The 228,968-nt window shown below is 69.5% G+C and carries 206 protein-coding genes, 1 tRNA gene and 19 pseudogenes (1 of these 226 cut by a window edge); 114 read left to right on the forward strand and 112 right to left on the reverse strand.

Annotation, left to right across the window (positions count from 1 at the left end; genetic code table 11):
- The 9 genes and pseudogenes from OG276_RS37625 to OG276_RS37665 form a co-directional block, all read left to right on the forward strand.
- Nucleotides 1–585 carry the 3' portion of a heavy metal-binding domain-containing protein gene (locus tag OG276_RS37625; RefSeq protein WP_266913791.1) on the forward strand. 279 nt of this gene lie to the left of the window's left edge, so only the last 585 of its 864 coding nucleotides appear in the window; the start codon falls outside the window, past its left edge; its stop codon occupies nt 583–585.
- The gene (locus tag OG276_RS37630) at nt 578–970 is read left to right on the forward strand and encodes a hypothetical protein (RefSeq protein WP_266913793.1); all 393 of its coding nucleotides are present in this window, start codon (nt 578–580) and stop codon (nt 968–970) included. Before OG276_RS37625 ends, OG276_RS37630 begins: the two co-directional genes overlap by 8 nt.
- 11 nt (nt 971–981) lie before the next feature.
- A pseudogene (locus OG276_RS37635) lies at nt 982–1,197 on the forward strand (methylenetetrahydrofolate reductase); the annotation flags it as partial.
- A 31-nt stretch (nt 1,198–1,228) separates the two neighbouring features.
- On the forward strand, nt 1,229–1,663 hold the full coding sequence (locus OG276_RS37640; RefSeq protein WP_266913795.1) for a nuclear transport factor 2 family protein: 435 nt from the start codon (nt 1,229–1,231) through the stop codon (nt 1,661–1,663).
- A 74-nt stretch (nt 1,664–1,737) separates the two neighbouring features.
- Nucleotides 1,738–2,469, forward strand: a complete 732-nt coding sequence (locus OG276_RS37645) for a 2OG-Fe(II) oxygenase (protein ID WP_266913797.1) — start codon at nt 1,738–1,740, stop codon at nt 2,467–2,469.
- A 16-nt stretch (nt 2,470–2,485) separates the two neighbouring features.
- Nucleotides 2,486–3,001, forward strand: a complete 516-nt coding sequence (locus OG276_RS37650) for a methylated-DNA--[protein]-cysteine S-methyltransferase (RefSeq protein ID WP_266913799.1) — start codon at nt 2,486–2,488, stop codon at nt 2,999–3,001.
- A gap of 13 nt (nt 3,002–3,014) precedes the next feature.
- Entirely contained in the window at nt 3,015–3,731 is a 717-nt protein-coding gene (locus OG276_RS37655) for a 2OG-Fe(II) oxygenase (RefSeq protein ID WP_266913801.1), read from the forward strand.
- A 4-nt stretch (nt 3,732–3,735) separates the two neighbouring features.
- Nucleotides 3,736–4,002: an Ada metal-binding domain-containing protein gene (locus tag OG276_RS37660; protein WP_266913803.1), complete on the forward strand. Its 267-nt coding sequence runs from the start codon at nt 3,736–3,738 to the stop codon at nt 4,000–4,002.
- Nucleotides 3,999–4,469 (forward strand): hypothetical protein, encoded by a 471-nt coding sequence (locus OG276_RS37665; protein WP_266913804.1) that lies wholly within the window; start codon nt 3,999–4,001, stop codon nt 4,467–4,469. Before OG276_RS37660 ends, OG276_RS37665 begins: the two co-directional genes overlap by 4 nt.
- Nucleotides 4,470–4,741: 272 nt before the next feature.
- Here the strand turns inward: OG276_RS37665 and OG276_RS37670 are convergent, their stop codons facing one another.
- On the reverse strand, nt 4,742–5,461 hold the full coding sequence (locus OG276_RS37670; protein ID WP_266913806.1) for a hypothetical protein: 720 nt from the start codon (nt 5,459–5,461) through the stop codon (nt 4,742–4,744).
- Between the two features lie 232 nt (nt 5,462–5,693).
- Between OG276_RS37670 and OG276_RS37675 the strand changes: the two genes are divergently transcribed.
- The 6 genes from OG276_RS37675 to OG276_RS37700 all read left to right on the forward strand — a co-directional run bounded on the left by OG276_RS37675 (nt 5,694) and on the right by OG276_RS37700 (nt 11,297).
- Nucleotides 5,694–6,272: a suppressor of fused domain protein gene (locus OG276_RS37675; protein ID WP_266913808.1), complete on the forward strand. Its 579-nt coding sequence runs from the start codon at nt 5,694–5,696 to the stop codon at nt 6,270–6,272.
- Nucleotides 6,273–6,671: 399 nt separating this feature from the next.
- The gene (locus tag OG276_RS37680) at nt 6,672–7,427 is read left to right on the forward strand and encodes a hypothetical protein (RefSeq protein WP_266913810.1); all 756 of its coding nucleotides are present in this window, start codon (nt 6,672–6,674) and stop codon (nt 7,425–7,427) included.
- 356 nt (nt 7,428–7,783) lie between these two features.
- Nucleotides 7,784–8,185 (forward strand): GntR family transcriptional regulator, encoded by a 402-nt coding sequence (locus OG276_RS37685; RefSeq protein WP_266913812.1) that lies wholly within the window; start codon nt 7,784–7,786, stop codon nt 8,183–8,185.
- Nucleotides 8,182–9,048, forward strand: coding sequence for an ABC transporter ATP-binding protein (locus OG276_RS37690; RefSeq protein ID WP_266913814.1), 867 nt, complete (start codon nt 8,182–8,184; stop codon nt 9,046–9,048). Before OG276_RS37685 ends, OG276_RS37690 begins: the two co-directional genes overlap by 4 nt.
- Complete coding sequence (locus OG276_RS37695; RefSeq protein ID WP_266913816.1) at nt 9,045–9,911, forward strand: hypothetical protein; 867 nt, start codon at nt 9,045–9,047, stop codon at nt 9,909–9,911. Before OG276_RS37690 ends, OG276_RS37695 begins: the two co-directional genes overlap by 4 nt.
- Before the next feature lie 1,065 nt (nt 9,912–10,976).
- Nucleotides 10,977–11,297 carry a lysine transporter LysE gene (locus OG276_RS37700; protein ID WP_266913818.1) on the forward strand — a complete coding sequence of 107 codons (321 nt, stop codon included), beginning with the start codon at nt 10,977–10,979 and terminating at the stop codon, nt 11,295–11,297.
- Nucleotides 11,298–11,969: 672 nt separating this feature from the next.
- Here the strand turns inward: OG276_RS37700 and OG276_RS37705 are convergent.
- From OG276_RS37705 to OG276_RS37740, 7 genes and pseudogenes are all read right to left on the reverse strand, one after another.
- A pseudogene (locus OG276_RS37705) lies at nt 11,970–12,179 on the reverse strand (IS110 family transposase); the annotation flags it as partial.
- A gap of 763 nt (nt 12,180–12,942) precedes the next feature.
- Nucleotides 12,943–13,101, reverse strand: coding sequence for a hypothetical protein (locus tag OG276_RS37710; RefSeq protein WP_266913819.1), 159 nt, complete (start codon nt 13,099–13,101; stop codon nt 12,943–12,945).
- A 128-nt stretch (nt 13,102–13,229) separates the two neighbouring features.
- Nucleotides 13,230–14,405: a hypothetical protein gene (locus tag OG276_RS37715; protein ID WP_266913821.1), complete on the reverse strand. Its 1,176-nt coding sequence runs from the start codon at nt 14,403–14,405 to the stop codon at nt 13,230–13,232.
- A 673-nt stretch (nt 14,406–15,078) separates the two neighbouring features.
- Entirely contained in the window at nt 15,079–15,540 is a 462-nt protein-coding gene (locus OG276_RS37720; protein ID WP_266913823.1) for a hypothetical protein, read from the reverse strand.
- 237 nt (nt 15,541–15,777) lie between these two features.
- Nucleotides 15,778–16,605 carry a DUF4253 domain-containing protein gene (locus OG276_RS37725; RefSeq protein ID WP_266913825.1) on the reverse strand — a complete coding sequence of 276 codons (828 nt, stop codon included), beginning with the start codon at nt 16,603–16,605 and terminating at the stop codon, nt 15,778–15,780.
- A gap of 301 nt (nt 16,606–16,906) precedes the next feature.
- Nucleotides 16,907–18,931 carry a VCBS repeat-containing protein gene (locus OG276_RS37735; RefSeq protein ID WP_266913827.1) on the reverse strand — a complete coding sequence of 675 codons (2,025 nt, stop codon included), beginning with the start codon at nt 18,929–18,931 and terminating at the stop codon, nt 16,907–16,909.
- Between the two features lie 659 nt (nt 18,932–19,590).
- The gene (locus OG276_RS37740) at nt 19,591–19,797 is read right to left on the reverse strand and encodes a hypothetical protein (RefSeq protein ID WP_266913829.1); all 207 of its coding nucleotides are present in this window, start codon (nt 19,795–19,797) and stop codon (nt 19,591–19,593) included.
- A gap of 101 nt (nt 19,798–19,898) precedes the next feature.
- Between OG276_RS37740 and OG276_RS37745 the strand changes: the two genes are divergently transcribed.
- The 7 genes from OG276_RS37745 to OG276_RS37775 all read left to right on the forward strand — a co-directional run bounded on the left by OG276_RS37745 (nt 19,899) and on the right by OG276_RS37775 (nt 30,606).
- Nucleotides 19,899–20,228, forward strand: coding sequence for an ATP-binding protein (locus OG276_RS37745; RefSeq protein ID WP_266913831.1), 330 nt, complete (start codon nt 19,899–19,901; stop codon nt 20,226–20,228).
- 741 nt (nt 20,229–20,969) lie between these two features.
- Nucleotides 20,970–23,039, forward strand: a complete 2,070-nt coding sequence (locus OG276_RS37750; protein ID WP_266913833.1) for an MMPL family transporter — start codon at nt 20,970–20,972, stop codon at nt 23,037–23,039.
- A gap of 120 nt (nt 23,040–23,159) precedes the next feature.
- Nucleotides 23,160–24,329, forward strand: a complete 1,170-nt coding sequence (locus OG276_RS37755) for a sensor histidine kinase (RefSeq protein WP_266914166.1) — start codon at nt 23,160–23,162, stop codon at nt 24,327–24,329.
- Nucleotides 24,326–24,988, forward strand: a complete 663-nt coding sequence (locus OG276_RS37760) for a response regulator transcription factor (RefSeq protein WP_266913835.1) — start codon at nt 24,326–24,328, stop codon at nt 24,986–24,988. The genes OG276_RS37755 and OG276_RS37760 overlap by 4 nt, the downstream gene beginning before the upstream one ends.
- A gap of 469 nt (nt 24,989–25,457) precedes the next feature.
- Complete coding sequence (locus OG276_RS37765) at nt 25,458–27,245, forward strand: VCBS repeat-containing protein (RefSeq protein ID WP_266913837.1); 1,788 nt, start codon at nt 25,458–25,460, stop codon at nt 27,243–27,245.
- 328 nt (nt 27,246–27,573) lie between these two features.
- Nucleotides 27,574–29,703 (forward strand): serine/threonine-protein kinase, encoded by a 2,130-nt coding sequence (locus tag OG276_RS37770; protein WP_266913839.1) that lies wholly within the window; start codon nt 27,574–27,576, stop codon nt 29,701–29,703.
- A gap of 330 nt (nt 29,704–30,033) precedes the next feature.
- Complete coding sequence (locus OG276_RS37775) at nt 30,034–30,606, forward strand: snapalysin family zinc-dependent metalloprotease (protein ID WP_266913841.1); 573 nt, start codon at nt 30,034–30,036, stop codon at nt 30,604–30,606.
- Between the two features lie 102 nt (nt 30,607–30,708).
- On the opposite strand, the gene OG276_RS37780 is transcribed toward OG276_RS37775, so the two are convergent.
- The 3 genes from OG276_RS37780 to OG276_RS37790 form a co-directional block, all read right to left on the reverse strand.
- Nucleotides 30,709–32,922 (reverse strand): PQQ-binding-like beta-propeller repeat protein, encoded by a 2,214-nt coding sequence (locus OG276_RS37780; protein ID WP_266913843.1) that lies wholly within the window; start codon nt 32,920–32,922, stop codon nt 30,709–30,711.
- 5 nt (nt 32,923–32,927) lie between these two features.
- On the reverse strand, nt 32,928–35,150 hold the full coding sequence (locus OG276_RS37785; RefSeq protein ID WP_266913845.1) for a PQQ-binding-like beta-propeller repeat protein: 2,223 nt from the start codon (nt 35,148–35,150) through the stop codon (nt 32,928–32,930).
- Between the two features lie 129 nt (nt 35,151–35,279).
- Nucleotides 35,280–37,280 carry a serine/threonine-protein kinase gene (locus OG276_RS37790; RefSeq protein WP_266913847.1) on the reverse strand — a complete coding sequence of 667 codons (2,001 nt, stop codon included), beginning with the start codon at nt 37,278–37,280 and terminating at the stop codon, nt 35,280–35,282.
- Between the two features lie 455 nt (nt 37,281–37,735).
- Between OG276_RS37790 and OG276_RS37795 the strand changes: the two genes are divergently transcribed.
- Nucleotides 37,736–38,506: a class I SAM-dependent methyltransferase gene (locus OG276_RS37795; protein ID WP_266913849.1), complete on the forward strand. Its 771-nt coding sequence runs from the start codon at nt 37,736–37,738 to the stop codon at nt 38,504–38,506.
- A 198-nt stretch (nt 38,507–38,704) separates the two neighbouring features.
- Here OG276_RS37795 and OG276_RS37800 read toward each other — a convergent pair whose 3' ends face one another.
- On the reverse strand, nt 38,705–42,271 hold the full coding sequence (locus OG276_RS37800; RefSeq protein WP_266913851.1) for a HEAT repeat domain-containing protein: 3,567 nt from the start codon (nt 42,269–42,271) through the stop codon (nt 38,705–38,707).
- 447 nt (nt 42,272–42,718) lie between these two features.
- On the opposite strand from OG276_RS37800, the gene OG276_RS37805 reads away from it, so the two are divergent.
- Complete coding sequence (locus tag OG276_RS37805; protein ID WP_266913853.1) at nt 42,719–42,883, forward strand: hypothetical protein; 165 nt, start codon at nt 42,719–42,721, stop codon at nt 42,881–42,883.
- Between the two features lie 246 nt (nt 42,884–43,129).
- On the opposite strand, the gene OG276_RS37810 is transcribed toward OG276_RS37805, so the two are convergent.
- The 3 genes from OG276_RS37810 to OG276_RS37820 form a co-directional block, all read right to left on the reverse strand.
- Nucleotides 43,130–47,455 carry a WD40 repeat domain-containing protein gene (locus OG276_RS37810; protein WP_266913855.1) on the reverse strand — a complete coding sequence of 1,442 codons (4,326 nt, stop codon included), beginning with the start codon at nt 47,453–47,455 and terminating at the stop codon, nt 43,130–43,132.
- A gap of 68 nt (nt 47,456–47,523) precedes the next feature.
- Nucleotides 47,524–48,411, reverse strand: coding sequence for a hypothetical protein (locus OG276_RS37815; protein WP_266913857.1), 888 nt, complete (start codon nt 48,409–48,411; stop codon nt 47,524–47,526).
- Nucleotides 48,412–48,747: 336 nt separating this feature from the next.
- Nucleotides 48,748–49,332: a GNAT family N-acetyltransferase gene (locus OG276_RS37820; RefSeq protein WP_266913859.1), complete on the reverse strand. Its 585-nt coding sequence runs from the start codon at nt 49,330–49,332 to the stop codon at nt 48,748–48,750.
- A 227-nt stretch (nt 49,333–49,559) separates the two neighbouring features.
- Here OG276_RS37820 and OG276_RS37825 point away from each other — a divergent pair.
- Nucleotides 49,560–49,825, forward strand: a pseudogene (locus OG276_RS37825) (TipAS antibiotic-recognition domain-containing protein); the annotation flags it as partial.
- 260 nt (nt 49,826–50,085) lie between these two features.
- The gene (locus tag OG276_RS37830; protein ID WP_266913861.1) at nt 50,086–50,751 is read left to right on the forward strand and encodes a hypothetical protein; all 666 of its coding nucleotides are present in this window, start codon (nt 50,086–50,088) and stop codon (nt 50,749–50,751) included.
- 340 nt (nt 50,752–51,091) lie between these two features.
- On the opposite strand, the gene OG276_RS37835 is transcribed toward OG276_RS37830, so the two are convergent.
- Nucleotides 51,092–51,241 (reverse strand): hypothetical protein, encoded by a 150-nt coding sequence (locus OG276_RS37835; protein ID WP_266914180.1) that lies wholly within the window; start codon nt 51,239–51,241, stop codon nt 51,092–51,094.
- A 50-nt stretch (nt 51,242–51,291) separates the two neighbouring features.
- Here OG276_RS37835 and OG276_RS37840 point away from each other — a divergent pair, with 50 nt between their 5' ends.
- The gene (locus OG276_RS37840; RefSeq protein WP_266913863.1) at nt 51,292–52,092 is read left to right on the forward strand and encodes a hypothetical protein; all 801 of its coding nucleotides are present in this window, start codon (nt 51,292–51,294) and stop codon (nt 52,090–52,092) included.
- Between the two features lie 208 nt (nt 52,093–52,300).
- Here OG276_RS37840 and OG276_RS37845 read toward each other — a convergent pair whose 3' ends face one another.
- Together OG276_RS37845 and OG276_RS37850 are read right to left on the reverse strand one after the other, a co-directional pair.
- Nucleotides 52,301–53,200: a hypothetical protein gene (locus OG276_RS37845; protein ID WP_266913864.1), complete on the reverse strand. Its 900-nt coding sequence runs from the start codon at nt 53,198–53,200 to the stop codon at nt 52,301–52,303.
- Entirely contained in the window at nt 53,197–54,210 is a 1,014-nt protein-coding gene (locus OG276_RS37850; protein ID WP_266913865.1) for an SPFH domain-containing protein, read from the reverse strand. Before OG276_RS37850 ends, OG276_RS37845 begins: the two co-directional genes overlap by 4 nt.
- A gap of 219 nt (nt 54,211–54,429) precedes the next feature.
- Between OG276_RS37850 and OG276_RS37855 the strand changes: the two genes are divergently transcribed.
- A complete protein-coding gene (locus OG276_RS37855; protein WP_266914168.1) occupies nt 54,430–54,879 on the forward strand; it encodes a hypothetical protein in 450 nt (149 codons plus the stop codon).
- A 252-nt stretch (nt 54,880–55,131) separates the two neighbouring features.
- Here OG276_RS37855 and OG276_RS37860 read toward each other — a convergent pair whose 3' ends face one another.
- Nucleotides 55,132–57,222 carry a HEAT repeat domain-containing protein gene (locus tag OG276_RS37860; RefSeq protein WP_266913867.1) on the reverse strand — a complete coding sequence of 697 codons (2,091 nt, stop codon included), beginning with the start codon at nt 57,220–57,222 and terminating at the stop codon, nt 55,132–55,134.
- A gap of 417 nt (nt 57,223–57,639) precedes the next feature.
- On the opposite strand from OG276_RS37860, the gene OG276_RS37865 reads away from it, so the two are divergent.
- On the forward strand, nt 57,640–57,933 hold the full coding sequence (locus OG276_RS37865) for a hypothetical protein (RefSeq protein ID WP_266913869.1): 294 nt from the start codon (nt 57,640–57,642) through the stop codon (nt 57,931–57,933).
- A 14-nt stretch (nt 57,934–57,947) separates the two neighbouring features.
- Here the strand turns inward: OG276_RS37865 and OG276_RS37870 are convergent.
- Nucleotides 57,948–58,828, reverse strand: a protein-coding gene (locus OG276_RS37870; RefSeq protein ID WP_266913871.1) for an IS5 family transposase whose coding sequence is annotated in 2 segments (ribosomal slippage) — nt 57,948–58,468 and nt 58,468–58,828 — 882 coding nt in all. Because the reading frame shifts where the segments join, the coding sequence is not laid out codon by codon here.
- A 307-nt stretch (nt 58,829–59,135) separates the two neighbouring features.
- On the opposite strand from OG276_RS37870, the gene OG276_RS37875 reads away from it, so the two are divergent.
- Complete coding sequence (locus tag OG276_RS37875) at nt 59,136–59,786, forward strand: hypothetical protein (protein WP_266913873.1); 651 nt, start codon at nt 59,136–59,138, stop codon at nt 59,784–59,786.
- Nucleotides 59,787–60,972: 1,186 nt separating this feature from the next.
- A complete protein-coding gene (locus OG276_RS37880) occupies nt 60,973–61,392 on the forward strand; it encodes a hypothetical protein (protein WP_266913875.1) in 420 nt (139 codons plus the stop codon).
- Nucleotides 61,393–61,491: 99 nt separating this feature from the next.
- Here OG276_RS37880 and OG276_RS37885 read toward each other — a convergent pair whose 3' ends face one another.
- From OG276_RS37885 to OG276_RS37895, 3 genes and pseudogenes are all read right to left on the reverse strand, one after another.
- Nucleotides 61,492–62,127, reverse strand: a complete 636-nt coding sequence (locus tag OG276_RS37885; RefSeq protein ID WP_266913877.1) for a TetR/AcrR family transcriptional regulator — start codon at nt 62,125–62,127, stop codon at nt 61,492–61,494.
- Between the two features lie 263 nt (nt 62,128–62,390).
- The gene (locus OG276_RS37890; RefSeq protein WP_266913879.1) at nt 62,391–63,491 is read right to left on the reverse strand and encodes an oxygenase MpaB family protein; all 1,101 of its coding nucleotides are present in this window, start codon (nt 63,489–63,491) and stop codon (nt 62,391–62,393) included.
- 214 nt (nt 63,492–63,705) lie between these two features.
- Nucleotides 63,706–63,930, reverse strand: a pseudogene (locus OG276_RS37895) (transposase); the annotation flags it as partial.
- Nucleotides 63,931–63,935: 5 nt separating this feature from the next.
- Between OG276_RS37895 and OG276_RS37900 the strand changes: the two are divergent.
- From OG276_RS37900 to OG276_RS40915, 3 genes are read left to right on the forward strand one after another with little or no spacing between them, the layout of a single operon-like run.
- On the forward strand, nt 63,936–64,142 hold the full coding sequence (locus tag OG276_RS37900) for a hypothetical protein (RefSeq protein ID WP_266914182.1): 207 nt from the start codon (nt 63,936–63,938) through the stop codon (nt 64,140–64,142).
- The gene (locus tag OG276_RS40910; RefSeq protein ID WP_323182420.1) at nt 64,139–64,492 is read left to right on the forward strand and encodes a CYTH domain-containing protein; all 354 of its coding nucleotides are present in this window, start codon (nt 64,139–64,141) and stop codon (nt 64,490–64,492) included. The genes OG276_RS37900 and OG276_RS40910 overlap by 4 nt, the downstream gene beginning before the upstream one ends.
- Complete coding sequence (locus OG276_RS40915; RefSeq protein WP_323182421.1) at nt 64,489–64,698, forward strand: hypothetical protein; 210 nt, start codon at nt 64,489–64,491, stop codon at nt 64,696–64,698. Before OG276_RS40910 ends, OG276_RS40915 begins: the two co-directional genes overlap by 4 nt.
- A 76-nt stretch (nt 64,699–64,774) precedes the next feature.
- On the opposite strand, the gene OG276_RS37910 is transcribed toward OG276_RS40915, so the two are convergent.
- The 3 genes from OG276_RS37910 to OG276_RS37920 all read right to left on the reverse strand — a co-directional run bounded on the left by OG276_RS37910 (nt 64,775) and on the right by OG276_RS37920 (nt 67,901).
- Entirely contained in the window at nt 64,775–65,971 is a 1,197-nt protein-coding gene (locus OG276_RS37910) for a S8 family serine peptidase (protein ID WP_266913881.1), read from the reverse strand.
- A gap of 108 nt (nt 65,972–66,079) precedes the next feature.
- Nucleotides 66,080–67,318, reverse strand: coding sequence for a PQQ-binding-like beta-propeller repeat protein (locus OG276_RS37915; protein WP_266913883.1), 1,239 nt, complete (start codon nt 67,316–67,318; stop codon nt 66,080–66,082).
- 415 nt (nt 67,319–67,733) lie between these two features.
- A complete protein-coding gene (locus OG276_RS37920; protein WP_266913885.1) occupies nt 67,734–67,901 on the reverse strand; it encodes a hypothetical protein in 168 nt (55 codons plus the stop codon).
- Between the two features lie 264 nt (nt 67,902–68,165).
- Between OG276_RS37920 and OG276_RS37925 the strand changes: the two genes are divergently transcribed.
- Complete coding sequence (locus tag OG276_RS37925; RefSeq protein ID WP_266913887.1) at nt 68,166–68,822, forward strand: hypothetical protein; 657 nt, start codon at nt 68,166–68,168, stop codon at nt 68,820–68,822.
- Nucleotides 68,823–68,988: 166 nt separating this feature from the next.
- Here the strand turns inward: OG276_RS37925 and OG276_RS37930 are convergent, their stop codons facing one another.
- The gene (locus OG276_RS37930) at nt 68,989–70,200 is read right to left on the reverse strand and encodes a pyridoxal phosphate-dependent aminotransferase (RefSeq protein ID WP_266913889.1); all 1,212 of its coding nucleotides are present in this window, start codon (nt 70,198–70,200) and stop codon (nt 68,989–68,991) included.
- A gap of 111 nt (nt 70,201–70,311) precedes the next feature.
- Between OG276_RS37930 and OG276_RS37935 the strand changes: the two genes are divergently transcribed.
- Complete coding sequence (locus tag OG276_RS37935) at nt 70,312–70,962, forward strand: helix-turn-helix domain-containing protein (protein ID WP_266913891.1); 651 nt, start codon at nt 70,312–70,314, stop codon at nt 70,960–70,962.
- 164 nt (nt 70,963–71,126) lie between these two features.
- Here OG276_RS37935 and OG276_RS37940 read toward each other — a convergent pair whose 3' ends face one another.
- The 4 genes from OG276_RS37940 to OG276_RS37955 all read right to left on the reverse strand — a co-directional run bounded on the left by OG276_RS37940 (nt 71,127) and on the right by OG276_RS37955 (nt 75,290).
- Nucleotides 71,127–71,453 (reverse strand): hypothetical protein, encoded by a 327-nt coding sequence (locus OG276_RS37940; RefSeq protein ID WP_266913893.1) that lies wholly within the window; start codon nt 71,451–71,453, stop codon nt 71,127–71,129.
- 177 nt (nt 71,454–71,630) lie between these two features.
- A complete protein-coding gene (locus tag OG276_RS37945; protein ID WP_266913895.1) occupies nt 71,631–72,602 on the reverse strand; it encodes a methionyl-tRNA formyltransferase in 972 nt (323 codons plus the stop codon).
- 37 nt (nt 72,603–72,639) lie between these two features.
- Nucleotides 72,640–74,118: an FAD-binding oxidoreductase gene (locus OG276_RS37950; protein WP_266913897.1), complete on the reverse strand. Its 1,479-nt coding sequence runs from the start codon at nt 74,116–74,118 to the stop codon at nt 72,640–72,642.
- Nucleotides 74,115–75,290, reverse strand: a complete 1,176-nt coding sequence (locus OG276_RS37955) for an NAD(P)/FAD-dependent oxidoreductase (protein ID WP_266913899.1) — start codon at nt 75,288–75,290, stop codon at nt 74,115–74,117. Before OG276_RS37955 ends, OG276_RS37950 begins: the two co-directional genes overlap by 4 nt.
- A 328-nt stretch (nt 75,291–75,618) precedes the next feature.
- Between OG276_RS37955 and OG276_RS37960 the strand changes: the two genes are divergently transcribed.
- Nucleotides 75,619–75,804, forward strand: coding sequence for a hypothetical protein (locus OG276_RS37960; RefSeq protein ID WP_266913901.1), 186 nt, complete (start codon nt 75,619–75,621; stop codon nt 75,802–75,804).
- 664 nt (nt 75,805–76,468) lie between these two features.
- On the opposite strand, the gene OG276_RS37965 is transcribed toward OG276_RS37960, so the two are convergent.
- On the reverse strand, nt 76,469–76,891 hold the full coding sequence (locus tag OG276_RS37965) for a hypothetical protein (protein WP_266913903.1): 423 nt from the start codon (nt 76,889–76,891) through the stop codon (nt 76,469–76,471).
- A 391-nt stretch (nt 76,892–77,282) separates the two neighbouring features.
- Nucleotides 77,283–77,510 (reverse strand): DUF6479 family protein, encoded by a 228-nt coding sequence (locus tag OG276_RS37970; protein ID WP_266913905.1) that lies wholly within the window; start codon nt 77,508–77,510, stop codon nt 77,283–77,285.
- A gap of 416 nt (nt 77,511–77,926) precedes the next feature.
- On the opposite strand from OG276_RS37970, the pseudogene OG276_RS37975 reads away from it, so the two are divergent.
- Nucleotides 77,927–78,200: pseudogene (locus OG276_RS37975) on the forward strand (alcohol dehydrogenase catalytic domain-containing protein); the annotation flags it as partial.
- A 413-nt stretch (nt 78,201–78,613) separates the two neighbouring features.
- Here the strand turns inward: OG276_RS37975 and OG276_RS37980 are convergent.
- Nucleotides 78,614–78,787 (reverse strand): CsbD family protein, encoded by a 174-nt coding sequence (locus OG276_RS37980; protein ID WP_266875442.1) that lies wholly within the window; start codon nt 78,785–78,787, stop codon nt 78,614–78,616.
- 600 nt (nt 78,788–79,387) lie between these two features.
- Here OG276_RS37980 and OG276_RS37985 point away from each other — a divergent pair.
- Entirely contained in the window at nt 79,388–79,609 is a 222-nt protein-coding gene (locus OG276_RS37985; protein ID WP_266913907.1) for a hypothetical protein, read from the forward strand.
- A gap of 402 nt (nt 79,610–80,011) precedes the next feature.
- Here the strand turns inward: OG276_RS37985 and OG276_RS37990 are convergent, their stop codons facing one another.
- Nucleotides 80,012–81,091, reverse strand: coding sequence for an RICIN domain-containing protein (locus OG276_RS37990; RefSeq protein ID WP_266913909.1), 1,080 nt, complete (start codon nt 81,089–81,091; stop codon nt 80,012–80,014).
- A 484-nt stretch (nt 81,092–81,575) separates the two neighbouring features.
- On the opposite strand from OG276_RS37990, the gene OG276_RS37995 reads away from it, so the two are divergent.
- Nucleotides 81,576–81,725 (forward strand): hypothetical protein, encoded by a 150-nt coding sequence (locus tag OG276_RS37995; protein ID WP_323182422.1) that lies wholly within the window; start codon nt 81,576–81,578, stop codon nt 81,723–81,725.
- A gap of 65 nt (nt 81,726–81,790) precedes the next feature.
- Here OG276_RS37995 and OG276_RS38000 read toward each other — a convergent pair whose 3' ends face one another.
- The gene (locus OG276_RS38000) at nt 81,791–82,354 is read right to left on the reverse strand and encodes a hypothetical protein (protein ID WP_266913911.1); all 564 of its coding nucleotides are present in this window, start codon (nt 82,352–82,354) and stop codon (nt 81,791–81,793) included.
- 632 nt (nt 82,355–82,986) lie between these two features.
- Between OG276_RS38000 and OG276_RS38005 the strand changes: the two genes are divergently transcribed.
- Complete coding sequence (locus OG276_RS38005; RefSeq protein ID WP_266913913.1) at nt 82,987–83,304, forward strand: hypothetical protein; 318 nt, start codon at nt 82,987–82,989, stop codon at nt 83,302–83,304.
- 155 nt (nt 83,305–83,459) lie between these two features.
- Here the strand turns inward: OG276_RS38005 and OG276_RS38010 are convergent, their stop codons facing one another.
- The 6 genes and pseudogenes from OG276_RS38010 to OG276_RS38035 form a co-directional block, all read right to left on the reverse strand.
- Nucleotides 83,460–83,735 carry an isoamylase early set domain-containing protein gene (locus OG276_RS38010; RefSeq protein WP_266913915.1) on the reverse strand — a complete coding sequence of 92 codons (276 nt, stop codon included), beginning with the start codon at nt 83,733–83,735 and terminating at the stop codon, nt 83,460–83,462.
- Between the two features lie 264 nt (nt 83,736–83,999).
- A pseudogene (locus tag OG276_RS38015) lies at nt 84,000–84,164 on the reverse strand (STAS domain-containing protein); the annotation flags it as partial.
- Nucleotides 84,165–84,237: 73 nt separating this feature from the next.
- Nucleotides 84,238–84,675 carry a glutaredoxin domain-containing protein gene (locus OG276_RS38020; RefSeq protein WP_266913917.1) on the reverse strand — a complete coding sequence of 146 codons (438 nt, stop codon included), beginning with the start codon at nt 84,673–84,675 and terminating at the stop codon, nt 84,238–84,240.
- 221 nt (nt 84,676–84,896) lie between these two features.
- Nucleotides 84,897–85,364: pseudogene (locus OG276_RS38025) on the reverse strand (CBS domain-containing protein); the annotation flags it as partial.
- Between the two features lie 36 nt (nt 85,365–85,400).
- Nucleotides 85,401–86,282, reverse strand: coding sequence for an LLM class flavin-dependent oxidoreductase (locus OG276_RS38030; protein ID WP_266913919.1), 882 nt, complete (start codon nt 86,280–86,282; stop codon nt 85,401–85,403).
- Nucleotides 86,279–87,205, reverse strand: a complete 927-nt coding sequence (locus tag OG276_RS38035) for an NmrA family NAD(P)-binding protein (RefSeq protein ID WP_266913921.1) — start codon at nt 87,203–87,205, stop codon at nt 86,279–86,281. Before OG276_RS38035 ends, OG276_RS38030 begins: the two co-directional genes overlap by 4 nt.
- 117 nt (nt 87,206–87,322) lie before the next feature.
- On the opposite strand from OG276_RS38035, the gene OG276_RS38040 reads away from it, so the two are divergent.
- The 5 genes and pseudogenes from OG276_RS38040 (at nt 87,323) to OG276_RS38060 (ending at nt 91,206) form a co-directional block, all read left to right on the forward strand.
- Nucleotides 87,323–87,901 (forward strand): TetR/AcrR family transcriptional regulator, encoded by a 579-nt coding sequence (locus OG276_RS38040; RefSeq protein ID WP_266913923.1) that lies wholly within the window; start codon nt 87,323–87,325, stop codon nt 87,899–87,901.
- A gap of 496 nt (nt 87,902–88,397) precedes the next feature.
- Complete coding sequence (locus OG276_RS38045) at nt 88,398–88,865, forward strand: hypothetical protein (protein ID WP_266913925.1); 468 nt, start codon at nt 88,398–88,400, stop codon at nt 88,863–88,865.
- 56 nt (nt 88,866–88,921) lie between these two features.
- Nucleotides 88,922–89,854, forward strand: a pseudogene (locus OG276_RS38050) (IS5 family transposase).
- A 155-nt stretch (nt 89,855–90,009) separates the two neighbouring features.
- Complete coding sequence (locus tag OG276_RS38055; protein ID WP_266913927.1) at nt 90,010–90,771, forward strand: isocitrate lyase/PEP mutase family protein; 762 nt, start codon at nt 90,010–90,012, stop codon at nt 90,769–90,771.
- Nucleotides 90,772–90,867: 96 nt separating this feature from the next.
- The gene (locus OG276_RS38060; RefSeq protein ID WP_266913929.1) at nt 90,868–91,206 is read left to right on the forward strand and encodes a hypothetical protein; all 339 of its coding nucleotides are present in this window, start codon (nt 90,868–90,870) and stop codon (nt 91,204–91,206) included.
- A 156-nt stretch (nt 91,207–91,362) separates the two neighbouring features.
- On the opposite strand, the gene OG276_RS38065 is transcribed toward OG276_RS38060, so the two are convergent.
- Nucleotides 91,363–91,953 carry a hypothetical protein gene (locus tag OG276_RS38065; protein ID WP_266913931.1) on the reverse strand — a complete coding sequence of 197 codons (591 nt, stop codon included), beginning with the start codon at nt 91,951–91,953 and terminating at the stop codon, nt 91,363–91,365.
- A 400-nt stretch (nt 91,954–92,353) separates the two neighbouring features.
- Here OG276_RS38065 and OG276_RS38070 point away from each other — a divergent pair, with 400 nt between their 5' ends.
- Nucleotides 92,354–93,226 carry a hypothetical protein gene (locus OG276_RS38070; RefSeq protein WP_266913933.1) on the forward strand — a complete coding sequence of 291 codons (873 nt, stop codon included), beginning with the start codon at nt 92,354–92,356 and terminating at the stop codon, nt 93,224–93,226.
- 131 nt (nt 93,227–93,357) lie between these two features.
- Complete coding sequence (locus OG276_RS38075; RefSeq protein ID WP_266913935.1) at nt 93,358–93,939, forward strand: YdeI family protein; 582 nt, start codon at nt 93,358–93,360, stop codon at nt 93,937–93,939.
- Nucleotides 93,940–94,046: 107 nt separating this feature from the next.
- On the opposite strand, the gene OG276_RS38080 is transcribed toward OG276_RS38075, so the two are convergent.
- The 4 genes from OG276_RS38080 to OG276_RS38095 are packed head-to-tail and all read right to left on the reverse strand — an operon-like array spanning nt 94,047 to nt 96,913.
- Nucleotides 94,047–94,562, reverse strand: a complete 516-nt coding sequence (locus tag OG276_RS38080) for a hypothetical protein (RefSeq protein WP_266913937.1) — start codon at nt 94,560–94,562, stop codon at nt 94,047–94,049.
- A 34-nt stretch (nt 94,563–94,596) separates the two neighbouring features.
- Entirely contained in the window at nt 94,597–95,097 is a 501-nt protein-coding gene (locus OG276_RS38085; protein WP_266913939.1) for a hypothetical protein, read from the reverse strand.
- A gap of 29 nt (nt 95,098–95,126) precedes the next feature.
- Nucleotides 95,127–96,464: a hypothetical protein gene (locus tag OG276_RS38090; protein ID WP_266913941.1), complete on the reverse strand. Its 1,338-nt coding sequence runs from the start codon at nt 96,462–96,464 to the stop codon at nt 95,127–95,129.
- Between the two features lie 11 nt (nt 96,465–96,475).
- Nucleotides 96,476–96,913, reverse strand: coding sequence for a hypothetical protein (locus OG276_RS38095; RefSeq protein WP_266913943.1), 438 nt, complete (start codon nt 96,911–96,913; stop codon nt 96,476–96,478).
- A 344-nt stretch (nt 96,914–97,257) separates the two neighbouring features.
- Between OG276_RS38095 and OG276_RS38100 the strand changes: the two genes are divergently transcribed.
- The 5 genes and pseudogenes from OG276_RS38100 to OG276_RS38120 all read left to right on the forward strand — a co-directional run bounded on the left by OG276_RS38100 (nt 97,258) and on the right by OG276_RS38120 (nt 100,698).
- A complete protein-coding gene (locus OG276_RS38100) occupies nt 97,258–97,572 on the forward strand; it encodes a hypothetical protein (protein WP_266913945.1) in 315 nt (104 codons plus the stop codon).
- A 416-nt stretch (nt 97,573–97,988) separates the two neighbouring features.
- Nucleotides 97,989–98,808: pseudogene (locus OG276_RS38105) on the forward strand (IS5 family transposase); the annotation flags it as partial.
- Between the two features lie 470 nt (nt 98,809–99,278).
- Nucleotides 99,279–99,440, forward strand: coding sequence for a hypothetical protein (locus tag OG276_RS38110; protein ID WP_167346444.1), 162 nt, complete (start codon nt 99,279–99,281; stop codon nt 99,438–99,440).
- A 110-nt stretch (nt 99,441–99,550) separates the two neighbouring features.
- A pseudogene (locus OG276_RS38115) lies at nt 99,551–99,817 on the forward strand (GNAT family N-acetyltransferase); the annotation flags it as partial.
- A 110-nt stretch (nt 99,818–99,927) separates the two neighbouring features.
- Nucleotides 99,928–100,698 carry a transposase family protein gene (locus tag OG276_RS38120; protein ID WP_266913950.1) on the forward strand — a complete coding sequence of 257 codons (771 nt, stop codon included), beginning with the start codon at nt 99,928–99,930 and terminating at the stop codon, nt 100,696–100,698.
- Nucleotides 100,699–101,048: 350 nt separating this feature from the next.
- On the opposite strand, the gene OG276_RS38125 is transcribed toward OG276_RS38120, so the two are convergent.
- Nucleotides 101,049–101,840: a hypothetical protein gene (locus tag OG276_RS38125; protein ID WP_266913952.1), complete on the reverse strand. Its 792-nt coding sequence runs from the start codon at nt 101,838–101,840 to the stop codon at nt 101,049–101,051.
- 476 nt (nt 101,841–102,316) lie between these two features.
- On the opposite strand from OG276_RS38125, the gene OG276_RS38130 reads away from it, so the two are divergent.
- Nucleotides 102,317–102,802: a hypothetical protein gene (locus OG276_RS38130; RefSeq protein ID WP_266913954.1), complete on the forward strand. Its 486-nt coding sequence runs from the start codon at nt 102,317–102,319 to the stop codon at nt 102,800–102,802.
- Nucleotides 102,803–102,902: 100 nt separating this feature from the next.
- Here OG276_RS38130 and OG276_RS40920 read toward each other — a convergent pair.
- Nucleotides 102,903–103,031, reverse strand: a pseudogene (locus tag OG276_RS40920) (IS630 family transposase); the annotation flags it as partial.
- A gap of 1,151 nt (nt 103,032–104,182) precedes the next feature.
- On the opposite strand from OG276_RS40920, the gene OG276_RS38135 reads away from it, so the two are divergent.
- From OG276_RS38135 to OG276_RS38155, 5 genes are read left to right on the forward strand one after another with little or no spacing between them, the layout of a single operon-like run.
- A complete protein-coding gene (locus OG276_RS38135) occupies nt 104,183–105,775 on the forward strand; it encodes a type I-E CRISPR-associated protein Cse1/CasA (protein ID WP_266913956.1) in 1,593 nt (530 codons plus the stop codon).
- The gene (gene casB / locus OG276_RS38140; RefSeq protein ID WP_266913958.1) at nt 105,772–106,374 is read left to right on the forward strand and encodes a type I-E CRISPR-associated protein Cse2/CasB; all 603 of its coding nucleotides are present in this window, start codon (nt 105,772–105,774) and stop codon (nt 106,372–106,374) included. The genes OG276_RS38135 and casB overlap by 4 nt, the downstream gene beginning before the upstream one ends.
- The gene (locus OG276_RS38145) at nt 106,371–107,744 is read left to right on the forward strand and encodes a type I-E CRISPR-associated protein Cas7/Cse4/CasC (protein WP_266913960.1); all 1,374 of its coding nucleotides are present in this window, start codon (nt 106,371–106,373) and stop codon (nt 107,742–107,744) included. The genes casB and OG276_RS38145 overlap by 4 nt, the downstream gene beginning before the upstream one ends.
- A complete protein-coding gene (gene cas5e, locus OG276_RS38150) occupies nt 107,741–108,589 on the forward strand; it encodes a type I-E CRISPR-associated protein Cas5/CasD (protein ID WP_266913962.1) in 849 nt (282 codons plus the stop codon). Before OG276_RS38145 ends, cas5e begins: the two co-directional genes overlap by 4 nt.
- Nucleotides 108,586–109,326, forward strand: a complete 741-nt coding sequence (locus OG276_RS38155) for a type I-E CRISPR-associated protein Cas6/Cse3/CasE (RefSeq protein WP_266913964.1) — start codon at nt 108,586–108,588, stop codon at nt 109,324–109,326. The genes cas5e and OG276_RS38155 overlap by 4 nt, the downstream gene beginning before the upstream one ends.
- Before the next feature lie 268 nt (nt 109,327–109,594).
- On the opposite strand, the gene OG276_RS38160 is transcribed toward OG276_RS38155, so the two are convergent.
- Complete coding sequence (locus OG276_RS38160) at nt 109,595–109,786, reverse strand: hypothetical protein (protein WP_266913966.1); 192 nt, start codon at nt 109,784–109,786, stop codon at nt 109,595–109,597.
- A gap of 135 nt (nt 109,787–109,921) precedes the next feature.
- Here OG276_RS38160 and OG276_RS38165 point away from each other — a divergent pair, with 135 nt between their 5' ends.
- Nucleotides 109,922–113,722: a hypothetical protein gene (locus tag OG276_RS38165; protein WP_266913968.1), complete on the forward strand. Its 3,801-nt coding sequence runs from the start codon at nt 109,922–109,924 to the stop codon at nt 113,720–113,722.
- Between the two features lie 457 nt (nt 113,723–114,179).
- On the opposite strand, the gene OG276_RS38170 is transcribed toward OG276_RS38165, so the two are convergent.
- Nucleotides 114,180–114,710, reverse strand: a complete 531-nt coding sequence (locus OG276_RS38170; protein ID WP_266913970.1) for a hypothetical protein — start codon at nt 114,708–114,710, stop codon at nt 114,180–114,182.
- A gap of 794 nt (nt 114,711–115,504) precedes the next feature.
- Between OG276_RS38170 and OG276_RS38175 the strand changes: the two genes are divergently transcribed.
- A complete protein-coding gene (locus OG276_RS38175) occupies nt 115,505–119,356 on the forward strand; it encodes a hypothetical protein (RefSeq protein WP_266913972.1) in 3,852 nt (1,283 codons plus the stop codon).
- A 101-nt stretch (nt 119,357–119,457) separates the two neighbouring features.
- On the opposite strand, the gene OG276_RS38180 is transcribed toward OG276_RS38175, so the two are convergent.
- From OG276_RS38180 to OG276_RS38190, 3 genes are all read right to left on the reverse strand, one after another.
- Entirely contained in the window at nt 119,458–119,919 is a 462-nt protein-coding gene (locus OG276_RS38180; protein WP_266913974.1) for a hypothetical protein, read from the reverse strand.
- 134 nt (nt 119,920–120,053) lie between these two features.
- Nucleotides 120,054–120,206, reverse strand: a complete 153-nt coding sequence (locus OG276_RS38185) for a hypothetical protein (RefSeq protein ID WP_323182423.1) — start codon at nt 120,204–120,206, stop codon at nt 120,054–120,056.
- A 308-nt stretch (nt 120,207–120,514) separates the two neighbouring features.
- Nucleotides 120,515–120,814 (reverse strand): hypothetical protein, encoded by a 300-nt coding sequence (locus OG276_RS38190; protein ID WP_266913976.1) that lies wholly within the window; start codon nt 120,812–120,814, stop codon nt 120,515–120,517.
- A 944-nt stretch (nt 120,815–121,758) separates the two neighbouring features.
- Between OG276_RS38190 and OG276_RS38195 the strand changes: the two genes are divergently transcribed.
- From OG276_RS38195 to OG276_RS38210, 4 genes are all read left to right on the forward strand, one after another.
- Entirely contained in the window at nt 121,759–122,355 is a 597-nt protein-coding gene (locus OG276_RS38195) for a hypothetical protein (RefSeq protein WP_266913977.1), read from the forward strand.
- Nucleotides 122,356–122,427: 72 nt separating this feature from the next.
- Nucleotides 122,428–122,904, forward strand: coding sequence for a hypothetical protein (locus tag OG276_RS38200; protein ID WP_266913979.1), 477 nt, complete (start codon nt 122,428–122,430; stop codon nt 122,902–122,904).
- A gap of 66 nt (nt 122,905–122,970) precedes the next feature.
- Nucleotides 122,971–123,273 carry a hypothetical protein gene (locus OG276_RS38205; RefSeq protein WP_266913981.1) on the forward strand — a complete coding sequence of 101 codons (303 nt, stop codon included), beginning with the start codon at nt 122,971–122,973 and terminating at the stop codon, nt 123,271–123,273.
- On the forward strand, nt 123,270–123,662 hold the full coding sequence (locus OG276_RS38210) for a CPCC family cysteine-rich protein (RefSeq protein WP_266913983.1): 393 nt from the start codon (nt 123,270–123,272) through the stop codon (nt 123,660–123,662). The genes OG276_RS38205 and OG276_RS38210 overlap by 4 nt, the downstream gene beginning before the upstream one ends.
- 528 nt (nt 123,663–124,190) lie before the next feature.
- Here OG276_RS38210 and OG276_RS38215 read toward each other — a convergent pair.
- Nucleotides 124,191–124,844, reverse strand: a complete 654-nt coding sequence (locus OG276_RS38215; RefSeq protein WP_266913985.1) for a hypothetical protein — start codon at nt 124,842–124,844, stop codon at nt 124,191–124,193.
- A 143-nt stretch (nt 124,845–124,987) separates the two neighbouring features.
- Nucleotides 124,988–125,110 (reverse strand): annotated as a pseudogene (locus tag OG276_RS38220) (DUF664 domain-containing protein); the annotation flags it as partial.
- Nucleotides 125,111–125,530: 420 nt separating this feature from the next.
- On the opposite strand from OG276_RS38220, the gene OG276_RS38225 reads away from it, so the two are divergent.
- The gene (locus tag OG276_RS38225; RefSeq protein ID WP_266913987.1) at nt 125,531–126,457 is read left to right on the forward strand and encodes a hypothetical protein; all 927 of its coding nucleotides are present in this window, start codon (nt 125,531–125,533) and stop codon (nt 126,455–126,457) included.
- A 140-nt stretch (nt 126,458–126,597) separates the two neighbouring features.
- Here OG276_RS38225 and OG276_RS38230 read toward each other — a convergent pair whose 3' ends face one another.
- From OG276_RS38230 to OG276_RS38240, 3 genes are all read right to left on the reverse strand, one after another.
- Entirely contained in the window at nt 126,598–127,047 is a 450-nt protein-coding gene (locus OG276_RS38230; protein WP_266913989.1) for a peptidoglycan-binding protein, read from the reverse strand.
- A gap of 53 nt (nt 127,048–127,100) precedes the next feature.
- Nucleotides 127,101–127,508, reverse strand: a complete 408-nt coding sequence (locus OG276_RS38235) for a peptidoglycan-binding protein (protein WP_266913991.1) — start codon at nt 127,506–127,508, stop codon at nt 127,101–127,103.
- Between the two features lie 1,595 nt (nt 127,509–129,103).
- The gene (locus OG276_RS38240) at nt 129,104–129,658 is read right to left on the reverse strand and encodes an RICIN domain-containing protein (protein WP_266913993.1); all 555 of its coding nucleotides are present in this window, start codon (nt 129,656–129,658) and stop codon (nt 129,104–129,106) included.
- A 406-nt stretch (nt 129,659–130,064) separates the two neighbouring features.
- Between OG276_RS38240 and OG276_RS38245 the strand changes: the two genes are divergently transcribed.
- On the forward strand, nt 130,065–130,412 hold the full coding sequence (locus OG276_RS38245; RefSeq protein WP_266913995.1) for a hypothetical protein: 348 nt from the start codon (nt 130,065–130,067) through the stop codon (nt 130,410–130,412).
- Between the two features lie 60 nt (nt 130,413–130,472).
- On the opposite strand, the gene OG276_RS38250 is transcribed toward OG276_RS38245, so the two are convergent.
- Genes OG276_RS38250 through OG276_RS38260 form a run of 3 tightly spaced genes read right to left on the reverse strand, consistent with a single transcriptional unit; the run spans nt 130,473 to nt 131,205 of the window.
- On the reverse strand, nt 130,473–130,703 hold the full coding sequence (locus tag OG276_RS38250; protein WP_266913997.1) for a hypothetical protein: 231 nt from the start codon (nt 130,701–130,703) through the stop codon (nt 130,473–130,475).
- Nucleotides 130,700–130,972, reverse strand: coding sequence for a LexA family transcriptional regulator (locus OG276_RS38255; RefSeq protein ID WP_266913999.1), 273 nt, complete (start codon nt 130,970–130,972; stop codon nt 130,700–130,702). The genes OG276_RS38250 and OG276_RS38255 overlap by 4 nt, the downstream gene beginning before the upstream one ends.
- Complete coding sequence (locus tag OG276_RS38260; protein ID WP_266914001.1) at nt 130,969–131,205, reverse strand: hypothetical protein; 237 nt, start codon at nt 131,203–131,205, stop codon at nt 130,969–130,971. Before OG276_RS38260 ends, OG276_RS38255 begins: the two co-directional genes overlap by 4 nt.
- 156 nt (nt 131,206–131,361) lie before the next feature.
- Here OG276_RS38260 and OG276_RS38265 point away from each other — a divergent pair, with 156 nt between their 5' ends.
- Complete coding sequence (locus tag OG276_RS38265; protein WP_266914003.1) at nt 131,362–132,621, forward strand: DUF2716 domain-containing protein; 1,260 nt, start codon at nt 131,362–131,364, stop codon at nt 132,619–132,621.
- Between the two features lie 674 nt (nt 132,622–133,295).
- A pseudogene (locus tag OG276_RS38270) lies at nt 133,296–133,556 on the forward strand (Tn3 family transposase); the annotation flags it as partial.
- 30 nt (nt 133,557–133,586) lie between these two features.
- On the opposite strand, the gene OG276_RS38275 reads toward OG276_RS38270, so the two are convergent.
- Both OG276_RS38275 and OG276_RS38280 read right to left on the reverse strand, forming a co-directional pair.
- Entirely contained in the window at nt 133,587–134,633 is a 1,047-nt protein-coding gene (locus tag OG276_RS38275) for a hypothetical protein (protein WP_266914005.1), read from the reverse strand.
- Between the two features lie 168 nt (nt 134,634–134,801).
- A complete protein-coding gene (locus OG276_RS38280) occupies nt 134,802–135,149 on the reverse strand; it encodes a hypothetical protein (protein ID WP_266914007.1) in 348 nt (115 codons plus the stop codon).
- A 314-nt stretch (nt 135,150–135,463) separates the two neighbouring features.
- On the opposite strand from OG276_RS38280, the gene OG276_RS38285 reads away from it, so the two are divergent.
- From OG276_RS38285 to OG276_RS38295, 3 genes are read left to right on the forward strand one after another with little or no spacing between them, the layout of a single operon-like run.
- Nucleotides 135,464–136,675, forward strand: coding sequence for a sensor histidine kinase (locus tag OG276_RS38285; RefSeq protein ID WP_266914008.1), 1,212 nt, complete (start codon nt 135,464–135,466; stop codon nt 136,673–136,675).
- Nucleotides 136,666–137,310, forward strand: coding sequence for a response regulator transcription factor (locus tag OG276_RS38290; protein ID WP_266914009.1), 645 nt, complete (start codon nt 136,666–136,668; stop codon nt 137,308–137,310). Before OG276_RS38285 ends, OG276_RS38290 begins: the two co-directional genes overlap by 10 nt.
- Nucleotides 137,311–137,315: 5 nt before the next feature.
- The gene (locus OG276_RS38295; RefSeq protein ID WP_266914010.1) at nt 137,316–138,074 is read left to right on the forward strand and encodes a DUF4097 family beta strand repeat-containing protein; all 759 of its coding nucleotides are present in this window, start codon (nt 137,316–137,318) and stop codon (nt 138,072–138,074) included.
- Nucleotides 138,075–138,169: 95 nt separating this feature from the next.
- Here OG276_RS38295 and OG276_RS38300 read toward each other — a convergent pair whose 3' ends face one another.
- Nucleotides 138,170–138,817 carry a TetR/AcrR family transcriptional regulator gene (locus tag OG276_RS38300; RefSeq protein ID WP_266914011.1) on the reverse strand — a complete coding sequence of 216 codons (648 nt, stop codon included), beginning with the start codon at nt 138,815–138,817 and terminating at the stop codon, nt 138,170–138,172.
- Between the two features lie 103 nt (nt 138,818–138,920).
- Between OG276_RS38300 and OG276_RS38305 the strand changes: the two genes are divergently transcribed.
- Nucleotides 138,921–139,943: an ABC transporter permease gene (locus OG276_RS38305; RefSeq protein ID WP_266914170.1), complete on the forward strand. Its 1,023-nt coding sequence runs from the start codon at nt 138,921–138,923 to the stop codon at nt 139,941–139,943.
- Between the two features lie 234 nt (nt 139,944–140,177).
- On the opposite strand, the pseudogene OG276_RS38310 reads toward OG276_RS38305, so the two are convergent.
- The 6 genes and pseudogenes from OG276_RS38310 to OG276_RS38335 form a co-directional block, all read right to left on the reverse strand.
- Nucleotides 140,178–140,375, reverse strand: a pseudogene (locus OG276_RS38310) (transposase); the annotation flags it as partial.
- 56 nt (nt 140,376–140,431) lie between these two features.
- On the reverse strand, nt 140,432–140,896 hold the full coding sequence (locus OG276_RS38315; RefSeq protein WP_266914012.1) for a hypothetical protein: 465 nt from the start codon (nt 140,894–140,896) through the stop codon (nt 140,432–140,434).
- Nucleotides 140,897–141,337: 441 nt separating this feature from the next.
- Nucleotides 141,338–141,610 carry a hypothetical protein gene (locus OG276_RS38320; protein WP_266914013.1) on the reverse strand — a complete coding sequence of 91 codons (273 nt, stop codon included), beginning with the start codon at nt 141,608–141,610 and terminating at the stop codon, nt 141,338–141,340.
- 91 nt (nt 141,611–141,701) lie between these two features.
- A complete protein-coding gene (locus OG276_RS38325) occupies nt 141,702–148,148 on the reverse strand; it encodes an RHS repeat-associated core domain-containing protein (RefSeq protein WP_266914014.1) in 6,447 nt (2,148 codons plus the stop codon).
- A gap of 313 nt (nt 148,149–148,461) precedes the next feature.
- Nucleotides 148,462–152,067 (reverse strand): LamG-like jellyroll fold domain-containing protein, encoded by a 3,606-nt coding sequence (locus OG276_RS38330; protein WP_266914015.1) that lies wholly within the window; start codon nt 152,065–152,067, stop codon nt 148,462–148,464.
- A 472-nt stretch (nt 152,068–152,539) separates the two neighbouring features.
- On the reverse strand, nt 152,540–153,604 hold the full coding sequence (locus tag OG276_RS38335) for a S9 family peptidase (protein ID WP_266914016.1): 1,065 nt from the start codon (nt 153,602–153,604) through the stop codon (nt 152,540–152,542).
- Nucleotides 153,605–153,718: 114 nt separating this feature from the next.
- Here OG276_RS38335 and OG276_RS38340 point away from each other — a divergent pair, with 114 nt between their 5' ends.
- The 5 genes from OG276_RS38340 (at nt 153,719) to OG276_RS38360 (ending at nt 157,820) form a co-directional block, all read left to right on the forward strand.
- Nucleotides 153,719–154,354: a GNAT family N-acetyltransferase gene (locus tag OG276_RS38340; protein WP_266914017.1), complete on the forward strand. Its 636-nt coding sequence runs from the start codon at nt 153,719–153,721 to the stop codon at nt 154,352–154,354.
- A 35-nt stretch (nt 154,355–154,389) separates the two neighbouring features.
- Nucleotides 154,390–155,235, forward strand: a complete 846-nt coding sequence (locus OG276_RS38345) for a PaaX family transcriptional regulator C-terminal domain-containing protein (protein ID WP_266914172.1) — start codon at nt 154,390–154,392, stop codon at nt 155,233–155,235.
- A 257-nt stretch (nt 155,236–155,492) separates the two neighbouring features.
- Complete coding sequence (locus OG276_RS38350) at nt 155,493–155,759, forward strand: hypothetical protein (RefSeq protein ID WP_266914018.1); 267 nt, start codon at nt 155,493–155,495, stop codon at nt 155,757–155,759.
- Nucleotides 155,760–156,024: 265 nt separating this feature from the next.
- Complete coding sequence (locus OG276_RS38355) at nt 156,025–156,588, forward strand: hypothetical protein (RefSeq protein WP_266914019.1); 564 nt, start codon at nt 156,025–156,027, stop codon at nt 156,586–156,588.
- Between the two features lie 236 nt (nt 156,589–156,824).
- Nucleotides 156,825–157,820 carry a hypothetical protein gene (locus OG276_RS38360; protein WP_266914020.1) on the forward strand — a complete coding sequence of 332 codons (996 nt, stop codon included), beginning with the start codon at nt 156,825–156,827 and terminating at the stop codon, nt 157,818–157,820.
- A gap of 162 nt (nt 157,821–157,982) precedes the next feature.
- Here the strand turns inward: OG276_RS38360 and OG276_RS38365 are convergent, their stop codons facing one another.
- Nucleotides 157,983–158,951, reverse strand: a complete 969-nt coding sequence (locus OG276_RS38365; protein WP_266914021.1) for a YafY family protein — start codon at nt 158,949–158,951, stop codon at nt 157,983–157,985.
- Between the two features lie 63 nt (nt 158,952–159,014).
- Between OG276_RS38365 and OG276_RS38370 the strand changes: the two genes are divergently transcribed.
- The 5 genes from OG276_RS38370 to OG276_RS38390 all read left to right on the forward strand — a co-directional run bounded on the left by OG276_RS38370 (nt 159,015) and on the right by OG276_RS38390 (nt 163,309).
- A complete protein-coding gene (locus OG276_RS38370; protein WP_266914022.1) occupies nt 159,015–160,160 on the forward strand; it encodes an epoxide hydrolase family protein in 1,146 nt (381 codons plus the stop codon).
- A gap of 149 nt (nt 160,161–160,309) precedes the next feature.
- Complete coding sequence (locus tag OG276_RS38375) at nt 160,310–160,708, forward strand: hypothetical protein (RefSeq protein WP_266914023.1); 399 nt, start codon at nt 160,310–160,312, stop codon at nt 160,706–160,708.
- A 283-nt stretch (nt 160,709–160,991) separates the two neighbouring features.
- A complete protein-coding gene (locus tag OG276_RS38380) occupies nt 160,992–161,402 on the forward strand; it encodes a hypothetical protein (protein WP_266914024.1) in 411 nt (136 codons plus the stop codon).
- A gap of 1 nt (nt 161,403) precedes the next feature.
- Nucleotides 161,404–163,020: a hypothetical protein gene (locus OG276_RS38385; protein WP_266914025.1), complete on the forward strand. Its 1,617-nt coding sequence runs from the start codon at nt 161,404–161,406 to the stop codon at nt 163,018–163,020.
- Between the two features lie 52 nt (nt 163,021–163,072).
- The gene (locus OG276_RS38390) at nt 163,073–163,309 is read left to right on the forward strand and encodes a hypothetical protein (RefSeq protein ID WP_266914027.1); all 237 of its coding nucleotides are present in this window, start codon (nt 163,073–163,075) and stop codon (nt 163,307–163,309) included.
- 339 nt (nt 163,310–163,648) lie between these two features.
- Here the strand turns inward: OG276_RS38390 and OG276_RS38395 are convergent, their stop codons facing one another.
- From OG276_RS38395 to OG276_RS38405, 3 genes are all read right to left on the reverse strand, one after another.
- On the reverse strand, nt 163,649–164,521 hold the full coding sequence (locus OG276_RS38395; protein ID WP_266914029.1) for a hypothetical protein: 873 nt from the start codon (nt 164,519–164,521) through the stop codon (nt 163,649–163,651).
- 468 nt (nt 164,522–164,989) lie between these two features.
- Nucleotides 164,990–165,511 (reverse strand): hypothetical protein, encoded by a 522-nt coding sequence (locus OG276_RS38400; protein ID WP_266914031.1) that lies wholly within the window; start codon nt 165,509–165,511, stop codon nt 164,990–164,992.
- Nucleotides 165,512–165,544: 33 nt separating this feature from the next.
- Nucleotides 165,545–167,284, reverse strand: a complete 1,740-nt coding sequence (locus OG276_RS38405; protein WP_266914033.1) for a type IV secretory system conjugative DNA transfer family protein — start codon at nt 167,282–167,284, stop codon at nt 165,545–165,547.
- Between the two features lie 134 nt (nt 167,285–167,418).
- Between OG276_RS38405 and OG276_RS38410 the strand changes: the two genes are divergently transcribed.
- Complete coding sequence (locus OG276_RS38410; protein ID WP_266914035.1) at nt 167,419–167,739, forward strand: hypothetical protein; 321 nt, start codon at nt 167,419–167,421, stop codon at nt 167,737–167,739.
- A 165-nt stretch (nt 167,740–167,904) separates the two neighbouring features.
- Here OG276_RS38410 and OG276_RS38415 read toward each other — a convergent pair whose 3' ends face one another.
- Genes OG276_RS38415 through OG276_RS38440 form a run of 6 tightly spaced genes read right to left on the reverse strand, consistent with a single transcriptional unit; the run spans nt 167,905 to nt 174,833 of the window.
- Nucleotides 167,905–169,464: a type VI secretion protein gene (locus OG276_RS38415; protein WP_266914037.1), complete on the reverse strand. Its 1,560-nt coding sequence runs from the start codon at nt 169,462–169,464 to the stop codon at nt 167,905–167,907.
- Nucleotides 169,464–170,984, reverse strand: coding sequence for an SCO6880 family protein (locus OG276_RS38420; protein WP_266914039.1), 1,521 nt, complete (start codon nt 170,982–170,984; stop codon nt 169,464–169,466). The genes OG276_RS38415 and OG276_RS38420 overlap by 1 nt, the downstream gene beginning before the upstream one ends.
- A 1-nt stretch (nt 170,985) precedes the next feature.
- Nucleotides 170,986–172,848: a hypothetical protein gene (locus OG276_RS38425; protein WP_266914041.1), complete on the reverse strand. Its 1,863-nt coding sequence runs from the start codon at nt 172,846–172,848 to the stop codon at nt 170,986–170,988.
- Entirely contained in the window at nt 172,838–173,626 is a 789-nt protein-coding gene (locus OG276_RS38430) for a hypothetical protein (protein ID WP_266914043.1), read from the reverse strand. Before OG276_RS38430 ends, OG276_RS38425 begins: the two co-directional genes overlap by 11 nt.
- A 2-nt stretch (nt 173,627–173,628) precedes the next feature.
- Nucleotides 173,629–173,970 (reverse strand): hypothetical protein, encoded by a 342-nt coding sequence (locus tag OG276_RS38435; protein ID WP_266914045.1) that lies wholly within the window; start codon nt 173,968–173,970, stop codon nt 173,629–173,631.
- Between the two features lie 20 nt (nt 173,971–173,990).
- Nucleotides 173,991–174,833 (reverse strand): hypothetical protein, encoded by an 843-nt coding sequence (locus tag OG276_RS38440; RefSeq protein ID WP_266914047.1) that lies wholly within the window; start codon nt 174,831–174,833, stop codon nt 173,991–173,993.
- A gap of 404 nt (nt 174,834–175,237) precedes the next feature.
- Between OG276_RS38440 and OG276_RS38445 the strand changes: the two genes are divergently transcribed.
- From OG276_RS38445 to OG276_RS38480, 7 genes are all read left to right on the forward strand, one after another.
- Complete coding sequence (locus OG276_RS38445) at nt 175,238–176,278, forward strand: NlpC/P60 family protein (RefSeq protein WP_266914049.1); 1,041 nt, start codon at nt 175,238–175,240, stop codon at nt 176,276–176,278.
- A 23-nt stretch (nt 176,279–176,301) separates the two neighbouring features.
- Entirely contained in the window at nt 176,302–176,892 is a 591-nt protein-coding gene (locus tag OG276_RS38450; RefSeq protein ID WP_266914051.1) for a hypothetical protein, read from the forward strand.
- A gap of 443 nt (nt 176,893–177,335) precedes the next feature.
- The gene (locus tag OG276_RS38455) at nt 177,336–177,869 is read left to right on the forward strand and encodes a tetratricopeptide repeat protein (protein WP_266914053.1); all 534 of its coding nucleotides are present in this window, start codon (nt 177,336–177,338) and stop codon (nt 177,867–177,869) included.
- A gap of 295 nt (nt 177,870–178,164) precedes the next feature.
- Complete coding sequence (locus OG276_RS38460) at nt 178,165–178,419, forward strand: hypothetical protein (protein WP_266914055.1); 255 nt, start codon at nt 178,165–178,167, stop codon at nt 178,417–178,419.
- Nucleotides 178,420–179,075: 656 nt separating this feature from the next.
- Entirely contained in the window at nt 179,076–180,329 is a 1,254-nt protein-coding gene (locus tag OG276_RS38465) for an FG-GAP-like repeat-containing protein (RefSeq protein ID WP_266914057.1), read from the forward strand.
- 574 nt (nt 180,330–180,903) lie between these two features.
- Nucleotides 180,904–182,439, forward strand: a complete 1,536-nt coding sequence (locus OG276_RS38470; RefSeq protein WP_266914059.1) for an amidase domain-containing protein — start codon at nt 180,904–180,906, stop codon at nt 182,437–182,439.
- A 385-nt stretch (nt 182,440–182,824) separates the two neighbouring features.
- On the forward strand, nt 182,825–183,034 hold the full coding sequence (locus OG276_RS38480) for a hypothetical protein (RefSeq protein WP_266914061.1): 210 nt from the start codon (nt 182,825–182,827) through the stop codon (nt 183,032–183,034).
- A gap of 16 nt (nt 183,035–183,050) precedes the next feature.
- Here OG276_RS38480 and OG276_RS38485 read toward each other — a convergent pair whose 3' ends face one another.
- The 8 genes and pseudogenes from OG276_RS38485 to OG276_RS38520 all read right to left on the reverse strand — a co-directional run bounded on the left by OG276_RS38485 (nt 183,051) and on the right by OG276_RS38520 (nt 189,230).
- Complete coding sequence (locus tag OG276_RS38485; protein ID WP_266914063.1) at nt 183,051–184,133, reverse strand: caspase family protein; 1,083 nt, start codon at nt 184,131–184,133, stop codon at nt 183,051–183,053.
- 80 nt (nt 184,134–184,213) lie between these two features.
- Nucleotides 184,214–184,573 carry a hypothetical protein gene (locus OG276_RS38490; protein ID WP_266914174.1) on the reverse strand — a complete coding sequence of 120 codons (360 nt, stop codon included), beginning with the start codon at nt 184,571–184,573 and terminating at the stop codon, nt 184,214–184,216.
- A 95-nt stretch (nt 184,574–184,668) separates the two neighbouring features.
- Nucleotides 184,669–184,986: pseudogene (locus OG276_RS38495) on the reverse strand (DUF6000 family protein); the annotation flags it as partial.
- A 121-nt stretch (nt 184,987–185,107) separates the two neighbouring features.
- Nucleotides 185,108–185,158: pseudogene (locus tag OG276_RS38500) on the reverse strand (hypothetical protein); the annotation flags it as partial.
- 997 nt (nt 185,159–186,155) lie between these two features.
- Nucleotides 186,156–186,881 carry a hypothetical protein gene (locus OG276_RS38505; protein ID WP_266914065.1) on the reverse strand — a complete coding sequence of 242 codons (726 nt, stop codon included), beginning with the start codon at nt 186,879–186,881 and terminating at the stop codon, nt 186,156–186,158.
- Between the two features lie 114 nt (nt 186,882–186,995).
- Nucleotides 186,996–187,328 carry a hypothetical protein gene (locus tag OG276_RS38510; protein ID WP_266914067.1) on the reverse strand — a complete coding sequence of 111 codons (333 nt, stop codon included), beginning with the start codon at nt 187,326–187,328 and terminating at the stop codon, nt 186,996–186,998.
- Nucleotides 187,329–187,762: 434 nt separating this feature from the next.
- Complete coding sequence (locus tag OG276_RS38515) at nt 187,763–188,506, reverse strand: hypothetical protein (protein ID WP_266914069.1); 744 nt, start codon at nt 188,504–188,506, stop codon at nt 187,763–187,765.
- A 154-nt stretch (nt 188,507–188,660) separates the two neighbouring features.
- Nucleotides 188,661–189,230: a transposase family protein gene (locus OG276_RS38520; RefSeq protein ID WP_323182424.1), complete on the reverse strand. Its 570-nt coding sequence runs from the start codon at nt 189,228–189,230 to the stop codon at nt 188,661–188,663.
- A gap of 510 nt (nt 189,231–189,740) precedes the next feature.
- Between OG276_RS38520 and OG276_RS38525 the strand changes: the two genes are divergently transcribed.
- Together OG276_RS38525 and OG276_RS38530 are read left to right on the forward strand one after the other, a co-directional pair.
- Nucleotides 189,741–190,274: an RNA polymerase sigma factor gene (locus tag OG276_RS38525; RefSeq protein WP_266914071.1), complete on the forward strand. Its 534-nt coding sequence runs from the start codon at nt 189,741–189,743 to the stop codon at nt 190,272–190,274.
- Entirely contained in the window at nt 190,274–190,882 is a 609-nt protein-coding gene (locus tag OG276_RS38530; RefSeq protein WP_266914073.1) for a hypothetical protein, read from the forward strand. Before OG276_RS38525 ends, OG276_RS38530 begins: the two co-directional genes overlap by 1 nt.
- A 115-nt stretch (nt 190,883–190,997) precedes the next feature.
- On the opposite strand, the gene OG276_RS38535 is transcribed toward OG276_RS38530, so the two are convergent.
- The 4 genes from OG276_RS38535 to OG276_RS38550 form a co-directional block, all read right to left on the reverse strand.
- A complete protein-coding gene (locus tag OG276_RS38535; RefSeq protein ID WP_266914075.1) occupies nt 190,998–191,255 on the reverse strand; it encodes a hypothetical protein in 258 nt (85 codons plus the stop codon).
- Entirely contained in the window at nt 191,252–191,557 is a 306-nt protein-coding gene (locus OG276_RS38540; protein ID WP_266914077.1) for a DUF6247 family protein, read from the reverse strand. Before OG276_RS38540 ends, OG276_RS38535 begins: the two co-directional genes overlap by 4 nt.
- An 827-nt stretch (nt 191,558–192,384) precedes the next feature.
- Nucleotides 192,385–192,882: a GNAT family N-acetyltransferase gene (locus tag OG276_RS38545; RefSeq protein ID WP_266914178.1), complete on the reverse strand. Its 498-nt coding sequence runs from the start codon at nt 192,880–192,882 to the stop codon at nt 192,385–192,387.
- 101 nt (nt 192,883–192,983) lie between these two features.
- Nucleotides 192,984–194,318, reverse strand: a complete 1,335-nt coding sequence (locus OG276_RS38550; RefSeq protein WP_266914079.1) for an XRE family transcriptional regulator — start codon at nt 194,316–194,318, stop codon at nt 192,984–192,986.
- Between the two features lie 193 nt (nt 194,319–194,511).
- Between OG276_RS38550 and OG276_RS38555 the strand changes: the two genes are divergently transcribed.
- The 3 genes from OG276_RS38555 (at nt 194,512) to OG276_RS38565 (ending at nt 196,206) form a co-directional block, all read left to right on the forward strand.
- Nucleotides 194,512–194,961 carry a hypothetical protein gene (locus OG276_RS38555; protein WP_266914081.1) on the forward strand — a complete coding sequence of 150 codons (450 nt, stop codon included), beginning with the start codon at nt 194,512–194,514 and terminating at the stop codon, nt 194,959–194,961.
- A gap of 119 nt (nt 194,962–195,080) precedes the next feature.
- The gene (locus tag OG276_RS38560; RefSeq protein ID WP_266914083.1) at nt 195,081–195,755 is read left to right on the forward strand and encodes a dTMP kinase; all 675 of its coding nucleotides are present in this window, start codon (nt 195,081–195,083) and stop codon (nt 195,753–195,755) included.
- 10 nt (nt 195,756–195,765) lie between these two features.
- A complete protein-coding gene (locus OG276_RS38565; RefSeq protein ID WP_266914085.1) occupies nt 195,766–196,206 on the forward strand; it encodes an NUDIX domain-containing protein in 441 nt (146 codons plus the stop codon).
- Between the two features lie 269 nt (nt 196,207–196,475).
- Here the strand turns inward: OG276_RS38565 and OG276_RS38570 are convergent, their stop codons facing one another.
- From OG276_RS38570 to OG276_RS38580, 3 genes and pseudogenes are all read right to left on the reverse strand, one after another.
- Nucleotides 196,476–196,598, reverse strand: a complete 123-nt coding sequence (locus OG276_RS38570; protein WP_266914087.1) for a hypothetical protein — start codon at nt 196,596–196,598, stop codon at nt 196,476–196,478.
- A gap of 548 nt (nt 196,599–197,146) precedes the next feature.
- A pseudogene (locus OG276_RS38575) lies at nt 197,147–197,281 on the reverse strand (IS110 family transposase); the annotation flags it as partial.
- Between the two features lie 317 nt (nt 197,282–197,598).
- Nucleotides 197,599–197,934: a hypothetical protein gene (locus OG276_RS38580; protein WP_266914089.1), complete on the reverse strand. Its 336-nt coding sequence runs from the start codon at nt 197,932–197,934 to the stop codon at nt 197,599–197,601.
- 292 nt (nt 197,935–198,226) lie between these two features.
- On the opposite strand from OG276_RS38580, the gene OG276_RS38585 reads away from it, so the two are divergent.
- The 3 genes from OG276_RS38585 (at nt 198,227) to OG276_RS38595 (ending at nt 202,091) form a co-directional block, all read left to right on the forward strand.
- The gene (locus OG276_RS38585; protein ID WP_266914091.1) at nt 198,227–199,894 is read left to right on the forward strand and encodes a helix-turn-helix domain-containing protein; all 1,668 of its coding nucleotides are present in this window, start codon (nt 198,227–198,229) and stop codon (nt 199,892–199,894) included.
- 557 nt (nt 199,895–200,451) lie between these two features.
- Nucleotides 200,452–200,739: a hypothetical protein gene (locus tag OG276_RS38590; RefSeq protein ID WP_266914093.1), complete on the forward strand. Its 288-nt coding sequence runs from the start codon at nt 200,452–200,454 to the stop codon at nt 200,737–200,739.
- Nucleotides 200,740–201,140: 401 nt separating this feature from the next.
- Nucleotides 201,141–202,091, forward strand: coding sequence for a hypothetical protein (locus OG276_RS38595; protein ID WP_266914095.1), 951 nt, complete (start codon nt 201,141–201,143; stop codon nt 202,089–202,091).
- A gap of 98 nt (nt 202,092–202,189) precedes the next feature.
- Here the strand turns inward: OG276_RS38595 and OG276_RS38600 are convergent.
- Nucleotides 202,190–202,266: transfer RNA gene (locus tag OG276_RS38600), tRNA-Met, on the reverse strand.
- 306 nt (nt 202,267–202,572) lie between these two features.
- A complete protein-coding gene (locus OG276_RS38605) occupies nt 202,573–204,858 on the reverse strand; it encodes a PA14 domain-containing protein (protein ID WP_266914097.1) in 2,286 nt (761 codons plus the stop codon).
- Nucleotides 204,859–205,230: 372 nt separating this feature from the next.
- Here OG276_RS38605 and OG276_RS38610 point away from each other — a divergent pair, with 372 nt between their 5' ends.
- Nucleotides 205,231–205,743 (forward strand): hypothetical protein, encoded by a 513-nt coding sequence (locus tag OG276_RS38610; RefSeq protein ID WP_266914099.1) that lies wholly within the window; start codon nt 205,231–205,233, stop codon nt 205,741–205,743.
- Nucleotides 205,647–206,288 (forward strand): hypothetical protein, encoded by a 642-nt coding sequence (locus tag OG276_RS38615; protein ID WP_266914102.1) that lies wholly within the window; start codon nt 205,647–205,649, stop codon nt 206,286–206,288. Before OG276_RS38610 ends, OG276_RS38615 begins: the two co-directional genes overlap by 97 nt.
- Here the strand turns inward: OG276_RS38615 and OG276_RS38620 are convergent.
- Entirely contained in the window at nt 206,285–207,250 is a 966-nt protein-coding gene (locus OG276_RS38620) for a hypothetical protein (RefSeq protein WP_266914104.1), read from the reverse strand. The genes OG276_RS38615 and OG276_RS38620 overlap by 4 nt on opposite strands.
- Before the next feature lie 169 nt (nt 207,251–207,419).
- Here OG276_RS38620 and OG276_RS38625 point away from each other — a divergent pair.
- Nucleotides 207,420–207,758 (forward strand): annotated as a pseudogene (locus OG276_RS38625) (transposase family protein); the annotation flags it as partial.
- A 74-nt stretch (nt 207,759–207,832) separates the two neighbouring features.
- On the opposite strand, the gene OG276_RS38630 reads toward OG276_RS38625, so the two are convergent.
- Nucleotides 207,833–208,141 (reverse strand): hypothetical protein, encoded by a 309-nt coding sequence (locus OG276_RS38630; RefSeq protein ID WP_266914106.1) that lies wholly within the window; start codon nt 208,139–208,141, stop codon nt 207,833–207,835.
- A 141-nt stretch (nt 208,142–208,282) separates the two neighbouring features.
- Nucleotides 208,283–209,098, reverse strand: a complete 816-nt coding sequence (locus tag OG276_RS38635; RefSeq protein WP_266914108.1) for a HEAT repeat domain-containing protein — start codon at nt 209,096–209,098, stop codon at nt 208,283–208,285.
- Between the two features lie 541 nt (nt 209,099–209,639).
- On the opposite strand from OG276_RS38635, the gene OG276_RS38640 reads away from it, so the two are divergent.
- Nucleotides 209,640–210,098, forward strand: a complete 459-nt coding sequence (locus OG276_RS38640) for a hypothetical protein (protein ID WP_266914110.1) — start codon at nt 209,640–209,642, stop codon at nt 210,096–210,098.
- 163 nt (nt 210,099–210,261) lie between these two features.
- On the opposite strand, the gene OG276_RS38645 is transcribed toward OG276_RS38640, so the two are convergent.
- Nucleotides 210,262–211,212, reverse strand: a complete 951-nt coding sequence (locus OG276_RS38645; RefSeq protein WP_266914112.1) for a hypothetical protein — start codon at nt 211,210–211,212, stop codon at nt 210,262–210,264.
- A gap of 429 nt (nt 211,213–211,641) precedes the next feature.
- On the opposite strand from OG276_RS38645, the gene OG276_RS38650 reads away from it, so the two are divergent.
- The 3 genes and pseudogenes from OG276_RS38650 to OG276_RS38660 all read left to right on the forward strand — a co-directional run.
- Nucleotides 211,642–212,085: a hypothetical protein gene (locus OG276_RS38650; protein ID WP_266914114.1), complete on the forward strand. Its 444-nt coding sequence runs from the start codon at nt 211,642–211,644 to the stop codon at nt 212,083–212,085.
- 249 nt (nt 212,086–212,334) lie between these two features.
- Nucleotides 212,335–213,033: a SpaA isopeptide-forming pilin-related protein gene (locus OG276_RS38655; RefSeq protein WP_266914116.1), complete on the forward strand. Its 699-nt coding sequence runs from the start codon at nt 212,335–212,337 to the stop codon at nt 213,031–213,033.
- A gap of 229 nt (nt 213,034–213,262) precedes the next feature.
- Nucleotides 213,263–213,854: pseudogene (locus tag OG276_RS38660) on the forward strand (TrkA C-terminal domain-containing protein); the annotation flags it as partial.
- A 1-nt stretch (nt 213,855) separates the two neighbouring features.
- Here OG276_RS38660 and OG276_RS38665 read toward each other — a convergent pair.
- The 4 genes from OG276_RS38665 to OG276_RS38680 form a co-directional block, all read right to left on the reverse strand.
- The gene (locus OG276_RS38665; protein ID WP_266914118.1) at nt 213,856–214,062 is read right to left on the reverse strand and encodes a hypothetical protein; all 207 of its coding nucleotides are present in this window, start codon (nt 214,060–214,062) and stop codon (nt 213,856–213,858) included.
- A 137-nt stretch (nt 214,063–214,199) separates the two neighbouring features.
- Nucleotides 214,200–214,457, reverse strand: coding sequence for a hypothetical protein (locus tag OG276_RS38670; RefSeq protein ID WP_266914120.1), 258 nt, complete (start codon nt 214,455–214,457; stop codon nt 214,200–214,202).
- Nucleotides 214,454–215,695 carry a cation:proton antiporter gene (locus tag OG276_RS38675; protein WP_266914122.1) on the reverse strand — a complete coding sequence of 414 codons (1,242 nt, stop codon included), beginning with the start codon at nt 215,693–215,695 and terminating at the stop codon, nt 214,454–214,456. The genes OG276_RS38670 and OG276_RS38675 overlap by 4 nt, the downstream gene beginning before the upstream one ends.
- Before the next feature lie 5 nt (nt 215,696–215,700).
- Nucleotides 215,701–216,171, reverse strand: coding sequence for a cation:proton antiporter regulatory subunit (locus OG276_RS38680; RefSeq protein WP_266914124.1), 471 nt, complete (start codon nt 216,169–216,171; stop codon nt 215,701–215,703).
- 281 nt (nt 216,172–216,452) lie between these two features.
- Between OG276_RS38680 and OG276_RS38685 the strand changes: the two genes are divergently transcribed.
- The 4 genes from OG276_RS38685 (at nt 216,453) to OG276_RS38700 (ending at nt 219,829) form a co-directional block, all read left to right on the forward strand.
- The gene (locus OG276_RS38685; protein ID WP_266914126.1) at nt 216,453–217,406 is read left to right on the forward strand and encodes a sensor histidine kinase; all 954 of its coding nucleotides are present in this window, start codon (nt 216,453–216,455) and stop codon (nt 217,404–217,406) included.
- The gene (locus OG276_RS38690; RefSeq protein ID WP_266914128.1) at nt 217,403–218,068 is read left to right on the forward strand and encodes a response regulator transcription factor; all 666 of its coding nucleotides are present in this window, start codon (nt 217,403–217,405) and stop codon (nt 218,066–218,068) included. The genes OG276_RS38685 and OG276_RS38690 overlap by 4 nt, the downstream gene beginning before the upstream one ends.
- Nucleotides 218,069–218,453: 385 nt before the next feature.
- Nucleotides 218,454–218,657: a hypothetical protein gene (locus OG276_RS38695; RefSeq protein WP_266914130.1), complete on the forward strand. Its 204-nt coding sequence runs from the start codon at nt 218,454–218,456 to the stop codon at nt 218,655–218,657.
- A complete protein-coding gene (locus OG276_RS38700) occupies nt 218,654–219,829 on the forward strand; it encodes an NAD-binding protein (RefSeq protein WP_266914132.1) in 1,176 nt (391 codons plus the stop codon). Before OG276_RS38695 ends, OG276_RS38700 begins: the two co-directional genes overlap by 4 nt.
- Nucleotides 219,830–220,170: 341 nt before the next feature.
- Here the strand turns inward: OG276_RS38700 and OG276_RS38705 are convergent, their stop codons facing one another.
- The gene (locus tag OG276_RS38705; RefSeq protein WP_266914134.1) at nt 220,171–220,560 is read right to left on the reverse strand and encodes a hypothetical protein; all 390 of its coding nucleotides are present in this window, start codon (nt 220,558–220,560) and stop codon (nt 220,171–220,173) included.
- 674 nt (nt 220,561–221,234) lie between these two features.
- Here OG276_RS38705 and OG276_RS38710 point away from each other — a divergent pair.
- Nucleotides 221,235–221,501: a hypothetical protein gene (locus tag OG276_RS38710; RefSeq protein WP_266914136.1), complete on the forward strand. Its 267-nt coding sequence runs from the start codon at nt 221,235–221,237 to the stop codon at nt 221,499–221,501.
- A 404-nt stretch (nt 221,502–221,905) separates the two neighbouring features.
- Here OG276_RS38710 and OG276_RS38715 read toward each other — a convergent pair whose 3' ends face one another.
- On the reverse strand, nt 221,906–222,850 hold the full coding sequence (locus OG276_RS38715; RefSeq protein WP_266914138.1) for a methylenetetrahydrofolate reductase: 945 nt from the start codon (nt 222,848–222,850) through the stop codon (nt 221,906–221,908).
- A gap of 177 nt (nt 222,851–223,027) precedes the next feature.
- The gene (locus tag OG276_RS38720) at nt 223,028–223,534 is read right to left on the reverse strand and encodes a hypothetical protein (RefSeq protein ID WP_266914140.1); all 507 of its coding nucleotides are present in this window, start codon (nt 223,532–223,534) and stop codon (nt 223,028–223,030) included.
- Nucleotides 223,535–224,296: 762 nt separating this feature from the next.
- On the opposite strand from OG276_RS38720, the gene OG276_RS38725 reads away from it, so the two are divergent.
- Both OG276_RS38725 and OG276_RS38730 read left to right on the forward strand, forming a co-directional pair.
- Entirely contained in the window at nt 224,297–224,554 is a 258-nt protein-coding gene (locus OG276_RS38725) for a hypothetical protein (RefSeq protein ID WP_266914142.1), read from the forward strand.
- A 514-nt stretch (nt 224,555–225,068) separates the two neighbouring features.
- On the forward strand, nt 225,069–225,224 hold the full coding sequence (locus OG276_RS38730; protein WP_266914144.1) for a hypothetical protein: 156 nt from the start codon (nt 225,069–225,071) through the stop codon (nt 225,222–225,224).
- Between the two features lie 175 nt (nt 225,225–225,399).
- On the opposite strand, the gene OG276_RS38735 is transcribed toward OG276_RS38730, so the two are convergent.
- Nucleotides 225,400–225,825, reverse strand: a complete 426-nt coding sequence (locus tag OG276_RS38735; RefSeq protein WP_266914146.1) for a hypothetical protein — start codon at nt 225,823–225,825, stop codon at nt 225,400–225,402.
- 595 nt (nt 225,826–226,420) lie between these two features.
- On the opposite strand from OG276_RS38735, the gene OG276_RS38740 reads away from it, so the two are divergent.
- Nucleotides 226,421–226,795 carry a hypothetical protein gene (locus OG276_RS38740; RefSeq protein ID WP_266914148.1) on the forward strand — a complete coding sequence of 125 codons (375 nt, stop codon included), beginning with the start codon at nt 226,421–226,423 and terminating at the stop codon, nt 226,793–226,795.
- 96 nt (nt 226,796–226,891) lie between these two features.
- On the opposite strand, the gene OG276_RS38745 is transcribed toward OG276_RS38740, so the two are convergent.
- Together OG276_RS38745 and OG276_RS38750 are read right to left on the reverse strand one after the other, a co-directional pair.
- Nucleotides 226,892–228,067, reverse strand: coding sequence for an ATP-binding protein (locus tag OG276_RS38745; RefSeq protein ID WP_266914150.1), 1,176 nt, complete (start codon nt 228,065–228,067; stop codon nt 226,892–226,894).
- Between the two features lie 560 nt (nt 228,068–228,627).
- Entirely contained in the window at nt 228,628–228,930 is a 303-nt protein-coding gene (locus OG276_RS38750; RefSeq protein ID WP_266914152.1) for a hypothetical protein, read from the reverse strand.
- Nucleotides 228,931–228,968: the final 38 nt, after the last annotated feature.

The raw sequence follows: 228,968 nt of genomic DNA on the forward strand, positions 1-228,968 counted from the left end.
CACGCGCGCGAGCTGGCGATGAGCCGGATGGAGGCCGAGGCGAGTGCTCTGGGGGCGGACGGGATCGTGGGGGTGCGGCTGGACATCGAGTTCAAGGAGTTCGGCTCGGACATCGCGGAGTTCCTCGCGATCGGCACGGCGGTGAAGGCGGACGGTGCGGACCCCGGACCGGGCGGGACCTGGCTCAACAACAAGGGCAAGCCGTTCACGTCGAACCTGTCAGGCCAGGACTTCTGGACACTGGTCCGGGCCGGGTACGCGCCGCTGGACATGGTCATGGGGTCGTGCGTCTACCACGTGGCGCACCAGCGCTTCGCCCAGGTGCTGAGCACCTCGGGCCGCAACGTGGAGATCGAGCCGTTCACCCAGGCACTCTACGATGCACGCGAGCTGGCGATGAGCCGCATGCAGGCGGAGGGGAAGGCCCTGGAGGCCGAGGGGATCGTGGCAGTTCAGCTGAAGCAGCACTCGCATACCTGGGGATCGCACACCACGGAGTTCTTCGCGATCGGGACAGCGGTGCGCCCGCTTCGCGACGACCACATCATCGACCGACCCACCATGGTGCTGAGCCTCGATGCCTGAGATGGAAGTGGAACTGCTGGCCGCGGTACTGCGCCGGGACAGCGCGGACCTGAACCTCTACGTCAAAGTGCTGTCGGCGAACCTGGCGGACTCGCTGCCGCCCGGCACTGTGCGGGTCAAGCGCAGGCGTTCCGTCGCGGAACGGGTGGCCGGGCGCGAGGGTTCGGTCGTCGAACTGGACGTGGCGCTCGGGGAGCAGCGGCTCGCGCTGCGGATGGACCGGGGCCGGGTGGCCGGGGAGATCTGCCACGAGGTACGGGGCATCGTGCTCTCGCGGCGCGCAGTGGGCCTGGACGAGTGGATCGATGCCCTGGCCCGGTCACTGGCGGACGCTGCGGCCTCGAATGCCCGTGCCCGCGAAGCCGTCGAGCGGTTCCTGACCTGACCGGATATCGGCAGGACGACCCGGCGACGGGCCACCGCATCGGAGTCGAGCACGCAACGGCCATGTCCGACCGCCTCCTGGCCGAGGGCGCCCCGGGCCTGCACTACATCACCCTCAACAAATCCACCGCGACCCTGGAGATCCACCAGAACCTCAGCAGCACGCAGAACCTCAGCAGCACGCAGACTCTCAGCAGCATGCAGAACCTCGGCATCACGCGGCTGTAACCCCCACCCGTCCCCCTTCGATAGGGGACGAGTGACCACCACCAATCCGAGCACGACCGAAACCCTGACCCGGTTCTACGCCGCCGAAACGGCCTACATCGCCGCGGGCGGCCCGGGCCGGGCCGGCTTCGAGGAGATCGTCGCCTGCCTCCACCCGCAGGTGGTGCTGCGCCCTGCCCCCGGGTTGCCGTACGCGGGTGACTGGCGCGGCCCCGACGGCATCGAACGGTTCATGGCGGTCATGGGGGAGGCCTGGCAGTCGGTCGAGTTCCTGGACCAGCACCGGATCATCGACGGCCCCGATGTCGTCGTCACCAGCCGTGTCCGGTTCGTGGCCCGCGCGTCCGGCAGCGTCCTGGAGACCAGGATCGTCCAGCTGATGTCCGTACGGGACGGAAGGATCACCGAGATCCGCCCCTTCCACTGGGACCCGGCGGCGGTGACCACCGCACTGCGGGCCTCCTGAGACCCGGCTCCCAGAACTCGACGTCGGAAAGCAGCCAGCGCTCCGGCAGCCCGGCGTCGAGCATGGGAAGCACCATGAACCTTTCCACACCGAGTACCCGCACGCGCACGACCGCCCCCGGCGTACTCGACCGGGACGAGCTGTTCCAGCAGCTGAACACCGACGGCGTGGCCCTCACCCCGCCCCTCCTCGACCGCGAGCAGTGCCGGGAGATCGCCGCCCTGTTCGACGAGCCGCGGCTGTTCCGCTCCACCGTGGTGATGCAGCGCTACCAGTTCGGACGCGGCTCCTACAAATACTTCGCCGACCCCGCCGTGATCCCGCTGGTGGGCCGACTGCGCGAGGAGCTGTATCCCCTCGTCGCCTGGATGGCCAACCAGTGGGCCCCGCAGCTGAAGGAGCGCAGCTACCCCGCCACCCTCGACGAGCTGCTCGCCGAGTGCGCGGCCGGCGGCCAAACGCGGCCCACCCCGCTCCTCCTGCGCTACGACAAGGGCGACTACGCCTGCCTCCACCAGGACGTCTACGGAGACATCGTCTTCCCCCTCCAAATCGCCATCATGCTCAACGAGCCGGGCGAGGACTTCACCGGAGGCGAGAACGTCTTCGTCGAGCAGCGCCCCCGCTCCCAGTCCCGGGCGCTGGTCGTCAAACCGTCCCTCGGCCAGGGAATGATCTTCCCGGTCCGGCACCGACCCGTCCGCGGGGTCCACGGCTTCCGCCGCCACCCCATGAAGCACGGAACCAACGCCGTCGACCGGGGCCGTCGCACGGTACTGGGCCTGATCTTCCACAACGCCCGCTGACGAAAAGGAAAGCCCGATGAAACTCTTCACGAGGACCAAAAGCCCCCTGGGCACCCTCCTCCTGGTCGCCGAGCGATCCACCCGCACCCCGCACGCCCTCACCATGGTGACCCTGGCCATGCCGGACAGCCGCAACACCACCGTGCCCCACGCCGATTGGCGGCACGACCCCGAAGCCTTCACCGAGGTGAACAACCAGCTGGCGGAGTACTTCGAGGGCCGTCGCACCCGCTTCGAGGTGGAGTACGCCGCAGGCGGCACCGAATTCCAGGAGCGCGTCTGGGACGCCATCGACACGATCCCGTACGGCACGACCACCACCTACGGCGCCCTCGCGGAGCGCCTTGACGTCCCCCGTGGCCAGGTACGCGCCCTGGGCGCGGCGATCGGAGCCAACCCCCTCCTGCTGCTACGCCCCTGCCACCGCGTGATCGGAGCGGACGGCACCCTGCGCGGCTACGCCGGCGGCATCGACCGCAAAGTCTCCCTGCTCACCCACGAGGGCGCCCTCCAGCCGATGCTCACGACCTGAACGAAAGAGCCCGATGAAGCCGCAGAACTCTCCTCACCCCCTCGGCACGGCGGACTGGACGGCCCTCGCCCAAGAACTCGACGCGTACGGGTGCGCGCTGACACCGCAACTCCTCAGCCCCGCCCAGTGCCGCGACCTCGCCTCCCTCTACCAGGACACGGAACGCTTCCGCACCACCATCGACATGGCCCGCTACCGCTTCGGATCCGGCGAGTACCGCTACTTCACGCACGAGCTCCCCGAACCCGTGGCAGCCCTGCGGGCCGCGCTCTACCCCCACCTCCTCACCATCGCCCGCGACTGGGCCGCACGCCTGGGCCGCCCCGCACCCTGGCCGGACTCGCTCGACGAGTGGATCGCGATGTGCCACGCGGCCGGACAGGACCGCTCGGCGCAGATCCTGCTGCGCTACGAGGAAGGCGACTGGAACGCCCTGCACCGCGACCTCTTCGGCGACATGGTCTTCCCGATGCAGGTCGTCATCGGCCTCGACGCCTACGGCACCGACTACACGGGCGGCGAGTTCCTGCTCGTGGAACAGCGCCCACGCGCCCAGTCCCGGGGCACCACGACCCCGCTGCCCCAAGGCCACGGCCTGATCTTCACCACCAAGGAGCGCCCGGTGCGCACCAAGCGGGGCTGGGCCGCAGGCGCCGTACGCCACGGCGTGAGCACGGTCCGCAGCGGCCGCCGCCACGCCCTGGGCCTGGTCTTCCACGACGCGGCCTGACCGGGTGTACCTGCTGACCGGGCCCGACGGCCGCCCGTACCCGTCCCCGACCCCGGGCCGGCTGGGCGGCCACCGCGGCGCACGCCTCTACGGACGCCTGGACTGCCCCTCGGCACTGCGGGCCATCGCCCGCGGCGGCTACATCCCGCACCGCGTCTTCTTCGCCGACGAACCCACCGCCCGGGTCGCGGGCTACCGCCCGTGCGCCCGCTGCCTCCCGCAGAAGTACTCCGACTGGAAAACCACCCAGAGAACCGGAGCCCAAGAATGAAGAGATCACCCCTTCTCGGTCCGGCCGAGGCAGCCGCCTACGCCGCGCTCCCACCCCCCGCCCCGCACACCGAGGCCGAACTGGCCTCCCTAGTCGCCCTCGTGACCCGATCCGGGGCCGAGACGGTGGTCATCGGTCACAGCCGCGACACCGCTTCGGCCGCCGCCGCGTCGGCCTTCGCCACGGCCTGGCGCTCCCGCGGCGGCGAAGTCCTGGACACGGTCACCTGGCCCGAACACGCCGCCTCCTGGCTACGCCCGGCCCTCCGCCTGACGACGCCCGCCCCCGACGCCTGGGTGATCGCCGCAGCCCCCCTCGGCTGGGCCCAGATGACCCGCCGCCTACTCCACAGCACCCCCTGGACCCCATCGCGCACCTTCACGTTCGCCTCACCGGTCACCCTCGCCGACGCCCCCACGGCCTTCGAGGTGCCGACGCCGAATGGCATCACGCGGCAGAGCTGGTAGTGAGATGGCGACGCCGCGGGGAGGGGCCAAGCCGCGCCGCAGGCTCGTTCGACCTCGGTTGTGCGCGAGGAGGACTTGTATGCCTATGAATTGTCGGGGCAGTCAGCCTCGGTCCATGTCGCGACGAGATCACGGCAGACGACGGTGAGTGAGCCGTTCCAGAACACGATCTCGTGACCACAGCCATGCTGGTGGGTCAGGACCTTCGTTCCTGCTCGTGGCTCTGTGGCCAACGAACCGTCGCACGACCTCCATGCTGTCGGCCTGGAGATTCACGACGGCTGGTTGATCCAGTCACCGGGGAGGGAATCGCGTACCGAGTCCAGCGCGGGAGCAGTGCGGCCCAGGGCCCAAAGCCACTCATCGGCCTCCTCTCGCAGCAGTGCATCAGACGAGGCGAACCACCGGATCACGCATCCCTCGACAGCCCACGTCGGGTAGTCGGGCAAGGCCAGACGCTGGAACCCGGGCGGTGCCTCGATGGTCTCTGACTCTTCGAGGGGGCGGTTGTCCGCACGCGTCGCATTGTGAGCGAAGAGGGACTCGGAGAGCAGCATCTCGATACATGCGGTGGAAAAGCGGTTGAGAAAGGGCTTCCAGGGGTCTGCGTCGCTGTCCTTGCGCCGGAAGACCACGGGCGGATCGTCGTCTTCCAGGTGCTCCTGGCGGATGGCCCACTCCGCGACCGCTTGGTTCTCCAACCGGAACACCAGAGCGCCGTCGTCAACATAGAGATGTTTCAAGGAAAGAAAGGAATCCTGGACACTGGTCAGGTCTGCCCGTCGCCCGAACAGTCCATATGCCTCCCACAAAGCTGTCGGCAGCGGCGATCCCAGGCGCCACTCCGCCTCGGTGAGCTCCTCGAACCCGCAGCCATCGCCGGCGCGGATTGGCTCGCGCCAATGCGCAACGAATCCCTCGATGAATCTCCAGGCATCCGCCCGATCCGAAACGGCCGCCAGCTCAGCAGCAACATCAAACCCCTCCGTCATACGCCGGAGAGTAGTCCCCCCGCCAATGCTCTGACGGACGCACCCATCAAGAACAGGCCCTCGCAAGCGCATAGTCGCAGGCAGCCCCTCCGCTGGCGGTGGGAGGCCCTGAGACAGAACTGTCACCAGTGATCCGCAAGCGAGCTTTTCGATCCCTGAGTTGGGTCGTTCGGCAGAGCAGTTTGCTGACCCGCAGTCCCATGGCTCTTCGCGTGGCTGGGATGATCGTGCGGTGAGTGATGCGAGGAGTCTGGCGGCGGAGGCCGTTGAGTCACACGTCCGGGCGTTCTTCGAAGGGCACTCCGTCGAGGCCATCGAGTTCGGCCTCGGGCCGCAACGGGGAGAGCCCATAGCCGACCTGCGCGTTCTCGTTGTGGCGCCAGGCCCCCGAAGCGACAGCTGGGCCTATGTGACCATCGGGTGCTCGGCCGAGATGGTGAAGGACGGGCACGGGCGTGAGTTCGTCATGACCGCCCCCGCCCGTGACCAACGGTTCGTTGAACTCACGGCGATGGTCGCTTCCTACCACTGCGGAGGCCATCAGCTCGACTTGGAACACAGCATGCCGATCGGCGAACCGTGGGTGCCGGGTTCGGCCTGCGACCACCTGCTGATCAGCCTGCCCTATCTCCACGGGCCCGATCTTGAGCACTGTTCGCTGCCTCAGGGACACGTCAGGATCCTGTGGACCCTTCCGGTGACGGCCGCCGAGATCGAGTTCCGCAGGAGCCGAGGTCACGAGGCGTTGGAGCGACGTCTCGATGACGCAGGGGTCATTCCCACCGACCCCTTCAGGTCATCCGTCGCTTGAGGCGCCGACGGGTCGTCACCCTTGGTGGCGGCCTGGCCCAGATGCGGGGCTTCATGCAACCACGAATCCACGGATGCCGAGTGGCAAGAGCCCCCGGCAGCACCTCCACACCCGCAAACTCGAGCTGGGTGACTGCGCCCGCCCCTACGGAACCCCCTGCCAGCATGAACATTCGTGCTTGCGCTGTCCCATGCTCCAGGTCGGTCTCACCAAGGCCAAGGGGGAGACTCGCGGCCCTCGACCGCAGCCTGGAGCGGACACGCGGCAACAGCAGCCAGTGCAGCCCGACCGCCCTGGGCATGCCGGTATGCACCGGACCACGGTCAGATTCGACCTGACCTGCGGGGCGTATTCCGTTGTTCCAGCAGCACTCGCCCCGCAGGGATCTACTCTGAACGGGTGGCGGGTTTTCCAGGTTTCGATGTGTTGTTGGCGCGGTTGGCAGAGCACCGAGGGTTGCGCGTCGATGAGCTGGCCCATGTGTCGGCTGTCCCGGAGACTGAAATGCGGGCGGTGTTCGACGGTGCAGCGCCGGGCCCGCCGTTGCTGCGACGGCTCGCCCCCGCACTTCAGCTGCACGCCGAGGATCTGTTTGTCATCGCTTCGGCGGCTCTGCCATTGGAGATGGTGCCGCTCGACCCGCGTGCCGGAACAGGGGTGGCCCGCCTTGCTGGGCACGCCGCGCAGTTGCCACGGGCGGACCGGGACCGGTTGCGCTGGCTCGCGGCGTCACTGCCACAAGAGGACCGCACACGGTCGGTCCCGGAAACACGCGCGTATCTGCAGTACCCGCCAGGTGCCGGCGGCCTGCTCATGCGTCTGCTCGCCAACCGGAACCTGGGGTGGGCCGCCGGAGCAAGAGCGTTTCTGTCCCTGACCGGCCGATACTGGTCTGCGGCCACGTACGGGCAGGTCGGCCACGGCCGTAAAGAACTTACCCCTGACCTCTTGGTTGACTACGCGACCGTGCTCGGCATCCGAGCAGACGACCTCGCCGCACTGACTGGCATCGTCGTGCCCGACGGAACCCCTCCACCAACCGGGGCCACGGCCGATGTGACCGGCCTCATCTGGGATGTCCGACGCCTGACCAACGATCAGGTATGGCAGCTAGGGGACACCGCTCAGGGGATGCGGCGTCTTTCCGCGCCTTGATCGGACTCCTCTCCGTCGGCGCCGACGCTCTTCGTGGCCCCTCGTTGGACAACATGCGGCGAAAAAAGATGAGTTGTCTTACGGTGCCGACGACTGTGGCCGCGCTTCGAATCCCGGTCTCACCTGCGCCCAGTGCGGATCCACCCAGCCGGCCGCCGGCCAGGGCTCCGTACATTTGGCCAACCAGGTGGCGGGCCTCAATGTCCAACTCCGCATGAGGCGTGCGGTGCGTGCGGCTCCGCTCCTGAGCGTGAAGTGGCGGTCCGGCCTCCGTGTTGGTGCCTGAGTGCTCTTGACAGTCGGGGCGCCCACACGCACCCTTTCACTAGTTGCTTAGTGAAAGGGGGATAGTTCGCGTGATCGAGTACCGCATCGACCGGCGCAGTGGTGTGGCCACCTATCTCCAGATCGTGCAACAGACCAAACAGGCTCTCCGCCTGGGCTTGTTGGAGCCGGGGGACCAGCTACCCACTGCCCGTGAAGTGGTCGAGGCCCTCGCCGTCAATCCCAACACCGTGCTCAAGGCGTACCGGGAGCTCGAACGCGAGGGGCTGGTGGAGGGCCGCAGAGGGCTTGGAACCTTCGTCCGCCGGACGCTGGGCGAGGGCGGGGCGGCCGACGGGGCGCTGCGCACCGAGCTCGCCCAGTGGCTGGCACGGGCCCGGCGGGCGGGCCTGGAGCAGGACGACATCACCGCACTGTTCACCTCCGTACTGAGCGGATCCGACAGTGAATCGAACCAGGGGGACGAGGAATGACGGCAGCCATCGAAGCGCAAGGCCTCGGACGGAGGTTCCGCCGCGGTAGCTGGGCCCTGAGGGACTGCTCTTTCCGGCTTCCCGCCGGTCGCATTTGCGCCCTGATCGGCCCCAACGGGGCGGGCAAGTCCACCCTGTTGGCCTTGGCCGCGGGCGTACTGAAGCCCACCGAGGGCACCCTGACGACGCCGGCCCGCGAGGCCATTGCCTATGTCGCCCAGGACAAACCGCTCTACCCGCATCTGACGGTCGCCGAGACCCTGCGCATGGGCGCCGACCTCAATCCCGGCCGCTGGGACCCGGCCGCCGCAGGCAAGATGGTGGAGGCCGGCGACCTCGATCCGGGCGGACGCGTCCGCGCCCTGTCCGGGGGCCAGCGCTCCCGGCTCGCCCTGGCCTTGGCCCTCGGAAAGCGGCCCACGCTGCTGCTCCTGGACGAAGCGCTGTCCGACGTGGACCCGTTCGCCCGCCGCGAACTGATGGGGGTGCTGCTGGCGACGGCCGCCGAACACGGCACCACCGTCCTGATGTCCTCGCACATCCTCTCCGAGCTGGAGGACGCCTGCGACCACCTGCTCCTGATCGACGGCGGACGCGTCCGGCTCGGCGGATCAGTCGATGATCTCCTGCAAGCCCACACCCTGGTAACCGGCCCGATCCGCGACCTGGCTCCGCACACCGTGATCGCCACGCGCTCCACCGGGCGCCAACTCAGCGCCCTGATCCGTCCGGAAGGAACCGTGAACACCGGCAGCGACGGCTGGCAGGCCATCGAACCCACCCTGGAAGAACTGGTGCTCGCCCACCTCGGCGCCCCGGATGTTCCGGTCCTGCTCACCCCGGCCGTGGAGGTAGCGGCATGACCCTCCCTGTCCTGCGCGGCCCCGTTCGGGTCACCGTCGGTCTGCACCGCCATGTTTTGTGGATCTCACTCGCCTTGGTGCTGTTCGCCGCTATCGCCCTGCCCGCCGGTCGTTGGTACGTACAGTCATTGACCGAGGACCTCGCTGCGACCGGTTGCAAGGTGGAAAACACGGTGTCGGGTTGCGGCATCCAAGTCCGCGGCTTCCTCTCCCGCAGCCTGTATTTCCAGAAGATGTTCCACTTCGTTGCGTTCGCCGTGAGCGCGCTGCCCCTGCTCCTCGGCGCGTTCGTCGCGGGTCCGCTGATCGGGCGCGAGTTTGAATCCGGCACCTACCGACTCCAGTGGACCCAGTCGGTCAGTCCGGCCCGCTGGCTGGCTGCCAAGCTGGCGGTACCTGCCGCCGCCGTACTCCTTGTCCTGCCCGCGTTCGTGCTGCTGGCGTCCTGGATCCGGCGGGGAACGCTGGACACTTGGTACCCAACCCAGTGGTACGACCTCCCCGTGTACGGGGTGATCGGGCCGGTGGGGGTGGGCTACGCCCTCCTCGGCATCGCTGTCGGCGCCCTGGCCGGCCTGCTGATCGGACGCACGGTACCTGCCATGGCCGCGGCCGTGACTGCGACCGGGATCATCTGGGCGGTTGTCAGCCTGTTCCGCTCCCGGCTCTGGCCCGCCCTTGACGGGACCCCACGTGGCTGGGACAACTGGCGCTTTTCCGATTCGGTCGACCGCATCGGGTTTCGATACCACCCCGAGTCCCACTTCTGGCCGCTGCAACTTGTCGAGAGCGCGATCCTGCTGACCCTCGCCGCCGCCGTGATCAGCGCGGCCTTCGCCCTCCTGCGCCGCCGACACCGCTGACCGGCCCCAACTGCCTGCGGGTCGAAAGACAGCGAATGGATTCCTTCCGCGCCGAGCCGTCCTTGCTTGCCGCACATCGCCCTACGTGACCTCGGTGCCGGGCAAGGAGGGCGACAACATCACGGGCACCCGCGTCGTGCAGGTCAGCCGGGCGGCCGGCGCCGACCAGGCGATGTGGAGGCACCGCAGCCGGCCCCGAAGCGTGGGGAGGCGCTCTACGTGGCGTGTGCGTCCGGGCCGAGCCACCGCGACGGCCATCCGAACTCGACACGATGGGCGTCGAGGTCGGGCGCGCTGGGCACTCCGCGCTGATTCAGGCGAGGGCCAGGGGTAGGGGTAGGCCGTTCGCCGGACTGAGTACTGGCCGGCCGCCGAGCGGTTGGGCCAGCACGGCGGTGACATGGCAGCACGCTCCCTCCATCGTCGAGTCTCCGCGACTGGCGCGCTGCACGCGAGCATTCGCCTGCACGGCTGACGCGCCGGGCCCCGCATGAGACTGGCGACCTCGGCGACGGTGAGGAAGGCGACGTCGGACAGCGGACGCTCGCCGGCGGAAGGCCCTGGGGACGCAGCACGATCGTACGGACAGCAGGATCCGTACGGCGTGCCCGCCAGCCGCACCATCAGCCCGCCCGCACCGTGTGCTGCGGCGGTGATCAGCACGTCAATGCCCTCGAACAGCACGTCCTGCCAGGAGATCCCGTCGTGCTCCATGCCCTGGGCATCGACCCGGACGGTACGGAATAGCCCGCACTCTCCAGACCTGCTGGAGCATCACATGTAGCGATTCCGGAAGCTGCCAGAGCCCAGTTGTCACCGGCACAGCCAATATCGCCTGTCGGTGATGAACGCAATGAGGCCCCCGCCCCAACCGGTACCGAGACGCTCGCTCAAGACGAGGTGCTACTGAGCGTTGCGGTTGGCCAGTCGGGTGGGTGGATCTCGCCGACGATGCGCCACTGTGCCCCCGCAACCATTCCGGCCCCTCATCGGTCCTCCATATCGAGTCCGGGGTGGGCCGTGTGGTGCCGAGGATGGGGAACGCCAGTGGGAGTCCGACGGGCAGTGAAGGGAATCAGCGAGTTCCTGATGGAGATGGTGGGAGAAGCCGTGGCCGAACTGATCCTCACCCTGCTTGCCTGCGCCCTGCTCGCTTGCCTGTCTCTGATCGCCTACCTGAGCTGGTCCTTCAGCCCGCGCCTGACTGTGGCGGGCGCCGGACTGCTCAGCCTCTTCCTCGCCCACGGCGCCTGGAGGACCTTCCGTGATCCCGAGAAAGGTCGCCGCCGTCGGGGCCTCGCCGCCGTGACCACGGCCGCCTTCACCCTGGCCGCCGCGACAGGTGTGTTCCTGTTGTTCTACGGCACAGGATGCGGCTGCCTATGAGGGAGGATCGCTGCTCCAGCGTGATTGGCCACAGCGTCTGACCTGCACGAATGTCGATGCTCAGGCTGGCCTACCGTTGGGCTGACTGGCTTCCCAATGGAGAAGTCAAGCCTCGGCCGCCTGTGAGGATACGTGGGCCCGTGCCCTGGGGGGTGAGGTTGATCAGCGGGTCGGGAACGTAGTGAGCCCGAGCTCCCACTGGTCGGCCGCTTCAAAGAGCGCGGCAGTATCCAGCCGTACTTCCACGACGAACTGGTAGATGTCCGCTCCGTTGTCACCCTGCTGCCATGGGGGTGCCGCTTCCAAGGAGAGGTGGACCGAAGCAGCACCGAACCCTCAGTTCGGTCGGCGAGGCTGAAGGCCAGGACCGGCTCGGTGAACCACAAGTCCGGTGACAGCTCGCCTTCGGCATCGAGCCCGGTCACGGCGACCCTTCCCGCTGCCGCCGCGCGCAGCCACGCTGATATCTCACGTGCTTCACCGGTCAGTAGGCACGGATCGGCAAAGGCCCAGCTGCCCTCGGAGGTTGTCACCGCGCCGCTGATGACCAGCCAGTTGCCGTCGAACGGGTTGGTCCCGGCGTGGGGGAACTGATAGCTCAGGGGCGGAGCTGGACACGGTTTACCTGATCGTTCAAAAGCATTGACAGACGATGTCAGGGACTGTCCCGAAGCTGTTCAGCGCGGACATGTAGACGACACGCTGGAGGCCGCGGTGGTAGTGACGGGGTCGGTGAAGGTTGCCGCTCTTCTTTCCCGAGTCGTGCGGCGTCGGCGCGAGGCCGGCGAAGGCGGCCAGCCGGTCCGGGGTCGCGAAGAAGGCGAAGTCACTGCCGACTCCGGCCAGGAGCTCGGCTCCGAGAAGGGGTCCGATGCCGGGCATGCGCCGGGGACTGCGGTGTCCGCTGTCGATTCCGGCCCAGATCCGATTCATCGTGTATCCCGTCCCAGGAACGTAAGGCCACCTAGAAGGTTCTGACCGCTCTTCCACTACGCCTACGCCACCTGCGGGGCAGTGCCGGACGGCGAGCTCTTGCCGGGCGCCGACACTGCGCCCTGTCCGAACGTGTCACACCTGGTCGTTCCCAGGTCGGGCGGTCGGGATCAGTGGGCCCAGGCAGTCGGAGGACCTCAAGTTCCGTGTCGTTCAGGAGGGCCTCGACGAGCGGGGCAGGGCCCGCCACCTTGGTGGCCCAGAGGTTGGACGGGGTCCAACCGTCCTCCTCCGGGTGGTCGTACAACGCCTTGGCATCCGCGAGCGTGCCGGCCCGGACGTGCAGGTTGTCGAAGTCCTCAGCCCTCTGCAACAGCGGGTCTCCGCACCCTGCGGGCTGTGCTCGGTGATGATGTCGACCAGGCGGTTCCAGTCGGCCCGCTCCAAGCGACCTTCGGACGACCCGTAGATGCCGACAGGCCAGCCGCTCGGCTCCCGGAGCGAGGGGAAGGAGCGGTAGCAGGGCAGCCGCCCCCCGACCGCCACGGGATCACCCGTCCGCCGCGAAAGCTCCGCTTAGCGCAGCCGACGCCAACGGGGACCTCGGGGCCCGCCCGGCGTCCCCTCGAATACATCCGAGGCGTCGAGGCCCGGGATGATCTCGGGCCCGCCGCCATTCAGCACGGCCCGCTGGCTGCGCCCTGAGGCGCCGTCACCGCTTCGGCCGGGATGGCTTCTCGCCTTGTGTCGCATCCGTCGGAGGCGATAGGCGATAGGCGATCAGGCCCTTGTTCCAGTACTTGAGGGCGAGGGCGAGGGCGAGGGCGAGGGCGAGCGCGGGCGGGCCACGGCGCAGCACCTTGTTGGTCATGCTCCGGGTTGCAGCCGGGCGCGCTGCCGGCGTGGAAGGGGACATCGAGGTGCCTCACCCGACCGGATGGCCGGGTTCACCGAAAAATCGGATCTTCCTCCGGCTTGGTGTACCCGCCCTGGGTGGACCTAGCGAGTACAGCTAGTGACCGCCGGGTTTGAGGGATCGCAGTTGCCGGGGTTGTTGTTCGCGATGGTCGTGTGGTTGAGGGTGACGCTTCCGCCTTCGTTGTGGAGGCCGGCGGGGGCGTGGGCTGCGGTATTGCCTGTGACACGGGAGTCGTTGAGCGTTGCGTCACCCTGGTTGTGAATGCCGGCACCGGTTCCTTGGGTGGCTGCGTTCCTGTCGATGACGGTGTTGCGGGTGTTGAGCGTTCCGAAGTTGTAGATGCCGCCACCGGAGAAGCTTGCAGTGTTGCCGCGGATGGTGGTGAGCATGTTGACGGTGAGGGTGCCGAAGTTGGCGATGCCCCCGCCAGTTCTGGCGTCGTTGCTGCGGATCTGGCTGTCGGAGATGGTCGCGGAGGAACTGTTGTTGTGGATGCCGCCGCCCAGGCCTTTCGCCTCGTTGCCGGTGAGGATGCTCGAGGTCAGGGTGAAGGGTGCGGAGATGCTGCTGTGCGAGATGGCTCCGCCGTTACCACCGCTGACGGGGCCGGTGGAGTTGAAGGTGAAGACACTGAGGTCTACGCGTGTGGCGCCGCTGCTCAGGATGGCACCGCCGTGGCCGGCTCCGGTGCTGTTGCTTTTGAAGTAGGAACCTTCGACGCGGAGGGTTCCATTGTTGTTGCTGATGGCGCCGCCTCCGTTGCTGGAGGCGTTGCCGATGAGGCGGGTGTTGTTGAGGGAAGCAACGGTGCCGAATCCCAGCTGGATGGCCCCGCCCTGGGCGCCTCCTCCGGCTTTGGCGTTGGTGAGGGCAACGTCTCGGAGAGTCAGGTTCGCGCCGGTGACCGGGGGGAGGTTGAAGAAGCGGAATTCGCTGTCGGTGTTGTCGTCGCGGGTGATGGTGGCGTTGCGTCCGTTGATGGTGATGGGGCTGGTGATCTGGGGGAGCGCGGCCTGGCCGGGGCCGGCGATCGGCTCGGTGTAGGTGTAGGTGCAGTCGCGGGCGAGGTTGAGGGTGTCGGAGGTGCTGGGGGTGCTGTTGGCGGTGGTGATGGCCTGGATGAGGGCGGCGGGGGAGCAGGTGACGTTGATGGTGGCGGCGTGAGCGGGGGTGGCGACCAGGCCGGCGAACGTGAGTGCGAATGTGGGCGCGGCGAGCAGGGTGGCGGCCTGGCGGGGGCGGCGCAGTGGCCTCATCGTCTGACTCCTTCTTGGGGGAGGCGCCGGGGGGCGATCCGATCATTGTTTACATCAGCTCAACATCTGTTCTTTTCAGGACACACCGGGCGTATGGTGTGGAGGGTGCTCCGGCCTGTCTTTCAGCCTCAACCCTTGCTCGGGCCTGCTGCCGCCAGGGGTACACGAGCAACTGATTGCTCGCTGATCGCTCGCTGATCGCCGCGGTGGAACCCAGCGTCCTGACTCCGCAGTCCCCACACGCCCCTCGGCACGCTCTCAACCGCCCCAAAGTGACATCGCTCAACGGGCTGGTCGACGTCCTGGTACGCCCGGAAGAGGGACGAAGAGGGATGAAGAGGGATGGTGCCCCGCGGTGAAGCCGTAGCTGTGGGGCGAAGCGGCAGCGATCGCCCTCCGCTACGCCGCGCTTCGCTGTCCACGGGGCCGCACGGTCTGTCCTGATGAGGTGGGGCCTGGTGCACTCGGCGACGGCCGGCTTGTCGAGGTAGCGGTCGACGTCTTGGGCCTTGAGCCTGACGTTGTCCACCTTCACGTCCTTGACTCCGTCCGCGAGGTGGGACAGGCCGGAAGCCACCCGGCTTCTCATCGACGAGCAAGGCCGGGGGTCGGCGTCGGCCAGGCTGCAGCCGCCCTCACCGCCACGCCGCTTCACCAACACGCAGGCAGTCGTCTAACACGGCTCGAGGACCACCGTCCCGAACCGCAGCCGCCCCCGATCCAGACGCCATCCCAGCGCACCGGCCAGCTCATCGAGGCCCTTGAGCCCCAGCCCGCGGTAGGCGCTGACGGGAAGCGAGGTCTCAGGGCCCTGGGGACCTTGTGCGATGGCCCGCCGCAGGGCGAAGCCGGCACGCTCCTGCCACTGCTCCGGTGTGCCGTTCAGCTCCAGCCGGTACTGGCGCCGGGACAGCAACACGCTGTCACCGTACGGATCCTTCGGCAGGCCCTTTCCGCTCGACAGTGCTGGCCCGCCGCCAACGCTGAAGAGCGATGCGGCTCCGACCACGGCGAGACCTACGGGAAGATAGATCCACTGCAGATAGAACTGACATCGCAGCCCCCAGACCGAGCGCGGCGGCAGCGGTCCGTATTCGATCCTGCCCGATGTCCTCGCGCGCGAGTCCCCACCCATGAACAGCCCCCGCTTCCCACCCTACGTCTACGTACTGCTACATGCGTGGATCATGCCGTGGATCCAGTAGGTCCGGGCCTTGACCCCGATTTCCGGCCGAGACCTTGCCGGTCGCCCGCCTGGTTCTGCACACCGGCCCGGTGGCCTGCCTGTTCGCCACCAAACTCACCATTGCGGAGGGCGAGTTTCACGTCACCGCCGAGGCAACCTGTTTGTACCGCCCACGACTTGGGCCCTTCAGTCCCACCAGAACGTCCAGTGGGCATTACCCACCAGAGCTTCCTCCGCGTAGAGGCGGATGCTTTCGTACCCCTGCCAGATGTTGTCGGGGCAGAACGCGAAGTGCTCTGCAGCGATCGCGAGAGCTTCGTCCATTGTCTGCGGCGGGGCTGCTACGGACAGGTCCAGTCGTGCGTACGACAGAGCAACTACCCGGACTCCGAAGCGGTCCTCCCAGGAACGAAGAACGGCACACAGTCGTGCCACGTCGTTCTCGTAGTTGACCGGCCCGGACCAGCCGATTGCTGCGGGGATGTCCGCAGCCCGGCCCACTGGGACCAATGCCAGCCGAGGGCTCTTGAGCGAGTGTCCGACCAAACCCTTGGCCACATCCGCAGCAGTCGTGGTCGGATCTGCCGCCAGTCTTCCTGGCGACGCAAGCCCAGGCCAGCTGCCGGTGAAGGGGTCCATGGTCTGGCCGGCGTCCTCTTCGTCTTCGTTCTCCTCGGTTTCCGAAGCCGCAGACTCCCAGAAATCCTTGAGAACCTCCTCTGCAGGATGGTCGCTGGGGTCCGACATCATGCCGGGATCCAGCTCGCCGTCCCACCACTCCTCGATACCGGATTGGTTCTGGAGGAGTACGGGCTGGAGTCCCACGTCCCGGGCCGGCAGGTACTCGGCCCACGTACCGGGTGCTGCGACCTCGTCGGCCACCCAGAGCAGCGGCTCGGACCAAGGTCCATCGTTGGTCTCGGTCACCAGTGAGCCGGGCGGCAGGCCAAGACCCAGCGCTCGGCCCAGGGGGTCGGTCAGCAGCGCCGTCAGCGGCTTGGAGTGAATCGTCATGCCGGTGAAGGTAACGGCCCCCGCTGACAGCCCTCGGCTGCGGCCAGCTTCCGAGGATGGCACGACTACTCCGAGGCACATGCCTGGACTGACCTTTGAGGACTCAGGGGAGCTTGGTCAGGCAGCGTCGGCCCGGATGTCGTCTTCATCCGGGCCGGACGGGTGTGGACCTCCGCAGGGGTGATCTCGGGGTTGGACATGGTCCTTGCAATGGTGGCCGAGGACCACGGCCATGCCGTCGCGCTCGCCACCGTCCGCCCGCACGGTGCCCGGCCTGCCGACGTCACATGGGGCACATGCGTCACAGGACCTCGGTGTACTGCCCCTGCGCCTCGTCCAGGAGGATGCGGCTCCGGAAGGGTGCCGTGGGGCTTCCCGTGCCCTGGTGCAGCCAGGCCCTGCCCGCCTTGTCGCGCGCGTAGAGGTCGGGGGTCCCGTCGCGGTTGGAGTCGCCCCAGGCCACCACGTCCAGGTACGTGCCCCAGCCCGCGCCGACACGGGTCCGCGTGCCGAACGTCCCATCGCCGCGCCCGCGGTACAGCCACAGCACCCCGGCCCTGTCTCGTGCCAGCAGGTCGCCCGTCGCACCGCCGGTGACCTTCCCCGCGGAGACCAGGGTGTCGTACTGGTTCCAGCCGGAGCCGATTCGTTTCCGGGCGGCGTACGGGGCGTCCGTCGCGCCGGTGCCCCGGTAGAGCCACAGCACGCCGCTCTTGTCGCGGGCGATGAGGTCCGCCCTGCCGTCGCCGGTCAGGTCGCTGCCCGCGGTCAGTTCGTCGTACGTGTCCCAACCGCCCCCGACCTTGCTCCGGGCGGCGAACTTCCCGTCGCCCTTGCCGGTGTACAGCCACAGCACGCCCGACCCGTCACGGGCCAGGAGGTCGGCGTCCCGACTGCCGCCGGCGTTCCCCGCGCTCACCAGCGCGGTGTACTGGCCCCAAAAGGTGCCGAGGTCCGTCTCCAGAGTCGGCCACCCGATGTTCACGCCACCGTTGTAGAAGGTGTTTTGGCTGATGAGGCGTCCGTCCGCGGTACGGGCGAGGAGGTCGGGCGTGCCGTCGTCGGTCAGGTCGTGCGGGGCCGCGGCCCTGCGCACGGTGAGCCGACCCTTCACGACGAGGGCAGGTCCGATGCCGTCGCTCGGCTGGGCGGTGAGCTGCCATTCGTACTCGCCGTTGGGGGCCGGCGCCGGCAGCACGCCGTTGTACAGGAGCCCACCCCAGCTCAGTTCGAAGGAGCCGCTCCCGGGTTCCTCCGCCGGGCGGATGCTCCTGTCGTCGTAGGTGCCGCTCCGACCGGTCCTCAGGTTCCGCAGGACGAACGTCGTGCGGACGTTGTCGCGCGACAGCTTCCACCTCAGGGTCGCCTTCGGGGTGCGGTCGAAGTCGACGGTGGTGGGTATCTCCTTGCTCACGAGGGTCACCGGCGTGGGCTGTCCCGTCGTGGCGACGAGCTCGGCCCGCGGAAACCCGTCGGAACCCCGGGTGATGCGGTAGAGACCGTCACCGTGGGCCACCGTACCCCCCATCACCAGCAGCGCACCGCCAGGAGCCAGGCCCGGAACGCGCGAGTCGACGGCGTCCAGCACCTTGCGTGGCGCACCCCCGCCCATGGGGTGGGCGTACAGAGCGTGGTCGGCGGCATCCGCGCTCCGGTCCGGGCCGGCGAGCCACCAGCCGTTGAGCAGGCCGAGGAACGGGCCGCCGCCGATCTTCCCCAGCTTGGTCAGGGACACGGTCGAGGAGCCGCGCTGCGCGGTGCGTACGACGGTGCCGGTCACGCCATCGGCATAGCCGATCCAGGCAATGTGCGTACCGGAGAGGGCTACGTCGCCCCAAGAGCGCGTCACCCGGTAGGTGTTCACGATGCGCGCAGAAGCGACGTCGACGACCGCGTGGTGGAGGATCTCGTTGTCCGCGTCGCCGGTCGCGTACTCGAGGACGAAGGCCCCGTCGGCGTAAGCGGCGACCTTGGCACTCGCGGCCCGGATGCCGCGAGGCAGGCCGCTTACCGCCCGGTCGGTCGTCCCCTGCCGTGGGTCACCGAGCAGGTGGAGCAGCGGGGTGCTGCCGGGGCGCGGCCCGAGAGCGATGAGTGTCGTGCCGACGGAGCCGAGGTAGTTGTACCCCATTCCGAACACGTCCACCTCGGTGGTGGTCCCGGTGTCCATGTGGTGCAGTCGCACGGGCTGGCCGGCCTCGACCACCGTGTCGGACATGGCTCCGGCCTCCTGGTCTTCGGTCACCGGGAAGTTCATCCGGGTGACCGAGCCGTCGGAGTAGCGCGTCCAGGTCAGATCCTCGCTGTTGCCGCCGGTCGCCCGCATCAGGAAGCCTCCTGGCCCCCCGCTCACGATCCGCGAGTCCGAGGAAACCCTCGGCAGTGCCGCCGGGGCGTCGGCCCGAGCAGTCTGTCCGGGCATGGCGGCTGCGGGAAGGACCACCGGGCCCCCGGCGGCCGCGAGGGCGGTGAGGACTGCGAGAGAGACGAGTCGCCGGGACGTGCGGCGGTACGGCATGTGGGCCCCCGATGGAAACAGTCTGACCGGACGCGTATTCCCCTGGTGACGTCCGTGCGCACTTGATCGCAAGAGCGGACCGTACCACCCGGTCCGCCGGTGCTGTGCGCGGTGGTCACGCGGCCAAGGAAGCCTTGGTCGGGCCCTGGCTCATCCACCACTAGACCCGACTTGACTGGGGGCACCCGTACCGGGATCCCTCTGACTTGCCGTCCGCGCCCCACGGCAATCTCGTCCAGTCGTCGACCCTGAGGTCCCTCGCCCGGAGTGGTGGCATCGCACCGTTTTGATCTTCAAGTGTGAAGGTGCGGGCCCGTGGCAGTGGGTGCGTGCGTGGGTGGGTGGGGAAGGGGATGACGTTCGGGGCGGGTTCCTGTCGTTCCTGGTGGTTCACATGGCGTGCTTGCAGGGGGCTGGCCGAAGCCCCCGTCGTGATGCGGCGGGGGCTTCGGCGTGCCGGGCGTGTGCTACCTGAAGGCGCTGATGAGCAGGGCGATGAGGGCTCCGCAGAGCGTCATGGTGCCGCCGAACGCGGTCAGCCCCCGACCTACGGCGGCAGGGACGCCGGCACCGTCCCACAGCTTCAGGACGGTCGCGCCGGCTGCTGCGGCGAGGGAGATCAGGACTGCGATGGCGAGGGCTATCAGCAGAAGGGCGGTGGTGGTGGGCGTCATGTGAGGGATCACCGTTCCTGGGTCGTTCCTGGGTCGTTCCGGGGGACGCACGGGCGGTCGGTGCGGCGGGTGTTGGCCGCGGACTGGTGGTGCGGAGGCCCGTGCTGACGTCCTGGGGTCTGCCGCTCCCGGTGCGCGAGTACGCCGTTCTTGCCATCAGCGAGCTAGCCTCGAAGGCTGCCGTGTACCACCGCCGTCACGTCGTGGAGGAAGGGGCGCCGGTGTCACTGCGGTTGCGCCGCACTCCGAAGCGGCTCATCGTCGCGGTGCGGGACGCCTCCGAGGTCCTGCCGCGCGTGCTGGAGGTGGAGCCAGGCGTGGCGGATTGGGGGCGGGGCATGAAGGTCGTCTCACGTCTCGCCGCCTCTTGGGGCGCCCGCCGTGTGCCCGGAGTGGGCAAGACGGTCTGGTGCGAGTTCCCGCTTCAGTGAGGAGCGGCAGGAGATGCCACATCGTCACTGCGTGGGAGTGTGAGCCGCGGCGGCGCGGAGCCCAACCGCAGTTCCCTCACCGGGACACGCCCACGGTGGCTGAGGTAGCGGGCCGGGGCGCCCGCTGCCCCGGCCGAGGCATCGGGCAGTGGGTGGCGCGGCGCTGCCGCACCGCCCTCGGGGTCGGCCGGCGGTGGCCGTGACCTGGCGGCCGGCTGCCCAGGCCCTCGTACGAGGCGCAGCCGGTGGCCCCCGGCGGGTCACTGCCCCCGCCCCGTGCGTCTCAGACGACGCGCCCCGGCCCTACGACGAGTACCTGGAGGCGCCTGGAGTCGGCCTGATCGAGCGGACTCGCCTCAAGAAGAGAACCCCACCGAGAAGGTGAACCCCACCGGGACGGTCACCCTCGACGCAGACGCCGCCGGCCTCAGGAGGGAAACCGCGCGCCGGCCGACTGCGCGACCGGCTCTGCCACTGCCCGTTCCCGCTCTACCACCCCCGACGCCGCACCCGGCTCGGCGGGCGCCGCCCCTGCCGGGTCGGCCGCGCCTGCACGAGGCCGGCGGGCAGCGACGACACGAAACGTCGTCTCGTGCCGGCGTACTCCCGCGGGAGTAATCAGCTCGCCGGGCCACCCCCGGCAGTACCTGCGAACTCGATCTCAGGCGCGACGATCCGGCCTCTGCCTGCCGGGAGCCTTGGAAGCACACCAAGACATCCGGACCGGAGGGAGGCCCGAACATGGGGGCCGCACTTACACAGAGACGGCGACGAGCACTGCCCTGGCTGGTGCTCGCGCTGTGGGTCGCCGTGCTCGCGGTCGCTGCGCCGTTCGCCGGGAAGCTCGCCGACGTCACGCGCGACCGTGTCACCGACTACCTGCCCGCGAACGCCGACTCCACCCAGGTGGCCAAGCTCCAGGAGCGGCTGCCCGGTGGCGAGACCACCCAACTCGTCCTCGTCTACCAGCGCGACGGGGCCCTCACCGCCGCCGACCGCGCGACCGCCGAGCGGCAGATCGGGCAGATCGCCGACGAGCACCAGCTGACCGACACCCCGCAGGGCGTGCCCTCCGAGGACGGCACGACGCTCATGTACCCGGTCAGCAGCAACGAACCCGGTGACGACGACGAGCTGCGCAACAAGTTCGTCGACGACATCAGGGAGACCGCCCGCTCCGGCGATGGTCTCACCGTCGAGGTCGGCGGGCCCGGCGCGGTCACCCGCGACTCCAAGAAGGTGTACGACTCCCTCGCGGGCCCCCTGCTCTACACCACGGTGGCCGTCGTCGCCATCCTGCTGATCCTGATCTACCGCAGCCCCGTGCTGTGGCTGATCCCGCTGATCGCCGCCGGGATCGCCGACTACCTGGCCATGGGCGTCGCTTACGGCCTCAACCAGGCCTTCGGCACCTCCATCTCGGGCGCGGGCACCAGCATCATGACCATCCTGGCCTTCGGCGCCGGCACCGACTACGCCCTGCTCATCGTCGCCCGCTACCGCGAGGAACTGCGCCGCATCGAGCGTCCGTACGAGGCCATGGCGGCCGCCCTGCGCGGTTGCGGGCCCGCCGTGATCGCCTCCTCCGGCACCGTCGCCGTCGGGCTGCTGTGCCTGCTCGCCGCAGACCTCAACTCCAACCGCGCCATGGGCCCCCTCGGCACCGTCGGCGTGCTGTGCGCGCTGATCGCCATGCTCAGCCTGCTGCCGGCCCTCCTGGTCCTGCTCGGCCGCCGCGTGTTCTGGCCGCTCATCCCGGCCTTCGGCAGCATTCCCAAGGAGCGCCGCTCACTGTTCTCGGCAATGGGCAGCTCCGCCGGACGCCGCCCGGTGGCCGTCCTCATTGCCGGCGCCTTCGCTCTGGGGGCGCTCGCCCTCGGCGCCCTGAACCTGCCCGGAGACCTTAAGCAGGAGGACGCCTTCGTCGACCGGCCGGAGTCCGTCTCCGCCATGCTGACCCTGGCCGACGCCTACCCGGACAGCTCCAGTCAGCCCATCACGGTCATGACTCCGGTCGACCGCCGCGAAGCCACCCTCGCGGCGGCCACCTCCACCGAGGGCGTCGCCTCCGCCCGTATCGGCCGGACGGGAGAGGGCTGGACCGAGGTGTCCGTGATCGCCTCCGCGCTGCCGCAGACGGACGCCGAGACCCGCACGATCAAGAGCCTGCGCGACAAGCTGAACGGCTCACTCGTCGGTGGACCCAGCGCCCAGCAGATCGACCTGGAGAAGACCAACTCCCGTGACCAGAAGGTCGTCGTACCGATCGTCCTCCTCTCCGTCCTGCTCATCCTGATCGTCCTGCTGCGCTCCCTCGTCGCCCCGCTGATGCTGGTCGCCGCCGTGGTCGCGGTCTGGGGCGCCTCCCTGGGCATCGGCGGGCTGGTGTTCGAGCCGCTGTTCGGCTTCCAGGGCACCGACCCCGCCCTCGGCCTGCTGTCCTTCGTGTTCCTGGTGGCCCTCGGCGTCGACTACGGCATCTTCCTGATGCACCGCATGCGGGAGGAATCCCTGGGCGGCGCCGAACCCGCCGCGGCCGCGCTCACCGCCCTGCGCACCACCGGCGGTGTCATCGCCTCCGCCGGCCTCGTCCTCGCGGCCACCTTCGCGGTGCTGATGAACATGGGCCTTGTCTCGCTGGTCCAGCTCGGCTTCGTCATCGCGGTCGGTGTGCTCCTCGACACCTTCCTCGTCCGCACCTACCTCGTCACCAGCGCCAGCGTCGCCCTCGGCCGCAAGGTGTGGTGGCCCGGTCCCATGTCGAAGACGCCGTCGCCCGAAACCCGGCTCCGGGTGCCGGAGCGCGTCTGACACCTTTCCGACCCCGTGTGATGCACGTGGGCGCCCCTCCCTTGCGGGAGGGGCGCCCACGTGACGGAGGATGAGCCCGTGCCCGAAGCCGAACGCAAACCCCATTTAAGCGACCGGATCATGACGGTGATCAACCGCGACCCGTCCGCCGCCCAGCACGCCACCCGCAAGGACGCCCTGCTCGCCCTCGCCGTCACCGCCCTGGCCGTGCTCCTCGCCCTCGTCACCGACTCGGCCCGGCGACCGGACGCGTTGGGCTGGTTCCTGCTGATCGCGGCGCAGCTGCCGATCGTGTTCCGGCGGCGCCACCCGCTGCTCGCGCTGGCCGCGGAGGCCGTCCTGCTCCTGCCGTACCACGCCCTCGACAACAACCACGCCGCCCCGTTCCCGGTCTCGGTCGTCGTGTTGTACAGCGTCGCCGTCACCTGCAGGCCCCTGTACACCCTGCTCGCCACCAGCACGGCCCTGACCGTGGCGCTGAGCGTCATGATGTTCGTCAACAGGAAGCAGGCCGCCGAGGCGCTGCGGATCTCCGGCTGGGTGCTCGCCGTGGTCTTCATCGGCATCGCCCTGCGCTTCTACCGGCAGTACGTCGCCGCCGTCGTCGAGCGCGCCGAGCGCGCCGAACGCACACGTGAGCAGGAGGTCCGCCGCCGGGTCGCCGAGGAACGACTGCGCATAGCCCGAGACCTGCACGACCTGCTCGCGCACAGCATCACCCTGATCGGCGTGCAGACCTCGGTCGCCGCGCACGTCCTGAACGCGGACCCCGAGCGCTTGGACCGCAAGGCCGTCGCGAAGTCCCTCGACGACATAGCCGAGACCTGCCGTACCGCCCGCAGCGAACTGCGCACCACCCTGGAGGTGCTGCGCGAGCACGGCACCCCCGATGCCCGCGACCCCCTGCCCGACCTGCACGGACTGGGAGGTCTGGTGGAGGCCGCCCGGGTCTCCGGGGCCGAGGTGGACCTGACGGTCACCACCGACGAGGTGCCGCCCGCCGCCGTCGGCGCGGCCGCCTACCGGATCGTCCAGGAGTCCCTCACCAACGCCGTACGCCACGGCGGCAGGCAGGACCTCGGCATCCGGGTCGGCGTGCGCGCCGGGGAAGGCTCCCTGTGGGTCACCGTCACCGACGACGGGACCGGCACGGGCGGGGGCACGCCCGGGTTCGGTCTCGTCGGCATGCGCGAGCGGGCTCGCAGCGTGGGCGGAACGCTGGACGCCGGGCCACTTCCCGGCAAGGGTTTCGAGGTCCGTGCCGTACTGCCGCTGGGAGGCAACCCATGACCATCCGCGTTCTGCTCGCCGACGACCAGGCGCTCGTACGGGCCGCGTTCGCGATGCTCCTCGAGTCGTCTCAGGACATGACGGTCGTCGGACAGGCCGGCACCGGCCGGGAGGCCGTCGCGCTGGCCCGCACGGAACGCGCGGACCTGGTGGTGATGGACATCCGCATGCCCGACCTCGACGGCATCGAGGCCACCCGGCTGATCGCCGCGGACGAGGATCTGGCCGGGGTGAAGGTGCTCGTGCTCACCACCTATGACACGGACGAGCACATCGTCGAGGCGCTGCGCGCCGGGGCCTCCGGCTTCCTGGTCAAGGACACGCGTCCGGCCGAACTCCTGGAGGCGATCCGCACGGTGGCCGGCGGGGAGGCCCTCCTCTCGCCCGGACCGACCTCCCGGCTCATCGCCCGCTTCCTGCGCAGCCCCACGGCAGCGCCGCCCGAGGCCGGTCCCGAATGCCTCACCGTCCGCGAGCGCGAGGTCCTCACCCTTGTCGCGTGCGGCCTCAACAACACCGAGATCGGCGAGGCCCTCGGTCTCAGCCCACTGACCGCCAAGACCCACGTCAGCCGCATCATGGGCAAGCTGGGGTCACGGGACAGGGCGCAACTGGTCATCGTGGCGTACGAGTCGGGGCTGGTGAGTCCAGGAGTGTGAATCGGTGTGCTGGTGACCCTGGGCAGGCGTCAGCCAGGTGAGGTGGTTGTCCCAGGTCGGTCCCCGGCTGCCTCGTGCAGGGGCAGCGAGCTGCCGTTCAGGTGGGCTTCGGCCTGTGGTGTCTTCCACGGGACCACGTCCGCTCGGGGCTGACAGAGCCCACTTCCACCACCGCGCCGGAAGCTTCTCCGAATCAACTCCGGCCACAGCCGATTCCCCCCACTCCTACGCCTGCTGACCAGGCAATCGTGCACACGCGTCGGCGCGTCGTCCTCACACGTCTGGTGCGGAAAGCCCAACTGATGTGCTGGGAAAGGGAAGCGGCTGATTGTGACGACGTGAATGTCTGTGACGGGGCTTAGCGTGTACGGACGGAAGCGGGGTCCGTTCACGCATGGACGCGTGATCCCCGGCACACACATGACGTGCGCCAGGGCAGAGCCCCACGGCTCGATCCTCAGGGGGGATCTTGACTACATCGCACCGCACGTCACCGCAGCGCAGACGGCTGCGCGCCCTGGCCGCCGGGGGCGTTCTCGCCCTGGCCGCCGGCGCTCTGGCCGCCGCGCCGAGCGTTGCAGCGCCGAGCCTGGGCGCGCCGGGCGTCGCCGCGCCGCGCTTGGCAGTGCCGAGCCCGGCCGTGCCGGAGCCGGCGACGGGACCGTCGGCCGTGACCGGAACGGCCGGAGGCCAAGAGCTCCCGACCGTCGTCATGCCGGCCCGGGTCCCGGCCGAGACGGCCGCTGCCGCCAAGCCGCGGCACGACGTCGACGGCGACGGCGTCAGCGACATGATCGTCATGGAGTATGACCAGGTCACGGCCGTCTACCTGTCATCGATCAAGGCCTGGAGCGAGTACACGATCGCCAAGACCGATCCGGATCCCGAGGCCTCGTTCAAGGACCTGCTGCCGGTTGGCGACGTCGGCGGCACCACCCAGCCCGAACTTCTCTCGCTCACCTTCGACGGCGTGCTCACGCTCTACGAGGCGGGCGTGAAGAGCACCTCGGAGCCGCTGTGGTCGAGCCGCGGCTGGCAGATCTACAACCGCCTCATCGCCACCGGCGATCTGACCGGCGACCGCCGCCCCGATCTGCTGGCCCGGGACCCGGCGGGTGACCTGTGGCTGTACACCGGAACCGGGACGGTCGGCAAGCCCTTCAACTTCCGGGTCAAGGTCGGCTCCGGCTGGGGGATCTACGACCAGATCGTGGGCGCCAACGACGTCGACGGCGACGGCATCGGCGACGTCCTCACCCGTACCCTGGCCGGCGAGTTGTGGTTCCACAAGGGAGCCGGCAGCGCCACCGCCCCGCTCAAGCCAGGAGTCAAGGTCGGCACCGGCTGGAACACGTACAACGTGATCACCGGCTCGGACGACGCCGACGGTGACGGCCGCAGCGATCTGCTCGCCCGTAACCACGACGGCGTGGAGTACTGGTTCAAGTCGATCGGTGGCGGCAAGTTCGCCGCACCCGCCTACTTCGGCAGTGGCTACGAACTCAACAAGTTCATCGTCGGAGCGGGCACCACATCGCTCTTCGGCAAGGGCCAGAACGTGATGACCCAGGCCGACAACGTTCTGGTCAAGTACCACGCCCTGGCCAACGGCGCCTACTACTCGACGGCGTACAACGTCGGCAAGGAGACGCCCGGCTCCCGCAACACCTACGCCACGGGCCTCAACAGCCACAACCACGCCAGTTACGTGCAGAACATCGGCACCGACCTCTACGTCCGCGGCGCGAAGGTCAGCACGTCGTGGAACTACACCATGATGGCCGGCCCCGGCGACCTCACCGGTGACGGGAAGGGCGACCTGGTCAGCCGTGACTCCGCCGGCGTCCTGTGGCTGCACCCCGGCGACGGCCTGCCGTACACGAAGTTCGGTACGCGCATCAAGGTCGCCACCGGCTGGAACGCCTACAACACCTTCGTCGGCGCGGGCGACTACTCCGGGGACGGGCGGCCCGACCTGCTCGCCCGGGACGCCGCCGGCGGCCTCTTCCTCTACAAGGGCACCGGCACGGCCAGCGCGCCGTTCACCGCCCGGGAGCTGGTCGGCAGCGGCTTCAACCAGTACGACACGCTGTTCGTCCCTGGCGACATCAACGGCGACAGCAAGGGCGACCTGATGGCCCGGCTCCCGGGAGGCGCGGTGTACACGTACACCTCGACGGGCAAGACCGGCACCGCCACCTTCGCCCCCCGGGTGAAGTTCGGCACCGGGTGGAACATCTACAAGAACATGCTCTGACCCCCGCGGCCCCGGGCCGCTGAGAGCGACGGCGCGAGCTCGCCCGCCGGCCCCGGCGGTACGGGCGAGCGCCCGCCCGGCCTGAGCCTGGCTTCGTACCGGTGGTCACCGACCGCGCTCGAACACTGCCGTCGCGGCCGGAGCGGGCCGCGACGGCCGGCCAAGGAAACGATTGAGTCACCCTGCACGTGCCGTCTTCTCAGCGGTGGCATCGTCAAGGTGGTGCACGTGTGAAACCTGGGCTGTTTCGCGGCCGGAGAACGTGGGTCGCCCGTAGGAAGGTGGGCAGTTGGCGGGGGCGCGAGTACTAGCCGATCGGTACGAGCTGGTGCGGTTCGTCGGACGGGGCGGGATGGGCGAGGTCTGGGAAGCCCGGGACCACGTGATCGGACGCTCCGTGGCCGTCAAACTGTTGCCGTCCCAGCGGGGTGACAGCGCAGGGAGCGAACGGTTCTTCCGGGAGGCCCGTACCGCCGGTGCGCTGCACCATCCAGGGGTGGTGACGGTGCACGACCTGGGCCAGGACGCGTCGGACGGATCGCTCTTCCTCGTCATGGAGTTCCTCCAGGGCAGGGATCTGGGCACGCTGCTGTTGAATGACGGCGTTCCGCCGGTGGACTTGGCGGTGGCCTGGGCCGCCCAGGCAGCCGCAGCACTGGCGGCGGCCCACGAGGCCGGGGTCGTACACCGGGATGTGAAGCCGGCCAACCTCATGCTGACGCCGGCCGGCCGACTGGTCATAGTGGACTTCGGAATCGCCCGGTTCGTCGAGGCGACGAACAAGTCCAGCAAGGTGATGGGCACCCTCGCCTACATGCCTCCCGAACGCTTCGACGGGCAGCCCGGCGACGGCCGCTCCGATCTGTACTCGCTCGGCTGCGTCCTGAGCGAGCTGCTCACCGGTCAGGTGCCTTTCCGGGCAGGCACACCGATCGCCATGATGAACGCCCACGTGGGCCGACCCCCGGCCCGGCCCGGTGAAACGCGCCGAGGCATCCCGGCGGCGCTCGACGATCTCGTGGTGGCCCTGCTCGCCAAGGACCCCCGGGACCGGCCGGCCACCGCACGCGAAGTACAGCAACGCCTGAGCACCCTCGCCACCTCAAACCCCGTGCTCACCGAGCCCGACCTGGGGGCCGGGCGTCTGGCCGCCTTGCCGCCGGCGACAGGCATCGCCCAAGACGCTGCGTTACACCCGGCACCCCACGCCCCCGACCGGGCCGTGGTCGGAGTACGGCCCCCGCGTGGCGGTGCCCCAGGTTCCGGCCCGTACCGCACGGGTGACGCGGCGCCCGAGACTGAGGGCGGCGACCAGGACGGGGCCGCGAGGGACCCAGAGGACGGATCCCCGAACCAGGCCACGAGTCGGCGTCGGTTCCTCCGGCTCGCGGCAGGTGCCGTCGTTACCGCGGGCGCGGGCATAGGGATCGCCACCGCGGTGTCCCGGGACCGGAACCGGTGGCCCTTCCACGCGTCGGGCGACGTGATGGACGGGGCGCCCGTGGTGGCCGACGGGGTGGTGTACGTCGGCATCGGCCGCACTCTCTACGCACTCGACGCGATCAGCGGTGCCCGCAAGTGGGCCTCCAGCTTCAGCGGTGGCGTCAGTGCGATTTCCGCGATCGCTGGGGGGACGCTGTACGCCGCCAGTTCCGACGGCAGCCTCTACGCGGTCGATGCCGCCACGGGCGCCGTGCAGTGGGCCTACGACACGGGTGGTGCCATCTACCGGTCAGTGCCGGTCGTGGCCGACGGAGTGGTGTACGTCGGCAGCAGCGACCTGCACCTCCATGCGGTCGATGCCGCGCGCGGCAACGAGAGGTGGACCTACTTGGTCGGCGGCACCCAGACGTTGTCACCGGTCGTGGTCGACGAAGTGGCTTTCATCACCGCAGACATGCCCGGCGTCGGTCTCCACGCGGTCGACGTCGCGAGCGGCACCAGAAAGTGGGTCTACCCCGATACCGACCGGAAGTTTGCCGCGTCTGCGGCGGTGGCCGACGGCGTGCTGTATCTCGGTGACGGGGGAGGCCACTTCCATGCGATCGACATCGCCAGCGGAACCAACACATGGGAATCCGACCTGGGCCCCAGAGCCTACTTCTCCACGGCCACCGTGGCCGAGGGGGTGGCGTACGCGGGCAGCGATGAGAACGGCATTCTCTATGCGATCAATACCGCGACCGGTGTCGAGAAGTGGGCCGTTGCCCTCGAACCGATCCAACCAGGAAACACCGGATGCACCCCCGCCGTGGCCACGGGGGTGGTCTACGCGGGCACCACCAAGAACTTCTACGCGATCGATGCCGTCACCGGCGCCAAGAAATGGACTTTCAGCGCTGACGACACGACCAGCTACGGCTCTCCCGCCGTGGTCAACGGCGTGGTGTATGTCGGGGGTGGCGACGACGGGAATCTCTACGCCCTCGACGCTGCCACCGGCAGGGAGCTCACCTGAGCGGGGACACGGCCCATCCGGAAGCAGCAGCGAACACGGCCTTCGGCCGCTGTGACCGATCCGGAGGCGTTGGGGCCCCGGTAGGAACCGACGGCGGACGGAAACGGCGCATCCCCCAGTAGGCCCCGCCCGCTGACCGGGCATCGGCTGGAGTGCCTGCCGGAATTGGCTGGCAGGTGCATGACGGGTTGCTGGGATGCGGGGCTACGTTCTTAGGGCTCCGGAGGGGCGGCTGTCCGAACGTGCGGGCCACAGGCGGGCGGTGGCGGCGTCTCCAGTGCCCCGGCTCCACCAAGGGGCCGGGCCCCCCCACGCATGAAGGAAGACGACATGTCTCTGGGCACTTGGCTGAAAGCCGGCATCTCCGCCGCCGCGCTGGTCCTTGTGGCGGCAACCGCCGCGACCGCGGCACCCGCGCCGATACCGGAAGCCACCGCAGCGGTAGTGACGCTCCGATATGACGACAGCCGGGCCGGCGGCTGGGAGGCGGCCATCGCGGCCGGGGTGGCTTCCTGGAACGCGAACGTCAGTAACGTTCGGCTGGTGGAGGCCGCGCCCGGGGTCCGGGCCGAGATCGTCATCGTAGCCACCACCGGCTGGCCGCAGGCCACCCTCGGCCCGGTCCGTCCTGGGCGACAGGTGCGCGTCGAACTCGGCTCGCAGGCCGTGAGCCAGGGGTACGACAAGACGCGCATCGCCGCGCACGAGCTGGGCCACAGCCTGGGCCTCCCGGACACCAAGCCGGGGCCGTGCACCCAGCTGATGTCAGGATCCAGCGCCGGGACGGCCTGCACCAACGCCGTACCCAACGCGACCGAGCGGTCCCGCGTACAGAACGCGTACGCGAACGGGCTCGCGGCAACGGTGCCGACCGACGGCCGGGTACTCATCGACGCCCCCTGACCGGCGGGTCGGCGGGTGGGCCGGCGCGGGGGCCTGGCCGGGACTGCACTCCCGGAGGGCGACCGTGCCGGCCCACCGCCGCGCCGTCATCGGGCTCCCCTGCTACCCCTCCTGTGCGGGGAGCGCGAGGACGTGCGTCCCACAGGACAGGTGGAGGCGGCCGTCGGCGATGCGGAGGTCTGTGTAACCGGAGGTCGTCAGCGGTACGTGGCCGTCCTCGGTAAATCCGCTGCGGTACGTCCAGGGCGGGCGGCGGGTTGCGAGGCCGACGGCGAGGAGGGGCTGGGCCAGCTTGCCCGTGTCCACGTAGAGCATGCCCCGGTGCAGGAGCGGCGGCGGGTCGAAGCGGACGCCGTCCGGGATGGCGTACGTCCACTGCAGCGCTCCGTCCGAGGCTCGCAGCGCGAGCAGCTCATCGTACACACGGGGGTTCTGCGCGCCCGCGGGACGCAGCCCGATGACGTACACCATGCCGTCCACGGCCGTCGGGGTCCCGAAGGAGGCCCGACCGCCGGGATACGGCACCCGGTCCGCACCGAAGCGCCAGACCACTTTCCCGGTGGCGGCCTCCAGGGCGCGCACCTCGCCGCCCCCGAGGTGCAGGCGGCCGTCGGCCAGGGAAGCGGGATGGACCGGCTGGAGGCGAAGGTTGTCCGGGCCGGAGAGGTCGATGCGCCAGCGTTCCCGCCCGTCGTCCCGCCCGACACCCACGACGTCCCCTGATACGGAGTAGATCAAGACGTCCCCCGCGGCGGCGACGCCGGGGCTCGGCGAGGAGGGCTCGTGTCCCGTCTTCTGAGCCCAGAGCCGCGTACCCCCGTCCGCGGCGTAGGCGGCAATGAGCTGTTGGTGGCCGTCGTAGCCGGAGAGGTACAGGCGGTCGTCGGTCCTGGCGATGAGACGGGGGCTGAGCAGTCGGGGCTGCCCCAGTTCGGCGGGGTACTCGGTCAATCGCCCGTCGGTGGGGGAGAGGGCGAGCAGGGGATCCGGGGCGTTGAGGACCGAGGACTTCTCGCGGACGACCAAGCCCTCCCCGTTCTCCTCGAAAACAACGGTCTTCGGGCTCCGCCACGCCACCTTGCCGGTGGCCGCGTCGAGGCCGGCCACGGTACGGCTGAACCGGTCGTCTCCGACCGACACGACGACGATCCCGTCCCGGACCGCCTCGACCCGGCACAGCGACTCGGCGTCGTACGTCCAGAGCGGCTCGGGCGGCAGCCCCGGCGGGCGTGGGGACGTGGAAGCCGCCTTCCGGTCGGCCGGGGGCGTGCCGGAGCTGCCGCGCGCCGCCCAGAGCGCGGCGCCCGCGCCGAGGGCGAGCAGGCCTCCGGCACCGGCCAGCAGCAGGCGTCGGCGGGACGTCCACCCGGCGGGGGGCTCCTCGGGGGGCGGCGGTGGTCCGGGCAGCCGGGTCGGGCGCAGGTCCCAGACGCCGACGGCCCGCCGGCCGAGGTCGGAGCGCAGGGGACCGGGCAGCAGGTCGGCGAAGTTGCCTTCCCCGCCTCCCAGTTCGGCCGCGATCTCCTCGTCGGCCGGGCGGTCGTCCGGATCCTTGGCCAGGCACCGCAACAGGACCGGGAGCAGTCCCGCGGGCAACCCGGAGAAGTCCGGTGTGCCGTACCGCACCCCGTACAGCAGGTCGGCGGCGGCCTCGCCCGCGAACGGGGCGTGGCCGGTCGCCGCGAACACGAGCACCCCGGCGAGGGCGAACACGTCACCCGGTGGCTCGTGGTCCCGGCCGCCCGCCTGCTCGGGGGACATGTAGGCGGGGGTGCCCACGGCCTGCCCGGTACGGGTCAGGCGGCGGGCGCCGAGCGCACGGGCGATGCCGAAGTCGATGACGCGCGGACCCGCGGCGGTGACCAGGACGTTCGAGGGCTTGAGGTCCCGGTGCACCAGGCCCGAGCCGTGGATGTCGGCCAGGGCCTGGGCCAGCCGGGAGCCCAGGGCCCGCACCGCAGTCTCGGGCAGCGGCCCGTGCCGTACGACGGCCTCCGCGAGCGAGGGGCCGAGCAGGTACTCCGTCGCCAGCCAAGGCAGTGCCCCCTGGGTGTCGGCGGCCACGACCGTCGCCCCGTGCCGCGCCCCGATCGTCCGGGCCGCCTCTGCCTCCAGCCGGAACCTGATCCTGAACTCCGGTTCACGGGCGAGGTGTTCGTGCACCGTCTTCAGCGCGACCACGCGCCCGCCGGCGGACCGGGCGAGGAAGACCGTGCCCATGCCGCCGCCGCCCAGCCGGCCGAGCAGCGTGTAGCCGCCGATCCGCTCGGGGTCGCCGGGCAGCAGCGGTGTGGTGGGTCCGGAGCCCTGGGACACGGTGCTCACCCGACCGGCAGGGCGAAGTAGTGAAGGCCGAACTTGCGGGCGAACACGGCGGTCCGGGTCCCGCTCGCCACCTGCCAGGTCAGTCCTTCCTGCTCGTTCAGCTGCTCGGCCACCCCCTGGAACACCCACAGGTTGCGGCCGTCGGCCGGGTCGATCGCGGTGACCGACTGCCAGTCGAGCCGGTACAGGGGGCTGCCCGGCGGCCCCGACGCGAGGGCCGTCGCACCCTTGGCGACAGCCGAGAGGGGGAGCCCCGGAAACGTGGTCCGCTTGATCGTGCCGTCGCGGGGATCGATCAGATGCGTCCACAGGTTCGCGTCCACGACGTACAACGAGGCGTCGCCCCGCACCAGCACCTCGCGCGGGGCGCTGACCCGGTTGTCCCTCTTGAGGGCGTCTTCGCCCCACCGTTCGCTGCCGGTCTTCACGTCACGCGCGTGGAGCTTGAACTCCTCCTCCGTATAGAGGGTGCCGTCGGCGGTCATCCAGGAGCGCGGCTGGTCGGGCAGGGCGGCCCAGGCCTCTTTCTCCCACCGCTCCCACCGCTGCGCGCCGGTTTCCGCGTTCAAGGCACTGAACACGGCCGTGCCGAGCTTCTTCTGCTCCACGTCCGCGGGGTCGGGCACCCACTGGACGTACACCGACTCGGGGCCCGGTGTCACCCGTATCGCGCTGCTCCGCCCCACCGGGGTGCCCCTCACCGGCGTACGCCACACCGCCCTGCGCTGCGCGATGTCGTAGCAGACCACGTGGGTCACGCCCTCCTTGTCCGGCGCGCGGAACCACACGCGAGTGCCGCGGTGACCTGCGAACCCGTCGGTCTCCATGTCGTAGTCGGAGTCGGTGTCGCGCACGGTCCCCGTCGTGGCGGAAAAGCGGACGAGCCCCCCGACGAAGCTGGGGGCGAAGAGCAGATCTTCGGACACGAGGACCGGTGTGGCAGTGCACCAGATGTCCTTGGTCCAGAGCGTCTTTCCGGTCCGCAGGTCCAGGCCGACCGTGGCGCCGGTCAGGGGGACCACCAGCACCCGGTCGTTCCACACCATCGCCGGCTGGCCGGTGGTCGCGCCCTTGTAGTGCCACAGGACCGCGGGCGGCGCGCCCTGCACGCGGGCGGGCGGGCCGCTCGGCGTGGCGGCGGGGGCGGGGGCGTGACGGGTGTTCCGGCCGAGGGCGAAACCGCCGGCCAGCCCGGCCGAGGTGCCGAGGGCGCCCAGGAGCAGGGCTCGGCGGGCGGGGAGGTCGCGGCGCGGGGGTTTCGGCTCTTCCTGAGCGGTCGCGTGAACCTGCGCGGACACCGCCGTCGCCGATCGGGCGTCCTGCACCGGAGCCTCCAACGCCATGACGGCCGAGGCCTGTTCGGACAGCTCCGTCACCAGCGCCCCCGGCAGCCAGTCCGCCGCGAGGAGTGCGGCGGCTCCGCTCGGGGCGAGTCCGGCCGCCACGGTCTCGGCGGCGGGGCGGCGGGCGGGGTCCTTGTCGAGGCAGCGGGAGAGGAGGGAGCGCAGGCCCTCCGGCACGCCGTCGAGGTCGGCGTCGGCCGTGGCGACGGCGTCCGGGGTGGCCGCGGAGAACGGGCCCGCCCCGGTGGCCGCGTACACGAGGAGCAGCCCGAGGACGAAGACGTCGGAGGCCGGGCCGGGCGCCCTCCCGGCGACTTGTTCGGGTGTGAGGAAGCCGAGCGTGAGTCGCGCGCCCCCGCCGTCGGTCGCGGGGCCGATCCCGGTGGCGGCGGCGAGGGGGCCGAATCCGGTGAGGCGGGGTCCTTCGATGCCGAGCTGCACCGTGTGCGGTGAGAGGCCCTGGTGGGCCTCGACGAGCGGGTGCAGCCGTACGAGTGCTTCCGCCAGGGCGGCGCCGACGACGCGCAGGGCGTGCTCCGGCAGCGGGCCGTACCGGGCGACGGCGGAGCCGAGGGTGAGCGCGGGGCCGTACGCGGTGACGAGGTACCCGTCCGCCGACTTCCGCACCGCGGGCACCCACGGGCCGGCCGCCGCCACCGCGAGCCGTGCCTCCGCCGCGAACCTGCGGCTCAGCGCGGGGTCGGCGGCCAGCCGGGGACGCGGTATGACGACAGCGACCTTGGCTCCCTCGCGGTCCAGGGCCAGGTACTCCACTCCGGAAGCGCTCTCCCGTAGCCGGGCCAGCAGGGTGTACTCCCCGATCCCGGTGGGGTCGGTGTCCCCTAAGGAATCGGGGCCGTCGCCGCGTGCTGCCATGCCGGTTCAACCCCCCCGTTCACCAGCTGTCGTTCCGCTCCCCGTCGAACGCTGCGGGCACCCTACCTCCCGGGGTGGAGGACGGCCGGGGGAGGTGATCAGTTCCCGGCCACGCGGGCGTGGCGAGGGTCAGAAGCGGGGCAGCGCGTAGAGGCGTCCGCCGTTCTGGGCCGCCACCACCTGGCCGGCCGCCGTCACCGCCCATGGTTCGTCCCGTTCGGCTCCCGGGGAGAACCTGTAGCGCTCGGTGTCCCCGGCGACCGGGAAGGCCGCCACGCCGCCGGCTCCGGACGACAGCGGGACGTACAGCCCGTTCGCCGCCGCGACGGGCGGAGACACCGCGTAGCCGCCGCCCTGGCCCCTCATCTCCCTCAGGTCGGTGCCGTCCGTGAGCTGCAGGCAGCGCAGCCGGCCGCCTTCGGCGACGTAAACCGAGCCGCCCCGCACCAGGGGGGTGCCGAACCCGCCGTTCCCTGCCGCCGGCTTCGCCTCCCAGAGCCGGGCCCCGTCCTGCGCGTCGAATCCGCGCAGTGTGGCCCCTCCGAATACGAGGAGCCCTTCGCCGACGGCTCCGGGCAGGCCGTGCGCGGCGTCGGCCGCCTCCCAACTCGTCTGCCCGGAGGCCGGGTCGAGGGCGTGCACCCTTCCTTCGGCCGTGGTGACGACCAACCGTCCTTCCCCGGCGACGGCCACCGCTCCGTCTGCGGCGACCGCCTCCCGCGACCGCCACAGCGGCGTGGCCGCCCCGTGGCGGACGGCGACGACACGGCCGGCCGGGTCCCTCGCGTACACGGTGCCGGATTCCGCGGCGAGCAGTGCGGAGAGTCCGCCCGGGCCGGTCCATACCGGTTTCCCTGTACGGGAGTCGAGGGCGCGCAGGATGCCGTCCGGACCGATGAGCACGGGACCGGGCGCCTGGCGGACGGGCGGGCGGCCGCCCTCGTACGACCAGAGCCGGCGGCCGGTGCGAGGGTCGAGCGCGGACACCTTCCCGGGGTCCGCGACCAGCAGGACGTCGCCCGCCCGAGCGGGGCCGAAGGGCATGTGCGGGTCAAGGTCCGACACGGACCAGACGGGGGTGGGTAGTTCGCCCGGCGCTCCGTGCCACAGAGGGACCTCGCCGGCGGTGTTCCCGCCGGTTCCGTACCACTGCCATCCGGCACCCCCGGCGCCGGCCGTGAGCAGGGCGGCCGCGCCCGCCGCGATCCCGAACACTCGCCGTCGGGAAGGGCCGGTCGGACCCGCCAGCTCCCGAGCGCGCACACCCTGCCGTTCGATGTCCCGGAGGATGGGGGCAGGCAGCCAGCCCGCGGGCGCGCCCCGGCCGGGGGCCTCCCACAGTGCTGCCAACTTCGCGGCTCGCGGACGCCGTTCCGCCGTTTTGTCCAGGCAGCCGCTGAGCGCGGGCCGCAGGGGCGGGGGTACCCGCGAGAGGTCCGGCTCGTCGTGCACGATGCCGTAGTCGGCGAAGGCCAAGCCGTCGCCGGCGAAGAGGTGGTGTCCGGTGCACGCGTACGCCAGGAGGGCGCCGAGGGTGAACACGTCGCTGGGCGGGCCGAGTTCCAGGCCGAGGACCTGCTCCGGGGACATGTACCCGGCCGAACCCGGGCGCTGTCCCGTGACCGTGACCCTCGTCGCCGCGGGCATGCGAGCGATGCCGAAGTCGACCAGGCGGGGTCCGTCGGCGGTGAGCAGCACGTTGGACGGCTTGAGGTCCCGGTGTACGACCCCGGCCGCGTGGAGGGTGGCCAGGGCGGTGGCGAGCATGGCTCCGAGTGCCCGGATGGTGTCGGGGGAGAGGGGTCCGTACTCCTCGACGCAGCGCTCCAGGGTCGGCCCCGGCACGTATGCGGTGGCGAGCCACGGTACGGGGGCGCCGAGATCGGCCCCGAGGTGCCCGGGCACGTACCGGCTGCGTACGGCCTCGACGGCCTCCCGCTCCCTGCGGAAGCGGACGGCGAGGTGCGGGTCGCCGAGCAGCTCGCGCCGGAGCGTCTTGACCGCGGCGACCCGTCGACCGGCGCGCCCCAGGTAGACGGTCCCCATGCCGCCCTCACCGAGCACACCGAGCAGCTGCCAGGGCCCGAGCGCTGACGGATCGCCCGGCCGCATGGGCGCGGGACCGGTCACCGGGCGGGCCCGACGTACCGGAAGGTCTGGGTGTTGCGGGGGGTGCGTATGGGCGGTTCCCTTCCTCGGGGCGGCGGGTGATGCACGGTACCTCTTCGGGCCTGTCCGGGCGCTCTACGGAACAGGGCTTCGCACACGGCGAGTTGACCGGAATCCGACCCCTCCCGCACGGCTCGTCGGGGTTCCGGCACCGCTGGCGTCCAGCCGGGCGGTACCAAGGGGCGATCCTGATCGCACGGTCGATCTCCGCGCCGGTGCGGGCGACGACCACCGGGCAGTCGTCCACCATGGAGCCCGGCAGCTGGTGCCGGTCGAACCGCATCACGAAGATGTCAAAACTCACGTCGCCCCAGACGAGGGAACTCAAGTGACGGCACTGTCGTCAGCGAGGGCGTTCGTGCCGATCACCAGGGCGACCAGCGTCTTCAGGGAATCTCGCACGGTAATCTCAGGTCATGTCTGAGACATCGGTGGCGCACTTCTATGACGAACTGGCCGACGACTACCACTTGATCTACTCAGACTGGGACGCGAGCATCCGTCGACAGGGGGAGGCCCTGGACGCACTGATCGTCCAGGATCGCGCGGCAGTGCTCGACTGTTCCTGCGGCATCGGCACGCAGGCCATCGGGCTGGCACTGCGCGGGCACCGGGTCACAGGGACCGACATCAGCCCCCGCGCCGCCGCCCGCGCTGCCCGGGAGGCCGCCCGCCGGAGCCTGAGCCTGCGCACGGCCGCGGCCGACATGCGGCGCCTCCCGTTTACCGATGGCCAGTTCGACACTGTCGTCTGCGCCGACAACTCGCTGCCTCACCTGCTGACAGAGCAGGAGGTGAATGCCGCCCTGGCTGAGATGCGCCGAGTCCTGCGCCCCGGAGGCCAACTGCTGCTCAGCACAAGGCCCTACGACGACCTGCTGCGCGATCGTCCGGCTGCGACGCCTCCGCAAGTCTCCAGGGCCGCCGAAGCCGACGACGGAGAGCGAACCGTCACCTTCCAGCTCTGGCACTGGCACGACGACGGCGAGCACTACGACTTGGAGCACTTCCAACTCCTTCCGGCAGCCGGAGAATGGCGCGTCCGGGTCCGCCGGACCACCTACTGGGCACTGGGCCGGGACCGGCTGGTCGGCCTCGCCACCGAGGCCGGGTTCGTCGACCCGCAGTGGCAGATGCCACAGGAGACGGGCTTCTTCCAGCCGCTGCTTGTGGCCCGCGCCGGCTAGCGGGTGGTTCCAGGTTCCATCGCTCGGCGCGGGACGGCTGCGGTCAGCCGGCCTCGGCTGCCGGCTCGGCTCGGCTCGGGGCCCGGATGCGGGTGAGCGGTAGAAGTCGGTCCCGCTCGGCCTCTGCGGCGCGACCAGGACCCTCCACCACGCGCATCTCGATGCTCACGTGGCATGAACCTCACCGGGTCCCGACCGCTACCAGTCGTCGGAGAGGCTGTCGGCGAGCGCCTGGATCTCCGGGTCATAGGGCCAGCGTTCGGCGAGTGCCGTCACGGCCGCTCGCTGCAGGATCCAGTCGGAGTCGTCGGCGGCCCGCTCGCGTAGGAGTTCCTCGGTGACGGGGTCGTCGCGCCAGGGGCCGGACAGGGCCCGGATTGCCGCGCCCCGGCTGATCGGGTCGGTTTGGCTGGTGGCGATGTGCCGGAGCAGCTCGCCGGTCTCCGGGCCGTGCCAGCCCGCCGCCAAGTCGTAGATGGCGACTGCGCGCATGCGATCGTCGGGGTCGTCGATGGCGAGCCGGCGGAGCAGGGCTGCGGTCCGCGGGGTGCGACGGTGGGTGACGAGGGCCTGGACGGCGGCTCCGCGGACGTAGAGGTCGGGGTCGTTGTCGGCCCTGTCGTACAACAGCTCGACGGTCTCGGGGTGGTCGCGCCAGCCGCCCCCCAGCGTCCGTACCGCCGCCGCGCGCACGAACTCGGCGTTGCCGTCACCTGCCAGTCCGTGCAGCAGCGACCTGGTTTCCGGGTCGTCGCGCCATCCGGCGGCGAGCGCGAGGACGGCCACCTCGCGGGCCTGCGAAGGGCCCTGGCCGCCGGCGCCGCTGCGGAGCAGTGCTCTGGCGTCGGGGTGGTCGGGCCAGGCGGAGTAGACGGCCCACAGCGCGGCCTGCCTCACCGGCCCGTTCGCGTCGGCGGTGGCGGCGAGCTCGCACAGCCACGGCAGCGTGGGCGGATGGTTGTGCCAGTTCGTGGCCAGGGCCCGCACCGCAGCGACCCGGACCGTGTCGTCGGGGTGGTTCTCGGCGTGTTCGCGCAGCAGCACGGGGGTCTGCGCATCGGTGCGCCGGTCGACGACAAGGGGCTTCAGCGCGGCATGTCGCGGATCCTCCGCGGCGGACCGAGACGCCGACCGGGCAGGGGCGGCAGGGCGGGTTTCGGTGCGGGCGAGCGCCCGTTTCGCGGCTCCTCGCACCCAGTCCTCGCTTCCGGGGTCGGTGGCGACGGAACGCAGCAGCTCCACGGTCTGCGGATCGTCGCGCCAGACCTCGACGAGGATGTCGAACGCGCTGCACCGCAGGTTCGGGTCGGGGGCGCGGGCGGCCATGTCGCGTGCCACGGCTGCGGCGTCCGGGTTGCGCGGCCAGGCGGCGGCGATGGCCTTCACGGCGGTGAGGCGGACCGAGTCGTCGTGGTCATCGGTCGCGGATTGGCGTACCAAGGCGAACGTCTCGGGCGCGTTGCGCCAGCCGTCGGCGAGCGCGGCCACCGCCCCCTGCCGTAGGTACCGATCGTGGTCGGTGAGGCATTTCCGCAGCCAGTCCCCGGTGGAGTGGTCCTGATGACGGGTCATTGCGAAAAGCTGGAGCGAGAATCTCCTGACGTCCCCATCAGGGTCCGTCCCGGCGAGCCCGCGGAGCAGGTCGGCGACCTGCGGATCGTCAGGCCATTCCTGGACGAGTGCGCGCAGCGCCTCCTCTCTGACGGCGGGCTCGTGGCCGAAGACCGCCTGACCGACCAGGCTCTCGCGGAACGCGCTGTCGTCGCGTAGCAGCGCGGCGCCGACCCGCGCGGCCGGCGGCACCTGAACCCAGACGAAGTCCTCCCCCTCCCTGATGACGCGCAGGAACTGGCCGCGCGCCCGGTACCAGTCGTGGTAGCGGGCACGGACGGCGCAGTCGCGTGCGCCGAGCCGGCCGAGCACGGGCGGTAGCGTCTCCGCGACCACGCGGGTGACCGGGGAGGCGGAGGACACCCTTTCCGCGACCATGTGCTCGATCAGCGAGATCACCGCGTTGACGACGGCGAAGCACTGCGCACCCAGCTCGCCGGGATCACGCACCTCGCCGAGGCAGCGAGCGGCGAGCACGATGTGGTGGGGAGTCTCGCCCGCCAACGACCCGCGCAGCGGAATGAACCACAGCGGATCGGCCGCGAGGAGGTGGTCGACGATCTCGCCCGTGAGACGGGGTTCGACCATTCCGGCGACGAGGACGAGGGTTTCGTGCCAGGTGGGGTCGGCCCAATGCCGGCCGTACACCTCGTGGATGAGGGCGTCCCCCGTCAGGGTGCGCTCAGCGGTCAGCCGGTGCCGGAGTTCCGCCGCGGCGTGGTACTCGAGGAAGGTCCGGTGGGGGAAGCCCAGGCCGTCGGCGCGGTGGACCATCAGCCCGGTGTGCCGGAGAAGGTTCTCCAAGAACGCCTCCCACCGCTCCGGGCGGACTTTGCCGGGGCGCTGCACGGCCTCGTGTGAGGCCAGTGCCTCGGTGACTGAGATCTCGTGGTCCGAAAGCCTCTGGTAGGCCAGATGACTGATCAGCTCGGGCAGCCGTTCGTGGACATGGCGCGCCGCGGCGTCGACTTCCCTGCGCGCCCGCGGACTCTGGACGTTCTCCACAAGGTGCTTGATCGAGTCTTCGTGACTCTTCGCAACGTCCTTGCTCTGATTCTTCTCGTAGACCATGTCGGTGAATGCTTCGTAGACCGCGGTACGGCCATCCGGCATTGGGCGCTCGGGCCTGGCGAGGTAGAGCTGGCAGAGCATGAAGGCCATCAGCGGGGTACGGGCCAGTTCGTCCAGACATGCGCTGCGGAGGGCGCCGGCGAAGCGGCGGGCGCGGTCGATCGCTTCTCGTTGCGGCCAGCGGGTGCTGAAGTACTTCCCCATGTAGGCGTGCAGATCGTGGGGGGTGAAGGGCTGCAGTTCGTAGTGCGGCGCCGTGAGGCCGAGGACGCGGTCGAGGACGTTGAGTTCGCCCTCCGCCAGAGGGCGGGTCGCTACGACGCACCGGTACAGCGGCGGGTCCGCCGCGACGGCATGGGCCAGCTTCTCCAACACGGCCCGCCGCTCCTGCGCGTTGGGGAGCTCATCGAGGCCGTCCACGAGAAGCTGCCAGTGCGCGCCGCTCCACGGCCGCTGAAGGAAGCGGTCCCGGGTCAGTCCCGGTTGCCGTCCGAACCTGCTGAGCATTCCAGTGGCTTCGGCGAGCACGTCGGGTACCTGCTTCTCCTCCCCGGCAAAGGCGCGTGCGCTCACCCATACCGGGACGGCCGAACCGGACTTCCCGGCGTTGCGCGCGTCGTCGAGCAATTCACCGGCCGCGTCGCGCAACCGCGCACGCAGCAGCGTGGACTTGCCGGTACCGGGGCCGGCGATGAGCACGCTCACCCTGTCGGCCGCCCGGAAGACCGCTTCCGCCGGTTCGGAAGAAGCGGCGGGGCCGGTACTGCTCCTTCCGCCGGCAGAGCCGTCGCCGGGCACCGCGCGCCCGTCCCGATCCGCGGGATGGCTGCGCTGGCGGACGTAGACCTCGGTCAGGGAAGGCGGTTCGGGAATCTCCGGATACGGATGCTCCTCGGCGGCCTTGCGGGCCGCTTCAAGGTAGCCACGCACCTCCTCGTCCATGCCGATCCAGCGCTGGGCGTCCTCATGGAGCTGCGCCCAGCCGAGGCGGTACCTGCCCTCCACGTACCGCGTGTCCCTCCCGCTGATCAATTCGAGCATGACGACGACCACGGACCACAGCTCATCGAAATGCTGCGGCACGGTCGGCTCCTTCGACCCCGCCTTCTGCTTCGGGAACCAGCCGTTGACCGTCGAGGAGCCCAGGTCGCCGCCTTCCTTGTACGGCCGGCGGCAGGGTTCGTCTTCCCGAAGGCCTGCGGCTTTGCGCCGACGCCGGTTGACCTCCTCGATCACAGCCTTATCCGTCTGCCGCTTTTCCTGCAGCCCTTCCCTGAGCTCCCCGAGCCGCTGCGCCAGCGCCTGCCGTCCCGCATGCTCTTTCCTCGCGTGCACGTCCCGCCTCCCCACTCGGGTGCTGTTCTGATCCGGCCGATCCGGCACCCCCAGGACCATGCTCCTGTGACCTGGCAGCTTGCGGCAGGAAATCCGGCGATCCGGTATCCATGGCCGACCCCCATGGCGCCTGGAGAAGGTGCTCGTGGCCGCCCCGTCCGGGGCTGTCGAGGCTGCTTGGGGAAGGATTGACACATGGACATCTGGTGGGCGGCGGTGCCCCTGGCCGGGCTCGCGATCCTCGCGATCGCCCTGGTGACCATCACCGGCCTGGCGCTGAAGGACACCCCTTCGCAGGACCGCGCCGGCATCCTCCACGCCATCGCGGCATGCGTGCGGGGACTTCAAGGACGCCGATGACGATCCGTCACCGGCAGCCCGCCGCCTCACAACCATCGGCCCGCTGCGGCCGGGCCGATGGCGAGGCGGCAACCGAGGTGTGGAACGCCCGCACTCGCGGATGAACGACTACGGCGAGCCGAGGCGCTGCCCAGAGAGGAGCCGCTGCGCCTGTCGGCCGTTGGGTGTGCGCAGGAGCCGACAGCCGCCGGCGAACCGCTCGAGGGTTTCGGGTCGCTCGCGGCACTTGCTTGTCCGCGAGGAGGGTCAGCCGTTGGGCGCTGCCGCGGGGGTGAAGACGGCCAGGTCCGTGCCGACCGCGGCGACCAGCTGTGGCCCGCCGGTCAGCGCGACGGCGGTGGCGCCGGATACGAGCATCGTGCCGATGAGGCTGCGGTCGCCCAGGTCCCAGATCCGTACCGTGCCGTCCCGGTCCAGGGTGGCGGCCAGGGGCGGCCCGGCCGCCGGCAGGGCGCAGGCGAGTGCTGTGGTGCGCGCCGGCACGACCGGAAGGGGTTTGCCCCGCGGCCGGCCCGACGGCGCGTCCCACACCAGGACACCGTCGCTGTCGGCGGTGACCAGGAGGGTCTTCCCCGGCTCGCCGGTGCTTGCCACCAGTCCCGACCACATGGGCAGTTCCTCGGCGACCTGGTGTCCGGCGAGGCGCAGGGCCGTCAGGTGGGCGATGAAGGGGGAGTTCATGAACGCATCGGGTGGGCCGGCGGGGCCGCCGCCCGGGCCCTCCTCGTCAAGGACCCAGGGCTCGGCGGGTCCCGTGCGGCTGAGCGTGTCGAGGGTCCACTGGCGCTGGACCCCGTCCGCGTACAGGGCGATGATGACGGGGCCGGGCCCGGACGCGCAGGCCACGTGGCGGACTTGTGCGTCGACGGTGGGCAGGAGATCGACCACGGTGCCGTCGCTCAGGTCCCAGACGATGACATCCCCGTCGAGCGATCCGGACACGGCGACCGGGCGCCCGTGACGCGTGGCGCATACGACGGAGGTCACCGTGTCGCCGTGGCCGACGAGCGGCCCGACGGGTTGCCGTCCGGTGGCGAGGTCCCAGACTCGCAGGGTGCCGTCCCGGGACGCGGACACCGCGACGTCCGCGCCGTCGACGACGGCGCACGCCACCGAGGTGATCTCACCGGTGTGGCCCACGACCCGGCTCGTACGGTGTCCTCGCGCGGTGACGGCGTCCTGGAGGTCCCAGATCCTCACGTCTGCGTCCGAGGAGCCGGTGGTGATGACCGGCCGGCCGTGCACGGATCCGGCCGCTGCCGAGAACACGGTGCCGGTATGCCCGGTGAGCGTGGCCCCCTTCTGGTGGCCACTGTCCAGATCCCACATCCTCACGGTGCCGTCAGCGGACCCGGTGACCGCCAGTGAGGCGTCTCCCGGCAGGACCGAGGCGGCGAACACGGAGCGGGTGTGGCCGAGCAGGGGCCCGCCGATGGCTTGCCCGGTATCGAGGTCCCACAGCCGCAGCACGTCCTGTCCGTGTCCGCGGTGCCCGGTCAGCACCGCGGGGCGGTCAGCGTGCCGCGTGCAGGCGAGGGCGACCACGTCGCCCGCACGCGTCTTCAACGGGGCGCGGACGGGACTGCCGGATGCCAGGTCCCACACGCGGACGGTGCCGTCGTTACCGCCGCTGACGATGACGGGCCGGTCGTCCAGCATGGTGCAGCGCACTGCCATGACCGGGCCCGAGTGCCCCCGGAGGTGTTCTCCGATCGTGCGACCGGCGGTGAGGTCCCACCGTAAGAGGGTGCCGTCACGCGATGCGCTCACTGCGACGGGATCCCCGTCGAGTTCGCCGCACGCGATGGCGAAGACGAAGTTGAAGTGCCCGGCCAGGGGGCCCGCGGTCAGGCGTCCGGTGTGCAGGTCCCACACCCACAGGCTGCTCTGCTTGGACCTCTTGCTTCCGGTGCCCGTGACAGCGACCGGGACCCCGCCCAGCCGGGTGCAGGCCACGGCGTACACCTCGTCGTCGTGGACGAGGGGTGCTCCGACGGGGCGTCCCGTGGCCATGTCCCAGACGCGGGCGGTCAGGTCCCGTGAAGCGCTGACGACGACGGGCCGGCCGGCCACGTCGGTCACGGCCACGGCGTCGACGGGGGCGGTGTGACCGGTGAGGGTCCGTGAGAGGGCGGGGGACAGGGATCCCCCGGTGGCCCACAAGGGCTCCCAGTCGCCCTCGTCGGAGCTTCCGGACAGTCGGCGGCGCAGGCCCTCGACGCCGTACCGTACGGCGTTGAGCGCGAGGAGGGCACGGCGCGTGCCCAGTCGGTGGCGCTGCGGATGGTGGGCGGTGCCGGCGCGGTAGACGTCCGCGTGGGCGACCGCGCGTTCGCCGGTGGTGTGGCGCAACTGAAGGGTGAGCGCGTCGGGTTCGGCGTGGGCGAGGAAGAGGGGATCCTCGACGAGCCGGTCCAGGGCGTCGTCGCCGGCCGCCACGGCATGCTCGGCGGCGTGCCGCAGTAGATAAGGGTCGGCCCGCTCCCAGTCCGGGCCGCCCTCCAAGGTCGGGGGAACGGTGGCCAGCAGCGCGGCGTGGACCGCATCCGCGCGGACCGTCGGGGCCGTGTGGTCGGCCAGGGCCTGGTGGAAGTAGCGGTACAGGAGCCGGTGGTCGGTGTCGGGGGTCGTCCTCAGATAGAAGGTGGCCGAGGCCAGGGCTCGGCGGGTGGCGGCAAGCTGGGGGGTGGGGGTGCCCGGCGCCGGTGGACTGTGGGCCAGGGCGGCGGTGTGGAGCAGGTCGAGGGGCATTCCCTGGCCCCGGGCCTGGACAAGAACGGCGAGGACCGGCTCGATCCAGGGGTCGGTGCGCGCGAGCGTCCGCCGATGCAGTTCGAACACCTCGGTGATGCCGCAGGGCGGGTCGATCGTGTCGCTCTCGGGACCGCTGCGGAGGTGGTCGGCGTAGAGGGCCGCGACGAGGAACGCTCCGCCGTCGGTGTACTGGGCGAGCCGTTCGGCGAATCCCCGGATGAGGGCCGGCTGGTACAGGTCGCCGATGAGGAGGTCGAGATAGCTGTCGAGATCGTCGGCCAGGACCCGGCGGTCCTCCTCCGTGACGGGGTCGAGGTCGAGGAGCGTCTCGGGGTGATCCGTGGCGTACGCGTGCAGCTCGGGCAGAGCGTCCCACCACGGGCGTGTCCCGAGCAGAACCCGAACACCCGGAACCTTCGTGGTGCTGGGGGCCTGGCGGCCGGGATTGCCGCGGACGAGGGGGAGGACGAGCTCGTCGATGACGGCGGCGGGATCGGCCGCTTCGTCGAGGCCGTCCAGGACCACCAGCACGTCACCTGCGGCGCGTAGCTCGGACAGGACATCGGCCGTCGGCAGGACATGGGGCATGACCGGACGTTCGCCAACCGGCACGGCCCGAGCCGGCCGGGACGAGGGCCGGCGGAGCTGGTGGAGCAGGGAGTCGGTGATCTGCCCCAGCGACAGCCCGCGCGCATGGACCGCCAGCACCCGTCCGGTGGGCCTGGGTCGGAAGGTGCGGACGGCGGCGCGCACCCGTGGTCCCAGCTTGGACAGTTGCGGGTGGGTGAGGCAGACGGTGACACCCAGCAGTGCGGACTTCCCGCTGCCGGGACCGCCGGTGACGACGAGGAGGGGGTTCTGCGCCTCGTCCTCGACCCACTGGTGTATTCGGGTGAGTTCCGCAGTCCGCCCGGAGAACTGCACGGCGTCGGCGACGGGGTTCCCCGCGGCGCGCGTGAGGAAGTGCAGCGGGTCGAGCCCGGGTGAGCAGGCGTGGGCGAATTCGCGCAGGCGCGGGTCCAGACCGTCCAGGACCCTGGCGCCGGGGTCCGTGGAATGGGCCGGGTTGCGCAGGAACGGCTCGGGGTCGACGCGGGCCTCGGCGTGCGGGGTGCGTACGACTGCCTGAGCCGGTCGGCCGGCTGCGAGAGCAGCACGGCTCAGTTCACGGTCGATGGCCGCGGCGAGGGTATCGACGGGCACGAACGCGAGGGCGGGGTCGAGATCCAGGGTGCCGTCGGCCAGCCGGTGCAGGACGGCGCCGGCGGCGCTGGTGAAGTGGGCTCCGTACGCGGCGGAACCGGCGGAACTCGCTCCGATGATCCAGGCGTTGCGCACGCCGTCCTGGGGCCGACGGGCGGCGAGGTCCTGCAGCTGCTGCTGGACGATGGCCTGACCCGCTCCGCACACGTCGAGGAGGAACAGGACGGGCGTGTCGCGGTTCTCGACTTCTTCGAGGAGCCGTCCGACGCTGACACACGTGTCGTCGAGGCGCTGAGGGTCGGCGCCGGAACAGGCGAGGTACAGGCCCCCGCCGGCGCCCCGGACACCGTGACCGGCGAAGTACAGGACGAACGCCTCTGCCTCGCCGTCCCTACGCAGCTTCTTCCAGCGTTTGCGCAGCCGCGAACGGCCCGGCTCCAGCAGCGGCTCACCCGTGTCCACTCCCGCGCGGTGCAGTGCCCAGGACAGCTCCCGCAGAGCGGGAGCCACCGACGGCAGCGGCTGAAGTGAGCGGGCGGCCCCGTCGGCCCGGTCGGCCTCGGACCTGCGGCCGACGGGGAAGTCACCCGCGCCGGCCACCAAAGCCCGTGTCATGACGACCCTCCTGGCGTTCTGCTCGGCCAGGCGTCGGGCCGTCCTGGTCGGGCCCGGCCGGGCATCTGTCAGGAAAGGTAGGGGACGACGGCGAGACCCGTCAGGCCATTGGCCAGATAGGAGCCGAGCCCGTGGAAATCGAGCCCGTTGTCGAACACTTCGTCCTGGTCCACGGGGAACACCTCGGAGAGCTTCGGCGGGATTGCCACCAGGTCGCCGACGTCAGCGATGTTCGTCCAATGCTCGACGCCCGCGGGACGGGCTCCTCGTCCCGCGCGCAGGCCCGGCTCCAGGCGCCGCGCGAGCGAAGGCAGGCGCAGGGGCGAGCCCAAGGTGACGAGCTGACGGACCCGCAGTTCAGGATGGGCGTGCAGGGTCTCGTACGCGACGACGGAACCAAGTGAGTGGGCGACGATGACCTTCGGCTGCTCACGCTGGATCGTCTGTGCCACCCGCTCCTGGACGAGACGGCGCCGCTCCGACCAGGTCGTGTACGCCTCCACCTCGCGCAGCATCGCCAGCATCATGCGTTCCAGCCGGCGCACCGTCCTGTCGCGCAGGCGCCGCCCCATGGGCCCTTTACGGTCGTCGACCAGCCAGCCCAGGAGCTGACGCAGAGGCGCCAGCCCGATGTTCTGCACCTGCTCGGGCACGGGAGCACCCGCCGTCACCAGCCATTCGGCGGCGTCCTCGCGTTCCCGGGCGGTGAGCTTCTCGAATCCGTCTTCTTCCTGTCCTTCCTCGTCGGCCTGGGCTTCATCCGGCAGGCCGGGCCGCAGCAGATCGGCGTAGTAGGCCATGGCCAGGTCCGGATCCGCCGCCCCCGCAAGACCGGCCTTGGCGAGCCCCGCCGCGAGTTCGGTCCGGCATTGCGCGGCGGCCTCCAGCGCCGCCTCCTGCGGCGTCGCTCCTCGGACGTAGTTGAAGATCCCGTGGACCAGCACAACCTGCGCCATGGCCTACCCCCCTCCGAACAGCCGGACCTGCTCCGGCCACATTGCCCCTCTGCATACCCAACCGCCCACGTGGCGAGACACCCCCTGCTACCAGTCGGGATCCCGGGGACCACTGCGCGCCGGCGGCCGCGCGGTTCTCATCGGGTACGTCGTGGGCAAGCCCCTGCGGGTCGACCTTCCGGCGCTGCCGGCCCGGGACGTGGCGCTGCTGCCGGTGAACATGGTCCGGCGAGGGCGGCGAAAGCGGCACGATCCACCCCTCGCCATGGCCTCCGCGCGGGCCCACCAACCGACGAACTGACCGGCCGCGTCGTGCGCTGAGATGCCGCCCACCCGCTAGTTCAAGGAGAGCCACATGTCGACGCTCTCGATCCCCCGTTCGCGAAAGACGCCGGCTGGCTTGAATCCCGCCTTTTCGTAGGCGCGGATCGCCTGGGCGTTGGAGGTTCGGGTGCCGCCGAAGAGGATGACGTGTCGGCATCCGCGCTGACGCAGGATGCCGAGGGCCCCTTTGAGCAGCTCGGTTCCGAGACCGTTGCCCTGCAAATGATCGGCAACGACGGGGGCGATGCGGCAGTCCGCGCCGTTCTCGATTGCCCACCCGAGATTCCGGTAACGCGCCTTCTCGCCCTCCGGGATTGCGAACTGGGCCAGCAGATAGGCCACCACGTGATCGTCATGAGCATCCGCCAGCACGAAACGCAGGGCGGTCGGGTCATCGAGAGCAGCACAGATCCGCTCCGCTTCAGTCCGGTCGAGCGGATGCGGGTGGTAGCGCTCTCTGGTCCCCGCCGAGAGTGCTTCGAGAAAATCCCCGAAACTGGAGGCGTCTCCACTCTTCAGGGCACGCAGGGTGGCGACAGCGCCATTGATCCCGGTGACCGGCCTCGCGAGGAACGGCTGCGCGATGGAATCGTCCATGCCGGGCAGCGTAGCCAACCTGCCCAGGGGAGGGGAGGCAACGGGCGGAGGCTGTCCCGCCTGGGGTGTGGAGCGTGCGCGTTCGGTGGCGAGGACCTTGGGTCTCGGGGTTGGAGTGGCCGTTGCGGCAGCTTCTACTACGAGGAGCGTCAACTGCTGCGGCAGCAACAGGTCCTCGTGTTACGGGCGCCAACGCGATGAGCCAGGCCGACGCCGACACCGCGCACCGTGAACGCACCGCACAGATGATCCGGCTGGCCGAACTCATGGCCGCAGGGCATCCGGCCGACGCCGACCCGGTCCAGGCCGAAACCGACGCCCAGTACCGGGCGCTGACCGAACTGCGCGCCGTCTCCGCCGAGGACTACCGGGCCATCGGACGCTCCATCGTCGACAACGAGACTGGCGCGCCGCATACGAGGCCATCGCTTCCGGCCTGGCCGCGTACCAGCGCGACGCCATCGAGACCTACGCCAGCACCCGGCTGACCTGAGACACGACGCAGCCGCCATCGGGGGAGAGGCGCTATGGCGCATGCGTCGCGTCACGGAGGTCCGGCGAGGTTCGATCAACGATCCAGCGGGGCGGAATGCGCCAACGACGTCCCCCACCGGGGCCCTCAGTCGTGCCCCGAGCCGTTCCCCAAGTCGTGCGCACGGTCAACCGTCCTGCCCTCCCCGGCGTGTAAGCCTCCGGAGGGGAGCCCGGGAAACCCGGGAAACCCGGGGAACCCGAGGGAGACAGGGGGCGGGCATGGCCGGGACGAGGAATCCGGTGGGGCTGTGGGGGTGGGTGACCCTGGGGCGCGTACTGGTCGCCGTGGGGGCGCCGGTGGCGGCCGCCGGGGTGGCGTTCGGCGTCGGGTGGGCGGGAGCGGGCGGCTGGCTGGGCGGCGGACTGGTGGTGCTCGGCGGGATCGTCGTGCCCCTGGCGGGGCTCGCCTACCATGCTGCCCGGGCCGGGCAGCGCGGCGCACTACTCATCGCCTGGAGCGCGTTGCCGGCGGCCGTCGGAGGGTTCCTCGCTCTGAACTCCGTGGACCACGTGGCGCTGCGAGAACGGGGAGTGGAGGTCACCTGCGTGGTCGAGGCCGTGACTTCCCGCGTCGAGAGGTACTCCACCTTCAACGTCGAGACCGGCCAGACCGTCCACCAGACCACCAAGTACGACCACCGGCTCGGCTGCCCGCCCGGTGGTCCCTCCGCCCTGACCAGGGACGAGGAACTGGCTAAGGCCGGCGCCCAGTTGCGCTTGGTCTACGACCCGCGGGGCGAGGTGCAGCCGGAGAAGCCCGGGGACGTCCACGGCGAGGGCATGCGGCACGCCGTCTTCGCCGCGCTGCTGCTCGCGATGGCCATGGGACTGTGCGGAGCCCTCGCGGAGGCCCTCATGGTGTACCCGCTGCCAGAGGACCGGTGAACGACTGAAGGCGGCACCCCCGCAGGAGAGCCGCCAAGGGAACGGAAGCGCATGAATCCCAGCGACCAGAACGGCTCCGCTTCCGCTCGCGCTGCCGACAAGGCGCCCCGCTACGGCAACCGGCGCGCCCTCTGATCAGTCGCACGTTCTGATCCTGCACCGGTCATGCACCCGGCGCACGAGAGGCTTCAGTGGGGCGCGTTCCTCGAACTCGGCAACACTCCAGAGCCGGCCCAGCACCTGTCCGCCGGCCACAGCAAGAGGTCCGTCGCCCGCCGGCTCGGCACGGGATCCGGTACGGTCCTCCGCTGTGCCGAAGCCGCGGAGCCGGAGCTGTTGCTCACCGGCCAGCGGCAAAGCCGTCCGACCAAGCTCGACGCCCTGGAACTCCGGAGTCGTCGAAGGCCATGCCCATCGGATCAAGATGCTGAAGCGCCAGATGTTCGGCCGCGCAGGCTTCGAGCTTCTCCGCCAGCGCGTCCTGCTTCACACGTGACACCCGTGTCCCACACTGACTCGTCAACGCAATAGCCTCAGCTTGTGACCCACAGCAGCAGCCAGAACGAGCAGCCTCACCCCGTCGCCCTCCCTCCCTTTCAAACACTGCTGGACCATACGAACTGGGCGTCGCTCGCGACAGCCTGCGGGACGGGCGAGGCTCTGCCGGCAGCATTGACGCTTCTCATCAACGCCGACCCGGTCATCAGGGAGTCCGCTCTCCACGATGCGCTCGGGCCCGTGACTCACCAGAACAGCATGTACGAGGCCACTATCCCGGTGGCGCTCTATGCCGCGGCGATCCTCAACCATCCGGCCATCACGGCGGGCGACGACAACCCCGACGTCGAAACACAGAACCACCCGACTCTCCTGCGCCTCCTCGACTGGCTCGGCGACACCGCCTACGACGCCAACGACGAGTGCGTCGCCACCGGTGAACGCGTCTTCGACGAGAGCTTCCTCGACGAGAGTGAGGAGATGCGTGCGTTCCGGAAGGCGCGCCCAGCGATCTTCTCCGCAGTTCACCCCCTTCTCGGTCATGACGACGAAGCCGTCCGTCACACCGCCCTGGTCACTGCCATTCCCCTCATCGAGCATCCCCTCCTCACCCCACACCAGGCCGATCTGGCCGACCACGCCCGACGCCTACTGGCCGTCAGCACCGACCGACACCACCGCGACCGCGTCCTGGACGCGCTGAAGGCCTGGGGCCACGACACCAGCGAATCGGAGAACGAGTCCGACATCGCGGCCCGCGAGCACTACGCCCACCTCAGAGCCGCCCGCGCTTCTTGGGACGGCAACTGGACAGGCGGCTACAGCGACGACCCGCCGTTCTGACTCAGGGCCCGTGCCCCCTCAGCCCCCATGGATCACCCTGCGTGGCCGCACCACAAGCAGTGGACCAGAGCCGTTTGTCGCACTGACCTGCGCTGCGCCCCTCCACCGGCCGGACCCACGATTCCACCTGTAGACGGCTGTTCCGACAGCCGGGAAGCCGCCCCCGGACCGGCCCGACCCGGCGCAAGCCGGTCGTAGGGCAGGGCGCTTACGTCACCAGGTGCAGCGATGTTCCAGCGATGCCCAGCCGTACGCTCTGGCCCCAGGTCAGCTCCAGCGCGTCGCTCTCCATCCCGTCGCCGAATACCACGATCCGGTCCGACTCCACGGTCAGCTGCAACCCCTGACCCCGCCCCAGCTCCCCGGCGACCCTCGTCGTACCGGTCGCGGGCGAGGGCCAGGCCTCCCGCACGAACCACAGGAGCCGCTGCTCGCAGGGTGCGGGCAGCCCTGCGGAGCTGCCGCGCTCCAGCCACAGGGAACGCAGCCAGCCGGTGGCGCCCGTGCCTGTGCCCACCAGCACCCCGGAGGACGCCTGGGCCTCGCCCGGGCCGTTGTCGCCGTCGGAACCCAGGCGGTAGCGGGCTGTCTGGTGACCGTACGAGCCCAGGTAGATCTCGTTCAGCGCGAGAAGGCGCTGGGTGTCGTCCGCGACGGCCTCGACCATGGTCAGCTCCTCCGCCCGGCCTCCGGCAGCGATTGCGGCACGCAGCAGCGCAGCCGTGTCGGCGCAGCGGTGACGGACCAGGACTCCCGGGTTTCGCCCGGGGTCGGTGTCGATGCCCACTACCGGCTGTCCGCGCAGGTACTTCGCGGTATTGGCGACCAGGCCGTCCTGGCCGACCACGACCACCACGTCCTCCGGGGCGAACAGGAAGCGGTCCAGGTCCGCCCGCTCCACCCGGGAGCTGCGCCAGGTGAGCGGCACCGCCGCCGCCACCTCCCGCAGCGCCTGCCGCGTGCGTTCGTGGCGGCGGGCCACCTCGTCGATCGACCGGCCCCGGCTGGAGAGGAAGAACGCGGCCTGCCCGTGCGTCCCGTGCCGGGCGAGCAGTTCCTCGTACTCGGTTCTGCGGTGCACGAGCACCGCCCTTGGGGCCAGGCTCACGCGCCCGCGCCGCTTTCCGGGCGTCCGAGCTTGGCGAGGAGCCCGGTGAGGACGTCAGGAGAGAGGGTGATGCTCTCGATCCGCGGCAGGTTCTCCGCCAGCCGGGTCACCGCCAGGGCGTGCAGCGTGCCCGGGCCGGCTTCGTCGTGCACCCGCAGCCAGGCTGCCTGAACCTCGGCGTTCGCCGCGCCCGTCTCGCGCGCCGCCTCGGCGTCAGCGAGGGCCAGGCGGACCTTGCGGGCCGCCTCGGTCTCGGTCCGGATGCCGTCCGCCGCCGCCTTCTCCTCGGCCTCGCGGCGGGCGTTGGTGCCGCGCTGGTCGATCAGTTGCTCCTCGCGCCTGGCCAGTTCGATCTGACTGGCCAGCTCGTTCTCGGCGATGGCAAGCTCACGCTCGACGGCGACGGCCCGCCGTTCATAGGTGGCCCGGTCCGCCTCCTGCTGGATCTGCTCGCGGGCCGGGGTGCGCAGGGCGCGTTCCACCTCGGCCTCGGGGCGGATCGCCACGACCCGAACGGCCACCACATCGATGCCGGTGGCCGGGAGTCTGGGCTCGGCGGCGAGACCGGCGGTGACGCTTCCCCGCACGGAGGCGACGCCGTCCACCAGAGCGACGGCCAGCGGAGTCCGGGCCAGTACGTCGAGCGTGTGCTGCTGCGCGGTTTCGGTGAGGAGAGTGGCGATCTGCTCCAAGGGGGCTCCGCGCCAGCTCCCGGTGTCCGGGTCGACGGAGAAGTCGAGCCGGGCCGCGGCTTCGGCCGGGTCGCTGATCCGGTAGGTGACGGTGGCCTGCACGGCGACGTCCTGAAAGTCGGACGTACGGGCGTGGAACGCCATGGCCAGCTCCCGGTCGTCGACCGGGACTTCGGACAGCGCCGCTGAGAGTGACCGGTACCAGAAACTGAGCCCCAGCCCGTCGTGGACGAGTCGGCCGCGCTTGTGGTGGCGGATGTGAGTGGTGGGCGCGGAGCGCAGATGACGCCAACCAAAGCGTCGGGTGATGTCGGCCATGGGGAACCCCCTTCATTTCGTCAATGCGACGATAACGAGATGTGTTCATATCGTCAAGAGGACGAAAAGGGGCGCTGAGGCCGTGACCGCCCGGTTCACTCTCGGCTGGAGCTCCGGCAGCATCGAGGGCCCCGTCAGCCGCATCATGAAGATCAAGCGGCAGCTCTACGGCCGGGCCGGATTCGCACCACTCCGACGGACATAATGCGAGCTGTGGACATGAGGCCGGAGTTGTTGCCCCCGCCAGTGAGCCGGCAGCGGCTGGACGAGCTGTGCGCCGAGGTTGAGCGGATCGCTGAGCTGCTGGTCGCCCGCCCAGAAGCGGTGGGCGAGGCGATCGCGGCCTTCAACGCGATGACAGGTCACGACTACGTGGCTCTCGACTTCGCCGAGTACGACGCGAGCAGGAGCCTGGAGGAGTTCGCGAGGGAGGCGGCCCGGCCGGCTCGCCCTGTGGTTGCGGACATCACCCGGGACGAGCTCGTTGAGATCGTTCGCAGACTCCTCATGGCTGCCCCGGAGAGCGACTACTACCTGCGGCTCCTGGCGGCGAACGTGGCGCATCCCCAGGTGAGTGACCTGGTCTTCCACCCCTCGGATAGCCTCCAGAACGCCTCTGCGGAGCAGATTGTCGATGAGGCTCTGAAGTACCGGCCGATCGCGCTCTGAGCTGTCGGGTAAGTCAACTGGCCGTGGCTTGTTGTTCGGCGCGGGCGTAGCTGCTCGCGAGGTGGCAGGAGCCGGAGCCACATGGACATCGAACGCCACCGTCACACTCCGCGAGGACTTCCCGAGACTCCTCCAGGACCTGTGTCAGAACCCGCAATCATCGACCTAGCCGGTCCGGCAGGAGCCGGGCCTTTTCGTGCACCAGCCCCGATGCGCGGAAGGCGTGGACCGAATCTGAGGCCCCCGGAGCGCTCAAATGGCGGTCAGGATGGCACGCAGCCGCTCGTCCTCGCGGATGATGCTGTTCGCGAGGCCCGATACGACGATGCGCTGGTCCTGCTCGGCGAGTTCGGCCACGCGCAGGCGCTGGTGGGTGCTCAGGGCGGTGGCACCGAGGGCTTGGAGGGCCTCGCAGGCGCCGGAGATGTCCGCTCCGGTTTCGGCGGAGTGGAGAGCTGCCTCGGCGAGTTGGCCGAGGTCGACGACATCGGGGTCGGCGATGGCGAGCAGTGCGAGGACGCCGGCTGGGGCCTTCTCGGGGTCGGCGAGCAGTTGTTCCAGTCTGGGGATCAGGGGCCGGGCGGCCGCTCCGAGCAGGGTGGCTGCGCGGAGGGCGTGGACGACGGTCCACCGGTACCAGAGGTGGTTGCCGGTGGTGCGGTCGAGGACGGAGGCCAGGATCGTGACGGCTTCCTCGGCGTTGCCGGCGATCTGCCACAGGGCGGTGGCGATCGCGATGTCGCGGTCCAGCTGCGGGGTGGTCGGCTCGACGTCTTGGCTGACTGCGGCCCGCAGGGCGGGGAGCAGTCCAGCGGCCGTCACGCCCAGAGCAGCGGCGGCCTGGGCAGCCTCACCGACCTCGCGCGGGCAGGCGGCGAGTGCCTGGGCGACGGCATCGAGTACGACGTCGGTCTCGCCGGTGAGGTCGTGGTGGGCCCGAGCCACCATCAGCGACCCGGCGGCGGCACGCAGCGAGGCGCCGGCCTGCTCGCGCTCGGCCTGCGGGGCGGCGGCTGCCACCGCGGTGATGGCGGTGGACGCGTACGGGAAGCGGGGCAGCACTGCGTACAGCTCGGGCAAGGCGGCAGCGGCCTGCGGCCCCCACTGGCGCAGGAGCTGGACCAGGTCGGCGGTCTCGTTGTTGCCGAGCCCGTCTGCGGCCAGGTGTGCGCGGACGGCGGCGAGCAGGTCCCGGTCGAAGGGGAAGGCGGGGGCCTGGAAGTCTCCTGCGGCGTCGAGCGCGCGGGGGCGCCGGTCGAGCTCCCGGGCCAGCAGCGGCGCGGCCTGTTGGGGCGCGACCCGAACGAGCGCGGCCAATGCCTGGTCGGCAGTCTCGTCGTCGGCTTGGGCGGCGAGTACGGCGAGAGCGTCCGCGGCCTCGGCGGCGGCCGGGCCGAGCTTGCCGAGCAGGGTTGACGCCGGGTACTCGGCCGCGAGAGGGCTCAGGGCCGGGACGAGTCGCCGGGGAGCGCTACGGGAGAGGTGGCAGGCATGGTCAGCCGCGGCGAGCGCCTCGGTCCGCACCTCGGGGCGGCCGTCGCGCAAGGCGGCATCCAGCAGGGCGAAGGCGGCCTCGTGGTCTGCTTCGATCTTGCGGCCCAGCAGGCTGTCAACGATCGTGTGCAGCGGCTCTCGGTGGTGCATGCTGTATCGGTCGACAGCGAATTCGCGGGCGGGTAGAAGGCCGAGCGTGGCATCGTGATGGGCGTCGGTCCACGGCTCCCCGGCGGCCAGAGCGACGAGGAGCGCGGCCAGGCGTACCGGCGCGGGCGTGTCTGCATCGAGCAGCGCCAGGGTCTCGACGGCGGCGCCGGAGCTGTCGACCCGTCCGAGGGCGATGAGCAGTTCGGCCCGGACACCGGGATCGGCCTCGGCCGTCCACCGGCTTCGCAGGGCGACGGGGGCAGCCTCGGTATCTCCGGTGTGGCCGAGGGTCCAAGCGGTGAGTAGCCGGACGTTCACGTCTTCATGTGCCAGCAGGGGTATCAACAGCGGGATTTGAGCCGCAACGGCGGCCCGGACGGCACCCGGCGCGATCTCCCACTCGTCATCGCTCTCGGCCAACCCGCCGAGCAAGCAGAGAACTTCGGCTGTCCCGGGCGGGGCAGCAGCAACAATCCGGGCGAGGTACGGGACGGCGTCCACGCTGGCGGGATACACCGTGCCCTGGTGGAGGATGCACGAGTACAGCTCCGAGATCGCCTCTCCGGCGTCCCCGGCGTCCCCGTCGCCCTCGGCGAGGGCGCGCAGCAGGTCAGGCAGGTCCTCGGCGGGGCCGTAGGCGTGCGAGACGGAGGCCCAGGGGTGGGCGTCGAGTCCGGTGAGGGCGTCAGCGAGATCCATGGGCGTGATCTTCGCAGCTGGGTCCGACAGGACTGTGAGGGGCCTGCCGCGACCTGCGTGAGCCCGGCTGCCTCGTCCCTACCGTCTGCGCTCGCACCATTCCCACTCCGACAACCTCCGCTGAGGAGTGACCGGACGTGCTGGTTGAACTCCGGGAATGCCCCATCTGCTGGACGAAATTCCAGGTCGACTCCAATGCAGCCGCCCAGCCCACCCAGTGCTGTGACCGGGAAGGTTTGCCGGGGCGCGGCGTCCGATGCGGTGCATGGCAAGGCGGAGGGCCGGGGCTCGTACTGGACGTACCTGCCCGGTCCGACAACGCGGCGAGGTGCCGTGCCGGGCGTCGCGCCCCGGTGAGCCTTTCCGGCCACAGCACTAGGCTCTGTCCGGCGGATCATGAGGCCATAGGGTCTGACCGTGATTAACCTCCAGGTCCGAGGCGAGAACGGCACGATCGAGGCCCGCGCGAAGCACGGTGTGGTTTGGGGTCCTGAGCTGGCTGGTCTTGATCAGTCAGTGTTTCCAATGCTGGGACACCTGCTGCCGTACGCGGACACCGTTTTCAACCACCGGCAGGTGTCCACCCTGTTGGAAGAGGTACCGCGGCTGCCTGCAGGCGTGCTAACTGATGAGTTCGTGCGCGAGTTGATCGAGCTGGGGCAGGTAGTCCTCGACGGGCAGGGCCTGTACCTGTGGTTCCTCGGGGACTGAGACTGCAGGCCGGGTCAGCCCCGGAGCCATAGCCGGACAGCCGCGGTGGTGACGGTGCCGTGGAAGACGTAGGCCCTCTTGTCATAGCGGGTGGCGACGGCCCGGGAGTTCTTGAGCCGGTTGATCGTCCGCTCGACCTCGTTACGGCGTTTGTAGATCTCGCTGTCGAAGCCGGTGGGCCGGCCGCCCCCACTGCCGCGGCGTTTGCGGTTGGCCCCCTGGTCCTTCGGTTCGGGGATGGTGTGCTTGATCTGGCGTCTTCGCAGGTAGCGCCGGTTCCGACGTGAGCTGTATGCCTTGTCGCCGCCCAAGTGGTCCGGCCGGGTGCGGGGGCGACCGCCCTGGGAGCAGGGAACGCGGATCCGTTCGAGGACCTCGATCATCTGCGGCGCGTCGCCCCACTGGCCGGGCGTGACCAGGAAGGCCAAAGGTTTGCAGCCGCCTTCACCCGCGAGGTGAATCTTGCAGGTCAGGCCGCCCCGAGACCGTCCGAGTCCTTCGTCAGGGCGGTGGTGCCGAGGCGTCGTCCTTTTTTCGGGACACGTGGCTTCTTCTTGCGAGCGCCAGCCGCGTGCTGATGGGCACGGCAGGACGTCGAGTCGACGCTGACCATGCTCCAGTCGATCCGGCCCGCGAGGTCGGCGTCGGCTTGGACGGCACACAGGATCCGGTCCCACGTGCCGTCCGCCGACCAACGCCGGTGCCGTTCATAGACGGTCTTCCAGCTGCCAAAACGCTCGGGAAGGTCCCGCCACGGTATGCCCGTCCGGACCCGGAACAAGATCCCGTTGATCACTCTGCGGTGGCCGTTCCACCGTCCCCCACGCAGCCCCGACGCCGGCAAGTGCGGCTCCAGCCGGACCCACTCGGCATTCGTCAGATCACCCCGCCCCATGCCAGACCCAACGAGCCAACAGTCACATGATCCGCCGGACAGAACCTAGCGCACGCCCCGCCGGAAGGCAGAGGAAGGCCGGCGCAGGGCCCTACCCGTCCGTCGACCTGCGCCGCTCGGCAGGGGTCCGCGGTTGCGCCAAGCCACGCACTCTTCCAACTGCGTCAGGCTCTTACGTCACCACCATGTCCCGGTGCTGTAAGGGAACTGGGCTCGTGACACCCGCCCGGCCAGTCGGCCACTAGCGTACGGCCATTGGGCCCAGCGGCTCAGCCGACCACCACACCACGCTCCGGGAGACTCCGCCATGCTCGTCCTTGGTTCCCGCGCCCTCCTCTCCACGATTGCCCTCGCAGCGACGCTGGCACTGACCGCCTGCGACCCCGCAGGCGAGGCCGAAAGCCCTCCCGCCGCACCCGCACCCGCCGCCTCCACCCCCGTCTCCGCGCCCGCAAGGTCCGGCGTCTCCACCTCGCCCACCGGTTCGGGCAAGCACACGCTGGCCGAGGCCGCCACCGCCGGCGGGCTCAGCAAGGCGACCGGTGCCGGCGCAGTCTCCGACGTCCCGGTCGACCCGGGCGAGATGCGCGACGGCATGAACCTGGTGGTCGCCAACTACAACCGTGCCGGGCAGACCTCCGGCCGCCCCATCCTCTTCGTTGGCGTCGACGGCGTTCCAGAGGACCCGAACAAGCGTCGCGAGCACCTTTGGCGCGGCCTGATCGACTACGCCCTGCAGAACGGCTCGACCGGCACCCCCACCACCGCCAAGCCGTACCAGCCCGGCCCCTTCGGCGGATCCCTCGAGTGCCTGAGCCTGCCCGAGGCCACCAACGCCACCGACGTCATCTGCGGCTGGGCCGACACCACCACCGCCGCCGTCGCGCTCTTCCCCCGCACCACCCCGGCCGACGCGGCCCGCCTCTTCGCCGCCATGCGCGCCGACTTGGAACACTGACCGCCCGTCAAACGCCCCCCGTGGCTGGGGCCACGCGCTGGTGCCCCAGGCGGTCCGCGCTCGTACGGTGTCACCAATACGGTGCTCCCCCCACGAGGCTTGGGCCGCTCTGGCCTCGTAGTCCGCGCCGAGTAGCCGACTCGGCTCGGAGGGCGGCCACGGCGAAGCACGTACCTACAAGAACGGCTGCTCGGCACCTCGCCCTGGGCCGGCCCCGATCCCGCTGCCCACACCCCTGGCCGACCACCCCGCTCCCCAGGGCGGGGCCGCGAACACCACGGCCGGCTGGCTGTTCCCCGGCCACCTGCCCGGCGCCCACATCCCTGCCGCCGCCCTCAGCCGACGCCTGGCCGCCCATCACATCCCCAACCGGCGCGCCTGGTTCACAGCCCTGGTGGCCCCCGCGTGCGGCCTCCGGTCCGCGGTCCCCGGCCCGATACTCGGCCTCCACCTGATCACGGCCGTCCAGTGGCGCCGCCGAGCCGCCACCGACTGGCCTGCCTACTTCCAAGCACGCCAGCGCGCCCTTACCAACGGCCTCCACAGCCCGTGCACTGATCCGGTCGTCAGGGAAGCCCGCCCGGGCCGCGCCAGCTTTGCTCCCTCCCCCCCCGTCGGACCGGGGTGGCTGGGGAGCGATTCGCGTCCGGCCGCAGATACAGGCTGACATCCGCGGCCAGGCCCAGCGGCCCATCGGTGGCCCTCGGCAGTGGCAGGCAACCAGTGTTCTGCGAAGGCGGTCGATGTCGATCCGGCCTCGATGGAGCCCGGCATAGAGGGTCACCAGCTGGATCATGCGACCGCAAGACGCCCTGCCACCCGCACTCGAACGGCGCCTGCTGGACGCTCGGATCGCTTGCCCGGACATCGCCCGCTCGCGCGACCTCGCCCGTGCCTTCGCCGAGCTCCTCCGCCGAGTTCCTCCGCCACCGGCGCGGATGCCTACTGACCGAGTGGATCCGCCAAGCCGAGTTGGATAGTTGGACGCCCCGAAGCCGGCAAGCGGCTTCGCAGGCCTTCTCCGACAGGACCTCACCCCCGCCACCGCCGGCCTCCCCCTCCACCGGAGCTTCGGCATCGTCGAAGGCCACGTCAGCAGAGTCAAACGCTCAAGAGGGCAATGTCCGGACGGGCCTCTTTCGGTCTCCTGCGGACCCGAATCCTCATCACGCCGTAGTCTTCCAGCATGCGCTACCTGGCAGAACCATTCATCCTCGGCGCCCTTGAGCGGGGCCGTTCTGTCGAACAGTTCCTCGGACCGTCTGGAAGCCCCGAGCGCCCGGGGATCCACTGGGTCGAGCTAAAGCCAGTACGCGGGACCTACGAGGTCTACCTGCACGCCGCACTCGACTGCGAACCCCTGACCAGTGACCTGGATTCGCTGCCACCGCTGTTCGACAGCGACGAGGAGGACTTCGGTCTCCTCCTGGCAACCGCGAACGGTCCCCTCGCCGTCCTGCAAGCTGCCGAGACCCAAACGGGAGCAGTGCGCACTCGCTGGGTAAACCAGTCCATGGCAGGCGACGACTACCGCGACTACGTAGTCGCGAGCCGCCCAACCAATGCTTCTGACGGCCAGCCGTGGCCGACGTCGTATACGTCCTGACCTGCTATTTCACGGAACTCCGGCCAGAGCCGTTTCCAAGAATCGCCACCACTGCTAGTAGATGCCTGGTTCTCCCCGCATGGCCGTTGGGGCGCGTTGTCAGCGCGGGGTGCGCAGGCCGCCCAGGATGAGGTCGGCGACATGGTGGGCGTGTGAGCGGACCGCCGCGGCGGAGTCCGGCGGGTGGCCGAGGCGGGCGCTGAGTGCGGGGTTGGCCCAGGGGGCGGTGCCGCCTGCGGTGATCATGAAGTAGACCGTGGGCAGGGGAACGCCCTTGAGGGTGCCGTCTTCGACGAGTTGCGCGTACAGGGGCGCGAAGCGGTTGATGGTGGGCTCAATGTGCCGGGTCCAGAGGTGAGTGACGCGCTCGGAGTCGTGGGTGGTCTCGGAGTTGACCAGGCGGAGCAGGTCCGGCTGGTGTGCCGCGGCTTCCACGAAGGTGACGATCATGCCGTGCAGCCGGTCGAACGCAGAGCTTGCCGGGTCCTCCACCCGGTCCAGTGCCCGGGTCAGGCGTGCGCAGGCATCGTCGACGGCGGCTTTCCACAAGGCCTCTTTCGAGCCGTACCGCTTGGTGAGCATGTTGTGGCTGACGTTGAGGTCGGCGTTGAGGGAGCGGAGCGAGACGCCCTCGAATCCGTGGCGGGAGAAGGCCGTGAGCGCGGCGCGGAGGATTTCCGCCTCGGGGACCAGGCGCCGTGTCTTGTGGGCGACGTCGGATGGGGCGTGCGTCATACGGTCAGGCTATCCGGCGCGCTGGTGTCCTGGAGACGCCGACGTTGCCTTCCCGCGGGTGTGCCCAGCCGTGCCCCTGATGGTGCGGTCGGTCCAGGAGGCCGGGAGGCCGGGAGGCCGGGAGGCCGGGAGGCCGGGAGTGCGGCGGGCGCGCTACCGCGCGAACACGGGAGCAGAGGGAAACCGACCTGGCCCCTCGGCCATGAACCTTCCCCCCTCGTCGGGGCCATGGCTCGGCCGGTCGGAGTGCCGTGCCGGGGTGATTACGGAGCGGATCGATGTTCGTCGAGAGAGCGGATGTAGGCACGGGCGACGGCGATGTTCTGCGCGACAAGGGCGGCTTTGCGCGCGGGTCTGGTCTGCCAGCGGAATCCAAGGCCGACGGCGGGATGGAGGGCGGCCAGAGTCGGCTGGAGCAGGCGAGCAGGCGCCCGACCAGGGGGGTCCGCATGAAAGCGGGTGACCAACGCCCGCAAGAGGGGACGGCCCACCGCGGCGGGAAACCCCAACTGCGCGCGCAGGGTCTCGGCGACGGCTTCGATGGTGTGCCGGGCAAGGCCGTCGGCCTCGGGGGCAGTCGGCGACTGGTGGGGCGCTGCGAGTTGGCGGTGGACCTCGGCGGCGGCGGCCGGACCCGTCAGGTGCTCGACGAGGTGGGGTTCAATGCCCAGCAGGTGCGCAATGTGCTGCCAGTAGCGGTACAGCGCTCCCAGTTCCGGCTCGGTCCAGGTGTAGCCGAGCATCGCCTCGGCACGGAACGAGGTGTGGGTGAAGGCCAGCCATGTACGAAGCAGATCCGCCTGGTTGATGGGTAGACCGTGCGCCGCCGCGTCGTAGCCGCGTCCCAGGGCCGCCAGACGAGCGCGGGCATGGACGAGGCGCACGTGGGCCGTGGCGATGTAGCCGGCCCGCCCCGGGTGCAGCGCACCTGGGAGCAGTGCGGAGTTGACCCACAGCCCCGTCGCATCCAGGCGCGCGGCGGCCGTGTCCACGAGAGATCCGGTGGCGGTCAGGGCCGCCGCGATCGAGGGAGTCCGGTAGACCTCGACTAAGGAGCCGGCCGACAGCGCGACGGCGTGTACCCACCCCGGGTGGGTGAACCACACCTGCGCCCCGGATTCGAGGATGTCCGGGTCGAGGTGCGCGGGCGGATGCTCGAGGTCGTGGAGGAATGCGGCCAAGGCCGGTTTGGGATGGGCCAGGGCCTGCGAGCCATGGGCAAGCCCGCGGTGCAGATCGTGGCGATCCTGCTTCCCGCGGCTGCGCATCTCCTCCACGAGCTCATCCGCCAGGCGATCCGCCACGTCGCGGGCACGGCTGGCCCAGAGCGGGATCTGACCGTCCCGGTCACGGCTTTCGGGCATGACTGCACCACCCTCTCGAAGAGTTGACAACTGTCAACTTGGCGAGTCTGGGGCACCCTTACCCCGAGAGACAAGAGGCCGTACAGTCCCCGCGGCACATCAGACGACCCCTCGACCGACGAGGCGCAGCTCCCTCCCCGCCGGGGGTTCACACGCGTCCCTCAGCCGTACGTCGACTTGCCCCCCGGAGATGCCCCACATCACTGCGAGCGCCCCAGCGCCGGGTGATGCTGGACTTCTTCCCCGAGGCCCGGGTGATGGGTGAGGCGCCGGCGTAGGCCTTCAGGCCACGGGCGTCGGCGAACCGGGTGCGATCGTCTCCGATCTCGGCCAGCACACGGGCACCGAGCTGGGTGCCGAGGCCGGGAAAGCTGAGGATGATCTCCGCGTCAGGATGCTGCGGGAAGACCTCCTCCACCGCCTGGGCGAGTTCGTCCGCGGGCGATGCTCCCGACCTGGTGCCTGATCCGCGCCGACGGCACGATGTTCGTCGGCGCCTTTGATGCCGGCTGGGAGGGGCGCGAGTCCGCCACCCACAAAGTGGTGGCCACCGCGCACGGCCCGCTGTTGAGGGGGTACCGGCGGATGTTCGAAGCGATGGTGACGAGCGCACGGCGCACCGTCTACCCGGAAGGCGGAAGTACAGGGTGATCGAAGCGGAGCTGAAAGCCCGGGTCCCGGACCGCGAAGCCCTGGTGGAGCTACTCGACAAGCTCACCGAGGGACGCCCGGAGGTCTACCGGGACACCTACTACGACACAGCAGAACGGGCCCTCGAAGCCCGGGACGCCGAACTCCGGGTACGCACAGTGGAGAGCGCGGACGGCACGGCGCGCACGGTCCTGACCTACAAGAGCGCCGCCGTCGACACCGCCTCCGGCTCGAAGCCGGAATACGAGACCGCGGTGAGCGATCCGGATGCGGTGCGCGCCGTGGTGCGCGCGGGCTGGGCTACGAGCCGGTCATCGCATTTTCGAAGCACTGCACGAACTACACCGTGACCATCCGGGGCCGGGAGCTGCTCGCCACGGTGGTCCAGGTCCCGGAGATCGACGGCACGTTCGTGGAAGTCGAGACCATGACCGACCCCGACGGGCTGACCCACGCACTCGCGGACGTCCGTGCCTTCCTGGCCGGCCTCGACGTCGGTGAAGGGGACCTGACCCGCGAGCTGTACACGGACGCGGTACGGGCCCGTCGGGGGTAGCGCTCAGCCGGCCCGACCAGGGCCCCGCCGACCTGGCGTACGTCCCGCAGGGCTCGTCCCCGGCCGGAGCGCAGGGTCAGCCGCGACGACGCTTGACCATCACCGTGACGCCGAGGCCAAGGCCCACGGCGACGGCGGCGCCGAGTGTCGGCCACTGCCAGGAGATGCCCGTAGGCGCGTCCGCGGCTTCCGCCCGGGGTGGCACCGAGGCTGTCGGATCGGCGCCGGGAGCGGGGGGCTGCGCGGCGGCCGGGGCGGCCAGGGGGTCGACGTCGGGCGCCCCCGGGTCTCCCTCGTGGTCGAGCAGCACCTTGCGGGGGCGGGCGGTTCCGTAGCCGAGCCAGTCGCTGCGCTTGGAGCCGTCGATGGGGCCCCCGGCAGTCTGGATGAGGACACGGGCCACCTGGTTCGCCGTCCAGTCGGGGTGGGCCGACCAGACGAGCGCGGCGGAGGCGGAGACCAGACTGGTCGCGTACGAGGTACCGCCGTCGCCCACGCACCAGCCCTTGTTCTCGGTGCAGCGGATTTGGACCTTGCCACCGATGGAGGTCAGGTCCGTGTCCGGCCCGTGGGAGCTGAACGGCATGGCCTTACCGTCCTCGCCGACGGCTCCCACGCCGATCACTCCCGGCAGTCCGGCGATCGCGTTGGTCCAGTTCTTGCGCTCGCCCTCGTTGCCCATGGCGGCGAACACGAGCGCGCCCTTGCTCTGGGCGTACTCGACGGCGGGCTTGACCTTGTCCATCGGCCAGTCCGGAGTCCAGCCGATGGACAAGTTGATGATCTTGGCGCCGTTGTCGGCCGCGTACCGGATCCCTCTGGCGGCTTCGGATGCCACGGCGAAGGCCATGGGTGTACCGATGCTGGTGCGGATGGGCAGTACCTTGGCGCCGGGGGCGAGGCCCCGCGGGCTGCCCGCTGAGCCGTCGCCGACGATCGCCGCGGTCATGCTGGTTCCGTGCCCGACGAAGTCCTCGTGCGGGGGGTAGGTGACGTCCGGGCGCTCGAAGGGCGGTTCCATGAACGAAATGCCTTGGAGGACTCGCCCCTTCAGTCCTGGCAGGTCCGTGACACCACTGTCGATGACGGCGACCGTGATGCCGCTGCCGTCCGCGACCTTCCACATCTCCTGGGCCTTCATCTTCGTGAGGTAGCCCCGCGGGTCGGTGTCGGCGGCCGCCGGCACCGCGGTGCCGGCGCTGACCGTCAGCACCGCGGCGACGACGCCCGCCGCCCGCCGCCACGACCCGTGTCGACGTGTGGTGTCCTGCATTTTCGCGCCTCTCTGTGCCCAAGTGTCCATGCGTCCATGCGCTGGGCAGGGATGTGAAGTGCCCGCACGGCACCGGCTCGGTCCGTACCGGATCAAGGTGTGCCCGGCTCAGCTGCCGGAGGCGCGGAACGCGATGGCCCCGTACAGGGGGGCGGCCCCCGTTTCGACCATGACGAGATTGCCGTTGCGGTAGTCGACGACGAGTCCCGAGACGGGAAGAGCGCTGTCCGGCGCGGTGACCGTGCCGATCTTGGCAGGGGTCCCGTCCTTGGCCGCGTACGACTGGATGTTCATGTCGCTGACGCTCTTTCCGCCCAGGACGTAGACGGCGTCCTTGTCCGTGCCCAGGAACCGGGGTGTGGTCGCCGTACCGACCGGCTTGCTCCACATCTGCGTGCCGGTGGCCAGGTCGTAGGCGACGACGGAGGCGGGGACGGTCAGGCTCGTTGTCTCTCCGGCGATCACGTACGCGGTGGTCGCGTCGGCGTCGAAGGCGATGTCGAAGCGTGTTGCCCAGTTCGCCCGTTCCACGGGGTGCAGCAACACGGGACCCGCGGTGGTGGCGAGCGGGATACGACGGGCGATGGAGCCGTCGCGGCCGAAGGTGACGAGCTCCGGCGGCGGGGGATTGCCGGCGAGGCCGTCGGGCAGGACCAGTGCCGCCGGAGCGCCGTTGCCGACCAGCCGCACCCGCCCACCCTCCGGAGGGGTCATCGGCACGGCGGTCGCGTCCACCTGGCGGCCCTTGGCCGCGTCGAGGGTGCTCACCGACCAGGTCCAGTCGGCCTTGCCCAAGGTCTCCAGCCCCATCATCACTGTGATGCGGTCGCCTCGCGCGGTCATGTCGGTGTTCCGGACGTGGAGGCGCGCCCTGGGGCTGGCCCAGGTCCACGCCACCTTCTTGTCCGGACGCAGGGCGACCACGGTGGTCGGTGTCATCACGGCCAGGACGTCACCGTCCACGAAGGCGAGCGTGGCGCCGTCGTCGGTGACGGGCTTCCCGTCCACCGGGACTCCGGCCACCTGCGTGGTCCAGCGGACGGCGCCGTCCTTGCGGGTGTCGATCAGCGACACCCGGTCGCAACTGGCGGTGGCGGCCAGGGGGTCGCCCTTGACCCATCCAATGGCTCCGAGCCCGCTCCTGCTGAGGCCTTCGGTCATCGCGCACGGACGCATGTCCGGCTCGGGCGGGGTGACGGTGCCGAGCCGCTCGCCGGTCTTCGAGTCGTAGATCTCCACGCCGGTGCGGCGGCCGATGTAGTAGGCCGTGTCCGTGTTCCAGTTGCCGAGCAGTTTGACGAGGAGGGAGTCGCCCTTGACCGGAGGCGTCTTCCAGGCCTGGGCCATGCGGGCGGGCGCGTACGGTCCCGCGGGGCCTTTGCCGGTCGCGGAGTCCTTCCCGCCCGCGATCCCTCCGCAGCCGGCGATTCCGGCGACCCCGGCGACGAGGAGCGCCAGAGAGGCGGCGCCGGCCCGCGTCCACCGTCCGACACTCCGGCGTGGGAGGGCCGGGGCCGCTCCGGTGGGCTCTGATGCCTGGTGTGGGGAGCAGGTCGGTGTGTGCGCGGGCACGGGTGACGCCTTTCGTGCTGGTGTCCGAGTGATCGCCCGACCGAAGGCGGGCGATCACTCGGGGGCTTCTCGTGGTCCTGGTCAGCTGCTCTTGTCAGGGTTTGCTTTTCGACAGTTTGCTGATTGTACGAGGGGCGCGGAACTTGTCGCGCTTGCGGCCCAGTTCCGCGCGATCGCCACCGGGCCAGGCTCAGTCGAAGCGCACCGGCAGGTACTTGACCCCGTTGATGAAGTCCGACCGCAGCTGGCGGACCTCGCCCGTCAGGCCGAAGTCCGGGTGGCGGCGGAGCAGGCGCTCCGACGCCGTTGTGCTGTTCGACTGGCTGATGAGCACCGATCTGAACGCCGTGCCGATCACGCATCCGGCACAGAATTGGGCGCTCGTGGACCTGGTGGGAGCCTTCGCGGAACTCGCGCGTACGCACCGGGCCGTCCCGCCGCCGAGGTCCTGCCGTTGCTGATACGTGCCGCGGACCGGGCGTTGCTGGGGTTCTCGCGCGCGGACCCGGTGGGAGCATGCGCCCGCCGCGTTCCCCGCGGACGCCACCGCACCGTGGTGAGGGTGCCGCCGGGAACGGTTAGGGTGCGTCGGGAACGTGATCGCGCACCCGTGGGGGATGGAATGACAGTGCACCGGCCCGGACTGCCGCAGGATCTGCCCGCGCCGGAGGTCCTGTGGGCCCGGTGGAGCGCGGTCGCCGTGCTGGAGGCGACGACCGAGGCGGAGCAGAAGCCGCCGGTCCACCGCACGGGCTGCTGGATCGACGACCGTGGGCTGCACCTCGACGACTGCGGCTGCACCTGGTGGACGTTGAAGCCGCTGGGCGGGGACCGGTTCGTGCTCTTCGGTGAGGACGAGTCCAGCGGGGTCAAGTGGCACGAGCCGCCGGTCGACATGCTTGCCGGGGCTCCGGACTGGCTCCCCTACGACGAGCTCCGTGAGCTGATCGCGGGAAACGAGCTGGGGTGCGTGTACTGGTCCGAGAACGGGTCCTGGGCACGGGCTCCGTACCCGGCGGACCTCGATGACGACGGTCTCGACTGCGGGTTGAGCCGTTTCGTCAACGAGGACGAGCTGCTGCGGGAGCTCGACGGCGGGGCGGTCCTCGGGGAGGCCCGCGCGGAGCTGGTGCGCCGCGCCGAGCGGTACGAGCTGACGCCGGAGCTGCTGGAGACCCTCGTCCGCGGTTCGGGCGGCGAGCCCGCTGATCTGCCGGCCATGCTGCGCGCCCTGCGGCGCTCGGGCCTGTCCCACGGGAGCCCGCAGCCGGCCGCGTGACGTCGGGGGGCTTCCTCGGCGAAGGGGAGAAGGGACGGCTGGCCACGGCAGCCGCCCGCGCCGGCCTTCCCGAACCCGCCCTGGCCGCCGCCGTCGCCTCTCCCGCTGCGCACGGATGCCGGGAAGCCGGGGCACCCGCCGTCGTGTGCTGTGTGGTCACCGCCTTCTATTGGCGGTACCCGCTCAGGAAGCGGCCGATCCGGCTGATTGCCGCGTCCAGGTCGTCGGCGTAGGGCAGGGTCAGGATGCGGAAGTGGTCGGGGCGGGGCCAGTTGAAGCCCGTGCCCTGGACCACCTGGATCTTTTCCCGCAGCAGCAGGTCCAGCACGAACCGCTCGTCGTCGTGGATCGGGTGCACCTTGGGGTCGATGCGCGGGAACGCGTACAGCGCGCCCTTCGGCTTCACGCAGGACACACCGGGGATCTCGTTCAGCTTCTCCCAGGCGCGGTCGCGCTGTTCGAGGAGGCGGCCGCCCGGGGCGGTCAGCTCCTTGATGGACTGGCGTCCGCCGAGCGCGGCCTGGATGGCGTACTGGGCCGGGGCGTTGGGGCACAGCCGCATGGAGGCGAGCATGGTCAGCCCCTCCAGGTAGCTGCGCGCGTGCTGCCGGGGGCCGCTCACCACGAGCCAGCCGGACCGGAATCCCGCCACCCGGTACGTCTTCGAGAGTCCGCAGAAGGTGAGGACGACCAGGTCGGGGGCGAGGACGGCGGCGTGGTGGTGGACCTCGTCGTCGTACAGGATCTGGTCGTAGATCTCGTCGGCGAAGACCATCAGACCGTGGCGACGGGCTAGTTCGAGAATGCCTTCCAGGATCTCCCGGGGGTAGACGGCGCCCGTGGGGTTGTTCGGGTTGATGATGACCACGGCCTTGGTGCGGTCCGTGATCTTGGACGCCATGTCGTCGAGGTCCGGGTACCAGTCGGCGGACTCGTCGCAGATGTAGTGCACGGCCTTGCCACCCGCGAGGGTGGTCACGGCGGTCCAGAGCGGGAAGTCGGGGGCGGGGATGAGGACCTCGTCCCCGTCCTCCAGCAGTGCCTGGACGGCCATGGAGACCAGCTCGGAGACGCCGTTGCCGAGGAAGACGTCGTCCACCGTCACATCGGTCAGGCCGACGGCCTGGTAGCGCTGGACGACGGCCCGGCGGGCGGAGAGCACCCCGCGCGCGTCGGTGTACCCGTGGGCCTGGGGGAGCATCCGGATCATGTCCTGGACGATCTCCTCCGGCGCCTCGAAGCCGAAGGCGGCCGGGTTGCCGGTGTTGAGGCGCAGCACGCTGTGGCCCGCCTCCTCCAGCGCGTTGGCGTGCTCGATCACCGGCCCCCGGATCTCGTAGCAGACCTCGCTGAGCTTGCTCGACTGCCTGAACTCCATGCCGTGCCCTCCCTGTTCTTGCTGTTCCCGCTGTTCCCGCACTCCGGACTACCTGCTTGGTTTTACCAAGTAGAAGCTTGGAAAGTCCAACATCCTGTCTAGACTCGCTGCATGTCACCTCGTCAGCCACGCCGTCGAAGCTACGACCAGTACTGCGCCTCGGCCCGCGCCCTGGACGCGGTAGGGGACCGCTGGACCCTGCTGATCGTCCGGGAGCTGCTGGCCGGCCCCCGCCGGTACACCGACCTCCACGCCGACCTGCCCGGCGTCTCCACCGACGTACTGGCCGGCCGGCTCAAGGACATGGAGGCGCAGGGCCTGGCGACCCGCCGCAAGCTGCCCCCGCCGGCCCCCGCGACCGTGTACGAGCTGACCGCGCGCGGCGCCGGACTGCTGCCCGTGCTCACGGCGCTCGCCGAATGGGGCGCCCCCGACCTCGCCGAACGCCGCCCCACCGACGCGCTGCGCGCGCACTGGTACGCCCTGCCCCTGCTCCGCCGCCTCCCGGCGACCGGGGGCCCGGCCGTGGTCGACGTGGTCCTCGACGAGGGCGTCTTCCACGTCCGCCTCGGCCCGACCCGGGGGGACGGGCCCGCTTACGGGGACGGACCCGCCGACGCGGCGGACGCCCGCCTCGTCCTCGACGCCGACACCTGCCGGGAGCTCGGCGAGGGCACGCTCGGCCTGGCGCAGGCCTTCAGGGCGGGCCGCTTGGAGGTACACGGCGAGGGGCCGGTGGCCGCCGCACTGCGAGGGGACTGACCCGGCGCGGCTCAGCGTACGTCTGGCCAGTTGATCGACGGGCTTCTGGAGCGTGGCCGTCCTGGCGGCCGCGGCCGTCACGGCACCAACATCCGGGCCCCGGGAAGTACGGGCCATTCCCCACCTGAACCACGGCACAGGGAGCGACTGAGGCGGGGGTCGGCCTACTGGGGACCCGGCTCTCCGTCCAGCGTCGTGAGTCCGTCCAGCCAGCGTGCCCGGCGTTCCGCAGCGGTTTGGTCCCACCATGGGGTGCCGCGTTCACCGAGTGCGACCTTGGCCGTGTGTACGCGGCGGCGGGCTTCGCGTTCCGCCACTTCGTCGTGCGCCCGCAGGGCGGCGCCGACGGCACGCCGGGCCGCCATCAGGTGTTTGCGCAGGCGCTCGGCGGTATCGGTGGGGAGGTCCGGGTCGGTGGCCCGCCAGCGCCTGCCGTGGATGACGACGTAGCGTCCGTCCGGGGTGTGCTCCGGCGGAGAGTCTCGGGACATGCGATCGGATCCTGACGATGGAGGGCGGAGAGGCATCCCCATCCTCGACGGGGGGAGCCGCGGAGCGGCAGGAGGCAGGCGTCGAGTGGGCACGGCCGGCAGCGCGGCAAGCAGCTGGTCCTGGTTGCTCCTGCCCGGTCCGGCGAAAGGGGGAAGCCGGCGAGCTGCCCGTATCGCTCAGCTTCTCCGCGGGGCGAGGAGGGCCCCTTGCGGGAGCCGTCCGGTGAGGCGGTCTGCCGGGACTTCTTCGCCCGTCCGTTCCACCGTGAGCAGGTGCAGCCAGGCGTCCTTCGTAGCGACCAGGGTCTTGTCGGTCGTGCGGCGGATGGTGCCGGGGGGTTGGAGAGGAGGCTGTGGCTCGGAGCTGTGGAGGGGTTCGACCTTGAGGACGGTGAGCCGTTCGCCGTCCGGGGTGTGGGTGTATGCGCCCGGGTGGCGATAGGCGGCGCGTACGGTCCGGCTGACCGACTCGGCGCCGGCGGCGAAGTCGATGCGGTGGTCGTCGTCTGTGGGACGGCCGAAGTACGTGCGCCGGGTCTCGTCCTGGGGCGTGCGCGTGAAGGAGCGTGCGGCGAGCTGGGGGAGCAGGGTGTGGAGCATTTCGATGTTGGCCTTCTCCTGTGCGGCCCGCAGTTCCGATGTGGTTTCCCGGCCGGAGAGCGCCATGGCCCGCTGGGCCAGGAGGGGACCGGAGTCGATTCCGGTGGTCATCTCGATGGCGGAGACGGCGCCGTCGCGTTCGCCGTGGCGCACCATCCAGTAGAACGGCGCCAGTCCCGCGTACCTGGGGAGCGGGCTGGGATGGAAGTTGACGCAGGTGACCCGGGGGACGGCGAGGAGCTCCTCTTTGAAGATCTGCTGGTAGTTGCAGACCACGAAGTAGTCCGCGGCCAGTGATTCCAGTGCCAGGAGCACCGCGGGGGCGTTGACGTGCTCCGGCCGGAGCACGGGTACGCCCAGCCGGCGCGCGTGGTCGGCGAGGTCGACGGGGTCGGGTTCGCCGAGGAAGTAGGAGCACAGCCGGCCGGGCGGCGAGGTGACCAGGCCCACGAGTTCGCTCTCGGGGGAGGTGGTCAGCGGCTCCAGGAAGGGGGCGCCCAGTTTCGAGTTGATTTCCGAGAAGAAGACGATCCGTACGGGCACGCTCATCGGCGTCGGTCTCTTTCGTCCGTCGTGCGCAGACCGGTCAGGCGTAACGGCCGGGTGCGATGGCTGAGTTCGGATCGATCCACTGCTTGAGCCGGCGGACGAGAGCAAGGCCGGCCGGGTCCGGGCTGAGGCGGTCGAGCCAGCCGGCATGGTCGACGTCCAGGCGGTACGGGACGAAGCCCTCGGCGTGGAACAGTTCGTGGGCACGGTCCAGTACCCGGTGGGCCTGGCGTGCCGCTTCCTCGCTGCGGGAGAAGCGGATGGTGACGACGAAGTCGACGAGGTCGGGGGAGAGCCCGTTGACGGTGCAGCCGGGCCGCACACCGCTCTCGTCCTGGATGCGTTCGAGCAGGCCGTACGCGCGGGAGACGCCGTCGCCGTGGAAGGGCACCATGGGCATGAAGAACAGCCAGCCCTCCCCGTGTTTGTCGACGCGGTCGGCGGGCTGGCCCAAGGTGGCTTGGAGCATGGCGTCGTTGTGACCCGGATCGCCCGCGTGCGTGTGCTCCAGCATGGCGACGACGGCGTCGTCGGTATCTGACTGACCGGCGTACGAGAACAGCCCGCACTCCGCCGCTTCCTTGAGGAGTACCTCCGCGAGGGCGGTGGCCGACCGGTGGGTGCCGGTCACGCACAGATGTGCCAGGAATTCCCCCGCCCGGCCGCCGTAGAACTGTGCGGAGACCATGTCATAGACCTTCACCACACCGCTCACCAGGCCCTGTGCCATCCAGCGGCGCAGCATGTCCACGGCCGGTGAGAGCCGGTCGCGGGTGAAGCCGAGGCGCAGCATCCGTTGGGCCTCGGGGCGGGACGGCAGCCGGACGGCGGCCGCTGTGACCACGCCCAGGTCGGACTGGGTGAACAGGTGCAGGAGGCTCGGGCCGAGTCCGTAGGGGTAGACGGCCGCTGGTGGCCGGCCGGGGACCGGCCACCAGCCCGTCCGCACCAGCTCTCCGTCCGGCAGGACGACTTCGAGCCCCGCGAGATCCTCGGTCCGTTGGCGGCGCACGCCCACTCCGCGGTCGAGGATGTTCCCGACGACGCTGGTGTGGGCGGACGCGGCCGTCACGTTGAGCATGCGGTCGCTGCCGGCGAGGAGTGCCGCCAGCGCGCCCTGGGTGACCCCGGGTTCGACCACCGCCCAGCCGTGTACGAGGTCCAGGTCCCGCACACGGTCGAGGCCGCCCAGGTCAAGAGCCACGGCGTGGTCGCGGGCGGGTTCCCGGGAGCCAAGTCCCCAGTTGCGGCCGGTGCTGTACGCGTGCAGGCCGCTGCTCAGGTCCGGGTCGTCGAAGACGCGGAGCACCGCCCGGACCTGTTCCGCCGTGGTCGGGCGCACCACCGCGTGCACGGTCCGCGGCCTGAACATGCTCACGTTCCAGGCCTGCGGGGTGGCGTCCACGCTCCCGTCCGGCCCGATGATCTTCCGTACGGCTTCCAGAGCCCGGGCCAGACCGGGGTCGCAGCACGCGTCCGGTCCTCTCCGCGCCTGGGTCTTCGCGGGCGCGGTCACGACGCGCCGGCCAGGAAGCCGCTCATGCTGACGCGCCCCGCGTAGACGCCCATGAACCGCTGGGCCCGCTCGGGTTGGTGCTGGGCCACCCGCAGGACGTCGAGCAGCGGCTGTGGCACCTCCCAGGCAGCGAACGCCGCGTTGGTCTCGAACGCGTCGGTGGTGCGCCGGTCGCGCTCGGCGGCGTAGGCGGACACCGCCCGGTCCAGCGCCCGGGAGTCCTCGCCCAGCTCCCGCGACACCAGGTCCGCGAGCAGTTCAGCCTGCGCGAAGGCGTCACCGATGCCGTGCGCGCTCGCGGGGTCCCTCGTATGCCCGGCATCACCGACCAGGCCCCAGCCCGGGCCCGCCGAATCACGGTAGAAGTTCGCCAGGTCTCCCGCGCCCACGATCCGCCCGTGCTGCTCACCGGAGGTGAGCGCCGCGTCGATCTCGGGCGCGAGCTCGGCCACCGTCGCACGGAAATGGCGGTCGAGGTCCTGCTTGACCTCCTCGAAGCGGGAGCGGGACCAGCCGACGACCACACAGTGCTGCCCGTGGTGGGTCGGGAAGGCCACCGCCGCCTGGCCGTCGCGGACGAAGACCTGCGATCCCTTGTCCGCCAGCCCGCTCCAGTACCCGTAGAACAGGCAGCTGATGACCCCGAGGTCGCGGTAGGTCCGCGCACCGACGGCACGGGCGAACGGCGAATGCTTGCCGTCGGCGCCGATCACCAGCCGCGCCCGCGCCGTGGACGTCCGCCCGCCGGAGGTGAAGGTCACCCCGGCGATCCGCCCCTCGTGCTCCACAGGGCTCTGGAAGGAGCATCCGGGCCGGAACTCCGCTCCCGCCGCTCCCGCGGCCTCCACGAGAAGCGAGTCCAAGACGGTCCGGCGTGGAGCGACGCAGGAGGTCACACGGCCGGCCGGCAGCGGGGCGGAGCGCACCACCACGTCGTCCGCCAGATGGAAGGACATCTCCTGGATCGGGGGGCATCCGGTGGACATCAGGGGCTCCAGCAGCCCCCAGTCGTCGAGATGAGCGGCGCCCGCCGGGTGCAGGAAATGCGTCGAGACGGTGTCACTGGGGAAGGCGGCTCGGTCCAGCAGCAGCACACGGGCGCCTGACCGGGCGAGGAGCATGGCCGTGGAAGAGCCGGCACAGCGGGCTCCGATGAGGATGACGTCGTACACGAGCTGGGCCTTTGCAGCTGGAGAGACTGTGCCGATTGTTCTGGAATGAAACCGGTTGCGAGCTGTCGGCCGCAATCACCCGTTCAGGGGTGAGGGGAGTGAAATGAAGCGCCGCGGGCCCATCGTCGGCACAGGGCGGATCGACGGGACCTACAGCCCGATGGTGGCGCGCCGGAGCGGTGCGAACACCACGTAAGGCCCTGATGCGCCCCTTTCATCGAGCAGTTGCTCGATGGGGCAGGCCTGCGGCGTGCCCACCCCGAGCCGCGGCGATCCGACGCCGTATCCGCACGGGCACTTGCGGGGAGTCCAGCGTGGCGAGCTGCCCGTGAGCAAGCTGACGACGCCTGGATTGACCTGGAGTCCTGCTACCGCGCCCGGCGGGGAGAAGGCCTACGTCAACCGGACGAAGGACCAGATCAAGGACGCCCCGGAGTACGACGCGGCCAGACAGGCCGGCGAGTCCGACTGCCTGGAGCGGTCCGGCCGGTACTACGGCCAGCCCCACAGCTAGGCGGCGGAGGTCACGCGGGCGCCCGGAAGCCTCCCGCCTCCGCGGGCCGGTGCCCTGGGATGACAGAGGGGCGCCCGTCCGGTGTCCGCCGTGTCTGACGGCAGCCGCCGGCTCCGCGCGCGTGGTGCGCTGCACTGCTCCGGCCGACGCCTTCCCGTCCGTACTGGTGCCGGTACCGGCTGCGGAGGGAGGGAGAAGGCACGGCAGGCGGCCGACTCGTTCAGTGGTCCGGGGCGGGCGCCGTGGCCGTGGCGGATCGCGGCGCGCTCGAACGGGCTTCGCGTCTCCCGCAGGCAGGCGGGCAGGCGGGCAGGCGGGCAGGCGAGCACAGCGCGCCGAGGATGCGCATCTGTCCAAGGGGGTCATCGGAGCCACTTGGACGTTCCTTACGGACCGCAGCCACGCTCCGCCCGCCGACCGTCTTGGCCGGAGTGGCCCCGACCCCGCGCGCTCGGCGATACCGCGGTGCTACACGCCCGTTCGGCCCATGGAGCCCTTGATGAGCGAACAGCCGGCCCTCGCCGATACCCCTGCCCGGCAGCTGCAAGCACCACACCCAGGCCCTGCTCTGCCTCGCCGGACGACGAGCCGACGTGCTTTTCGCCATGCTCCGGGACGCAACCTTCTACGAACCGCAGCCCATTAGGGCCGTCGCTCCGCAGACTTAGACCATGGTCAGGAGGTGATCCGTGGGGCCGTAGTCGATCTTCCAGTCGGCATAGACCCCAACGGCGCCGTCCTTCTGGCACCGCAGCCCGACGGTCACCCAGCGGACCGACCCGTCGCCTGCGAGCGAGAACGCGACCGCGGTCTCGAACTCCTCGCTCCCGCACGGGCAGCCAGCCTCGCCAGGATCTGCGCCCTCCCAGAACTCCTCGCTATCCGCAATGAACGCACGGCCGCCGCAACCAGCGCACACCCGCTCGGCTCCACCCTCGACATCGTCAACGAGCACGAAGAACACGCGCCCGCCACACCCCTTGCAGACGGAAGGAACGATCTTCACCGGACGGCCGTCATCAGCGTTCCGGAGAAACACCGCGAGGTCCGCAGAGACACCCTCGCCAACCTGATCATCAGCATGCACAGGCACATCGTCCCAGACGCCCGAACCAGCACCCGTCGACCTTGACCAAAGAGATAGAGGCACCCCCCCCGAGCCGCTGGAGGAGACGGCCGCCTCCCAGGTGATCGAAGCCCTCTACCAGCACGTGCGGGACGCGCTAGTGGATCACGGCGACGACGTCCGGGTCCGTGAGGGATTCGCCCACCCGCGAACACGGGAACGGCGCCCACATCCAGCGCCAACTGCTCCGCACCGAAGGAAACCTTGCTCAAGTCGTCACCCAGTGCGCACAGCAGACGACTCAGGGCGGACCCGGGGGCGGGACGGCGAAGGCCGGGACGCAGTCCCAGGCCGGCTGTGCGCCTTCGCGCAGCCCCGGAGTCCTGCTGGAGGTAACCAAGGCTTAGGACGGTCAGGGCCGGTTGTGGTCGGACCCTTCTTCGGGTGTCTGCCAGGAGTCCTGCCGGGTTGCCGCCTGCGGGTTCTGATCGGCCGGGCGGGCGACGGGATCCGTGCGGCGGGCTGCGCGTCGGCTGCCGTACCAGAACGCGCCGATCAAGAGGACGACCACCATCACTCCGGCGATGATCAGAAAGAGAGACGACGAGGCTTCGGCTGCGAGGGGAAGGGAAGTGATCATGAACTCCGTCTACCCCGTCTTCCGCCTCGCTCACAGAACCCCATCGGGCAATGAGGCAAAGGCCCCCGTTCGCCGCAGAAGACCGGAAGATCCGGCAGCTCCAGCCACCGACCTGGCCCGGCAACCGTCCTGCCGGTTCCGCCGGCCCGTTGCCGGGCGCAACGACCGCAGGGCAGACCCGTTCGGCGGCCACTCTGCGTCGCTGCGCAAGCCTGTCCCTCCGCGTTCGACGGTGCGCCCACGAGAGCGTGCCGGGGGGCGACTGGAGCGCGCCGTGGCAAGAGACCCGGCTCGGCCCGTCCCCTGCTGAAGCCGCGCCTGCGGGGTGGCCGCCAGGGGCGACCGGAAGCGGTCGCATTGGCGCGGCGACCGAAACGGCAGCGCGCCCGCCGCTCGCGACCGAGGAAGGAGATGTCATGAAGGTCCTGACCTGGCACGGGAAGCGTGACGTCCGCGTCGACACGCTCCCCTGACCCGTCCTGAAGGATCGGACCGATGCGATCGTGAAGATCATCACCACGACCGGCCTGTGTGGTTCGGACCTGCACCTGTACGAGGTGCTCGCCCCCTTCCTCGACGCCGGCGACATCCTCGGGCACGAGCCCAGGGGCATGGTCGAGGAGGTCGGCCCGGAGGGACACCCGCGTCCGCTCCGGAGACTGGGTCGTGGTGCCGTGCAACGTCTCCTGCCGCACCTGCCAGCGGACCGGCCCGGGCTGGCGGTGGGGGCCAGTGCACACGAGACCTCGTCAACCGTGGCGGCGCGAGCACGGAGCCGGCCGCCTCGCCGGCGCGGAGCCCATCTGTGCACGTGCCGGGCAACTCTAGGCGGCCCTCAGATCCTCCACGGTGGAGTCCGATGATCAGCCCGCAGTGACCGAAAATGCCAACGCCGTCGCAGCACTGGACGGGCAGCTGAGCGATTCTCGTCGTCACGGTCGCGGCGAGCAGTTTGCGTTCGGGGCGGGGTGTGGTGGTGCGCCCGTCGCGGAGGGACCCTCGTCCGAGCTCGCCCGGCCCACCGCCGCCTGGCCCGGCCGACTGCGCGTCGGCATGAGTGAGGGCGGGACCGCGCAGCGATCCCGCCCTCACTCATGCCGAGGTCAGCGCTTGAACATGTTCTTGATCTTTTCCTTGGCATCGCGGGCATCGCCCTTGGCCTGCTCCGCGCGGCCTTCCGCCGTCAGCCGCTCGTTGCCCGTCAGGCGTCCAGCGGCCTCCTTGAGCTTGCCCTTGGCCTGCTCGCCCTTCGCCTCGGCCTTCTGCTCACCAGACACAACTGATCACTCCTCTACGGTGGAAAAGCCTTACGGAACCCCGTATGACCGCTGCGAGCCCTCTGAAACAGACAGGACGTGGCGGTAGCGTCCTGCCCGAATTCGGCGAGCCAGTCGGCAGCTTCGGGCAGAGTGAGGCTGCCAGGCGGCGCCCCGCGACCTGCTGGCTACGCGTCCGGAACACACTGACTGCTCGGCTTCAGCAGGCACGGGACGCAATCAGGGGAGCGGACCTGGGCAATGCGGTTGTTGCCAGGCGTACCGAGGGCGGGCGGACGGCTGTTCCCGGCCCCCGGCCGCGCGACACGGACCTGCGGGGCTCAGGTGCGGTCGCGGGGTCGAGGTCACCGGTGATCCTCAGGACGGGCCGGTGGCGGCGTCTCGGGAGGTGATCGTCAGCGGGGGCCGGACGCCAGGACGGACGTCCAGGGAAGCTCGTCGCGGGGGCGCCACGCGACAAGCCGGTTCAGGTAAGGCCGCCCTCTACCGAGGTGATACGGATGGTGCGCCGGGCATGGGCTGAGGGACGGGTGCCAGGCTTGGAGGCAGGTCGGGGCGTTGTTGGGCGTGACTGTATTGGGCTGGGGGCGTTGGCAGGGCATGAACTCAATGAAGCGTGTCTTTGCCGCGGTTGCTTTGGCTGGTGCTGCTCTGTCCGTGGCTGGTGTGGCGCAGGCGGCTGATAGCCCGCTGGGCGCTATGGCCGGTGTTGAGGACCTGGGTGCAGGCTTGCCCACTGATGCCCTGGCAGCAGGGGAAATCGGCGACGTGACGTCACAAGGCGGGCTCGTCGGCACCCTCGCGGGCGGTCTCGGAAAGTAGCCCTCCACCCCGGCCCTTCAGCTTCGGCGGGAAGGACGCCCCACCCCGAGCGGGCAACCCGGCGTGCCCATACGCCGATTGCCACGAGGGCGGAGGTACTGCAAGACGTCGGCCCGCCGATCCGACTGGTGCCGGCGACAGACGACCGGGACACCGGACACCGCCCTGGTCTGGTACGTAGCTCTTCAGGAGCAAGACCGCTGGGGGAGCGGGGCGGGACTCCCGCTTCCCCGCGAGGGGCGGGGTTCCCGCCGGCCACCGCAGCACCGAACCATCTCGACGCACGAGAGGGAGTCACCGTGAGCTTGTTGTCGAGCCGGCCAAGCCGGTCGGCCTGAGCGGTTGTCTTCCCGGGCCCGAGGGCGCGCGGTGGCGCCGCTGCGGGCCCCGCGGGGGTGCTGCTCAGCGGGCGATGGTCCACTGCTGGCCCTGGGAACCGTCGCAGGTCCACACGCCGAGCTTCTTGTAGTCCTCGTGGTAGGTCAGGCAGTCCTGGTCACTGATCCTGATCTGGTAGGTGTCGCCCTTGATGGGGATGACCTCCCACTTCTGGGCGGCGCCGCCCTTCCAGGTGGTGATGGACGCGAAGTAGGTGCTCATGTTCTCGGTGAGGACCGGACCGAGGCCGTTGGCGATCTCGTAGCGGCTGCCGCCCGCCTCCTTGAACGTCCACGTGGAGTTGGTGTCTCCCAGCTTCCCCGCGACCACCGTCGAGCCTGAGGCGGCGTTCGTCGCGGCAGCCCCGAGGTTGTTGACGGTCTTCAGGCGCACAGGGACTCCGACGGGCGGGCGACCTGATCCGGAGGGCGTCGTCGCCGCGCTGTCGGCGCGGAAACCGGGACGGGGGCCGGGCTGGGCGGGTACGCCCGGGGTGATGGGGGTGTCGCCGGGACCGGGCGTCTCGCCCTTGGGGACGCCGGGGGTCGTGGCCGGCACCATCGTGGGGCGGAAGTCGACGGTGGAGCCGTTGCGGTCCCACAGGCCGTAGAAGCCCCAGTTGATCCATCCGCCGTCGCCGTGGTTGGTGAAGCTGCCGCCGCCGGAGAAGATCCAGATCCGGTAGGTCTGGTCCTCGCGCGAAGTCGCGTCGTTGTAATCGATGTCGCCCTGGTACGCCACGTCCTTGAGGTTCGCGGTGTAGGGGTGGACGAACCAGGGGTCCCCGAAGGCGTTCTTGCCCTTGACGTCGAAAATCATGATGTTGTAATTGCCGCCGGTGTGGTTCGTCAGCATCTCGAGCAGGCCCTTGACGAACCCCTCGCGGGCCAGCTTCTTGGCCTCACCGCTCTGCTGGGACGCCAGAATGCACCACGACAGCGCGCCGGTGCCGAAAGACCCCGGCGACACGGCGGCCGCGGCGTTGCAGTTCTCGACGGGCCCGTTGACCGAGCCGTCCGCGAGTGCGGGCTGTGCCAGCCCCCCGACCGCCAGGGCACTTACACAGACAGCGGCCAGAACCGACAGTTTCCTTCTCGAACGCACGGCTTCTCCTCAGGGGGTGGCGAGCACAGCTACGTGCGCCAAGAGCCGTGAAAGGGGCGTCGAGGTGCACCCGGTTCCGGACAAACGTCATCCGGCCACGGACGCGGGGGGCTGCAACCCGAAGGGAGCGGCGCTGGATCACGAGGGCCTCGATGGTGCGACGACGTGGCTTACGCGTACCTCCGGCGCGGGCGCCGGCGCCCGCAATCGGCACGTGATCACTGACTGTCCCGGCTTGCTGCTGGTGGTCGCGGTCACCGCCGCCAATGTGGGCGACCGCGAGCCTGCGGTGCCCCTCCTGCAACGGGTAAGGGCCACACCGCTCGCTCCGTCTGATCTGGGCGGACGGCGGCTGCACCGGCATGCTCACCGACTGGGCACGGGAGAAGCTCCACCTCGTCCTGGAGACCGTCAAGCGGAGTGACGAGACGCGTTTCGTGGCGCTGCGAGGCGGTGGGTGGTCGCGAGGTCGCTGAGCTGGCTGATGCGTTCGCGTCGGCTGGTCCGCGACTACGAGACGCTGCCCGCGACCAGCGAGTCCATGATCTTGTGGTCGATGACCATGCTCATGTGCCGCCGCCGCCTCGCCCGCCGCACCCACACGACCACGCGGTCGATGTCCCTGGCAGCCTGAACCGCGCCGTCACGGCTTCACTGTTCTCTGTCACCGGACTTGGACCGTTTGCCGTGAAAGCCGGATCATGTGCCGTGGGCGGCTACAGGCCAGAAGCAGGTACGGCGCGTTCCCACTGCTCCTCGAACACTTCGGGTGATCTCCTGGCCTGCCAACTCCGGGTCGAAGAAGTCGACGACCGGCGGGTTGAAGGGCCAGTCGTCAGGTCCGCTCCTGACGCGGCCGCTTCCGTCCTCGGCCAGCTCCACTTCGCGGGTCCGGCGCCCGTCCGATTCAACCTCCATGAGGTAGACCGGGCCGCCGTCGTCCTCGCCGTCCCAGTGACGCCGTACGTACACGATGCTCCTGTCCGCGAGTGCGCCGAAGCCAGGAAGCCCGCGCTGTACGTCGCGTTTGGCCCGCAGGTCGTCCAGACCTGGAGGCATGAGTGGCGCATCGATGTCGACTTCTTCGAGTTTTTCGCCCTCGGCCCAGGTCACCGACTCCTGCCCGGTGACAGCCTCGGTCCACGCGAACGTTTCCAGGATCTCCCGGGCCGACCGCGCGTGGACCCACCACCATGAACCGCCCATCCCATAGTCGTGCAGGACGAGGAACCGTGTTTTGGCTGCGGGATTTGAAAGAGTCACAGGACCGGACCCTAACAACGGAGCTATCAGACCTGTTCAGGTGGTCGGTCCACCTTGGATGGCAAAAGATCAGGGTTCAGCGACAGAGGACAGTTACGCTGTCACGCCGTGACGCCGTGACGCCGTGACGCCGTGACGCCGTGACGCCGTGACGCCGTGACGCCGTGACGCCGTGACGCCGTGACGCCGTGACGCCGTGACGCCGTGACGCCGTGACGCCGTGACGCCGTGACGCCGTGACGCCGTGACGCCGTGACGCCGTGACGCCGTGACGCCGTGACGCCGTGACGCCGTGACGCCGTGACGCCGTGACGCCGTGACGCCGTGACGCCGTGACGCCGTGACGCCGTGACGCCGTGACGCCGTGACGCCGTCACGATGCTGAACTCCCCGGACTGGTGCCGGATGCTCCACCCGCGTTCGGCCGGGCGTTTCGCCTGCGAACGGACTCTCTCGGCGGCCACCAGCTCCCGCACCGACGCGGAATTAGCTCCTGACCAGCGGAATCTCAACGGTCATGACCGGAAAGACAACGACTTCTCAGACCAATCCGGCTGCGGTTGCGCATTGATCTCCTTTGGGTGAGCAGGAGTGGTGGAACGAGACGCCAACCCCCTTGGAGGGAAAAGACGATGGCAGACGACATGCAGACGGAGAATGTCTCCCTGGACGGCATTTCCGCGGGTGAGCAGATCATCGCCGCGCTGGACAGGCTTCCCGCACCCGTAGTGGTGGCCTTGAAGCAGTTGATGGTCTCGTTCGGTTTTCCGCCCTCGGGCACCGTCAATGAGATGCCTTCCGGAGTCGCCCCTGCGCTGACCGCGGTCGCGGACGCGTTCTGCGGGAGCACCGCGGGAGGGCATGGGGCGGGCTCGCCCGGTGGGGGAACTCCGGCTTTCCCGAGTACGCCACCGCTTCCTCCGCCCCCGCCCGGTGTGATCACCGGCTAGATGCAGCGGACCTCATCGTCCGTCGCGCCGCCGTACGCGTCGCGCACAGGGCCGGGACAGCGAGGGGCGCCAAGGTGCGGGGCACCGCCCGGCCGCGCTGACGTGCGGGGCGGCGGGCAGGTTGTACGGCCTCGCGGAGCGGTTGACGGACCGGTTCAGGTGTGGAGGCGGCTGTTGGTTCCGTCGTGGCTGTCGGCGTGTTCGTCGTTGAACCAGCAGTCGCCGGCGGCGAGGTAGCGGAAAAAGTGTGCGCTGTGGCGGGGCAGGCGGACGGTCGCGGCGCGGGTGCCGTCACAGCAAGGCTGAAGGGGGTGGGCGGCGGGGTTCCAGTGGTTGAAGTCGCCCACCACGCTGACCGGCCCGTCGGGAGTGTCCTCGGGGAGGACGAAGGCGACCTGCGCACGGTTCTTCAACTGCTTGCGTTCGAGCACGTGCGTGGACTCCAGCCGGTGAGGAACGAGTTCGCCTGTGCATCCTCGTGCGTCCCGGGCCGAAAAGGGCGGTACGCGGCCGGGCGCAGGCGTGGAGGTCACCCGGCCGGTCTCCGGATCGGCCGTTCCTCGGTCCGCCCTATGTCCCGGTGGGCAGGGGAGGGTTTGGGCGGGCCGGGTGCGGGGCTGTCTGGTCAGCGATGGGTGATGGTGAAGAGCTGGTCGGTGCAGGTCAGTTCGAGCCGGTGGGTGCCCTGCGGGCCTGGGGGCGTGCAGGTGGATGTGTCGGCCGCGTTCGTTGGCGGCCAGGCGGGCCTCCAGGAGGACGGTGAGGCCGGTGGAGTCGCAGAAGGTGAGGTTGCTCAGGTCGATGATGATCTCGTCGGGACAGCCCGGGCGGGTGAGGGCCTCGAGCAGGCCTCGCCTCAGGCCTGACTCGGCTTGTCATGTGATCTCTGTCCGCTTGGAGCTGGGCGCCTCTCCGGAAGGGCGCGGTTTCTGATCACGCGGAAGGAGAGAGCTGTTCGCGCACCCATTCGGGATTGGGGTTGGTGTGTGGCCGGCCCGCCACGACGACAGTCGGCACGGTCTCATTGCCGTCGTTGGCTGCCCTCACCGCTGCGGCTCCCGCCGGGTCGCGCCAGATGTTGACCCAGTGCAGATGGCGGGCGCTGCGGCCCAGCCGGATGCGCAGTCGTATGCAGTACTTGCAGCCCGGACGCCAGAAGACGACCGGTCGGCCGTCGCCGGCACTGCGGCGTTGTGCCTCCAGTGTGCCGAGCGACCTCGGGAAGATCAGGGGCGAGTTGACACCGGCAAGCGCGAGGAACGCCAGTAGGAGTGCTGTGGCTGTGCCGGGGCTTCCCTTGGAGATCATCCCAGTCGCGACGGCTGAGCCGCAGAACACAATCAGTATCGGCAGGATCCAAGCGCGCATCATGGCGACGCAGTCTATCGATGAGTCGAAATGCTCCTCGGACTAGGTCACTCGCTTGGGTGTTCGCCGGACGCTGCGGTCTTGGTCTGATCACGTGCTCCGACCGAGGACACGCGTGACCACGACGAAGTTCGTGAAGGGGAATTTGCTGCCTGATCATGTTCCGGGGAAGCGTCATTCCAGTCCGCTGTTGAAGCGCGGCGTGCGGACGTCCGCGGTGTGCGTGAACCGACCAGTTCTTCCAGTAGGTCTTCCATCGTGACGAAGCCGACCACCGTCCCAGTGGCGGCGGCTACGGCCGCGAGGTGGGTGCCGGCGTCGCGCATGGCGGTCATGGTGTCGTCGAGCGGGGTGTCGAGGGCGACGGTGATGACGGGGCGCATCGCGCTGCGCGGGAAGGGGGCGGAGCGGTCGCCGGCGGCGAGGGCATCCTTGGTGTGCAGGTAGCCCCAGATCTCCCGGCCCTGCGGACCAAGAGCGGGCAGACGGGAGTAGCCGTGATCCGCCGCGGTCCGCTCCAGGCGCCGGGGGGTGATGTCGCCGGGGATGGTGACCACCTCGTCGAGGGGGACCATCACCTTGCCGACCGGGCGGGTGCCGAGCTCCAGGGCGTCCCGCAGGCGCTCCCCATCCTCGGGTCCCAGGAGGCCTGCGGCACTGGAGTCTTTGGCGAGGCGGGCGAGTTCCTCGTCCCATTCGCCCCGTAGAGACGGCGAAGGTGCGCCGGGTCAGACGGGTAGGTGCATGGCGAGTTGCTCCCACTGCCGTACGGACGGGGACTCGGGTGTGGTTGTCACGAGCTGGAGGCTGACGTGGTCTGCTCCGGCGGCGAAGTGCTCTTGGACACGGTGGGCGATGTCCTCTGCGCGGCCGTGGGCAACCAGTGCGTCGACCAGCCGACTGTCGAGCGCGTCCGGGTTCTCGTATCCAAGTCCACGGAGCAGCTCGTGGCGGTTCGGCAGGGCGGCCGCGGCTGTGGCTCGTGCCAGGTCGGCGGTGTCCGCATGGTCGTGGCTGAGCACGCAGAGCTGTGTGATGGCCAGCAGGCCGTCGGCTCCGAGGACGGACCTGGCTGTGCGGGTGTACTCGACGGGCATGCCCAGCACTGTTGCGCCCCGGGCACGTTCCGCGGCGAGGGTGAGCATGCCGGGGTCCAGGACGGCGAGCACCCGGTTCGGTGAGGCGGCCGAGCCAGGTGGCCCGAACGGGGCGGCGTCCATCGCATCGAGGTAGGTGCGCATGGTGCCCGGAGCCGGGCCGAAGCGGTGGCCCCGGATGCCCTGGGCCAGACTGGGGTGGCTCTCCCACAGACCGAGGAGGAACCGTCCGGGGGCCGTCTCCTCCAGGGTGCGCTGCCCGGCGGCGGCCGTGACCGGGTCCCGGGCGTAGATGTCGGTCATGCCGGCGGCCACAGTGATGTGCCTGGTGGCCGCCAGGAGGATCGCGGCCTGTGCCATGGCCTCCCGTCCCGTCGTCTCGGGGAACCACAGGGTCCCGAAGCCGAGCGCCTCGGCCGCCGCGGCCGCCTTACGGACCTCGGGGGCGGAGAGGTGGTCGAAGTCTGCCGCCCAGATCCCCACGCGCCCAAGGCCCTGTGTGCGGGTGCTCATGCGTTCTGCCCTGTGGTGCGCATGGATTCCAGGAACGCGGCGATCTGGGATGCGCCGGTTCGCTTCAGCCAGCTACGGAGGTCCATCGCGGCGGGGTGGATCTTCCGGGTGGCGGCGATGTCGGCGCGGTAGCCGATGTGGTTGAGCCACTCGTTGGCGTAGGCGAAGTCTGTGCTCAGGGTCCGGATCGCTTCGATCGGAATCTGAACGTAGGGCAGTGATATGCCGAGTTCCTGCCCGATGGCCGCAGCGATCTGAACGGGCGCCAGTTCGTCTCCGGCCAGGGAGACAGCCTGGCCGATCCACTCCTCGGGGCGGGAGAACGCCAGCGCGGCGACGGCGCCGACATCGTCGACGGCCACGACCTGCTGGGGGATCTCCGGCGCGAGTCCAGTGGACAGGTTCCCGTTCCGCAGCGCGTAGCCGCCGGTGAAGTTCTCCATGAAGGACACCGGTCTGAGGATGGTCGCGGGCAGGCCGAGGGAGGCGATGTGCTGCTCGATCCGCCACTTGCTGACCAGGTTCACCGGCAGCTTCTCCTCAAGGTGCCGGTCGGCTTCGGCGACCGAGGTGAAGATGAAGTGCCCGATGCCTGCGGCGTGTGCGGCCTCGGCGACGTTCATGCCCCAGGCCACCTCGTCCTTGTCGGTGAAGTCCGGCGCGGTGCCGGGGGAGCCGACAGTGGGCTGGACGCTGAACATGCCCCAGGCGCCCTCGGCCGCGGCGATCAGGGAGTCGACGTCCTCCATCCGAGCCCGTACCACCTGTGCGCCGGCCTGCGCCAGCGCCGCGGCCTGCGGCCCGTCCGGGTCGCGCGTCAGGGCGCGCACCTGCCAGCCGTCGCGGAGCAGGTGACGGGTCACGGCCCTGCCCTGCAGGCCGGTCGCGCCCGCCACGATGACGGTCTTCTGCGTCGGTTTCACATTCGTCCCCATCGCGTCCATGCGGAAGAGGAGCCAACCGTAAGTGGGGTGGCCCTCCATTTCTTGTTCGCTACGATATGGAGGGCCACCCCACTTATCAAGCTTTCAGGAGCACCCGTGCCGAAGGACGCCACCACCCCGCCCCGTCGGCCGCTGCGCGCCGACGCCCGCCGCAACGTCGAGAAGATCATGGCCGCCGCCGGCGCCCTGATCGCCGAGCACGGCGCCGAGGCCTCCCTGGAGGAGGTCGCGCGCCGCGCCGGAGTCGGCTCGGCCACCCTGCACCGACATTTCCCGTCCCGGCATGAGCTCCTGGAAGCGGTCTTCAAGGACCGGGTGGCGGTTCTCTGCGCCAAGGCGGACGAGCTCCTCGCGGAAGGCGACCCGGGCCAGGCCCTGTCCACCTGGCTACACGCCGTCGGCGCGCATGCCGTGGCCAACCGGGGCCTGGGGGCGTCGCTGATGCGGGACGGAGACCCGGCGCTGGGCGAAACCTGCCACGGCATGATCACCACCGCTGGAGACGCCCTCCTGGCACGCGCCCAAGCGGCAGACGCCGTGCGTCCCGGCATCACCATCACGCTGCTGCTGAAGCTCGTAGGCGCCATCGCGCTGGCCACCGAGCAAGACACCGACGGCCCGGCCGAGGCCGACCTGCTGCTGGCGATCGCCATCGACGGTGTACGCACACCCTGACTGGGGCGAATTCACCGCCCGGCGGCTTCCCGCTGTGCTCGAAGTCATCTGGTTGGCGCGGTGCGGTGGGCTGGGTGCGACGCTGGAGTGGATGCGGGGCGGGTGAGTGGAGGTCCGGCGCGATCAGCTTCGGCCTGGTCACTTCTCTGAACTGTCCCGATGGGTGACGAACGCCGGGCCGGAGGGCATCGTTTCGGGGCGGCGAACGGAGTTTCTGACGAGCCTCGGGACGAGGTACTGGCGAGGCGTCGTTCGAGCGGGGGCGGATGCGGGTGTCGCCGAGGAGAAGATCAGCTGTTTGGCCTCGTAGTGGGTCCGCGCGGCCGGGGTCTACCAGCAGCCCCAACGGAACCGAAGGTGGCGAGAACGAGAAAGTCTGGCCGTTGACGAACACCGAGTCGGCTAGGACCTGTCCGGGCGATCTATCGGGCGACGGGTGCCCAGCGCCTCGGAATCTCGCTGTCGAAGGGCTTGTTGATTGAGGTAGAAGGGGGGCATGGACACCGCAGAGCTTCAGCGGACGCTGGACGAGAATATCGAACAACTTGTCGTGCATCACGGATACACCAACTATATGCGTGACTACGAGGTCATCGTCCACGTGTGGAACGGCCCCCAGGTCCCTCCGACCTACCTGCGGTACCTCTTCCGGTACTGCGTCGAGGCCCGATGCGAGACGTTCCTGTCCATGGACACCTGGCGGGATTCCTTGGACGACAGGCTCCTCGACTCCGAAACCGCTGACCCCGACCTTGGCGGTTACGTCTGGGGCGTGAGGTTTCACGAGCTGTACGGTGCCGAGCTTCGTCCTGAGTCAGAGGCTACGCGCCGCTGGTCGAAGGCAGTCGGGATCGACTTCCGAGAGGTTCACATCGAGACCAACGCGCACGATCTGACCTTGCTCTTCTCGGACCTTGAGGTGAGCGAGGTCCCGGTCGGATATGCGCCCTTCGTCACGGACTGAGAAGCAGGGTTCGCGTCATCTTGTGACTGGCGTGGCTTCGGATCGTTCTGCCTGCCATGGGGCGGGGTGATCTGAGTGACGCGGAGTGGGAACGGTTGCGGCCGTTTCTGCCGGTCAACAACAGGCGTTGTGGCAGGTGGCGGGACCACCGACAGGTGATCGGCGGGATTCTGCACCGGGTGCGGACTGGGGTTCAGTGGCGTGACCTGCCCGAACGGTTCGGGCCATGGAAGACCGTCCACGAACGCCACCGATTGTGGTCTGCCGACGGCACCTGGGAACGTCTGCTCCAGCAGGTCCAGGCCGCAGCCGATGCGGCAGGCGAGATTGATTGGGACATCTCGGTCTACTCAACCAGCGTGCGGGCGCATCAGCACGCGGCTGGCGCCCGCACCGACCCGCCGCCGGCCCCGCCTCAAAGGGGGCCGAAGCCCCAGAACACCAGGACGAGACGCCGTGGCAGAGCTTGTACGGCCACCTGGTGGAGGTGGTGCGGGAGGTGAGGGCCTGGGCCGCTCGCGCGGCGGGTTCACCAGCACACTTCACCTGAGTGCCGACGGCCGCTGCCGCCCGCTGTCCCCCTCATCGTCACCCCAGGTCAGCGGGCAGTCTGCACGCAGTTCAAACCAGTCATGGAGAAGATCCGCGTCCCGAAGCTCGGGCCTGGAAGGCCCCGTAAGAAGCCGGACAGCGTCGCGGCCGACAAGGCCTACAGCAACGGGCCGTGCCGCGGGTACCTCCGGCGCCGGGGCATCCGGCACACGATCCCGGAGAAGACCGACAGCCAGGCCGCTCGCCTGCGCAAAGGCTCACGCGGCGGACGGCCGCCAGGCTTCGACGAAGAGCGGTACAAGAAACGCAACACCGTCGAACGGGCCATCAACCGCTTGAAACAGCACCGGGCGGTGGCCACTCGCTACGACGAACGCGGTTACGGCTACCTCGGCACCGCAACAGCAGCAACCCTCACCATCTGGCTGCGAACGTGATCGCCCGGACAAGTCCTAGCTGTAGGTGGGCGTGCATACCCCCTCGGGTCTCTTCCTCAAGACCGCACGGCGTCGGCGGCTCGGTGCGCTTTCCGTCACGGCGACAGGCCCCGTCGACGTGTGGTTGGCGGTGATCCGGGGGTAGCGTTCCCGATATGGACTTTCGCACCACTGTTGAGCGCGCGCAGCGCCTTAAGCAGCTACACGCCGAGTACAAGCCGCTTGTGCTGCCTACCGTCTGGGATGTGTGGTCCGCGCGGGCGGCAGCCGACGCCGGGTTTCCCGCGCTGACGGTCGGCAGTCATCCGCTCGCAGCCTCCCGGGGGGCCGAGGACCAGGAGGGACAGACCTTCCAGGAGGTACTTGCCGCCGTCAGGCCGATCATCGCGGCGGTCAACGTCCCGGTGTCCGTGGACCTGGAGTCCGGGTACGGACACGAGCCCGCCGATCTCATTGCCGGACTCACCGAGGTCGGCGGCGCCGGTCTCAACATCGAGGACACCGTCCACTCGGACGGCGGACGTCTGCGCACCACGCAGGAGCACGCGAGCTACATCGCAGGCCTGCGCGCGGCGGCTGACGACGCGGGAATCCCGGTCTGGATCAACGGGCGCACGGACGTCTTCGCGCACGCGGAGGATGCCTCCGCCGCCCTCGACGAGGCGATCGAACGGCTGCTGGCCATGGAACAGGCCGGCGCCGACAGCGTCTACCCAGTGCGCATCCAGGACAACGACGACCTGCTCGCAGCGGTGACCGATGCCGTCGCCGTTCCGGTGAACTCCACGGCCCATCCCGTCAAGCACGATCTTGAGCGCTTTCGCCGCCTTGGTGTCGGCAGGATCACCTACGGCCCGCTGCTGCAAACCGCGATGACGGATGCCATGAAGGACATGCTCGGACCATGGGCGCTTTGAGGTAGCGAGGGGGGAGAAGTCTCCGTCTGGGCACGCTGAGCGACGAACCGAGGGAACCCGCTGCCGCCCGGGGCGCGCCGCTGGGAGACTCCGCGGATGGCCACGCAGCGGCTGCCGTTCCCGGTCCCGGACGAATGCGCCCACCACTTCGTCGACAGCTACGCCGACATGCACGACCTCGCCCGGGACCTGGTCGTGCCCGACGGCGTGTCTGAGGCCGCGGCGACGGTCCTGCGCACCGCCCGCGAACTGCTGCGCCAGTCGTACTACTGCCACGAGTACTCCACCGTGGCGGTCATGCACTCCCTGATCGCCGTGGAGTTCGTGCTGCGCGACCGCATCCCCGACGCGGGCAAGAAGCCGCTGCCCGGGCTCACCAAACAAGGCGTCGGCGCGGGCATCCTGACGGCCCGGCAGGCGGAGTACCTTGACTAGTACCGCGGCCTGGACTGGGCGGGGTATCTGCCCTCCTTCGCTGAACCCGAACCGGTGGTGGGTAGCAGGGCGGTTGAAAAGGCGAACGCGGTCGGTGACCCACCGGTTGCCTCTTTTCGTTACTTTGGCGGTGCGCTGACCAGCACGTTTACCGCCTTAAGATCTGCTGACGGCGGCTTCTGTCTTCTCCCTGGCTGAACCCGCGCCGGCGCAGACCACGCGGCTGTTTCGGGAGTTCCTCACCCGGCGTGCAGGGTCGGGGCTAGCCCGGCCCCGCGTGAGCCGGCAGATCGAGGACCGGGAGGGGTCGTAGAGCGGCCAGAGCAGGGTGACCTGGTAGCTCATGCTGTTCACCAGGACGTCCTGCAGTGCGAACCGGCCCCGCAGGACGAGGCACCGGGGCGGAGGGTCCACAGGCAGCTGGTTCTGGGTCTCCAGGGCGACAACGGCGAAGTCGATGCCGTGACAGGTGGTCTCGTCGTCCTCGTGAACAACCGTCTGCACCTCGGCGATGACGGCTACGTCGGGGGTCAGCTCCTGCGGGTACTGCTTGACCCGCGTTCCCGAGTACGGCAGGAACGAAGCGAAGTCGATGCTCACGAGCTGCCCGCCCACCCCGGCCACGTCGGCGTTGATCCAGCCCGTGTAGACCTCCAGGAGGGCAGGTTCGCCCCGCACGTCCTGAACCCGCGACTCGACGTGCCCGACGTGATGGACACGTCCGACGGGGAAGACACCCAGCGTCATACGACCAGCGTGACAGCCCTGTCGCGGGGGTGCATCTCGTGCCTCGGCGGAAGCGAAGCCCGAGGCGGCAGATCCGCAACGGCACGGCGCACGGCCGGGTCAGGCACGCGGTGGCTCGGTAACGGCGCCCGGGCGAATGTCACACCGTTGACTCTTGCCATACCTCCAGCAAGTGACGGGGGATTCAATTCGGACCCCCGCGCTACCTGCGTGAGGAGCTCGACATGACGTACACCAGCAGCGCCCGGCAGCCCGCCCCGGGGCCTCGCCCGACCCTGGACAAGGGGTGCTGAGCGCCCTCCGGGCGGCCTGGCGGGTACCTGCCGCTGACTGCCCTGGCCGACGCGCGGTGTCCTGGGAGGTGTCGGAGAGTCTGCGGCGTGGGCGGGAGACTTTGGTCATGGACGTGGAGTCGGTGGCAGCAGAGTTGTACGGGCTCAGGCCGTCGGAGTTCACCGCGGCCCGGGACGCGCAGGTGGCGAAGGCCCGCACGGCCGGAGACAAGGACCTCGCCAAGGCGATCGCGGCGTTGCGCAAGCCGACGGCCGCGGCGTGGACCGCCGGCTTACTAGCCCGCCACCGGCCCAAGGAGGCGCACGGCTTGGTCCAGCTCGGCGAGGCGCTCCGTGCGGCGCACCGGACGCTGGACGCCGGGCAGTTGCGAAAGCTGTCGCATGATCAGCATGTGGTGATCGGCGAGCTCGCGCGCACGGCGCGCGTCCTGGCGGTGGAGGCGGGTCAGGCGGTGAGCGAGCCGGTGCAGCGGGAGGTCGAGCAGATCCTCCACGGCGTCGTCGCCGATGCCGACGTCGCCGCGCAGTGGGAGGCGGGCCGTCTCGCGACGACCCCGGACCCGGTGTCGGGGTTCGCCGGTCTTGAACCACAGCCGGGCGCCGCACCACCACGATCGATCCAGCCGGCACCCGCCGGATCGCCGAAGGGCCACCGGCCCCCTCCAGCACCGGATGCCGCGGCTGCACTCGCACGCCGAGAGCGCGTGGAGGCGGTCGAGGCGGAGTTGAGCGAGGCCCGGGCGGAGGAGGTGCGCCTGGAGGCCGGCCAGGCGGCGGCGCTCGAGCTGGCGGAGCGTGCACGCGCGGCGGTCGAAGCGGCTGAGGAAGGCGTACGGGCCGCGACGCAGCAGCTGGAGGCGGCACGTGCGGCGAGGGCGGATGCCCTCGCCCGCCTACGGGAAGCCGAACGCGTGACTGCGAAGGCGCGCACCCGCGTGAAGGCTGCGGCCCGGAAGGTCGAGAAGCTCACGGACTCCTGAGAACCTGATCCTGAACTTCCGACCCAGGCCTGGATCCTCCCGGCGGAGGCCGTGAAGTTCGGCGGCGTCGGGGGGACTGCGAGTCCAAAGTAGGTCAGAGTCTGTCCTACATAGCCTCTAGCCTGCGGTTTATGCAGAAATACGAGGACGGCGTCGAGATTCTTGTCCCCGCGAGCCCGGCCGAGCTGGAGGCGTGGCTCGACGAGCATCACGGGGAGCGGACCGCGCTCTGGGTGAAGATCGCCAAGAAGCATTCCGGCATCCCGTCGCTCACCTGGGAAGAGATGGTCGACACGGTGCTCTGCTTCGGCTGGATCGATGGTCTGCGGCGCGGCTTCGACGACACGTACTTCCTGCAGCGCACGACACCCCGCCGCCCTCGCTCGCCCTGGTCGCAGGTGAACGTCGGCAAGGCCGAGGCCCTGATCGCCGAGGGACGGATGCGTCTCCGCGGCCTCGCCGAGGTCGAGGCAGCGCGGGCGGACGGTCGCTGGGCGACGGCATACGCTTCGCAGAAGAACGCCACCGCACCGCCGGATCTCGTCGAGGTGCTCGACGCGGACCCGGCGGCCCGGGCGTTCTACGAGACGCTCGGCAAATCCGACCAGTTCGGCCTCTATCTCAGCCTGGTCACCGCCCGCACCGAGAAGACCCGGCTGGCCCGCCTGGAGCGGATGGTGGCGACGATGGCGAGGTCCGAGCGGCCATCATGATCAACCGTACTGTGGGTCCATAGGGCCTGCCGTTGAATCCGGTCGGAGCTCGCGGTCGGAGCACGAGGTTGGAGCCCGCCGTCGGAGCCCGAGGTCGGAGCCCGCCGTCAGAGCTTGCCGAAGGCGACCCCGCGCCAGGTCCAGCCGGCACTGAGGACGGCGTCCCGCAGTGGATCCTTCATGTCCGCGGGATCGAAGCGGAACGTCTCCGTCTTCTCCAGCTTGCCGTCGGCCCCCCGCCCGATCTCCCAACGGCGCGAGACCGCGGTCACCTGCCCGCGGGAGTATTCGCGCGAGGCCGCCAGGCTGGGGGTGCCCCCGACCCAGGTGATCTCCCACTGCTCGTCGACGGTCCGCACCTCGTGGTTCCCGGGGACTAGGCGCATCCGGGTCTTGAGCGTCCGGTCCAGCTGGGTCCTGGCGAAGAAGGTGCGCCAGGCCGGCTCAAGGATCCGCCACTCGGCCACCAGGTCGGCGCCCTCCGCGGGAGTGGCGGCGCGTACCAGGTACGGCACGTCCGGCCCGTTGAGCGAGAGCAGGGCCTCCCGGACCTCTTGCGCGGAACGCTGTGCGACACCGCTGTCAGGGTGCCTGGTGCCGGTCAGTTTGTCGAAGAGGCCCATCAGGGCAGCCTGCCTTCCGCGTCGGAGTGACGCACTAGGACGCCGTCCCGGCGGTGTCCGGGCGGACCGTGCGGAGGAAGTCCTGGAAATCGCCCAGGACATGGTCGTGCTGGTCCGCGGTGGCGGTCAGGACCAGCTGGATCACCGCGCGCCTGCGCCGGTCCGCCAGGTCCAGGACCGTCAGGTAGACGTGGGACTGGACGAGGTCGCGGGGGGTGCCGTCGATGAGGGCCGAAAAACTCAGCCGCTGGGCCAGGCCGGGTGCGTCCGCGGTGCCGGTCGCGCGGCGGGCGGTCAGCACCACGGATTGCGCGGCCTCGCGCAGCCGCTCCACCGACTCGTCAGCGATGTCGTCGAGCGTCGCCGCGTCCGGCCGGAAGTCCCCGTCGACGGTGATGTTGGCGGTGAATCCCGCGTCTGGCTCGGGGTGCAGAGCGACGAAGGCCACGCCGGCGGCGGCCACCTCGTCCAGGGGTGCGGGCCGCCAGCTCTCCGGGAGGGCGAACTCGATGGGGACCGGCAGTGTCGTGGGCACCTCGGGCCTTCCTTCCAGGGGGTCGTGCATCAGTCGAACCAGCCGCCGACGGTGCCCTTGACGGAGCCGGCGAAGTCGCCGACCGCGTCGGCCGCGTCGCCGGCGGCATCCACGACCTTGTCGGGATCGACGGTGAACTCGAGCCCCACGGCGCCGCCTTTGCCGGGGGAGAGGCCCACCTTGCCGCCGAAGTGGTATTTGCCGTCGTCCTCCTTGCCGAAGGTCAGTTTCGCCTCGGCCCCCGGACCGTACCAGCCCTCCGCCGTCGAGCCGAAGCCGATCCCGCCGACCTCCGCTCCTCCGGCGACCGAGCCCTTCGCCCCGGCGAACGCCTTCGCGTTGAGGGTGACCCCGTCCTTGCCCGCACGGGCCCCGAGCTGGGCCTCGGCGCCGGCGAATCCCTCGGCCCGGCCGTAGGCGCCGACATGCCCGTAATCGACGCGCCCCTCGACCAGGGCACGTGCTCCCACGGAGGCCTCGGCCTTGGCGTTGACGCCCTTGTCGGTGAATCCCCAGTTCGCGGAGGCCCTGGCGCCCGCGTAGCCGTCGGCGATCCCGGACAGTTTCAGGTCGCCGTTGGTCAGGGAACCCTTCGCGGTGGCGTGGAAGAGGTCGGCGTAGGCCTTGGCCGAGGCCTCCTTGCCGTACTTGGTGCCGGTGGCCGAAGCACCCAGGTCGGGCCCCGTGAAGGTGGTCTCGCCCTCGGCGGTCCACCCGTCCGTCTTCGTGCCGACGTCCTTGTCCGGCCGGGGCGCTCCCGCCTTGGCCAGGTCGGTCTCGGGGTGGGCGTTGAACCCGTTGAGCGTCTCGTCGCCCCGGCCCAGGAGGTCGCGGTTGCTGTCGACGACGGCGGAAGCAAGGGCGGTCCTGACGCCCTCGTCGAGCACGGTGAAGGCCTTCACCCAGTCGTCGATGTGCGCCTGCCACCGGCTGACCGCGTCCCTGATGGAGGCCTGGCCGTCGGGGTCGTGGTGGTAGGCGCTGCGCTCGGCGGGGGTCAGCTTCCCGTAGTCGAAGGCGACGCGGCCCCCCTCGGAGACGGTCATGCCGGCGGCGATGGCGTCGGCGCGGGCGCTTTCCAGCTTCTTCCTCAGCTCGGCGAACTTCTCGTGGGACTGCCGCAGCAGGCTCGCGACCGCCTTGGCCTGGGTCTGGGCGGCGGCGTATTCGTACCGGGTCGCCGCGAAGCCGGTGTGGGCGGCCTGGGCGCTGACACCGATCCAGGTCTGCTCCGTGCCGATCTTCTGGACGGTGTCGCCGTAGCGGGTCTCGACCTTGTGCAACTCGGCCGCCATCTCGTCCCATGCGCCCGCGGCCGTCGTCAGCAGGCCCAGGTCGATGGTCATGACTTCGTGGTACGTCGGCATCGCGGTTCCCCCTACAGACCGTTCAGCTTCGACTGCGGCGCCAGGAACTGGTCGCCCAGCCCGGTGTCGTTCCGGGTGAAGAGCGAGGAGGCCCCGCGCAGCGAGTTCTTCTCGCCCGACAGGCGGCCCATCAGGGTCTTCACCTGCTGGTGCCAGGTGTCCGTGACGGTCTTCAGGCCGTGGGCGGTCTCCCAGCCGGCGAAGCCCTTCTGGGCCGTGGCGGTGTCCTGGTCCGCGTGTACCGAGGCCTTCTTGGTGCCCGGCTCCAGTTCGGTCTCGATCGTGCCCGCGGCGGCCTTCTTCTCCGCGGGCGTCGAGGCGAAGTCCCCGGAGCCGCCGGGGGCGAACGGACCCGTGGGTCCTGTCGCCCCGTTCAGCCGCATGTCCACCTGCCGGTCCGCGGCGTCCGCGTGTGCCCGGTTCCACTCCTGGCCGAATTCAACTGACATGGCTGCGCCCCCCGATGGATCGGGGTCGATCATATGTACACCGAAGGATCGGGGGCCAAGCGCCCTCGGGTTCCGTTACAGGGCCGCTTCCCAGGTCAGGGTGGTGCCCGGTGCGGTGCCCGGGGCCGGATTCCCGCCGCGACCCGCAACTGCCACCACTGCCAGCAGCCCGTCACCATTGTCACCATCGTCGCGCTCCTGGCGACACCAGAAGCCGCCCGGCCCTCGATGCCCACGGGCCTTCCCGACGTCGTCCCACTGCGCAGGGCTCCGTAACAGCACCATCAGCTGGCCGGCCTGGAAATCCGGCTGCCGCAGGCAGGCCCTGATGGCAGAGTGCGGCCATGATTTTCCTACGTTGTGAAGCGGTCCGATGGGTCGATGACGAACCCCAGCCCGGCCTGGTCGAGGTCCGCTTCACCGACGCGCACCACCAGCAATGGACCTTCATCGAGAAGTGGCCCCGGTTCGGTGGTGAGGACCTTCACCCCAACTCCGGCTATCCCGTCGAGGTGGGAATCCTCTGCGACATCCTGGACAGCGCCAGCAGCCCAGGCACCCCGGACACAGTCAAGATCTCCGTCACCCCTTGGGGAGTCGAATCGCTGGAAGGGAAAGTCGAGTTCGAAGTGCGAGCTGATCAATTGACCCACAGCTGAGGTTCACGATCACTGGGCCCCGCCGACCTGACGGTGGGCGGGGCCCACGCATGCTCTCAGGCTCGCGTGCCGCGAAGGAGCGCCCGGACGCCGGCGCGGCCGAGCTGCTGGGACTACTGCGGGAGGCCAAGGAGCAAGAAGTCCAGGTGAAGGCGGCCCAGCGGGAGATCCTGCGCGAGGCCCAGGGGGCGGCGACAGCGGGCCCGACAGCCGCCGAGCAGGCTCCGGCCGGGGGAGCGGCGGACCTCCCGGCACACTCCCAGCGGGACTCCGAGCCGGCCCGACTTTTGTCCGCGGACAAAAGTCGGGCCGCTGATCGTCAGACCCCCGGACCTTTCAACAGTCCCAGATCGACGCGCCGGGTCGCCTAGGCTGTCTGTCGAAAGTGGATCTTGTGCTGTGGATGATCACCGTTCATGGGTCGGGGAGATCTCACGGACGAGCAGTGGGCGGTGCTGGAGCCGTTGTTGCCGAAGGGCACGAAGGCGGGTCGGCCACCTGTCTGGCCTCGGCGGCGGTTGATCGATGGCATACGGTTTCGGGTCCGTACAGGGGGTTGCGTGGCGGGACATGCCCGTCGAGTACGGGCCTTGGGGCCGGGTCTACGACTTGTTCCGCCGGTGCCAGCGGAACGGCACCTGGCATCAGGTCTTCACCCGGCTGCAGTCCTTCGCCGACGCGAAGGGGAGGATCACGTGGGACCTGAGCCTCGATTCCACGGTCTGTCGTGCTCATCAGCATGCGGCTGGGGCCCGCAGGCAGGGTGACCTGCAGAAGGAACCGCCAGGCGGTGTGTTCACCGAACCCGAGGATCGCGGACTGGGTCGCTCACGCGGCGGGTTCACCACCAAGTTGCACCTGGCCGTCGAGCAGGGTCAGAAACCCATGTCGATCGTGATCACGGCCGGGCAGCGCGGCGACTCGCCGCAGTTCGAACCCGTTTTGGACAAGATTCGCGTGCCCCGCATCGGTCCGGGACGGCCACGCGTCCGCCCCAACCGCGTGCGGGCCGACAAGGCGTACGCCTCCCGCAGGAACCGCGGCTACCTGCGCCGCCGCGGGATTCGCTGCACCATCCCGGACAAGGCCGACCAGGCCCGCAACCGCCGAAGGCTCGGTTCCCGCGGCGGCCGGCCGCCGCGCTTCGACCCGGCCGACTACCGCGAGCGCCACGCGGTCGAGTGTGGGATCAATCGCCTCATGAGGAACCGCGCTGTCGCCACGCGGTACGACAAGTCGCTGTTCCTCGGTCGGATCGTCCACGGTACGACCGCCCGCTTCAACTACACGCAGCAGTGGCTTCAGCATGCACGCGACTGCCCAGCCGTCCACAACCTCCCAAGGCAGAACACCTAGGGCTCGGCGAGGCCCTGCGCCTCGCCCACCGGACGTTGGATGCCGCAGCGCTGCGGAAGCTCTCGCACGACCAGCATGTGGGGGTCGGCCGCCCCGCCCGCACGGCCCGCGCCCTGGCCGCCGACGCCGGGCTTACCCAGTGCCAGGAGTCCGCGATCGGGCGCTGGGCTGCCAGCGTGGAGAACTCAACAGCCATAGTCACCGCCACGGGTGAACGGACCCTAGCCCGATGACGAGGCCGACCGCGCCGCCCATCCTCCCAGGAGAGGAAACTGCGATCTTTGCCCAGGCGGACGAGCTCAACGCCCACATCGCTCGGTTCCTCGAACACTACGGGTAGGCTCGTATGTATGGGAATTGACTGGGAGAACATACTCGGCGCAAGCGGTAACGGTCTCGACGATGCCTACGACAGCGCGGTCTCCGCGGTCATCTACAGCGATGACCCGGTGGAGGACCGTCGGCCACTCCCAGTCGGCGAAGAGCACGACGACACAGACGGCTTGCGCTGAACTGAGCGCACGCACGAAACGCCCCGGCATACCACGGCGTTTCGCCGTCTCAGAGGTCGTGTCAGGTCAGGGGGTCAGTCAAGAGGCGGCCGAGCTCAACTCTGCGGCTCGTCGCCGCCTTCACCGAACTCGTCATCCCCGGCAACGGCACAGGCGAGGGCCAGCACTACGGCACGGGGGTGCTGCCCGAGCACCGAGGTCGCGGCCTCGGCCGATGGATGAAGGCCGAGTCGATCCGACAGGCCCACAGGGACTATCCGGACCTCGGTGGCCTCCTGACCGACACCGCCGACAGCAACGCGCACATGCGACGGGTCAACGACGGTCTCGGCTACACACCCACGCACACGACACACCAGTATCAGCTCGACCTTTAGCAGAGAGCGGACGGGCCGGACCGGGACATCAACCCGCCCGGCCTGTCCGTGCTTTCGCTACACGCCCTAAAGGTTGTTGCAGAACGTCTGGGATGGGGCATTCCTCTTGTATGGGTGGGGTGTTGCGGGCTGAGTCGGTGTGGGTGGAGACGTTCACTGGTCTACGGATGGACCGTTTCGCGAAGCTCGTGAAGGTGGTGCGGGAGCGGGGCGGAAACGGCCCAGGTGGAGGCCGTCCATGGTGCCTGCCACTGCCGGACCGGGTGCTGCTGGTGGCCGTTTACTACCGAACCAATCTCACGATGCGCCAGCTCGCCCCGCTCTTCGGGATCTCCCCGGCCACCGTCTGCCGGGTGATCAACAGGCTGGGTCCGCTCCTGGCGCTGGAGCCGGCCCCGCGACCCGTCGCCGACGTGGACCGGTTGTGGATCGTGGACGGCACCTTGATCCCCGTCCGCGACCGCACCGTCGCCGCCTCGTCCCGCAACTACCGCTTCTCCGCGAATGTGCAGGTCATCATCGACGCGGACAGCCGCCTGGTCGTCGCAAGCGCACGCCCAGCGCCCGGCAACAAGGCCGACGCCCACGTCTGGCGGGAATCGGACCTACCGGCGACGGCGGCCGGGACGACTGTCATCGCGGACGGCGCCTACCTCGGAACAGGGCTCATCGTCCCGCACCGCAGACGAGCCGGACGGCCCCTCCTGCGCGGCCAGGAGGAGGACAACGCCGAACACCGACGGGTCCGCGCCCGCGTCGAGCACACCTTCGCCCGCATGAAGAACTGGAAGATCCTCCGCGACTGCCGACAGAAAGGCGACAGCCTCCACCACGCCGTCCAGGCCGTCGCAACCATGCACAACCTCGCTATGGCCCGGTGAAACAGCAGGTCAGACAACATACAAGCCCGCCCACACCCACGCTTCTGCAACAACCTTTAGTACTACGGGGCTGGATCTGTGTTGTTCGGAGTCGCCTGCGTCGGCGGAAGTGATAACGCCAGGGGTCAGCTTGGTGTTTCCGGCGGAAGGTCAGCCAGGCTCAGTGGTCGCAGCCTTCGCCTTCGGGGCCGGGTAGTGGTCGTCGAGGTCAGTTCACACGCTTGCAGCGGATCGTGCCCTCGTTGGAGCCGGCCTTCTTCTCCAGCGAGGCCAGCACCCGCCGCAGATACCCCGTGCGCACGCCGCGACTCCGGCCGGCCGGGGTCGCCTCCTCTACGCCATGGTGACGGTCAGCCGCGCGGCGGAAGCTGGTCGTACGTCTTGAACGTGTAGTACGCGGACAGATTGATCGAGTTTCCGGTCGTGGCGGGGAGGCCGAGGCGGTTGTTGACGAGGCCGCCGAGGGGGCCGCAGCCGGTCGCGGCCGGGGTGGTGAAGGTGTCGTCGTACGCGTTGAACTTGATGATCGGCGGGTTCGTGGAGACCAACTGGGCGCTGCCCAAGCGCTTGAGGCGGAACTCGATCGGGGCGTCACCGCCGCCGATGACGCAGCCGTCGGGCAGGGCGGGGCTGACGGCGCGGAAGCGCAGGGTGAACAGGCCCATGTTGTTCCCGACGGAGTAGAAGTCGGAGCGGCCGCCGTACTCCGGCTGGAGGGTTAATGCCATCCGCGGGTTGTGCGCGCCGGCGGGCCAGCCGAGGATCCCGCCGGGCACGGTGGTCGGCCCGCCGCGCAGGGCCCCCCAGACCTGGCCGTTCGAGCCGTCGGGCAGGGGACCCTCTGCGTGGGTGATGGTCATCGGGGCGAGCTCGGGGAGGGTGCGGTTGCCGAGGGTCAGCGAGCCCGTGGCGGTCAGGACTTCGCACTTCCAGCGGGTCGCGTCGACCCCGGCGGGGATGGCGGGGCAGTCGCCGAAGTCGTAGGCGGGTGCGGCGGCCGGGGCGTTGGCGGCGGGCGGTTCGGCGGCCTCGGCGGCCCCGGTGGCGGTGAAGGCCGCGGCGCCGAGCACGGCGGCGAAGGCGATTCCGGCGCCGGTGCGGCGGAGGCCGGCCTGCGTGCGCTTGTCTGTGGTGATCTGCATGCCCTCAGCGTGCCGCTGGGCCCGCATCGCGGACTATCGGGGCGGCCCCTTGGCGTACCCCGAGCTGACCCTGATGCCACATCAGGGTGAGCCCCTTGCACGGAACTTGCGCCCACCATTGCAGAGGAGCCGCGACCTCGGGATGGTGCCGAGCCCGCTGTGGAATCCAGCCCTGTAGTACTAGTGCCGCATCAGGCAACGTTTGCCCTCTTGTGCTCTTACGTGCCGTCTTGGTGCTGTGTCGGGCGGCGCGTGACCGTCACCCCAATTGACAGTTGGTTACCGAACTGCGCCAGTCACGGCGCCAGGTTCCCTGGCGACGAATCCGGTCGTCGGCCACCATTGGACCAGTCACAGGAGTGCATGGAGTGGGGGAGATGCGAGTGGCTGAATCGAGGCCATCATGGCCGGTATTTGCGAGTCTGGGTGTCACGGCCCTGGGCATCATCGTTGGGCTAATGGCTTGGTTGTTTCCCATGGCCGACGGGGTGACGTCAGAGGGGCGGCGCTCAAGCGATACGGCTGAAGCCGGGGCAGGCGGGGGCGCACCTTCCGGGGGCACCCCGCAGCCCACTGAACCGAAGGCGCCGAAGACGCCCGAAGGGGATGCTTCCCTGTCGGCGGCGCCTGTCTCCCCGGCCCTCAGCGGCCGGACCCCTGCAGGCTGGGCGGGGACGTGGCGCGGTTCCACAAGCAATGACGAAGAGCTGATCATCGTGAATCTGCGGGCAGGGAAAGAAGGCCAGGCGGTCGGCACGATCGAGTGGCCCGTGGCGCCGTGCAAGGGAGAGCTGACCCTGGTGGCTGTCATAGGCGAAAAGCTGGTCATTCACGAGGTCATAACCGAGGACCCCAAGGGGACATGCCGAGCCGAGGCGAAAATCGACTTCAACCTCAAGGGGGCCACATTGTTCCTCGGCGGGTCGGAATGGGGAAAAGAAGCGACCCTGCGGCGTGCATGACAGCCGACCTCCGCCACTCTCGGCACATGAATGACGGGGGCTCGACGTCGTCTTAGGAGTCGCTTGGCTATGAGACGACCTCAAGAGGCTCGGCTGAGGTTCAGGCGACGTTCGCTCTGTCGACGAGGACGCGTAGGCGTCGGTCGTCCTCGTGGCGGTTTCGCCAGATGATGTAGCGGAGGATCATGCTGCCCTGTTCCTTGTGGTCGGCGTGGTCCGTGCCGTCGAGAGCACGTAGTGTCGGAGGTCAGCAATTCTGTTTCCGCGTCTGCGGGAATGAACCAGGCCGGGTCGTGTGGCTTCAAGCGAGGCTGTCCCTTTTCCCGCGCATGCGGGGATGATCCCGACATGGCGCCGGCTGGTCCGATCTTCCTGGACCGCCCCGCTGAACGCGCGGGGATGGACCCATCGACGGCGCGCCGATCATGTACCCCATGTCCGTCCCGCTGTTGCGGGAATGATCCGGTGTCCAGCGGGATCTGCGTGGTGGTCAGCGTCTTCTCCCCGCGCGCGCGGGGGATGAACCCTGGATCTTGTGCACCGGCTGGTCTGCCCTGACCTGCTCCCCGCGCCCGCGGGGATGACCCCCCGATGGTCCAGGCCGACAAGCACGACGTCGACTGCTCCCCGCGCACAGGGGGATGACCCCTTCTTGAGCCGCGCAGTTTGCTCGGACATCTGCTGATCCCCGCTGCACGCGGGGATGACCCCGGGGCGGACATCTGCGGCACGACGAATTCGCCCTGCTCCCCGCGTACGCGGGGATGACCCCGACAGTGCTCAAGCCCGGATGGTGTTCGACGCCTGCTCCCTACAGCCGTAGGGATGGACCCTCCTTGGCCGTGGCGCAGCTTGTTCTTCATGGTCCGGACTCGATTGTCGTACCCGGCGTCTAGGGTCCTGGGTGATGGGGCCGGTACCGGGGCCGCCAGCACTGGAGACGGGTACCTCCCCGGTCTGCGCGGGGGTGGTTACGGCCCAACCGGCGTCCGGGCTCTGTTGAGGGCCGCGAGCGAAGCCCGCCAGCGCCGGCTCCATCCCTGGCTCGGATGGCCGTCGGACTGGTTCCCCCGCTGAGGGAGCCGCCTGACACATGGGCGGCCTTCACCGATCCTGTGTTCCGGCCAAGCAATTCACCTCCGAACTCACCAAGGCCGAGGTCTGCCCCGAGATCTGGGACTCGCATGCCTCGCTGGGGTGCGCCCGCGCCCGCGGGACTCCCATGAGCCGGACTCCTCTGTGCTCGCTTGGAGAGACAAGTCCGTTCGTTCTAGGGCAAGTTGAGATTCTCCGAACCCGCCCTCCGGCCCGCGTCCCCCTGCTAGCGTCCTGCTTCATTCCAGCAGGCAACCGTTAAGAGCAGGAAGCGAACGATGCAACTTGGCTGATTCGATACGCCCTCGGTGGGATCCCCGGCGGCAGCCGTGCGTACGGGTCCTGACCCTCGACGACCGGCTCGTCGAGCTCAGCCTCGTCGACGTGCTCCACGATGCCGATGCCCTTCGCGGCGTGGAAGGGGACACGCCGGGGGAGAAGGTCGCCGTCATCGAGTTCCTGCTGGCCATCTGCTTCGCCTCCGGTACCTACCCGGCGTCCGCCGCCGAGTGGCCGGCCTGGGTCGACGGGAAGGACGGGCTGAGGCCCGCCGCCGAGTGGCTCGCCGGGCGGCCCGAGGACGAGGTGTGGGACCTGTTCCACCCGACCGAGCCGCTCGGGCAGAACTCCCTCCTCGCCCCCTTCCTCGACCAGCGGGGCGCCGGCCCGGCGCAGCTGGTGATCGAGCAGGTCGGCGATTACAACCAGTTCTTCGACCACCACCACCTCGACCACCCCGACCCCTTACCCGTCGCCCGCGCCTTCCGCGCCATGCTCACGCAGCACGTGTACGGGCCGGCCGGACGGGCCCGGATCTCCGGCAAGGAGACGCTCGGCCCCACCATCACCAACCTCGCCGCCACCCGCCTGGGGACCCGAATCCGCGTCATCGCGCTCGGCGAGACCCTCGGCGAGACCCTCCGCCTGAACCTGGCCCCCGTCTCCGGGCCGCCCGGCGAACTGAACCGCTCCTGGACCACCGGCAAGGAGCGCCGCGGTTTCACGACGAAGCCCCAGGCCCGCCCGGTCAGCGGTCCCGCGGACCTGCACAGCTACCTCGGCCGGTCGGTCCTGCTCCGCCCCACGCCCGAGGGGGACGCCGTGGACCGGGTGCTCCTCGGGGCCGGCGAACTGCTCGCGCTGACGGAGGAGCACCTCCAGGACGCGGTCTCCGCCACGCGGGCGGACGGGACGAGCAAGCCGCTCTGGGCCTCCGCGACCCGCGCCGTGTGGCGCGACGCCCACTCCCTCTACGCGGCCGTGGACAAGGCCCGTTCGTCCGACGGAGCGAACGACGGCAAGACCCTGTACCGGCGGCTCGCGCTCTTCCCCCCGGAGGACGTCGCCCCCGAGCCCGGCCAGCAGCCGGCCCGCCGCGTCGAGCTGTGGACCGTCGGACTCGTGGCCAAGCAGACCACGGCCATCACCTGGGTCGACGGGACGTTCCCCTTCGCCCCCGGCCTGGAGGCGCGGCTCTACCTCGCCTCCTTCCGCGGTTCGGAGATCGCCGAGTACGTGGCCTCCGCCCTGAGCAGGGCGGCGTACGCGGCCTGGACCGTCGTCTACCCGAACCCCAAGCCGGCCGACAAGACCGGCCAGATCGCGCGCTTCGACGCGCGCGGCATGCACTGGGCGGCGACGCGGGAACCGTTCGACCTGCTGATGGACGAGACCACCATCGGCGAGCCCGTCCAGGAGTGCCTGCTCGACTACGCGGCCACGGTGGCCGCCTCCGCCCGGGGGTTCCTCACCGCGCGCCTCGACTCGCTGCCGCGGAGCAGGCAGGGCGCCAAGGCGCAGGCAGCGGCGCTGAAGCGGTTCGACGACGAGCTGGCCTCGCCCAAGGCGCCGGCCGAAATCCGAGGGGAGAGGGCATGACCACCCGAGCCGAGTCCGAGGCCAAGTCCGGCCCCAAAACCAGTGAGACCAGTGAGAGCAGCGCCGCCCTGACCGCCTGGCTCGCCAGCCTCGTACACAACCGCCACTACGGTAGCCTCGCCGACCTCCGGCGCCCCCGGGTCCGCAAGGAACCGCACTTCCGGGCCATCTGGTACAGCCCGGGCGTGGAGCAGGAGGAGATCTACGAGCAGGTCGCTTTCCTCTTCGCCGTCTACCACCAGGGCAAGTCCGAGCCCTCCTATGGCTACGGGAGCCTCGGAGAGGCCGCCCGTCGCATCGGCAGCGGCGAGAAGCAGGGTCCGGAGGACCCCGGTGCGGCCCGTCTCGTCGACCGGATCGTCTCCAGCCGCCGCATCCCCTGGCGCCACCTCCAGCACACCGTCGCCCGGTTGCGCGCCTGCGGAGCGAAGCCGCCCTCGTGGGCCCGGCTCGCCGACGACCTGAGCCAGTGGAACGACCGCAAGGCCCGCGTCTCCTACGAGTGGGCCGTGGACTTCCACAACTCTCGCTCCCGGGCCGCCGGTGCCCGCACCGCCGGCACGATCGCCGACCCGACCCAGAAGGGCACCACCACGTGACCAGCAACGCCACCTCCACCGGGCGCCAGTTCCTCTCCCTGCACCTCCTGGAGACCCTGGTCGCCGTGCTGCCCGTACGCGACGAGAACGGCTCGCCCAAGTCCATCGTCTACGGCGGCACCGAGCGCCACATGATCACGAGCCAGGCGCGCCGCCGCGCAGAACGGGTCCACACCCGTGACCGCGCCAACAAGGGCATCGGCGCCCTGGCCGGCCGGACCACCGCCACCCGTACCCGCGAGTGGGCACTGATCACCAGCCGGGCCCTGGCCTCCGCACACGGATGGGACCCGGACGAGGCCGTCCGTACGGCCCGTGCCGTCATCGAGGCCACCGGGCTGAAGTTCGGCGACCCGGGCAAGAAGACCGTCGCGAACCTGACCAAGGTGCTCCTCTTCGCCCCCTCCGACGCCGGCACGCGCATCGCCGCCCACATCCACGAGCAGGCTGCGGAACTCCGGCCCTGGACGGCGGAGTACCTGACCGCACAGGCGGCGGCCGCGCCCAAGCCGAGGAAGGGCGGCCGCAAGAGCGCCGCCCAGGAATCGGCACTCGAAGCGGACGAGGCCGCGGAGGCCGTGGAAGGCGCGGCTGCCCCGGCCGACGCCAAGCTGCCCCCGCTGCCGGCGGCGACCCGCGCCGCGGTCCTCACGGCCCTCGCCCCGCGCGATGCCATCGACATCGCCCTGTACGGCCGCTTCCTCGCCGAGATCGCAGACTCCCCGAACGTGGACGGCGCGGTCCAGAGCAGCCATGCCTTCACCGTCCACGAGGCCGAGCAGGTGGACGACTTCTACGCCGCCGCCGACGACGCGAAGCTCGACCGCAAGAAGAACGCCCTGGACTTCCTCGACATCGCGGACGACGCCGGCGCCGGCATGACCGGCTACCAGTCCCTGATCACCGGCACCTTCTACCGGCACGCCGTACTCGACCGCGTGAAGCTGCGTACGAACCTGCGGGCCGCCGGCATGACGGTCGAGGAGGCCGAGGAGGCGTCGGTGGCGGCCGAGGAGGAGTTCGTCACCGCCTTCGTCGACGCGTTCCCCGAGGCGAAGAAGAACTCGACCGCCTCCACCGGTTCGCTGCCCGCCCTCGTCCTCGCCTTCGAGGGCGAACGCCCGTACAACTACGCGGCGGCCTTCCAGGCCCCGATTGACGAGAACCCCGAGGACAAGGGCGGCGAGGGCCCGGCCGGGCCGGCCGCGGTCAAGCGGCTGCTGAAGCACCACGCCTTCGTCAGCACGCGCCGCCCCGACATCACATCGGGCCGCGTCCTCACCTACGACCCCCAGATCGACGAGCTCCTGGGCACGCTGAAATCCCCCGGCGCGGAGCCCGTCACCTCCGCCAAGGGGCTGACGGCGTGACGCACGTCCTGCTCGTACGGCTCGCCGCCCCCCTCCAGTCCTGGGGGGCGGTGTCACGCTTCGCCGCCCACCGCGACACCCACACCCGGCCCACCAAATCGGCGGTGATCGGGCTGTGCGCGGCGGCCCTCGGCCGGGACCGCACCGACCCGGTGGACGACCTCGCAGGGCTCGTCTTCGGTGTACGCGCCGACCACCCGGGCACTCCGGTACGCGACTACCACTCGGTCGGCGCAGGCAAGTACCCGCTGCGCCCGCGCGACGTCATCACCGACCACCGGCGGGCGGCGGCGGTGGCCAAGAGCATGGAAGCCGCCGATGGACCGGGCTTCGGGCACCACGAACTGGCCGGGTGGTACGGGGCTCCGAAGAAGATCGCCGCCGATCCCGTCTCCGGGGTCCTGGTCTCGGGGGAGCTCTCCCGTACGGCGCTGATCACCGAGCGCTGGTACCTGTCGGACGCGGCCTTCGTCGTGGGGCTCCAGCACGGGGACCGGGCGCTGCTGGAGGAGATCGCGTACGCCCTGGAACACCCGAAGCAACTGCTCTGGCTCGGCCGGAAGTCCTGCCCGCCCTCCGGCACGCTGGCCGCCGGCATCCTGCCCGGCACGCTCGCCGAGGCCTTCGCCGCGAAACGACTGCTGCCGGGTCCGGAAGGCCCCGACACCTCGGGCCGGCGGCCCTGGGCCTGGCTCCAGGCGGCCTCGGGTGGGCGGGGGGCCTCCCCGGTCAACGATCAGCCCGTCAGCTTCGACCCGGCCCGCCGGACCCACGCCACGCGCTGGGAGACCCGTACGCGCGTCACCATCGCTCCGAACGCCACCGAATGGGACATCATCCCGTGAACACTGCGCACTCCGGGACGCGTACCGCCACTCCGACGGCACGCTTCGTCGCCACGCACTCCGTCCTGTCCCTCAACGCCCGCCACCCGCTCGTCGCCAAGTCACTGGTCGACGCCCAGGAGATGCACCGCACCGTGATGAGCGGATTCCGCGGCTGGGTCGAGGACGGCGACCCCGACGCGCGCTCCCAGATGGGCGTCTTGTCGACCTGGTCGGTGGACCTCAAGGCGGCGGCGCTCGTACTGGTCGTGCAGTCCCGGATCCCGGGTGACTGGGCCCGCATACCGCGAGCGGCTTTCACGGCCCCGCCGCACATCATCACCGTCGACCGCACCTTCAAGGCGGGCGAGGTCGTGGGCTTCCGTACGGTCGTCAACCCGACCCACAGCCGCCCTCCGGCCAACCCCACCGGGGAGAAGACCCGCGGCACCCGGACCGCGCACACCACACCCGAACACGTGAAGCGCTGGTTCGTACGCCGCCTCCAGGCCGACGGCGACCCTGCCACCGCCGAGGACGGCGTGGTCCGCATCGGCGCCACCGCCGACCCGGACAGCCTCGGCATCCGCATGCTGCCGACTCTCTCCAGCGCCCACCGCCGCAAGCCGGTCCGCATCGGCCGCGCCGAGATCCGAGGCGCCCTGACGGTCACCGACCCGGAAACCCTGGTCGCAGCCCTCTCCAACGGCCTCGGGCACGCCCGCGCGTACAGCTGTGGGCTGATCCTGACGCGCTGAGGGAGACGTGATTCGGGGGCCGACTTTTGTCCGCGGACAAAAGTCGGCCCCCTCAAGAACGGGCTTCACGGGCTCATCAGGCCGGCCGCGCGGTCGCATCCCCGCGTACGCAGGGCCTGGACTGGGTCTGCTCCTAACGAGAGCCATCCCCGCGATGGCGGGGGAGTACTGCGGATCAGAGGTTAGCTCCCACCGGAGCGGGAGGCCAGTACGCGCCGCCATGGCCGAGATCTGGCCAACTCGCCGGTGGTGCCTGCCTCGAGCAGCGCTACTTCCGCTCGCCCCGCCGCATCAGGATCGTGAGCGTCGCGCGGGCGTCGCGGCGGCGCTGGGGGTTGCGGGAGAGCACGGAGGACGCGGCCACCGTGACGACGGCGCCGGTGAAGGCGAGGCCGGTGGCGGCGGTCAGGGTGGCCGCGTCCTGGAACACGGACTGCAGGGCGGACAGCAGAACGGACATGGGGATTCCTTCGCGTCGTGCCCGGCGGATCCTCCGCCTGGCGTGGTTCCACAGGTATCCACCGGGCGAAGGTGTTCCGGCGATGTCCGGAGAGCTTGAGTGAATGTATTTGTGCAGGTCAGGGAGGGGAGAAGAATGGTTCCGGAGAAGTTCTCCGCCGACGATGGTGAGACCGGCGGTCAGTTGCCCGAGTTCTCGGTGGAGCTGGCGGCGCTCTACGCGGCCGCGGGCGGAGGCAAGCAGCTCACGCTCAGGGACCTCGTCGAACTCGGCGTGCCACACGGCTTCAAGGTGGCTGACTCCACCCTCAGCGGATGGCTCACGGGACCTTCGGTTCCCACCCGGGAGCGGCACGTCCGCTACGTGCTGAACCTGCTGATCCCCCTCCTGGAAAGCCGGGCGGCCCAGCGCAGCAAGGCCCACCAGCGAACGGGGACCGAGACCTGGCGTGCCAGGCGCGATGCGGCGCAGGCCATCCGGAAGAGCGGGCAGGGAGGCCGCGGCCCCCGGATCGGCGCGGCTTCGCCCGGCTGGCTGCGCGGAACCTCGACTCAAGCCCTCCAGGACGTACTGCCGCACGAGTTCGTCGACCGGGAGGAGGAGCTCGACGAACTGGCGGCCTTCCCCGCGGCCCCGGACGGCGGTCCCGCGTACGTGTGGTGGCAGGCGGACGCCTGGGCCGGGAAGACCGCTCTGCTCGCCTGGTTCGCCACGCGGCGCCTCCCGGCGGGTGTCGACGCCGTGCACCACTTCATCGCCGGTCGCCTGGGCACGAATCGCCGGGAGGACTTCCTCCTGGCGCTCGGCGAGCAACTGGCTTCGGTGGCCGGCCGCAAGCTCCGGGCCGCGGAACGCGGGCGGCCCGAGGCCCTGCCCGCGCTGGTCGAAGAGGCCGCGAAGGCCAGCGCCGGCCGCCACCGGCGCCTGCTGCTGATCGTCGACGGCCTCGACGAGGACGCGGACGCCGCCCCGGGCGGGAAGAGCATCGCCGCGCTCCTGCCCAAGCAGCCCCCGTACGGCATGCGCGTCATCGTGTCCGGACGGGCCAACCCGCAGGTCCCGCAGGACGTGGCGGAGGGCCACCCGTTGAGGGATCCCGGCATCGTGCGGCGCCTGGCCGCATCGCCCGCCGCCCAGGTCATCAGGGACACCGCCCTGCAGGAGTTGGATGCCCTGCTGGAGGACGAGCGCGTCGGATCCCCGCTTCTCGGGCTGCTCGTTGCCGCCCAGGGCGCCCTCACCGGCGCCGACATGGCCGAGCTGGCCGAGGTCAGGCCGCACGATGTCGCGAAGAGGCTCCGCAGCGTCATAGGCCGCAACATGGCGCCCACCGACAACGACGTCCTCATGCTGGGCGCCGCACGGGACCCGGACGACGACGCCCGGCAGACCTTCGTGCTGGCACACGAGGAGTTGTACCGGGCCGCCGCCGCTGCCCTCGGCAAGAGGGAACTGGCCACGTACGAAGCGCGCCTGCACGCGTGGGCCGACGAGTACCGGAACGAGGGCTGGCCCGAGGACACCCCGAATTACCTGCTCACCGGCTACACGCGGCTCGTGCGGCACGGCGGGGACACCGATCGACTCGCAGACCTCGTACTCGATCCGTGGCGCCAGCGCCGCCTCGTCCAGGGCTCTGGAGCGGACGTCGCTCTCGCCGACCTGGCGCTGGTTGCTCCGCCGGATGCCGATGGCCCGCCGCCGAGTCTTGCCACGGCGGCGAGGGCGGCCATGTCCCGGGAGTGGCTCCTGCCGCACACACGGCCCCTGCCACGATCCGTAGCGCGGACGGTCGCCCGGCTCGGTGACGTACGGCGGGCCAGGGCGCTGGCGGGCGCTTCCCCGGATGCCTCGGCGAAGGCGGTGCACTTCGCCGACGTGGCCCGCGTACTGGCGGGGACCGGGCACAAGGAGGCCGGTGACGCCGCACGGGAGGCGGGGGAGTGGGCGCGTACGGGACTTCGCCAGGCCGGAACCTTCGGGTACGCCGGAGATGAAGTGGAGGCGGCGGCCGGCCGGGCCGCGCTCGCGCTGATGGCCACGGACCAGGTGCCAGCGGGCTTGGAGCTGCTCCGCGTGATCCGTGGATCGAGTACGGCCCGGTACGAGGCATGGGCGGAGGCGGCCGCCTTCCTGGCGCCGGATCACCCGGAGTCCGCCGCGGAACTCCTGGACGAACTGGAGGACGAGGCCGCGGACCTGGTCGAGGAGCCGGCGGCGGAGGGAGCCGCCGCAGCCGTCCAGATCTGGGAGATCGTCGCGACCGCGGCCCCCGACCGCACGGACCGGCTCCAGGACCGGATCCTTGAGCACGCCCACGCGGTGTGGGATGCGGCGCCGACGCTGGAGAACGTCTCCGTACTGGCCGCTGCGGCATCGGCGCTGTCGCAGGACCGGCTGGAGGAGGCCACGAGCCTCGCGGCCCTGGCCCACCGGCACGTTTCGGCGCTGCTCCTACCCGGCACCGAGCCGCTTTCACCCGCGGACGCCTTCCACCTGGAGTTCGGCTTCCGCCACACGCTCGCTCGGCTCGCCGCGGCCCTCACCGACATCGGGATGCCCGAGGATCAGGTCGGCCGTCGTCTCCTTGAGCCGCTGGAACCGAGGCTCCCCGGCGGGCCGGAAGACTGGTCCGAACACCTCGGCGACATGGATGAGGGCGGAGCCGACTCCGAGGCCGAACGGCTGGCCGAGGAGGCCTTCAGGCTGGCGGAACTGGGCAACGACCCCGAGGCCAAGCACCGCTTGGACGAGGCCCTCGCCCTCCTGCCGACCACAGGCCGGGGGACGGGCCGGGCACCCCGGTGGATCCCCGCCCTGGCCGCAGCCCTCGTACGGATCGACGCGGCGGATGACGTCGAGCCACTGCTCACCCCGTGGCAGGAGCCGGCCGACCGGGCGCGGGCGTATGCCGCATCGGCCCTGGCCTACGCCGACCTCGACCGTCTCGACGACGCACGTCGGATCGCAGAGCGGGCGGCGCAGGCCGCCGGCGGGGCGACTCCCGACAGCACATGGGCACACGTTGCGCAGGCCCTGGCCTGCGCGGGAGAGGGGGAGGCGGCGGAGGACCTCCTCCGGCAGCACGTGGTGCCCGCGGACCGCAGCAAGAAGGCGGAGTGGCGGCGCGCGGACCGGCTGGCCCGCATCGCCGTCGCCTCGGGGCTCGCGGAGCGAGATCCGGAGAGGGCGGACAAGCTGATCCTCCCGCTCCTCGAAGACCTGCATGCCAGTAAGGACTCACCACAAGGGATGTTCACGCTGCTGGCCCGCCTCGCCGGCCTTCTCCCCGCCGTGACCGCGGCCGTGGCCGACGGGGAGTACCCGTACGCCGGGCTCCTCCAGGAGGTGCAGGACGTAGGGCTCGACTACGCGGACCGGAAGGATCCGAAGACCTGGCAGCCCGAAACGGTCCTGGTCCACGCACTGTTGCGCATCGGCGCGGGCGAGACGCCCGGTCGGCAGCTGGACTGGCTGACCCGTGACCTGGCGATCCGCGGAGCCGGGCACTTCCCCACGACCGCCCTCGCGGTGGTCCATGCGGCGCTCGGCGACCTTGAGGCGGCTGGCCGGGTGGCCGAGCGGCTCACCGACCCGCGGAGCCGGGGAGCCGCTCTCACCGCGATGGCGGGCCACCTCGCCCGGGTCCCGGTACGCCCTCTCCCCGCGGTCGACCCCGCCGGGCAGGACCCGTTCACCCGCACCATCGAACATCTGGCCCTCGATGCCACGCATGGCGTACGGGCCGACGAGCAGGCGGCCAGCAGGTTCCTCCACCTGAGCTTGACCACTGCAGGCTGGTACTACACGCTGCCAGTCCTGGCCCGGGTCGAGCCGGAAGCGGTCGCCCGCGCCGCGGACATCACAGTCGTCCACGCCCGTGCTGCGGGAAGTAGGGAGAAGGGCGGCGGCCGCTTCCCGCCCTCGCGGGGATGACCCCGTCGTGGACGCCGGACACGCGGAGAATCACCCATGCTCCCCGCGCACGCGGGGATGACCCCTCCCCACGCGCGCCAGACGTACGCCGCTCGATCTGCTCCCCGCGCACGCGGGGGATGACCCCCGCTCCTACGCGGACGGCACTTTCGGCACCAACTGCTTCCCGCGGACGCGGGGATGATCCCGGGAAGAAGTACGAAATCCACGTGCATGAGGCCTGCTCCCCGCACACGCGGGGGATGACCCGAGGACGCGAGGAAGAAGCGCGACGAACTTCTCTGCTCGCCCGCGCACGCGGGGATGACCCCGCCCACCGCCCTGGCGTCTCCCGTGCTGGTGGCTGATCCCCGCGCACCCGGGGATGGCCCCATGCCGAGCGTCCGGTTGTAGACCGAGGTGATCTGCTCCCGCGATCGCGGGGATGACCCTTCCCACCGGCCGCGCTCTTCCATGGCTACCGGCTGCTCCTCGCACGCGTAGGGATGAACCCAGTCGATGAGAGCGGTAGGAGCCGCACATCGGAGGAGCCGAGGGGACTCCGGCCCAAAGGCGATCTTGTTGTAGCCGCCCCCCGACAGGGTGCCCAGTCGTCCTGACGGGCGGTCGCCGCGGGCGCGTGTGCGGAGTCGGCCAGGACCCGTACTCCGCCGGCGATCTTCATGGCCTCTGTGGCGACCGCGGCCACCGCCGCGGTCGTCTGCGCGGCGGCGAGCCCCGGCGCGGGGGCGAACTCGAGTTGGAGTCCCGACCCGTCGGGGGCGACGGAGAGGGTGTGCCACTGGTGGGTGCCGTCGAGGGTCAGTCGGCCGGCATCGGTGGCGGCGGCAAGCTTCTCCCTCGCCTCGGTCACCTCCGCCGCCGAGTAGGCGGCCTGATGGGTGACGACGGAGAGGCCCTTGCCGGCGCGCTCCGTGAGGGTGCGGACCTTCGTGGGCGGCTCGCCCTTCCAGTACAGGTTGAGGCGGCCCTTCTCGGGGTCGACCACCAGGCCTGCGTATCCGGGAAGGCGATGGCGCTGGTCCTCCGGAAGGTTGTCCGTGAGCTTGTAGGCCAGTTCGTCCAGCGCGTGCTGGCGATTCAGCGTCGCGGCGCCCGTCGGCTTCGTTCCGGACGGGCGACGGGTTGGCCCGCCGCCACCAGTCCGCCCGATAACGCGGTCATCGTGATGAGTGCGACGAGTGCGGAGCGCTTCGATCCTCGTCTCATCATGTCCTCAGGTCGGTCGTAGGTGTTCGGTCGTCTCGTGAACCTGGCGGAGCCTGTGGACCGGCGCCGCTGTCGGCCGCGCGGCTAGCCGCTAGCAGCTGTCCGCCATCCGCTGTCCGTGCTCTCCGTAGTGGCTGTCCGACCGGCTTGTGGCATGGCATGACTCCTTCAGAGCGTGTCCTGGTGGGGCTCGTGACCCGGCCGTGCAAGGGGCCGGGCCCGGCGCGGCCGCCCCCCGACGGCCGCGCCGTTGTCGCCACCCCTGCGGCCCACCTCCCGTCGGCCGACCGTCGGCATGGCCGTACGGCGGATCGGACGGGGGGCGTCCCCGACCGGCGTTCGAGGTGGCGACAGCAGCGATTCTGCGGGGCCGGGGCGTTGTTGCGCTGGTCGGTTCCGGCGATGAAACAACGGGGGAGCGGCCGGCGGACTCGTGGCCGTACGGCGGGATTACGGGCGGGAGTGCCCCGAAACCGTCTTGCCCGAGCAGCCGGGCGGAGGGTTGTGTGTGGGGTCGCTGGGATGCCGCGCCCCGTCGGGGCACGTGCACCGACCGTCGACGTTGGGGTGGGTGTGGGGCGACAGGAGAAGGCACTGGACCCGGCGGCGGGGCCGGTGGCGGAGTTCGCGCTCGCCCTGCGCAAGCTGCGCCAGGACGCGGGCAGTCCGACCTACGCGGCCATGGCCCGCCGCAGCCCGTACTCCGTGGCCACCCTGTCCCGCGCCGCGGCCGGCGAGCAGCTGCCGACCCTGCCCGTGGTCCTCGCCTACGTGGCGGCGTGCGGCGGCACCCCCGAGGCGTGCGCGGAGTTCGAGGCGCGCTGGCGGCGGGTGGACGACCCTCCGGAGGGGGCCCAGCCGGGGCCGACGGGCGCGGGGGAGGGGGAAGGGGAGGGGCACGAGCGCTCCCCGTACAGGGGTCTGGCCCGCTTCGAGCCGGGGGACCGCGAGTTGTTCTTCGGACGCGACCGCGTACTGGCCGACGTACTCGCCCTCCTGCGCGACCACCGGGTCGTCACCGTCTTCGGGGCGTCAGGAAGCGGCAAGTCCTCCCTGCTGCGCGCCGGGCTCGTCCCGTACCTGCGCGCACCCGACGACGGCGCCCTGGAGCGGCCCGCCGCGATCCGGCTGCTGACCCCGGGGGAACATCCCCTCGGCACGCACGGCTCGGCACTGCTCCCGGCCGAGGCCGAAGGCGACACCTGGCTGATCGTCGACCAGTTCGAGGAGCTCTTCACCCTCTGCCACGACGCGCAGGAGCGCGACGGGTTCATCGGCGGGCTCTTGCGGGCCGCCGATCCTGCCGCGCGGCTGCGCGTCGTGCTGGGGGTCCGGGCCGATTTCTACGCCCGCTGTCTGGACCATCCCGGACTCGCGGCGGCTGTCCGTGACGCGAGCCTGCCGATCGGACGGATGACCCCCGCCGAGCTGCGCGCGGTCATCGTCAAGCCGGCCGCGGCCCGCGGACTCATCGTGGAACGAGCCCTGACCGAAACCCTCGTCGAGGAGGTCTCCGCCCGCGGCAGCGGATTGCCGATGCTCTCCCACGCGCTGCTGGAGACCTGGCGGCGCCGTCGAGGGCGCACCCTCACCCTGGACGCCTACGAGCGCGCGGGCGGCATGAGCGGCGCCATCGCCCAGACCGCCGAGGCCGCCTACGGGCGCATGGACCCGGACCAGGCCGAGACCGTACGCCGGGTCATGCTGCGGCTGATCACCCCCGGCGACGGGGTCCCGGACACCCGCCGGCCCACCACGCGTACCGAGCTCGAATCGCTGGGCACCGGCTCTGCGCCCGTGCTGGAACTCCTCGCCCGGGAACGCCTCATCACCCTCGACGAGGACCGGGCCGATCTTGCCCACGAGGCCCTGATCACCGCCTGGCCCCGGCTGCGGGGCTGGATCGAGGAGAGCCGCGAGAAGCTGCGCCTGCACCGCTGGCTGACCGAGGCGGCACATGCGTGGGACTCCGCCGGACGGGACCGCGGCATCCGGATATCCCCCGCCCACCTCTCCCGGCTCGCCGAGTTCACCGCGCAGCCCGGAAGCGGTGATCTCACCGCTCTGGAGGCCGCCTTCCTCGACGCCGCCACCGCCACCCACCGCCGCACCCGGCGCAACCGCCTGGCTGCCCGGACCGTGATCGCCCTGCTGACGGCACTGTCCCTGCTCGTGGGTACCGCGGCATGGGAACAGAGGCGGGCCGACGACCAGCGCAAGCTGCGCACCGCGGCCCTGCGTACCGTGGCCCTCGCCGAAAGACTGCGCGCGAGCGACCCGGTGACCGCGGGCCGGCTGGGCATCGCCGCCTGGGAGCTCGACCGGACCACGGAAACCCGTGCCGCCCTGCTGGGCGCGCGGACCCACCGGCGCGACCCCGACTTCAATCCGGCCGGCCCCGAGTACCAGGGGCTCGGAGGGCTCCTCAGCCGCGACGCCCGGACCCTCACCCTGCAGCGGAAGGACCGCCTGGAGCAGTGGGACATCGCGACGCGCCGCCGCACCGCGACCCCGATCCTTCCCAGAGCACCCTCCCCCAAGCCGAACATAGGCCTCGAACCGCCGCGTAGCACCTCCTGGCTCGACCTCAGCCCCGATGGGAAGCGTGCGGTGTCGGCCAGGGCCGCCGAGCGGCGCAGCGAGACGGTGCTGCCGGGCGAGGTCCACGTGTGGGACCTGGAGTCCGGGGCGCGTCGTACGCTGAAGCCGCCCGGCGTCAACGTCTCGTTCCACAGCATGAGCTGGGCGGCCGACAGCGGGACGCTCGCCTGGAACGTGGACGGCACCGTGGAGGTCTGGGACACGGCCGGCGCACGGCGGGTGTTCGCCGCCGAAGGTCACAAGCGGGCCCGGTCAGCGGCCTTGAGCCCCGATGGCGGTCGGATCGCGCTGTGCGGCTCCGACGGCCTGATCCAGGTGTGGTCGGTGCCCGAGCAACGCAGGATCGGCCTCGACCTCGACCCCGACCTCGACCCCGACCCCGACCCCGCCCTGAGCGTCGACCCCGAGGAGTGCGACGGAGGCGGGCGCCTCGCGTTCGCGCCCGACGGCAGGCTGCTGGCGGTCAGACTGGAGTCCGGGCTGCGCGTCATCGACACCGCCGCCGGCGCTTCATCGTGGTTCAGCGAGAGCGGCCTGACCGAGTTCGCCTTCAGCGCGGACTCGACGTTGATCGGCGCCCTGAAACGGGATTCCCTGGCCCTGTGGCGCACGGGCCTGCCCCTTCCGGGAGCCACCGAGAGCGACGGCGTTCCACCCGTTCCACCCGTCTTCACCCTCGACCTGCCGAACGAGACACCCTCACAGCTGGCACTGGACACCGAGCAGGGGAAGCTGCGCTACCTGCGGGCGGACGAACGCACCGTCGCCACCGTGGACATCGGCGCCCTGCGGGAGCCGCAGTGGTCGCCGGAGCCCCTGGAGACCGAGTTCGCCAGCCCGGACGGCCGGTACGCCGTACGCGCCCGGGGTGACGGGGACGCCGTCCGCTTCGACCTCTACGACCTGCGCACGGACGCGCACCTGGCCACGCTTCCCGCACTGGCGAGGTCCTCAGCCGGCCCGGGCGACGGGCAGGAGCCGCCGACGGGCGGATTCAGCCCGGACGGCAGGCTCTTCGCCTACGGACCTTCGCCGTGGGAGCACGGGGACGGCCCCGTCCGCGTCCGCGTCTTCGACACCGACCGCCGCCGCGCGCTCGCGCAATACGAGCTGGCCGGGGAGAGTCTGTCCCCCGACGTGCTCGCGCCCTTCCTCGTCGACGGCAAGGCCACCGTCTACGCCGTGAACCGGACCGGTCTGTGGGAGCTGGCCTCGGGCAGGCAGCTGGCCGATGTCTCCTCCCACCCCACGCTGGCGGTGGCCCCCGATGCCTCCCTGGCCGTACTCGGGGACGGATCGGTGCTCGCCCTTCCGGACGGGAAGCCCGTACGCCGGCTGACGGCGACGGGAGACATCCTGGCCGCGCGGTTCAGCCCGGACGGGCGGACCCTTGCGACCACCGACCGGACCGGGCTCGTCACGGTGTGGAACGGCACGGCCCAACGCCGCGTAGGAGTCCTGTCGCCCGCCCAGGGGCCTGCCCCGTCCAGCCGGTCCTCCCCGGTCCTCGCCCTGGGCTACTCCTCCGACAGCGGGACCTTCGCCACGGGAGACCACCTCGGCCGGGTGCGGCTGTGGGACCTCGCCTCCCTCAGCCCCCTGGGCGAACCCCTCCCGACACCGGGCGACAGCGTCCGGGAGGTCGCCTTCAGCAGCAACGGCGCCACCCTGCGCACGCAGGGCAACCACACCCCGGTCCGCACTCACGCCCTGGACCCGGCCGCCCTGGTGGCTTCCCTGTGTACGAGCCTGGGCGGCGGACCGACCCGGACCGAGTGGGAGGACCACATCCCGGACGTGCCCTACCGGAGCACATGCGGGTAACGACCTGCCGCCACGCACCGCCGCGGAGCCGGGCGGTCCGCCCGGGCAGGGCCACCTCGGTTCCAGGGCCGCCTTGACGTCAGAGCGGGTTCAGGGTCGGCTCAGCAGGCGCCGGAGATGGGCGTGTGGCCGACGTAGGTGACGCCGCTTGAGTTGATGTCGACGGTTTCACCGGCGTGGCCCATGGTGTGGCTGGCCCATACGGCCTGGCCGGAGGGGGTGTAGACGACGAAGTTTCCGTCGTGCTGGTAGACCGCCCGGTTGCCCGAGGCCCCGGTGTACGTGTTGGACGCCCAGCAGACGCGGGTCCCGTAGCGGTTCATCTTGTACTCCACCAGGTTGCCGTCGGTCTGCATGACGAGGCGCCAGACGAGATAGTTGCCGAGACCGTCCATGCCGCTGCGCTGGATGGACTCGCCCGGCGCGAGGCTCTCACCCCGGTTGAGCCGGTCACCGTACTGGTGCTGCGCGGATGCGGTTCCGGCGCCGGAAAGCAGCAGACCGGTAACGAGGGCGGTGAGAGCCAGGGCTCCCGTGGTGGTGCGGCGCAACTTCGTGAGCAAGACGATCGCCTCCAGATTCGTGTGAGGCCCCTTCGGCCTCCGGAAGCGATACTCGGCCGGCTCACGGCGTCGTGCGATGGTTTCGGTCCCCGCCGAAAGGTAGGTCCACAGGGCGTCAGATCGGCTGTTGAGAGCTACTCGTCACCGCGGGGCAGTTTCGCGAGCAGAGGTCTGAAACGGGCCGTGCCCGACTGGAGCTGGCGGGCGAACAGGGCCGAGGGCGGGACACCGAGTTCCTCGTCCAACAGGTGCCGGAAGGCGAGGTGGTGCCGCACCGCCTCCTGCATGTTCCCTCGGCCAGATGTGCGGCGACGACCGCGCGGCCAGCTCAGACACCCTCGGACAGAGCGATCACCAAGGCTGTGGTTGCCTCTGCATCGCACAGCACCTAGTTACCTGTAACAGACCCCAGCCCAACCACTCGCCCGAGTGCGCAGGGCCCCGCCTCGCGCCGCACTTCTGGGCACCGGACCTTGGTAGAGCGCGGGCGGGGAAGTGGTGGGCCAAGTCTGTTACAAGTAATTAATACGTTCTTCAGGGCAGGACGCCAAGCAGGGCTTGCCCCCGGCGGTCTGCCCTGAAGACGGGTGACGCCTCACATGAGGACGAGCATGTGGGACATCGTCCACTGGTTGTACATGAGGCACTGGTAGTTGCGTATCTGACCGGTCCTCATCCAGTAGATGCCGTACACGTTGCACACGTGCCATTGGTACTTGCCCATGTAGTACCACCGCACCGATGCGGCCTTCGTCGCCTGCGCGGCGTTGATCGTGGGCTTGGCCGGCGTGGGGGCGGCGTTGGCCGCGCCGCCGAGGCCAAGGACGAGCACCAGGGCGAGTGCGGCAGAGGTGCTCGTCCTGCGCAGAGCAGTGTTCGCTGGTCCGTTCTTCACGAGACTCTCCAGATTCGTGTGGCGTCCGCGGTCCACGTCGGCGGACGCGGCGGGTTCAGTAGCGAGTCTGTGAGCCCGGCGGGTTGTTGCGCTGGCCCGTTCCGGCGGTGAAACAACTACGGGATCGGGTCTCTCTGGCGGGATCCCGGCCGCCGCCGCCGATAAACAGCCTTGTCCGGACCGCCCGGGGCAGGTTGGGTCGGCTGGGATGCAGCGCCCGGCGGGGGCGCGTCGCACACGCGGCGTCGGCCAGCTCGGACAGTTCTCCGACTACCTCACCACCACGGCGAGCATCCTGGACAACGCCGGGACCCCCGGCGCCTACGCGGACCGGGCCGAGCGGATCGCGGAGATGGACGACACGGTTCGGGACTACGGCCGGTTCCTGGCCGCCGTGCGCGACACCCTCGGCGGCGGCTGGCTGCGGCCCTCCCAGATCACCTCGGTGGGTGTCCCGCAAGACCTGATCTCCCGGGCGGAGAGCCGCGAGGATTCGGGGACCGGTCACCGGCACTTCGGGCGCCTCGTGCTGCGCCCCCACATCGGCCGGACGTTCAAGGGCCTTCGGGTAGAAGAGCGCTGGGACGCCCACGCGAAGGCCTATCTGTACCGGGTCGTGAGCCGTGCCGCCGAGCGGATCGCGGCCGCCGGTCGCGGAGTGGCCGCTGCCCTCAGGCAGGCGTCGACCCGACGGCAAACCGTGCCAGGACCAGCGCGTAACCTCTCCTCGGTACTCCGCCAGCACACCAACCGGCGGGTACAGGCGGTGCGGGTAGAGCGGGCAGAACAGCCCGACTACGCGGCCGCGATCGCCGCCTTGGCCCGCCTCACCCCGCGCGCCGGTGAGAGCGGCCCGTACCGGGGCCAGCGCTCCACCCGAGCACCCCCGGCACCCGATCCTCGCCCGCCTGCGGGCACACCTTCCCAGCACGGAGAACCTCAACGTGACGCAGCACCCGTACGACCAGAACCAGAACCAGAACCAGTACCAGCCCGGCCCCCAGACCCCGCCGCCCGCGTGGGGGCCTTCACCGGCACCCAAGCAGGCGTGGACCACCGGTAAGAAGGTCGGTGTGGGCTGCGGCGGGCTGTTCGGCGCGTTCGTCCTGCTGTCCGTCATCGGGGCGATAGCCGCCCCCGACCGCAAGGAAGTTCCCGTTCCGGGGCCCACGGTCACCGTGACCGAGACCGTTCCCGGTCCCGCGGTCACCGTGACCGCGCCCGCGGCCGCGGCCGCTACGTCTGCGGCCCCCGTGCCCGCCCCCGCGCCGGCGCAGACCACGCAGGCCCCCGCCCCCGCTCCGGCCCCAGCGACCGGCACCCTGCCCGACTTCGTCGGCAAGCAGCTCCAGGCCGCGCAGGACGGGGCGCAGGCCGCCGGTTTCTACATCCTGTCTTCGACCGACGCCACCGGCGCGGGCCGTATGCAGGTCCTTGACCGGAACTGGAAGGTCTGCGCGCAGACCCCGAAGCCGGGAACTCACGACCTCACCAGCCGAGTCGTGTTCGACACGGTCAAGACCGAAGAGAACTGCCCGTAAGGCGCCGCCCGTGCGGCCTCGCCGGCGCGAATCCGGCGAGGCCGCACAATCCCCGAGCAGGAGACCACCCCGATGATCCACCGCACCACCACCACGACGACGGCCGCCGTGGCGCTCCTCCTGGCCGTTCCCGTGCTGACCGGCTGCGCCGGCGCCGACGACAAAGCCGCCTCGCCGAGATGCTTCACTGCGCAGGCGCAGGCCGACCCGACCGGCTTCCCGTTCACCTACGTGTACGGGGAGGTGGCGACCGGGCCGGTCACCTGCATCACCACCGGCGAGACGACCACCGCCGGGACCGTCTTCACGCTGACCGCGCCCGAGGCGGAGACCACTTACGTCCAGTGGTCGGCGACCTTTACTTACGACTCGGCGCACCTGCCGGGGAAGACGGTGGCCAAGGACGGTTACGCGACGCTCAAGCCCGGTCAGCCGCAGGTCATCCCAGTGGAGTCGGGGCCGCTGGACGCGTACAGGCCGGGCAGCGACGTGACGGTGTCGGTGACGCTCTTGGACAAGACCGGGATGCGGATCCTGCCCGACCTCTAAGCCCCACACGAACCATCCGCAGAGCCGCCGGCGAAACGACCGGCGGAGACAGGCGAAGGAGTGACAGTGTACCGTCACCGGCTACTCACCGAGGCGATCGAGTATCACCGCGCCGTCGACCAGCACAAGGCTCGTGAGGAACGCGCGGCGTTCGCCGCTCTGCCGTTCGAGACCGTGGTGGACCTGGTCAGTCAGGGCCTGGACGCCGAGGGAGAGCACAACAGACATCTGGTGCCGTACCTGATGACCGCGGCCTGGCAAACCGCGTTCCGGCAGTACAACGAGCGGATGACGCACCCGGAGAAAGTGGAGTTGCTGGCGGACGTCACGGGGTTCCGTAAGGTGTACGGGATCCTGTGGGAGGCATGACGGACGTGATCCTGAAGTACCCCTGCGTGTGCTGCGGCCACCTGACGATGAACGACGGGCCCGGCTCGTATCAGATCTGCCCGGTCTGCTTCTGGGAGGACGACGTCATCCAGCTGCGCTGGCCGGACTACTCAGGTGGCGCCAACCGGCCTTCGCTGATCGGGGCCCAGCAGAACCTCCAGGATTGGGGCGCATGCGACGAGCGATCCCTGGAGCACGTTAGGCATCCCGAGGACGACGAGCCGCTGGACCCGAGCTGGCGCCCCATTGATACCGACCGTGACCACTTCGAGCCCAAGGCCGTGCAACTGGCCGCCTGGCCTGACGACCGCACTGTCCTTTACTGGTGGCGATATCGAAGCACCGGATTCTGGCGTCCCGTTCAGTGACGTCGTCACCCGGCCTGTTCGTCAAGTCGGTGGAGGAGCCCGTCGAAAATCTGCTCGCGTGCGACTTGCCCCTTAGCTGCCGCGTCGTCCCGTCGGCCGGGTGTGAGTAGGTGCGGTACAGAGTGCCGCCGAGATCGATCATGGACGCGCACCGGCTGGAGATGGCGGTGCAGATCTGCACGGTCCGCTACGTCGGCCGGGTGCTGGGTGAGGACCCGCTCGCGGTGCCGTGGGAGGCCTGGCCGGGCAGCTGGCATCGTGGACGCTTCGTGCGTGAAGCGGTACCCGGAGCGGCGCAGGACACCGTACGAGGATGCGGCGGAGATCCAAGAGCGGTTCAAGTACCGGGGACGTCGCCGACCGTAAGTGGGGGGCGGGAGTTCCGCGGCCTTCTGTACGGGCGGGCGTGGACGCACGCCGAGGGGCCGGTGGCACTGTTCGACCACGCGGTGACGTGGCCGGAGGCCCGGCTGCGGCCGAGCCGACCCGGCGGCTCGACATCGGGGGAGCGCCACGGGCAGCTCGGGGTCAGCCGCCACCTGAGTTGGCCGAGGCCGAACCGCCGGAGGTCCAGCCGGAGTTGGGCTGCGGCCGATCGCGCGTGCTGCGCTCGGTGCGCAGTTCCACCACGACCTCAGCCGGGCCGAGCAGAGTCTTCAGCGCGTCGGCGAGCCGCTGCGGGTCGCCGACGAACGGGAGCGGGTCGAGCCGCTCCGGGACGTCCCGCAGGACGAGTTCCAGCGTGAGCGTGGAGACGGCCGGCTTGTGGTCCCCCTGGTAGGGCTCCACCACCGTGTGCGTCAGCTGCACCTCGCTCAGGGTCGTGACGGGCAGCCAGTCGTCCGGTCCGGCGGCCCGGACCAACCGCAGAGACGCGGGCACCCCGGCCGGCGCGAACTCCACCCGCAGGATGTCCCGAGCCCGGGAAAGGGCCATCGCCGGCCAGCCGAGCAGGTACTCCAGCCCGGCGATCACCCCCACCACCAGGAACACGGTCGACGCCCGCGCCCCGGCCAGCGCCATGCAGAAGGCGACGAGCAGGGTCGGCACGCCCAGAACGAGCGGGATGAACAGCGCCGGCCCCGCCGAGGTCAGCACGTTCCACGCCCGCCCGGCCGGGCCGACGCGCAGGACCAGGTCCGTCGAGTCGGGGCCTTGTCTCAACAAGGGATCGGTGGCCATGCCTCCAGCGTAGGACCGGTCCGCAAGAGCGCCTCGACCGTATCCGGCCGATGGGGCACGACTTCTGACGGCCGTAGCCCACAGCCGGCGGGCGCGGCGGGCTCCCGTGGTTCGAACCATGGCTCGAACCACGGGTCGGGCCACTCCTCGGCGGCGGCCATCAGCAGGTAGAGGGTGGCGCCGTGCAGGATCTCGCGGATGATGTCGGCGTGGCCGCCGTGGCGTGCGGTCTCCTCGATCAGGTGCAGCAGCACCCACCGCACCGACCACTCCTCGACGTCGGCGGGGGAACCACGGCACTCCCCGGGGGACGGGAACGCCCTGGCCGAGGTCGGCGATGCCGGCGACGGACTCGTCGTTCTGCCCGGTCACCAGCTCGTAGTCGGCCAGCAGCCCGGCCAGGGTCTCGCCGGGCGCGGGCCGGAACTCGTCGTCGCCCGATCTCCTGCAGGTGGGCTCCGCGTACTACCTCTCGCCCGACGGGCTCAGCCGAGGCCGCCTTGGTGACGAGGTCGGCGAGGCCGAGCTGCATGCCGGTCTTGAGCGGCTCACTGCCGCTGGCCTGCCCAAAGTGGCCGAGTAGAGACAGCGCTCCCGAGTCGGAGTTCGAGCCCGACGAGTTCGGCCCGACCGCCCCTACGAAGCCTGCCGCGCCCTCGTTCGGGCCGAACCGCAAATTCGGTGTGATGGATCAGAACGTCGCCGCAGGGCTGGTCGAGGAATGGCTGGCGGGGCCGAACTCCGAGGCGAGCGGCCACTTCAGCTACCAGGCCGTCGAGCACTACCGGCCGGCCGTCCTGCACTGGCTCACCGTCGGCTGCGGCGCCGAAAGCGGTCTGCCGAACCCCGAGCTCCACCTCCGGCCCACCCCGGCGGCCCTGCAGGAGTGGGCCGTCGGCTACGCCGGCGCCGCCCGCTCGCGCGACGCCTGCGGGGCCGTACGGTCCTTCTACCGCTGGCTCGAAACCCCGGCGGGCGCGGGCGGGCCCGGTCTCGTGCCGATCGGCACCGCCAGGTCGCTGCAGTTCCAGCGCGGCGGGAACTTCGCCGCCGGGCTGCTCGGGCGTGAGCTCTGGACCCCCGACCAGTGCCGCTGGCTCGCCCAGGCCGCCGACCGCTACCAGGGCACCCGGCGCGAGGGCCCGCACCGCGCCCGGGCCCTCGTATACCTCTGCCTGAACCACTACCTGGGGGGACGGAGCTCGGAGGCCGACGTCCTGCGGCCCGGCCAGATCGCCGCCATGCGGCTGAGGGGCCGCCACCAGGAACAGCACCGCACCACCTGGGACGTCCCCCAGAAGAACGCCGCCAGCGACGCGACACGCCTGCAGCCCGTACACCACGACGGCGTCCGCGCCATCGACGAGTACCTGCCCCAGCGCGCGGCCGCCCTCCCCGACACCGGCCACCTTTTCACGACCGTCAACGGCCGCCCCCTGGAACCCCAGTCCCTGCTGCGGATCCTGCGCAGCGTGGCCGCGACGCACCCGGACCTCGAAGAGGCGGCCCGCACCCTGTCCGCCGACGCGGTCACCCACTCAGCGGCGGACCCTGCCCGTCCCGCGGCCGGTTCCTCCGCCGACGTCCCGAGCGCCGGAGGCACCCGTGCATGAAGACCTCATCGCCGCGCGCGCGGGGGAGTAGGCCCTCGTGGCTTTGTTGGTGAGTTTCGAACCGCCACCCCAGCACCCCGCCACGATGTCGGCAGAGTCCTAGCCAGTGCCTGACCGCAGTGGTGCACCGGGGCGCAGCACTAGCAGTAGTTCGTGTTGTTGAATTTGGCGAAAGCGGCCCGTGTTTGGGTTCCGACAACCCCGTCGATGCCGACGCCAAGCCAGTTCTGCAACGCCTTGACTGTTCCGGTCCCGACAACGCCGTCCACGACGAGCCTTCCGTCGACGTATTCGTCGTAGTAGTTGAAGAACCTCTGGGCCGCCTTCCAGCTGTCGGTGCCCAGCTGGCCGTCGATCGTTCCAGGGTTGAAACCCCACCCACGCAGCCAGCACTGCCAGTGCTTGGCCTGGGTTGTGGTCAGGCCGAGGTTGTTCACCGCCAGGACGGAGGCGGTCTGGACACCTACCACGGGCTTGACATAGGGCTGGGACGCCGCGAAGCCCGCGCTTGCGCCGCCGGCGAGACTGGCGGTGGCGATTCCGATGACCGCAGCGCCGGATACAAGGACCCTCGTAAGGGGAAAACGCACTGTTCTTCCTCGCTTCTCTCGGTTTCTGTCAGGAATTCCCGGTGCGGTGCGGATCAGGCGGATCGCAGGACGCGCCAGGTCTGCGGGCCGACAACGCCGTCGACGCTGATGGGGCTCACGTCGCGGTTCCAGTTGGCCTGAAGCGTCCGCACCGCGTTCTTGGTGGCGGTGCCGTAGTCACCGTCCACGGCGAGGTCCGGCCCGTTGTACGAGACGTGGTTGTTCACCAGGCACTGGATCTCACGGACGCTGTTGCCAGTGGCGCCCTGCCCGACCACCGTGTTCCAGGCCCAGCTGTAGTCCGCGGTGAATCCGGAGTATCCGCCGCTGTTCTTCCAGTGGATGGAGCAGGCGGCAGCAGCAGCGGAGACGGAAGGCTGTGCGGCTGCGGCTGTGGCCGGAACACCGGCCAGCAGAGCGGCCGCGGCGGTGGTGGTCGCCGCGAGAATACGGATGCGCATGGGTGGTTCCCCCTGTAAGTCATCGTTGTGTGCAACTGGTCGTGGCTTCTCGTAACCCGTAACCAGGGAGGAGCTCGTTCGCTGTACGTGCGATGCGGCTGGTCTGCGCAGGGCATCTGTCGACGAGATCGACCGACGGTAGGTGGGCGCTGAGGAAGTCCTGTACCACCCGCCGACCCCGTCCGGGGAGTGCCGCCGTTCGGCGCCGGTACGACGGTCCTTTTCGGTGCGCTGGGAAGCGATGGGATCAGTAGACCGCCGGTCAGTGCGACATCGCCGACGGCTCCTGTGAGCCGTCTTGTCATACGCATGCTCGTGGTCTCCTTCGATCCGTTCGCCTCAAAGGTGCACTTGGCCCCACCGAACCTGGTCCGACGCGCACCCAGGGGGCCGTTCGCCCCGGCTTGGCGTGGTTCCTTACGCTGCCGCCGGCCCTGGTGAATGGCGGAGCCACCTCAGGTTGGATTCACATGGGTCTGTTTTGGGTGGATCCGACGGAAGCCGGAGCACTGGTGCTGGCGGAGAGCGTTGAGCGAATCCGTAGGTGCACTTGCCGGCCCGACCGATGGAGGGGAGAAGGCGGCTCGGCGAGGTACGCGGCATGAGTCTGATGGAGTTCCCCGCGGCGAGTCTTGTAGAAAACGGAACTCCGGCGGGGCGACGCCGCCTTCAACGACCGGGAACGCGAGGGCGACCTGGAGGTTCCCTGCGGCTGTACCGAGGGGCCGTACGAGCTTGGGCGGTGTCTGCCCGACCAGCGACGGACCTTGCGCACCGGACTATGAGAGGCAGCGTTTGCGACTACATCTGCTCAGGACTGCGGGGTATGCCCCAGCCTGTCGGCCCGCGTCGCCCAGAGGACCCGAGGCGAGGCGAGGCGAGGAGAGGGGAGCCGTCCGGGACGTCCCTGTCCGGGGTGCCGGGAGCTGACCTGTCCCACATCGGCCCGTACCCCGCCGGCCCCGTCCTGAGTGGCAGCGCCGCCAGCGAGAAGGTGCGCGTCGGCAGCGGCGCACGGGGTTTCGGTCGGTGACCAGCACTGGCCCTGTTCTTCGGCAAGTAGAGGCATGCAGATGGTGAGTGATGGTGGTCGGGGCGCCCTCCGGGCTTGGAGGTCTGCGGGGCCCACGAACCCACCAGACCGGCCACCAGAAGTTGGTGGAGGAAACCGGTGCGCGATTGGCTGGTACCCGCAGGCCGGGGCTGGAGTAGGTCCACCAGTTTTCGGCCCGGCCTGCGGCAGGCAAAGGCATGAAGAGTGGTGGGAGACGGCGCCGCCGAGGGGGATCCCTCCGGGCCGGTGGGATCCGTGGGGCCGGCGGCCGTCGTCAGCCTGCTGGTGGCCTCTACCAGGGAGACAGCTGTCCTCGGACTGGTCGCGTTCGCGCTCGGGCGCCTCCGGCGTGGTCGCCACAGGGCTGCAGGCCGCCGTGCAGGGTTCCCCGGCCATGGGGACCAGCGGGGCGGGGGCGGCCGCAGCGCTGACCGATGCCCCGCTGGTCCCCAAGGCCGTATACAGAGGTCGCGGCGCAGCGCTCCCGAAGACAGTTCGCGTGGAGACCCATGCGAACGGCGCCTCGCGCGCGGGGTGTGGGTCAGGCCAGGAGTTGCCAGTGGTGGTCGTCGGTGTCACTGCAGTAGTACAGCGTCAGGCGGGCGTCGTTGCCGCCGGTACGGACGCCGTCCACGTCCAGGCAGAGGCCGCTGACGTAGTTGACCAGCCAGTTGTGGCCGTCGGGGCGGGTGGAGAGCCAGTACAGCTGGTTGTCGCCGCTCGGCCGGCACCAGTACTCGCTGACCTTCGCACCGGCCGGGACGTTGCCGTAGTCGGGTACGTCGAGGCAGAGCCCGTCCTTGGAATTGCGGATCGTGTAGAGCGCTGTGCCGTTTGAGGTGGTGGCCTGGTGGTCGAACCAGAAGCGCTGGTTGTCGTTGGCGGAGCCGTCGCAGGTGTACTGGTTCACGGGGCCGTTGACAGGGCCGGCCCCGAGGCCGGGGATGTCCACGCACTTGCCGGTGACGTTGTTGGCGATCAGGTAGGGCCCGTACGAGGCCGTCGTCCCGGCGTGCGCGGGCGCGGCACCGAAGGCGAACGCGGCGCACAACGCGCCTAACGCGGTTCCGACGCGGGTGAAGCTCTTGGCGACCATGGGATTCCTTCCGGTAGGAGGACTTGCTTGGCGGTCGGCACGTTTTCACGGGCCGGGCGCCCCCTGTCCTGAAGAGCTTCAGCTCTCCGCGGGTCACCCCGGTGGCCCGGGTGCGGGGGCGAAATCGACGTCTGGCTGCCCCGCCGAGTGGGACTCGAACGCTCGGCTGGGCCGTTGCACCCCAAGTTTTCGCAGGCCACCGGTTGTTGCGCTGCCCCGGTCCGGCGGCGAAACAATCCGTCCGCAGGCCCGGTAGGCGTGAATCCGCCGTGTGCGCGGAAGTGCCGAACGGCTTGGGTTCCTGATCACGGAGGGGTCGGGGCGCAGTGGCTGACTCCGCAGGTACCTGCGGGACGGGGGCTCGTCGGGGCGGAGCAGGCCTGCGCGACGGGCAGCTCGGCTGACGATGTCGCCGACGCCCTCGGCGGTCATTCGTCCGGCCGACGAGATCCGCTCCGCCTCCCAGATGCCCGTCCCCGACGCGGTCGTCTCCGAGGAGGAGGAGGAGGAGGAGGAGGAGGAGGAGGAGGAGGAGGAGGAGGAGGAGGAGGAGGAGGAGGAGGAGGAGGAGGAGGAGGAGGAGGAGGAGGAGGAGGAGGAGGAGGAGGAGGAGGAGGAGGAGGAGGACGCGGCCCTCGGCGAGGCGGGCACCGTGCACCCGCTGCCCAGCAGCAAGAAGACGGCCGCCAAGAAGCCGGCCGAGCTGCCGCCAGCGCCAAGAAACCCGCCGCCAAGAAGACGGCCTCAACGGTAAAGCGGCGCCGCAGCGCCTGACCAGGTGTCTGGGTGGTCAGGCGACCGAACCTTGGCGGGCTCAACTACGCGATTCGGGCTCCTCAACGGTCTCGCCCTGGTTGGTCCATATCCGCAGCACCTGACGTCCCTCGGCGGTTTCCTCGATGAGCTGGATGACCGCGGTGGGCTGGCTCCCGTACAACCCGAGCCATCGTCGGTAGGTACGCCGTGCCGTGTCCTCGACTGCCCACTCGCCCATGGTCGCGGTGCCGCCCTCCGTGTGCTGGAGGACGACCAGGAACATGGTCATCCGGACGGCGTCTGCGTAGCTGTGGCGCTCTGCGCGGCGGCGAGGCGGCGCCGCGCAGAGCCGGTCAGCTCCACGCTGCTCCAGGACCGCGTCCCCCGTACCAGCAGTCCGCCCGCCTCCAGCTGTGCCAGCTGGTACACGACGGAGGAGGTGCTCGAAAGCCCGGCCATCACCCCGATCTCCCGGACCGTCGGGCCCGTGCCGTGCACCGCGATGTAGCTGGAGATCGATTCGAGGATCAGGAGTCCGCGGGCCTTGAGCCGGATCATGCCGCCGCCTCCCAGCCGTACTCGCGGGCCTGGCGCACCAGCTCGGCGCGCGTGGCGGGTAAACGCCCGGGGGCTGCCCAGTAGGGGTGGGCGGCCAGCTCCTCGGACAGTTCGATGAGCCGGCGGCGCAGGCCGGTGGCGCCCTGCGTGGGGGCGAGCCGGGCGAGCGCCTCGTAGGTGCGGATCCACTCGTACTGGAGGCGGATCAGGTCGTGGGGGAAAAGTGGAGCCATCTCCTCAGTAGCTCACATGTTCGAATTTAGAGGCAAGGCGACACTTCTGAGTGGCGCGCCGTTGATGTGACTAAGCGCTGAAGTTGGCCCTTGAGCGGTCTACTGGCCCCTGAGCGTTCCACTTGGCCCGTGCGGGGCCCGTCTAGGCTCCTGATCATGGACCTGGGTGAATGGTGGGCGATGTACGAGGGGCTGCGGGGGCGGGTTCCCGCGTGGCATCCGGTCGGGGTGGTCGTCGAGGCGGACGGGCCTGTCGTCCGCCGGCACTACGGCACGCACGGCACCGCTGAGCACGCTCCCCTCGGCCCCGGCACGGACACCGCCGCGTTGGTGCGACGCCAGCAGACCGCCTTCGCGGAGCGCGGTGAGCCGGTGGAGTGGAAGGTGTACGGGCACGACGTGCCCGACCTGGGACAGGAACTGACAGCGGCGGGGTTCACCCCGGGCTGGGAGCGCTCCGTGCTGATCGCCGCCCCGCTGCCCCGCGAGCAGCCCGTTGACGTGGCGGAGCCCAGGGAGGGGGTGCACGACCTGTACCGGGTGCGGGACCAGGCCCAGCGGGCCTGGGAGATCGCCGTCGGTTCCCCCGGCCCCCACGCAGCACCGTACGCAGAAATGATCGCGGACGGCTCTTCGGACGAGGGCGACGTCCTCATCGAGGTCCTGCTGAGGGACGGGATTGTCACCGAGGTCGCCTGGGCGCACGGCGATGAGATTCCCTTCACCCTCATCGGTGGCCTCACCAGCGATGATCCGGACTTCGTCAGAGCCTGCACCGACCGTTGGCGCCAGAGCGCCTGGCTCGGGCACCCCTTGCTCGCCGAGGCCGGGGGCTCCCTGCGCGAGAGCCTCCTGGAGGCCGGCTTCACCGAGGCCGCCACCGTCCGCTCCTACCACTGGAGCCCGCCGGGCAGCCCCGAGACCACCCGCCCCGCACAATTTCTCGACTGGCTCCACGACGACGGCCCTCTGTGGGACCGCTTCTACGCAGACTTCGACTTCAAGCCGAGCACCACCTACCGGCCCGCGATCACCGACCCCGTTCCCTCCGCGGTCTGGAACCTGCACTCCCACCACCGGCTCGTCCCCGACCTCCCCGAACGGCTCGACGCGATCGTCCACCGCGGACTGCTCACCGCCACCGAGCCCGGGGAGTTCATCCACTGGCTCGACTGGAATCACGACGGCTACCGCTACGACCCCCGCCGCACCGACGTCCCCGGCCGGCCGCCCCGACCCGGCAAGGGCACCTTCCCCAACGGTGACTACTACCTCCACATCACCGAAGACCTGCGCTTGGGCATCTTCGGCCACCCGTGGGAACAGACACTGACCGTCTGGGGACCGACGCTGCTTGCGGCCGTCGAGGCGGACCTAACCGAACTCCTTGGAACTCCGATCAGGCACCGCGAGTGACGGTATCGGCCCTGCGTTGCGTCTCCCTCAACTCGGGATACGGGCACAGCGACAGCCCAGGATCTCTTACTGGGCCTCAGTCGCCGCGGCACGAGCTGAGCGGTGTAGTTGGCCGGACGGGCCAAGTACGGCGCTAAGTCACAGTTGACCCTGTTGGTTCCGATGGGTCTGACGTCATCTGATCAGTTCGGAAGGCACCCCGGAGCCCACCCCGGGGCTCCGGAGTGCCCTGAGCCAACAAAGGATCTTGCCGTCAGGCAAACCGGTGAATGTAGGGCGCCGAGGATTCCGTTCACTTCTTCCACAGTCGTATGACCGCTCGTCATATCCCGTCGCAGGTGAGGTGTCCCCTTAAAGCAACGGACCTCCCGCAACACCCAGGTCACCATCGAATCCTTGGTTGTGAGCGGCGCGCGGGACCCCGCCTCGATTGGGGCGGCCCCCCTAACGCCACATAGACTTCCGGTTGTTCGCAGTTCACCGCGGGCGCATCGCAGATGGCGGGTTCTTCAACCAGACCCCGCCTTCGACGGGCGCACACGGCGTCGGTGAACGGAAGGAACAACTGAAGATGGCGCACATCGAGCAGAACGGCGACCAGTCCGACCCCGCGGGGGAGGGCCAACAGTCGGGACGCCGAGGTGCACGCCGCAACGAGCGTTCTCCCCTCGACGGACCAGCTCGGCGCGCTCGGCCTGGTCCTCAACGCCATCGTGCTCTGGACCACGAAGTACATCGACGCCGTCGTCGCCCAGCTCCGTGCCGAGGGCCACGAGCCGCGGGACGAGGACATCGCCCGGCTCTCCCCGCTCAAGCATGCGAATCTCAACGTGCTCGGCCGCTACAGCTTCACCGCCTCCACCCCGGCGGTCGGCGGCTTGCGGCCGCTACGGGACCCTGATGCGGTCGAGCTCGACGAGGACGACGACGGGTAGGGAGGGACAGGCCCGGTCTCGTGTAGATGGCTAGTGCATCAGCTCGGAGTGGGGGTGCTCGGGCGCCGCAGGGCAGACGTAGAGCTGCTGGTCGTAGCCGCGGCCGATCTGGACGGCAGTGGGCTGGCTCCGTTCGTAGGGGTCGAAGCCTGGAAGTGATGCATCTTCCGGTTCCTGGTGTGCGAGCCAACTGCTGTCGTCGTTGTCCTCGTACGTGGCGATGGTGAGCAGGGCGTCCATGTCTCTGCCGCAGGTCGGGCAGGGCCGGGGGCCCGGGTCGGTGGTAGTCCACCGTGGCCAGCCGCCGACCTTCCAGCCGGGCGCGCCGGCCAGTTCTTTGTCGTAGAACTCCTCCGGCCACGGAAGTTCTTCGCTGTCCATCTCCACGTTGGCGGCCTGCCACACGCTCAGGTTCCCCAGCTGCTCCTGCAGTTCCTTGCTCACCTCCAGGTGGTCGGGGTATTCGGTGACCTGCTCCGGGTGGAGCAGGCACGGCTCGGGGAGATAGTCGTCGAACTGCATCGCGGGCGGTTCGGGGGGCGTGGCGAGGATGTCGGTGACCGTGGCTGCCGACCGCCAGAACAGCGCGGTCTTGGGCATGATCGGGTGGTCGAAGGGGCACCACAGGACCTGGAGCAGGTCCATTCCTTCGGGTATGGGCAGATCGGGCACGTCCCGCTTGTACAGCTGCGCGACCGGCAGCATCGCGATGGAACCCTCATACGGACCGATCGCGACCTTCACGGGGTGTTTCCGGGGAGGGATGATCCGCTCCAGGGTTTCTCGTTCCTGCTCGGTCAGGATCCGTCCGCGGGAGGCGGTAGTGATTCGCCGCTTTAGCCTCACGTCCGCCGGCGACAGGGCCAGGTCGTTCCCGTCCACCACATGAGGTCCCTCGCAGTGCGGCCACGGCTCGCCGGCGGGCCACAGCAGCGGTCCGCCGATGGAGCTGTCCTGCGGTGACGGGGTCCCCCGGCGGGGGTGCAACCGGGTCGCCGTGCGGGCCAGCGGAGCGAGCTGTGGGAAGATCACGGTGACGTCGTACGGTCGGGGAGGCGTCGTCGGAGTGCTGTTCATAGCCGCGATCTTGCCAAGTGACTCTGACAACGGAGCTCGTCGTTGACGCAGCCAGTGCCGCAGGTTGCGTCGTAGACGTGCAGGGTGGAAGGGCTGGGAGTTGGGGGCCGATGACGGAGCCTCCGGGGGAGGCGCTGCGGCACGGTGGGGGCGCCGTACTGCTGGTGCTCACCTGCCAGGGCCGTACGGCCGGCAGATCCGCGTCCGGCAGGCGCAGATGACCGCCGCGGCCACCCACAGCGTCGCCACGGCGCCGGGGTGGTCCACCAGCACCACGGACAGGCCGGACACCATCGCGACCAGCAACACCATCAAGGGCCAGTCCCGCTTTCGGTACCGCCCGAGCCGCGCGGCGATGGCCGCGTCGAGGCTCTCGCCGAGGAGCTCGTCGAGAGCCTCGGCCACACGGTCGTCGATGAGGTCGCCGAAGCGGCCCTCAAAGAGAAGCGGATCGCCGCAGGACACCCGGGTTGTGGTCATCGAGCTGTCCTCCGTCATCAACTGGTTCGCTGCCATGGCCACAACTCTGTCCGTCAAAGCCTCCGCTGCCAGGCCTGCCTGCCCACGGACCGGCGGTGGGTTTTCCCTACCTCGGACTCGTGGGTTGTCCGCGTGCCGCTGACGCGGGCCACCCGCCTAGTGTTTTCGGAGTCAGCGGATGAATCGAGAAGCATGGGACCGCGATGGACGAGTACAGGAGCCGGGATGCCGGCCCCGACAGGTGGTGCGGGCCGGATCAGGTGACCGGGAAGCCGAATTCGCAGACGGGTACCCCGGGCCAGGTTCTGCCGCGCAATCCCGTGCGGGCCCTGAAATCGCCCCAGCTGTGGTTGGCGTCCGCGCACCTGGCGGCCGACGGCATATCCGCGCTCGCCGGCTTCGCCGTGCTGATGCTGCTGGTGACCGGCATCTGCCTGCTGCCGGTCGCCCTCATCGGCGCACCGCTGGTGATCGCGGCGGCCTGGCTGCTCCATCGGCTCGCCGATGCCGAGCGCGACCGGTACGCCATCCTGTGCGGGCTGGAGATTCCCGCACAGCCGGCTCCGGAACTGTCCGTGAACCTGCTGCGGTCCACGCTCACCGTGCTGACCAGCCGCTCGACGCGGCGGCAGGCCTGCTACTTCGCGCTGCTGATCCCGGTGTCTGCCCTGAACGTGGTCGCGGTCGCCCTGGCCTGGGCCGGCCCGATGATGCTGGCCCTGCTGCCCTTCTACTACGCGGAGCTGCCCCTGGGGCGGGCCGCGATCGGTCCGCTGAACATCGACAACACGGGCACGGCCTGGGCCGTCGCGGCGGTCGGAGTGCTTGCCGGCCTGACGGTGTCACCGGTGGTGGTACGCATCCTGCGAGCCCTGGACATCTCCCTCGCCCGCACTCTGGTCGCCACATCCCGGGACACCCGACTCACCCAGCAGGTCGCGTACCTGACGGCCAGCCGGGCACGGGTGGTCGACGCCGCGGAGGCCGAGAGGCGGCGGATCGAGCGCGATCTGCACGACGGTGCGCAGCAGCGTCTCGTCGCCATGGCAATGACTTTGGGCCGGGCCAGCTCACGGCTCAAGGGCGCGGGACACCCCGAAACCGTGGAGCTGATCGAGAGTGCCCGCAGCGAAGCCCGCCAGGCCATCACCGAGCTGCGCGACCTGACCCGGGGACTGCACCCGCCGGTCCTCACCGACCGGGGGCTGGACGCCGCGCTGTCCGCGGTGGCCGCCCGTTCCCCGATCCCGGTCACGATCGACGTCGATGCCGTACCGAGGCCGTCCACCACGGTTGAGGGCATCGCCTATTTCGTGGTGAGCGAGGCCCTGACCAACGTGGCCAAGCACGCCGCGGCGAACACCGCCTGGGTGACGATCCGCCGTATCGACGACCGACTGACGGTGACGATCGGCGACAACGGTATCGGCGGGGCGACCCTCGGGCGGGGCAGCGGCCTGAGCGGCCTCGCGGACCGGGTCTCCGGGGTCGACGGCAAGCTGACGGTCTCCAGCCCGGTCGGCGGGCCGACCCTCATCGAAGTGGACATGAAATGCGCGTAGTGATCGCCGAGGATTCCACGCTGCTGCGGCAGGGGATCGCCCTGCTCCTGGAGGAGCAGGGCATCGAGGTGGTGGACGCGGTCGGCGACGGCGAAGCCTTGCTGAGAGCCGTCGCCGAGCACCATCCCGACGTGTGCGTTGTCGACGTACGCATGCCGCCCACCTTCGTCGACGAGGGTCTGCGCGCCGCACTGGTCATCCGTAACCGCTGGCCCGAGGTCGGCGTGCTCGTCCTCTCCCAGTACGTCGAGGAGAGCTACGCCATCGACTTGATCGCCGACGACACCAGAGGGGTCGGCTATCTGCTCAAGGACCGGGTCTCCGACGTCGACGACTTCGTCGACGCCCTGAAGCGGATCACGCTGGGGGACACCGTCCTCGATCCCGAGGTGGTCAAGCAGGTTCTGGCGCGCACCCGCAAGCGGGACCCGCTCACCGCGCTGTCCCCCCGGGAGAAGGACGTCCTGTCAGGCATGGCCGAGGGCCGTTCGAACTCGGGGATCGCCGCACAACTGGTCATCGGTCCCGCCGCAGTCGAAAAACACATCAGCAACATTTTCGCGAAGTTCGGACTGCACCCGGAGGACGGCGAGAACCGCCGGGTCCGGGCAGTCCTGCGCTACTTGGGAGCTTGAAAGCAATGTCCTCTGTCAAGAGCCGGTTCATCATCAGCAGCGGCCTGATCGTCCTGCTCGTCGTCGTCGCCGTAGGCGCCTGGTCCGTGCTCAGCGTGATAAAAGGCCGCGAGAGCTTCTCCGCAGCCGGCCAGGCCGACGCGTCCGCCGCCACCCTGCTGAGCATCGACACCGCGAACGCGGGCGTCCAACTGAAGGCAAGCAGCGACTCCTTCGTGCATGTCTCCGCCACCGGCAAGTACACCGGCAGCACCCCGCCGAAGCTGACGACCAGCACGGCCGGCGCGATCATCACCGTGTCCCAGTCGTGCTCCGGCGACTGCGACGATTTCCGTCTCGACATCTCGCTGCCGGAAAAGCTCGCGGTGAAGGTGACCACCGTCGACGGGGGGACCACCGCGCGAGGCCTCGCCGGCAGTCTCGACATCAGGACCCGCTCCGGGGGCATCGACCTCACCGACCTCTCCGGGCCGCTCGCCCTGAACAGCACCACCGGCCAGATCCATGTGGCCGGCGCCACGTCCGACCGGTTCGAAGCCACGACGACGGATGGCGAGGTCAGGGCCGCATTCCGCACAGCCCCCACCATGACGAACGTGACCACCGGCACCGGCGGCGTCGACCTCACCCTGCCTTCCTCCGGCTACTACATCCAGGCCACCAGTGCCAACAGCACCCCCAAGATCGACATCCCGGTCGACCGCAAGGCCAGCCACACCGTGACGGTGAAGACGAACAACGGCGGTATCGACATCCACCATTGACGGAGGCCAACCGGAATACGCCGGAAATAGGAACAGGCGTGCCGTCAGGCGGACACGGGCAGACGTCAATCAGCCGGGAACCGCGTGGGCGTGTTTCATATGTGGTCAGCCGACGCGGGTTCCGTCATGGACATCAGGCCGCTCAGCCCGTCCCGCACCTGTTCGACCTCTACATCTCCGAACAGGGCTTGCTGGGCGATGAACCCCTGCGCCAGTGCCATCAAGGAGCGCGCCACGCGGTCGGCCGGTACGTCGGCCCTCATCAGTCCGGCCTCCTGGTAGGCCGTGACGATCTTGCTCCAGGTCTCGTGCATCTCGTCGAACCCCTGGCGCAGCACCTTGGCCAACTCCGGGTTGCGCAGCGTTTCCGCCCATACCTGCAGGGCCACTCGGGGAAACTCGGGCTCGTCGCCGGCTCCCGGGCCGCCGCTGCCGAGCACCCCTCCGGCCAGCACATCGCCGAGGGTCTGGGTGAGCAGTACGTCAGGCAGTGGCGGCGGGTGCTCCTCGGCAGCTCGCTCGAACGCGGCCCGGACGGTGGCGAGAGCCTCGGTCGCGATGGCCGCGATCAGCTCGTCCTTGCCGGTGAAGTAGCGGTAGACCGCGCCCGCGGAGAGACCGACCTCGCGCAGGACGTCCTGCATCGACGCGGTGTGGAAGCCGTTGCGGCTGAAGCAACGCGTGGCGCCGTCCAGAATCTGGCGGCGGCGGGCGTCGAGGTGTTCCTGGGATACGCGAGCCATGCGCTCAACGTAGAACGAGCATTCGTTCTTGACAAGCGTCACCGCCTGCAACACAGTGACCCATCTAAAACGAATGCTCATTCTTTTTGCTTTGGGAGTCTTGATGTCCACCGCCTCCGCAACTTCCGCACCGCCGTCTCCGCGACAGGGCAGGCGTCTGATCGCTGTCATAGTCCTGATCCCGGTGTTCGTGACCCTTGCCCTGTGGGCGTTCGCATGGCCGGCCAGACGGATCGCACCGCGCGATCTCCCCATCGGCGTCGCGGGCCCCGCGGCGGCGGCCGAAGGCGTTCAGAAGCAATTGCAGCAGAAGCCGGGCGCGTTCGAGATCCACCGGTACGCCGACGAAGCCGCGGCCGGCGCAGCCATCGAGGCCCGGACGGTATACGGCGCGGTCGTCGTCACCCAGCAGGGCCCGAAGCTGCTCACCGCCTCGGCCGCGAGCACGGTGGTGGCCCAGCTGCTGCAGCAGGCAGTAACCGCGGGGAGCCCGCAAGGCACGCAGGTTCAGATCACCGATGTGGTCGCAGCGCCGGCCAACGACCCACGCGGCGCCGTACTCAACTCCAGCCTGCTTCCGATGACCCTCGCGGGAATCGCGGCCGGCGCCGTCATCACGCTCCTCGGACTGCGCGGTACCCGCGGAGTCCTGGCACTTCTCGGATCGGCCGCCTTGGTCGGCATCGTGGCAGCCGCGCTCACCCACAGCTGGCTCGGCGCGCTCACGGGCAACTGGTGGGCCGAAGCCGGCGCACTCGGCCTCACGGCCCTCGCGGTCGGTGCCACCGTGGCCGGGCTCGCGGCACTGATCGGCCCGGCCGGCATAGGCGTCGGCGCCCTGCTCTCCATGATGGTCGGCAACGCGTTCTCGGGCATGACCTCCGCCCCTGAGCTGCTGCCCGAGCCGGCCGGGCTGATCGGCCAGTGGCTGGCGCCCGGCGCTGGTGGCTCACTGGTGCGGTCCGTGGCGTTCTTCGACGGCGCAGGGGCCGGGCGGCCATTGATCACGCTGACCATCTGGGTGATCGCCGGCTTGGCCGCCGTCCTGCTCGCCCGCCCGCGCCGCCCCGCCTCCACATCCGCCGCCGTGCCGCGGCAGGCACCGGAGGCCGTTCCGGTCGGCTGAAGCCGACCGGAAGCCAATCGCGGTGACAGCCGCCTCAGCTCGCTCGGATGGAAAGCCCCTACAGCGAAACACCGAAACCAATCCCCAAGGGCTGAATGCCGGCCGTGGATCTTCGGGATCGTTCTGGGGACGTCGGAGCAGTGCGGGTGGCAACCGGCCCCGCCGCGCCGGGCGTGCCACGTCACCGCCCTCATCCGGGAGCGGGGCGAGAGGAACCGGAAGGCCACAGATCCCGCGGTGCCGTTCGTAGACGGTCTTCCACGGACCGAACCGTTCGGGCAGGTCGCGCCACTGAACGCCGGTCCGCACCCGGTGCAAAATCCCGTCGATTACCTGCCGGTGGTCCCGCCACCTGCCACAACGCCTGTTGCTGACCGGCAGGAACGGCCTTAGCCGTTCCCACTCCGCATCGCTCAGATCACCCCGCCCCATGTCCACATCAACGACCCGGACCCACGCCCGTCACAAGATCACACGAATTCTGACTCTCAGTCCGCGATAAAGGGTGCGTACCCGACCGGCACCTCGCTCACCTCAAGGTCTGAGAAGACCAAGGTCAGATCATGAGCGTTGGTCTCAATGTGAACCTCATGGAAGTCGATCCCGACAGCCTTCGACCAGCGGAGGGCAGCCTCCGACTGGAGACGAAGCTCGGCTCCGTACAACTCGTGATGGTTCGCGCCCCAGACATAACCGTCGAGGTCGATGGCGGTTTCGCGGTCGAGGAGCCGCTCGTCCAAGGAATCCCGCCAGGTATCCGTGGACAGGAACGTCTCGCATCGGGCCTCGACGCAGTACCGGAGGAGATACCGCAGGTAGGTCGACGGGCTTTGGGGGCCGTCCCACACATTGATGATGACCTCGTAGTCGCGCATGTAGGTGGTGTATCCGTGGTGCACGACAACGGCTTCGATGGGCTCGTTCAGCGTCCGCTGAAGTTCTGCGGTGTCCATGCCGCTCTTCTACCTCACTCGGCAAGCCCTTCGACAGCGAGATTCAGAGCGTTAGGCACTCGTCGGCTCAGAGATCGCCCGGACAAGTCCTAGAATCCCGGCCCGCTGATTCGCAGCCATCCTTGCGAACTTCAATCCGTGCAACCTCGCACGCTCAAACACTTGAATTTCCGCTAGCAGAACGCAACCGGAAACGCTGTGCAGATTGCTAGGGTTCACGCGCATTGAGGGATGCCAGTTAGAGCGGCTAAATCGAGCGAAGATCATCAACAGCATCCAGAACCTGCGCCAAACCGGATCCGACTCACAACGGTTGACTTCTCTGTCGGGAAGCCGACATGAACCGAAGGGCTCTACGGCTGTAGCCGTAGAGCCCTTCGCATCTATCGTTCAGCAGGGACCATTCGAGGCAAATTTGAGAGCTAGGGACAATCCGATTTACTAGGATTCTTTTCGCGAATCGCCCATGATGTTCAGAGCTTCACGTGCCGCCGCGACGACTTCACCCCAAGCTTGAGAATGAATTATCTCTGCATCGTTTGATGCAGAAGACAAAGCAGAATCAAGCGCAGAGTTCAGGACAGTCATTGCAGAGACTTCCACGTCGTCAAAAAGAACGAATCCCAGCCTCCCGCTCGGCTCGGCCAAGACGCCCGAGTCGTCGAAAAAGTCTAGCGCTTCATCAAGGCCGGATCCACCTGAGGGTTGACGCAACCAATTCTCCTCTTGCCAATCTCTATTCCCTAGCTTGTCCAGCCAGTCAATCAGTTGCGTTCGTATCCATGGCGTCTGAAGGTCATGACCCTTAGGGGGCATTCCAAGTCCTCCACGTCTGCCACTCGCTGAGCGGAATGTGAGCCTCTACCGGATAATCCTGTATTCGCGCATTGGGGGGCAGGAGCTCACCTCCACGCCCTACGATTCTACCTCCAGAGTTAATCACTACGTGATCAACTTGTTGCGTAGCCCACTGAGAGTTGAGGTCTCCCCTGTCGATGCGAACGCTGTCTTGGCCCCTCGGGGCGCGCCACACAAAACCTGCCTTATTGTCATTCTTCTTATACTTGCTCGTCATGTGGGGCCCCGACCAGTTATTCGGGACCTTCGCGCTCCCGTACGGGAACCAACCCGGACCGACTGGCTTACCTCCGGCGACAGGGCCGCTGGGCCCCGCCTTCGCTCCTCGCAGAGCGAACGTACCTAGGCGAGCACCTCCTACGAGTGAGCCCCATCCCATTCCTTCTTCGAATGCCGAAGAGCTCAGATCGACTCCGTGATCTTCTGCCACACCCCCGAAGCATGGCTGCGTGACAAAAAGGCCCTTGTGCTCAATACATCCCCCCGTCAATACCTGAACTGCCCCCAACACTAGGCCGACCTTGAAATCTTTGTCATTCCCGTGCGGCTGCTCCACCCATTTCGTTTTGCATTCGAATCGGCCGCACGTGGTCTTGTATTGCCCCTCGGGAGCCGGCGGGGCACTGCCGCCCTGTGAGACCTTCGGTTGGCCCGGTTCGTTTCCTGGGGTGGTGTTTTCCTGTTCTGTTGTGGGCCTGGTGGGACAGTCGATCTCCGCGCACCTGCCGGTGGGGTCTGCTGTGGTGACAGGGTTGTTATTGGCATATCCGTAGCCGTTGAGCGACTGCGGAGAATCAGGCATCAACAGCGGGTCGACGCTGATGAATTGACCGATGTTGGGGTCGTATTCGCGGGCGCCGATGTGGGTGAGCGCTGTGTTGGTGTCGGCGGACTTGCCGAGGAAGCGCTTGTCGTCCGGCCAGGTGCCGACGGAGTCGCCGCGGGGCGCACCGAATGGAGTGATGTAGCGCTTGCTGACGGTTTGCTCGTCGCCGCTGTCGATGGCGACTGAGGAGGTGCCGTGGTGGTCACCGGAGAGGAAGGAGACCTTCGAGGTGCCTGTCTCGTTGCTGCGGACCGCTACGCGCTGGCCGCCGAGGGTGTAGTAGCGGTTGGCCCACTTCTTGGTGCCTTCGAGGTGGACCTCGGTGGCCCCGGCATAGAGGATCGTTTCGCCGCCGGTGTTGCGGCGGATGAACAGTTCACCGTCGGCGTCGTAGAGGTAGGTGGTGGTGTCGGTTCCCTCTGCGAGCTTGCTGAGCTTGTTCTCACCGCTCCAGGTCAGGGTTTGACTGGTAGTGGTAGTGGGTCCGCGCAGGCGCTTGGTGGTATTGCCACCGTCGTCGTAGGTGTACTGGTCCGCGACACCCGTGCAGTCGGCGTTGGCGGTGGTGGAGACGAGGGCGTGCTTGCGGGTGGTGTCGTAGCAGTAGGTGCGGTCGGTGGTAGCGGAGCTCGTGTGCGTGGTTTCCGAGGCGCGCTGGCCGCCGGCGTTGTAGGTGTAGGACTTCCAGTAGGAGGCGGGACCTCCGAGGTTGGCCGTGGTCCGGCCGATAGTGGCGCAGTCGGCGGTTTTCGGGGTCCAGGCTTCGGTGACGCGGCGCTGGCCGTCGTAGGTGAAGCACTGGTAGTCGGCCGCGCTGGCGCCACTGACCGTTGCCTTGTCGAAGATCGACTTGACGTTGCCGGCGTCGTCATGGGTGTACGTGCTGTCCTGGACGAGGCCGTGGGTCGGCTCGTAGACGGTGGTTGCCTTGAGGCGGCCCGTGCCTTCCTCGAAGGTGTTGGCGATGTCGACGTCCTTGACGCCGAGCGCGCCCGAGCGCGAGAGCTTCATCCTCTCAAGCCGGCCGAGGGGCGAATAGCCGGCGCTCTGGACGTACCCGCTGGTACCGGAGAGACCGTCCGGCAGCAGATAACTGTTGTAGTCGGTGGAGATGGTCTCCGAGGGGAGGCCGCCGGCCGCAGGCTCGGACGTGGAGGAGACGGTGCCGTCTTCCCAGAGGTTCGTGCCGTATTTGGTGGTCGCGCTGACGGCACCCGAAGTGACCAGCGGGTCGTCGGCGGGCAGCGTCAGCTCGGTCTCGCTGGGGCGGCCGAGGTAGTCGTACGCCGCGATCTTCTTGGTGTAGGCCTTGCCGGTCGTGCCGCCGACGTAGCTGGTGGCGGCGGTCGGCGCACCCCGCAGGAGAGTGTCGTAGGTCCAGGCGGCCAGCTTGTTGGCGTCCGTGCGGGAGGTCTGCCACTTGCCGGTCTTGCGACCGAGCTCGTCATAGGCGTACAGGAGCGTGTTACCACGAGCGTCGACCGTGCTGGAGACCTGGTCCAGCAACGAGTAGTTCGTGGTGGTCGTGCCACTGTCCGGGTCGGTGGCAGTGCGCTGACGGCCGAAGAGGTCGTAGGTGTACGACCACTTGGCGCCGTCCGGCCCGGAAATCGTGGCGGGCGTACCGTCACGGTTATACGCGTACTTAACGCTGGTGTACGCGGTACCGAGAGTGGCGCCGTACGCAGCGTCGTCCGGCTGCTCGCCTGAGTAGGTGCGGGTTTCTGTCGTCCGTCCCAGCGTGTCGGTGATGATACGAGCGGCCGTGCCTCCGTCAGGCGCGGAGGTGGCTACCGAGTCGCCGGTGTAGCTGGTAGTCGTGGACCACTTCTTGGCGCCGTTGACCCACAGCGCGGCGGTCGTGGGCCGGCCTGCACCGTCGAAGGTGGTCCTGGTCTGCGGGAAGGGCCCTCCGGCGGTGACGGCGTCGTAGTCACCGTCCGGCGCGTTCTTGTCGTCCCAGGCATCGGCGTACGTGTCGTAGGCCAGGCCGCGGGAGTCGTAGCGGGTGTCGGTGAGGATCCGTCCGCCGTTGGGCGAGATGGTCTGGGTCTGCAGCGGACGCAGCAGCGAGTCGGTGATGGAGTAGACGGGGGTCTGGTAGGTGGTGTTGTCGTGCTTGAGCTGGGTGACGGAGGTCCAGGGTGAGGAGCCACGCTGGAAGGAATATCCGTACTTAATGTTCGGAGACTCACCCCCGGACTGGCTGCGGTTGCCGAACCATGTACCGGTGACGCGTCCGAGAGCGTCGTACGCGCTGGTGGTGAGCTTCGAACCGGCGTCCACGGTTCTGATCACCGCACCGCGGGCGGGGTCAAAGTAGGCGTAGGTCCGGTGGGTCTGCCCGTTGGAGTCCAGCACGGGCTTGGCGCTCACGCTGGCCGTGAGTGGGCCGACGGTCGCCGGGGTGTAGGCGGTGGTGGAGGTGTTGCCTGCCGCGTCGGTGGCGCTCAGGGGCCGGCCGAGGGTGTCGTAGGTGGTGCTGGACAGCTTCTGCCAGCCGTCCGTCTCGGACGGGGTGCGCGGATTGGTGCCGTTGGCGGCGGGGTAGGCCTTGGGCCGGCCTGTCCAGGTCGCCAGGCCCTTGGTCGGGACGAGCCCGTCTTTCCAGCCGGTGACAGTGGCGTCGTCGTAGACGGTCGCGGTGTCGGAGATGACGTCACCGCGGGTGGTGAGCGAGCTGGGCAGGGTCAGCTTGTCATCGGTGACGTCGTTGCCGTCGGCATCGGTGCACGCCTGGGCCACGGTCCGGGTACGGGAAACCAGGTCGGTCAGGCCCACCGCCGGGTTGCGGGCGTACCAGGTGTTTGTACAGGTATCGTCGCCGCTCTTGTACGAGTCACCCAAGGCGTTGACACGCGTGACCATGCCATACGTGTCGTGCAGGTAGTCGGTCTGGGTCCGACGGAAGGTGTCGGAGGTGGTGAGGTAGGCGTAGCTGTACGTGCGCGAGGTACGAACCCGCGAGGCAGTGATGGTCTTGTCGACGATGGGCTTGCCGTCGCTGTCCTTTGCGACCTGACCCGCATCCGTCATCTTGTAGACGGTCTGCGTGGCTGTGTTCGTGTACCCCGGGTAGTTCAGGGAGGACCCTATGACGGTTGCGCCGTTGTAGGTGACCGTCTGGCGAAGGAAGCCGGATACCTGGTCGTAGTCGGTGTAGTCCGCGATCGCGATGGAGCCGGTGCCGTCGATGTCGATGACGGGCACCTTGTTGGTGCGGGTGACCTTCGGGTCGGCTGTCTTGTCGCCGTACATGCCCTGCATGTACACGTTGGTGGTCTTGGAGCGGTTGGAGCCGGCGCCGGTGTAGGTGGTGACCCTGCCGTATCCGCGCCAGCTGGACCAGGTGCGATCCTTCTCCTTCGTCATGGGGTCGTCGTTGTAGCGCCAGCCAGGCTTCTCGTACTCGTACGAGGTGGACACGGTGGCGGCGGTAATGGCGTCCTTGGTGGTGACGTTGGTGACGCGGTACTTGTGGAACCAGTCCAGGCGCGTATCACCGCCGTTGACCTTCCACTTAACCGGGTAGCAGGGGCGCGTGGCGTCGTCATTGTCGTCGACCGCGGTCGGCATCTTGCTGCCGCTGACACACTGCGGGTCGGAGAGGGTGACCTCGGTCGTCGCTCCGGTCTCCGAGGTGATGGTGCGGATGCGGGGACGGTTGATCGGCAGGATGTCGTCAGTCGGAACGTCGACCCGGTTGGGCCGGTTGTCATAGGTGAAGTCGACCGGGTTCAGCTTGAGGGCGGTGCCGTTCTTGCCGGTGCGGATGATCGACTTGAGGACCAGGCTCCGCTCGCTCGGGTCGTTGAGATCGACCGGAGCCGTGTACCCCGAGACGAGGGCATAGGAATCGACGTTGGTGAATGCGTCCGGCTCAAGTGCAGTGGACCACACCTGCGTGGTGATGTTTTCCAGGCGCTTGCGAGTGAAGAACGAAGGCCCCGTAGCTTTACAGTCCGTCGCGCCACCAGCGCAGATGGTGTCGAATGGTACGTCGGGCCAGTTGTCGGCCGTGTCCTCCGTGAGCGAGGAGCAGCCGGACTCGCAGCGCTCCGTATAGGTGAACTCGACCCGTCCGGAGGCGATGCCGGTGAAGAGTGCGTCAGCCCGCTGGCCGTACTTGATCTCATTCAGATAGCCGCCACGGTTGTAGCCGATAGCGGTTGTCTTGTCGCCGTTCTTCGCGTAGTAATTGGCCTCCTTCGTATACCAGTACGTGGAGGCGTTGCCCTGCAGGTCCTGAACCAGGTCGAGGTTCCAGCGCCAGGCCTGCTGAACGGCACGGCCGGAGAAGCTGCTGCTCTTCTTGTAGCCGGGCTCGCCTTCGTCGTCACCGAAGACGGGAGCGGTCCAGACCGAGTTGGTCTCAGAGCCTGCGGGCGCACCAGGAAGTTTGTTCAGGCCGAAGGTGTAGGTGGTGCCGGTGCTGGTGACTACCTTCCAAAATTCACCGTCGGTGTCTTTCGGGTCTGTGGTGATGTCGCCGTCATCGTTGCTGCCCGCACCGTGCCCGCGGATGACCTTCGTGGCGTCGTCGTTCTTCAGCCGCCAAGTGTTGCCCGTCGCGTCCGAAGGGTCCTTGACCAGTTCGTTGGCCTGGCCGTTCAGGACGAGGGAAGCGTTGTCGTACTTCCAGCACAGGTCGTCCTTGCCCGTCTGGGCGTCGTCCTCGCATGAGCCGTACTTGCGCTCGATGTAGGAAGAGGAGGACAGGTCGAAACCCTCACCGACCTGGGAACCCTGGTTGTTGGTGTTTGCAGTGAGCCCGTCGATGGAACCCGAGTCGTACGACAGGGACAGGTCCGGCACAGGGCCGGCTACCGCGGGAGGCACCGTGATCGGATAGGACCAGCTGAACCCTCCCGATGACCGGCCCGCCTGCCAGCTGGAAGAGCTGGCGAGCGGGGTGGCCTTGTAATCGCCGCCGCCCGAAGGCGAGGCGAGGGTCGTGGCCATCACCGCGAGCACGGTGGGTGCGGCCGAAGCGGCACTCATCAAGGGCGTGCTCGGGAGTCCGTCCTGAGAAGGGAGCAGGACACTGCCCGTGGCGGTCGGCTTTGCGCCGGCCAGGTTGACGTTGGCGGACAGCTCATGGCTGGCGATGTCGTTGTTGGAGGCGAGGGGTGTGGTCGTGCGGCACTCCGGCTTGTCCGGAGTGGTCAGCGCGCAACCGGGCAACGTCACCAGGCCCAGGCGGGTGGACCAGGAGCCGCCGATGGCCGATGCGAAGGAGTCGTAGTTCACCTCGACTCGTGCGGTGCCGGGGGTGGCGGCGGTGGCCGTGAGCAGCACACCGGTGATGCCGGCCTTGCGGGCCGCCTGCTGGTCCAGCACCTGCACCGTGGCCTGCCCGGAGGCGGTGGCGCCCGCGCGGGCGCTCTTGGCCGGCCGGGTGACGGCCACCAGGGAGTTGGCGGCCGGGGCGCTGCTCAGGTCGTTCTTGAGGGTGGTGGGCTTGGGCCAGGTGTTCTTCGGATTGGCCTTCGCGCGCTCGGCTTGGGCCTTGTCCTCGGCCTTCAGCTTGGCGATCAGATCGGCTGAGGCCACCGCCTTGACCGGCACCGAGTTTACCTTCGCAGGCCGGTGCTGGGGGCTCGACGGTCGGCCAGGTGCCTCTGCGGCGCTAGCGAGGGGTGCGATCGAACCGGTGACGGACAAGGCCAGGGCGAGGACTCCGATGATCGGTGTTCTCGCCAACAGACTTCTCTTTTTGGACACAAAAACTCCTGAAGCGGACGAGCCGCAAGGTAGAGGTGCGTGTGACTAGCGATGGGCACACGGAGAGGAGGGGGCGGCAGGCCGAGGTCGCGTTCTGCGACCCCGGCCGCTCAGCGCAGGCCCTGGCTGCCATCGGCCGGCGGCAGCCGTGTCTGGACTAGGTCAAGTCCTTGACCTGTTCGGCGTCATACATGGCTCCGGACCACACGCGCACGTCGTTGATCTTCCCGGGCATGAAGTGGGCCCAGGCGCCGTCGACGAAGCTCGCGCCGACCAAGAAGAAGGTGCTGTTGGACTCGGTGGCGTAGTAGGAGCCCTGCTTGGAGACCTCGTTGCCATCGACGTACAGCTTCAGCTCGTTGTCCTGAGCGTTATGGACGACGGTGACCTGCACCGATGTGTCGAACTTCGACGTGGGCGGGCTTGCCGACCAAGTGCCGCTGCCGTCGGCATTGCGGCGGCCGAAACACCATTGGCCGAACGCGGTGTCAACATTCGCACCGGTGTCGTGATCGGGGATAGGTTCGGTAGCGGTCTTCTTGAACCACAGGCCCCATGTCGCGCCGCTGTCGGCGCGCTGGCTCAGGACCTGCGCGATGTACCCGTTGGGCTTGGCGGCGAGCTTTGCCGGGTCGAGTTCGACTTCGGCCGTCGCGGTGAATGACCCCATTTCGTCGACGAGCGCGCCTGCTGCCCATGCGGCGTCTGTGGTCCCGTTGAGGACCAGCTTCCCGCCGGCGATGGTCGCTCCCGTCGACAAGGTCAGGTCGCGGTCGTAGCCGGAGGTGTCCGGCAGAACCCTTCCGGCGACAGTGTCAGGGTTCCAGCGGGCCGCGAGTTCGACCCTGTTCTGGCCCGTGGCCTTGTCGTGCATCCGCACGTCGGTGCTCAGCGATGCCGCGCTCAGGTCGGACTGCCAGACGGTGACCTCGTCGATGAGGCCGGGGAAGTCGTTCCCCCAGGCGCCACGGTCCTTATTCCGGCCGATCGTCAGGGAACCGGTTGCAGCCACGGGCTTGAAGTCCGAGGGCAGGTCGATCCCGCCCTGGTAGTCGCCGTTGACAAACAGATGCAGCCGCTTGTTCGTCTTGCTGTACACGGCGGCAACGTGGGTCCACACCTTGGGAACGGTCTTCGCCTTGGCGTTCACGACGTACTTGGTGCTGCTGGCGGTGGAGTCGTCCGTGGTGGGCAGCGAGACCGACCAGGTTCCGCCCGCGTGGTGGGTGATCGCGACGGCGCTCATGTAGTTGCCGGCCACGCCCGCCATGGTGAACGTGGTGTCGACCCGGTCGGGGCGTACCCAGCCTGCGATGGTGAAGGACTCCTGGGTGTTGATCACGGGCCCGGAGGTCGCCGCGTAGTCATCGACACCGTCGAGCCGCAGAGCTCTGTCCTCGTCATTGATGTTGGTGAGCCATCCGCGGCGACCGTCCGAGGGGCGAAGGGCACCATTGTGCAGGCCCGCCGGATTGGGCGAGAGGTCCCTGGTCGCGGTGTCTGCAGCATTGTCACCGGACATGTCGTGGAAGTTCCAGTGCGCGAGCGGGTCGGGGTCCTCGTTGACGGAGAACCGGACCAAGGACATCTGCCCCAGGCGCCCGCCGTTCACGGCGTCCACGCCCCTGACGTACAGGTTGTTCAGCCCTGCATGATCCGGGGCAATTCCGATGGAGGAGCTGGCTGTCGCCGGCACGTAGTTCCATTTGGTGTCCCCGTCCATCTTGTACATGTACTGGACGACACTGGAGTCCTCCCCGACGGCAGGACGGAAGGTGAACTTGCCCGGTACTCCGGGCCTGCCCGCGGCCGTGCAGCTGGTTGAGGTGCACTCGGTGTAGGGGCCGCCGAACGAGATCCGTGGGAGGCCGGGAGCCGACGCGTCCACCTTGAAGTAGCAGGTGACATAGTCGCTTCCCGCGGTCGCCGCTCCGGCGGCGAAGGACCTGGTCCATGTGAGCATGCGGTACGTCTTGCCGTCCTGCAGGGTCGGCATCAGTTCCGGTTCGGCGCGGACCGAGGCATTAGCCCCGTAGAAGCTGTTGCTGGGGCTGTCGATGAAGGGGCCGCTGTTGACCTTGACCCAGTTCGACCCTTCCTGCCTCTCGATGAGGAAGGCCACACGCAGCCGCGCCTCCGCCTCGCCACCCGGATAGACCTTGGCCGTGGCACGCAGATCGGGATCGGTGCGCGAGATGGTGGTCGCTTCAGCGAAGTTCTTCTCGCACGGGGTGCCGTCGATGGTCTGGCCTGTCGGCGCAGCCGGGTTGCTGATGTAGTCCACGGAGAGCGCGGCGTCGTTGCGGAAGCGCTTCCAGGCGCTCGTGTCGTACTCGTTCTGGGCCCGCAGTTCCAGAGTCAGTGGAGACTTGCCGGTCGCCCAGGCCTGGACCGTGGGTGTCAGGTTCTCGTCCGGTTCATCGGGATTGTCGTTGAACTCGATCGGCGCAGCCGGAGAGTTCGGATCGCACGCCGATCCCCGCCCCGCGGACACCGAGCGGTCGCCCATCAGGTCTGCGTAGGCCGGCTTGTTTCCCCAGGTCGTCGACTTGGTGAACTTGCCCGCCGTACGCACAAGCCACACGTTTCGCGGTTCGCACTGGAAGGCCCACGGCTCCGTGATAGTGAAGGTCGCGTCCAGGACCCTCTTCCCGCGCAGGTTGTCCGGCGTGAACTGGAAGTAGAGCCGCTGCAGGTACCCCGGGCCGCAGTAGTAGCCGGCCCACGACCCGCACTCACCCACACCCTGGCCCATGTTGTCGTCGGCGTTCTCCCAGCCGTACTTCGCGTATCCGTCGTTGCGCAGCAGAAGGCGCTCAACGTTGTAGTCCGCGTTGACGGACGGGTCGATGTACAGAGGAAAGGCCGCAGGATCCTTCTGCGCCATGAGCTCGGCGTCGGGGACCACCGTGAGGCTCGTGGCGTCTACAGCCAGGGGCAGGCTTGCCGTCTGATCGCCCTGACCAGGACCATCGAACGGTGACTCACCACCCTCTCCCGATCCGGCTGCGGGACTCGGCTCTGCAGCAGTCACCGCGGCAACGGAGTGCATCGCGGTGGAGGCCGCCTTGGCCGTTGACTGAGCAGGCGCGCTCTCCGAGCCGCTTGAGTCCCACATCAGCGCCGGCGGCGCCTCGAAGACCGTCTGACCATCACTGTTCCAAGCGGTCAGCCCGTTCTCCTTGGACCCGGAGACCTCCAGCCCCTTGGCCTTGAGAGAGAACTTGACTTCCTTCAGCGCCGGACTTGCTGCGGCCTGGGGAGTCTTGACGACGAGGACCTCACGGAAACCCTCCACCGTGGCCGTCATACGAAGGTCGACGCCCGGCAGCACCTCCGCGTAGGTGGCACTGGCCCCCTCAAGCGTCGGCTTGGGCAAGGACTTGGCCCAGCCCAGCGCGAGAGTGCGGCCTTCCCGCTCAATCTGCACCAAATCTGCCCCGGCACCACCGCCCGAGAAGCTCAGACCGACAACGGCAGCTTTCGGCCCCACCGTTCCGTCCGGACGGGTCACCAATGTTGCATCAGGCTCCACCCAGGCGCCGTCCGCGCTCTTCACCCGCACAGGCACGACCGACTGGACGAGACGGAACGTCTCCCCATCCGGGTTTGCATATGTGGTCGTGAACTCCGAACGCTCACCGATGACTTCCACGCGCCGGCCGCTTTCCGCGGCCTCCTTCAACGCCCGCTGCCCCTCAGGCAGTGGAACCTCCGACGCGGCTGCGCCGTACGCGGGCGGCAGTCCGACCAGCAGGGCCAAGCCACACAGGGCACTCAGAGCACGGCGAAGCCGTCTCCGTTCTCTTACTGACATATTCCCCACCCGAGAAAAACAACAAGGGCCTCCCCCGGGCCCACGGCAACGGCACTTAGGGCCGGACGCCAAGACTAAACATTCGATTAAAAATGATCAACACACGTTTGGGCCGAACTTTGCATTCTCGATATTCACGCAAGTGCCGTAAATGGGTATTCCAATTATTCGCTGATACTTGGGGGCGTTTTGACCTGAAATACGGCTCAGCTTGACGCCGACCCGCCCCAGGCAGGGTCGATGGCAGCAGCCTTAGACCCCGTCGTGGTGCAGAAGATTGCGAATTGGCCGTCCTGACTCTGCTCGGCGGTGAAACCGCTTCCCAAGACGCCGAAGCTGGCACGGGCGCGGCCGTCCCAGCGGGCCGGGCGGCACACGCGAACGTGCACCACGCGGCATGGCCGATCTTGCTGGACTGTCACGGAGTGGCCTTGCTGCCTCGGTCGAGATCCTTGAGGAACTGCCGTTGGCCGTCCAGGAATCCGTCCGCGAAGAGCGAGCGGGGCGCGAAGAGCGCAGTGAGCGTGATCTTGAGGTCTGACTGCTCGATGGACCGCTTGATGAGGGAATGGGTCGCGTCCGGGTAGCGCTTGGCCGTCAATGCACCGCCTGCGGCCAGTACCTCGCGGTAGACGCGCTCCGTGTCGGCGACGTCTACGTTGATGTCCTGGCCCGCGAGGGCCAGCAGCACCGGTACGCCGCGCAGGGCGCGAAGGTCTTGCGTGGCGTCCGCGGTGTAGTTCTTGGAGATGAAGCCCCAGCGATCGGCGGTGATGCCGTCCGCGTCGCCGTCCATGGCCTCGATGTACTCCTCGAAGGTCGCGTGGCGTTCCAGCAGCCGTCGGGTGGTGTCGCTCTTGGCGATCGCCGCGTCGGTACGGGCTGCTGACGCGCCGTCGGCGCGCAGTTCGGCGAGGAGGTTGTAGCGGCCTTGCTGGAGCCAGTTGATCGCGGGCGAGACGGCGATGACGAAGCTCACGGGCGTCTTGGCGGCGACCTTCGGCAGGACCCAGCCCGCCTGGCTGACGCCCCAGAGGCCGATCCGGTCGCCGTCGATGTCCGGGCGGCCGCGCGCCCAGGCTATGGCGGCGGCTGTCTCCTCGGCCCGGTCGTCCATGGACTGGCCGAGCCAGTTCCCGGGCGCACCCGCGACGCCGGGCTTGTCCCAGGACAGGGAGGCGTAGCCGGCCTTGGCGTTCGCTTCCCACATGGGCCGGTACCCGTCGTCGTGGGTGGCGTCTACGGGGCCGTCGCCGTGGACGTACACGACCAGGCCGTGGCGTTTGCGGCCGTCCTTGGGGGTGGCCAGTACTCCGTTGAGGGTGTGGCCGCCGTGGCGGATCGATACCCGCTGCTCGTCCATGGCGTAGGAGTTCTGCCACAGCACCACGCCGCCGAGACCGGCGGCCACGACCAGGACCGTGACGAGTGACCACACGGCTATGCGGAGCCCGCGCCGTCGGGGCTGGATCTTTGGATACATGGGATCTGACCGCCTCTGTTCGGGTGAGCGAGCCTAAAACTATCACCGCAAGCACGATCGTCGCGAGAATGATAGTTTTGAGTTTCGGGATGCAGCGAGAAAAGAGGGCACGGTATGGGGCTGGACACGACGGACACCGGTACTGGACCGCTGACGGTCCGGCGCGGCCTTCCGGCCGGCGCCGAGCGGCGGGCGGCCGAGCTGTACTGGGAGGCTTTCGGCCGCAAGCTGGGCCCCGCGCTGAACCCGCCGGACAAGGCGGTGCCCTTCATCGCCGCCCACCTGAACGCCGATCGCGCGGTCTGCGCACTCATCGACGGCCGGCTCGTCGGCCTCGCCGGCTACCAGATCGGCGGCCGCGCCCTCACCGGGGGATCGGCCTCCGCCGTGCTGCGCGCGTACGGACACCTGCGAGGACTGCACAGACTCCTGCTCCTCGCCCTGTTCGAACGCCACCCGGCCCCCGGACAGCTCGTCATGGACGGCATCGCCGTGGACCCGGGCATGCGCGGGCGTGGCGTCGGTAGCCTGCTCATCGAGGAGGTGGCCGCCGTCGCGGCGGAACAGCACTGCTGGGAGATCAGACTGGATGTGATCGACATCAATCCGCGCGCCAGGGCCCTGTACGAGCGGCTCGGCTTCACGGCCGTGCGTACCGCGCACACGCCCTACCTGCGCGGGCTGCTGGGGTTCGGAGCCGTGACCACCATGCGTCGCGCCGTCGCAACGAGAGGAGCACGAGAACTGTGAGCGCCGAGACGGACCACGTCGAGGTCCCCACCCGCATGCTCGTCCACGCGCTGATCCGCGAGGACGGCACCGTCGGCGCGGACGAGCTCTACACCGTCGCCAACACCCTGGGCATGAGCGACCAGCAGGTGCGGCTGTGCGTCAAACGCCTCGTGGCCGAGGGCCGGTTCACCCACGAGGGCCGTGGCCGCAAGGCGGAGCTGCACGCGACCGAGGACACCACGCGTGCTCTGGCTCCCAACGCGGACTTCCTCCGGCACGCGTTCCAGCAAGACGCCGGGCTCGCGCCCTGGGACGGCGTCTGGCACCTGGCCGCCTTCGCGGTGCCCGAATCGGCACGCACGGCCCGGGACGCCCTGCGTGAAACCCTCGTCCACCTCGGCGGAGCCCCGCTCCAGGGCGGACTGTACGTCTGCGCCAACGCCTGGGAACCGTACGTCGAAGAAGCGGCCCACCGCCTCGGCGCCCATGGCGCGCTCACCCTTCTCACTACGACCGACCTGCGCAAGGGCGACACCCAAGAGCCTGTCGAACTCGCCCGCCGCCTGTGGTCCCTGCAGGAGATCGCCGACCGCTACCACCGCCTCAGCCGCATCGCCCGGCCCCGCCTCGCCCGGCTCACCGGCCCTGCCGGACTCTCCGCGTCCGCACTCCTCACCATCGCGGTCGAGCTTGCCGCCGAACTCACCCGCGCCATGGAGCCCGACCCACTGTTGCCTCCTCAGCTCCTGCCCCAGCCCTGGCCCGGCACCCAGGCCCGAGAGCTCATCGCCCGGTGCTGGGCGGCCCTGCACGAACGAGACGGCGGCGAAGCCCGCCCGGCCCTCTTCCGCCTCTACGCCGACATCACCCGAGAAGCTGCAGACCGAGCCGCGCGCTGAAGACGGGACAGAGGACGCGCACTTTGATGCGTATCCGTTCTGGCGTCCGCCGGAGTGAGTGGTTGTGTGCCTGAATCCGTGGTTGTTGGCCGGGCACCGAGCCGGCTCACCGCACACGGCATCAACCACCGTGATGCCGTTCCGCTTGGGGCCGAGGCCTTGGGGCGCTCCTCCTCAAGATCGCTTGCTCTCCAGGCGGACGGCTGACAGAGTCCGGCAGACGGCCGCAGTCGGGCGGCGTCTTGGGGAGGGTCGCCGTGGGTGTGGGAATCGCGTTGCTGGTGTTCGGAACGGTCTCCGTGGGCTGGGGATCCGTGTTGCTCTTCAACCTTCGCGGTACGGCGGACAAGGCTGCGGCACGCCGCAACACCGGACGGGCTGTGACTGCTGCCCGGACGATGGACTTGAGCCTCACCGAGCCGTCGCAGCTCGGCCCCTGGTTCTTCCGGCTCATGGGCGGCTTCATACTTCCCGCCGGCCTGGCCCTCTGCCTCGTGGGCCTTGTCTTGACGGTCGAAGGGTGACCCACCGCTTCACGTGCCGCTGATCCGGCCGGGACGTTTGACATCGAGAGCCGCGCACCTCGTGGCCCGGGAGCCTGTCGTGGTGGTCCTACTGCCCCAACCGGCAGGCACGGGCCCGCAGGGTGCCATGCCTCGCCCTCCGGAAAGGAATGGCTGTGGCGGATATTTCGTGACGCACACGACGGCGGGGAGGGGACCGATGGTTGGCTCATGCTTGATCGCTAGTGCCGGGGCCCGGGGCCTGCATGCTTTGAGGGGGGCCGCGGTGGTGGTCGGTGAGCTGGTGCGTGCAGAAATGCGACGCGTCGATTGGGCGTCGTTGGAGTGCGGCTGCGGTGACTCTGCGGAGCATGTGCCGCTTCTGATCGAGGCGATCATCACTGCTGAGACGCCCCAGGACATGATCGGATACACCCTCGATGGCCATGTCGAGGGAAGCACGATCATCTTCGAGTGCACTCCGCCGGCGGTCGGCGTGATCATGGCCGCGCTGGCGGGCGACCTCTCCACCCTGGCACGAGAGGTGCTGCTGCAGACGTTGTCCTTCGTGGCCGCGGGTTCCTGCGACTACGGGCCGACCGCGGGAAGTGAGGGTCTGGGCGAGGGGTGCAGGCAGCACGTGCAGCAGGGGTACTGGAGGCTTGTCCAGATCGGGCTCACGGGTACTGCGGAAGACGCCGAAACAGTGGCGGACATCTGTGAGTCCTTCGGGCTCGGCGGTGACAAAGCTGTCTTCTACCAGGCCGAGCTTCGCGACCGCGTGCACGCGAAGACAAAGCGGGGCGCGTCGGCTCTGCCACGCAGTGGTGTCGGACCCGTGGCTCTGTAGGCGGATTCCGGATTCCGAGAACACCTGTTGCCCGGGGGCAGGAACGCTTCCCCTCTCCGGAAATCGATATCGCCGAGTTCAGAGAACGCCTCGATCCTTGCTTCAGGACGGTGATTGTGCTCGGCACGATGCGTCCAGGAGGACGCGGCCCTGATGAACAGCGCTGCGGGTCATGGCCGGACGGGATCGCCGCAATCCGTTCGCGTGGCATCTTCCCGGCCACGTACGGTCTGCGCATGACCAGGACCACGCCGACCAGACCGGTCTCCGCGGAGGCCGTGTTCCCGGACCTGGCCCCCTACCGGGGCCGCACGACCCGACTGCACCCCAGGCCGGGACGGCCCGGCATGCGTGAGAGCCATGTCGGCGGTCCGATGCTGTGGCCGGACGTCGAGCCGTGGCCGGTCTGCCGCGAGCCCCACCAGCCCGAAAGCGAGGGGTACGTGCCGGACGAGATCCGCAGTGCCCGGGCCGCGGGCGTCTGGCCGCGGAGCCAGCCGTGGCCGGGCTCCGGAACGTCCGGGAAAGACGGCCCGGTGCCGTTCATAGGCCTCGCCCAGTTCTTCCGCCGGGACATCCCGGCTCTGGCGGCCGGGCCCGATGGTGCTGATCTGGCGCAGATCTTCCGCTGCCCGTTCAACCACGGTCCGTACCTGGAGCGCCGTTACCACCTGCGGTGGCGGCAGGCCGCAGAGACCGAGCGCGTGGAACGCTTCCTCGCCGCCCCGCCCGAAGTACCCATGCTGCGATGGGAGCACGAACTCCCCGCGCCGTGTGTCCTGCATCCCGAAGAGGTGGACACCTATCCCTGGGCGGAGGACGACACGCTGCCGACCTCTTTGATCGCCCGCATCGACGCGTGGGACGAAGCCCAGGCGGCGGAACACGGCCCTGAGGCCCCCAGCTACCAGTTCGACCTGTCGATCCCGCCCGGCTGGCGGGTGGGCGGCTTTCCGAGCTGGGCGTCGACGGGCCCGATGGCCATCGGCTGCGAAGCCTGCGCGACCCCGATGCGGCTGCTGCTGACCGCCGACGGCTACGAGATGGACGCCGGCTCGCACAGCTGGACGCCCCTGGAAGACCGCGACCCGTCCCTACGGGGGAAGGCCTCGATCCAGGGCGGCCCGTCCGTTGCCCACCCCACCCGGCTTCGCTTCGGCCGGGACCGGGACCTGCACGTCTTCACCTGCCCGGCCGACCCCGGCCACCCGCCACAGTGGGTGCTCTCGTAGGGGATTCGGGGCTTGGGGGCTTGACCAGCGAGCCGCCGCGAGCTGCCCTGGCACGAGACACGCCGAACCCCGTTCCTGTCTCCCGCCGATATTTCCCGCAGCAGACTCTCGCGGTCGTTCCCAGAATCCGGCTTCTTGGCACGTCTGGCGGGCCTCTTCGCCTCAGGAGGTAGGCGGTGTGGAGCGGGAGTAGCGGTCCGCGAGTCGACGCAGGTGGGTGACCAGTTCCACGGGCTCGGTGACACGGAAGTCGAAGTCGAGCATGCCCAGATAGACCGCGAGGGTCTGCACTGTATCGGCGCCGGTGGTCATGACGCAGGTGTTGGCGTCGAGTGCCTCGACCGTGCCGACCGCAGGATTGATCTGCTCGATCACCGCCGCCGCCGGGGCGTGGACGGTAACCCGTGCGTGGTAGCGCCAGGCCGCGCCCGATACTCGTTGGGAGACGTACGCCGCAGCGTCGCCGCCGGGCAGTTCGCGCGGGGTGAAGCGCGGCCCGGTCGGGGTGCGGGGCTGGATTCGGTCGGCCCGGAAGGTCCGCCAGTCCTGGCGCTCGACGTCCCATGCCACCAGGTACCAGCGCTGTCCCCAGTTCACCGCCCGATATGGCTCCACGATGCGGCGGGTGGGCGAGCCGGCGTGGTCCAGGTAGTCGAAGCGCAGACGTTCCTGGTCGCGGCAGGCGGACGCCAGGGTGGTCAGTACCTCCGCGGTGACGGTCGGGGCCGGACGGTCGGCCGGCACGGCCACGGTGTACGACATGAGGGTCCGCACCCGGCGGCGCAGCCGGGAGGGCAGCACCTGCTCCAGCTTGGCGAGCGCCCGCAGGGAGATTTCCTCGGTGCCGGGGACGGTGCCCTGCGCGCTGGTACGCAGGGCGATCGTCACCGCGACGGCCTCCTCGTCGTCGAGGAGCAGCGGGGGCATCACCGCCCCGGCGCCCAGCCGGTAGCCACCGGTGGTTCCGCGTGTGGCGTCCACGGGGTAGCCGAGCTCGCGCAGTCGGTCGATGTCGTTGCGGACGGTGCGGCCGCTCACCCCGAGGCGCCCGGCCAGCTCTGATCCCGGCCAGGCCCTCGGGGTCTGCAGGAGGGAGAGCAGGCGCAGCAACCGTGCGGATGTATCAAGCATGAGGACAAGCCTGTCGTGCCATTAGGAACGTATCGTGCCTATATTGAGAATACTGTCGTACTCATGGAGAACAAGAGCAACACCGACGCCCGGATCCAGCCGTTCCGCATCGATGTCCCGCAGGCGGATCTCGACGACCTGCGGGAGCGGCTGGCACGTACCCGCTGGAGCGGCGAGATCCCCGGCGCCGGCTGGAGCCGGGGTGTGCCCACCGACTACCTCAAGGCCCTGGCCGCGTACTGGGCCGACGGTTTCGACTGGCGCAAGGCGGAGGCGGAGCTCAATGAGTTCCCGCAGTTCACCACCGAGATCGACGGCCAGAACATCCACTTCCTGCACGTCCGCTCGCAGAACCCTGCGGCCGTGCCGCTGCTCCTGCTGCATGACTGGCCCTGCTCGTTCGTGCAGTTCGTCGAGGTCATCCGGCCGCTGACGGAGGACTTCCACGTCGTTGTGACGTCCACGCCCGGCACTGGTTTCTCCGGTCCGCTCGGCGAGGCCGGTTGGAACACCGGCCGCATCGCCGGGGCGTTCGTCGAGCTGATGGGGCGGCTCGGCTACAGCACTTACGGCGTCCAGGGCACAGGTGGTGGAGCCTGGATCGCTGCCGAGATGGGGCGGCAGGCCCCAGACCTGGTCGTCGGCATTCACGTCAACGGCCTGGTCACCTTCCCCTCCGGGGATCCTGCCGAGTTCGAGGGGCTGACCACGTCCGAGCAGGAGCGGCTGGCGCGGCTGGAGGATTTCCAGCAGGACAAGATGGGCTTCAACGCCATCCAGTCCACTCGTCCGCAGACCCTCGCCTACGGACTGCATGACTCGCCGGTCGGTCAACTCGCTTGGATCGCGGAGAAGTTCAAGGAATGGACGGACCCCGCCGCCGAGCTCCCCGAGGATGCCGTGGGCCGCGACCGCCTGCTGACCAACGTCAGTGTCTACTGGTTCAGCGGCACGGCGGGCTCCTCGGCGAACTTGTACTACGAGGCGGGCCACGACCCGAGCGCCTGGGCCCCGAAGGCCCGTGGCACCGTCCCGACCGGCGTCGCCGTCGCCCTGCACACCGACATCGCCATCCGCCGCTTCGCCGAGCGAGACCACAACATCACCCACTGGACCGAGCTGGAGCGCGGCGGCAACTTCCTCTCACTGGAGCAGCCGGAGGCGTTCGTCGCCGACGTCCGCGCCTTCTTCGCCGCGCGCGGCGCCTGACACCTCAAGGTCGGTCAGCCTTGGCATCCGATGCGGTCACGGGGCGGCAGGCGGCAGATCATCCGGGCGCGTACGCGGATCGACCCATGATCACGGGGCGGGAGTCCGAGCTCCCGGTCCCGGCCGCCCTTCGACAACCAGGAGCCTGCATGCCGGTCGAACTCGACTTCCCGGAATTTCCCTTCGAGGAGCCCCCCGGCTCGATCAATTGCCTGCAGAAGCCCTGGAATGGCGTCCTCGTCGTGGTGGACCACATACCGTTCACGACCGGCGACAAGGTCACTTTCGACGTCACGGTCTGCAGCGACACCTCCGGGCAGACCTTGGCCGCGAAGACCCAGGGTGTCGTGAGCGTCACCGCTGACACCACCTCCGTCAGTTACACCATCCCCTGGGTCGGTGTCCTGGACGCCGTCACCGAGGGCTCCATCACTGTCTTCTACACCCTCACCCCCGCCGACGGCAGCACGCCCTCGATCTCGCAGGAAGCCATGGTCCAGTACTCCCGCCAGCAACCCGGCGGCACCGTCTGCGGTCCGGACACCTGAGCCGCGTCGGGCAAGCCCTCGCGCCAGCGACCAGAGAAGCCCGCGTGGCCACCTGAGCGGGCGCCGGCGCTGCAGCAGCGTCGGCCAAACCTCGACGGCACCCGCTCAGTCGGACGCCCCTCAGCGAGCGCCTCGGGGCGGAGAGCTGAGGAGACGTTTCACCTCGGCCGGTCCCGCCCCAGCCGGCCGTCTCCACAGGGTGTGGCTTATCCACAGGCGTGCTTACCGGGTGCTTGCGAGGTGGGACGATCGTCGCCATTCCGACATGAAGGAGGGGCGGTTGATGTCTGCATCGGCGCTACTGAGGCTGGATGAGCAGTTGGACTCCGAGGACGCCGGCGCTGCGCTGGCGGCGGCTTGGGACGTCTTCGACATGATCACCAAACTCGCCCACAGCATCACCTTCGACGAAGGCAGCGACGAGCTGCAGGCGATGATCGTCTCGCAACAGTGCTCGGAAGGCCGCGACCGCCTTCCGCTGCCCGAGACAAGCCTGCTGGTCACGGCTCCGCCCCCGGAACCGGGGGCCGCCGGTCTCGCTCCGTACGTACGACTGCTGGAGCACGTCAGCGCCGTGCTGACGCGGCTGTCGGCCGGCGAGGTGGCGGACGCGGCATCGGCCCGGGCTCTGGTCGAGGTCGGGGAACTGGCGTCCGGTGCGGCCGTGGCCCTGTCCTTCGTTCGGGGGCAGTGAGGTGGCGACCCTCGGGGAGCTCTTCGACGTCGCGATCGCACACCTGCAGGAGGTGGCACAGACCCCGCTTGCCTCCGTCGCCTCCGATGAGCGTGCCGCTCTGGCCGACGAAGTCGACGGGCTGCTGTTACAGATGCAGAAGGGTCTTGGTCCCAGGGCGTACACCCCTACTCCGACGGCCGACGAAGACCAGCGGCGCCGACGGGAGCTGACCCAGGCGGAGCAGAACCTGGAGGACTGCCTGGGCGACGCGCGGAAGGCGCTGGGCACCGCTCGCCGGTACCTGGCCCCGCAGGCAGGGGAGGGCGGACCGGCCGGCGAACGGATCGCCTTGGCGGCGCAAGCCGTGGGCGCCGTACGCGACACGATCAGCAGCCATCTCGGTCCCGACCGGACCCCACTGACGCCGTACGCCTACCTGCTGCGGCGCCAGAAGGCGTTCGACTACCTCGCCCGGCGGTACTCAGAAGTCGCCTGGGAGGCAGGCCACGTTGTGCACCGGCTCTCCCAGGGTGCCGAGCATCCCGGCGCTGTCGACGCCTTCCAACAGGCCAGGACATCACTCGACCACGCCTCCGTCTACGCGCAGGCGGCGACCCGCGACGCCGATCCCGACCTGGCCTCGCTCCCTGCGGCGCTACCCGTAGAACCGGTCCAAGCGGCGGCGACGGACGAAACCAGTGCCATCACCACCCGCCTCGCGGAGGACAGCGAGCGGCTCTCCCGCGCCGCGTACACCGCCCTGCACGACAGCGCGGAGCAGCGGCTCAGCGGCGCGGACCTCAAGCAGATCTCCTCCTGGAACGCGATGAGCCGGCTGCTCGCTGGGCGGACCCTGATGCACGTCGCCGGGGACATGACGGACGGCGCCGCAAAGGACGGTCTGAAGAGCGCTGCCATGGCGCTGCGAGAGTCTTCCAAGGCCTGGGACAAGGCCGCCGCAGCCTGGGGCAACGTCGTCGATACGGGCGATCCCCGGGAACACCCACCACTCCCGCCGCCGGGCTACGCGCAGGTCCGCCAGGGCAAAGCGGTGAAGATGCCGTCGACCGACCCCCATCCCGCGGTGGTGATCTCCCGTACGAGCACGGTGCGCCTGGGCCAGCTGCTGCTCGGCCCGCAGTGGACCCCCAAGCAGCCGCCGGGGCCTGGCAGGCCGGCCGCCGACATCGTCGCCGACGCCGGGGGAGCGGGAGCCCTCGCCGCGACCGCGTACCGGCTGTCGGCCACCGGCTGGCAGATGGCGGGCGCCGCCCCGTGGGTGGTCCGGCGCGCCGAGGCCGGCCTGGTGACCAACTCCGATGAACACAGGCCCCGGACTCCCGACAAGAACCGGTCCTTCTACCCCGTCCACTCCCGACAGATCGAGTCCCTGACAGGGGCCTACGCGGCGGTGATGGGCGCGGAGCAGAAGAGCGCCGCCGCGCTCCTGTCCGCCGCGCAGAGCGCGGGCACTCCGGTGCCGCGGGCGATGCTGGATGCTGCCGCCCACCAGTCGATCGCCCAGGAACAGAGGTGGGCCCCCACGCAGCCGGCACAGGCTCGGCAGCGGGCGCTGCCCCGGGCGGAGGTGCCCACCGACCTGGCGATCGGGCGCCGTCCGGGACTGCGGCAGTGAGCCCGCTCGCGGGCGTGGGCAGTTTGGTGTCCGGACCCGCGAGAATCACCTCGTGAGTACACCAACGCAGTCCCAACGGATCGTCGGACGCGGCGTCAGCACCCTTATCCCGCAGAGCGCCACCGCCCAGGCCATGGCCGCGCTCACCGGGCTGGAGACCGTGCCCGTGCACGTCGGACTCCTCCAGGCAGCCGCGCTCCTGCTGGAAGACGCCGCACGGACCGCTACCGACGAGCCGGCGAAGGCCGCCATGGCCAAGACGGCGGGGATGCTGCGGGCCGCCATGTAGCTGTCGGCAGGGGTGATCCCCGCCTGCGCGGGAAGCAGTCTTCCCACCGCACGCCCATCCACCGGCCCTTGGGTCATCCCCGCGTGCGTGGGGAGCAGACTTGCTGACCTGCGACTCTAGGTTGAGAGCAGCATGTTCTGAAGCACTTTCACCGAATCCGGCATATCTAGCATCTCCCGCAAGTCCGACGAGAAGTCCACCAGGGCCTGGAAGCCAGGGTAGACCGGTAAGGGGGCCGGCCCACAGGTCGTTGCCCCGCCGCCGGCCGGATGGCCAGGGCCTTGGGCTGTGTGCCGGGCCGCGGGAGGCGGGGAGCTAGGAAGCATTGCCCCGGACCGGCTACACCGCCGCCCGTGGGGTGCGGGTCGCTGCAGGCGGGGAAACCGCTACCCGGGGTGCCGGGGCCGCCGCCCTCTGCGCCGGGGTTGCCGTGCCGGGTAGCAGGGTGACTGCGAGCCGGGCCGCGTGCCGGTCAGTGGTCTGTGCCAGGGCCTGGAGGTCGCCGGGGGCGAAGCGGGCAGAGCCGACCGCTGCCGTGACGAGGGCCTTGGCCCGCTCGGCGACGTTGTCGTACGGGCCTACGGCCGGGCCCGGTCCGCTGTCATGCGGCGGCAACTGCTGCCAGGCGTCGCGGAACTCGGCCACCCTGCGGTGGTCGGAGGTGACCAGCTCCTGGCCCATGGGGCTGGCGATCCAGTCCTGGAAGTTCTTCGTCACCTCCTGGGCCGCCCGTACGGAGTCTTCGCGGGTGGCGTACGCCGTGGGGGGCTTTCGTTCGACGAGCTGAGGCATCGGCGCCTCAGCAGAGTCGGCGGTCTCCTTGGCGACCGGCTTCGCCGAGGGTGCCAGGCCGGGCTCGGCCCGGGCCGGGGCGTTGCTGTAGGTGAGGGTCGCATCGGAGAGCTTGAGCAAGGCGTCGGCGGCGGGGAGGTCGCCCTGGAGGCGGCGCGCCAGCGTCGACGCGGAGGACGAGATCGCCTCGCAGGCCCGGATGGACGCGGCCTTCCAGAAGCCCTGGAACCGGACGTCGGCCTTCAGGTTCTCCCAGTAGGGGCCGGCCTTCTCCTTCATCACGTCCCAGACGTGCCCCAGGGCGCCTCGGACGGTCTGGATCCGCTGCCACTCCGGGTGGTCCTTGAGCCTGTCGGCGTGGGTGTCGGCGCCGGCCAGAGCCGTTGCTACGCCCGCTCCCGCCTCCGGAGCCGTCGGCACGGCAACCGGAGGTTCGGCAGGCGGCGCAGGGCAGCCGCTCGCTTCGGAACTCCAGGGACACCGGCGGCCGGTGCGATCTCGGCTGCTGCCCGCGCATCGGGCCGCAGGACGGCCACGTCTTTGACTACGGCGGTCCGGATCTCGGCTGCGGGAACGGCGGGGACGAGGTCGTCCCAGGCTGCCATCGCCTCTTCGAACTCCGGGCAGTCGTTGCCCTCCGACAGCTCGGACGGGGCGAATCCCGCGGTGCTGCGCGATGCGAAGAGGACCGCGGGACCACGTCCAACCTTTCCATGGGGTGGCCGGGCTCCCCCCACAAGGGCATGGCACCCGTTCCGGTACGGGCGTCTGCGGCAGGGGTGGGGCCGGTTGCCTGGTCCGCTGGTGTTGCCATTGCGGGTATCTCCTCGGTGTCGTGTTGCGCCGCAACAGGCGGCGGCGGCAGGCAGTTGCTGTGCGGCGGGCCCTCTACAGCGGCGCGTTCAGTTCGGCTTCGCGGCGGCCGAGCTCGGCCGCCGCCGGATGGACCGCGGCGGCGCTCGTCGTGTCGGAGAGCCTCACGTACAGGTCGAAGGCCTCGGCGCTGTCGGCCGGCGGCGGGACGAGGAGCGGCGGCGGCTGGTGGGTGCCGGCCGCGCAGGCGGCGAGCTGCAAGCGGGGGATGAAGGCGTGGAGGGTGTTGATCCAGTCGGCTTCGGCGAGCTCGCGGCCGGGTTCTTCCTCTCCGGCGTACGTGCGCATCCAGCCGGCGTAGAGGGCGGTGAGGTGTTCGAGGACGGCGGAGTGCCGGTACCAGCAGTGCGTGATCGTGTTGTGGAGCTCGAACGCGGTCCGGAGCCAGTCCACCCAGCAGCCCAGCTCGCGCATCCGCATCTGCCGCTCCTGGGGTTCCATGGCCACCCACACCCAGCGTTGCGGCTCCGCCTTCTTCGCGGCGGCGGCTCCGGGTGGTGTCGGCCAGAGATCTGCCGGGTTCAGCGGGTCGGGCACGGATACCTCCTGGGCTCGGTCATCGTCGGCTCCCTACTTCTTGGCGGGGGCGGCGGCCTTGGGGTCCGCGAGGAGCTTCTTGAGGTCCTTGTCGCGGAAGGTGAGGCGCATCTTGACCTTGATCGGCGGCAGGTTGGTGTACTGGGCGATCGCGGTGAAGTCGGGGAGTTGCTGGAGGGAGTGGACCGGGGCGAGGTCGGTCTCGTTGGCCTGGGTGTTGGTGGAGCGCTCGCCGCGGGAGCGGCCGTGGCTGGTCTTCATGACCTCGGTGCGCCCGTACAGCCCGGAGAAGTAGCGCAGGGTCTCCAGGTCGCCGCAGCCGGGCAGGAGCATCCGCAGGCCGCTCGCCGACAGGACGGTGTTGGCCTTCTGGACGCCGAGGGATTCCCGGAGCTGGGAGAGGTCGTGCCAGACCGTCAGCATGGCGATGCCCATGCCGCGGCCGGTGGTGAGGATGGCGGGCAGGCGGGGGTAGCGGAGCATGTTGCCGGCCTCGTCGATGAGGAAGCCGACCGCCGGATCGATGGCCTTGCCCGTGGAGTTGTAGCGGGACTCCGCCGCGTGGATCGCGCCGGCGATCAGGGAACTGATTAGGGGTGCGAAGCGGTCGGCGTCGGCCTCGGAGGCGATGACGCAGATGGTGCCGCGCTTGTCGAGCCATTCCTCGAAGGTGAAGTCGGAGCGGGCGCAGGTCTCGCGGACCTCTTCGTCGGCGAAGACGCGGGCCAGGACGTTGAGGCTGAACTGAATGGAGCCGATGCCGTCCTCGTGCAGGCGTAGCCAGGGGGAGGCGTAGTCCTCGGCGACGTCGGTGAAGCCGTGCGCGAGGAGGACGGCGCGGACGTGGTCGACGGCGTCCTTGCCGAGCGAGATCCAGCGGCGCAGGTCGGAGATCCCGCCGCCGGAGAGGTGGGCGGCCAGGAGGATGCCCTTGAGGACGCTCTTGGCCTGGTCGATCCAGGGCGCGGCCCGCTTGTCGCCGCCGGAGGCCGAGGCCTCGGCGAGCCAGGAGGCCATCCGGTCGGCGGCCTTGGCGTCGGTGCAGTACGCGACGGGGGACCAGCGGTCGCTGTCCCGGCCGGGTATGCCGGCCGGGGCGATGACCCAGATCGGGGGCCGTGCGGATCCGGCTGCGAGCCCAGGATCGGACCAGTCTTCGGTGGGTACGCCGATGGCGCCGCGGCGGTTGTAGATGACGTCGAGGTCGGCGGCCTTCGTCGTGGTCACGACCAGGGGGCCCTGCCACTCCGCGGCGTTCGGCAGGACCAGGCCGGTGGTCTTGGAGGAGCCGGGTACGCCGAACACCGTCGCCGAGATGTTGGGCTGGGCGGCGACGATGTTCTTGGTGCGCAGGCCGCGGCCTGCGGTGATGCGGTTGACCCTCTTGGTCGGGTCGTTGGCGGCGTACATCTTCCGCTCGACCTTCGGGCCGCCCCACTGGGCTCCGCCGGCAGCCCCGCCGAAGGACAGGGTGCTGGAGATCTTGACGATCACGGCGCCCAAGACGAGGACGAAGAACGCCGTGAGCCCGTAGAACAGCCAGGAGGGCGGGGCGGGCCGGTAGACGGAGCCCGGGCCTTTGACGAGGGCCGACAGCACGGTGGAGGGAACGCTGTCCGTACTGCCGACCCAGCCGTTGCCGGACAGGAGTCCGGCGAGCGGCCCGGCCAGCAGGACCGAGCTGCCGATGGTGACGACCAGGCCGGCGCCGTACGCGGCGAGCAGCGTGTTGTCGTCCAGCCCGGCGGCGGACGGGCCGGTGCGCTCGGACACGTCATGCACCTACTGTCTTGGGTTCGCTGCGTTGAGGCGTGCCCTGCTGGACCGGGCAACGGTCTTGAAGGGTGTTGCGTCTGAGGGGGTATGAGCCGGTCCTGCGCAGGGCTGGATCTGTTGAGGGGGGATCCGTGGAAAAGGACGTGGAGCGGGAGCACCAGGCGGATGCGGCGCCGAACGCGTACGAGCGGGTCCTCGCGGAGGACCGGAGGGTGGTGCGCGAGGCACTGCGTACCAGCCGCGGCGGGGCGCACTTCGGCTTGGTGCTGACGGTCTTGGCACTCGGTGCGGTCGGGTACTTCGAGGGCCCGAAATGGCCGTTGATCATCGGCGGCGTGTTCGCGGTCTGGTTCGCGCTGGCTTTCGTCATCGTCCGCCAACGCGGCGGGCGGGGCTGGAGGGCGATCGAGCGTGCGTACATCGCGACCTTCGGCTGGGCCGGGTGGCTCTGACCTGACCGGTGTCGGGCCTGGCGGTCACTCGTGCACACGACGACCCACACCTGCCCGGCCGGCGAGCCCTCGGTTCCCCAACCGGCGGCCCGACACAGGCTCTCCAGCAAGCTGATCCCGTGGGTTCCGCACGCTCGACACTTCAGGAATGACGAACCCACGGGCTTAGATCACCATCTTCTCGTCGGTCTCGAACAGTCGTTGCTCCGTTCGGGAGAGCATCAGCTGGACGGCGTGCGAGCCGCCCCCACGCCCGACCTTCCACAGCGCGCGGCCGCGCTGGCCGGCGCCCCAGGAGCCGATGAGGTCGCATTCGGAGTCGGTGAGGCCGATGGCCTCGCGGGTGATCTGGAGCGGCCGGGTGTCCTGGGCGAGGCTGATGCGGGTTTCGCAGGAGGCGATCAGGTCGCGGGCGATGGCGACGGCCTCGGAGCCGGCCGCGCCGACGGACTCGAAGTCGCTGAGCCGGTGGGTGGCCAGGACCTGGATGGTGCCGGTCGCCCTGCTGAGCCTGAGGTCCGCGTCGATCTTCTTGACCATGGTGGCGCCGCCGGAGCGCATCTGCCGCCACAGCTCGTCGCGTACGACGATCCACGGCTTCTGCCCCGGCTGGTCGATGGCCGACTGCGCCCAGCTGCTGACGCAGGACAGGACCATGGCAACCGTCTCGTCGCCGTACTCCTGCAGCGCGGAGATGTCGACGGACTGGATGGGGGCCTCCCAGTCCAGGTCGATGGAGGTGGCCTCGTCGAAGAGGCCGCCGAGGTGGCCGGTGACCATGCCGCCGAGCGCCGAGCGAATGGAGGCCATCTGTTCCCGGGCCCGCTGGATGTCGCCGTCGCGGATGCGGAGCTCGCGGGCCATCGCGTCGGTGGGGTCGCGCAGGCGGTCGTAGACGAGGGGGAGGGTGGGCACGGCGAAGCGGGTGGCGCCCGTGCCGTGGAGCTCGCCCGTGACCTCGCGCACCGCGACGTCGAGGGCTTCTTCCTCCTGGGGCTGCAGGGTGCGGCGGAGCTGGAGTTCGAGGAGCGCCTTGAGCAGGGTGAGGCGGCGGCGGTGGATCTCGGTGAGGCGGCCCTTCAGCTCGGCCGGGTCCTTGATGAGGTCCAGGCCGGCGCCGAGCGGGCCCGCGTCCAGGGGGTTGAGGCGACCGGGCAGTCCGGGACCCAGGCGTACGGGTTCCACCCCGAGGTGACGGCACATCGCCTGGTACTCGCCTTTGACGTCCCCGGCGATCAGCGTTCGGTGGCCGAACGCCATCAGGCGCAGGGAGAGCGCCTTGATGTGCGCGCTCTTACCCGAGCCGGGGATCCCGGTCACCATCACGTTGGGGTTGGTGCACAGCCCTTCCTTCACCCAGACCGCGGGGTGGGCGCTGAAGGCCTCCGTGGTCAGGACGTTGCGGCCGATGTACGCGCCGATCGGCGGCAGGCTCGCGGCGTGCAGGAACGGGTACATCCCGGCGGCGTTCGCGGTGTCCGCGCGGACGACCTCGGTACGGGGCGCGGAGGCGGCCCGGCCCGCGAAGGGCTGGGTCCACCCCTTCTTCGGGGCGACCCGCATCGAGGTCTCGGGGTCTTCGAGGAGGCGGGCACGCCGCTCTTCCCGGGCGGTCCGCTGCTGCGGGAGCGCTACGGGCGGGCGGTCGGCGATGCCTGCGGCCTCGTCGATGCCGATGGCTTCGAGGAGGGTGTCGCCGGCGGGGCGGCGGGAGAAGAGGCCCATCAGAATCCCATCCGGCGGTCGGGCAGGCCCTGGCCGAGGGGGAGGGCGCCGGTGGCGAAGCCGGTGTCCTGGGCGCCCCACATGCGGCGTACTTCCAGCCCGGAGGCTGCGGCGTCGGCCTGGAGTTCGGCGCAGGCGGTCTCCAGCTCGTCGAGTTCGGTGACGGTGACGGTGAGGACGGCCGTCATCCGCAGGACGCCCTGCCCGGAGGCGCGGGCGACGTCCTGCTGGCGGGAGATGGCCTCCTCGCGGCGCTCGTCCTCGCTCTCGTCGCGGCCCGACTTGGCGCGCAGGTGGCGGGCGGAGCTGCGCTTGGCCTTGTCGCGGGCCAGTTCCTGGCGGGCCCGGCGGGGGCCGATCGGCTCGTAGAGGAGCGTCATCGCGCGGCGGGCATTCTGCCGCGGGCGCATCAGCGGCTGCAGGATGGTCGCGTACACGGCGGCCTGCGGCCAGGTGCGGACCTGGTAGGAGACGGACCAGGCGCCGTCGTGCCGGTAGATGCCCCACGCGGTCTCGGTGGCCGCCGGGCCGGCGAGGTCCACGTCGACGCCGGGCGCGGTGCCCGTCCAGCCGGGTGCCTGGGCGGCGGCGCCCCGGGTGGCGAGCATCTGCTGGGCCTCGGGGTCGTACGCGGTGCGCACGGTCGCCGCGACCTTGCGGGGCGGGAGCCACTCGACGACCTGCAGGCTCGCGGTGGACAGGGCCTGGCCCATGGCGTGCAGTTCTCGTACGAGGACGGCCGCGGCCCCGATCTGTCCGCCGCCGGCACCCTTGATGGCCAGGCGGGCCCGGGCCGAGGACATGGTCACCGTCAGGTAGGTCTCGCGGGTGGCCGCGGCGGGTCCGGCGCCGTCCATCAGCTCGGTGAGCGCGGTCACCGCGGCGGCCGGGGCGTCCGGGGTGACGTGCCGGGCGGTCCAGGAGGCCAGGGCGGCGCCGTCGTCGGGCAGGCAGCGCTGGTGCACGGCGATGCGGGTGACGGGGGAGTCCTCGGTGCAGTAGGAGCGCAGGAACTGCGCCCAGGACGCGACCCGGGCGGTCTGCTTGTCGGTGTCGACGAGGGCCAGGCCGGGGAAGGAGATGCGGGCGATGGCGCTGTAGGTGCCGGCCACCGGGTCGTGGACGACACCGAGCTGGCCGCCGAGTCCGTCGGGGGCTTCCAGGATCCGCAGGCGGGCCAGGATGCCGGGGAGGTCCATGGGTTGCCGCCCGGTCTTGGCGGAGCGGGGCGCGAAGGCGCCGGAGAAGAAGAGGTTGCGCTGGGTGGCCACGGAGATCTGGTGCCTTACTGCGAGAGAGATCCATTCGTCGGCGCTGAGCCCTGAGACCCGCCCGAAGGCGAGCGCGAGCAGCAGCAGGGCGAGCGGTACGCACACGAACGCGGCCTGCCAGCCGACGTTGAACGGCAGGAGCGCGAGGAGGGAGGCGGCGGCGACCATCGCGAAGCCGGGGCCGGAGAGGCGGCCCATGAAGCCGGTGGTCTCCGACTGCCAGCCTCCGTAGGAAACGGGCTGTGACATCTCATCCCTCATTTCGCGGTACCGGTGCCGGTGCCGGGCCGGTTGGCGTCTCCGCCGACGTCGCGCCGGAGGCGGGAGCACCGACCAGTGCGGGCGCCGGTCCCTCGGAACGGCGCGGGGCGATCACGACGTGGCGGCCGCCACCAGCGCCTTGGCCCAGGCCGGCGTGTGCGGCCGTACTACCGAGCCCCGACTCCAAGGAGTCCTTGCCGGCCGCCACCACTTGAAGGCCGAACGCGGCGACGCCCAGCGCCTTGCCGCCGAACCGGGCCGCCGACTTGGCAGCTCCACCACCGCTGGAGCCGCTCCCGGCCGCGGAAGCCGTCGAGGGGACGGAGGAGGAGTTCTCGGACTCAAGGGCCTTGGTGTAGCCGGACCCGCCGACTGCGCCGGCGCCGCCGGGTTCGAGCCGTGCTCCGCCGGAGGACGAGGAGGCGGAGGAGCCGGCCGAGCTGAGCCAGCCGGAGACCATGGCGCCGCCCTCGCCGTTGGTGGTGAAGGTGATGAACTTCGCGAGCGCGGGCCAGCAGAAGCAGGCCGCGAGGAACATCACGAAGCCGACGAGCATGTTCTGCACACCGTTGCCCTCGGTCATCGCGAAGAGGCCGATGGAGAAGACGCCGACAATCGCGGGCTTCATCAGGACGAGGGAGATGAAGGCGTTGCGGGCCTTGGGCCACCACTCGGCCGTGCTGTCGGAGAGCTGACCGGCCAGGGTGATGGGCATCGTCGCAATGATGATCATGATGCCGACCTGGCGCAGGAGCATCTCCACCCACAGGGCGGCGATCGCCAGGATGCAGACGATGCCCATAACGATGACGACGCCGACCGCGGAGGTGGCCACCGTCTCGCCGGAGATGAGGGCGCCGCCGACGGTCGCGGCGCCGCCGCCTCCGGTGATCAGGCCGCCGAAGAGTGCACCGAGCTGGCGCTGCATGGCCTCGGACGCGGTGCCGCTGCCTCCGCCGCTGAAGGTCTTGTCGATGATCCAGGTCGACAAAGCATCCGACCACTCCAGGGCCGTCTGCGCGACGACCCAGTAGACGGAGGAGATGACGGCCCATTTGGCCAGGCCTACCAGTGCGGTTGCCGCCGGCGCCCCGTTCTGGCTGACCGCCACCTTCCCGAACTGGATCAGCATGAGGAACACCGCGAGGACCACGGACAGCGAGGTCATCATCAGGGTGAACTTCGCGATGCCTGTGTCGTCGAGCTTGATGGAGGAGAAGTCGTTGAAGAGCGTCGCGAACTCCGACAGCAGCCAGACCACGCTCTTGCCGATGTAGGACGCGGCCTCCTTGAGCGCGTTGGAGGCGAACTCGGAGAACTTGCCCGCGACCCAGTCCAGCGGCCCCTTGGCGGGCGGCGGGTACTTCGCCTCGCCTTCGAGCCGGCACACGGAGAACGGGCGGTTGTCCTTGACCACGCAGTCGGTGAGGTACTGGTTGAGCTTCTCGTAGTTCTTCCACTGCTTGTCGGGGAAGTTCTTGCGCCACTCCTCCAGTCGCCGCATCTCGGCTTCCCGCTGCTCTTCGTCTGAGCACTCGGCCGCGCCGTTCCCGTCCGCACCCTCACAGGGGATCGTCCGGCCGGGAATCCGTGGATCGCCCGGCCCGGGCAGGTGGCACAGCTGACGGTCGTCGATCTGGTCGAACAGGCAGTACTTCCCCTTCGGGGTGAGCCCGATGGTCCACTGCTCCCACTCTTTGGGGATCGGGTCGGGCGGTCCGACCGTGGAGTAGTGGTCTTTGTTGTCCTCCGCGACCGCGATGGACAAGCCGGCGCCAACGCTCAGGAAGGAGAGCAGGGCGCACAGCAGGACGAGGGCGCGCGCGGTGCGCTGTAAGCGGTCAGTCGGCATGGCGTACCTGGACCCAGCCGTCGTCCCAGGCGTACGTGCTGGTGGGCTCGTAGGCGACCGGGAAGGTGCGCAGCGAGTCGTACGCGTCGGTGAACTTCCAGGCACCGTCCTGCCACTTCACGATGAAGTCGACCATGTCCCCGCGCAGCGGGTTCTCGTCGCGGCCCCCTTTGGGGCCGGTGGCGAAGCGGTCGTAGGAGACCCACACCTGCATGACGTCGCCCACCGGCAAGCCGGGGGCCTGGACGGTGGTGCCCCGAACGGCGTTGACGGCGGTGGTGAAGTTGATGTCGGCTGAGATCCCGCCGGACGGGGGCAGGCCGAGGGCCTCGCGCATGGCGCGGATCTCGGAGACTCGTTTGTCCGCGTACCTGGGGGAGTCCGTGGAGGCCACAGCCTTGAGCTGCTGGGCGGCCTTCTCGTCGTCGAGCCAGGCGTACTCCTCCCAGAAATAGACGACGGCCGAGAGCCCGCCACTGGGGGAGCCCGGGAAGCCGGTGGACACGCCGTCCTTCTGCCCGGTGGGCTTGCGCAGTGTGATCTTGTGGCCCTTCTCAGGGGTCATCGGCCCGGCCGCTGCATAGCCCGTGCCCGTCGGCGCGGGCGCGGGGATGCTCACGGCTGGGGTCGCCCCGGCCTGCGGCTCGCCCTTGTCGTCTCCTCGCATCAAGTTGGCCGCGGTGAAGCCGCCAGCAACCAGCAGCGCGGCCACCGCGACGACGATGGCGGCGAGCACGAATCGGGCTCTGCGGGCCTTGAGCCCGTTCGACGAGTCCACGCTCAGGCACTCGTCATGTTGTACGCGGCCAGGATCAGCGAGGACGTCAGTCCGATGCCGCCCGCGCCGATCAGGCTCCACAGCACGCTCTGCTTGCCCCGTGCCGCCAGCGCGGCCCGCTCGGTGTTGTGGCCGATCGCGACCAGAGCCCAGCCGCTGAGCCCGCCGAGCACGGCGAGCGCGAGGCCGCCGCCCGCGGTCCACGCCAGGATCGTCGCGGCCGGCTTCTTGACCTCCGTCGGCAGGCCCGGATCGAAGTCCGGCACGGGACCGGGTGAGGCCGCCGCGACGTGCACGCCGGGGTCGGTGGCAAGGGCGTGCAGGCTCATCAGGAGCTGGCTCATACTCGGTGATTCCTAATTCGTCAGACGGCAGGGACTACAACGGCGGGGACTGCAACGGCAGGGAGCGGGGCGGGTTGCGGAGCTGCGGGCAGCGGATCGCCGAAGGCCTCGCGGGCGGCGGTGAGCACGGCGGTGGCCAGCTCCTCGGCCGCCTGGCGGGTGCGCGGGCGGATCCGGGCCGGCTGGGCCTGGAGTCCGTTGGCGCGGATGTCCGCGTCGTGGGGGAGGTGGACCACGGCGGCGGCACGGGCGGAGAGCATCGTGGCCGCGGCCTTGACCACGGCGGGAGGCCGACCGTCGGCGGTGGCGGCCAGGACGACCACCGTGCGCTGCAGGGGCAGGCCTTCGGCGTGCAGCACCATCACGGCTTGCTGGAGGGTCTGTATGCCGTCGGCGGTGGCCTGGGCGCACAGGATCGGGACAGCGAAGGGCAGGTCACACCAGGCGCGGGTCAGGCTCGGCGTGCCCGAGTACCGGGTCGCGAGGAGGTCGTGTGCCACGGGGTGGACGGTGTCGGCGATGGCGGCCTGCCATCCGCCTGCGGCCGCGAGTTGGTACCAGGCCGCGGGCTGGGACGGCATGGGCAGCGGGGCCGCATGCCACTCGCGCCCATCGGTCAGTACGTGCCAGTCGCCTTCAGGGGCCCGGCGGCTTGCCGCCGCGCCACGGATCTGGCCCCGTGTCGCAGGTCGGTCCGGCAGAAGTGCGGCCAGGCCACCGGCCCGTTCTGCTCCGCTCCACGTCGGCCAGGGGGAGGCGAGGCGAGGCGCCAGGTCCAGTACGACGGTGGCCGCCGCTGCCGCGAGTTCGTCGGCGAGGAGGTGCGCGACGGTAGAGCGCGCGCTGCCCCCGGTCGCCGCCATCACCGGCACGACGAGGCGAGCGCCCTCTGGGAACACCGTGTGTGCCGAGCTTCCCCTTTTGCTCATGAACCCCCCAAGCACCCCAACCCAACCAAAGCCGTCGCGAAAATATGAAATTCATACGCTGATCGACCCGGAGCTGAAAGACATGGGCACTTTACGCAGCCCGCCCCACATCACCTGAGGGGTATACAGGACCCCTCCCCAAAAGCCGAAATGGCATAGTGTCACGATCCGCCACGCACTCACAGTGAAATCAATATCCGGCCATGCGGCCTGATTTCGTCTTCGTGGGCGCACATCAGAGGAACTGCCGAAGGGGCCAGGTGGGGGCGAAGCGATGGCTGGGGGTGGCGGGTGCAGGAGTGGTTGCCACCCCGCTCGCTCTGGGGCTAGGTGTGGTGATGCTCGTCGCCACGCTCGCCGAGGACGACAGCAAGGGGCGCAACGTCGGTACGTGGCCGACAGCCGGCTCCCTGATGATCGGCGGCAGCGGGGGCGTCCCGGCCCCATACGCTCCGCTGATCCTGGATGCCGCCGCGGCCTGCGACCAGGGGCTGCCGCCGGCGATTCTGGCCGCACAGATTTGGGCCGAGTCGAACTTCGACCCGACGGCCATCTCCCGGGATTCCACCGGCAGGCCGATCGCGTACGGGATATCGCAGTTCATCCCGGGGACCTGGGCCACTCATGGCATCGACGGTGACGGCGATGGCGACAAGGACGTCATGGACCCGAAGGACGCGATTCCCTCGCAGGGGGGAATGATGTGCGGCCTGCTGAAGAAGGCCAAGGCACATCCCGAATACAGCGGATCGCCCATCGAGAAGGCCTTGGCCGCCTACAACGCGGGCTGGGGTCGAGTCGAGCAGTTCGACGGTGTCCCGCCCCCCGCTTTCGCCCAGGGGCAGACCTACGACTACGTCCAAAGGATCCTGGCCCGGGCGGTGAAGTACACGGCCCCGGGAGGCGGAAGCGGGCCCGTGGAGCTCCCGGACGGCTTCGAGCTCCCTCCGGGCACCCCGCCGCCGGTCCGCACGGCCGTGGCCTGGGCCCTGGCCCAGAAGGGCGGCTGGTACCAGCTCGGCGGCGACTGCACCAACGCCCTGGGGTCGAACCCGCAGCACTGGTGCGACTGTTCCTCCCTGATGCAGCAGGCCTACAAGGCGGCCGGGATCACCATCCCTCGCGTGACCTTCGACCAGATCGACCTGCCCAACGAGGTCGGCCTGGACAGCCCGAAGCCCGGCGACCTGGTCTTCAACGCAGGCTCCGACGGCTCGGCCTCCAACCCGGGACACGTCGGCATGTACATCGGGTCCGGCCTGCTCATCGAGTCCCCGCGCACAGGGGTCCGTACTCGCATCGTCCCGTACAGCAGCTGGCGGAACTCGACCAACTACATGACCCGGGTGACCGGCATCCGCCGGGTGGTGGCCTGGTGACCGACACGAGCACAGGAACCCCCATGCACGACCAGACCCTCTTCCGCCCCTGGGGTGTCGTCGACCCGCAGTTCTGGGCGGGCGCGGAGCCCGAAGGGGCCACCACCCCGCTGCCCGGAGACCCCACGCCCCTCGATCTCGGCGACGAGCCCGTGAGTTCGGACCTGGCCGAGCAGCTGGCAGCCATCCAGGCGGCCGCGGCCGGCGACCTCGCCCGGGCGCACGCCCTCGTCGCCGAGCTCGACGCGAAGACCACCGCCGCGCGGGGCGAGCACCACATCGAGACGGTCAGGGTCCGGGAGGTCCGTGCCTACGTCGTCCATCTGACCGGCCATCACGAGACCGCCGTGGCCTGGTACCTCCACGTGGTCCGCCTCCACGCCGCCCTCCACGGTCCCGGGCACGAGGAGACGGCCCTCGCGGTACGCCGGGCCTACAGCATGTGGAAGGCGCTGCCGGCTCCGGACGCGGTGCGTCTGGCCGAGGACCTGATCGAGGCCTTCACCGCAGCGCCGCCTGCAGGGGACGAGGCGATCCGGCGCGTACGGGCCCACCTTCGCGACCTCCACGCGTCCGAGGACGGGCAAGGGCCCGTACCGGTGTCCGCGCGATAGGCGGTCGGGGCAATCGGGGCTACCCTGCCCCGACCGCGGCCCGCCGGAAATCGGCTGCTGCTTCGGCCTCAGCCCACGGTGTGACGAAGGCTGTTGGCTAGGGGGCCGCGGCGGTGCCGGTGAACGCTGTTCGTATGCTCCGGGCATGAGGCTCTTTCGTTGGCGTGACCGGAGCGATGCAGATCTGATGGCAGGGACCCCCTTCGCTCGAACCGCGGTCCTGTACCAGGCGGGGCGCTATGCCGAAGCCGAGGCAGAGGCACGCTCCCTGGCCGCGGGCCCGTTCCGGCCGCGCCACGAGATCAACGGACCGCTCGCGATGGGCATCGCCGCGCTCGCGGTAAGCTCCCAAGGCCGTCATACCGATGCCCTCGCCATGTACGACGAGCTGTTCCCCGCCCGCCGTCAGGGATTTTGGCTCCGAGCACAGGCACACCCTGAAAATGCGCTCGGACCGCGCACGGGAGCTGGGCGCTCTCGGCCGGTACGGCGAATGCGAGGCGGAGTGCGCGGCCGTCGCACAGCTCGCGGACCGCGGTACGGGACCGGACCTGCAGTTCATAGCGGCGGTCGCCCGAACCGGGCAGGTCGCCGCCCTCAGCGAGCTGGGCCGTCATCAGGAGGCCGAGGTGCTGGCGCGCCAAGTGCTCGCCACCCACCACGAACCCGACCGGCTCAGACTGCTCCTGCGGCTCAATCTGGCCGGCACCCTCAGCGGCCAGGGCCGCTACACGGAGGCCCTCGCCGAGGTGCAGCGTGCCGACGTGCTGCGCCGCAACTTGTCCCAGGGGGACTACCGGCCTGTGACCGGCGGTGTCGATGCGGCCGCAGCGAGGGCTCTCTTCGGGCTGGGCCGTGCCACCGAGGCCCGGCCGCGGGCCGCGGCCGCGTACGACGCCTGCCTGGCGAACTTCGGCCCGGACCACTATTACACCTGCAAGGCCAAGGCACTCCTCGACCGCATCGAGGGGGCTTGAGCAGGCGGGCCACGGCGGTATCGGCGCACGCGGGGGTTCAGAACCTGATCCTGAATCCCTGAGTCGGGCCGAGTCCGTAGCCTCAAATCCGGTGGCCCGTGGGCCGGAGTGATCCTGAACAACCCGCGAATGATCAAGGGTCCTGGACCTGGCGCCCGCCCTTGCCAGCCACCGCGTGAAGTTCACCGTGGGGACCGGCCCTGCTCACCGGGGTGCCTTCGGGGCGGGCGCGGGAATCGCCAGCCGTGGCCCGTCGTGAACTACAACGTGCCCGCCTTGTCCGATGAGGAGCCGGGTGGAGTACACCACCGACACCGTCGCGGCCGGGCGGGAACTGGCCGCGATCCGCATGCTCACCGACTACGACATGGACTCCACGACGCCGTTCGCGGTGTGGCTGGTCGGCCAGCCCACCCTGCGCAAACGGATGAAGCACGGCGTCCTGGCGGCCTTGGACCAGCGGATCTGGATCAGCTACCAGATGCCCACGATGAGCAGGGAGGAGACCTCCACTCGCACCGCCATTACTGAGACCCATGCGACAGAGTGAGCACGAAGCCGACACCGTGTGCACGACGATCACTAGAACTCAGGGACCGCCGCCGGGGTCGCTTCATCCCATCCCATCCCATCCCATCGACGACCAACACGTCGCCCTCATGCTCATCTTCAGCGTCGCTCAACAGTGACTGAGCCCTCCATCTGTCTAATGAGCACCTGAGCTGTCTAGCTGTGCATTCCAGTTGGCCGGGAGGGTAGCCCTCATACGACCTGAGCTGGGCGGTATACCTCCGCTTTCTATCCTGCTGCTCTCCCGCTCGTGGTGCTCGGGCGGTGTGGAGATCTAGTCGCTCGGGGAGTTCTCTCAGTGGAGGCCGAGAGTGACATCGCTGCCGAGTCGCTGCGCGGATGGTCTGTGAAGTGGTCCGTAGGCCGAGCAGATGTCCTGTTGCCGGTTGGTGATCTGGACTTCGGGCCTCCTCCGGACGGCGCGGTTCCGGCGGCGCAGGCCCGGGCAGAGGTCCCGGCCGGGCCGAAGGACCTCCAGGTGGATGCGCTGCCAACCGCCTCTTTTGCGAGGCCCGCCGGTCCCGGTGCAAAGGGCCAGGTCTATGCTCCAGGCACTCGATTCTGCGTTCCGGAGGGGGCCGCCTCCGGCGTGACCTGTGCGAACAGCGGATGTTTCGTATGGATCCGGGGGATTCTGTGAGCCTTACTGTTCCGCGCGCCGTCCGCGGTGCGCTCGTCGCCGCCGCCACGGCGCTCGCCACCACCGCCGACCTGCTCGCCACCGCCTCGTCCGCCGAGGCGGCGAGCGGGTACGACCGCTGCGCCCGGGGGCAGGTCTGCGTGTTCAGCGGGTCGGCCGGCACGGGCTCCATGATGGTCGTCACGAAGAGCCTGCCCAGTCTCGGCGCCTGGGACGACCACATCAGCTCGATCGCCAACTACAGCACGTACACGGTGTGCTTGAGCTCCGAACCGGACTACGAATTGGGCGGCAGGTGGTACCCCTACGAAGAGGTGTCCTTGGCCACGAGCGACCGCCCGGATCTGGACAACGACATCAGCTCGATCGAGCTCCTGCCGTACGGGCAGGGGAGCGAATGCGGTCTGTCCTACTACCCCGTGCAATGGTATGACCAGGAACCGCGAGTGCGTCCCTCCTCCTCGGCCGCCGAGGCGGCCTTCGGTGACCTCAATGGTGACGGCCGTGCCGACCTGCTCGCCCGCAACCGCTACAGCGAGCTGTGGTACTGGGCCCCCTCACATGAGTGGAACGTGACCGACAGGTTCGAACGCATTGGCACCGGCTGGACCGGGATGAGCCAGATGCTGCGCCACGGCGACTACAACGGAGACGGAATCGAGGACGTATTCGCCCGGGACAAGAACGGCGTCCTGTGGTTCTACCCCGGCACCGGCTTCGGCACCAGCAAGCGCCTCGGTACGCGTGTCCAGCTCCGCGGCACGTGGAACGGAATGCGCGACATGGCTGCGGCCGGAGACCTGAATTGTGACGGCAGGCGGGATCTACTCGCGGTCGACGCGGCCGGTGTGCTGTGGTCGTACCCGGGCAACGGGAAGGGTTCGTTCGGGACGCGCAAGAACCTCGGTGGCGGCTGGGGCGTGATGAACGAGCTGGTCGGTGCCGGTGACATGAACTCCGATCACCGCTCCGACCTCGTGGCGCGGGACACGACCGGCCGGCTGTGGCTCTACCCGGGCAACGGCCGCGGGGGCTTCGGCGACCGGCACCTGATCGGCACCGGGGGCTGGAACGGCTTCAAGGAGCTGGCAGGGGTCGGTGACTACAACGGCGACGGGCACCCCGACCTCCTGGCACACGCGCACCAGGACAACTCCATACGCATGTACCCCGGGACGGGTGCATCGGACGGCCACCTCGGCCGCCCGGTGGCCGTCATCGAGACCTCGGACGCGCACCTCGTCTTCTGAGCCACGGCCGCCAGGCCACCCGGTCCCACCACCACCGTTCAGAACGGACTGCATTTCGTATGGCCCGAATCCGTACCCTGTGTCGCGTAGGTCGACGTCTCCTTCGCGACACAGAACTGGCAGAAGGTCATCCGTGACCGCCGCCGGCCCGGGTACTTCGTGCGCCGCCACTTCGAGGCCATGGTCTTCTACGGGCCTTGACCCCGGATTTTGGACACCGGAGACACTTGGATCTTGATGGTCCAGGAGCCCAACCGCTCGGCGGCCGGCCGGTACTCAGTCCGGCGAACGGCCTACCCCTGCCGCTGGCCGTCGCCTGAATCAGCGCGGAGTGCCCAGCGCGCCCGACCTCGACGCCCATCATGTCGAGTTCGGATTGCCGTCGCGGTTGTCGGCATCCTTGCCCGGCACCGAGGTCATGTAGGGCGACGACGCCCCGTAGGCGGAGGCGGCGATACCGGTCTAGTGGATCTACCCTTCGCCCCTGGTTGATTATCGTGCCGCCGCCTGCGGGCCGTGGTACTGAGGTAAGGACGTAGTAGTGCGCGGTAGTACGGGGAGATCGATTTTCGCGTTGATACGCAAGGTGGCGGCCCTGACACTGGTTGTCCTGGTCGCCCTGGTCACCCTGGGCGGGCTGCAAACGCCGGCGCAGGCGGCGGGTGTTCCGGACCGGGTGGTGACGCGGCTGGACCTGGCGACGTACGTCGTGAACTACAAGAACGGCATGCCCAGCACAGAGGACACGAACCAGTTCAGGTGGGAAGCCGACAGCCCCGCGGAGGTCGCTGAGATCATCCGCGCGATGCGGATCGCCAACCAGGGTGACGCTGCGACGCGGGGTGAGGCTGAAGCCATCCTGCAGCGGTACGGCTACAACCTCGACTGGATCCAGGACACTGTCTCCGAACGGTCTTACCTGGTCGTCCGGGAGAGCGTGCCGTGCCAGCGATGCTGGGGCATGTACATCCTGCGCTACGACACGTCGTCGGCGCAGGTCAACCTGGCCGTCGAGGTACCCCACCCGTTCCATGACGAGAACACGCCGGAACTGGGGATCAAAATGTTCCGGGACGTCGACGCGAAGATGTTCGCGATGGCCGGCACGCACCGGTACAACAGCACCGAGACGCGGCCGGAGTACGAGAACAGCCGGGTGTCGGACATGGCGCGCAGTTACGAGAGCCTCTTCCACAAGGTGCACACGAACTTCACGACGTCGGCGCCCAACGCCACCCATGTCGTGCAGCTGCACGGATTCGAGGAGCGGGCCAACTATCCGGACGTGGTGCTCAGTAACGGCACCCCGGAGCCTGAAATGCGACTCGACTCGTTCTCGAAGGCGCTGAACGCGAACGACGTGTGGGCCGGAGTGTTCGACGGCGTCCACTACCCGGACCTCGGGGCGACCATCAATCCGCAGGCCAAGCACACCAACGGCAAGGGCGGCTTCTTCTACCACATGGAGATGACGCAGTGGGTCAGATACAGCACGACCAAGCACACCGCCGTCATCGAAGCCCTTAAAGACGCGATGTTTGCCGGTCGCCCGGGAGAGGTCGCCGACATCCCCTACGCACCGGGATACAACCCGAGCGCCGCGGTGGCCTACGCGGTCAAATACGCCAAGATAGAAAATCCGGCCTACAAGGACTTCGCGAACCTGGGCGGCGACTGCACCAACTTCGTCAGCCAGGCCCTGCTGGCCGGCGGCTGGAAAATGAACGTGCCGCTGGTGAGCCACCCCAACACGCACCGGGAACGGCCGTACTGGTACTACCGCGCCAATGATGTCTCGTGGACATGGTCCGCTGCGAACAACTGGGCGGAGTTCGCGAAGGACAGCGGCCGGGTCGAGAAGGTGCGCTACCTCAGCGACGTCGGCATCGGAGACATCGTCCAGTTCGCCAACCCGGCGGACCGTAACAAGGACCACACCATGATCGTCACCAGCCTGTCCGAACAAGGTCCACGGATGAGTTACCACAGCACGGGCCGCCCCACGAACAAGCTGGACGAGCCGCTGTGGGACATCGTCAACCGCCATCGGGATAAGGCCTTCTACGCCTGGCGCGTCGTCAACACCACGGCCACGCCGCCCCTGAGCTGATCCATCCGCGGGGTTTGGGTTGCGACCCAAACCCCGCGGACTCCCTCCACACCGGACAGCCAGGCTTGCCGCCCTCGACGCTCACACCGCGTTGCGGTAGTTCATCTGCTTCAGGCCGTCTCCGCCGGGCTGCGGCTCAAGTCGCGGAGCATGACCGCGTAGAGGCATGAGTCGGGGAAGGGGCGGCGTTCGCCGACCTTGGCGTACTGCCAGGTCCCGGACGCGAGGATGGGTGGTGTCGACCAGGAGCACGGCTCGGCCGCCAAGCAAAACCGGACCCGGTCGGTTCAGAATCAGCCGCACGGAGTCGATTGCCCCCTCGCCTCGCTGGACGCTGCGAAACTGTCGCAAGTTCAGCGAAGCAGGCTCATCGGGGGAGAGCACAGTGGCGCAGAAGAGCGACAAGCCCTACTACCGGGCGGGGCACTGGGTACGGCCGTCGGCCGTCAAGCAGGTGAAGAAGCCCGCGACGGGCGTCATCGTCGTGGCCGCGTTGCTGGCCATCGCTACGTGGAACACGGTAGTCGGCGATGACAGCGGGGCACCTGCTCCTGCTCCGCAGCAGCCGATCCCGAGCGCCGCAGCCACTCCCTGAACGGGGAACAGGTCTCTCAACTCCGGCCGTTCCGTCGGGACGCCCTCCCTGCCCATCGCTCCAGCAGCGTCGAACTACGCTTCTGGCTCGGTCGTGAGTTGCTGGGCCGGACAGCAGCTGCCTCAACCGTCGTCTCCGCCAGCAACCGCATCCACACGGCTTGCCACTCAGCGACCTGTGTCTCCGGCACGCCGCAGACAGACAGGTACGCCCCTGTGGTCTGCCAGGTCTTGGGCAGATTCCCACGGTTCAAGAGCCGGCTGACGGTGCCGGCGGAGACACGCCCACCGGACCGCAGACTGACCATCTGATGGGTGAGGCCACTCGTGACGCGAACGTCTGACAGCGCCTTGAAGAAGCCCTCGACCGTACGGATGCCAGAGGGACTGGGCCAGGAGCGTCCTGCCGTCGGGTTGTCGCGGGCGGTAGTAGGAGCGGACCCCGCTGCCGGCAAGTACGCCGAGTTTCGGCCGAGGGCGAGCTGCGCTCCCGTGTTCCTGTCCCGCGCCTGGGGTGCGGGACGCCCTTTGGCCGCCAGGTTGATGCGCATGTGCCGGTACAGGGCGCCGAACTCCAGCAGCTCAGGGCCGTGGGGGATGCCCCTCCGAAGGATGTCCAGGAGCTCTCCGGTAAAGGCGGTGAACGGCTCACCCGGCGGGGCCAGCGCTGTGCGCGTTTCTGCCGCGGCGGCCAGCAGGAATGTTCCCTCCACTGATGCCTGATCGGCCAGATCCGCCGGGTCACCAGCCATCGACCCGAGGGCACGACCGCTGTAGCAGCAGTCGAGGAGGACGACACATCGCTCTGCCCGGCTGGTCAGGAGCGCCTGCCGTAGCCACCGGTAGGGCAGCCCGGTCTCCACCTGTTGGCTCCTGGACTGCGGCATGGCCAGGTAGAGGTCATTCTCCGGGTCGACCAGCCCGTGGCCCGCGAAATAGACGAGCACGGTGTCACGCGCTTGCTCGGCTGCCGACCGTACCGCGGCCATGGTCATCTCGGCAGTCGTGGGGTTGGAGAGGGTCACACAGTGGTCGGGCGGCAAACCCCAGCAGGAGGGTTCCGCCATTGCCGCGGCCAGGGCCGCCAGGTTGTTGGACACCGCAGGCAGTGGCTCAAGGTGGTCATAGCGACTGGTACCTATCAGCACAGCCCGGGTCGCACCGGGGTCAGGCAGGGCGCTCACGCTTCTGGGGCCTCATCCGCAACCGGGGCCTCAAGGGAGCGGACAATCCGGCTGATCTCGTCGTCGCTGGGCTGCGTAAGAACGATCACGGTGTTGCCCCGCCTGATCTCGACCGGCGGGTTCTGAGGCCTTGTCTGCTTCCAAGTGGCCAGTGCCACCACGAAGGAGGCAGCGCTCCAGCCGTTGTCGGTCACCACCTGGATGACGTCCACCAGACTGCCCATCTGCCCGGACTCGGGAGGCTGCTCCCGGAGCGTCAGCGAGGAGGACTTCCGGATGTCGCTGTCTGCCTGAAGCCAGTTGTGCAGTGAGCGCAGCTCGTCAGCCTCTGCCGCCACCCGTACGTCAACACGCATGGTTTCTCCCGCCTCCACCTGTCCGCCCTCTCGTGCACCACCACCATGGTCTGGCAGAGCGTGCCGCCTGGTGTGCGTTTGGCTCATTCCCACTCTTACCTGGTGCGGAATGAGCGGTGGCCCGGCCACTGCGGGGGGCCGGAGGCGGGGGGCGCCGGAACCTCGGGCCGCTCTCGTCGAGCAGGCCGAGCACCGGGCCTCGGAGCGTCGACGTACCCCCCTACCCCGGAATACGGGCGGGACCAGCCGTTGGCGAAGTCGCAGTGGAGGTCGGTCCAGCGGCGCAGCTCTTCGGGTGTGGAGCTGGGATGGTCTTGGAGGTGCATCAGGGCATTGACCCACTGGTCCCAGAGGCCGCCGGGCTGGGTGAAGCGATCGGCGTGATAGGTGCCGAGGTGGGCGTCGAGGCGGAGGAGGGCGCCGAGGGCAGCGGGCTGGTCGTAGCGGAGGTCGGTACGGGGGAGGTAGCGGTCGAAGGTAGGCCGTCAGGATCTCGGCGTCCGCCGGGGTGCCCAGGCGGGCCAGAGCGAAGCAGTAACCGCCGCCGGAGTAAAAGACCTCGCTGGCCAGGAGCAGATCGCCCATGCGCTCGCGGAACGAGGTACATCGGCCCACGCCGATCAGCCAGGCTGCGGTGAGGCGCGCGCCATTCGTAGGCGAAGAGCGCCTCCAGCTCGGCGGGCGAAGCCCTCGGCGTGCGGCCACCCCGGCGCAGGACGCCGACCACTGCGCAGGTCGAGGTAGCGCGGGCGGTCCGAGTCCTTCCTCGTCACGTAACGCTAGATCACGTGGCCGTAGCCGATTGCCTCGGGGCGCTGGAACGGCATGGGGTCGCCTTCTGGGTTCGGGTGCAGATCACTGCAACAGGGCTTCCATCTCGGCCTCACCCTCGACGGAGCGGGGGGATCCCCGCGTGCGCGGGGACCAGAATGCCTCGTCGCCGACGCGGCCTTCGATCGGGGGATCATCCCCGCGTACGCAGGGAACAGCCGTAGGCGCCCTCGAGCTTTCGCTCGGACTGGAGGTCATCCCCGCGTGCGCGGGGAGGAGGGACGGGTGCGGTCGCCGATGCGCGTGCCGAGGGGGGTCATCCCCACGTGCGCGGGGAACGAGATTGGTAACGAGATTGGTGAGGAGAGTGGTAGCGCGATAGGAAGGAACCCTCTCAACACTCGGCAGGTCCTGGACTTTTGTCCGCGGACAAAAGTCCAGGACCTGCGTCGGACGGCGGCGCGATGCTTGTTGCCATCGGTGACATGCGCAGGGACATCACAGTGGTGGCGCAGAGTTCGTGTCAGTGGGTGTCGTGCGCAGGGGTCATTGCAGTGGAAACGCAGAGTTGTTACGGCGTCGCCTGGGCGCTCATGCACCTGATAGAGACCGGTCCGAACCCTGTCCTGGCCACCGATCCCGGACCGGAGGCCAACGAGTGGCACCAACGGCACTTCCTTCGCGCCGTGACCGGAGAGCTCATCCCCTGAACTTGACGACATAGCAACGTGCGGTGTCGTCCCGCAGGCGGCCCGGGAGGGGTGGGCCCTTCAGTTGGCAGGGGGCAGGCAAGAGTAAATGCCACACGGTCCTACCGCAGGACGGGGCAGTTCGCAGCCTCGTACTCGTCCGCGATGGTGAAAACGCTGGCGCAACTCGGACACTCGGCCTTGCCGAAGAGATGGGAGATTCCCTCGGCGAGTACGTCTTCCCCATCGCGTTTCGCGGTCTCGTGCATCCATCGGCCGACCCCCGAGAGCTCCTCGGCAGGACTCGGCCGCAGGTCACGCCGGTCTGTGTCACCCAGGTCCCAGTCCCGGATCGCCGCGTAGCGGCCATAGCCGCCGATGGCGATGGTCACCTCCACCGCGCAGTGGGGGCATGGCAGCTCGTAGAAGTCGTCGTCGAAGTCGCCCAAGACGTTGGCCCAGTGATACTGCTCCTGGACCGCGAGCAACGCGCGGAAGGTAAGCAGGTAGTCGGCCGGCCGCGACTGCAAGTGCCGGTCCAGGAGGGCGCCGAACTCGGCGATCGCTTCTGCGCTTCCGGCCAGCAGCTCGTCGCCGTCGTGGTGACTTGCCGCTCGTTCCATGATTGCTCCAGCCAGGTGTCGTGCCCTCGTGCTGCCCGCGGCGAGGCGCACCAGCCGGGGCAATGCCGCGAGGCCGGCCAGCGACAGCAGGTCGTGCTCAAGGACCAGCCGATACCCCAGCTCGGTCCACGCTTCGGCGTCGTCCTCACGCTCCACCAGAGCCAGAAGCTCGGGTACGCGGTCCACGTCCAAGCGGCAGTCGTACATCTGTGCCCAGTTCACCACCCAGGCATTGAACAGTCCCGCGAGCTGCGAGTCGACCCCGGCCCCAACGCTGCCCCCGAGGTACGTCGTCAGCTTGACGTCTGGCTTCGTGATGTGTCCGTGGTGACCCCGTGGTCAGCCGACTTCAGGTGCCGCGCCAGGCGGAGCAGGCTCCACCGTGGTGACGCGCCGGATGTGGCCCACCCACGAATCCGGCGTCAGGGAGGACCACGCAACGTCGATCTCAACGCCGTGAAATATGCGGGTGAGGTCCGCAAGCTGCGTGAAGATCGCCGTCTGTACGTCCTCGTGGGCCGCGTCGGCGGGCATCGGGACCTTGCCGCATCCGCCACCCGAGTCGTCGGCGATGAACGTGTAGGGCCACACGTCTTGCCCAGTCAGCAGGATGATCTCCTTCGGTATGCCGAAGGGGGGCCGTTTCTTCTTCGCCTTGGGTCGTCTCGCCACGGTGCCATCCAACCTGACGGACCGCGGGGTCAAGCACCCGGCATACACACCGCAGCCCCTTCCGTGAGCTGAGGACCGTCTCACTGACACAACCCTCCGCGCCACTGACATCCACTGGCTCTGGCCCACATTCGGTGAATCGGTAACTGATCGTGGGGTCCCGTTGCTGCGGGGCCGGAGGCAGGTAGGACCCGGATGGTCGCGGTTGCGTAATCAGTCGAGTGCGCGAGCTATTGCTCAGTGACGATCTGGGGCAACCGGATCTTTGATCGTCACCGAACGGCCTCGGGGTGCTTCGTGCTGCATGCTCCGTCCGCAGGCAGTGATGTCTGCTGTGCTCGCGTGTTCCTGCCAGATTTGAAGGACGTACAGATTCAGGGCGTCGACGACTTGGCCAAACGCCGTGGAAACGCCTACGCCACGATCCTGGCCGGCTACGGCCACGGGTAGCCCAGTTCCTCAGGGTTGTAGCCTCCGCAAAGCTCGGCGGTGGCACGCGGGTCGCCTGCGGTCAGCAGCGATTCAAGGTGCTCCGCCTGGAGGGATGGGACCTCTGCGGAGACCGGGAGGGTCACCAGGAACTGTGCCCAGGGCAGATCTGTGTCGGCCCGGTTCGGGGGATGCCTCAGGATGACGTCGATCCGATCAGGTTCCGTGGTGCGGGAGGCCCAGACGTCCTCCAACTCGCACTCCCACCTGGCGAGCCAGTCCCCGCGGTCCCTCAGCCCTGCCTCGAGCAGCCGCGCAACCACTCCTGCCGGCCACTCCCAGCTGCGGTCCTCTCCGGCTCGCAAGACCTCGATTTCGTACTGGTCTGCGGCGAAACGAAGCTCCGGCAGGTCGAGGTCCTGATGGGCCAGGTCGCGCCAGCCGGCCCAGACGACGTGATCCCTGTCGCGCCTGACCGTCACGTACAGGGCGCCGCAGCACTCCTCCACGCCGCACCCGGACCAGGCGAGACGAACCTCGTGGGGCGTCACCGCGGCATGCAGCGGCGCGGCACCGTCCAGCAGATACCGAGGGTCTTCTCCCAGGTACCGGAGGCCAGCCACCCTGCCGGGGAAGGACACGTCGGCCAGGAGATCCCGGCCATTGACGATCGGGCGGACCTCTATGCCGCCCTTGCCTGGCGGTGGGCACACGATGTTCAGGCTGAGAAGGTCCGGTCCCATGGTCATCGCGCAATGATCGCGGAGCCGGCTCGCAACTGTCATGTGAGATTCGTGTGGGCTCCGCTGAGGGCAGCAGTTCGGGCCGCCTCAGGGACCCTGGTCCCCGGATGCCTCTCCGGAACGACGCAACGACGGGACGGCAGCCTGGGGCACTGCCGCTTCAGACGGAGGGGGCTCCTCCGCGGTGACCTGCCGGAAGTGGCCGACCCACGAATCCGGCGTCAGGGAGGACCATTCGACGTCCGGTCGCGACGCCGGCCGCCGCGGCAAGTCGCGCCCCAGCCCGCCCGGCCAGAGCGATGGCCACACTGGTCAGAAACTCACGCAACGCCGTCGTCCGGCGGGCGTACCGGGTCGTCAACCCGCCGACCTGCTCGGCGAAGATCCGCTGTGAGCAAGCCGTTTCCCGGCAGAAGAACCGACGGACCACAAGACTGATCGAGACCGGCCGTCCGCCCGCAGCCAGGCCGTCCAAAACGCGACGGTATCGACTGTGGACTCGGGCGGAGAGTGCCCCGCACGAAGGACACCCGGCCTCCTTGCCCACGGTCCGGACGGTGACCACAACCACGTTGGCCAAGTCGTCGACGCCCTGAATCTGTACGTCCTTCAAATCTGGCAGGAACACGCGAGCACAGCAGACATCACTGCCTGCGGACGGAGCATGCAGCACGAAGCACCCCGAGGCCGTTCGGTGACGATCAAAGATCCGGTTGCCCCAGATCGTCACTGAGCAATAGCTCGCGCACTCGACTGATTACGCAACCGCGACCATCCGGGTCCTACCTGCCTCCGGCCCCGCAGCAACGGGACCCCACGATCAGTTACCGATTCACCGAATGTGGGCCAGAGCCCATCCACCCTGCGCACGACAGACTCCCGGTGCCCCTCTCGACCACTGCAAGTTCTTCGGCAGTCGGTGTCACACAGAGCCCCGCTCCCGGTACTAAGCAATAGCCAGCCGGAGCTGGAAGCCACGCGCTTCACTGGATGCGCAGGGGAGGAGAGGCGATGGAAGCCTCGTGGATAGCCGCCGGGCTATGTGTTGTGCCTTACGTGGCCCGGTGCTTGATGGTCTGGTTCCGGTCTCGCCGCGACTCGGAGGCTGCGGCTTCCCAACACCGTGCCGGGGCCCGGATGGTCGAGGCGCTTCCGATGGGCAGTCGGATGCGTTCTGCTGCCGGGGACGAGGTCACGATCGAAGTGGGACAGCAGCCGTTCCGACAAGAGCGGGCTCCTCATGGTGGATGACACATCATTCCCGCAGACGCTGCCAGGCACAGGGGTCAGGACAAGCCTGGGGCCGTATCCCTTCCCTGATGTCTATCGGCGCGAAATGCCGTTACTGACCCGCTTCGTCATGAAGCACGGGGCTGGCCCGCAAGAGGCCGCGGATGCCGCCCAGGAGGCCTTCGCCACGGCGTACCCGGTATGGGACAGCATCCGCTTCCCGGCACGCTGGCTGCGGACCGTGGCTGTTCGGGTCTACTTCCGGGCCAAGCTGCGCGAGGACCTTCCGGGGGAACTTCCCGCGACCCGGGCAGAGTCTCATGTGCCTACGAGCATCCAGCTGAGTGACCAAGAGCGTGAGGTCTACGCGGCCCTCGTCGAGTTGCCGTCTCGGCAGCGGCAGGTCATGGCCTGGTTCTACGACGGGTACACCCTGGCGGAGATCGCCGAGGAGCTGGGCATCACCAAGGAAGCGGTCCGGCAGAACCTGTGTCGGGCCCGGGCCACGCTCAAGGCCGGTCTGGGCCAGCGAGGAGGTGCGTGATGAGCGAGCACCAGGACATGTTCATGGATGGCGACGACCCCGAGTTGGATGCCTGGCTGAAGACCGCTGACCAGGCTGTTCTGTCTTCCTTGGAAAGCGGGATGGACCTCTCCCACGGTCTCGCCGCGATCACCGGGCAGGAAGCCGCCGCGGTGGAGGACGCCCACTCGGGACCCACAGCAGATGAACCAACCGGATGGCCGTATGACCGCCACGGTCGAACACAACGGCGCAAGCGACAGCGGATGGAAGGGGCGGACAGCAGCACTTTCCACTTCGGCGACAGGGTCACCATCCACGGAGGCTCCGACAACATCGGCATTGTCTCCGGCCAGTCGGGACCAGCCCCCGCCGACGGAATCCAGATGCACCACGCCCTCCAGGAACTGATCCGCTTGCTCCAAGAATTGCGGAGCCAGGTTTCTCCCCCGCTTGACCAGGTCATCGACGAGGCCCTGCCGTACCTGAGCGCCGATGCCTCCGTCCCGCTCCAGGGCCGGCGTCGCGCACTGATAGCCGTCATGGGAATCACCGCAACCATGGGCGCCGTTGGCCAACCGACCTTCGAAGTGATCAGGGTGATTCTCGACCTGTTGAATGACGAGTGACCGGCTCTGGCCACGGCTCCACCAGCAGCAGCATGGGACATGGGGAGGGCTGACGGACTCTGCCTGCCAGGAGGCTTCAGGTGGGTGGGTGGGTGGGTGGGTGGCGAGAGGGTGCTCAGCCGGCCCAGACGATGGTCAGGACGCGGAGGTGTCCGAGGGTGCGGTTGACCCAGTAGACGACGGTGAGCGGACCGATCGACGCGCGCCGCACATCTTCGCCTTCGGGATCGGTACGGTCCCATTGGGGCCAGGACCACGGCGAGCGGGCGGCGATGTCGAGCACGTCGCGGGCCATCTCCTGGACGGTCGGGTCGAGCTCGGCAAGATGGACCGCCGCCTGCTGTGCCAGCCGAACGGGCCAGGCATCGCTCACCGGCGGGCCCCGATGATGTCCTCCAGGGCGACGCTGTCGGTGTCCTCGTACCCCGAGGTGACGAGCGCGGCGACCGCGGGCGCGGTGTCGAGCCGGCCCTGCCATTCGCGTACGACCTCGTGCAGCGAGGAGAGGTCGTACGTCGCCCGGGACTCCTCCAGCGCAGCGTCCCAGTCCCGGTCGAAGGCGGGGAGCCAGCGGCCGGCGGCATCGTGTCCGGCGATGCGGGTACGGAGCCTCGCGGCCGCGGCCGGGGCGGGGGGCGGCGGGGGCTGATGGGGGTATACGGGCTGTGCGCTCATGCGGGTTCCCTTCCTTCTTGTGTCGAGTGTGACGCCCGGCGGCGGCCGGGTCGAGGGTGGGCGGTGTCAGCGGCGGAAGATGCCACGAATCTCCCTCTGCACGGATTCACGTGGACGCAGCCCGGGACAGCTGTCAACGGCCCGGGCTTCATGCTGTCGTCCCGTGGCACCCGAGCGGGCCGGAATGCCCGTACCGGCACCCTTGGGAGGGGTTGGGTCCAACGCTCCCAACGGTGCGTGGCTTGACGGAATTACGGGTGGTCGGGGCCAGCAGTCGACGACTTCGTGGGGGGCTGCACGCGGGCGGGCAGCCCCGCCCGTCACCACCTGCCGATCCGGGCACGTGCCGGGGAGCAGGGCAACCGGGATGCGGACGCCATCGGGTTCGAGGGGCCATCCCCGCGAGCGCGGGAAGCAGGACTCGGTTGTGCTCCGCGTGTACGACGGCCTGGGGTCATCCCCGCGCCAGCGGGGAGCAGCGCACCGGAATGGGCTGGTTCGGGTCGTAGTCGGGGCCATCCCCGCGTGCGCGGGGAGCAGGCTTACTGAGCTGACACTTTAGGGAGAGGGGGAGGCGTTCTGAAGCACTTTCGCCGAATCCGACATATCCGGCAGTCCGCGATGAGTGGCCACTCTCTCCCTCCGCCGCCCAGTGTCGGCGTGACTTCATGGTCAGGACACACCAGCCACAGGAGCCGCGCCCGGCCGCACGCGATATCCGAGCTCCCGCTGGACAGCCCTCGTGCGATGACCACGACCTGCCCCGCATCCCGACCATTCACTTCTATCTCCGGCCGCGCCCGCCCCGCGACGCAGCCGGCCCGGCCTCAGGCTGTCCCCGCCGGGCTGCCGTTCAGGTCGCGGAGCATGACCGAGTAGAGGGGCGAGTCGGGGAAGGGGCGGCGTTCGCCGATCTTGGCGTAGTGCCAGCTCTCGTAGAGGGCTTGGACGCGGGGGTGGGTGGTGTCGACCAGGAGGACCGCCAGTGCCTCGTCGCGGTCGGTGAGGAGGGCTTCGTGGAGGCGGCGGGCCGTGCCGGTCTTGCGCCACTTGCTGCGGACCATCAGTTCGGAGACGGCGAAGGTGGTGCTCGGGTCGGGCGCGGGGTCGAGATGGTCGCGCCACCATTCGCGGCCCGGGTTGGACGGGGCTCCGTAGGAGAACCCGACCGGATCCGCCGGATCCTCGCCCTCGTAGGCGATCACGCATACGAAGCCGGGGTGGGCGCCCCAGTGGTCGACGAACCAGGCGAACCGCTGGTGGAACTCGTCGTCCATCTCCTCGGCGTACGCGTCGTCGTGGACGTCCAGGAGGGTCTGGCGGATGCGGTGGAGGTCTGCGTGGCCGAAGCGTTCGAGGCGGTACGCACCTCCGTGGTCGGTGTGGAGGGCCGTGTCGGCGTCCGTTCGGTGGTCTTCGGCTGCGCTCACGCGGAGTGGCTCCATTCGGTGCGGTAGCGGTCGGCCCAGTCGAGGGCGGCGGTGGCCGACGGAGCGAGGGTGAACAGGTCTCGGTGGAAGTCGCCGAGGAGGGTCCGCATACGGCCCGGCAGTGGTGCGCCGCGCATGAGTTGGAACGCGGTGTCCGTGGTCGCGCAGGCCTGGTCCAGGTCGCCCTGGTGGAGCTGGGCCAGGGCCAGGCGGGACGTGGCGAGTGCCCGGTTGCGGCGGAAGGGGTGGGGCAGGACGGACAGGGCCCGGTGGGAGGCGGCTTCGGCCTCCGCCGCGTCGCCGAGGCGGTCGCGGACGATCGCGGTCAGGGCGTGGAGTTCGGCGGGCCCGTAGAAGGCGATCCAGCTGGGCCGGTTCGTGTCGGGTGCCTTGGTGAGGGCCTCGCCCGCGTGGCCGAGGCTGCGCAGGGCGCTCTGGCGCTCACCGCGGTTGGAGTGGCTGACCGCGGTACGGGCGTGCGCGAGGGATGCGTAGAAGGGGTCGCGCCGGCTGACGGCGGTCGACTGCGTGGCCTGGGCGGCCGCGACGGCGTCGGCGTGGCGGCCGCGCTGGTGGGCGAGCATGGCGTTCGAGTTCCACACCCGCATCGTGGCCTCGGGATCCTGAGCCAGGCCCGCCAGTCGCAGGGCCGTGTTCAGGTGCGCCTCGGCCTGGCCGAGCCTGCGCGAGTCGATGCACGACCAGGCCGCGGTCGCGGTGTAGTTCGCCGCGACGGAGAACAGGCGCTGCCGGGTACGGCCGGTGGCGGCGCCCTGCTGCAGCGCGAGGGCCTCACGAGCGCCGGCGAGGGCGGCCCGTTCCAGGTCGGAGCTGCCGCCTCCCGCGTCGTCGGCCGCCATCAGGGCGTCCAGGCCGTCGCGCAGGCGGATGACGTCGGCGGATCCGACCGACGGACGCGCCCCGATGGTGGGCGGGTTCGTGGAAGGGCCGGTGGCCGCGGCCGCACCGGCCGCCGCAGCGGCGAGGAAGGTTCGGCGCAGCACGGGCATCTCCTGCTCCTGGTCGGCCCCGGTCGAGCCGGACCCGGCCGGACCGGACACAGTCGAGCCGACTGAGCCGGCCGAACGCCGGGGGACGAATCCGAGTTCCGTGACGGGTGCTCCCGCCACCGCTTCCAGAGCCCGGCGCAACCGGGCGTGGGGCCACCGGTTCTCACCCGACAGCCAGCGGAAGACCGTACGTTCGCTCGTGGCCCCGGGGCGGCCGGTGATCCCGGCCAGGGCATCGTTGACCAGCTCCGCCAGCGCGGCGGCGGTGAGCTCGTGTCCGCGCATCCACGCTGCCAGCGGCTCGTTCCTGGGCTGTGCCATACGAGCCACGGTAGAGGCGGCCAACCCCGGACGTCAGGTCAAGCCACAGCCAAGTCGTCAGTACCGGTGCGAGCAGCCCGCCATGGGTTCGTCATGGCCCTCCCCCGACCGGCGGGAGTTACTGGTGATGCACGGATCCCCTTCCCCCATCCGTGCGTACGTTCCCAGTGACCCCCGCCCAACGGAGGCAGCCGTGCTGGATGTGGAACCCGCGAACCTCGGAGCGCACTGGGCCGCCCGCAGTCACCTCCACCCCGCCCAGGTCTGGCGGGAGTGGGACGACGTGCTCGGCGTCGCCTTGCTTCCGGCGGGGCGGCTGTGGGACGCCGTGGCCCTGCCGTACCGGCAACTGCAGGCCGTGGCCCAGGACCTGGCCCCGTACGGGCTGCTGGAGGACTCCGCGATCCTGGCGGACCTCGCGGTGGACCGGTGCTACCTCTTCACGCCCGTCGGCACCGCCGCGCGATGGGACGTACCGGGCACCACGGCACTCGGGGAAGGGTGGTGGCTGGTGGCCTCCAAGCCCGGTGGCAGGCAGCGGCGTACGGGGACATGGGTGCAGGAGCCAGGCTGGCAGACTGCCCTCACGGACCCCGTCCTCCTGCGGGAGTCACTCCGGCGGAACGCGGAAGCCGCTTCGTGAGCACGGAGAGGAGGGAGGGGAGAGGAGGGAAATGTACGCCGGCAGGCAGGGGCGGGAGGGCGCAGCACCCGTGCATCCCGTGCATCCCGAGCGTCGCGCGCTCTGGACGTTCCCGGGCTGTGACCAGGACCAGGAGGACACCGCTGCCCGGGCCCGCTTCAACGTCGGCATCGCGTACGGCCACCCTGGAAGAACTCGACCGCCACCTCCGCAACGAGGGCCGGCTCGTCCACCGCACCTGCGAGCCGACGCACAGCTCCCTCGGCCAGTTCACCCGCACGAGCGCCTCGTTCCTCAACGGCCACGCCCTCGCCTGCCTCGTCGCGGCCAACCGCTACGAGCACGTCCACAACGAGCTGCTCCCGATGTGCGAAGCCGGTTTCACCGTCCTATCCGACCGGTACCTCGCCTCCTCCCTGGTGCTCCAGCGCCTGGACGGCGTCTTCGAACAGTTCGTGCTCGACCTGCACCGCGAGGTCCTGCTGCCCGACCTCTCCGTGATCCTCACCGCCGAGCCGGCCGTGATCGCCGCCCGCCTCGCCGCCCGCGGCATCCGTCACCGCTTCCACCTCGACCCGGACGCCCCGAGGCGCGAGATCGAGCTGTACGGAGAGGCGGCGCGGACCCTCACGGCCATGGGCGTACGGGTGCTCGTCATCGACTCGACCACGACCACCCCCAAGGACGTAGCGCGCCGAATCGCCGACGCTCTTCCCCCGGACGGGAGTACCGTCCACAGCGCCCCAGTACCGACCCAAGCTCCAGCCCCACCAGACCCGACGAGCACACGGTGACCCCGAACCCATGAGCCCCAGACCCGCAACCCCCGTCATCGACACCCACGTGATCCTGCGCGACGGCGACATGATCCTGTTGTCGCAGCGCGGAGGACCGTACGGCCACGGCCGCTGGCACGCCCCCTCCGGCAAGCTCGACCAGGGCGAGTCCCTCACCGTCGGCGCCGCCCGCGAACTCCGCGAGGAGACCGGCGTAGAGGTCGACCCCGAGCACCTGCGCCTCGTACACACCGTGCACCACAGGCAGAGCGAGGCGGTCGAACGAATCGGCCTCTTCTTCCTCGCCACCGAGTGGGAGGGCGAGCCGGTCAACCGCGAGCCCGAGAAGTGCCTCGCCCTTACGTGGTTCCCCGTCGACGCCCTGCCCGAAGACATCATCGAGTACCCGGCCGCCGGCCTGTACGGCTACCTCAAGAACGCCGACGGGCTGACCGAACACGGCTGGTGACCGGCCACGGGGGACACCGGGGTTCCACGAACGGAACCCCTGGGCCGTATGAGGCACGTGAGCTCCGAGGGCCGGTCACCGCGGTGAACTTCACACGGAGGCCGGCGAGGGCGGGCGCCAGGTCCAGGACCCTTGATCATTCGCGGGTTGTTCAGGATCACTCCGGCCCCGGGGTGACCTGATATCAGGCTACGGACTCGGCCCGACTCAGGGAATCAGGATCAGGTTCTGAACCCCCGCGTACGCCGATGCCGCCGTGACCCGCCTGCTCAACCCCCGTCGATGCGGTCGAGGAGTGCCTTGGCCTTTCCGGTGCAGTAGTCCTTCGGGCCGAAGAGCGCCAGGCAGTCGTCGTACGCGGTCGCAGCCCCGCGGCCGGGCCTCGGTGGCACGGCCCAGCCCGAAGAGTGCCGTCGCTGCGGCCCGATCGACAGCGCCGGTCGCCGGCCGGTAGTCCCCCTGGGACAAGCTGCGGCGCAGCACGTCGGCACGCTGCACCTCGGAGAGGGCCTCCGCCTGGCGGTCCTGGCCACTGAGGTGGGCGGCCAGAGGAAGCCGGAGGAGCAGTCTGATCCGGTCGGCTTCGAGGTGGCCCGGCGGTGGGAGAAGGGATGTGACACCGATGGCGCCGAGGCTCTGCTGAAGCGGGCCGCCCATGCCGGGCAGACCGGAGCCCTGGCGCAGTTGGCGCAGATGCGGGACTCCGCCGGAGACCGGGCGGGGGCCGAACGCTTCGCACGCCTCGCGGCCGACGCGGGCCAGCCGCCGGTACTGAAGCCGTTCGCCTGGATGCGCACGGGGCCGGGGAACGACGACCGGCACCGCCATCACGCTGTGGCCCCACGGCCTGGACCCCGACGGCAGGCCTTCGACCCTGTGGTGAAGAACTGTTCCGTCTCACCGGACTTTGACTTGTCTCACCGATTCCTCATGCTGTCTGTCAAACCGCGAGGGCAGCCGGTGGGACGAGCTCGTGGCACCGTCCGTCGCGGGGGAGGGCCCAGAGGACATTGACCCGGCGGCGGGCGAGGGCGAGGACGGCCTGGGTGTGGGGACGGCGCCTTGCGCGCCGACGCCATCGCCGGGCGGCTCGTCGCCCGTCACCTCGACGATGGCGCCACCCTGGAAGTTCCCCGCACCGCCATCGACGGGGACCGCCACGCCAACTCCCTTCTCTGCGAGGAGGCCTGGCGGGCCACAAGGCCCTCGGATATCGACGGCCGATCGCCTACACCCAGGACGGGAAGTCCGGTGCCTTCCTGCGCGGCGCCGGCTGGAAGGACAGCGCCGAGCGGCGCCCGTGCCCCGGCTGGCACACCCCTCCCGGCCCCCGCACACCGCGCGGCACCGAACACATCGCCCGCACCCTGTGGCAGGCCACGTGATGCGGGGTCAGCAGTGCGTTGTGCCCTGGGAAAGCACGAAGGTGGTCTCGTCGTCGTGGACCCGCACCCACTCGGCCGTGGGCTTGCCGCGCCGGTCGACAACCTCCTTGTTGTACCAGCCCCACAGATAGGACTGGGTCTGGAAGGTGTAACACCAGCCCACGTCGACGCGGAACGCGTCCCAGTCCTGGTTCGGGTTGGTGCCCTGACCTTTTTGCAGCCAGTAGTCGCCGTTCCTGTCACCGCACGGCGGGGCGTTCTGGGCCAGCCATTCCTGGTCGCCGCACCAGCTGCGCGCGACATAGACCGAATCCCCCGACTTGTTGAAGGTCTCGGAACACATCGGACTGGTGCACCACCCATCGTCGGCTTGTGAAGCAGGGGCCACGGCGACGAGGCCAGTCAGCGCCAAACCGAGCGCGACACCTACGCGGGTTATCGTTCGGATCGGTGATCGAAGTGACATGTTCTCTGCTTCCTTGATGGGCCGTACCGTTGATGGACGCGGCCCGGATCAGGTGGGACATGCTGATCGTGACGGATGAGCTACAGCAGGGCCAGAGCCCGGCGTCCCGCTCGCCAGTTGGGATGAAAATCGCGCGCTGACCTGCGCGAATACGGGGGGATGGAACGCCATGGACTTTCCTGCCACACAGGGTCTGTCCGATCTGCTGGAAGTACTGAAGAAGCGGAGCGGCCTCAGTTACGCCGCGCTCGCAGGGCGTTGCGGTGTGAGCACGTCAACTCTGCACCGGTACTGCCGGGGGCACACGGTGCCGGACAGCTTCGGCATGGCCGAGCGCATCGGAAGAGCCTGCGGGGCTACGAGGGAGGAGCTGAACGAGCTGCACCGGCTCTGGCAGCAGGCCGACGAGCAGCGTGCCGCCGGTGCGCTGACAGCGGCCGCGCCAGATGCCGGCACACAGGCGGCGCCTACAGGCTCTTCCGCACCTCCTCCCCTGGCTCGCCGAGCGCTCACCACGCCGATGAGTCGGCAGTTGACTTGGGCAGTGTTCCTCCTGCTGCTCTCGTCCCTGATGCTGACCGCGAGCGGCGGGCGACCTGCTGGTGACCGAGCGGCCGAGGAACAGTGGATTCCGGGGCCGAGCTGGCAGCAGGCGCCGCGACCTGTTCCTGCAACGCTGTTCGGCGTGACCATGAATAGTTCGACGGGCACCATGCCGGCGTTCCACGTCGGAGCGGTGCGTCTGTGGGACAGCGGGACCCGCTGGAGTCTGCTGGAGCCGCAGCGTGCCGCGTTCGACTGGGCAGCCCTGGACCGGCTGGTCGGGGGTGCCAACCAGGCAGCCCTTCCGGTGTTGTTCACTTTCGGTGGGACCCCGTCCTGGGCCAGTCCGGACGGCCCCAAGACGGCCTACGACGACGGGTCGAGAGCCTCGCCGCCCGACGACCTGGCGGATTGGGACACATACGTCCAGGCGGTCGCAACGCGTTACCGAGGTCGGATTGAAGCCTATGAACTGTGGAACCTCGCCCCCTCACCGAAGTTCTTCACCGGCAGCCCTCAGACTCTGGCAGACATGGCGAAACGAGCCAGTCGCATCATCAAGCGCGCCGACCCGCAGGCCACCGTCGTCTGTCCTGGCATCGGAGAGCTGTGGCAGCAGGAATCGCGGACCTACCTGTCGCAATTCGCCGCAGCGGGCGGCTACGAGCACTGCGACGTCGCGGCCGTCAAACTGCACCAAAGAGACTTCGGAGACAAGCCGGAGACCCTCGTGGAACTCGCAGGAATAGTCGAACGCGCGTTCCATCAAGCCGGGTTCCATCTGCGGATTTGGAATACCGGCGCCGCCCACCGGATCGCTACGTCGGCCCCACTGTCCGAGGAACAGGCAAACAACTACGCGGTGCGCTTCTACCTGATAGGCCTCTACACCCGGTACGAGCGGATGTACTTCTACAACTGGGGCGGAACCAAGATCCCCATCGTGCTACAGGCCGACGGCGGTGCACCGACCCGCTCCGCGCTCTTCGTCGAGGAGCTGCAACGGTGGCTGCACGGAGCCCGCATCACCTCCTGCGGACACGGCCTTCCCGACAACCTGCCTGCGAACGTGTGGCAATGCCGATTCCTGCTATCCACCAGCCACGGTGACGACGAGCCCGCAGCAATCGTCTGGGCCGACTCGGGAGAAGCTGTCATGACCTCTCAGCCCGGCGCCTACCGCGTGCGGCACCTGGACGGCCGCCGTCAGGAGACCCAGCAAGGTACAGAGCTACACGTCACCGAAAGTCCGATCCTCGTCGAGTACCGGAGCGCAGCTGGGTCCCACCCCTGATCACGTCACGGTTCAGCCGACGCAGCCGAGCAGCTCGCCTTGGGCCTGCGTGGCTGGGCCCGCACCGGCCAAGCTTCGCTGAGACGGATCGCTGGTTCGTCAAGCTTCGCTGAGACAAGTCAAAGTCCGGTGAGACGGGACAAGAACCTCCCCTGGCACTCGCCTGAGGTTCATTTGGCGGCTCGACCTTTGTTTGTCTGGCCCGGCCCCCGATCCGCGCCTTCGGTCTTTGATCAACCGCCTCCAGCCAGGTCCTGTGAGGAGAGTGAGGGTCGTCGGGTTCGATGGATCGGATGTCCTTGTGAACCTCGCGGATCCGCAGGAGCAGCAGCACTCCGAGGTCGGACGGCTCCCCGCGCACGAGGTCTCCCTGCTTCGCAGCGCCGCCCTTCGCAACTCTTCGGCCTGGGCCGGGAGATCAAGGCTGCGGAGATCGAACGTTCGCGTGGAGGAGAGGCGTACCTGTCAGCAAGGGCATGTGAGAGCCCCGAGCTGCGGTCCTTCCTCCTCGGCATCCAGCCGGGGCACATCCTGCCGGGGACCGTTGATGGGGATTCTTGAAGTTTTCAAGAATCCCCATCAACGCCGTCGGCTTCATCGGTACCGCAGCGCGCCCCCGTCACCTGGTCGTCCGGTTGCCCGGCGATCAGGTGGCCCGCTCCCAGCAGCTGACCGCGTCCCTTGCCGTGCAAGTGGCCCTCTTCTTGTGGGTCGCCGGCCGGGGCGCCGTGGCCCACACCCCGGATGGCGAGCCCTATCAGAAGGCGAGCGAGGGCTTGGTGGTCGAAGTCCTGGCGGGGACCACGAGACATGCCGTGGTCACCGTCGTGCGCGTTCATGGATAGCGGCTTGAGCCGGCCAGTGACCGCGATTCGACGGGTGAGTCGAGCCGCGACTGCGGCCTCCGCCAGGAACCGGACCGTTCAGACGCGGAACAACTCGGCGCGCGCCGCACGACAGGGGACGCACAGGGGGCTTGCCCCCGGAGAGCCGTAGCGCGCGCACGGCTGATGACTTCTCTGCACTAGTCAAGGCGAGCCGATCTGAATGGCCTCGTAGCCAGTCGGCGCCAGTAGATGGGCGGCGGTTACCGTACGCGAGAGCCACGGCGGCCGGACATGAACGACCGCTCGGCAGCGTCACCCCGGCCCGTGTCCCGGGCGTGTCAGTGGCCTGCGGCATGATGCGGGAGACGTGACGGCAGATCCGATAAGGATTTCAGAGGCCGTCTCGAACGGGGGGCGTTGTGCACAAGCTGGTCTCAGATGGGGTAGGGGTCACGGAGGATCCGCAGCTGCATTACGAGAGGTGGCGGTGGGGCGGAAGACTGCCGAGTGAGTCGCTGCGCCGTGCCCGCGAGAGCAACGTCCTGGGGCTGCTCGACTTCGACAGCGACCTGGTCCACGACCTCGGCGCCGCGGATCCAGACGTCCAGCGTGCCGTGGCGGTGCTCGCCGCTCAGCGGGCCTGCGAGGTGGCGGGCCTGACCGATGTGCCGTGGGTCGCTGGGGCGCTCGCCGCGTTGACGCAGGGGCATCCGCTACCGCCCCCTTTCGACGACGCGGCCAGGATGCGGGAGGCGCTGGAGTCCACCCCTCTCGAACCGGGCCCGGATGTTCTCGGGGCAGTACCGCCCCAGCGGGGGCGGTACTTTCCCCCGGCGCCGGCAGGGTTGATGTGGGTCAAGACCGCAGAAGAGAGCGACGGGGAGACGAGCTACAGACTTGACCGGCTACCGGGAAGCCAGGCACCGATGGTGTACACCGAACTCGTGTTCCCTGCCAGCACACCGCAGGTCCGCGGGCCCATCTCACAGCCGCATTACGCTCTCCCCGCCGTACGCGCTGCTGCCGAACCCGACCCGCTCAAAGCAGCTCTGGATGCGGTGTGGCATGCGCTGAACACGTACGGAGAGCACTACCCGAAGTTGTTGGATGAGATCCGGTCGATCTGGGGCGGCTGGATATCCGTACCGGATGCACAGAAACGGCCTGCTGATCTGGGCCAACGAGTGCGGAGCGGACGAGGGGGCGTACCGATGATCAACTACCGGGTGAAGTGGGTACGCGCGAGCGACGGAAAGGCCATGGCGTCCGCGGTGAACTACGACCAGCTCAGCGCCGAACACCGCACAGCAGATCTCGAGGCGGAGGGCGCCACGAACATCAAGATCGTGAAGGTACGGCCCGGCGAGTAGAACCGTCCGATTCGCATGCACCCGGCCGTCTCCACGGCACACGCGGGCGTTGAATGCGCACAGCCCCCTCGACTTGGTGGTCGAGGGGGCTGTTGCGTTGGTAGCGGGGACAGGATTTGAACCTGCGACCTCTGGGTTATGAGCCCAGCGAGCTACCGAGCTGCTCCACCCCGCGTCGGTGAACACCACCCTACGGCACTGACCCCACGCTTCCGACCGAGTGCTCGTGCCGGTCGGGGCCCATGGCTCCCGGCAAGTGGTCCGTCAGCAGGCGAGTTTGCGGTTCGCCAGGACCAGCAGGGGTCATCAGAGCGGTCGCCCACTTCTGAGTCGGGGCGTTCGGCGTGAGGATTGTTCTTCACTCCAAATCGACTGCCGTCGCGGGCCAGCCGGTTACGGCTGACAGGGAGGCCCCCGCCGTTTCGGAGCTGCGCTGTTCGGGCGGCGGGGGCCTCACGGGGTATCAGGGGTGTCAGGGGCCTCAGCCCGGGATCGGGATGCTGATGGGGTAGGTCTGCGGTGCCGATTCGGTGCCGTCGGCGGCCACGGCGGTGACCACGTAGTAGTAATAGCGCAGCGGCGTGAAGGGGCCGGGGTCCCTGTAGATGGCTTCCCTGATGCCCGAGGCGATGCGGTTCTCAGGGGCGTAGACGCCCGTGTGGGACATGGACCGGTACACGTTGTACGAGACGGTCATGCCCTGGTCGCATGTGCCGGTCTCCCAGACGATCCGGACGGCGGGGCCCTCGTCGACTGCGGTCCCGGTGATGCGGGGAGTGGGAGGTGCGGTCAGTACCGGGCAGGGGACGACGGCCTCGGCCATCGGCGAGTAGTCGGACCACTTGCCCTGCGTGCTGACCGCGCGGACCACGTAGCGCCAGGTCCTCCCGGCGGGCGGGTTCTGGTCGGTGAAGGTCGTCCCGGTGACGAGCGGGGAGATGTCGGAGGCCTGTGCGGGGTCCGTGCCGGTCGTGCGGTAGACGTAGTACCCGGACAGGTCGGTCGCCGTGCTCGGGGTCCACTCCAGCTTGACCTTGCCGTTGTCCGTGGTGGCGGTCAGCGAGGCGGGTGCGTCCGGGATCGGGTAGACCGGCAGGCGCTTGCCGTAGACGGTGCCGTAGCCGGGTTCGGGCATGCGGGAGACGTTGCCGACCTCGTCGACGGCGAGGACGGTGTAGCCGTACTGCACGCCTTCCGGGGTGCTGGTGTCCGCGTACGAGTCGCCCCACACGGCGGCGATCTGCTCCCATCCGGCTTCGGTGAGCGCCTGCTTGCGCATGACGACGTAGTGGTTCGTGTCGTCACCGGTGTTGGGGTTCCAGGACAGGTGCACCCCGTCCGTCGCGTTGTACGCGCTGAGGTTGCGCGGCATGGGCGGCGGGGTGGTGTCGCGGACGCGGGTGGCCGAGACCGTTGCCGACGGGCCCGATTCCGTGCCGAGCGGCGTGACCGTCCGGACGTGGTAGTAACGCACCTGGCCGGCGATGGCCGTGGCGTCGTTGTACAGGGCGTTGGGGACCGGGCTGTCGGTCAGGCGGGTCCACGGGCCGGTGGCCGCGTCGGCGGCGTAGACGTGGAACCGGTGGGAGGCATCGGCGGTGTACGTCCAGCCGATGGTGTTGTAGTCGAGCGTGCCGCTGGCGGCCATGCCGGTCGGCGCCAGGGGCTTGGCCTCGGGCACGTCGAGCCGGACGGGCGCGGAGTACGCGGAAGTGTTGGCCGCGGCGTCGCGGGCGCGCACGCGGTAGTAGTAGGTCGTGGCCGGGGCGGCGCTCGGGTCCATCGTCTCGGTGGCGGTCGCGGGCGTGCCGACGGCGGCGTACGGGCCTGCGGACGCGGGGGCCCGCTGCACCTCGTAGGCGCTCGCCCCGCTCACCGCGGACCAGGAGAGCCGGGCGCCGGCGCCGGCGGCGTCGTACGTGGCCTTGAGGCCGGCGGGGACGCCGGGGGGCGTCTTGTCGGCGCTGACGGCGCGTGCAAGGGGCGACAGCGGGGACAGGTTGCCGGAGCGGTCGAGGGCGCGGAGCGTGTACTCGTACGTGTCGCCCGTGGCCGGGGGCGTGTCCGTGTACGTGGTGCCGGTGAGGGTGGTGGTGTTCAGCTGGCTCCAGGTGCCGGCGCTGCCCGTGCGGCGGTAGAGGCGGTAGCCGGCCAGGTCCATCTCGTAGTTGCGCGACCAGCTCAGCGTCGACTTCAGGGTGGACGCCGCGTAGGTGGCCTTCAGGCCGGCCGGGGCCAGGGGGGCGACCTTGTCGTAGGCCGCGCCGATGACCGGGGCATAGCCGAAGGAGACATCGGCGGCGCCGGTGACGGCGGCGAAGTCCACGCGCAGGGTGTGGATTCCGCGCGGGACGGTCAGCCGGAGCGTCCCCTTCTGAGTCGAGGTGACATTGCGCCACATGTCGATCTTGCGCTCGCCGTCGAGGTAGACGCGGGCACCGTCCTGGACGGCGACGTTGAGGTCGAAGGGGCCGCCGGAACCGAAGTTGCGCGTGGTGCTCCAGCGGACTCCGAAGTTGTCCGTCGGCAACGCGACGCCGGCGGGGGAGCCGAGGCCGTAATTCTCGGCGATGGAGGTATCGCAGGCGGTGGCCTTCGGGATTCCCGTGAGGGTGATGTTGGCGAAGTACTCGGCCTTCCACACGCCGGACGCGCAGGTCACGGCGGCCTGAGCGGTACTGGGGAAGACGAGCCCGGTAAGGGCGGTGGCCAAGGAGAGCGTGGCGGCACCGGCGGTGCGGCGTGCCACGCGTAGAGATATGCGCATCTGCTGACGGTCACACTTTCGATCGAAGGCGGTGCAGGGGGTGGCGTGTGTCGAGTTGATCGTGCCATTTCGAGAGATCGTTCGGAAAGAGAAATATCTGGAAGTAATTCGTCCATTTTCCTTTGTTTCCAAGCTACTTGCGCGGTTGGTGACGTGCCGTCACTCGTCACCAGGGTGGAGGCACGCTCCAGCAGGGCCCGGCTGCGCGCCGGGAGGCTGTTCGCGGCGACGTATCGGCCGCGCGCCCGCGGGTAGAGGCGGGCGTCGGGGACCACGTCCACCGCACAGGAAATCGCGGACGCAAATCGCCGCGGCGGGCCGAGGCGCCGAAGGTGCCCGCGCCGAGGGCCGGGCGCTACTCACCGCGCGGCGGTGGGGCGCGGTCCGGCAGGCGGCCCGAACGGGACTGAAGGCGTACGGGCCCCCGGCGCCGAGCTGTCGCTGCTCCTCGCGCTCGCGCACGCGGCTCAGGACGACGACGAGGACGACCGCGCCGAAGAGGTCTACCGGGACGCTCTTGAGGTGTTCCCCGACCACCTGGGGCTGCTCGCCGGGTACGCGGAACTCTGCCTGCGCAGCGACTTCCAGGACCGCCCGGCCCGCAAGACCCGGGGCCCCGCCCTCGCTGCGCGGGTGGCCGAACCGGCCCCCGACTCGCCCGAGGCCCTGCGCGTGGCCCGTGGGTGTGGTGGGCCGGGATCGCTGCCTACGGAGCACGGCCCTTCTGGCTCGGCAGGGTGCTGCGCGGCGCCCGGCGCCGGGGCGAGCTGGCCGCTGCCGCACATCCGGTGCCGCAGGAAGCGCGGCTGCCCGAGCTGGCGTCCGTACCGCCGCATTCGTCCCGCGAGCTGGCATTCGGCCTGGCCGGGGCGGCGGTGGCGCTGAGCAGCTTGGTGGGGGCCGGGGTGTGGTCGTACGCGAAGTACACCGCGTATCCGTGCTACCAGGTCGTCAGCCCTGACTCGTTCCAGGGCATGAAGCGCGTGTGGAACTCGCCGCTCAACCAGACGTTGGCGGAGGCCGCCGTTGCAGTCCCGGGGGACTCCAAGGCCTTCACAGAGGTGTACGGCGACCCGACGGCCAATGAGGGGCGCATCGGCATCTACGGAATGGCGGGTGACTGGCACGACATGTCCCCGCGCATGCTGACCTCGTTCGCGGATGCCGCGCGAGCCGGCGCCGAGAGCGTCGGTGCGACGGTCAGGACCTGGAAGCCGGAGGCGCGGCCGCCCGGAGGCAGGCTGGAGTGCGTGGAGATCACCGCCGCTGACGGCTACCGCAACACCACGTGTCTGTGGGGCGACAAGGGCAGCTTCGGCAGGGTGACGATCGCAGACCCGGACCTGGCGGACCGGGCCGACTCCCTGACCCGCGAGCTGCGTGCGGCACTGGTCCACCCGGCGGTCGGCGCCGAGGCGCAAAGCTCCTAGGACCGTCCCTCACGATGGGTACCCGCCGGGAGGGTGCGGGTGGGCGGGATCGCCAGGCCCGTCGGGGTGTTCAGGCCCGTGACGGGGAGGGGCGTCTGGCCGCTGCCGTCGGGGGCGAGGCGGACCACCCGGTTGTTGAAGGCATCCGCGATGTAGAGGCGGCCCCTCCCGTCGAGGGCCAGGCCCAGCGGGTCGTTGAGACCGGACGCGGGGACCGTGCTCTGGCCGGAGCCGCTGGCCGCCAGCCTCACCACACGGCTGTTGCCGGTGTCGGAGACGTAGAGGTTGCCCGCCGGGTCGAGGACGATGCCCGCCGGCTGGGAGAGCCCCGTGAAGGGAAGGGTGCGCTGCGCGCCGCCTCCGGCGGGGAGGGTGACGACGCGGTCGTTCACGAAGTCGGTGACGTAGAGGGAGCCCGCGGAGTCGAAGGCGAGGCCCCAGGGGTGGAGGAGTCCCACGGTGGGTACGGTGCGCTGCCCGCTGCCGTCCGCGGGTACCTCTACGACCCGGTCGTTGAAGCTGTCGGCGATGTACAGGTCGCCCTCGGCGTCCAGTGCCAGCCCGAGGGGGCGGGAGAGCCCGTCCGTCGCGACGGTAACCTGGGGGCCGCCGTCGGCGGGGATCCGTACGACCCGGTTGTTCCCGGTGTCCGCCACGTAGAGGTCGCCCGCGGCGTCGACCACCATGCCCGTGGGCCGGACCAGGCCCACGGCGGGGACCACGTCCTGGCCGCCGCGGCGGGCCACCCGCAGCACCCGGTTGTTGCCGTAGTCGGAGACGTACAGCGGGCTGCCCCCGCCCCCGCCCCCGCCCCCGGGTTCCGGGTCGGAGGCGGCTGCCGTACCAGCCGGGGCCAGCCCGATCGCGCACAGCGCCAGCAGGACCAGGACGGAGCCGGCCCAGCGGCCGCTACGGCCCGTACGGTTCGTACGCGGGGATTCGGGAACTGCGGAACGGGGCACGGCACACCTACCTGTCCAGGTCGTCCGGCCGCCGAGGCTAGCCCCGGCGGCCCGGCCCCTCCCCGCACCACGCCACGGCCGGGCCGTCTTGCACACAGACGGCCGGGCGGTCACCGCTGCACCCTCACCCCTGCGTCCTCACCTCTTCGGGGTCAGCCGGTCCCACAGGGTGGTGGTCGGCCGGCCGCTGCCGGGCAATCGCAACGACTGCCGGGCCTGGGCGGAGTCCGGTGCGAAGGTTGCCGTCGGCAACACGATGACCATCGCCGATGGCGGCTACCCGGGTACCGGGCTCGTGATGCCGCACCGCCGCCGCAAGGGGGAGGATCTGCCCGACTGGAAACAGGCACACAACAAGTCCCACAAGCTGGTCCGTGCCCGCGTCGAGCATGCCTTCGCCCGGATGAAGACCTGGAAGATCCTGCGCGACTGCCGCCTGAGAAGCGAAGGCGTGCATCACGCGGTGCACGGCATCGGCCGTCCGTACAACCTCACCCTCACCGGATAGCCCCACCATGCAGGGGAGCGGGGTCACGGGCGGGCCTTGCCTCACTCGAATGGCATGGCATCGCACGGTAGCGGTCAATGAAGTTGGCACTCCCAGGGCTCGATGTCCGGCTCCCCTTGAGGCAGCTTCCCGGTGCAGTATCGGTAGAGCCAGGCCGCAGCCCGGCGCTCCGCGTACTTCTCATTGACCGGTTCGCCCTGATCGTCCAGTTCGAGGACGTTGGCGAAGATCGCGACGCAGATCTCCATCTGGGAGGGCGACTCCCGCAGCTCTTCCCAGTAATCGATTCCTTCCAGCATCGGATGGCCCACCGACCCTCGAGCAAGCCATCCGGCGAAGCGCCGCAGTGCTCCCGAAGCGCCATGACTGAGATGCGAAGACATGCGAAGAATCTAGCCCCAGCCTTCCCGGGCTGATCCCTAGTCTCCCGCCTCACGAGGTCGCTGAGCTCTAGGGAGTAGCCCGGATGGTCACGGGACAGCCTTTAGGCCGCTCGTCATTCCCCAGCACGGTTGCAGTGATCGTTAACTGCGGAGGGGCTTGCGCTGACGGGCTTCGGCTGCCTGGTCACGAACGTACGGGTCGGCGTCTGCTGCCAGTTGGTCGAGCAAGGCTGAGGTCGCGGGGTCTGCGGGCTCCATGGTGGGAAAGCGGCCCAAGGCGATCGCGACCCAGGCTCGAACGCGGGGGCTGCGGTCGTTCGCGAGCAAGCGGATCTTCGGCAGGGTTCTGGGTTGCTGAAGGAAGCCGAAGGAGCTGAGGGCGGAGATTCGCACCTGTGAGGAAGGGTCGTCCAGCAGGTCGATGGCCGCGGGCTCCTTCCCGTGGCTGCCGAGTGTGCCCACGGCCGCGTTGCGGATTCCTTCGTCTGAGTCCTTTGCGGCGTGGGCCAGCAGGTCGAGATCGGCTGGTTCGGGGACGAAGCCAAGCAGCCAGATTGCCGCCCTGCGAAGGTCTTCATCGTTGCCAACGGCGCATGGCAGGAGGGTTTCGCGCGCGGCGGCGGGGTCCTCTTGCGCGAGCACAGAGAGCGTCGTTGAGAGGGAGTCCTGGTCGTCACCCAGATTGCGGGAGTAGGCCCGCAGCAGGGCGGCAAGCGACATGCGGCCGGCGGTCTTCGCCAGAATCCGGGCGAGCACATGACGGGCGTACCAGTTGCCCGCTTCCACGGCTGCCGCGAGATGTTGTTCCAGGTACGGAATCAGATCCCGCCGCCGGGCGGCTACGAGCTCCTCTTCGATCTCTGCAAGGTCGTCGAGATCGCAATTCGGATCCGAGAGTCCGGCCACCAGTTCATCAAGGCACGGGGTGAGATCATCCGCTGCCCGTTGGTCTTCCAACCCGTCCTCCTCATGCCCTTCAGACCTGCACCGAGCCTGCTGCCGCTGCGGGTCTCCCTGCTGCGGTGCAGGCTGACGGAACGGATTGTCCAACAGACCTCTGACAACGGAGTTCGATGCTGCCGGCCCACTCCGCCGCTCAGCCCCTCTCAAGGTCCGCACAGGACACCGTGACCTTGACAAGAACGATTGGGAATCAGTCACACCGTTCGTGTGACTGAGCGTTCCAGTTGGTTCTGACCGCTCTTCCGTGATGACTACGCCAGGGGGCGACCCTCGTCCAGGCCCGGCAGCCGCTGTGGCACCGCCTGAGCAGCGCATGGCCCCGGCGCGGAATGGGGCGCAGGAGTCGGAGGCAGGCGGAGCCATCACGAAAGCGCGGTCAGAACCTCTTAGTTGGCCGGGCTGTGCGTCAGAGGTGGCGACAGGGTCCCGTCGTGCTTGTCCCGTTGCATACCAGTTGGCAGATTCGCAGTCTTTCGCGTTCACGGTGGCTGTTCGCAAGGTCAGTCCGGGTGAGATGGTCTGTCACGCTGCTTCGATGCTCGAATATCGCCTCTGGCTTGCCGCGGTGCCGAAACCGATACCTGAATCCGAAGCTCGTACCTACTGGAACCTGAAGGACCGTCCCACCCCAACCCTCGACGGAGCGTTGAAACAGGCGGACTACGTCTACGTTGGCTCCTGGCAGGACAGCCATCTGGCGGACGTGCCGCAGTCCGGCCGATGCCCTGCCGTACGGATCTCCGACTGGCTGTTCTACCGAGGGACCATCGACTGCTACCAGGCACCGGTTCTGGATGCTCGGCTGCGGGATGAACTGCTGGATCTCTACCAGCCCCGGCCAGGTGATCTGCCCGCGGACTGCACAGATGCGGAGGAGGTCGCCGCGTTCCTCAGCGCGCACCTTGGTTGGGGCCTGCTGACCGAGGAAGCACTACCAACCGCAGCACTGTCTTTGGGAGACACGGACAGCTTTGCCGATGAGCAGGACGGCTGAGCCGGCCTACTGAACCTCGGCTGCCGTCCGTGCCACGTCGTTTGAGAATGCCGGGGGTCATCGTTGGCAACCAACAATCAGGGGCGTCCCGGTTCCAGCCGCGACTCGGTCCATGACTACACCGGCTACGGCGAGCGTCTGGGCCCGCACTGCCCCTGACGGGTCAGAATCCTCGGTCGTAGATTGCCCGTAGCCACGGTTCCCTGACGGCGGGCATCCGCGCGAGCGTGTACCGGAACGCCTCCCTGGACGGCTGGAACGGGTACCACGGATACGGCGGCAGCGGGTCGTCCCGCTCCACGCCTGCCGGCAGCCCGCCGACCACCGGCAGCCGGGTCCGGTGCGGAGGGAAGGCGAGCTCGGCCCAGAGCGCGGCATCCACTGGTACCGGCACCGACCCGGCGCGCGGCCGCCACATGCTTCCGGTCTGCGGATGGACCGGCACCAGCACCAGGTCGGCGGCCGGCTCGCCGAACCCCGGCCCAGCCAGGTCCAACCGCTTCGCACCTTCCCCAGCGGGCAGCAGCGCGCCAAGTGCCCAGCCGAGGAGCTCCGCGACCGGCCCGGGCGCCACCTCGACCGGCGCGCCCCCGGCGGCCACCACCACCTGGGCGAGAGCCACGCCCGCCGGGATGTCCCGGTACTTGCTCAGCCGGTGCCACAGCGCGCCGGTGGTCAGCAGCTCTGCCCAACCCATGACCGGTCGCTCCGGCGGGCCGGGCAGCCGCACCACTGCCTGCGGGACGAGCCGGACGACCTGCCAGCACCCGCAGTCGTCCATCCTCGTTCCCACCGGCAGATCGCAGCCCAGACAGGCAAGGTTGGGCCCGTCCCTCCCGTCGATCCCCATGCAGTAGCCATCGGCCCGTTCGAGGATCAGCCTGGTGTTACGCATGTCGCCGGGCGCAAGGAGAACGGTGTCCGACGGCCCGTCGGACAGTGCGCCGAACGGCGCGAAGCGTCCCCGTTCCGCGGCCTCGCCCGCCCCGACCTCGTCCCACTGCCGCCACGGCGGCCCGTACGGTGCGGGGTCGACGGTGTAGGACCCGGCCTCCAGTAGTGGCGGGTGGAGCTTCTCCCAGTGGGTGTCGGCGAGGTGGATCGGCAACGCCACCTCCGACACCGCCGCCGTCAGAACCCCACCGCAGCCCGCACACCCGAACACCGCCAAGCTGTCCCCTTCCGCTGTCGAATCCCCTGCATCCCACCAAGCAGGCGGAAAGGGGAGCAAGGGGTTTTCAGACGACGCTCAACGCCCTTCTTCCCTACTGACTCGTCCGACCAAGATGACTGACCGCCACGGTGCGACCTGCACGAATCCTGTGCACCCTCTCGCCCTGGCGGACAGAGGCCCTTGGGCGTGCCTTCTCGGTGCTCGCGGGCCCCAGCAAGGACAGTGAAAGCAATGAGCAACCGCACCCACAGGGATCACGCCAGTCACGGAGACCGACCAACCCGTCCGCAAGGCAGCTCACATGCCCGCGAAGGCCGCAAGTTCCCGACTGCGGGCTCCCGACAATCTGCGAACCCATCCACTTCGGATGTGGAGACGCTGGAGCTGGAGCTGTACGGGCTGAGGCCGGCGGAGTTCACCGCGGCCCGGGACGCGTACGTAGCCCAGGCCCGCAAGGCCGGGGACAAACCGCTCGCCGCGGCCATCGGAGCGCTGCGCAAGCCGACGGTCGCGGCGTGGACAGCAGGCCTGCTGGCCCGCCAGCGGCCGAAAGAGGCGCAAGGTCTCGTCCAGCTCGGTGAAGCGCTGCGTGCCGCGCACAGGACGCTGGACGCCGGGCAGCTGCGGAAGCTGTCGCACGATCAGCACGTGGTGATCGGCGAGCTCGCGCGCACGGCGCGCGTCTTGGCCGTGGCGGTGAGCGAGCCGGTGCAGCGGGAGGTCGAGCAGATCCTCCACTCCGTGTTGGCCGATGCCGAGGTCGCCGCGCAGTGGGAGGCGGGCCGGCTGGAGAAGGCCCCGGAGACGGTCTAGGGGTTCGCCGGTCTTGAACCGCAGCCGGGCGCCGCACCGCCCCGATCGCGGTGTCGGAAGCGACGACTGAAGCCGCCCCGCGCTTGGCGGGTGCGCGTACGGCGATGGCCGGGACCGGTCTCCCCGGTACCGGCCGTTGCATTCGATCGCGTTCACCCCGGACCCGTACGAGTGGTCGTACGGACGGAATGCCGTGGAACGGGAGTGTCGTCGTCCCGCCCCACGTACCCGGCTCGATCATGTCGTGCCATGGCATCTCGTGAACTGCGCCGGACATGGGCTTCGTGGCGCCCCTGGATCTTCGGGACCGTGACGGCGGCGCTGCTGGCGGGGACCCCTACGTACGCTGCGGCGGCAGAGCTGTTCCCGAACAAGGCTCCGGTCAGCGGCGGCGGCGCGGGCGCCGTGTGCCCACCGGGTCACGGCGGCTGGTTGACCCCCCACAGCGATCTGGCCTTCCGCAGCGGCCCTTGCCACCCCCCGCACCATTGCCCCGACGGTTCGCCCGGCTGCGACGGTCCCGGCCTGCCCGTCACCGGTGCGGTCACCGTGATCAAGGAGGACGAGAACACGGGCAACCCGCTGGCCGGCGCCGTCTTCCAGATGTGGGAGGAGACCAACGGCATCCCGGGTCTCCAGACCACCGGCGCCGACCCGGACACCGACATCGGCGGCTCCTGCACCACCGGGGCCAACGGTGTGTGCTCCCGTACCGAGGAACTCGGCACGTACTACTGGGTGGAGACTCAGGCTCCGCCCGGGTACGAACTGCCGATCAATCCGGTGTTCGGCCCGCTGACGCTGTCGCAAGAGAACGTCGAGGAGGGCGTGACGGTCGTTGCCGAGAACACGCCGGAAGCTGATGCGCTCAAAGCCCGTCATGTCGTCCGGACCGGCCCACCGGCCCTCGGTGCCTCGCCGGACGAGAAGCGCACCTCGGCGGCATAGCCGGGCACTTTCACGGGCCCGGGGGCAGCACCCAGGGAGCGAAGCGTTGGCCAGGTACCACGTCCTCGCGCCAGTACCTCAAGACCGTCTCCTGGACGATCTCGGGTCGCTCGGCGGCGATGAGGCAGGGGACAGGCTCCTGCCCGCGGGCGGGTCGCCGCGGCCGCGCTGGGCGGCGTGGACGGTCCCGACGCGTGGGACGTCGGCCTCGAAGGCGACCACCACGGGCATCGCCCGCCCCGTCTCGGTCGCCGCCTGCCTGCTGCCCTTCTGTACCCAATGGCGGGAAGAGGCCTTCATCTCCTGGGCTGGCCTCCGCCGCGCGTGCCGATCGTCCTGGCCACGTTCCCGATCATCGCCAACGTCTACGGCTCCCTGCACCTCCTCCACATCGTCTTCGTCCTCGTCGTCGTCTTCACCCTCGTTCAGGGCCCCACCCTGCCCGCCGCAGCCCGACTCTTGCGCATCGCCCAGCCCGGGGCCGTGCGGGAGTCCAGGTCGAGATCGCCCCTCTGGACGTCCTCGTCGCCGATCTGCTGACCGTCACGATCCCGCCCGGCTCACGCCTCCACGGCGTGGCCGTCTTCGAACTGCGGCTGCCTCCACCGTCAGTCATCACGTTCCTGGTCCGCGGCAGGCTCACCCTGGTGCCGGCCCCAGACACGGTTCTCGCAGCCGGCGACGAACTGCTCCTCGTCACCACCCCGGCCACCCGGCAGGCAACCGAGCGGCGCCTGCGCGCGGTCGGCCGCCGGGGCAAGCTCGCCCGCTGGCTCGGCGAAAGCGGCAGATCCGAACCCGCCCGGGGCGGTAGCGACTGACCTACGAGCCGTTCCGGGGCGGGGAGACCTGCGTCAATCCGACCAGGACGGCTCCGGTCATCAGGAGCGGCACGAAGACCGTGAAGGGCAATACGGGCGCCCCTGCGAGCGTCCCTGCCATCAGCAGCGTTCCCACGCCCCAGACGACTGGTCGCCGCATGCTGCGGCGAAGCCAGGGGAAGACGACACGGCCGGTCACTACCGTCAAGACGCCTACGGTCCCGAACCCGAGGGCCAGCACGACCGTGGCCGCATGCACAACCGTGAGCACGTGTACCTACGTACATCAGCATGAGTGTGGGTGCGGGAAAACACGTCCATGGCGAAGACCGTCCCGCCGACGGGTCACCGATCGCGGCGACTAGCGGCGATCCTGCAGGCCAGGTACACGGCGGTCGCCGGCCACAGGACGATCAGCAGGGTGAGGGTGACCGCGCTGGAGACCGGGTCGCGTTCGGTGTCGCGACGCCAGCCCGGGTGACGTACCAGGAGGCGGGGCAGACGGCGGGCGAAGCCGACCGCGCCGCCGAGGTAGACAGCCAGGGCGGCGAGCAGCAGCACGGTCTCCCTGCTGGTGACCACCGCCCAGGTGCCTTCACTCACGTGCGGCCGGCCGGATCCTGGGCCTGGTCCTTGAGGCCCGGCTGCGCGGGCACCGCGGCCAGAGCGGCCGACTCCGGCGGGGTATGGCGGCGGCTGACCCAGGTGGCCACGGGTTCGGCGTAGCGGGCGGTCAGCGGACCGATCACGACAAGAATCAGCACGTATGCGGTGGCCAGCGGGCCCATCGCGGGCTCGATCCCCGCCGACACAGCAAGACCCGCGATGACGATGGAGAACTCGCCGCGCGCCACCAGCGTGCCGCCGGCCCGCCAGCGCCCCTTCACCCCGATCCCGGCGCGCTTCGCCGCCCAGTACCCGGTGGCGATCTTCGTAGCCGCCGTGACCAGGGCGAGCGCGAGGGCGGGCAGCAACACTGGCGGGATGCTCGCGGGGTCGGTGTGCAGGCCGAAGAAGACGAAGAACACGGCCGCGAACAGGTCGCGTAGCGGGCTGAGCAGGGTGTGGGTGCCCTCCGCGACCTCACCGGAGAGGGCGATGCCGACGAGGAACGCGCCGACCGCGGCGGAGACCTGGAGCTGCTGGGCGATGCCCGCGACGAGCAAGGTCAGGCCCAGGACCACGAGCAGGAGCTTCTCGGGGTCGTCGCTGGAGACGAAGCGGGAGATGTGGCGTCCGTAGCGGACCGCGATGAACAGGACCGCACCGGCGACGCCGAGGGCGATGGCCAGGGTCGCGCTGCCCGCGGCGAGACTCACGCCCGCGAGGAGGGCGGTGATGATCGGCAGGTAGACCGCCATCGCGAGGTCTTCGAGGACCAGGATGGACAGGATGACCGGGGTCTCGCGATTGCCGACCCGGCCCAGGTCCCCCATGACCTTGGCGATCACCCCGGAGGAGGAGATCCACGTGACGCCGGCCAGGACGACGGCTGCCACCGGGCCCCAGCCCATGAACAGCGCGGCGACCGCGCCGGGCACGGCGTTCAGCGCGAAGTCGACCAGCCCGGCTGGGTACTGGGTCTTGAGGTTGGAGACCAGGTCCGAGGCGGTGTACTCCAGGCCGAGCATGAGTAGGAGGAGGATCACGCCGATCTCGGCGCCGATTGCGACGAACTCCTCACTCGCGCCCATGGGCAGCAGTCCGCCGGTGCCGAAGGCGAGACCGGCCAGGAGGTAGAGGGGGATGGGGGAGAACTTCAGGCGCCCGGCGACCCGGCCGAGCAGGCCCAGGCCGAGGATGATCGCGCCGAACTCGATGAGGAACACAGCGGAATGCACGGCCGTCACTCCCGTCCGAGTATCGTGGCGGCCGCGTCGACGCCCTCGCGGGTGCCGATCACGATGAGGGTGTCCCCGCCCGCCAGCCGGAAGTCCGGCGCGGGTGAGGGGCGGGCCTCCGCGCGGCGCAGCACGGCCACGATCGAGACGCCGGTATCGGTCCGCATCCGGGTCTCGCCCAGTACCCGCCCGTTCCAGTACGAGTGCGCCGACAGCTCGATCCGCTCGGCCACCAGGCCGAGATCGGTGGTGTGCAGCACGTTCGGGCTGTGGTGGGCGGGCATCAGCGCGTCGATCAGCGAGGCCGTCTCCGCGCCCGTCAGGTGCAGCGACTGGGCGCAGGCGTCGGGGTCATCCGCTCGGTAGAGGTTCACGGTCCGCGTCCCGTCGCGGTGCGCGACGACCGACAGGTGGCGGTGCTCGCGGGTGGTGAGGTCGTACTGGACCCCGATGCCGGGCAGTGGTGTGGTGCTCATCCGTGGAGCAGGCACAGCTGTCCCCCCTCTTGTTCGTTTCAGTACGTGATGCCGCTACGGCGGACACTCGTTCTCGGGCAGGAGAGGACCGCTCGGCCGGCCCATCGTGCCACTTTTCACGTGTCCGAAATATGGGTGCCGGCACGGATGGACACCAGCCTTCCATCGGCGTGAGGATGGGGCGGGGAAGTGGGTTCCGCTGCAGGTCGTAGTACCTGGGAGACGGGGCGGCCGGGTGGCCATGACGGATGCTGGGGGACCGGCTGGAAAGGCGTGTGGCCGTGTCGTTGTACTGGCGGATCTTCCTCCTGAACGCAGGCGTTGTGTCTGTCGCGGTGGCCTTGCTGCTGGGCCCGGTCACCGTTTCCACGCCGGTGCTGTTCGGCGAGGCGCTCGTGCTGCTCGGCGGACTGGCCGCGATGCTGGTCATCAACGCGGTCCTACTCAAGGTCGGGCTGGCCCCGCTCGCCCGACTGAACCGGGCCATGGCCGCCGCCGACCTCCTCAAACCCGCCACCCGCCCAACGGTTACCGGCGGCGGTGAGGTTGCCTCGCTCACCCGGACCTTCAACGCCATGCTCGATCGCCTTGAAGCCGAGCGGGCCACCAGCAGCGGCCGGGTGCTCACCGCGTTGGAAGCCGAACGCAAGCGCATCGCCCAGGAGCTCCACGACGAGATCGGCCAGACCCTCACCGCCGTCCTCCTCCAGCTCAAGTACGCTGCCGACCGTGCCCCCGAGCCGGTGCGCACCGATCTGCACCAGGCCCAGGAGACCACCCGCGCCAGCCTGGACGAGATCCGCCGCATCGCCCGCCGGCTACGGCCCGGTGTGCTGGAGGAACTCGGCCTGCACAGCGCGCTACGCTCCCTGGCCGCCGAGTTCACCACTCCGCGCCTGGGCGTCACCGCCCACATCACCCCCGGCCTGCCCCACCTGGACCCGGCCACCGAACTCGTCCTCTACCGCGTCGCCCAAGAAGGCCTGACCAACGCGGCCCGCCACTCCGGTGCCACCCGCGTCGAGGTCCACCTGCGGCCCCTGCCCCAAGGCGGCATCGGACTGCTGGTCCGCGACAACGGGCACGGCCTCGGGGAGGCGCCCGAGGGCGCCGGCATCCAGGGGATGCGTGAACGCTCCCTGCTCATCGGCGCCGAACTCCTCGTCGGCGGCGGCCCGCACGGCGGCACCCAGGTCCGACTCAACATCACTCGTACCGAGAAGGCCACCCGATGACCCAGCCGCAGACGAGGCCCGCCCGCATCCTTCTCGCCGACGATCACACCCTCGTCCGCCGCGGCGTGCGTCTCATCCTGGATGCCGAACCCGATCTGACCGTGGTAGCCGAGGCCGCCGACGGCGCCGAAGCCGTCGCCCAGGCCCGCAGCCTCGACCTCGACCTCGCCGTCCTCGACATCGCCATGCCCCGCCAGACCGGCCTCCAGGCCGCCCGCGAACTCGCCCGCCTCCAACCGGGGCTGCGGATCCTGATGCTGACCATGTACGACAACGAGCAGTACTTCTTCGAAGCCCTGCGCGCCGGAGCGTCCGGGTACGTCCTCAAATCCGTCGCCGACCGCGACCTCGTCGAAGCCTGCCGCGCCGCGCTGCGCGACGAACCCTTCATCTACCCAGGTGCGGAGAGCACCCTCATCCGCACCTACCTCGACCGCGCCCGCGCCGGCGGCCCGCTGCCGGCGCGGGCGATTACGGAGCGCGAGGAGGAAATCCTCAAACTCGTCGCCGAGGGCCACAGCTCTAAGGAGATCGGCGACCTCCTCGTCATCAGCCCCAAGACCGTCGAACGCCATCGCGCCAACCTGCTTCAGAAACTGGGCCTGCGTGACCGCGTCGAGCTCACCCGCTACGCCATCCGCGTCGGCCTGATCGAGCCGTAGCCGTAGCCGTAGCCGCAGTCGCCCCGGCGCGCACCGGGGACACACCGAATTCTGCAAGCCCTCCTTCCACCCGCGCCCGTGTGCGGCGACGCCCAAGGACATTTCAACCCGGGGGAAAATCTGTGCATCACGACGACGAGCCGGTCTTCAAACGAAGCAAGTGGGGAACCAACCGCTACTGCTACAAGCCGCGCAACCCCGTCGGACTTACTCTGATCATCATCACCCTGCTCTTCGCCGGAACGATGTTGCCCCTCATGACCAACCGGGCCGGGCCATTCGCAGCCCGGCCCGCTCCCAAACCGTGGAACCCCCCGGCGCACGAGCAATCCTGGCCGCCCCTGCCGACAACGGGCACCCCGAGAGCTGGTGCCCAGTGATCGGAATGCGCAACTGGCAGCTGCAGGCGGGATCGCTCCTCGTATGGTGGGCGGTCCTCGCGCTGATATTGATGCTGCTCAGCGTGGCTCTGAGCCAGCCGGTGACGCTGGTGGGGTGCGGTGCGTCCGCGGTGCTCCTGATCGCGGTGGGCGAAGCGGGCAACGGGATCAGGCAGAGCCTGCTGCACAGGGCCAGGAGAACAGGGTGACGCAGAACGGCTCGATACCCTCGCCGGTGATCGTCTGTGGTGACGACGCGCTCGGAGTACGGCTGGCGGGCGAGCTCCACGACATCTACCGCCAGCCCGTCACGCTAGTGGTGCCCGACGCCGACACCATCGGCCCCCAGCCCCCTGCCACCACCCGCGTCGTCGAAGCCGACACGGCAGACGCGGCGGTGCTGCGGGAGGCGGGCATCGCACAGGTCACGGCGCTCGGGCTCCTCTACGATGACGACGAAGCCAACATCCGTGCCGCGCTGACGGCCCACCGCATCAACCCGCGGGTCCGCCTGGTCATCCGCCTCTACAACCGCAAGCTCGGCCGCTACCTCGCCGAACTCCTCGACCAGGCCGCAGTGGTGGCCGGCAGCCCGGTCGGCGAATCGGCGATCACGGTCCTCTCCGACGCCCACGCCGACACCGCCGCCCCCGCCCTCGCGGCAACCGTCGTCGCCGGCACGAGCAAGGTCCTCCAGGCCGACGGCCTGCTCTTCCGCGCGATCGAACGCACCCCACAACAACGGCGCGAGGCCTCCACGCCAGCCCTGTGCACGCTGGCCCTGCTCTCCTCCACCACCGACGATCCCGCCGGCACCGAGGGAACGGACGCCAGTGGGCCGGCCGGTCCCCGACTCCTGCCCGCTGCAATGGAGATAGCGCAGTCAGCGCAGCGCGGCGACGTCGTCCTCGAAGCCGTCTTGAACGCCGCCCCCTCCCCGTCACCCGGCAGGCTCAGTACCGCCCGTCTCCCGGTGATGGAGCTGTTCTCGCGCCGGGTCCGCTGGTCACTGGCCGGCTTCACCGCCGCTGTCATCGCCATCACGATCACGTCCTGGATCACCACCGGCGACCCCATGGCCCACTCCGCCTACATCACCCTGCTGGACCTCTTCTTCATCAACGACCCCGCAGTCGAGGACACCGTCGAACGCCAGCTCCTTCAGCTGTTCACCGGCCTCGTCGGTCTGCTTCTCCTCCCCGTTCTGGTCGCCGCCGTATTGGAGGCATCCGGATCCTTCCGCTCGGCCTCCACCTTGCGCCGGCCCCCGCGCGGCACGGCCGACCACATCGTCCTGCTGGGCCTCGGCAAGATCGGTACCCGCGGAGGGCGCTGGTTGGTGGGCGGCCGGTGTCGAGGTGGTGGTGGTGTGCTGCGGTGATGAGGGTGTGGGCCCCGGTGGGCAGAGCGTGGACGCGGCATGTCGGTGGGTGTGGGGGTCGTGAAGTTTGACGTGGGTGCCGTGGGGGTGGGCGTCGGTGCCGCGGAGCATGGCGAGGCGATCGGGGCCGGTTGTGGTCAGGAGGCTGATGGTCAGGGCTGCCGCGTTCAGGGGATGGGCCACGGTGTGCAGACGGTTGGCGAGTTCGCCGGCGCCGTCGCTCTCCAGTGGTGAGGGCCCGTCTGGGTGGGGGAGTGCTTCGATGCCGTCGTACAGCGCGCGTCGGGTACGGGAGACGGGCAGACAGGGCAGGGGTGGTGGCGGATCGAGCCAGGAGAGCGTCAGCACTTCTCCCTCCGCGCCTGCTGGATCAGCGGCTCGGCCTCGTCCAGCGTGAAGGTGACCTGCCAGGTCTCGGCCGCCCGGTGCAGGGTGTCGGCGAACTCCTTGTAACCGTGGTCCTGTTGAGCGGCGTCGGCGGCGCGGTTGGTTGCCGTGTTCAGGTACTGCTGGGCGGTCTGGTAGTAGGGGTCGGTCAGATTGGACGGCCGGGGGCGGGCCAGTTGGTCGGTCAGCTGCTGCAGGGAGGCACAGGCGGACTTGGCAGACTCGCGCGCGGCCACCATGGCCTTGGAGGGCGTCGAGCTGCAGGCCGCCAGGGAGAGCGCGGACGCCAACAGCACGGGCAGGGGCAGCGACAGGCGAAGTATCAGCTGACGTCGACTGGTCATGGGTCGATCCTAGTTAGCATGACGGCCTGACCGCCCGGGAATCCGGTGGGCCGGCAGCCACCGTCGTGCCCGGCCCACATCACTGCGGGTTCCTCGGGTACCAGGCCGGGGTCCTCGGTCGGCTCGGTGGCGAGGCGGGCCCGTCGTGCAGTCTCAGGCTGCAGGGGCGGTTGCAGGGCGCGGTCCGGTGCTCAGGGGGCGGCGTTCGGTCATGTACTGAGTCTCGCGGGTGGGGTGAGCGGGGCGTGAGGTGGACACCATCGCGCCTGGGGCTGGGCGTGATGCGGCGGGGATTGTTGGCGGTGCCGACAATCTGGGGCGGGCTGCGTCGCGCGTTGTCAGTGGTCGGCGTCACTGAGGTGTCCAGCGGAAACCCGTAGGTCACGGGGAACTTTGATGGTGGTTCAGGTCAGGGTAGGTGAGCCCTGCGCAGCTTCGATGGTTCGCGACATCGCGTGTGTGGGTGTGGGTGTGGGTGTGGGTGTGGGTGTGGGTGGTTGGTGGAGGCCCTGTTTCTCAGATTCTATCCACTACCCATTTTGAAGTAGCCCTACGAGCTTCCTTGACGAGTCGAGTGGGGAGGGTTCGAGTTGATCTTGAGGCTAGGGTTTGTCGGGCGTACGGGGGCGGACTGACCGGCTGCCGGCGTTTGGGTGAAGGGGGAGGTGTCGAGCGTGAAGAAGGCAATGAAGGCCGCGGTCGTCGTGGCTGCTGTTGTGGCGGGTCTTTCGGTGTCTGTTGTTCCGGCTGAAGCCTCGCAGTGCAAGGGAGGCGGCGGTGCTCTCTATATATGTGAGTACGGGGTGACCGAGCACACGGTGGTCAACGGGGAAGAGGAGGAGTTTCTGATCGGTCTCGACTCTGCGGTGTGGACTCGAATGACGTGGGGGTCCGTGGAAGTCGTTGGGTGGTGTTGCCCGGAGCGGGGTGAAGTTCCATGAGACCGGGTGGGGCGCAATTTCCGTGACGGGTATGGACGGCGCCAGTTGGAGCAGAACCCGAACCAGCGTCATCGGGGGCTGGACTGGCTGGCTCAGGCCTCCTCGGTAACCCCTAACGGGGCGTGGGCCAGGATCCCGTGAAACGGGGTCACTTCCCGTACGGAGCGCAGGAGTCTCGGCCTGTGCGACGGGCCTCGTCCTGGTGGAGTGCGGCGGGCGGAGAGCTGGCGCCGAAGGCGCCCCGGGCTGAGCATAGCGAGGCCGTTTGGTCCTGACCTGGTCGCCCTGGTCCGCGCCGGCGCGCCCGCTTCGAGATGGGAGTCCTCGTCGATCGCGAGGAAGTCTCAGCAGCCTGAGCTATGTCGTGATCAGAGGACTTGACAACTGCACGTTCATGGCCGGCCTCATGCGGATGGTCGACCGCGCCCGAGCAGTCCGCTCACCTCGCCGGCGAGGGCGACCGAGGCATCGATCTCTACTTTGCGGATCGACACGCTCTCCACGAGGAAGCCGAACGGCATGCCGAGCCTGCGGCAGAAGGCGACCAGGTCACGGGCGGTGGCCAAGCAGTGCTCGTACGACTCGGCCAGGGTGTCCTCGGCGTGGAGCAGCGAGTTCTCAATCCAGCGTGGCACGTCGACTCCGAGCCATTTGAGGAACGTCAGCGTCTTCACCGAGCCGCATACCGAGAGCGTGAACAGGACGGGCTTTGGTGCGAGCCGCCGGTCGCGGCAGGCGTAGTAGTAGTCGGAGACCATGCTCTTCACCGCGTCGGCGTTGTAGATGACCTGCGAGATAAAGAACGTGCATCCCGCTTCCTGCTTGGCGAGCAGCCGCAGGTGCTCGTCGGGCCGCTCGGTGATGGCGACGCCGCCGAGCAGCAGGTCCGGGCGGACGTCACGGCGCAGGGCCTGAGCCTCGGACAGGCGGGTCCGCACCGTCTTGTCTTTCGAGGCCGCACCGACGAAGACGCTGAGCACGCGGTCCGTGTCGGCCGTCTGCAGCCAAGTCCGCAGTTCCGCCTCGGGGTACTTGCCGACGCACCGGTAGATAACCGCGGGGCGGTTCCACTCGGCGAGGTATTCCGCGTGGTAGGTGGCGGGGTCCATGGTCGGCAGGTACGGAAACGGTCGCTCCGCAGGATTGCGGTCGCTCTCGTCGTCGATGTCGTAGAGCGCCAGACCGTCTAGGTCGAGGAAGTCCAACCGTGCCAACGTGGCTGCGGTGATCTCCTGGATCCGCTCGGGAGCGGTGCTCAGACGCGGCGGCGTGATGCCGAACAGCAGGATGCCGCTCTCGGCGTCGGTCACCAGCGTCCGGAGAGCTGTGCTGTCTCTGAGATCCATCATGTCGCGGAAGCTACCAGCTCATTCACCAGGCAGTAGGCGAAGGTCACTCCGTGAGACCGGATTCGGCCGCTCTCGCCCGAGGGAACCATAACAAGGCTCCGGTGGAACGACCGCGCTGATCAGATCCACAGGATTTGACAATAACTCTCGGTCCCTCACTGTCAGGTGGTGTGGTGTTCAGTTTGTTGATTTGGGTGCTTGTGGGAACAGGGTGTAGCCGTTGGTGTTGAACCTGCTGAGTACGGATTCGGAGATTCCGCCTTCGGGGGACATCTGTTGTTTCCAGTCTCCTTCGTGCCAGCGTGCGGTCATCATCACTGTGGTGAAGGTGCCTCCGGGGTTGCGGTACGCGATGTCGACGATGGCGGTGTCCGGGGTGAAGGTGACGAGTTTGTACCCGGCGGGCACCATTCGGTTTGACTTCGCGGGGTAGTCGGGCTGGCCGCTGCGGTGCGCCGCCGTACCTTGCTCGAATACGTTCTTCGAGGCGTCGGGAAAGACCTGCTGCTCGACGACCTTCCGCCAGTCCGGGCCGTTGGCTGCCCGGCTGCTGATGTTCACCAGGGCGAGGACGGCGCCGCGCGGCGTACGGGCATAGCAGCGGGCGACCTGGCCCTGGGTGACGGCCGGGCCCGAGGTCTTCGAGGTGGGCAGGTACAGGGGGCCGAAAGCGGCCCATCCCATCCCTGCTGAGGCTACGTCGGTTGCGCTCGCGGCATCCGTCTGTTGGTCGGACAGGGGCGGGCAGGAGGAAGCGGCGGGTGGTGGGGCAGTCTGGCCCTGAGGAGTTGCCGTCGCAGTCCCGGCGGGTGAACCGTCCTGGCCGGCTCCTGGACCTTGCGCGGTACCGCTACTCTTCCCGGCGTCAGCGCTCTGGCATCCGACGAGCATCATGACGGCAACGGCCGCGATGGCCCCCGCGGCCTTCTGACTGCTTCTCACTGTTCCCCCTTGGTGCTGTTGCACCGAACCGTTCACCACAACCAACCATGAACATACAAGTGTTCGATCTTGCTGGTGCCCCCTTTTCCCGCGATACGGACTGCTCCCGGTAGAGCGCAGCGAACCGGGAGCAGTCCGGAGCGGAGCGCAGGACTCCCGGCCGAAGGCCGGCTATGGGCAGAGGACCGTGTCCCAGACTCCTCCTTGGGTAGGAGTCTGGTCTTTGGTTGTGCCTGTTTGGATTGCAGTTGGAGGGTTGAGGCCGACGGGGGGTGGCGCGTGTTGGGTTTCTTCCTGGAGCTTGTGCGATGTGGATGCCTCGGGCGCGGGCCCGTACCGGGGTCTTGCCTGCCTGTGGTCTGCTCTCGATGCCCCAGGGAGGTGCTTGAATCGGTGACTAGCTTCGTTTCGCCGAAGGGGTGGGATATGGGCCGGGGAGCTGGGCAGCAGGAGATTGAGCGGGAGTTGCGTCGGAGGGCGAGGGGAGGGGCGTCCACGCTGGAGATGCTCACCTGGTTGAAGGGCGACCTGGAGGCTCGCATCAGCGATCCGGTCGACCGTGACGGTGGGATTTCCTTCTGCATGATCGTGACGTTCACATCGGTTTTTGATCTGGGGTTGACACCGGGACGGTTCATCGCGAGCTGGGATCGGTTCGGAGGTCATCTGAACGATGGGGAACTGGTGCGGAGACTGGGTCCGCTGACCCTGGCACCGGACGAGGAATCCCAGCCCTCTGACTGTGGCGGGTACTGGGTCTGAGAACGAACCCGGAAGAACAGGGAGCGCAGTGGTACCCCGATGGCGCGATGAGGGGTGGGCCGGATTTGAACCGGCGTCATCTCTCTGTGCAGGAGGGTGCGACGATCTCTGAGCTCCCCTCCTGCACCACGACGTCATCAACCTCGACAGCCACCCTTGTGGCTGGCTGCGGAGCAGGCTTGTCCTGGAGGCGGAGCCGGAAAGGTCTGGGTGGGGGAGTCGAGCGGACCCGCCCAACGTGGGCCGAAGGCCCGGACTCCGTGAAACGGGGTCACCCCAGCCCGTATAGCGGGCGTTCGGGGCGGAGCGCGCAGCGAACCCCCGAACCCGTCCGCGGGAAGCGCAGGCCCCATGCCCGAAGGCCGGCTCCGGCTCGGCGAAGCCGGTCTCTCTTGAGTGCGCAGGCTTGATCGTTGTGCTTCTGAGGGGCTTGTAATCGCCGACTACCTGGTGGTCTTGCTGGGGAGGTTGGTCGGGGTACGAGCTGCATACGCTGGAGTAGAGGGAGAGCGTCATGGCGGACGAGCAAGAGGTTGAGGCCACCCCCGAGCCGGTTCCGGTGGAGAAGCCGACGCTGGTGGCGGGGACTCAGAAGCTGGAGACGAAGCACATCACGGGGCAGGTCATCACGCACACGATCGTCAAGCCGATCCCCGGCGGCGGGGAGTAGCCCGAAGGACCCGGGCGGGGGGAGCGAAGCGACCCCCACCCGAACGGTTCTGCAGGCCCGGACCCCGTGAAACGGGGGTCACCTCCAGAGCGGAGCGCGGAGGCCTCAGGCCGGCGAAGCCGGCCCGCCCATGGTGGAGTGCAGCGGAACTTGGAACCAGTTCGAAGCGCGGGGCTTAGCTCCAGGTGAAGGGGAAGTAGGAGCCCGGGGTTGCGTTGTAGGTGGGGACGACGTAGGCGCAGTTCCCGTCATCGGGTCGTCCGGGTGCTGCTGCGGCTTGGGCCAAGTGCTCGCCGTAAGCGTCGATTGCGTCTGCGCCGATCAGAGTGAGCAGGACGGCAGCCAGGGAGGTTACCGCGGGGAGGATGGTGCGGGGCCGGAGTCGGGCGAGTGTAACGGCAGAGGTCACTGTGGCTACGAGGGCACCGAGTATCAAGGCGAGAGATGTCCACGTTACGCGGTCGATTTCTGGATGCTGCTGACAGAAGACGTAGAGCTTCCCCTCTGTCCGTTTCAGTAGAGCCACGGTGACGAGTGCGATGCCGATCCCGGCAACCACCCATGCCGTGCCTGCTGGGCGTGTTGCAGTCTTTGTCTCCACGTGTAGGACTCCAGTGCCGATACGGGTGATGCTTGATGATCCCGCACAGCGTTTTTCGTATTTCGAGTGGGAGGGACTGAATGCGAGGGGAGCACCCGAGAGGGGGCCTGCGCCGGGAGAGCGCAGCGGAACCGGTGCCAGTCCGAAGGACGGGTCCTGGCTCGGGCCCTGTGAAACAGGGTCACCTCCCGAGCGAAGCGAGGGAGTCCCTGCCCGCGTAGCGGGCCTCTCCGGTGGAGCGCAGCGGAACCGGAGCAGTCCGGAGCGCAGCGCAGGACTGCAGCTCGAAGCGAAGCGGAGAGCTACCGGCCGAAGGCCGGCCCTGGGGGGGGCAGCAGCCCCCACCGAGCTGTGAATGTGCTGCCGGGTGGCAGCGCGTGGGCGTCAGCGCGGCGTACCTGGTGAGGGAGGGCCTTGGCCCGGGTGGCTGCTGTCATGGGGTGACCAGCCGGCTGTCATGGAGCGAATATGTGCTGGTGGACCGCTGCCACCAGCCTGCACATTCACACGATGAGATCTTGTTCCACTGCCGGCCCCCCCCACGTGGCAACTGCAGTATGCGAGCCCTGTTCGGCCGGATCGCTACGCTGCGGGGATGGATCATCCCGCCAGGCGGTACTACAACCCGGAGATCACGGCGACCGAGGAGCGTGACCTGCTGCGGCGGAACTATCTGCTGATTCAAACGCTTCAGGCCTCGCTGGGGCTCATCGGGCCGGATGTTCTCGCCATCGCCGTCGAGCCTCGGCCGGAAGAGGTCGTCCTCCACTTCGCTGTCGCCGAGCTCACTGCTGAGGTGGAGGAAGATGTCGAAGACATCGTCTTCGAGCTCACGGTGTTCCTCGCCGGTGGTCCCGAGCAGCGCTCGAAGATCACCACGGAACTGCACGTCGGCGACCCGCATGCGACCTGGCACAGCCGCCGCTACGCGATGCTCTACCGCACCAAGATCAAGACCGAGGCGGAGTAACCGAACTTCACAGGCAATCGGCACCCCGCCGTCTCGGCGTTCACCCCCCGCCGGGTTTACCCCCGGGCTGGAGGTCCTTTGTCGCACCTTCGCACGTCAGATGGACGCGTTCAGGATGTGGCGGGTGATGGCGGCGGCTTCGTCCGGGTGGTGGTCTAGCCAGTCGGTGAGGTGTTCGTGGACGGCTTCCTGGACGTAGGTATCTGCCTCGGGATTGCTGAGCTTCGTCCGGGTGGCGCCTTCGAAGACGGGACGGGCGAGCTTCACGGAGACGACCGCGGTCAGGCCCTCGTGGATGGCTTCGGCCGTGATGTCCTTGTCGTTCGCGCGCAGATGCCGTTGACGGCGTGCGTATTCGTTGATGAGGTCCGTGAGTGCGGTGCGGAAGCCCTGTTCGTGTGCGCCGCCCTCATGGGTGCGTGTGCTGTTCGCGAAGGAGCGGAACTCTCCCGGCGACCAGGTGTTCCACTGCATGGCGACCTGTACGGAGATCGTCTTGTCCTGGTTCTCCGACTCGAAGGCGATGGCGGGGGAGTGGACGAGGCTCGGGGGGTAGGGGTTGAGGTGGGCGACGTAGGCCCGTAGGCCGTCCGTGTGGTGGTAGCGGGCCGGTCGCTCCGGCCGTTCGTCGGTGAGTGAGATGGCCAGGCCGTCGTTGAGGAAGGCCAGTTCCTGGAGGCGCTGCGACAGCGTGGCGAACGAGTAGTGGGTGGTCTCGAAGATGCCTGTGTCGGGCATGAACGTAATCGCGGTCCCGTGATTGCCCGTCTCCTCGTGCCTCGTCAGGGGAGTGAGCGGGGTGCCCTTCTCGTACGCCTGGGTCCAACGGTGGCCGTCTCGGTGGACTTCGACCGTGAGACGGCTCGACAGTGCGTTGACCACGCACAGGCCCAGGCCGCTGATGCCGCCGGAGACCCCGTAGCCGCTGTGGGGCTTGGTGTCGAAGGACAGCTCCGTCAGCTCGCGTTCGAGGGCCGACATGCCGGTGGACTCCTCCACCTGGACGGGCAGGCCCCGCCCGTTGTCCGCGACGCGAATGGCGCCGTCCGGGGTGATCGTGACGTCGATGGTGTCGGCGTGGCCGGCAAGGTGCTCGTCGACGGCGTACGTGACGACCTCGAACACCATCTGGTGCAGACCGCGCTCGCTGGTCGAGCCGATGTACATGCCGGGGCGCCTGCGTATCCCCTCGCGGGCCTCGAGTACCTGGATGTGACTGGCGTTGTACTCATTCACGTTCGCGGGCTGACTGGGGTTGCCGGACTCGGTCATGAAACACCCTCCCTGGCCGTCCTGAGCATGTGTGTGAGCGGATGCAGCCGAAGCGGCCGAAGCGGCTTCCACGCGGGTCTCCGGCGCATGCCCATCCTAGGGTTCTGAGGGAAAAACCGCAGGTCAGGCCCTCTAGGATGAGGTCCCAGGTGGTCGCATCCACGGCTTGTCTGCAGCCGTCGTTCTAGGGGACCGCTGCTGGGAGCGGAGCAGCGCGAAGGCCCCGCCGAAGGCGCGCGGAGGGCGTTCTCGGCTGGGCCTGAGGTGCCTTTTCCTACGGATTTCCGGCAGGGTGCGACACGCTACTGCGCCCAGTGGGTGCGGAGCTCGGCGAGGACAGCAGGTCGGTCGGTGGTGAGCTTGTCGCGCTTGGAGATCCATACGCCGAGCTTCACGGTCACCAGCTCGGCCTCGCTGGCGACTGTGATCTCCTCCCCGTGGGCCCTGGGAACCGGCCGGTGGGTGTCTTCCTGCTCGACTCGCCGCGTGAGGGCTGTCAGGCCGCGCTGTGCCTGGTCGCCGACCTGGCTGGGCCTCTTCGCCGTGCGCGGCGCTGCGGGCTATGGAGCTGGGTGCTTTGGTCTGCTGGGTGCGGTGTCGGGTGTGCGGGCGGGGCTGCATTCGACGATCTCGCGTGCGGCCCGCAGCTTGCTGGGGTGATCGCCGATGAGTCTGGTGGTGATCAGGATGGCGCGGATGATGGGGACGCCTTGGTCCTTCAGGTGCTGCTGGACGGTGTCCATGCCGGTCCCTGCGGTGAGAAGGTCTCGGCATTGATCGATGTGGTCGGCGATCTGCTGCGCCTGATTGGGGGACAGTCCGCTGACGGATGCAAGGAGTTCTTCTGCGGTGGGCGTGGGCATGTTGGGATCTTCTCAAAGGGGTCGCTGCCAGCAATACA

The organism is Streptomyces sp. NBC_00086 (assembly GCF_026343255.1).
GTDB lineage: Bacteria > Actinomycetota > Actinomycetes > Streptomycetales > Streptomycetaceae > Streptomyces.

Coding starts and splice junctions, on each gene's coding strand:
- OG276_RS37630 (WP_266913793.1), top strand. CDS start 578: ATGCCTGAGATGGAAGTGGAACTGCTGGCCGCGGTACTGCGCCGGGAC.
- OG276_RS37645 (WP_266913797.1), top strand. CDS start 1,738: ATGAACCTTTCCACACCGAGTACCCGCACGCGCACGACCGCCCCCGGC.
- OG276_RS37650 (WP_266913799.1), top strand. CDS start 2,486: ATGAAACTCTTCACGAGGACCAAAAGCCCCCTGGGCACCCTCCTCCTG.
- OG276_RS37655 (WP_266913801.1), top strand. CDS start 3,015: ATGAAGCCGCAGAACTCTCCTCACCCCCTCGGCACGGCGGACTGGACG.
- OG276_RS37665 (WP_266913804.1), top strand. CDS start 3,999: ATGAAGAGATCACCCCTTCTCGGTCCGGCCGAGGCAGCCGCCTACGCC.
- OG276_RS37670 (WP_266913806.1), bottom strand. CDS start 5,461: ATGACGGAGGGGTTTGATGTTGCTGCTGAGCTGGCGGCCGTTTCGGAT.
- OG276_RS37690 (WP_266913814.1), top strand. CDS start 8,182: ATGACGGCAGCCATCGAAGCGCAAGGCCTCGGACGGAGGTTCCGCCGC.
- OG276_RS37695 (WP_266913816.1), top strand. CDS start 9,045: ATGACCCTCCCTGTCCTGCGCGGCCCCGTTCGGGTCACCGTCGGTCTG.
- OG276_RS37710 (WP_266913819.1), bottom strand. CDS start 13,101: ATGACCAACAAGGTGCTGCGCCGTGGCCCGCCCGCGCTCGCCCTCGCC.
- OG276_RS37715 (WP_266913821.1), bottom strand. CDS start 14,405: ATGAGGCCACTGCGCCGCCCCCGCCAGGCCGCCACCCTGCTCGCCGCG.
- OG276_RS37720 (WP_266913823.1), bottom strand. CDS start 15,540: ATGGGTGGGGACTCGCGCGCGAGGACATCGGGCAGGATCGAATACGGA.
- OG276_RS37725 (WP_266913825.1), bottom strand. CDS start 16,605: ATGACGATTCACTCCAAGCCGCTGACGGCGCTGCTGACCGACCCCCTG.
- OG276_RS37735 (WP_266913827.1), bottom strand. CDS start 18,931: ATGCGGGCGACCGGCGGCAACAGCGAGGATCTGACCTGGACGCGCTAC.
- OG276_RS37740 (WP_266913829.1), bottom strand. CDS start 19,797: ATGACGCCCACCACCACCGCCCTTCTGCTGATAGCCCTCGCCATCGCA.
- OG276_RS37750 (WP_266913833.1), top strand. CDS start 20,970: ATGGGGGCCGCACTTACACAGAGACGGCGACGAGCACTGCCCTGGCTG.
- OG276_RS37755 (WP_266914166.1), top strand. CDS start 23,160: ATGACGGTGATCAACCGCGACCCGTCCGCCGCCCAGCACGCCACCCGC.
- OG276_RS37760 (WP_266913835.1), top strand. CDS start 24,326: ATGACCATCCGCGTTCTGCTCGCCGACGACCAGGCGCTCGTACGGGCC.
- OG276_RS37775 (WP_266913841.1), top strand. CDS start 30,034: ATGTCTCTGGGCACTTGGCTGAAAGCCGGCATCTCCGCCGCCGCGCTG.
- OG276_RS37785 (WP_266913845.1), bottom strand. CDS start 35,150: ATGGCAGCACGCGGCGACGGCCCCGATTCCTTAGGGGACACCGACCCC.
- OG276_RS37795 (WP_266913849.1), top strand. CDS start 37,736: ATGTCTGAGACATCGGTGGCGCACTTCTATGACGAACTGGCCGACGAC.
- OG276_RS37805 (WP_266913853.1), top strand. CDS start 42,719: ATGGACATCTGGTGGGCGGCGGTGCCCCTGGCCGGGCTCGCGATCCTC.
- OG276_RS37810 (WP_266913855.1), bottom strand. CDS start 47,455: ATGACACGGGCTTTGGTGGCCGGCGCGGGTGACTTCCCCGTCGGCCGC.
- OG276_RS37815 (WP_266913857.1), bottom strand. CDS start 48,411: ATGGCGCAGGTTGTGCTGGTCCACGGGATCTTCAACTACGTCCGAGGA.
- OG276_RS37820 (WP_266913859.1), bottom strand. CDS start 49,332: ATGGACGATTCCATCGCGCAGCCGTTCCTCGCGAGGCCGGTCACCGGG.
- OG276_RS37830 (WP_266913861.1), top strand. CDS start 50,086: ATGGCCGGGACGAGGAATCCGGTGGGGCTGTGGGGGTGGGTGACCCTG.
- OG276_RS37850 (WP_266913865.1), bottom strand. CDS start 54,210: ATGGCCGACATCACCCGACGCTTTGGTTGGCGTCATCTGCGCTCCGCG.
- OG276_RS37855 (WP_266914168.1), top strand. CDS start 54,430: ATGAGGCCGGAGTTGTTGCCCCCGCCAGTGAGCCGGCAGCGGCTGGAC.
- OG276_RS37860 (WP_266913867.1), bottom strand. CDS start 57,222: ATGGATCTCGCTGACGCCCTCACCGGACTCGACGCCCACCCCTGGGCC.
- OG276_RS37875 (WP_266913873.1), top strand. CDS start 59,136: ATGCTCGTCCTTGGTTCCCGCGCCCTCCTCTCCACGATTGCCCTCGCA.
- OG276_RS37880 (WP_266913875.1), top strand. CDS start 60,973: ATGCGCTACCTGGCAGAACCATTCATCCTCGGCGCCCTTGAGCGGGGC.
- OG276_RS37885 (WP_266913877.1), bottom strand. CDS start 62,127: ATGACGCACGCCCCATCCGACGTCGCCCACAAGACACGGCGCCTGGTC.
- OG276_RS37890 (WP_266913879.1), bottom strand. CDS start 63,491: ATGCCCGAAAGCCGTGACCGGGACGGTCAGATCCCGCTCTGGGCCAGC.
- OG276_RS37900 (WP_266914182.1), top strand. CDS start 63,936: ATGCTCCCGACCTGGTGCCTGATCCGCGCCGACGGCACGATGTTCGTC.
- OG276_RS37910 (WP_266913881.1), bottom strand. CDS start 65,971: ATGCAGGACACCACACGTCGACACGGGTCGTGGCGGCGGGCGGCGGGC.
- OG276_RS37915 (WP_266913883.1), bottom strand. CDS start 67,318: ATGGCCCAGGCCTGGAAGACGCCTCCGGTCAAGGGCGACTCCCTCCTC.
- OG276_RS37925 (WP_266913887.1), top strand. CDS start 68,166: ATGACAGTGCACCGGCCCGGACTGCCGCAGGATCTGCCCGCGCCGGAG.
- OG276_RS37930 (WP_266913889.1), bottom strand. CDS start 70,200: ATGGAGTTCAGGCAGTCGAGCAAGCTCAGCGAGGTCTGCTACGAGATC.
- OG276_RS37935 (WP_266913891.1), top strand. CDS start 70,312: ATGTCACCTCGTCAGCCACGCCGTCGAAGCTACGACCAGTACTGCGCC.
- OG276_RS37940 (WP_266913893.1), bottom strand. CDS start 71,453: ATGTCCCGAGACTCTCCGCCGGAGCACACCCCGGACGGACGCTACGTC.
- OG276_RS37945 (WP_266913895.1), bottom strand. CDS start 72,602: ATGAGCGTGCCCGTACGGATCGTCTTCTTCTCGGAAATCAACTCGAAA.
- OG276_RS37970 (WP_266913905.1), bottom strand. CDS start 77,510: ATGATCACTTCCCTTCCCCTCGCAGCCGAAGCCTCGTCGTCTCTCTTT.
- OG276_RS37985 (WP_266913907.1), top strand. CDS start 79,388: ATGAACTCAATGAAGCGTGTCTTTGCCGCGGTTGCTTTGGCTGGTGCT.
- OG276_RS37995 (WP_323182422.1), top strand. CDS start 81,576: ATGCGTTCGCGTCGGCTGGTCCGCGACTACGAGACGCTGCCCGCGACC.
- OG276_RS38005 (WP_266913913.1), top strand. CDS start 82,987: ATGGCAGACGACATGCAGACGGAGAATGTCTCCCTGGACGGCATTTCC.
- OG276_RS38020 (WP_266913917.1), bottom strand. CDS start 84,675: ATGATGCGCGCTTGGATCCTGCCGATACTGATTGTGTTCTGCGGCTCA.
- OG276_RS38030 (WP_266913919.1), bottom strand. CDS start 86,282: ATGAGCACCCGCACACAGGGCCTTGGGCGCGTGGGGATCTGGGCGGCA.
- OG276_RS38045 (WP_266913925.1), top strand. CDS start 88,398: ATGGACACCGCAGAGCTTCAGCGGACGCTGGACGAGAATATCGAACAA.
- OG276_RS38055 (WP_266913927.1), top strand. CDS start 90,010: ATGGACTTTCGCACCACTGTTGAGCGCGCGCAGCGCCTTAAGCAGCTA.
- OG276_RS38060 (WP_266913929.1), top strand. CDS start 90,868: ATGGCCACGCAGCGGCTGCCGTTCCCGGTCCCGGACGAATGCGCCCAC.
- OG276_RS38065 (WP_266913931.1), bottom strand. CDS start 91,953: ATGACGCTGGGTGTCTTCCCCGTCGGACGTGTCCATCACGTCGGGCAC.
- OG276_RS38070 (WP_266913933.1), top strand. CDS start 92,354: ATGGACGTGGAGTCGGTGGCAGCAGAGTTGTACGGGCTCAGGCCGTCG.
- OG276_RS38075 (WP_266913935.1), top strand. CDS start 93,358: ATGCAGAAATACGAGGACGGCGTCGAGATTCTTGTCCCCGCGAGCCCG.
- OG276_RS38080 (WP_266913937.1), bottom strand. CDS start 94,562: ATGGGCCTCTTCGACAAACTGACCGGCACCAGGCACCCTGACAGCGGT.
- OG276_RS38090 (WP_266913941.1), bottom strand. CDS start 96,464: ATGCCGACGTACCACGAAGTCATGACCATCGACCTGGGCCTGCTGACG.
- OG276_RS38095 (WP_266913943.1), bottom strand. CDS start 96,913: ATGTCAGTTGAATTCGGCCAGGAGTGGAACCGGGCACACGCGGACGCC.
- OG276_RS38100 (WP_266913945.1), top strand. CDS start 97,258: ATGATTTTCCTACGTTGTGAAGCGGTCCGATGGGTCGATGACGAACCC.
- OG276_RS38110 (WP_167346444.1), top strand. CDS start 99,279: ATGGGAATTGACTGGGAGAACATACTCGGCGCAAGCGGTAACGGTCTC.
- OG276_RS38120 (WP_266913950.1), top strand. CDS start 99,928: ATGGGTGGGGTGTTGCGGGCTGAGTCGGTGTGGGTGGAGACGTTCACT.
- OG276_RS38125 (WP_266913952.1), bottom strand. CDS start 101,840: ATGCAGATCACCACAGACAAGCGCACGCAGGCCGGCCTCCGCCGCACC.
- OG276_RS38130 (WP_266913954.1), top strand. CDS start 102,317: ATGGCCGACGGGGTGACGTCAGAGGGGCGGCGCTCAAGCGATACGGCT.
- casB (WP_266913958.1), top strand. CDS start 105,772: ATGACCACCCGAGCCGAGTCCGAGGCCAAGTCCGGCCCCAAAACCAGT.
- OG276_RS38160 (WP_266913966.1), bottom strand. CDS start 109,786: ATGTCCGTTCTGCTGTCCGCCCTGCAGTCCGTGTTCCAGGACGCGGCC.
- OG276_RS38165 (WP_266913968.1), top strand. CDS start 109,922: ATGGTTCCGGAGAAGTTCTCCGCCGACGATGGTGAGACCGGCGGTCAG.
- OG276_RS38185 (WP_323182423.1), bottom strand. CDS start 120,206: ATGCAGGAGGCGGTGCGGCACCACCTCGCCTTCCGGCACCTGTTGGAC.
- OG276_RS38200 (WP_266913979.1), top strand. CDS start 122,428: ATGATCCACCGCACCACCACCACGACGACGGCCGCCGTGGCGCTCCTC.
- OG276_RS38210 (WP_266913983.1), top strand. CDS start 123,270: ATGACGGACGTGATCCTGAAGTACCCCTGCGTGTGCTGCGGCCACCTG.
- OG276_RS38215 (WP_266913985.1), bottom strand. CDS start 124,844: ATGGCCACCGATCCCTTGTTGAGACAAGGCCCCGACTCGACGGACCTG.
- OG276_RS38225 (WP_266913987.1), top strand. CDS start 125,531: ATGGATCAGAACGTCGCCGCAGGGCTGGTCGAGGAATGGCTGGCGGGG.
- OG276_RS38235 (WP_266913991.1), bottom strand. CDS start 127,508: ATGCGCATCCGTATTCTCGCGGCGACCACCACCGCCGCGGCCGCTCTG.
- OG276_RS38240 (WP_266913993.1), bottom strand. CDS start 129,658: ATGGTCGCCAAGAGCTTCACCCGCGTCGGAACCGCGTTAGGCGCGTTG.
- OG276_RS38245 (WP_266913995.1), top strand. CDS start 130,065: ATGTCGCCGACGCCCTCGGCGGTCATTCGTCCGGCCGACGAGATCCGC.
- OG276_RS38250 (WP_266913997.1), bottom strand. CDS start 130,703: ATGACCATGTTCCTGGTCGTCCTCCAGCACACGGAGGGCGGCACCGCG.
- OG276_RS38255 (WP_266913999.1), bottom strand. CDS start 130,972: ATGATCCGGCTCAAGGCCCGCGGACTCCTGATCCTCGAATCGATCTCC.
- OG276_RS38260 (WP_266914001.1), bottom strand. CDS start 131,205: ATGGCTCCACTTTTCCCCCACGACCTGATCCGCCTCCAGTACGAGTGG.
- OG276_RS38265 (WP_266914003.1), top strand. CDS start 131,362: ATGGACCTGGGTGAATGGTGGGCGATGTACGAGGGGCTGCGGGGGCGG.
- OG276_RS38275 (WP_266914005.1), bottom strand. CDS start 134,633: ATGAACAGCACTCCGACGACGCCTCCCCGACCGTACGACGTCACCGTG.
- OG276_RS38280 (WP_266914007.1), bottom strand. CDS start 135,149: ATGGCAGCGAACCAGTTGATGACGGAGGACAGCTCGATGACCACAACC.
- OG276_RS38290 (WP_266914009.1), top strand. CDS start 136,666: ATGCGCGTAGTGATCGCCGAGGATTCCACGCTGCTGCGGCAGGGGATC.
- OG276_RS38295 (WP_266914010.1), top strand. CDS start 137,316: ATGTCCTCTGTCAAGAGCCGGTTCATCATCAGCAGCGGCCTGATCGTC.
- OG276_RS38300 (WP_266914011.1), bottom strand. CDS start 138,817: ATGGCTCGCGTATCCCAGGAACACCTCGACGCCCGCCGCCGCCAGATT.
- OG276_RS38305 (WP_266914170.1), top strand. CDS start 138,921: ATGTCCACCGCCTCCGCAACTTCCGCACCGCCGTCTCCGCGACAGGGC.
- OG276_RS38315 (WP_266914012.1), bottom strand. CDS start 140,896: ATGGACACCGCAGAACTTCAGCGGACGCTGAACGAGCCCATCGAAGCC.
- OG276_RS38335 (WP_266914016.1), bottom strand. CDS start 153,604: ATGTATCCAAAGATCCAGCCCCGACGGCGCGGGCTCCGCATAGCCGTG.
- OG276_RS38340 (WP_266914017.1), top strand. CDS start 153,719: ATGGGGCTGGACACGACGGACACCGGTACTGGACCGCTGACGGTCCGG.
- OG276_RS38345 (WP_266914172.1), top strand. CDS start 154,390: ATGCTCGTCCACGCGCTGATCCGCGAGGACGGCACCGTCGGCGCGGAC.
- OG276_RS38360 (WP_266914020.1), top strand. CDS start 156,825: ATGACCAGGACCACGCCGACCAGACCGGTCTCCGCGGAGGCCGTGTTC.
- OG276_RS38365 (WP_266914021.1), bottom strand. CDS start 158,951: ATGCTTGATACATCCGCACGGTTGCTGCGCCTGCTCTCCCTCCTGCAG.
- OG276_RS38370 (WP_266914022.1), top strand. CDS start 159,015: ATGGAGAACAAGAGCAACACCGACGCCCGGATCCAGCCGTTCCGCATC.
- OG276_RS38375 (WP_266914023.1), top strand. CDS start 160,310: ATGCCGGTCGAACTCGACTTCCCGGAATTTCCCTTCGAGGAGCCCCCC.
- OG276_RS38380 (WP_266914024.1), top strand. CDS start 160,992: ATGTCTGCATCGGCGCTACTGAGGCTGGATGAGCAGTTGGACTCCGAG.
- OG276_RS38415 (WP_266914037.1), bottom strand. CDS start 169,464: ATGGGCCTCTTCTCCCGCCGCCCCGCCGGCGACACCCTCCTCGAAGCC.
- OG276_RS38420 (WP_266914039.1), bottom strand. CDS start 170,984: ATGTCACAGCCCGTTTCCTACGGAGGCTGGCAGTCGGAGACCACCGGC.
- OG276_RS38425 (WP_266914041.1), bottom strand. CDS start 172,848: ATGCCGACTGACCGCTTACAGCGCACCGCGCGCGCCCTCGTCCTGCTG.
- OG276_RS38435 (WP_266914045.1), bottom strand. CDS start 173,970: ATGAGCCAGCTCCTGATGAGCCTGCACGCCCTTGCCACCGACCCCGGC.
- OG276_RS38440 (WP_266914047.1), bottom strand. CDS start 174,833: ATGGCGGCGACCGGGGGCAGCGCGCGCTCTACCGTCGCGCACCTCCTC.
- OG276_RS38445 (WP_266914049.1), top strand. CDS start 175,238: ATGCTCGTCGCCACGCTCGCCGAGGACGACAGCAAGGGGCGCAACGTC.
- OG276_RS38450 (WP_266914051.1), top strand. CDS start 176,302: ATGCACGACCAGACCCTCTTCCGCCCCTGGGGTGTCGTCGACCCGCAG.
- OG276_RS38455 (WP_266914053.1), top strand. CDS start 177,336: ATGCGCTCGGACCGCGCACGGGAGCTGGGCGCTCTCGGCCGGTACGGC.
- OG276_RS38490 (WP_266914174.1), bottom strand. CDS start 184,573: ATGCGTGTTGACGTACGGGTGGCGGCAGAGGCTGACGAGCTGCGCTCA.
- OG276_RS38515 (WP_266914069.1), bottom strand. CDS start 188,506: ATGACCATGGGACCGGACCTTCTCAGCCTGAACATCGTGTGCCCACCG.
- OG276_RS38525 (WP_266914071.1), top strand. CDS start 189,741: ATGGTGGATGACACATCATTCCCGCAGACGCTGCCAGGCACAGGGGTC.
- OG276_RS38530 (WP_266914073.1), top strand. CDS start 190,274: ATGAGCGAGCACCAGGACATGTTCATGGATGGCGACGACCCCGAGTTG.
- OG276_RS38540 (WP_266914077.1), bottom strand. CDS start 191,557: ATGAGCGCACAGCCCGTATACCCCCATCAGCCCCCGCCGCCCCCCGCC.
- OG276_RS38550 (WP_266914079.1), bottom strand. CDS start 194,318: ATGGCACAGCCCAGGAACGAGCCGCTGGCAGCGTGGATGCGCGGACAC.
- OG276_RS38565 (WP_266914085.1), top strand. CDS start 195,766: ATGAGCCCCAGACCCGCAACCCCCGTCATCGACACCCACGTGATCCTG.
- OG276_RS38580 (WP_266914089.1), bottom strand. CDS start 197,934: ATGTGTTCCGAGACCTTCAACAAGTCGGGGGATTCGGTCTATGTCGCG.
- OG276_RS38585 (WP_266914091.1), top strand. CDS start 198,227: ATGGACTTTCCTGCCACACAGGGTCTGTCCGATCTGCTGGAAGTACTG.
- OG276_RS38605 (WP_266914097.1), bottom strand. CDS start 204,858: ATGCGCATATCTCTACGCGTGGCACGCCGCACCGCCGGTGCCGCCACG.
- OG276_RS38630 (WP_266914106.1), bottom strand. CDS start 208,141: ATGTCTTCGCATCTCAGTCATGGCGCTTCGGGAGCACTGCGGCGCTTC.
- OG276_RS38640 (WP_266914110.1), top strand. CDS start 209,640: ATGCTCGAATATCGCCTCTGGCTTGCCGCGGTGCCGAAACCGATACCT.
- OG276_RS38655 (WP_266914116.1), top strand. CDS start 212,335: ATGGCATCTCGTGAACTGCGCCGGACATGGGCTTCGTGGCGCCCCTGG.
- OG276_RS38680 (WP_266914124.1), bottom strand. CDS start 216,171: ATGAGCACCACACCACTGCCCGGCATCGGGGTCCAGTACGACCTCACC.
- OG276_RS38690 (WP_266914128.1), top strand. CDS start 217,403: ATGACCCAGCCGCAGACGAGGCCCGCCCGCATCCTTCTCGCCGACGAT.
- OG276_RS38695 (WP_266914130.1), top strand. CDS start 218,454: ATGCGCAACTGGCAGCTGCAGGCGGGATCGCTCCTCGTATGGTGGGCG.
- OG276_RS38705 (WP_266914134.1), bottom strand. CDS start 220,560: ATGACCAGTCGACGTCAGCTGATACTTCGCCTGTCGCTGCCCCTGCCC.
- OG276_RS38715 (WP_266914138.1), bottom strand. CDS start 222,850: ATGATGGATCTCAGAGACAGCACAGCTCTCCGGACGCTGGTGACCGAC.
- OG276_RS38720 (WP_266914140.1), bottom strand. CDS start 223,534: ATGGGATGGGCCGCTTTCGGCCCCCTGTACCTGCCCACCTCGAAGACC.
- OG276_RS38725 (WP_266914142.1), top strand. CDS start 224,297: ATGCTCACCTGGTTGAAGGGCGACCTGGAGGCTCGCATCAGCGATCCG.
- OG276_RS38730 (WP_266914144.1), top strand. CDS start 225,069: ATGGCGGACGAGCAAGAGGTTGAGGCCACCCCCGAGCCGGTTCCGGTG.
- OG276_RS38740 (WP_266914148.1), top strand. CDS start 226,421: ATGGATCATCCCGCCAGGCGGTACTACAACCCGGAGATCACGGCGACC.
- OG276_RS38745 (WP_266914150.1), bottom strand. CDS start 228,067: ATGACCGAGTCCGGCAACCCCAGTCAGCCCGCGAACGTGAATGAGTAC.
- OG276_RS38750 (WP_266914152.1), bottom strand. CDS start 228,930: ATGCCCACGCCCACCGCAGAAGAACTCCTTGCATCCGTCAGCGGACTG.